Origin of the sequence: Secundilactobacillus mixtipabuli, from assembly GCF_002217925.1 — a bacterium.
GTDB lineage: Bacteria > Bacillota > Bacilli > Lactobacillales > Lactobacillaceae > Secundilactobacillus > Secundilactobacillus mixtipabuli.
Genome location: NZ_BCMF01000005.1, coordinates 1 through 230686 on the forward strand (window position 1 = coordinate 1; position 230686 = coordinate 230686).

The window sequence follows — 230686 nt, forward strand, 5'->3', positions numbered from 1 at the left end:
TACGGTATTAGCACCTGTTTCCAAGTGTTATCCCCTGCTTCTGGGCAGGTTACCCACGTGTTACTCACCAGTTCGCCACTCATCCAATGCTGAAAATCAGTGCAAGCACTTCAATTCATCGGGATGCGTTCGACTTGCATGTATTAGGCACGCCGCCAGCGTTCGTCCTGAGCCAGGATCAAACTCTCAATTTATGATTGTTTGTGACTCATTAATATTACTAGCGAAATTGACTTCGCAAATTACATTTGATATCAGCCGAAACTGATATACCCTGCACATTTGTGAAACAAAACTTTGTTCAGTTTTCAAAGGTCTACTTGTTAACTCGACTTGATTAGTATAACCAAGATAGAAATTAATGTCAACGTTTTTTTGAATCTTTATTCATTTCCGTTAGCATCGAATTCATGAATTAACTGTTAGATGCCAAAGCGACTGAATATTAAATGTCTGAATATAAATTCACGTAATTAATATTGTGTTCTTGACAACAGATAAAATAATACCAGCTATTAACGACACGGTCAAGGACAAATGATAAATTAATCAAATTATTTTGCAACAAACTCTTTTAACGCTTCCTGAGCCCAAGCCTGCCTTCTTTTTTGAATCGGCTTGAAGCCTTCATGAACGTTCCGGCTTGTCCAATAGTGCTTGTGGTGATCTTCATTTTGCGGCGCCATGGGTACCAGTGGCACTTGAGGTTCTTCTAAGCATCTTAATGAAAGAGAAATCTTGCCGGTAAACTCATCGATATCAAGCACAACAACATCAATCTCATCGCCAACAGATAAATAGTCATGGATGTCCTTAACAAAGCCATAATGACATTCTGAAATATGGATGAGTCCCTGAATATCGTTGCCAAGATTGACAAAAGCCCCATAGGGTTGAATACCCGTCACTGTGCCATGAACATGGTCTCCAATACGCATAATTAACACACCTTTCTTCTATATAATAAATAATAAATTTAAAACAAAGAGCTTGAGGCTTAACACACCCCAAGCTCAATCAACAACTCAGTCTAATCCTCAATGGTCACTGATTCGATCATGATATCTTCTAACGGTTTATCGACTTCATCCGTTTTTACCGTAGCCATCTGGTCGACAACATCCATGCCATCAACAACTTGACCAAAAACAGTATGTCTAAAGTCGAGCCATGGTGTGCCACCCTTTTGATAAGCTGTCACAATTTCCTCTGGGAAATGGGCATCCTTCATCTGCTGCGTGAGCTGTTCAGACATATGTTTGTTTTGAACGATAAAGAATTGACTGCCATTGGTGTTCGGGCCGCTATTTGCCATTGAAACAGCTCCGCGAAGATTATAGAGTTCTTTAGAAAATTCATCTTCAAAGGGTTCATCCCAAATACTTGATCCACCCATACCAGTTCCGGTTGGATCGCCACCTTGAATCATAAAATCATTGATCACCCGGTGAAAAATGACTTCATCATAGTAGTTTTTCTTAGCAAGTGTCACAAAGTTTTCAACTGCTTTAGGCGCTTGTTCTGGAAACAACTGAATCGTAACATCACCCATCGACGTATGAATGATTGCCCGGGGGCCTTCAGCCTTATCGGGTTGTAACTGTGGATAGTTCACATTAATAACCTCCAGTTTTCTTTCATTTCTATTATCCATGAAATATGACGAAAAGCAAGTCTCAGACGTTCTCGGCCTCGGCAAACAAGCTAGCGTTGCTATAAAATAGATGCCTTCACAATACCGCCATCACCCTTACCAACCAACTAAGATTGACTATTTAAAGTTACGATTAACTTAAATCGACTTGAAAGTCTTTTACATCCGCTAATTCTCTGATACAATATCAGCAACTTAAACGCTGAAAGGAAACTTACTAAATTATGGGTCAATTAATCGATTTCGTTCTCCACATTGACAGTCACATGGTTAACATTGTTAATACCTTTGGTGGTTGGTCATACGGCATCCTCTTTTTGATTATTTTTATCGAAACAGGCGCCGTTATTTTACCGTTTCTCCCGGGTGACTCTTTATTATTCGCGGCAGCTGCATTAGCTGCTAACCCTGATTACCATCTCAGCATCACCCTATTCACAATGATCTTCTTACTGGCTGCTATCGGTGGTGACTCAATGAACTTCTTCATTGGCCGTCGAGCTGGGATCGCGATTACTCGTCATCCATTCTTTAGTCGGTTTATTAAAGAAGAGAATTTGGCAGCCGCAAGGAAGTTCTTCGAAAAACATGGTAAAATTGCCATTTTCTTAGCGCGCTTTATGCCCATCATTCGAACCTTCGTCCCATTCGTTGCCGCAACTTCAGATTACGAATACAGCTCATTTTTACGGTACAATATCCCAGCCGGGATTGCTTGGGTAGTACTATGCTGCGGTGGCGGTTACTTCTTTGGTAACATTGACTTCGTTAAAGCCCACTTCTCACTGGTCGTTTTAGGCATCATCATCGTCTCAATGATTCCTGCCTTTGTTGGCCTGCTTAAAAGCCGTACTCAAGTCAGTAAAGATTAATGACAAGCAAATAAAAACTCTAGCGGGTTAAATCCTGCTAGAGTTTTTTTATTTATCTAAAAATGTTCGCCTACCGCGCCAGACACCCCACAGCATCATCAGTTCGAATAAACCAAACGCCAAAACGAAACACTGTGAAAAGAAGCTTTCTGGCAAGACCAGGATCACCGGATCAAACCGAGGATCAAATAGCCAATCAGAATTGCGAAATAGGACCTTATGAAAATCAACGAAAAACTGGTTAAAGTTAACCAGCATCAATAATCCTGCCAGTACAGGCACGATCGCTGCAATCTGAAACGGCTGGATAAGCTTCCATAGCCTCTTCTTTTTGGCAAGCGACCGTAAAAAATGGATAGCCGGCCAAATCGTTACAATCAGCACACCGTTATTCAGTAAAAATAGGTGTTTCACGTCAATGAAGTGCTGAAGGCCACTAGGTGAAGTTGGAAAATCCATCATATCCAACCGAGAAATCCATGGTAATTGTAAATAGCCTAATAGCTGAACATAATTTTGCATGATCCGACTGGTAGATAATTGAACAACACTCGATAAATGACCCAGTTTAACGTTCAACCAGTACAGCCAAATACTATTGATAGTCAAAAAGATGACGACCGAAATGATTGCTAAAAAGAGGATCAGCCACTGTAGAAATGTCTTGACTCGCTTTCTAATCATCTTCAAGCGACCAATCATCCAAACTATCGATTTCATACGTTGGCGCGATTTTCTGCTGCGCAACTTGTTCCCGTGTTGAAAGCCCGGTATACACAAGTAACGTGTCCATCCCAAACCGAATACCAGCGGTAATATCAGTTCGATAGTTATCACCAACCATGACAACCTGCGACTTTTCCAAACCAATGCGTTGTAAAGCATTGGCCATAATAATTGTTTCAGGCTTGCCGATATAGATTGGCCGCTGCTGCGTTGTGTAGGCAACCATTTCAACGAGTGAGCCAGCACCAGGCAGCATCCCCCGCTCATTAGGAATATTAGAATCCGGGTTTGTGCCAATGAATTTTGCACCAGCGCGAATCGCCAATGTGGCCACTTCAAATTTATGGTAAGTCACATCTGAATCAAGTCCAACCACCACAAAATCTGGTTGCCGTTCACTTAAGACAAACCCTTTATCCAAGAATGCCTGAATTAAGCCAATTTCACCGATGATATAAACTTTGTTTTGTCCTGGTTTAGCAATTCCTGCCACATAGTCAGCTGTCGCTAAACCGGCAGTATAAACGTTACTTGGTTGAACGTGAATATCGTGGTTTGTCGCTAAATTATCGACCACATCCACTGGTAACTTCGTCGTATTGTTCGTTACAAACAAAAAATCCTTATCAGCAGCCTGTAACCGTTCAACAAACCTTTTGGCAGCAGGGATTCGCCGCTTACCGGCGTATACCGTCCCGTCCAGATCAATAAAGTAGCCCTCATAATGTTTTTGCATCAAACGCTAATCCTCTTTTTCTCGAATTGTAAACTTACGGTGCTGGCTGTGGCCAACCGTTTTAACTGCCCCATGGCGCTGGCTGACCGGTGTCTTCTTAATTGGTTTAACTTTTTCCACCGTGTAAGCCTTTTGCTGCCCGTTACTTGGTCGACTTTGCTGCTTATTTTGGGACCGCCTATTGGTAGCTGTCCGTTCTTGTTTGTGATTACTTGTTGGTGAATTTTTAGGTCGATTGGCAGAATGATGCCGTGCCTGCTGCTTATTAGCAGTCATTTGACTCCGGTTAGGCCGACGTGAATTGTCACGCTGCCTTGGATTTCGCTTGGGCGTGATAATTTTGGCGTCTTCATTGTGCATGACAAAATAAGGGCAGCCGGTATTACATGCTTCATCCAAGTAATCTTGCAGCGCACTAATCTTCAATTCACCCGCGACGTTACGCTTATCATCATAGAAACCGCGTAGCCGTAATTGGTCAAAACCCCAGTCACCGACTAAATAGTCATACCGTGAAAAATACGTGTTGAAACGATCACTTAATTCAACGCGATCAAAAGCATCGTGGTAATTGACCACAAGTTCGTAGGGATGTTCGTTGATTTGATAATGAGTTTCATCTACTGCAACGATAACGCCGCCTGGTTCTCGACTGGCTTTAGCGTCGTCAATCAGCGTTTGCATTGATTTCTTATCCATGTGCATCCTTCTTCCTAATTGGATATCGTTTGGCGAGGTAGTCGCCATACACATTTCTTAAAAGTTTACCATATAAAATTTCATTTTGCCCAACAATCGAAATTGTCGGAAAGAACGGGATAAACAGATAATGATCTGGCATCGCCACCGTGTATGCACGTAACGGTGATAGGGGTTCCCCACGAAATAGGACCGTACCATCATGGTCATTATACTGAATCCCCGAATAATTCAAATCGCCGAAAACTTTACCACGAAAGCCCATCCCTTTGATTGGAAAACGGGTCAAAAACCGCCTGTTCTTCTCCATCTCCTGAATGAGCCGCCACAGATTATCACCGCTTAATGTCACCTTCATCACATGCATGGCATGGGGAAGCATCTGGTGTAGGTGATTCTGCGAAATAATGCCCGCTGGCAAATCTCGCAAAAATAAGCCACCGTTTAAAATCGCAGCATCCGTACCTGCATAATCTTCTAACGCTGCCAGTCCTTCACTGACCAACCGGGAATGCCCCTGCCAATTTTTCTCCATCGCAACGGGCAAATCGGCCACTTTCTGGGCGTCCAAAAGTTCTTCCCCCTGGTCTTCATAGTCTTCAATTTCCTGAAGATCACTGGTTGCCGCCTGAAGATGGCTCGTCTGCACAACAGAGGCTGATGCTTTCATGATTTGATGATCAGTCAGTTCTAGTTGAATCGTCCCCACGTACTGGCCATACTTACCTGCCGCTCCCAACAACGTTTGCTGGTCATATTCGCCATGTGGTAACAAATGGTGCGTGTGGGCACCCAAGATCACGTTAATTTCTGGGAACCGTTTGGCGATTGCCCGGTCAACGTCCAGTCCAAGATGCGACAGTAAAATGGTGCAGTCATACTGACCTTCAAATTGTTTCAACAAATGAGGCAGCATGCGTTCAACCGAGATTGGCTGCCAGCCAAGCAACGGGTACGTTAACGTATACGGTGCCGTTAAACCCAGCACCAATACTCGCGTGCCCGCTTGAGTCGTTATCACTTTACCCGGTAAAGCCCACTTTGGCTGTACTCTTTGGGGCGCATTCAGCAAATTACCCAGGATCACGTCAAAATTAGCGTGGTCATATAGATGACCCAATTGCTCTTTAGAATTACCCAAACCTTCATTGTTACCTATCGTGACACCATCATAGTGAATTTGATTCATTAAGGTGACGTTCGACTGACCATTGGTCGCCTCAGTCAACGGGTGTGCACGATCCATCGCATCACCAATATCAAAGGTCAGCACCTGATTGCCCGCCGCTTTGTAACGTTGCCGTTCCTCAAGTAAATAGCGACGAATCCTTGGCCAATTTTCAAAGTGCGAATGCAGGTCATTGGTATGTAAAATTGTAATTTTCTCGGTCATACCCAGCTCCTCAGCTCTTTTATCTTCGTTTTTGATAGTCATTGTACTTACCCGTTACCATCTCTTCAATCTCCGCCATGGACAGCGGCGCGCCAAAAGGTGGCTTCTGCTGGAGATAATCGGTTTCAGGTGTGTCAACACCCACGTTGATATCTTCTTTAATATTAACCGCATAATGATGAATGTGGCCGTGTAAATTAATGATTTGTTTAACGATGCCCATCATCATTGGGTAGTGCGTCATATAATATTGTCGGTGGTTCACTTTAATAATCGCGCCAACATCGTGAAACTCGAATTTAGGTTTCCCGCCATAAGTATAATTATGCTGTGCTAAGTATTTAAACAGTGCTCGGTTATCGTGATTGCCCTTAATGAGAACGAGATGCCCGTTTAATTGATTCAAGACGTCAAAAATGGCTGCTTGAGCCGCCTTTTCTGGCCGAATAAAATACAGTGCAATATCACCTAAATGATACACAGTATCTTCTGGTGTCACCCGTGCATTCCAGTGGTCAATAATGGTTTGATTCATTTCTTCTACCGATTTAAATGGTCGAGGCGCAAAATCGGAATTTCCGAGCAGGTCTTTATGAAAAAAATGTGTATCTGCGGTGAAATACAGTTGCACGCTTACCCCTTCTTTGATTAAATAATTAAACCCATTTGAAAACATTACCCCTTTAGTTTACCATGTTCCACCGCTGATAGGAAAGGAAGCCTGCTGATAGGCTAGCTGGTGAACTAAAAATAAAAAATCACGCCTTCTCCCAAATAATTTTGGGAAAAGGCGTGATTTTTATAGCGACTATCGTGCCGCAGTCCGAACTTTTACTTATTTGTCAGTTTCCACTCGGTCAACACCCGTTTTGAACAACCAAAGGCCAGACAGCCAGATAATCGACCCAATCAGTGCGACCATAGTCTCGAATTTAAACAACAGAATCACACAGACCATCATGAGAAAAATGAGCACAAAATAGTCTGAGTACGGTGCAAAGGGCATTTTGAACGTTACTTGATCTTCAATCTCAACAACTGTCTCCCGTTTATATTTGATGTGGGCTAAAATAATTGAGCCCCAAATAAATAAGAAACACGTGGTAGCCACACTTGAGATTAAGGTAAACACTTTCCCCGGAATAAAGAAGTTCAATAAAACAACGATTGCAATGATTAAAGCGGAAAACAACAGTGCATTGACCGGTACTTGAGCCCGTGATAATTTGCTAAATCGTTTTGAAAGTTTCGACTGACCGCCATACGAAAGTGAAAACAGCATCCGGCCAGTGGTAAACAGCGCGCTATTACAAGCTGAGGCTGCCGCTGTCAGCACCACAAAATTAATGATGGCAGCTGCCGACTTAATCCCAATTGCTGAGAAAACCTCTACGAAAGGGCTTTGATTTGGCGAGATATAATGCCAAGGGTAGATACACATTAAAGCCATTAAAGAGCCGAGATAAAAGAGGATCACCCGCATTGGAATTTCATTGATGGCTTTGGGAATAATCACTTTGGGGTCATCCGTTTCTGAAGCCGTCATCCCCACCATTTCAATCCCAATGAAACCAAATAAAACCATTTGGAAAGACAAGAAGAAACCTTTTGCTCCATGAGCAAAAAAGTGGCCATCTGCTAAGTTCATCACAGAAGCATGACCCACTGGTGTCTTAAACTGGATCACCACCAGCACGACACCAATCGCAATTAAAGCAATAATCGCAGCAACTTTCACAATGGCAAACCAAAATTCAGTTTCACCGAAAGCCTGCACCGTGATGGCATTGATCAAGACCAAAATCAACAGGATGGTCACCCCAGTGACCCACTGTGGCAACTGGGGGAACCAAAACTTCATGTAAAGACCAGCTGCTGTTAAGTCAGCCATCGCAATGCTCAACCAGCAAACCCAGTACGTCCACCCCGCAATAAAGCTCCAACGATCACCAAGATACTTTTTTATAAAATCAATATAAGAATGTGCACTCAAATCAGACAGTAATAACTCGCCAAGTGCCCGCATCAATAAAAAGCACGCGACACCCGCAATCAAATAGGCAAGTAAAATCGAAGGACCCGTTAAATGAATCGATTGCCCAGCACCTAAAAACAAGCCGGTACCAATCGTGCCACCTAAAGCAATCATTTGAACATGTCGGTTTTTTAACCCATGAGACTGTTTTTTAGTGGTTGCTGCTTTTGCCATAATACGCTTCACTCCTTCATGAGTGTCCATTATACACGTGAAAAACGTGGGTTTTGAAGGAGACCGTCTTTTAAACGGGAAATCCGAATTGACAGCTGTCGCTTATGCGCGGTATTACCGTCATTATTGCATTAATGATGTTTGTTCACCTTTAAGTGAAGGATCTGCACGTTTATTCATTACGGTTGAAGAAAATAAAACAGCTTGCAGTCTCATAGCTTGGTATTTTACAAAAAAAGACCTGATTCATTAAGAACCAGGCCCCATTTATATTTGAATATTTAATTATTTAGTTAAGCGCTCAACGTCACGCACGATCATTAATTCTTCGTCCGTAGGGATCAGCAACGTTTTGACCGTTGCATCCGCCGTTGACAAATCACGTTCAACACCGCGAATGTGATTCTTTTCAGGGTCAACTGCAATGCCGAAGTAGCTTAATTTATCTGCAACTTCTTGACGGATTGGAATATCGTTTTCACCGACACCGGCTGTAAAGACAATAGCATCAACACCGTTCATTTCAGCGATGTATTGACCAATGTAGCGAACGATCCGATTGATGTACATATCACGGGCAAGGTGGGCCTTGTCGTTGTTATCTTGAACCTTTTCAAGATCACGCATGTCAGCTGAGTATTCTGAAACACCCAGTAACCCAGACTTCTTGTTCAAGATATTGATCATATCGTTAGGATCTTTAATGTTTAACTTCTCCATTAAGAACGTTACCAATGAAACGTCAATATCACCTGAACGGGTTGCCATCATGATACCAGCCAGCGGCGTGAAGCCCATCGAGGTATCAAACGACTTGCCATTCTTAACGGCCGTGATTGAAGCACCAGCACCAATATGCAAAGTAATCAGCTTCAAGTCTTCTAGGGGCTTACCAAGCATGGCAGCTGCCCGGCTAGCAACGTAGCGGTGACTAGTTCCGTGGGCACCATACTTACGAGCACCGTACTTTTCATAGTATTCATAAGGAATCGCATACATGTAGTTGGTCTTTGGCATCGTTGTATGGAATGAAGTATCAAAAACCGCCACGTTAGGAACATCAGGTAAAATCTTTCTGAATGCCCGAATACCCATGGCTTCAGATGGATTATGCAATGGTGCATATTCAGCTAAATCTTCAATCTTCTTTAAGACGTCATCGTCAACTAGGACTGAATCAGTAAAGAATTCACCACCGGCAACAACTCGGTGACCAACACCCGTAATTTCGTTGTAATTAGCAATGATCTTTAAATCAATCAACTTATCAAGCATCAAGTTAATGGCTTCTTCGTGGTTATCAACGTCTTGAACGTTTTCAAACTTTTGACCATCGCCGTACTTAATTGTGACAATCGAATCTTTAAGACCGATTCGTTCAATCACACCACTGGTGATGACCTTTTCTGAAGGTACTTCGAATAATTTAAACTTTAATGTTGAGCTTCCTGCATTGACGGCTAGTGTTTTTCCCATGTCATAATCTCCTTATGTTAACGCTTTAGTAAATCATTAAGTTCCCAGTCGACTATTTCGGCAATGAACTTCGAAAATGCGGTCTGATCTTTAAACGACGGAAATTCGCCAATCATGACCTTATCAGCTTGACTGACACCTTCACCGTGACGTTGCAGCAACAAAATGGACTTCGCTGCTTGCTTCGCGGTAAACAGATCCTTTGGCAAGGCCAGCAAGCCTTGTAAATAAGCTGTATCTTGGAGCCAGGAAAGTAATCCCTTAGATTCTGGTGTTGAAAATAACTGACTTGGAACCAAAAAGACACCGTAACCACCCGGTTTTACATAGCGCATTGCTTGCTCCAGCAATAAATGATGAACGTAAGAATGGCCAGACTGAGCATGTGTCTTAAATGCTTTCGCCTTTTCATCGAGTGGATAATAACCAATCGGCAGATCAGAAACAACCAAATCAGCTTCTGGAATCTGCAGTTCACCTAACGCATCTTGGTGCATCAACGTCACTGAAGCCTGCTGCAAGGTGGTACTGATATCAGCCACCGAAAGCAATGACTCGTCATTGTCGATCCCAATTGCAGCAACGTTTTCATGCGTTGCATCTTTCAATTGGTTCATAATCGTGGTCAATAAATTGGCTGTCCCAACCGCTGGGTCAAGGATCGTCAGCTGATTCAACTTTTCAACTAAGCGAATGACTAAGTAACCCATGACCATCCCAATACTATCGGGTGTCATTTGGTGATTGCTTTGAATATCATCCTCGCGCATTGCTTTCAGCATTGCCAACTGAATGCCCTGACGCACCGTTTCCGGGTTCAGCCGATGACGGTCAACTGAATCGTAGAGCCCTCGAAGCTGCTGAACAACCTTGTCATCTGGTCGACCATCTTCTACCTGGACGTGTCCATCGATCAGATTATCACCGGACTCAATAAAGGCGTCTAAATACGACGTTGAGAGTGCCTCTTTAAGCAACTCACTTGATTCATCGAGAACCTTAAAGAACGCCTCTGTTTCTTTAATAGCCAGAATTGTCAACCTCCTGTCCTATTGGTTTCTCCACACAATTTATAGTTTACAAATATTCGACTGTTAATTCAAGCGAACATGGGAAATTTAACGCCTTGTGACCTATTTAGACCGTAAACTTTGCTCATAGTGCTGAATCAAAATATCATAAGATTCTATCTGATGCTGATAGCCCGCTAACTGCAAGAGTAAAATACCGCTCAAAAGGATTAAAAAAAGTAACGCCAGTATGGTGACAAAGCCTTGCCGATCATTCATGCTCTTCTCCAATCGCAGTTACGGCCGAAAAGCGCTGTAATTTAGTCGTTGCCTCAATTTTTAAATGCCCGTGATCCACCGAAAAGTTGTGGGCAGAAACACCCGTCAAAAGTGGCATATAGCCGCCCTTATCCGTTGTTAAAATAAGGTTGCCCTTTTTAGCTTTTAATAAATAAGTTCGCTCTTTATCGGTATGCGGCTTAAGCTGGGCTTTTTGACTGGTAATTTTCTCCAAGGAAAACCGGTAGTCCTCCCCCTCAAGTTCTCCCAGCATATGGTACCAAGCTAATTGTTCCTCATACTTTTGCTGGGAATGAACGGTTATCATTTGCATGCCAAATTGCAGGGTCAATAGTGCTAGTGCAGTAACTGCCAAAGCAATCAGCGTTTCAATTAGCGTAAAACCCGCTCTCATTTTTTCACCTGCTCATGCAGTTTTATCTGAGTTTCAACTTGATGACGTAAGTACTGAACGCGTTCTTGGCGCTGCTTTAGCTGCGTTTCCATCGAGGTTTGCGCCTGAGTATAGAGGATCAGTCCAGCACTGATCAAGATTAGGCCCATTAAGGCATCACTCAGGACAAAGCCCGCTTTAAGCTGCTTGACGATCAACATGGTAGACCCCCCATCCCATTTGGATAACTAAGTGATAGACTCGCCGATCAATATCCGACTTAAATGTCACAGTACGTGGTGACGTCGTTGCATCCGGGCGAATGGTTAATTTTGCAGTTTCTTCGGGATGCAGGCTCCGGGGGATCGTCAACGATCGGGTAACCCGTGCCGTTTGAAAGACGATCGGTGACCCTTCTTTGATGAGAATTTCGGTTTGGTGGCCATGGTATTGTGCTTCATAAAGCCCCTGCTTCCAATAGCCATCAAAACTGTCCCAAAATGCCCGTTCTGTTTGTAGCGACGATCTTGAAAAACGCTGACCGCCAACCATGATCAGCACCAAAATACTACTGACGATCAGCAACGTGATCAGCATCTCAATCATTGTAAATCCGTCACGAACCGGCCTTAACTTCATCACCATTGATTTTGATTCCTTCCTTAGCAGCAATTTTGACCTGCTTATCCGTCAAATAGCCTGCCTTTTGCAGTTCACTTAAACTGGCAGTCTTTTTCTCCGTTGCATCCAAATACGTATCTAGCTGAGTCTGCACAACGGTAGTCATGGCACCGGTATGTACCGTATTTGCCCGATTTTTCTGATGGCTAATGTTGGGAACAATAATCAGGATAAGTAACCCGATAATAAAGAGTACAATCGTCATTTCAATTAAAGTAAAAGCTTCCCTTTTCCGTTTCATTACAATCCTCCAATGGTGTGGTACATGGGTAAAAACAGGCTGGCATAAGCACCAATGATCACGCCGCCAATCAAAACAAACGATAACGGCTGAATCCAAGTCATCATCACTTCTAACCGATTGGTCAGCCGCTGGTAATAGAGCTCTGTCAGTGCCGTTAACTCCTTGATTAATTCCCCTTGGGGTTTACCACTTTGAAAAAGCAGCTGCAATTCACTGGGTAAAAAATGAAACTGGGCCAATACTTGCGGCAAGGGTTGCCCAGCTGCCAGCGCTGTTTCTAATTTGCCACCTAATTGATATAAAAGCGTCGTTGTTTTAGCCTTTCGCAGCGTTAGCAAAATTTCTTTAAATCCCAGTCCACCCTGAAACATGATGGTCAAGGTTACCAAAAAGTAATACCCATAGTAGCCCTTCACAATTGGACCAATAATTGGCAGCTGAGCAGTTTGTTCCACCCGCTTTAAAATCGGTTGCTGCCTAATTCCCTGATAGGCACAAAAAACGATTAATATGACTGGCAGAACCACTGCGTACCACCAGCCGTTCAACGAATGTGATTCAGTTGTCGCTGCAAGGGTCTCAATTTGCGGTAGGATCATCAGTTTCATCCCCGCAACAATCACGACCAAAATAACGCCTAAGATTAATGGATACTGCAACAGACGTTTAATTTTTTGGTGCCGTTGATGCGCCGTCTGAAGTAGTCGGCTAACCTGCCCCAGACTTTGTACGAGTTGTCCGTGTTCCTCTGCCAAGCGCAGCTGTAAGCCAATCTGATCGTCCACAAAGGGCTCAAATGTTTGACTAACCGTATACCCAGCATGCAGCTGGTCATTGATCCGGCACAAGTCCGCTTTTTGCGGTTTATATAATACCTCGCAAAACCGAATGGCGTGCCGAACGGAAAAACCGACCCGTAACAAGTCACTGATCGTTTGAAAAAGTTTGGCCTGTGTACTGATTGGCCAAGGTTTATCCGGCTTTAAATCGCTGGAAGTCCGCTGCGGAAATCTGCTGGTTATCTCTGGCATGTTTTAAATTCTCCTCCCACCGTGGTGTCATTGCATTTGTCTGCCGCCAATTTTTAACGGGACCACCTGCTAAATCAAGTAACGCACTTAGTTCACCATCATTAGTCGGTATCAGCCGTTGATAAGCCACTCCAACAACCGCCTGATCAATAGCTGCCGGGTCGATACCTAGTTGCGTCAACCGAAGCAGCGTTCCCTTTGCCGTCTGAGCATGAATGCTGCTCAGTACTAAATGACCACTTAAAGCAGCGTCAACAGCAGCTTTAGCTGTTTCGTGGTCCCGAATCTCACCGATGATCAAAACTTCTGGTCGGTGCCGCAACGCAACTTTGATCAGTGCTTGATAACTCATGTCAGCCGCCGGATTGACCTGTAACTGCAAAAAGTCCGGCGCAACAATTTCCGTTGGATCTTCAACCGAAAGAACGGAAAGCGACTGGCTCAGTTTATGAGCTAAGTGGTAAATGGTGCTGGTTTTACCCGATCCAGTTGGTCCAGCAAACATAATGAGCCCACGTCGTAAACTCCATTCATCTAATTGCTTTAGCTGTTCTGGCAGCAAAAAAGTGAGCCGTTTTTCTTCAAGTGGTAACAACAGCCGAATTACAATGGATTCTTGATTAATGAAATTACCCACGCTAGATAACCTCAAATGAACGGTTTGATCATTTAACTTTAACGTCAACGCCCCTAATTGCGGCCGTCTGGTTTCGGTAATGGCCATGTTTGCCCGATACTTCAGGTGTGCAATCAGTTGCTGACCCTCACTCATTGTTAATTCTCTAACCAGTGTGAGCCCATCACCGTGGTGTTCAAACACCTTGTACCGGTTACCAACGGGTTGAATATAAAGATCTGAACTGCCCGAAGCAACCGCAGCACTCAACAAGGCTTGCCCTAGTTTTTCTATCATATCGTCCCTCCTGTGCCTAACTACGTTGAGCATGCAACAGCAGTTTGAGACAATAAAAAAGCCGCTCCCTCAAAAAGGGAACGGCTCTTTCAGTTTGATTATTCAACGTTTTCAGGCATCGTTGCTGCTTCATAAACATCTGAAACATCATCGTTTTCTTCAAGTTCATCAATCAAACCTTGGTATTGAGAAACTTTGTCTTCGGGAACTTCGGTAGTGTTCTCTGGGAACATCCGAACTTCTGCAGTATCCAAGTTGTACTTTTCCTGCAATGCATCACGAACTGCAGTCAAGTTCGATGGATCTGAGAAGATTTCAAATTGATCATCGCTGGTCTTCATGTCATCAGCACCAGCGTCAAGTGCATCCATCAAAACCGTATCTTCATCGGCATCTAAGCCATCACGTAAGATAACGATGTAGCCCTTACGATCAAACATATAAGAAACTGAACCAGCAGCACCTAAAGATCCACCATGATGCGTAAAGGCGGAACGAACAGCAGCAGCAGTCCGGTTCTTGTTATCGGTCAAAGCGGCCACCATGATAGCAGTCCCACCAGGACCGTAGCCTTCATAGGTGATCTCTTCGAACTTGGCGCCACCAATACCAGAGGCCTTATCAATAGCGCGTTGAACGTTATCCTTAGGCATGTTAGCAGCACGAGCCTTATCCATCACCAATCGAAGTTGAGGGTTGTTTGCTGGATCAGGATCACCTGCTTTAGCGGCTTGATATAAGTCACGTGAGATTTTTTGGAAGATTTTTCCACGCTTAGCATCTTGGGCGTTTTTACGCCCTTGAATGTTATGCCATTTTGAATGTCCTGACATTTCACGACTCCTCTTTTCTTAATTATATTCGTTTACACAGACCTTATTATAATATCACGCAGTGAATTTCAATACAACCTGTCAGCAATGAAACCGGTAAATAAATCTAACCTCGCTGAACGATTGCTAAAATGAACATTGCAATGACGGCAATGACCTGAATCACATCAAATAAAAAGTGCGCCAGAATTGCCTGCCAAATATTCCGTGAAAAATAGTAGATTAAACCAAACAGTGCACCTACGCACATATATGGTATCATTTGAATCAGCTGGCCGTTAAAATTATTCCAATGGACCAAGCCAAACGCAACTGACGAAACAACCAGCATCAGCCATGTTAAAATGCCACGCCCGCGCCACTGATAAAACAGTGCGTGCCGGAAAACGATCTCTTCTGCAAAGGGGGCCATTAAAGTTGTTAGACTGGCAACTAAAGCCATTCCTGCCGATTGGATGCTCATCACCGAAACCGGACTGGCACCTGCCACCCCAATCGCTTTTAGGCCCTGCCGAACTACCGCTAATAAAACGTAGGCCGCAATCACGCCACCAAGGCCGATGAGCAGCCCGCTGCCTAAATGCCGCCTGAAACGGTGCCAATGATCAGTTAAAACATCGTGATACAAGTAAATTGCTATACAAAGGCCGACGAAAAAAATCAAATCGACCAAGACAATTCGCAGCCAGTGATTTGTCGTTGTCTTTGCCACCAAAGCGCCCAGCCCCAGTTCGACTAACGGAATGAGAACTGCAATCACGGTTTTTACCATTGAAACCGGCTGGCGTTGAATCGCTGGCCGTCCCAGAGATTGCTGGCGTTCAAAATTAACTTCAGCAACCCGGCGAGTTGAGATTTTAACTGCGTAGCGTTTCGTTTTAAGCACCCAGTACCCCAGTGCCCCAAAAATCACCGCGTAGCTTAAACTGGTCCAAATGCTCATTCCTGCAGTGTTGCTCAATGTGCCAAAGGCCAGTGCATCAAAGGCGTCAATGGCGCCATGAGCTAAGATTGGCAACCAAAGACTAGCTGTCACCAAATAAATTGCCGCAAAGAAGAAGCCTAACCCAACGGCCTCAAGCATTTGAACCAACGTCATCGCCAAACTGCCACCCGACGCATTCACAAGATGAACGAGGCTAAACATTAAGCCACTTATAAAAGCAGTCATGAAAGGTCCAACATGGTATCGCTGGCGTAATCCGCTAACTAATACACCACGAAAGACATACTCTTCGAATAGTCCCACGAAAAGACCAAGAATTACAGCAGTGAGTACCTGCCCCACCGCTAAATTAAACTTGGGCTTCAACGTTGCATCCCCAAGCCAAACGATGACCACCGGCAGCACTAACAGCCATTGCTGCCAATCAGGATGCTGCCACCAGCTCACCTTCGCCTTCGGGTACCAGCGGTTTAGCCCCCACCAGCAGCCAAATGCCAATAATTCAGCCGTGATTTGAGCCCCCGTTTTAGAAATCACCGGTACCACGGCAGAACCTAGGTGACCAATAATAGAAGTCAGTGTGATAATCACCACCGTCATCACCAGCGATTCCACCGATAATAATACTGCTCCTCGTTTCATAAGCAATCCTCCAAAATTCTTCAAAAATAAACAGGCTCTACACCATCTTCCATACAGAAGATAGCATAAGCCTGTCTATTGACTAACCCTAACAGCTAGTGAGTTGATGCGCGTTTCATTAAGCCATATGGCAATAAGACAGTCTTATTTTCCACTGGTTCGTTATTCATTAATTTGGTCAATAACCGCATTGCAACGGCACCAATATCGTAAAGTGGCTGCGTAATGGATGACATCTTAGGCCGAACCATCTCAGTCAGCTTCGTATCGTTACTTGTGATGATTTCAAAGTCTTCAGGAACGCTTAACCCAGCATCCGTCACACCGTTCATAACACCAGCAGCTAATTCATCGTCGCCAATGACAGCAGCTGTTGCGTTGACGGATTGTAAGGCCGGTTGCAAAAGTTGCCCTGCTTTGTACGAGTAATCCGTCTCAAAGACGAGTTTTTCATCATAGCGTAGACCCGCCTTCTTGAGGGCTTGTTTATAACCCTTTAGACGATAATCCTTGTTGATCGGGTAATCCAAACTGCCGGAAACAAAAGCAACCCGTTCATTGCCATGGTCGATTAGATTCTTAGTTGCTTCTTCCACAGCAGCGGTATAGTCAATGTTAACGCTTGGCATTTGACCTTGATCGTCAACACAGCCGGCAAGAACGATAGGCGTTTTTGAGCGTTCGAATTCCTTACGAACTTCTTCGCTAATGTCATTGCCCATAAAGACGATCCCATCAACTTGTTTAGCCATCAAAGTGTTGAGGACTTGCACCTCTTTACGGCCATTCTCATCAGAATTGGTTAAAATAATGTTGTACTTATACATCATTGCGATATCGTCAATTCCACGTGCCAGAGCTGAAAAGTACACGTTCGTGACATCCGGAATAATGACCCCAACTGTCGTCGTTTTTTTGCTAGCCAATCCACGTGCTACGGCGTTTGGACGATAGTCTAAGCGTTCGATGACATCTAAGACTTTTTTCCGAGTCGCCGGCTTGACGTTGGGATTCCCGTTAACCACTCTTGATACAGTGGCCATCGACACATCGGCTTCACGGGCGACGTCATAAATTGTTACTGTCTGTTTATCCATTGCGATAGCCCTTTCTTTATTGGTTTAATTCGTTTTCATTGATTTTCAACAACTTGTTAAATATATCAGATTTATTTTCAGAAATCAAATTGAAAACGTTTTCAACTTGATAATACACTCTTCTCACAAACTTTTCAAGACCACATTAGACCCGCCCAGACCCGAAATAAGTATTGAACTGTATAGGTATGGTTTTTGACTATTCAATTAGTTTCTGAAAGCGCCCAGTATACCAAGCATTTCAAGTACACCGTCAATCAATGAAAATTAATTATTATTGAAAATTAACCGGCTTTCTAGCTTATCATTTGACCTAGACCATTTCATAAAAGTGACAGTGAAAAAGGCCAAATAACGGTCTAATTCTGGCTGAAACGCTCCTTTTTGATTGCCATAAATTCGAATTAACGGCAATTGAAAAATGCTATAATAAGAACATCCTAATTCGAGGTGATCATTTTGTCAAAATTACAACAGGTCCAAGAGTGGACCGAGCAGCATCAAGCGGACTTCACATATGTTAGCGACCCAAGGACGATTCAATATCTAACGGGGTTCTATAGTGACCCGATTGAACGGGTACTGGCGTTAATCGTCTTCCCAGATCAAGATCCTTTCATGTTTGCACCTGCTTTGGAAGTTGAAGCAATCAAAGATACCGGTTTTTCATTTCCTGTATATGGTTACTTAGACCATGAAAATCCTTGGCAAATGATTGCAGATAACGTGAAAAAACGTGTTACCCGACCGACTGAAATCGCGTTGGAAAAAAACCAGCTTTCAGTTGACCGCCTTGAACAGTTACAGCACGTCTTCCCTGACGCTAAGTTCAATCAAGACATCACGCCTTTCATCAACCAGTTACGGGTCATCAAGACTGCTGATGAAATTGAAAAACTAAACGTCGCGGGCAAGTGGGCGGATTTTGCCTTTGAAAAAGGTTTTGCCGCCGTCAAAGCCGGCAGAACCGAACAGCAAGTCGTGGCAGAACTACAGTACGCGCTCATGAAGGAAGGGATCATGCAAATGAGTTTTGATACCCTCGTCCAAGCCGGTGCTCACGCGGCTGAGCCACATGGCGCAACTAACGCCACCAAGTTTGAAAACAACGAACTGATTCTATTTGATTTGGGCACTATTTGGCAAGGCTATATTTCAGATGCCTCTAGAACAGTGGCACTTGGTAAACCTACTGAAAAGCAGCTGGATATTTACCAAGTCTGCCTTGAAGCACAACTTACAGCGCAAGCAGCTGCTAAACCCGGCATCACTGCAGCTGAACTAGATAAAGTTGCCAGAGATATTATTACGAAGGCGGGCTACGGAGAATACTTCATTCATCGGCTCGGCCACGGTATGGGGATGAGTGAACATGAATTCCCTTCTATCATGGCGGGTAATGACATGGTCCTTCAGCCAGGGATGTGTTTCTCAATTGAACCCGGCATTTACATCCCCGGTGTCGCCGGCGTCCGGATTGAAGATTGTGTGCATATTACTGAAACCGGCTGCGAACCATTCACCCATACGCCAAAAGAATTGACAACTGTTGGTTAACCAAACCTCTTAACTAAAAAGAAGCAGTCCGACCCCCATATTTGATGGTCAGATTGCTTCTTTTTATGATTGCAGTTTAAAATTAATCTTCTTTAGTGTCGTCAGAATCGTCATCTGGTGCAGTGGCATCTCCGGCAACATCAGCACCGCCGAAAGTGTCTTCACTATTTAACACGATATCATCTGAGTCATCATCAGCTGAAGTAGAAACATCGGCTAATTCAGACCGTAATGAATCGTCTTCATCCGTTGCTGGCTTCAGTTTAGTTTCACCAAACTGACTAGCAGCGTTTTTTACCCGATCAGTAACCGTTTGTGATTGATCAGAAAAAGTTTCCTTGAAGTCGTCCCAAGCATCACTAGCATAAAAGGCATAATCAACGGCCCGGTCTTTAGCCATGTCCATCTTCTCTTGCAAATCAGCTTTAAGCTCTGCTTTATCCTCATCACTCAAATGGTGATAAGCGACGTGCGCTGCAGCTGCTCCAGCAACTAATCCAGCTAAAAAGCCTAACTTCTTTCCCATAAGTCAAAAACTCCTTCCAATGATCAAATTTTATTTTTACGGCCACGATAGGCTTTGAATGCCATCTCGCCAACTTTTGTAAAGACACTGGTCTTTGCTGTCTTCTTAGCTGTTGATTTGACCTTTCCCGTTAAATCATGGGTGGCCGAGTTCAGTTCAGAAACACTCGTCCCTAAATCAGCAGCTGCTTTAAATACTGGATCAATCGTTGCTACCTTGTGGTTCACATCATCTAATAGTGTGTTGGCATTGGCTAAAATATCCTCAGCGTGCTTACTGATCACGTCCAAGTCTTCAGTCATTGTCTTAACACTCTTATTGACTTCACCAAGAGTCCGCACCATCTTCATCAAGAAGACGCCGATAAATAAGACTAAAATCAAAAATGCGATGGCCGCAATTAGGCCTGCCACTTGTCCTGCTGTCACACTACCCCTCCTTACTTTTTACTGTTAGCTTAAGAATAGCATTGCGAATACCTCGGCGCAATATAAAACCACCTGAACAACTGCTTTTTTCGGTGGCTTTCTGTTACACTAGTGGTTGAAAACATTTCAAGGAGCGAACATTATGATATTGACCAGTAACCTTACCCGCTTTATTCAGCGCTTTGACTGGCAACACATTGGCGAACAGATTGCGACAACGCTTTTCCAGCTTTTGCTGGTCACCGTTGGGCTGCTGCTTGTCGATTGGATCGGCAAAAAAATTATCCGGCACTTTTTCAAACGGTATAAAAAGAACAAATTTGTAGAAGGTTCCGCTAGTCGCGTTGAAACCATTTTTACGCTGACACTCAATATTTTCCAGTATACGATCATCTTTTTCTGGGTCTACGCGCTGCTTTCATTTATGGGCGTCCCAGTGGGAACGTTAATTGCTGGTGCTGGTATTTTTAGTTTAGCCTTAGGCCTTGGTGCTCAAGGCTTTGTTTCCGATATTGTCACCGGCGCTTTTATTTTAATGGAAGATCAAATCAACGTTGGCGATGCGGTCAAAATTGGTGAAGTTGAAGGCACCGTTTCTGCAGTGGGCATTCGGACTACTCAAGTCATCAGTGCGGATGGCACATTAAACTTTATTCCTAACCGTAACATTACGATTGTTAGTAATAAATCTCGCCATGAGATGCGGGCGATGGTACAGATCCCCATTTTCCCAGATTCCCCCATTGACCAGATCAACCAAATCATTGAAACGGTCAATCAAACCGTTCCAGCTCAATTTCCAACGATTACACAAGCCCCTACTAATTTAGGTACCGTGCCATTAGCCAATGGCCAAGTGGTGATTCAAGTGGTCACCTTTACTCAGCCGGGTGAGCAATTTGACGTCCAACATAAACTATTATCCGCCTACTTAAAAGCTATCAAGGATGCTCATATCGAACTACCAACGATTTATCATACTGACACCAAATAAAAAAATCTGTGAGAAGTGATCAACCCTTCTCACAGATTTTTTTCTATTAATTACCGCTAGTTTCCACTGAATCCAGCAAGGGCTGCACATCGTATTGTTCCGAAAAATTATGCGCCAAGTAATTGATGCGCTTTAAGAGTTCACGCCGGGTGATAATCCCCGTAAACGTCTTTTCATCAGAAACAACCGGCACAAAATTATCGTCGATCAGCAAATGCAAGATTTCCTCTAAATCCGTTGGATCTTCAATCGAACGGAAATCGGTCTGCATCACATCAGCAACCCGTAGTCGCCGCAGATTTTCCGAAGCAACATGGTTGGTATCCAGCATGTGTTCGGTAATCATCGCTAGTGAAACCAGCCCACACAAATGCTGATCCTTATCCAAAACGGGTACTTTCGAATAACCCACTTTAGTTAACACCAAGAAAGCGTGGTAGCAGTCATTGTTAACCATCACATTGGCAACGATATTAGCTGGAATAATGAGGTTATCATGGTCAGCCATGATCATTTTTTTAATCGGTTCATCAATCATCCGTTACGTTCACTTTACCTTTCTAGCGTTCAAATTGCCGGTGCAGCTGATCAATTGGGTTCAGCTTGCGATCATAAAAATCAACGTTCATCTGATCTGGTAAAACTTCAATTATGGCAAAAGTGCCACCGATTGAAGCATACTCACCACGGGGAAGTGAAATACTGCCTGGATTAACGTAAAGACGTCCCTGGGCCATTTCCGCTGCTAGCTGATGGGTGTGGCCGTATAAAACAACTGACGCGCCGATTTCACGTGCTTTAAGGTCCAGCCTCGTCAAACTCATATTTACACCGTAGAGGTGACCATGGGTCATAAAAATTTTAGTGCCAGCCACTACCCGCTGCAGCTCGTTGGGAAAATCAGGGCCGAAATCGTTGTTGCCCTTCACAACTTGAACACCTTTAAAAAACGGATCATCCTTTTCCATCTCAGAATCACCACAATGGAAAATGGCATCGACCTTGTCACCATAAGCTTCAAAAATGGTTTGCAAAATTTGACGGTCGCCATGGTTGTCACTGACAGCTAAAATTTTCATGCTAATCCTCCCACCACTGATCAAACTGTGCCATCATTTTTTGAGTTGCCCGGCCACGGTGACTGATGGCGTTCTTTTCATCATCCGTCATCTCAGCCATGGTTTTACCCTTGGAGGCAATGTAGAAGAGCGGATCATAGCCAAAACCGTTCTCGCCACGTGGCGCGGTTAAAATCTCACCGGCAACTTCACCATCTACCACTAACTTTGACCCATTGGGTTTTAATAACACTAAGGTCGTATGGAAGATGGCTGAACGCTTATCAGCTGGCACATTCTTTAAGTTATTCAGTAATTTCGCATTATTAGCGGCATCATCATGATCACCGGCGTATCGAGCTGAGTAGATCCCCGGTTCGCCGTTTAAAGCCGCAACTTCTAATCCGGAATCATCCGCTAAAACGGGTAACTGCGTGTGATCAGCAATGGCTTTTGCCTTGATCGTTGCGTTTTCCTCGAAGGTGGACCCGGTTTCTGAAATTTCGCCAACATCTGGGTAATCCGCTAGGGTTTTGATCGTGATCCCCTTTGGTGCCAGCATTTCAGAAAATTCCCGTGCCTTACTTTGATTACGAGTAGCAATAACTAATGTATTAGGCTTCATGGCTGGTCTCCTTTGGCTCTAAATCACCATAAGCGGTTAGTTGCGTCACTGGCACGTGGTGAACATCGAGATCTGACAATTGCAGCCAGTCCTTGGCAATAGCACTGAAACTATTGATATCTCCTGTCGTATAAAATTTAGGCTGACAAACTTCACGAGCCGTATTCAACAGGTTTTGATCCGTCAATAGCTGTTTGATGACACTCACAGTTTCAACACCGGAATCAACTAGTGTGACGTCTTTCCCCATCGCCTTTTGAATCGCAGGAGCAAGCAATGGAAAATGGGTACAGCCTAAAATTAACGTATCTACTGGCTGCCGCTTAAACGGCTTTAACTGATCCGCAACCAGTTGTTCCGTCTGTTTGTCGTGGTACTTGCCAGCTTCCACAACGGTAACAAATTCTGGACAGGCCAACCCCTCAATCGAGGCATTTGGAGATAATTTGCTAATCGCCTGCTGATAGGCGTGACTCTTTATCGTTCCTTCAGTAGCAATAACACCGATATGCTGGCCAGTTGAGACTTTAACTGCAGTCTGACTACCAGAATCGATGACCCCCACTACAGGAATCGATAGTTTAGCTTGTAAAATGGGTAAGGCTGCTGCTGTCGCCGTATTGCAGGCAAGCACCAACGCTTTAATCTGCTGGTCTAATAAGAAACCGGCAATTTGTTGCACAAAGTGGGCTACTTCTTCGGTTGGACGCGGTCCATAGGGCAGACGGGCCTGGTCGCCTAAGAAGACAATTGATTCGTTTGGAAGTTGTTTGAGCGCTTCTTTAACAACGGTTAGACCGCCAACACCGGAATCTAAAAAACCAATCGGTTGAGATGTCATCACAATCTCCCTTTCAAATAGTTCTTGAAACTATATTATTATCCTTTTTAAGACCGGAAGCAAGAAATCCCAGTTTTTTTTAAGATCGTTTAATTGTCTTGCAATTCAAGCGCAATCCATTGTAATCTAAGTGTAAGAGAAAAGTGAATGGAGATCACCTCATGAATAATCAGATTTATAACCACTACCTATCAAACCCTGAAACCGCCCCCTTATTTGGCAAGGCACTCATCAGAGACGTTGTGTTGACCGATCTTTTAGGGGCGGATGCAGGCAAAATCGCTTATTGGGAAGGCAAACAGTTGGCAAGACGATTCACCTTAGGTAGTATCCAAGACCTCGTGCGTTTCTTCCAGCAGGCTGAATTAGGCGACTTGATGCTGCAGAAACAAACCGCTAAAGAATGGCAATTTACACTCAGTGGCAAGCCAGTGACCAGCCGGCTTTCATTGCAGCCTGATGCCACCTTTTCGCTAGAAGCCGGGTTTTTAGCCCAAACTGCTCAGCAAATGGTTGGCGTTATCGCTGAAACCGAAATGGGTGAAAAGCCCAAGCGTGCTGAAGGCATCAGTTTGGTTGTCCACCTTGATCCTAAAGATGCCGTTTCGGATCCGCAGGAACTAGATCCCATGAAAATTATCGATTAAGCTGAATGCTCACTAAATAAAGTTTCAAACTAAAGAGGACCTCATTACCAGTTAAGTTAACTGCTAATGAGGCCCTCTTTTTAGTTCACAAACGCTGCTTTAAGTTCACTAAGCTTCAACGTATTGTGATAGTAATTGCTTTAATTGGTCTTTGGTGTGATAGCCAACAACCGTATCCACAACTTGACCGTCCTTTTTAACAAGGAGGGTCGGGATACTCATAATACCGAATTTTTGTGGTGTATCAGGGTTGGCATCAACATCCATCTTGTTGAATGTCACGTCATCCATTTCACTAGAAAGTTGTTCAACTACTGGTGATTGCATCCGGCAAGGACCACACCACGTTGCCCAAAAATCAGTTAATGTAACACCCTTCGATGTATCGTTTTCAAAAGTTTTATCTGTCGTTTCTGCAACAGTCATAAAACGATCCCTCCTTTATTTGTTTACCTTTAGTAAGTGTATCAGATTTTTCAAAAAGAACAAGCAATTAGCTGGTTATAGTTTAACGATTGTTGACCCATCACCACCCGCATTAGCCGGTGAGAAGCCAAAGGACTTAATTCTTGGGTTAGACTGCAAGTACTCAGTAACACCCTTCCGAAGCGCGCCGGTCCCCTTACCATGAATAATGGTAACTGACGGATAGCCCGCCAATAAGGCGGAATCAATAAACCGATCAACCTCAGCCATCGCTTCTTCATAGCGGTGGCCACGCAGATCAAGGGTTGGTGAGACACCGTTAGACCGGGTGCGTTGAACCGTGGCTCTTGGTTTCGGCTCCTTTTTCTCAGGTGCAGCCCGTTCCAAATCAGTATCTTCAATCTTCATCTTTAAAATCCCCATTTGGACTTCAAAATGATGGGCATCAATTTTATCCATGATGACACCGCGTTGACCGTAAGAACGCACCACGACCTCATCGCCAACTTTAAAGTTGTGACGTTTCTTCTCACGATTTAGAACCCGGTTCTTCTTCAACCGTTGGTCTTGTTGCAAAGCGTTGATTTGACCCTTGGCATCAATCAGCTGATCTTCTTTGATCACGGTCTTACCGGCCTTAAGCTGCTTTTTACGAATATCTTTGATAATTTCATCCGCACGCAGCCGGGTTTTTTCGACTAACTGATTAGCCTCGTCTTTAGCCTGCTCCATTAACTGATCTTTTTGCTTCAAGTAACCATCGAACTTACTCTGCAAATCCTTCTCCAGCGTCTCAGCATCAGCTAACGTTTTCGCTGCGGCTGCCGCATCCAGATCAGCCTGACGCTTCTGAGCTGTTAGATCAGCAATCATGTTGTTAAGGTCTTGACTATCGTCATCGGTCAAACTACGGGCTTCGTCAATAATTGATGATTTTAGCCCTAACCGGGTCGCAATCTCCAGCGCGTTACTGCGGCCAGGGATGCCAATCAGTAACCGATACGTTGGTTTCAGCGTTTCAGTATCAAATTCCATGCTGGCGTTGATGGTTTCCGGCCGGTTATAACCATAAGCTTTCAGTTCAGGATAGTGGGTCGTAGCAATGACTTCGCTACCCATTGAACCAATTTCATCCAAAATAGCCATTGCCAAAGCTGCCCCTTCTTGCGGGTCAGTTCCGGCACCCAGTTCATCCACCAGGATCAAACTGTGGTCACTGGCAGCACCTAAAATCGAAACAATATTTTCAATATGCGATGAGAAGGTACTCAAGTTTTGTTCAATCGATTGTTCATCACCGATATCGGCGAAGACTTCGTCAAATAAACCAACTTGTGAATGCTCATCCGCGGAGATAAACAGACCCGACTGCGCCATTAATTGCGTCAGCCCAACTGTTTTCAGCGTAATCGTTTTCCCACCGGTGTTCGGTCCAGTGACAATGATGGCCTGATAGTCCTTGCCCAACGCAATGTCGTTGGCAACCACTTTTTTAGGATCAATCAAAGGGTGGCGGGCCTGACGCAGCGCAATCTCGTTATTCTTGGACAAAATCGGCTCCGTGGCCTTCAAGTTATGCGCATACCGAGCCTTCGCATTCACGAAGTCCAAATGCCCTAAAATTGAAGCATTATCGCGAATATCGGCTTGATAAGGCCGCAGTAAATTCGACAATTCAAGTAGAATCCGCCGTTCTTCCTGTCGTTCAGCAATCTGTGCTTCCCGCAACTGGTTATTTTTACCAACTACTGCTTCAGGCTCAATGTAGAGGGTTTGACCACTGGCACTTTGATCATGAACAATGCCGCCAAAATGCTGTTTGTACTCTGCTTTTACTGGCAGAACATATCGGTCATCACGAATCGTGACCAGTGTATCGCTCAGATACTTGGCGTTTTTACCACGGGTGTAGCCCGTCATCTGTTCCCGAATCGCACCTTCAAAATTATTGATTTGACGGCGGATTCGACGCAGTTCTGGTGAGGCTTCATCCGTTAGCCGGCCATCATCTTCTAATGAAACGCTGAGCCGTTTATTAACATCGGGTAAATGGACCAGCCGACCAACCACCGTGTACAAACGGCGCAGTTCCACTGGTCGCTGACTTAAATCATCGAAAAAGCGGATCACTGACTGAACCGTCTTTAATACTTGACTGATCTGCGCCAATTCCGTTCCGCTCAAGGTACCGTCGATTTCTAGCCGTTTCAAATGAGGACTAACGTCGGCCAGCTTGGGAATCGGAATGCCATTTTCTAGGCGGTAAATATCCGCGCCATCTTTGGTCTCATCAATTTGTTCCTGCACCCAGTCAAAGTCGCTACTGGGCGCTAATTTTTTTAACTCGGCATCACCCGCAGCAGAAACCAGATACTGCCTTAACTGCTGCTTGATTTGGTCATAGGCCATTGTTTTATAAATTTTGTTATTCATCTTTAACTCCCATAACTCAAATACTGTCGTGAAACTTAGATATTAAGATTCAGAAGACGTTGTTTCATCGCCCTGTTTTTTCAATTTATCATAAGCCTCTGCTTTTTCAAGTTGATCAGAAATGGCGTTAAAAGCTAAGAGGATTGAAGCCTCTTCCTTGCTCATATCCGGTGCCAATTTTTTTAACTGCGCAAGCTGCTTATTCATCAACTCCGTAACGGCTCGCATGTGTGCTTCTGAGCGGTTGCCGACAATTGTATAACTTTGACCGTCAATGACGGCTTTAAAACGCCGACGAGCAGGTTGCGGTTCCTTAGCGTTATCCAAATAATTCACCCCCAGAATACCAATTAAACTCATTTAGCCGCTGACCCGAAACGGACCAGCGGCTAAATGAACGAGTCTGATCATCAGGCATCTTTACCTAACGCTCACCTCATTAGAAATCATTTATTTAGGATCTGGTACTCCCCAGTCTTGATCGGAAGCATCAGTACCGCCACCGTTTAAGAAGGTGTTCAGCATTGATTCAACCATATCCCATTCATCATCGTTTTCAATTGGCAACAGGTCGCCGCCTTGTGGATCAGCAGGATCGTCACCATCTGCAAGTTGATAAGCTTGAATGTCGACTTCTTCATCGTCAGCCTTACCTGCTGGGTAAAGTAAAATATAAGATTTGTTGTAGTCCGGTGACTTAAAGGTAAACAGAACGTTGTATAATTCTTCGTTACCGTTTTCGTCCACCATTGTAATTTGTTGTTCGTCGTTGTTTTCACTCATGTTAGTCTACCTCACTTTTCTTTTGTTAAAGGGCCTTTGCGATCCAAGTAGTTCTGAAGAATCAAACTAGCTGCCAGTTTATCGATGACCTGCTTCCGCTTTCTACGCGAAGTATCAGCCTCTTCAACTAGCATCCGTTCAGCCTCAACGGTGGTTAACCGTTCGTCCTCAAAATCAACTGGTAAATCAAACGTTGCTTTCAATAATTCTCCGTAATCTTGAGAAGCCTGGGCTCTTGGTCCCAGTGTATTATTCATGTTCTTCGGTAGTCCTAAGACGAAACCAGTCGCTTCGTACTGCTTGACTAGTTCCTTCACCCGGTCAATGCCAAATTGTTTTTCATCTTCATTGATTCGAATGATCTCAACACCCTGCGCAGTCCACCCGAGCATGTCACTCACCGCAACTCCGACAGTTCTTGAACCTACATCTAATCCTAATAATCTAATCACTTACTAGCCGTCCCATTCTCATTTAGGTAGAAGCGAACCAATTCCTCAATGATTTCGTCGCGTTCATGCTTACGAATCAAGTTCCGAGCGTCATTAATACGGGGAATATAAGCCGGATCACCGGATAAAAGATAACCGACAATCTGGTTGATCGGGTTATAGCCCTTTTCCTCTAACGCTTGGTACACCGTCACCAATGTCTCATGAACATCTTTCGGCTTCTTATCACCAAAATCAAAATACATGGTTTTATCTAACGTACTCATGATCACACCTCCACCAATGCTATTTGTTCTTATTCTACCTAAAATAGTCAAGAACGACAATGGTTGTGGAGCGTTGTAATTGGAATGAAATATATTAACGGCAATTGAGCGCTTTTTCAACCTAGTAGTTAAAGTCTAACACGTTAGCCTAAATTTGACAGCCATTTTGCTGCTTCAGTCATGGCATCTTGTAAACCAGCTGGGTTTTTACCGCCAGCTTGTGCAAGGTTTGGCCGACCACCGCCGCCACCATTGATCTTTGGTGAAATGGCTTTGATCAAATCACCGGCTTTAACGCCAGCTTTAATCGTTTCATCACTAACAGCCACGATCAGGTTAGCCTTTTCACCCACTTCAGCACCCAGTACCAAAACGTCAGATAATTGCTTTTGACGCCAAGTATCAGCTAACTGACGCAACTGATCCATTGAAGAAACCTGGACCACGCCCGTAATCAGCTTTTTGCCATTAATATCTTGAACGTTATCAAAGATGGCGCCGGCTTGTTGACTGGCAAGCTTGGCTTCAAGGCTCTCAGCTTTATTACTCAATGCCTTTACTTGTTCTTGTAATTGCTGAATCTTATCGGGAACATCCGTTACCTGCTGTGACTTTAATGCCGCTGCAGCATTCGTTAACAGTTGGTCATGCTTTTCAAGGTAAGCGTAAGCATCGCCAGCGGTCACCGCTTCGATCCGACGTGTTCCAGCTCCGATACCAGTCTCAGAAGTGATCTTGAACAACCCTAATTCGTTGGTGTTCTTCACGTGAGTCCCACCACAAAATTCGATTGAGAAGTCACCCACTGAAACAACGCGGACTTTGTCACCGTACTTGTCGCTGAACAGCGCGATGGCACCCATCTTTTTACCGGTCTCTTGATCAGTAACCGTCGTCGTTACGGGAATTTCTTCGAAGATCTTCTCGTTAACAATGGCTTCAACTTTAGCTAAATCGGCTTCAGTCACCTGACCAAAGTGGGTAAAGTCAAACCGTAAATAGTTCGGTTCAACTAACGAACCAGCTTGTTGCGTATGGCCGCCAAACACGTTTCTCAAGGCTTGGTCCAACAAGTGGGTCGCGGTATGGTTCTTTTCAACCTTGCTGTGGAAATGAGCGTCAACTTTAAGGGTCATCTGATCCCCGACTTTGATACCACGGTGCAGCTTCAACGTATGCAGATTTTGACCGTTAGGCGCATGCTGGACATCTTCAACCGTGGCAATCAAATTGCCGTTTTCGTCCAAAACATCACCCTTGTCGGCCACTTGACCACCCATTTCAGCATAGAACGGCGTCTTGTCAAAGATCACTTGGGCAATTTCACCTTCTGTCGCATCAGTGAGCTTACCGTCAGCCACGATGTCCGTGACCTTAGCGTTTTCCACTTCAAGCTGGGTGTAGCCAACGTATTCACTTGGTGTTTTAACACCGGTCAGAACGTCTGATTGCACACCCATGGAGTTATCAGTGTTCCGAGCTTTACGAGCGCGGTCACGTTGCTTCTTCATTTCAGCTTTAAAGCCGTCTTCATCCACTGTGATGTGGTCATCAAAAGCGTATTCGCGGGTCAGCTCAACTGGGAAACCATACGTATCGTAAAGTTTGAAGGCAGCAGCACCGTCAATCACGGATTTACCGCTCTTTTTGGTGTCCGCAATCACTGAATTCAATAAGTTTAAGCCATCAGTTAAAGTTTCGTTAAACCGGTCTTCTTCTGATTTCACCACTTGGGCAATGTAATCACTGTTTTGAAGCACTTCGGGGTAGTAAGCCTTCATGGCTTCACCAACAACGGGTACCAGCTTGTAAAGGAAGGCACCCTTGATCCCTAATTTCTGTCCGTTAACAACGGCCCGGCGAATCAAACGCCGAATAACGTAGCCACGGCCTTCGTTAGATGGTAAGGCACCGTCACCGATCGCAAATGTGATGGCCCGTGAATGGTCAGCAATCACCTTAAACGAAATGTCCAATTTAGGATCCTGGTTATACTTTTTACCATCACTGTATGATTCAGTAGCATGGATCATTGGTAAAAAGAGGTCGGTTTCAAAGTTGGTTTTCGCGTTTTGGAAAACGGAAACTACCCGTTCAAGCCCCATCCCGGTATCAATGTTCTTCCGTGGCAATGGCTTGTATGAGCCATCTGGTTCGTGGTTAAACTGTGAGAACACGATGTTCCAGATTTCAAGGTAGCGTTCGTTTTCGCCGCCAGGGTAGTTTTCTGGATCGTCCTCAGCCAAGTTATTAAACGACTGACCGCGATCGTAGAAAATTTCACTGTCAGGGCCCGAAGGACCTTGACCGATATCCCAAAAGTTATCTTCCTGTTCAACGATGTGATCAGGCGCAACACCGACTTCTTCCCAGCGTTTTTTGGCAGCATCGTCTTTCGGATAGACGGTCATGTACAGCTTGTCTGGATCCCAGCCGAACCATTCATCGGAAGTTAGGAGTTCCCAAGCCCATGCAATGGCTTCGTTTTTAAAGTAGTCCCCAACCGAAAAGTTACCAAGCATTTCAAATAACGTGTGGTGCCGGGCAGTCCGGCCAACGTTTTCAATATCGTTGGTCCGAATACTCTTTTGAGAACTGGTCATCCGTGGGTTCTTTGGTACAACCGAACCGTTAAAATAGTTCTTCATGGTAGCGACACCTGAGTTGATCCATAGTAAAGTTGGATCATCAACGGGAACCAATGACGCACTAGGCATGATAGTGTGACCCTTGCTCTTGAAGAAATCCAGGTACATTTGACGAATTTCACTGCTGCTTAATTTTTTCAATGTCTTTCTCCTTTTTAAAATAATAAAACACCGCTGCTAGTAAAGACGCCATAGACGCGGTACCACTTTACTTGCAACGATGTTTGATCGTTTACCTCTTAAGGCTCAATACGCTGAGCAACGGTTATTTAATTCTTCACAAGGGAGCACTTAGCATAGGAATCGTTTTTCGCATCAACCAAAACGTTTCTTAAAATCCGGCCACTAAGCATATCCTTGCAATTAATACGCATATTAGTATACATTTTTTACAAAATTCATGCAACCTGCGCCACGGGATTCGTGACACAAGTAAGCACTTTATTTGTAACGTTGTGAGGAGGCTTTTTTATTCTTTCGGTTTGTCCGGTTCTTTTGGCGCATTTCGACCCGGTGCTCAAACCACTGTTCCTTTGAAATGGCCTTTTTGATGTTCTTCTTGTAACCCGGTTTAACGGTCCGTTTTTTCTTCTGGATCTTACCTGCTAATGAACCAGAAATCTTTGGTGCCCGCGGACCGCGTTTTTTACGCCGGTTACGGTCAAAGGAATCAACAACTTCACCGTTCTTGATTTGCTTTGGCTTAAAGACGATACCCATGTCTTCCAGTTCCGCGATCTTGGGTTCTTCATCCGGTGAATAGAAGGTAATCGCTGTTCCTGGCAAGCCCTTCCGACCTGTCCGGCCAACCCGGTGAATAAAGTAATCCAGGTCATCTGGAATGCCATCATTGATGACGTGAGAAACACCGTCAATATCAATGCCACGCGCAGCAAGATCAGTCGCGACGACAAATTGGAAGTCCAGGTTCTGGATTTCACGCATGACCCGTTTCCGTTGCCGAGCAGGCACGTCACCGTGAATCACAGCGACTTTTAGGCCTTGAGCTTTTAAATAATCAGCAATTTCAACCACTCGCTGCTTCGTGTTGGCAAAGACCAGTGCTAAATAGGGTTCACCCATCGTCAGTAACTGGTAAATCAGCTCGTTTTTAGAGTGACCCTTGGTTGGCAGCAGCCAGTTATCAATGGTTGGACTGATCACTGACTTTACTGGAATCTCTTCCACCACTGGATTTTGCATGTACTTTCTTAAAAATGGCCGTAATTTAGCGGGAATCGTTGCTGAGAAGACCATCATTTGCAGCTTTTCGGGCATCCGAGCAGCAATTTGATCCACGTCGGCTAAGAACCCTAAATCAAGGGTCATATCCGCTTCATCAACCACAAACTGAGTGGCGGTATGAACGTCTAACGCACCGTTTTTAATTAAATCACGGATCCGTCCAGGCGTTCCGATAACTAATTCAGGCTGCTCATGTTCCAATTTACTGATTTGACGCATCTTGTCAGTTCCGCCAACATAGTTTCCAATTTTAATGGGTACAGGACTATGTTTGGCTAGCTGCTTAGCATCACCATAAATTTGGTAGGCTAACTCACGGCTAGGTGTCGTGATCACTGCTTGAACTTCATGACTTTCTGGATCCAAAGCATCAAACATTGGCAGTAAAAAGGCGTGGGTCTTCCCACTCCCCGTTTCTGATTGACCAACAACGCTCTTCCCACTGCGAATCACGGGAATGAGCTTTTCTTGAATCCCGGTCGGTTCTGTAAAGCCGAGTTCTTGCACAGCCTCATTTAAAAATGGCTTTAAACCGAACTCTTCAAAGGTTTGACTCATGTTATTCTCCTTGTTTTGACAAAAGGGTGTCTAGTTCTTTGATGACTTGTTTGATCTCATCATCATCGTGAGCCACGGCACCACTGGCTAAAGCGTGACCGCCGCCGCCGTGCTGCTTGGCTAATTCATTAATCGCAGGTCCTTTTGAGCGTAAACGAATTCTAAAGGTATGATCCTTAGATTCAACGAAAATTGCCCAAGCTGAAACTTCCTTCAGCCGCCCAGGTAATGGGACCACTGAACTGGTCGATTCATCACCAAGCTTGAAGGGTTCCAAAACTTCATCACTCAGTTTGATGTACGCAGCGCCACTAGGCAAAACTGTCAAATTCTCGTAAACGTAGGCTGACAGCCGTGCCAAGGGAATCGAAATCTCGTCTTCCTTTTGGTTCACGTCACTGGCTGAAAAATCAAACTGCATCAGCTCACCTGCCACCTTCATGGTATGCGTCGACGTTGACGGGTACATAAAGCGGCCAGTATCACCAACGATTCCCGCGTACAAAACTCGGGCTGCCTCGGCGGTACACGTCAATTCAGGCTTCATCGCTGTATAGAAATCAAACACTAACTCTGATGTGCTTGATGCTTCCGGTGAGACCCACATTGGATCGCCAAATTGATCATCGTTGGGATGGTGGTCGATCTTGATCAGCTGATCACCATTGTTATAGCGGTCATCATCAATTCGTGGTTGATTAGCCGTATCCAAAACCATGACTAAGGCGTCCTTATACACGTCGTCTTCAATCGTATCTGTTTTGCCTAACCAGTCGAAACCAGGGTACTGCTTGCCGACTGCATAGATTTTTTTCTCGGGAAAACTGGCTTTTAAAATGCCTGCCAAGCCCATTTGAGAACCGATAGCGTCCGGATCCGGCCGTTGATGTCGGTGAATAATAATGGTTTGATGTTTTTTGATTGCGTTCAATATTTCAGTTTGTGTTTCTTTTAATGTCATACTGAGTATCACCTTTCAACTCGCTTAGTCGTCTTTACAGTATAAGTTGTCTTGCCTCTGAAAGCAAGAAGCCATCACACTGACCAATTATTCTTTACTAGTCAATAATAACGCTAATTTGTGACTCACGTTAACCCTTCTGAAAGTGCCTGCGCTGCTCATGCTCAAATAAATCTAACGCAATGTTTTCAAACGTAATCGGTGCTAATCCGGTCAGTGTAATGCCAAGTAGCCGGATTCCTTCTGGATTGTCTGGTAAACTCGTCATGATTTCCTTGGCCATTTGCGCATACAATCGTGGGTCATTATCCAAGAAATCAGGTTGCGTCACGCGCTTAGTTTTAGTCTTAAAATCACCGTAGCGAACTTTTAACACCAATGTCCGCCCGTGCATCTGCTGTTTCTTGACCGTTTCTGCTAACATGCCAGCCAACTTATCTAACTGCGTATCAACGGCACTGCGGGTCATTAAAAACGGCCAATAAGTCGTTTCATTGCCGATTGATTTTCGTTCCCGCTGATATTCGACTGGCCGGTCATCCGCCCCACGGACTCGCTGGTACAAGATTTCACCAAAACGGCCAAACTTGTTGATTAAATCCAGTTCATCCCAGGCAAATAAGTCCTGCCCGTTTAGAATGTTGAGTTCGTGCATCCTAGGAACGGTTTTCTTGCCGACCCCGCGGAAGCGTTCAATCGGTAATTTCATCAAAAAATCATGGGCATCCTCTGCATGAATGATGGTAATGCCGACTGGTTTACGATAATCCGAAGCTTCTTTTGCCAGAAATTTACTGTAAGAGATGCCAATGGAACTTGTTAGATGCGTCTGATCCCAGATTTCCGCTTGTAAACGGACTGCTAGTTCAACGGGATCAGCGATTGCTAACTTATTTTTAGTCACGTCCAAGTAGGCCTCATCAAAAGCCACGGTTTCGATAATATCGGTGTATTCGTGAAAGATTTGGTGGATTTGATCGGAGATAGCGCGGTAATGGTGAAAATTGGGCGTGACAAAGATTGCTTTGGGACACAGCTTTAACGCCTGCTGGGATGGCATGGCAGAGTGAACGCCAAATTTTCGGGCCACATAGTTGGCAGTTGTTACCACACCGCGACCGCCCGTCTGCCGCGGATCACGCGAAATCACCAGTGGCTGTCTTTTATAGGCTGGCGTATCTCGTTGTTCGATGGAGGCGTAGAAGGCATCCATATCCACATGTAGAATGCGTCGGCTGTCGTCGACATGCACTAGATTATCCAAATAACCGCCCCCCTTTAAATAAAAAAATCTCCCTAAGCAATAGGGAGATCAAAGCTACTTATCAGCTTTAGTATCATCTGATGAATCATCCGTTGCGGCGTCTGAAGGTGTTTCCTCAGTCGTCTCTGCAGTTTTTTCTTCAGCTGGTTTTTGTTCAGTTGCTGCAGCACTAGTCACTTCACTAGCGGCAGAACGTTGGGTCACTGATGCAATCGCATTAAGGTCAAAGACCAAGTAAATACCATCACAATCAAGTGTCACTGTCTTAGCTTCCATGTTGATCTCATCGATCACACCGTGAAGTCGACCAATTGTAACAACGTGATCGCCCTTTTTCAATTGGTTCAATGTATCTTGATGCTTCTTTTGTTGCTTGCGTTGTGGCCGGATCATCAAGAAATACATCGCAACGATCATTACCACAATCAACAACATGCTGGAATAACTCCCAGCGTTCGAGCTTGCTAAAACGTTCAAATCTTTCACCCACCTTTGTCTACTGTATAATTTAACAAAAATTCGGCTATCAGTCTATCAAATATCAGAAATTTTTCGGATTTGGCTGATTATAACCGTATTCTTCAAAGAAATTAGCACGGAAATCAACCAGGTTATCCGCCATGATTGCAGCCCGAACATCTTTCATCAAGTGCAACAAAAAGTATAAATTATGGTAACTGGTCAACCGTAAGCCAAAACTCTCATCCGCTTTAAACAAGTGGCGAATATAGGCTCTCGTGTAGTTGCGGCAGGTATAGCAGTCACAACGGTCATCAATCGGCGTGAAGTCCCGCGCATACTTGGCGTTTTTCACGGTCAAGCGGCCGTGACTGGTCATACAAGTGCCACGCCGGGCAATCCGCGTTGGTAAGACACAGTCAAACATGTCAACGCCGCGCATCACACCGTCGATCAGTGAATCAGGTGAGCCAACACCCATTAGATAACGCGGTTTATTGCTCGGTAGCATCGGCGTAGTGAAATCAAGTACCCGATTCATTTCAGCCTTGGATTCACCAACGGATAAACCGCCAATCGAATAACCAGGGAAATCCATGCTGACCAAGTCGTGGGCGGATTGCCGACGCAGATCTTCGTAGCCAGCACCCTGTACGATACCGAAAAGTCCTTGCCAATTCGGGTTGGCGTGGGCTTTTAATCCCCGCTCTGCCCAGCGAGAAGTCCGTTCAACGGAATGTTTGATATACTCATAACTCTCAAAAAATGGTGGACATTCATCTAAGCTCATCATGATATCAGGGCCCAAATCATTTTCAATCTGCATAGCTTTTTCAGGTGATAAAAACAGCCGGTCACCATTCGAAGGGTTCTTAAAGTGAACGCCTTCTTCCGTGATATTCCGGTTCTCTGCTAAAGAGAAAACCTGAAACCCACCAGAATCAGTCAAAATGGGTTTCTGCCAGTTCATGAACTGATGCAGCCCGCCGGCTTCTTTGACCAAATCTTCACCCGGCTGAAGCCACAGGTGATACGTATTTGCCAGAATAACCCCAGCACCCATTTCATCTAACTCCTCGGGGGCCAATGACTTAACGGTGGCTTGCGTCCCAACCGGCATGAACATGGGCGTGGGAAAAGTCCCGTGGGGTGTAATCAGTTCACCCAGCCGTGCGCCGGTGTCTTTTTCGGTTTTAATAAGGCGATATTTAATCGCTGGTTCCATTAATTATTTCCTCCGTACTTAACTAATAACGGCCCCTTGCTGTAATCAGCAAAAGGTCGTTGATCATGACTTATTTAATAAACATAGCATCGCCAAAGCTAAAGAAGCGGTAGCGCTCATCAATAGCATGCTGATAGGCGTTCAAAATATTTTTGCGACCAGTAAAGGCTGCTACCAGCATAACCAAGGTCGATTTTGGCAGATGGAAGTTGGTTATAAACGCATCGACCACTTGCCATTGATATCCAGGTTTAATGAAAATATCGGTCCAGCCAGAATCAGCCTTGATCTCGCCGTTAAACTTGGTCCCAATGGTTTCTAGCGTCCGAATCGAAGTGGTCCCCGTGGCGATGATTCGGCCGCCATTGGCACGGACATCATTCAGCGTCTTGGCTGATTCTTCAGACAGCTGATAAAACTCGGAATGCATCTTGTGATCCTCAATGTTCTTTTCATCAACCGGCCGGAATGTCCCAAGTCCCACGTGTAAGGTCAGGTAGACCAATTTAGCACCCTTGTCCTGAACTTTTTGAAGCAAGTCCTTCGTCCAATGAAGTCCGGCCGTTGGCGCTGCCGCCGAACCAGGTGTTTTCGCGTAAACGGTCTGATACCGCTCCGGATCATCCAACTTTTCCTTAATGTATGGCGGTAACGGCATTTCGCCGAGTTGGTTGAGAATTTCCATAAAAATCCCATCATAGTGAAATTCAATCATTCGACCGCCATGTTCCAATTCCTCAGTCACGGTTGCTGTTAGCAGACCATCACCGAAGCTAAGCGTGGAACCAACCTTCATTTTCTTAGCCGGTTTCATCAGTGTTTCCCATTCATCACCCTTGGTATTATGCAAGAGTAACGTTTCGACGTGGCCGCCAGTCTCTGGCTTAATGCCGTAAATTCTGGCTGGCATGACCCGCGAATTGTTCATCACAACGGCATCGCCAGGATTCAAGTAATCCAGAATATCATAAAAATGCTTATCAGCCAGAGCACCGGTTTGATGGTCTAGAACGAGTAACCGTGAGGCATCACGTTTCTCAATGGGTGTCTGAGCAATTAGTTCGTGCGGTAAATCATAATCGAAGTCTTCAGTTGTTAGTGTCATGATGAAGGTCCTTTCACTTTTTGTCTGGTGAGATACCAAGGTGTTCATAGGCCAATGACGTTACCATTCGGCCACGGGCAGTCCGTTTAATAAAGCCTTTTTGAAGCAGGAATGGCTCGTACATTTCAGCGACCGTGTCGGTTTCTTCACCGATGTTAGCCGCTAAAGTATTCAGCCCAACTGGGCCGCCATTATAAAATTTGATCATGGTTTTCAGTAGTTTAATGTCCGTTTGATCCAAGCCTTCGTCATCGACCTGGAGCATTTTAAGCGCCTGTTGAACAATCGATCGGTCAATCGAATCGTGATGTTCCGAAACTTCAGCAAAGTCACGGATCCGCTTCAAGAGACGATTGGCGATTCGTGGCGTGCCCCGAGAACGGAGCGCAATTTCGTGTGCCCCTTCTTCTTGGATGGGCGAATTTAAAATGCCGGCTGAACGTTTCACGATCTGTTCCAGTTCTGCCGTATTGTAATACGCCATGTGACCCACGATCCCAAAGCGGTCTCGTAACGGTGCTGACAATAAGCCCGCCCGAGTCGTCGCGCCAATTAACGTAAACGGCGGCAACGGGAAGTGAATGGGGTGAGCCGTTGGTCCCTGCCCCACAACAATATCAATAAAGAAATCTTCCATTGCAGAATACAGCATTTCTTCAACCACTTTAGGTAACCGATGGATTTCATCAATAAATAATACGTCGCCTGGGTTCAGTTCGTTGAGCAGCGCCACCAGGTCACCCGTCTTTTCGATCGCAGGTCCGCTGGTCGTTTTGATACCAACCTGCATCTCACTGGCAATGATCATGGCTAACGTCGTCTTCCCTAATCCGGGAGGGCCGTACAAAAGAACGTGATCCAGCGCTTCTTCACGCTTTTTAGCCGCCCGAATATAAACACTCAGTTCGCGTTTTAAAGCCGCCTGCCCAATGTAAGTTGACAAACTGCTTGGTCGAAGCGACTGTTCAATGGATGTTTCAGCTTCATCTTGTTTATCGCCCGCAACTATTCGGTCATCTTCAGCCATCTGCTCGCCCCCTTCTTATCCATTATGACGCTACTTCGTTAATAACTTAAGTGCTGCGCTTAAATAAGCATCCGTTGTCTGTTCGGGTTCGTTTTGCAACCCTTTTTCAACCCGTTTAATGTCGCGATCCTTATAACCAAGCGCCGTTAGTGCCGCTAAAGCATCTGCTAAGGCCGCGTTGTCCGTTGCCGAAATCACCGTCTTGGGCTGATCAAATAAACTGCCGGCAGAAAAGTCCTCTAACTTATCTTTCAGATCCAGGACAATCTGTTGCGCCGTCTTTTTACCGATACCAGGAAACTTAGTGAGATAAGTCACGTTGTTTTGACTGATCGCTTCAACGATAGCCTGCTGGTCACCATTGGCTAAAATAGCTAACGCGCTCTTCGCCCCAATACCAGATACCGCCAACAGTTTTTCAAACAGCTGTTTTTCCTTTAACGAACTGAAACCATATAACGTTTGAGCTGTGTCACTAATCGTTTGATGAATATAAATTTTCGTCAGGTTGTCACCGACTTCAAATCGAAAGGGATTCGCCACCCGAATCAAATAACCCACCCCGTTAACATCCAACACCACATAGGCGGGTTGAATATCGACAACTTTACCATTTAAATACTCATACATAATGATGATAGCTCCAGTTCTATAATTTACGTAAACGTATGTTTGCTTATGAGATTGTAACATGAATGACAGCCGACAGGCAAGATGTCAGAGCAAGGAAACGAACCGACAGCAGCAACAGAAAACGACTTATCGACATCAAATGAAAACGCCGATAAGTCGTTTTTAATAATTCAATTTGACAAGTTACTATTCATCGTCACGTTTCTTCCGTCTGAAGCCAAATGCAGCTAATATGCCCAGTAAGCCAAGACCAATCGTCGCCCCAACAGGCGTTTCGTTTTCGCCAGTCTGTGGCAGCTTGTTTTGTTCAGTCGCTGCCTTAGCAACGCTAGTTGATTTGGCTACAGTAGCTTGACCGCCACTGACCGACTCGCTTTGACTGGTACCGTCACCATTGGCATCTGTCGAATCAGCTGTTGAACCGTCAGGCTGTGAATCAGTCGCTGCGCCCTTGTCTGCGTCCGCAGTTAATGGCTCATTGTTCACAGGTGTTTCGACTCCAGTTCCATTTTCAGGGACCGTCGGCGTCTCACCAGTGGTGCCATTAGGATTCGTTGGCGTCTCATCAGTCGGCCCACCAGGAGTTGAGGTAGTAGAACTAATTTTGGTATAACGAACAGTTTGAAGATCTGTAGCCCCGTAGCCTGGTTGATCGTACACACCAGTGCCCGTCGCATTAAATTTCGGGGTGTGATTTGCGATGTAAGCATTCATACTATCACTCGTGAATGGCGTAACGGAAAATGGAGTATCTTGATTCCATGGCACTACAACCGGATCTGTTGAAATTGTAGCAGTGTAACCGTCAACAGCAACTTCAGCCGCCGTCAAAGCAGGCACTAAAATCTCATCTGAACCTTTGGCATTCCAATCTACCGTTCCATCAAGTGTCGTCCATGGGCTATAAGTAAGCTTGCCGTTTTTGTCTAAACGAGCTTCCCGTTTCACGATGACGGTCTTATTCAGATACTTTGGATTTTTAGGACTATAAGTATAATCCCCCTCAGCTTGCGCATATACGGAAATAAATCCCCGCAAGTACTCAATCTGGGTCCCTGATGGATCTTTAGTATCGACGCCTGGATGATCCACACTATACGTATTAGCTGTATAGTTAACCGTCCGTTTGACCGTCGCTAGATAGCCAGTTGCCGCTGGCGTGGTTTGATCCTTAATTTGGTCATTGAATTGTGAACTTGTATATCCGCTGCCGTCCGTAGCTGGGTCTGTGTTAACAACAGTAGCTGTATAGCCACTTACAGCATCAGTCGGAATGGACCCAGTCAATTCAGCTTCGGGAACCAAAACCGTGTTGGTCCCATCAGTTGTCCAATCACTGTAAACCACTGCACCGGTGCTAGCATCCACACTAGCGGTTCGACTGACACTGACGGTTTCTGTTGCCGTTTCAGCACGTGTGTAATCACCCGTATAGTCCGTTACAACGTTGATTGTCCCCGTCAAATACTGTTTTTGGGTCCCCGCTGGATCATTAGGTCCGCCAGGATTGCTCGTGGTATAAATAATTTTGGTATAGTGTACCGTTTGAAGATCCGTAGCCCCATAGCCTGGTTGATCATAAATGCCGGTACCCGTGGCATAATTTTTAGTCGTGTGATTTGCGATGTAAGCATTCATACTATCACTGGTAAATGGTGCAACTAAAAATGGCTGATCTTTGTTCCAGTCTACAACAACCGGATCCGTTGAAATGGTAGCAGTGAATCCGCCTACTGCGACCTCAGCCGCCGTCAAAGCAGGAACTAAAATTTTATCCGCACCGTTTGCATTCCAGTCTACCGTGCCATCAAGTGTCGTCCAAGGACTATAAGTCACCTTGCCGTTTTGATCTAAACGGGCTTCCCGTTTCACGATAACGGTCTTATTTAGATACTTAGGATACTTAGGATTTTTAGGACTATAAGTATAATCCCCCTCAGCTTGCGCATATACGGAAATGAATCCTCGCAAGTACGCAATCTGAGTCCCAACTGGATCATCAGCGCCACCAGGATCATCCACACTGAACACGTTAGCTGTATAGTTAACCGTTCGTTTGATTGTTGCACTATAACCACTATCACCTAAAACACTTTGACGTTTAAAATCAGCGAGAGTATATGCAGCTCCGTTAGTGACGTCACTGACTGTATAGTCTTGAACAATCAAAGACGGATCGCTAGCCTTTAACTCAGGGGCTAAGACCGTACTGTCATCTGTATCGGCATCGTCGGTACCATCAATTGTCCAGTTACTATAGGTAACATTGCCGTTGGTATCTAAACTAGCGGTTCGGCTGAGCTCAACGGTGCTTGTCGTTGTGCTCGTATGAGCTCCCTGGCCATCAGTTTCAACAGTCAGTGTCCCTGTCAAATAGTTCAATTGGGTCCCTACAGGATCATTAGCTGACCCCGCTTGGCCTTTTGTATAAGTGATTGGGGTATAGGTTGCTTTTTGGGTGTACGTCCCTGCATACGATGTTCCAGGAGATGGGATACCCGTTCCAATGTAATGATTAAAATCGTCACTGGTAAATTGGGCATTCGGATCTGTTTTAACATTGTAGCCGGCACGTGCGGCTGTGGTTTCCGTCAAAGCTGGAATTAAAACCTCGTCTGCGCCGTCCGCATTCCAGTCCACGGTCCCATCACTGGTTGTCCATGCACTATAAACCACCTTGCCGTTCACGATTTTGGCTTCCCGTTTCACAGCAACACCACCATTCGATGGTGCAGCCACGGTACCAGAACCAATACTCGTCTTTTGCGTGTAGCCACCTTCGCCCTGAACGAAATGAGTGATTGTTCCCCGCAAATAAGCAATCTGAGTCCCGGCTGGATCATCCGCACCGCCAGGATTATCTACACTGTACGCCTTGGCTGTATAGTTAACCGTTCGTTTGATTGTTGCACTATAGCCGTTATCACCTAAAGTACTGTGACTCTTAAATTGACCAATCGTATAAGCGGTTCCGTTGGTGATGCCATTAATTGTATAGCCTTTCACAGCCAAAGAAGAATCTGTAGCCGTCAATTCAGGAACCAAGACGGTACTGTCATCTGTATTGGTACTGTTGCTACCATCAATCGTCCAGCTACTGTACGCCACATTGCCGTTGACGTCTAAACTAGCGGTTCGGCTGAGCGAAACCGTGCTCGTTGTTTTGCTCGTGTAATCCCCAGTTCCGTCAGTTTCAATATTGATTGTTCCCGTCAAATAGTTAGCTTGGGTTCCTTTAGGAGCATCAGTCCCACCTGGCTGGTCCTTTGTGTAAGTAATTGGTGTATACGTTGCCTTCTGGGTATACACGCCTGCATACGACGTACCAGGAGATGGGATACCCGTGCCAATGTAATGATTAAAATCATCACTAGTAAATTGAGTATTCGGATCTGTTGTAACCGTGTAGCCAGCACGAGCGGCTGTGGTTTCCGTCAAAGCAGGAATTAAAATTTCGTCTGCGCCGTCCGCATTCCAGTCCACGGTCCCATCACTGGTTGTCCATGCACTATAAACCACCTTGCCGTTCACGATTTTGGCTTCCCGTTTCACAGCAACACCACCATTCGATGGTGCAGCCACGGTACCATAACCAATACTCGTCTTTTGCGTGTAGCCACCTTCGCCCTGCACGAAGTGAGTGATTGTTCCCCGCAGATAGGCGATCTGAGTTCCCGCTGGATCAGTGGCGCTACCAGGATTATCCGCACTGTACGTTTTGGCCTGATAGGTAACCGTTCGTGTTAAGGTCACGCTACGACTATTTTGTTTCTTAAATTGGCCAAGCGTATAAGTAGTGCCATTAGTGACAGTATCCGTATAGCCATTAACAGCCACAGACGGATCACTGGCTGTCAATTCCGGAACCAAAATTGTATCATCAGTTGAATCAGCGGCACCATCAGCCGTCCAATCACTATAGGTCACAGCACCCTTTTGTAGACTAGCCGTTCGACTCAGTTTAACCGTGGTGGTGGTTGGCGTATGCGTGTAATCACCCGCATAGTTAGTGACGACATTAATCGTCGCTGACAAATTGCTTAATTGGGTACCCAATGGATCAGTAGTTCCACCAGGATTATCAACCGTATAAGTTCTTGCAGTATAAGTTGCCGTTTGCGTAACTGCAGCTGAATAGCCCTGTTGTGCGGGACTGCCCCCAGAACTTGGGTGGTACGGCGCAATGTGCGCATCCATATCAGCACTCGTGTAGGCGTCATCTGTACCGCCATCTTTCGCTACTTTAACTGTATAACCGGTCCGCGCGGCTGTTGCCTCATCCAAGGCTGGAATCAAAATCTCCTTTGACCCGTCCGCATTCCAATCAACCGTGCCATCACTCGTCGTCCAAGGACTATAAATAACCTTGCCATCAACGACTTTGGCTTCCCGCTTCACCTTCACATTCGTTTGTGTGGGAGCAGCTACGGTACCAGTGCCAATATACGCATTCGACGTATAATCCCCGGTACCTTGCACAGAACGGGAAATAAAGCCCTGCAAATAGGCAATTTGAGTCTCCAATGGATCAGTAGCGCTACCCGGATTTGAGACTGAATATATTTTATCAGCAGTTGTTGCCTGCGGCGTATCCGTATCACTTTCAACTGATCCAACGCGACTTTCGATTGGAATGATGTCGCCCGAATCACCTACCACAAACAGTGTGCCACTGCCAGCAACTAAAACTGATCTGTCATAATTGTTAATGTATGCCTTGATTTCAGTAGCCGACATGCCACTAGTCGCCGTTTTTAAATCTGTCAGTGCAGCGGCTTGTTTACTAACACTGGTTGGCCCAGAGTTCTCACTGACAGGCGATACACGCTTAGCCTCATCATTTGCTGATGAGGCGGTCTTTTCTTGATTTAAATTGGTAGATTGAGTTGACTCTTTTGCACTATCAGTGCTTGGTGTCGTCACCTCAGGAGCATCTTCTTTTACAGCTGCTTGTGATTCAGTTGATAACGATGCATCAGTAGCAGTGGCTTCTTTGGTGTTACTCGTGTCGCCTGCACTCTGATCAGTGCTTGCCTTGCCTGTACCGCTAACCGTAGCACCTTGGTCATCAGTATCAACCTTAGCAGCTGCTGTACTATCATCAGCAGTGGCCGTCTGGGCAGACGCATCTACTTTAGTTGAAACCGATTGATCACTGGTCTCAGCGTGACCGGTTACGCCACCCAAGCCCACTGTACCGGTACCCAAAGACAACAGGAAAATACCGGCAAACAGCCAACGTTTCCCAGCCTTAAACATCTTATAGTGAACTTTTTCCTCACTAATTCTATCCAACTGCTTCCTACTAAAACCTTGATCAGAATCAAATCGAATCTTCATGTTATTTCCCCCTCCAAAATGATTATGACGGCTGAATGAACAGAAAAGATTAACGACGGTCACAAGTCGTTAGTCAACCAAACACAAGCAACGACCCCATTCGATGTCTTCATCCACTCGTTAACCAAATAAATGATGATACGAATTCGTTACTATGTATTATTTAAAAATATACCACTTTTTTGAGCAAATGGAATCCTTGATTTGGCAACGTTTACATTGTCAAACTGTGAAATTTATTAAATGTAAATTCTTATGATTTCGCAAACCAACTTTTAATTAGTTCTACTAAGCTAAATTAAAATTCAATAATATTAGGCCATCTCCTTATCATTTGATAAGTTAAATCGAGAAAAATTGGCCTATTTCACAACTATGGACAGCAGTTTTAGGCCTCAATTCATATCAAAAAAGGTTAAATAATATAAAAAATTAATAGTCGAAAGTGTTTTAATCCAATTAAAAACCTCACTACAGTTGAAGTCTTTCACCTGTAATGAGGTTATTTAAGTTTCGCTTGCTGAGTCTTCACTCAAGCTTTTAATTTAATTTTATCCGGTTTGACCGTCAGTGCAATCATACCAACCAGAATGCCTAAGTAGTACGTGAGCAGCCGCCACAATAACATGGCTAAAACCAGCTTACTGGAATTAGTGATGTAGCTGCTGAACAAAACCGTAAAGGCGTATTCAGCACCGCCGGAACCGCCAGGAATAGGAAAAATCGAGATGACCATGACGATCAAAACATGCAGACAGACGATCATCACTAGGTTAGCGTGGGTGTAGCCCAATGACAGCATAATAAAGTAAGGCACTAAATAATAGCACATTAGTTGGACGAAAGTAATCGCAATCACCTTTAGCAAAAGCCGCCACTGGCCAATCAGCTGAACACTTTCCTGATAAAATAAGTCAATCTTAGTATCCAGTCTGACGATCCAGTCATTGACCCGTTCAGCCTTGGTAAACCAGCCTACCGGAATCATCACGATCCGCATCGCCTTTTTGGTAAACTGCGGCCAAAACATGACTAAAAATAAGCCAATGATGACGGCTAAATGAATGATGAAGCCAAACACCACAAATAAAGATAGGTAGCTCAATTTACTAGCCATATAGTGAAAACCGATGATCAATGCAATCAAGAAATTGACCACGACCATCGCCTGATAGACAATGAATTTCATCAGTAAAATGGAACTCGCTCGGCCACCGTCAATACCGCTTTGAAGCATCGCAATCAGCTGTGCGGGCTGACCACCAGACGAAAATGGCGTAATGCCATTAAAAAGCTGCTCAATCAGAGGGATACGCAGTGCACTCTTAAATGAATATTGCCCTAGCCGTTCATCGACAAAGATTTTAACAACCAGTCCTTCAAGCAAAAAATAGAGCAGCATACACGAAATTGCTACCCATAACCAACCCTGATGAATCGTTGTAAAGTCACGGATTAAAATATTGAGCTGAACATCCCGCAACGAGTAACCGAAGATGGTGATCCCCAGCAAGATGATTAAAAACAATGCAATTTTATTACGTCTCGACATACCTATTATCCTTTTCTTGCCTGTTCAGTATAGAATTGCAACCAAATCTTAGCCAGCCGCTCCTCTGAATAGTAATCCGCAGCGTGTTTAGCCTTCTCTTGAAGTGCCATCAATGCCTGTGAATCAGTGCTTAATTTCAAAATAATCTGATCCATTTCATCAACATCCTTGGCTGCAGCATAATCGCCCTTAATAATGGCATGATAGAGGTCTAAATCGCGCAGTAAAACGGGCGTATGCGTGCTGAAAGCCTCCAGAACGGACATCGGAAATAACTCATTATACGATGGTAATAAAAACAGATCGGCCATGTTATAGTAGTCAACCAATTTATCACGGTCGATGATGCCAGGAAAGCTCAAGTTAGCTGGCGGATTATCGACCACCCGTTTCAACTCCTCATAGCCATCCGTGATCCGACCGAACGAAAAGCCACCAGTCCAAATAAACTGCATTTCTGGATGACGTTTGGCCAATTCGATAAAATCAAAGACACCCTTACGAACCTGTACTTGTCCCGATCCTAAAATCGTGAACTTAGCTGGATAATGATATTGCGTCCGAAGCAGCTGTTTTTGAGCCTCATCGGCAGGATGAAAAGTGGCCGCGCTAACGAAATTGGGAATATACGTGATTTTATCCCGACTAATGCCATAGGCTTCTAGCTTAGGAATAAAGGACGGATTGACCACCACCAGCTGGTCCATCCGTTTATAAAAGGCAATCACATAACGATAAAAAACAGCTTTCACAATTTTGGGCAACTTTAAGCTGCCTTCAAGCGTCTCCGGCAAGAAATGGACGAAGCCAATTTTACGGCCACGACCAGGCATAAAGGTCGATAAGTAAAACGGAAAGTTAACGGTATGATAATGACTAATGTCACTGCGGCCATACTTGTTGATCTGGAGAGCAATCTGGTCTGATTCACGGGACTTCAATAACCGTACCAGCTCCGTATAGACACTGCCCACTCCCTGACCTTTAACTGAATCTGCCGCCGAAAACATCGTGATTTTTAACATATTTGGCTCCGTTTCCTCATTATTAATGACTCGTATCCGCTGAACTCTCATGAATTTCTTCATAGTTAAACCGAGCATCACGGTAAAATTCAATAATCCGTTCACCGAATGTCTCACTTGAAACCTGCTTTAAAGTTTGATTCAATACCGCATGATCCATGATTTTATCGTGTTTTAAGTAATAAATCATTTTTTCAACCATCTCATCTTGCGTCTTAAAGGTGGCCCCTAGCTCTGGATCCTGTAGCAATTCATCCGTATAAGGGCTGCTCTTGACCACGATTTTCTTGTCCGCAGCCAGCGCTTCAATATAGGTCAAACCCTGCGACTCTGAATCGGAGGCTGAAACGAATAAATTGGTAGCGTGGTAGAAAGCCGAAACTTCATTATTATTGATCTCACCAGTAAAGATCACGTGATCATCAAGTCCGAGATCGTGTGTTTGCTGTTCAAGATCCGCCTTTGCAGGCCCATCACCAACAATCATCAAGTATGCAGATGGGACTTGTTTTAAAATCGAGGTAAACCCGTCAATAATTTCTTTAATGTTCTTTTCGTACGCCACCCGGCTCAAAGAAAGCATCATGGGAGCGTCTGCTGGTATCTGGTACTTTTCGCGAACGTTTAGTTCATTTTCATCCGGCTCATACTGTTCCAGATCAATCCCAGTTGGAATCACCCGAATCGGCGCCTTAACGCCGTAGCCCTTTAACGTATCGATAACCCGTTCACTAGGGGCAACTACCCCATCTAAATGACTGCAAAAAGCCAATGTCATCTGTTTAACGTGTACCGGTTTCAAAATCTTACCGTTAGCCACATAGTGCAGATAATCCTCATACATGGTGTGGTAGGTGTGGATGCAAGGAATCTTCATCGCCCGGGCAACAAACTTACCGATCAACCCCATGGAAAATTCGGTTTGAGTATGAACAATATCCAAATTTAATTCCTTGGCTAATTGATACGCATGCAAAAGGCCACGAAAGGCGATCCGCCGATCGGTGAAGGAGACAAATGGCACACTTGGGAAACGAAAAATGTTGCGTTCATAGACGTCTTTTTCAACGTGTGGATCAGTCGTGGTGAAAATATAGACTTGATGGCCCTGTTTTTCCAACTCATGACGCAGTGTTTTAATTGAAGTTGCAACACCGCTCACTTGAGGGAAGTATGTGTCAGTAAATAAACCAATGTTCACGACAATCCCCCCATATCATTCATTCCGTCTTGTTATTGTTAATAATTATATGGGTTAGCTGTCCTTAATGCAAGAATAGAAAGCCTCACCCCCGCTGGTCAAACTGATCAGCACTGACTGCTTGTTCAACCCACTAACAATAACTTATCACTTTTAGTGGTGCAAGCACTTTTGACTTTTCTTAAATAAAAAAAAGGGTTCACCAGAAAGATGACTTTCCGGTGAACCTTTACTATATCGCTAGCTTCACAATTCTGATAAGCTATTGTTTATTTATTTAAATTCATCAAAGCTGATGTAACCCAGTCATTTGAGAAGTAAGAATAATTGCTGAAAAGATTAGTTAGTCAAACCTTCAGCCTTCATCGTCTTAGCGACTTCTTCCATGGCTTCAGTCTCGTCGTCGCCATCTGCAGAGATGGTGACGTCAGTGTTTTGACCAACACCTAAAGACATAACACCCATGATTGACTTCAAGTTAATGGACTTGCCATCGTACTCCAAGTTAATATCTGAGTTAAATTTGCTGGCTGCTTGCACTAACAATGTTGCTGGGCGAGCATGAATACCTGCTTCAGCAGTAATCCGAAAGTTGCGTTTTTCCATAATATATCGATCTCCTTTATCAGCTAAAAAACAAATTGGGCTACTTTTCATTAGTTTCATAAGAACAGCTTTTATGAAATAAATAGAAAAAGACCTTTACCTAAGAATATCAATTTATTCAACAAAATACAAGCCATTGAGAAAAATAATCAACCGCTTACATTGTCTATTTACTGTGTTTGGTCGTGATCGTAGTGATAAATAATCTTACCATTCTTCTCAGCTTTACCTACGATGCGCTTACGGGATTCAAACTGCATATAGGCTGTCTGAAAAGCCATAAAGTCCGCAGGTTCAACTACAAACTCGTCCAAATCACCTGATTTTAGCTGGGCCATCAAATTGGCATAGTCTTCAGCCAACTGGGATCACCTCCACCTCACCAAATTTTTATTTCAATATATTCTACCATATCTCGCAGGTCAAAGTAAGCTGGGCCAATTCGTTTGAGTGAGTGTTAAATCAATCAAAAAGCTGAAAAATCAGTCAAACTGCTTGCAAGATAAGCCAAAATGAAGTAAAACATAACTTGAGTTAGCACTCGAGTGGTCGACCTGCTAATTTTAGCTCTCAAGTGCGAGCAAATGACTTGCGAAAACACTTGAGTATTGTATAATGTGTTTAAAGGTCAAGATTGGTCAAACAATTGATCAGTTATTGGCTTGCCTACTTTATTAAGAGAGGAGTCAAGATATGCTGTGTCAGAATTGTCATCAACGTGAAGCGACGATTCATTTGTACCTGAATGTGAATGGTCAGCGACAGCAAGTTGACCTTTGCCAAAATTGCTATCAACTTCTAAAAAATCAGCAGAACAACTCTAATCCTGGAAATGGAGGTGCACAAATGGCACAAGACCCATTCGGCTTTGGTAACCTTGATGATATCTTCCGTGCAATGCAGGGCGGCAACCCTAACGAAAATCCTCAAGGCTATCAGCAGCAGGTCCCACCTACCCAACCAAGTGGTCCTCGTAACGGGGGCGGCCAAGGCGGTAACGGCAATGGTGGCCTATTAGGTCAATACGGTTTGGATCTCACTGAACTTGCCAGTCAAGGGAAGATCGATCCAGTGATTGGCCGTGACCGTGAAATTGCTAGAGTCATCGAAATCTTGAACCGACGGACTAAGAACAACCCCGTTTTAATCGGTGAAGCCGGTGTTGGTAAAACAGCGGTTGTTGAAGGCTTGGCACAAAAGATCGTCTCTGGCGACGTTCCACAAAAATTAATGAATAAAAAGATTATCCGGTTTGATGTGGTTTCACTGGTTCAAGGAACTGGTATCCGTGGTCAATTTGAACAACGGATGCAGCAACTGATGAAAGAAGTCACCGATAATCCAAATATCATCCTGTTTATCGATGAAATTCACGAAATCGTTGGTGCAGGTAATGCCGAAGGCGGTATGGACGCAGGTAACGTTTTGAAGCCTGCCCTTGCCCGTGGTGAGTTCCAGTTAGTCGGTGCGACAACTTTAAATGAATACCGTGATATTGAAAAGGATCAAGCACTGGCTCGTCGTTTACAGCCTGTTACTGTCAACGAACCATCTCCTGAGGAAGCCGTTAAGATTTTAAAGGGTATCCAAAAGAAGTATGAAGACTACCACCACGTTCACTATACGGACGAAGCCTTAGATGCAGCGGTCAAATTATCCGACCGTTACATTCAAGACCGTTATTTACCTGATAAAGCCATTGATTTGCTGGACGAATCTGGTTCTAAGAAGAACCTAACCATCAACGTGGTCGATCCAAAGACGATCGATGACAAGATCAAGTCAGCAGAAGATCAAAAACAGGCTGCTTTAAAACAGGAAGACTATGAAAAAGCCGCCTACTATCGTGATCAGGTAACTAAACTCGAAGAAGCTAAGAAATCGCAGACCAGTACCCCTTCATCTGATGATCAACCTCAAGTTACTGAGGAAGATATGCAAAAGATCGTTGAAGAAAAAACGGGGATTCCGGTTGGTGAGCTTCAAAACAAAGAACAGCAACAGCTACGTGACTTAGGCGATTCACTGAAAGCCCACGTCATTGGTCAAGACGATGCCGTTGATAAAGTTTCCCGTGCCATCCGTCGTAACCGGATCGGCCTTAACGGCACTGGCCGGCCGATCGGTTCATTCCTGTTTGTTGGCCCCACTGGTGTTGGTAAAACTGAATTAGCTAAGCAGTTAGCCCGTGAACTCTTTGGTTCTAAAGAGGCTATGATTCGGTTTGACATGTCTGAGTACATGGAGCCGCATTCAGTGGCTAAGCTGATCGGTTCGCCTCCTGGCTATGTTGGCTACGAAGAAGCCGGTCAATTGACTGAGCAAGTTCGTCGCCACCCATACAGCTTGATTCTCTTGGATGAAGTCGAAAAGGCTCACCCAGACGTGATGCATATGTTCCTGCAGATCCTGGATGATGGCCGTTTGACTGACTCGCAAGGCCGGACCGTTTCCTTCAAGGATACGATCATCATTATGACGTCAAACGCCGGTACCGGAGATTCGGAAGCTAGCGTTGGGTTTGGTGCTGAAGTTGCTGGTAAGACCCATTCCGTACTGGATCAACTGACCAACTACTTCAAACCTGAATTCTTGAACCGGTTTGACGATATCATCGAATTCAACTCCCTCACTAAGGAAAACTTGATGAAGATTGTTGATCTCATGATTGCTGATGTCAACGTCATGCTGGCTAACCAAGGCCTGCATGTTCACGTCACAGAACCAGTGGAAGCTAAGCTCGTGGAACTCGGTTATGATCCTGCAATGGGTGCTCGGCCACTTCGTCGGGTCATTCAAGAACAAATCGAAGATCGAATTGCTGACTTCTATTTGGAACACAGTAACGTTAAGAACCTCGTTGCTAAAATTGAAAATGGCGACATTACCCTTGCTGAAGAAACTGACGCTGCACCTGCAGCCAATAAAGCTGACGCTAAGAAGTAATGTTTGAACTGATTAAAGGAGCCTGAACATCATCTGATGTTCGGGCTCCTTTTCTTTATCATTAAGTTGTCATGAAAACTTTTCGACACCTATCAAGTTGGGGTATACTAAAGGTAACGACACATCGAGGAGGCGTTTGCCAATGACTTTTTTTGATCGACTACGAAAATTAATGACTAAAAATCGCCCACAAACGCCTTCTCGTCGAAGAAAAACAGCCGGTTCGGGCAGTCCGATTCGAAATAGCCGCCGTTTGACACCTAAACCTCCTCGTCAATTACCGGTTAACCCAGCGCCAGAACCGGAAGTGCACCAAACAACTGCGCCAACAAAACCAGCTGCTGAGAAGCCCGTAAAATCACAGACTGCTTCTGCGGTCATGCTGGTGCTTTACCTCGATGATCACAACCAAGCGCTGGCAAAACCGCAATGGTTAAATGGTCGAGTGGGTGAAAAAATTCATTTTAAGCCCCAACATATCGATAACTATTTGTTATTTCACATCATTGGTTTCACAACACTGTTCACCGGTCCCTACCGAATCATGACGCTTCAATTCACTCAAAAAATGGGTCACCCTGTGATCATGTATTCAGTTGATTACGATACGGGCGAAATGATTGCGTCACCGATCATTCAAACGGGTGCCGTTAATCAGCCATTTGCCTTTACTAAAGCCGCAATTGATGGTTTTCACCTGATTAAAGCTAGCCGGCCGCTGACGGGACACTTCACTGACCAGGCGCAAACCATCGTGGTCATGTTGCGGCGAAACAGCTGGACTGCTGTTCAACGGATCAGTATCTTTGTTAGGATTTTAAACAGCACGCAAATTTTAAATCAGCCTAATGGTCAGCCTTATCAGTACGAGTTCCCTAAAAATTCCGTTTGGCGGGCGTTTATTCGCGTCAATACGACAAATGGGGAAACCTGGTTCAATCTAGGCGGGCCACAGTGGATCAATGGTAAGCAGGTCGCTCAAACTGATCGGCCAACTCCTCGCCAGATCAGCGACCGCCGACCAATTGAATTTACACCGATTAACCGTGCTGCTGTGATTGATTTTGCAGCTGGTCACTCACTGCATACCTATGACCAGCCAAACGGGCAAGCCGTTAAGTTAATTGCCGATGCTACCCCCGTTCAGTTAACAGGTCAGTATACGGATGATAACGGGTTAAAATGGTATCAAATGAGCGATGCCACAGTCATTCGTGCGCAATATATTAAACTCATTTAACCTTCATTTCACAAATAAGCGCTATCCCGTAAAACTAGCGGGATAGCGCTTATTTGTATCATCCTCATTCTTCGTCCAGTAAAACTGGCTGCTTAAACCGCATCAGTTTCACCCGTTTATTCAGTTCAAGGACGCAACTTGGAATAAAGATCGCGATGAGAATCACCAACCAGTTGATTGGCGATAACGCTGTCAGCTGGAATGCCTTCCCTAGCCAAGGGAAAACGGCTGTGCTCACAACGACACTCGCTGCCAAAATAACGCCTGCATTGAGGGCAACGTTACTTCGGATTCCCCGCCATGACAGTGGTGAACGCTGTTTTATCGGATAAATATCGATCATCGAGCCCAACGCTAATGTGAAGAATAACATGGTCATGCCAATGGCCGGATCATTGTGAGCGAGAACGAACCGCCCAATACCGTATACACCAATGGTTAAAAGGATAAAGGTGGTTGTTCGAACGACCACTCGCTGACCTAGACCATCCGCGAAAATACTGGTTTTTCGACTGATTGGCGGTCGCTTCATGTTGAGTGGTTCTGCTGGTTCCCGACTCAGGTAAAAGCCCGGAATACCGTCTGCCAGCACGTTGATCAATAACAGCTGTTCGGCAATCAACGGCGCGCCCCAACCGATTCCTACCGCAAAAATCATCAGGAAAATCTGGGCAAAGTTAACCCCAATCAGGAACTCAACGGCTTTCAGAATGTTTTGGTAGACAGCCCGTCCCGTGGCAACCGCGGCCACGATGGTTTCAAAGTTATCATCCGTTAAAATCATATCACTCGCATTTTTGGACACTTCAGTCCCCGTAATACCCATAGCGACACCCACATCTGCTGCTTTCAATGCCGGGGCATCGTTGACGCCATCACCGGTCATCGCAACCGTCGCGCCTTGCTGCTGCCAGGCTTTCACAATGCGAATTTTATCTTCAGGTGAAACCCGAGCATATACGCTGATGTTTTCAATTTGTGCGGCCAGTTCCTGATCACTCAACTGGCGCAATGCCGCGCCTGTCACAACCTGATCACCAGAACGTAAGATGCCGATCTGCTTAGCAATCGCTTTAGCCGTTTCTAAATGATCTCCTGTAATCATCACCGTCCGAATACCCGCTTCGGCTGCCTGAGCTACAGCTGCAATGGCGGTCTCTCTTGGTGGATCGATCATGCCAATTAAACCAGCAAATACGAGATCATGCTGCAAGTCTTCAATTGGCTTTTCTGGGATGGCATCAAAGTATTTATACCCTACCGCTAACACCCGAAGTGCATCGTGCGCAAACTGGTCGTGAATTTGTTTGGTTTTCGCTTGCTCACTAGCTGACTGAGTAATGGGGAGATGATCGATTGCCCCTTTGACGATCAGTAGCGCCCTACCATCGGGCAGCTGATGAAGGGTTGCCATGGTTTTCTTAGTTGAGTTAAATGGATCTTCCGCAACTCGCAGTGCTTCTTGTTCAAAGTCTGCCCGGGTCAGCCCATCAGCCGCCAGCCAGCGGACAATTGCCAGTTCAGTTGAATCGCCGATCTCCACCCATTCATCATTGACCTTCTCACGCGTTGCATTCGTCGCGAGTCCCATTAATTTCATTAAAGTCTGTGTCTGTTCCTGAAGCGGTCCGTTACCAACCCGCGTTGGTTGGTCGTCAAATACCGACCAAGCCTGAGTTACGGTCATCTGATTTTGCGTCAGCGTGCCCGTCTTATCCGATGCAATGACGTTGACACCACCAATGGTTTCAACGGCGTCCACCCGCCGCATAATTGCGTGCTGCTTTGCCATGACACCCACACCATGGGATAAACTAATGGTTACAATAATCGGCAGCGTTTCTGGCACGGCGGCTACCGCGAGAGAAACACCGATCATCAGCGCATCCGTTAACGTATCGCCTTGGAAAAAGAGCCCCAAGACGGTAATAATCACACCGCCGACGACCGCAACGGCCGTTAACCGACTGGAAAGCTGGTTTAACCGTTTTTGAAGTGGTGTCGTCCGCGCTTTGGTCCGATTCAGCATACCCGCAATGCTACCAATTTCAGTTGCCATGCCGATAGCGGTCACCACCATTTGACCCGTTCCCTGCGTCACACCAGTTCCCGAAAAAACTTCATTAACCCGGTCACCGATTTCAGCTGCTTGATCTACCGGTTCAGCTGTCTTCTTCACTGGCTCACTTTCACCGGTCAAAACGGCTTCATCGATTCGTAGATCAGTCGCTTCTACCAGCCGGCCATCCGCGGGAATTTGGTTACCGCCGGATAACAAAACAAGATCCCCCACGACCAGATCAGCTGCGTTGATCACCTGTGAAGTACCGTCACGAACGACCGTGACTTCATGCACATTCATCTTCTTTAACGCTGCTAGCGATTTTTCAGCACTATGTTCTTGATACATGCCAATCAGCACGTTGATCACTAAAATACTGCCAATTACGATTGTTTTCGTCCAGCCGCCATTTGCCGCAATCGCTAAATAAGTTGATAAAGCCACCGCAAATAATAGCACTAGTGACGCGACGTCAGACAAATGCCGCCAGATCTTTTGAAAAATTGTCGGTGGCTTTTCTTCCTGCAATACATTGCGACCATCGCTTTGTCGCTGTTTAACTTGCACATCAGTCAGGCCATTCGTTAAATTCGTTTTCAGAACCGTTTCCAATTGCTGGCGGTTCCGCTGAGCATTTGTCATCGTCATAGTCAGCAGTCCTTTCTGTGGGGTGCTAGCCAGTTTATATCTACCTTTAGTTTATCGAAAGCCGTTCCGAGATACCATGAATAAATTATGATTAGTATTAGAATTCTTCATGAATATTAAAAGCCACTCCCTTATTCACAAGGAAGTGGTTTTTAATTGACGCTACAGGTTAACGTCCATATTGAACGTCAGTTTTGAAAGTTCCAAACCGTGTTCGAATAAATCATTCATTAATTTCGTTGTCCGCGCCTTCATCTCTGAGACAATCAAATAGTTCTGTTGGGTCAGATAAGTCGTCAGTTCTTCACCAGATAGCTTGCTGGCAACGGCATCCGTTTTGCCGATATGCTGCATCAATAATTCACGAGTTGCCATAAGATAATCACGGTCATCCTGGACAAATTCAGCATAATGAGACTCCACTAAAACGGAAAGTTTGCGATACATCCAGTAGGCACTTTCCTGGTCAGCGTGAACCGGTGTGTTCACGTACGATGGATCCGTATCATTTGCATTAGCAAAGAATGGCACGTAGGGACTAAAAGCTGGTACCCCAAAGCACAGCCACATGATTGCAGATTGTGCTTCTGGCACGTTATTTCTCAGTTGCAGGACGTGCGAGTTTTGCGTACGGTTCATTGAAATCGGCCGAAACTTCGTTTTCAATTCTGCGGGACCGTTACCTAACGGGTCGTAATCCGTTTCGTTGTAGTGAGAGCCAAGGATGAAACTAATATCTTCAACGCTGATTTTCCGGTTTGCGTGGCAAATAAATGGCAGTTCTGAGGAGGTTGGTGACTGCTCAACTTCAGGCATCAGATACCGCTGGCCGTACCAAACGCGTGGTGTGTTGTAATGACGATCTTTCTCAGTACTAGTCCCAAAAATATGACGGAAGTTCCAACCGGACTGATCGGGATTCAAATGATGTTCAGATACAAAATTTTGGATTCCCTCAGAGAACATAAAGTTGTCAGGATCGTCAAAGTCGACTCCCTGGATAGCCACCTGATTAGCTGTAATCACAAAGGCATCATCCGGAATCCGCTGAGCAACCCAATGGTGGCCGGTGACGATTTCCATATACCAAGCTTCATCCTTATCGGCGAATAAAACACCATTGCCTTCTGGTGAACCGTATTTTTTTACTAAATCGCCCAACACCTTCACACCGTTTCTGGCGCTGGTGATCACCGGCAGAACCATCGTCTGCATCGTGTCTTCTGCCATCCCATCAACGACTAGCGGATCAAAGGCCAGCGCGCGGGGATTGCCATAGACACTTTCCGTGGCACTCATGGCAACGTTATGAGCATTGATACCGCTCTCTTCATATAGGCCGACTTTTTCGACTTCTACGTTCGGGGTTGCCTGATAACGAACGGTGTTGTCAGGTAATGGCGCTTCAAAACCATTTTGAGTAGATTGTAAAATCTTCCCCTGGTTTTCTGCTGGCTGATGCATGTAAAAGCGCTGAGGGGTTAACGGCAAAAACGTATCATCATTACGGGCAATCATGACCGAGCCGTCAATTGAGGCGTTTTTACCAACTAATACTGAGGTACATGCTGAAAGATGTGTCATCGAAATTCTCCTTTAAAATTCGTCTGCTATTAGTATATCGCAATTTAATTAACCGAAAACATTGAAAGCGAATTCTTTTTCTTGTGAAAACATTGACAATCATTTTATATTGTGTAAAATACAGTTGTGAACAATTATACTTAAAAACAGGTTTTTTAATTTAGGAGGAGCATTTTATGAAAGTTGCAGTCATTGGCTGTACCCACGCCGGCACGTTTGCTACAAAACAGATTTTAGCGGAGAATCCCGACGCTGAAGTGACCGTCTACGAAAAAAACGACGTCATTTCGTTTCTATCATGCGGGATCGCACTGTACTTAGGCGGTCAAGTGAAGGATCCACAAGGTCTCTTCTATTCAAATCCGGAAGAACTCTCAAAACTTGGGGCAACTGTTTTGATGAAGCATAACGTCCAAGATATCGACAACCAAGCACACACCATCACCGTTGAAAACTTAGAAACTCACGAAGTCACCACCAGCAGTTACGATAAACTCGTGATGACCTCTGGTTCATGGCCAGTGATTCCGCCAATTCCAGGCATCGATAGTGACAAAGTTCTCCTTTGCAAGAACTGGGCACACGCCCAGGAACTTTTCCAGCGGGCTAAAAACGCTAAACGGATCGCCGTCATTGGTGCGGGCTACATTGGTGCTGAACTTGCAGAAGCCTATTCGCTCAAAGGCCATGACGTGACATTGATTGACGGACAAGACCGCGTAATGCCTAAATACTTTGACACTGCCTTTACCGATAAAATCGAGGACGAATACCGGTCACACAACGTTCGACTCGCCTTAAATCAAAAGGTTCAAGGCTTTACCACTACTGCCGATGGCGTCACAATTGCAACTGACAAAGAACAAATTGACGTTGATCTTGCTGTTCTATGTATTGGTTTCAGACCTAATACTGACTTATTAGCGGGCAAAGTAGACATGGCCAAGAATGGTGCCATCATTACCAACGACTACATGCAATCGAGTAATCCGGATATCTTTGCGGCTGGAGATAGTGCAGCGGTTCATTACAATCCAACGGGCAAGAATGCCTACATTCCGTTAGCCACCAATGCCGTTCGTCAAGGGATCCTAGTGGGTAAGAACATTGCTAAACCAACGGTCAAATACATGGGTACCCAGTCATCGTCTGGTTTAGCACTGTACGGTATTTCCCTGTGCTCCACCGGTTTGACTTACGAAGCGGCTAAAGAACAAGGCATCAACGCCGAGCAAGTCATTGTGACTGATAATTATCGGCCTGAATTCATGCCAACCACCCTCCCCGTCACGATGTCACTGGTATTCAATCCGGACACCCGTGAAATTCTCGGTGGCGCACTCATGAGCAAACACGATATTTCACAGTCCGCCAACCTATTATCAGTTTGCATTCAAAATCACAATACCATTGATGATTTGGCCATGGTCGACATGTTATTCCAACCAAACTTTGACCGCCCATTCAACTACTTGAACATTCTTGGTCAAGCAGCTCAAGCCAAGTTGACCACCGTCAAAGCATAAACATAACTCAACCTAAAAAACCTGCTGTTTAGTCGAATGACTGAACAGCAGGTTTTTTGGATACCACTTTTTACAATTTTGAGGTTAACTTAACGTCTGGATATTTATCACTAAACCAGCGTTCTGCAAACTGGTTTTCAAACAGGAATAACGGATCCCCCGCCAAATCCTTAACCAGCAAGTTTCGGCTGGAAGACATGCGTTCATCCAACTGATCTGGTTCGATCCAACGCGCAATCTTATGGCCCATTGGTTCCATCACAACATCGGAATTATATTCGTTCTTCATCCGGAATTGGAAAACTTCAAACTGAAGTTGACCAACTGCCCCTAAAATGTAATCGCCTGTCGTATAGGACGTATAAAGCTGAATAGCGCCTTCTTGAACCAGTTGTTGAATCCCCTTATGGAAGGACTTCTGCTTCATCACGTTTTTGGCCGTTACCCGGACAAAAAGTTCAGGAGTAAATTGCGGTAGCTTTTCAAATTGAAGTTTCTTCTTACCGGTGTAAATGGTATCGCCAATTTGATAATTACCGGTATCATAGAGCCCAATAATATCACCAGCAACCGCCGTTTCCACGTTCTCACGGGTATCTGCCATAAACTGCGTTACGTTTGATAGCCGCATGGTTTTCCCCGTTCGACCAAGGGTCACATCCATACCGTGTTGAAAGAGGCCTGAACAAATTCGGACAAAGGCAATTCGGTCACGGTGCTTAGGATCCATGTTAGCCTGGATTTTAAATACAAAGCCTGAAAATTCATCGTCAGTTGGTTCCACATCCGTGTCATCAATCGTGTGGTGAGCTGCTGGTTGCGGTGCAAACTTCAAGTACGTTTCAAGGAATGTCTTTACCCCAAAATTAGCCAGTGCTGAGCCAAAGAACACGGGTGTCTGATCCCCGCTGGCAATCTTAGCTTCGTCAAACTGGTTACCCGCGTCTTCAATCAGTTCCATATTTTCCCGGGCGTCTTCATACCAAGAATTGGTCTTCAAAGGTTCAGAATCGGCAATATCGCCATTCTCATCAAGTGGTAGGTAAGTCGTTTCGTCACTATCTGGGCGGAAAACCGCTACCCGATTATGGTAACGATCGTAAAGCCCCTTTAATTCCTTACCCATCCCGATTGGCCAATTCATTGGGTAGCCTTCAATGCCAAGCACTTCTTCAAGTTCAGCAATCAGGTCCATTGGATCGCGGCTATCACGATCTAACTTGTTCATAAAGGTAAAGATCGGAATGCCCCGCATTTTACAAATTTTAAATAACTTCTTGGTTTGCGGTTCGATCCCCTTAGCAGAATCAATGACCATGACAGCAGAATCCACCGCCATCAAAGTCCGATACGTATCTTCTGAGAAATCTTCGTGCCCAGGAGTATCCAAAATATTGATTCGTTTACCTTCATAGTCAAATTGCATCACCGAACTGGTAACAGAGATCCCACGTTTCTGTTCGATCTCCATCCAGTCTGATTTAGCAAAGTTACCGCTCTTTTTGGCCTTAACTGTTCCGGCTTGACGAACAACACCACCAAATAGTAACAGCTGTTCAGTAATGGTCGTCTTCCCTGCGTCAGGGTGAGAGATGATGGCAAATGTCCGCCGATTTGCCACGTCTTGTGATAATGTCATAGCACTATTCCTTTCCAGAATTGACATTAACCGTTCTTTTCAATCTGATGTACCACGTAGTTAACCACTTTCAGTGAACTTAGGCCGTCATCAATGGAACAGAAGCGGTTATAGAATTTCATAAACTTTGGATCTTCGCTCATATCAGGATGTTTGAGGCAATCGGCAATGCCGGAAAGCAGCTCATTTTCGTTGTTAGCAATTTGTCCCGGCAAATCTTTTTCATAGTCGAGATAAAAGCCACGTAATTCATCCTTGTACAAATGATAATCGTAAGGGTAAAAGAGGATTGGCCGTTTCAAGTAAGCATAATCGAAGAAGACCGATGAATAATCAGTGATCAGCATATCTGAAACGAGGTATAAATCAGAAATATTAGGATGACTAGAGAAATCGTAAACAAAGTCCGTATAGTTGCTAATATCCATCGCGTTAGCAATCAAATAATGCATCCGTAAGATCAAGACAGTATCTTCACCGAACTGTTTTTTGAAATCATCTAAGCTAAACGGCAGTTCAAAGGTATATTTTCCTTTTTCAGCAAACTGATTATCCCGGTACGTTGGTGCGTACAAGACCACTTTTTTATCTAATGGAATCCCCATCCGTTCCTTCAGCGCCTTGATAGCATCAGGATCAGTGTTGATCAATTCATCATTACGTGGGTAACCAACTTTCAGGATTTGATTATTAAAGCCAAAGGCAGACCGGAAAATCTGCGTTGAATAATCGTTTGGTGAAATTAACGCATCCCAGCGGTTAGCTTCTTTGACAAAGTTATCATGATACTTGCTGGTCGTTGTCCCAGGCATTGAAACGTTCTCAATATCTAGGCCTAATTTCTTCAGCGGTGTTCCGTGCCACGTTTGAATGTAAGTCACATAAGGCGGCTTTTTCACCCAAGCTGGAAAACGGGCGTTACTGATCCAGTAGGAACTCTTTTCAAGGACACGAACCCACTTAGATGTGCGTCGAACCACGTACGGAATCTGGTTTTGCTTACAGAACTTCTTCAAAGAACGGTCGATCGACCAAATGAACGTAAAGCCGGGATACAGTTCGGTGAACAAGCGATAAATAGCGTAAGGGCTATCACTAACCTGACGGCCGCCAAAGCTTTCAAAGACGATCACAGGCTGATCGTATGGCCGATGCCCCGCTCTGAATAACCAGCGCATGCGCTGTAAGTTAACCTTATCTTGAATCATCCGGCCAAGGTCAGCAACTGCCTGTAATTTTTCTGGTACTGCGGCGACCTTCTCAGTAAAGCTAGGTGCCGGAAATTCCTTAATGACAATACCGTTATTGATATTTTTTTCAATCAGCACCATCCGACCACCTGGCAATACTGACTGTGTCATCTGTCCTTCAAGGGAGCGGGCTAAAATGACGCGCTGTTCAACTTGCTCATGGCCTACGGTGTATTGCACAAACAAATCTGCTACCGAATTGGAGGGTAAGTCTGTCAGTGGAATATTCACCATAAACAACGTCTTAAGCGATCCTGCAGAGGTTGAATAAGCCAACCGAGCGTCCGATTCACGCGTTTTTAAAATCACCTTTTGGTCTTTGATTGGTTGACCGTTGATCCGGTTGTAGCCCGTAATGTTAAGTGAGTCTTCCGTCAAGTTAACGGAGTTGATCGTAAACTCATCTTCAGGCTGTTTGGTATGAATATTAAAGGTCGCCATCCCTTCAGCATCAGAGTTCACTTGATAATAACTCGTCAGTGATAACTGGTGACGGTCACTTAAGTACTCAGATTCTACTTGCAAAATAACTTGTTCGTCAGCCGTATTGAAAGCCAAGAATAATTGCCAAACAAACTCGCTTTGACCAAAAGCTTTGAACTGTAACTGGTCTGGATTAATTTGAATCCGAATCAAATTGTTGTCAATGATCCGCCGAACTGGCACCGTTACAGAAGCCAAACTAGTCGTCTCCAACAGCATGACCCTTAAATTATCAAAAGAACCGGGAACGTCAATTAATTCAAATTCTAATTCTTGATTTTTCTTTTTTTGGTGTAACCCTGATAATATTGCACGCACGAGTAACGACTCTCCTTAGTAATTAAAAATCAACTGTTGTGGTAAGTATGGACTCAATTGCGGATTATCACTGAGATCGATAAATAAACCAGCATCAGCAGGGACAACTTTCTCCAATAAGTTTGCATAGAATGAGTAAACACTGTCAAACCGATCGTAGTTTTGGTACCCCACCACTTCATAGTAAGCTTGAACTTCTGAATCTCGATAAATAACGCGCTGTTCTTCATCTTCTTCAGAAATCAGTTCAGTGAATTTTAATTTTGATGTACGACCCATCGTATAGGCAAAGTTAACGGGTTCGGTATGGCGAATGAACCGGTAGACAACTTGACCTTGCTGATTCAACAATAAAGCCTGCGCTAATTGTCCGTCATGATACGCTAACAGACCAAATTGCTGACCCGCTTCATAGACTGCCGCTTGAATCGGCTGGTGATCGTTATAGCGGATCTTTAGCAGCGGTGCTTGATTGTTGTCTTCTCTTACTTCAGCAGCAATTTCACCATCTTTAATGTACCGAACCGTAGGCCGTTCTAAAGCAGTTGTCGCTTCAAATCGACGGCTTGGCAAGTCTTCGAAGTCAGCATGAAACTGTTCGTCAGCAGCAACCTCAACCCCCGGTTCATCTGCCATTAGGCTCGCCAGTGAAACCACCTTGAGCTGAGCTAGCCGTTTGGCATTAAAAAGTGTATGAATTAGGTTACGGGCGATTTCACAATCGTCAAATTGAATCATCGCTAAAATAATGGTGACCTGAATCTGGTCATTCATTAAGGATTTCACTTTGCGTTTAAAAGTCAGCTTTTTTAAGCCGGCCAAAGACGTCACCAAAAAAATTGCTTGTTTCATTACGGCATTAACCTCACTTTAAATTGCAATAAAATATCCCTAGTCGCAACTGGGGATATTTGTCGTTACATTCAACTGATTATTCTTTCCAGTCAAGGCCGGCTTTAAGGCCTAAATCTTCTTTGATCTTAGTGGTTGAGATGCCTTCTGTCCGAGGTAAGTAAATCACTTGACAATAGTCCTTCAAGAAATCAAACTTCCCCTTCCAGTCATCACCCATAACAAAGATATCAATGTCGTTATCCTGAACATCCTTGATTTTTTGATCCCAATTCTTTTCAGGAATAACTTCATCCACGTACCGGATAGCTTCTAGAATATATTTACGGTCTTCATAAGACGTATATGCTTTTTTACCCTTCACTGCGTTGAATTCATCTGATGATAAACAAACGGTCAGATGATCACCAAGAGCTGCGGCCCGCTTTAAAAGCCGAACATGTCCCTTGTGCAATAAATCAAAGGTTCCATACGTTATTACTTTTTTCATTTAAATCTCCCGCTTAACTATGAATTTAAGTCATGTTTCCTAACTCGACTATAATATCATAAATTTTAACACAACCCAACCGCACATCAATGAAATATTACCCGTTTTAAGTAAAGGTTTAAGTTCCTGATGGCGGTCTTTCTTGACTTTCATCTCGCCGTTCATTTTGCAGCTGCCAAATGTGGTAGATATTCTCGACGATCACCTTCACCACAGCATATAAGGGTACCCCTAAAATCATCCCCATGAGTCCAGCAATATTACCGGCTACCAGCAAGATAATGATGATCGTCAGCGGATGAATTTTGAGGGTTCGGCCAATGACATTCGGATAAACAAAGTTACCATCAATTTGCTGAACGATCACGGTGACAACTAGGACTGTAATCACTTCAACCAAACTCGTCCCGATTGCCACGATAACTGCTGGCAAAACACCAATGTAAGGGCCAACGTACGGTATGATATTGCACATACCAGCAAAAATTCCCAGCAGCAGGCCGTATTTCAGTCCCACCAGACTAAAACCAATCGAGGTAAACGTCATGACAAACAAACATTCAATCACTTGCCCACCAATATAGTGGGAGAGTGTCTCGCTCATTTGAGCAAGAATGTCCATCGTCTGGTCAGCATGCTTAGCTGGCAGCAGCCGTCGCAGCGCCGGCATTAGTTTTTGACCATCCTTCAACATGTAAAACAACATCACTGGCACGGTGACAGCCACAATCGTCACACTAGTGGCTAACCCAATCACCGTTCCCACGCTCGTCGTCAAACCCGTCATAAAAGTCTGCGCATAATTTGACAGGCCGTGTTCTAACTGGGACGCATAGGACTGGAAATTAACGTTCTTTAGCCAATCGTACTGACTTAAGTGCTGATTTAACCGATTCAATATTTCCTGAATCATGCGAACAATATGGGGCACGTTACGCACCAGAGTAGCAACTTGCTGAATCAGCTTCGGTACCAGCCAGAATAAACCGCCCGCTAAAATGCCAAACAGGGATAAAAACAAAATCGCCACCGACCAAGTCCGGTTAAGCCGATAATGACCAAGCTTTACCTTTTGCAGCAGCTTAACGATTGGGTTCAACATGTAATACAGAATTCCCGCCAATAAAATGGGCATGAAAATCGTTCTGAAAAAAGTCCCAATGGGGGCAAATAAGAACCCCAGCTTGGTGCACACCCAAATGAGCGTTGCCACAATAAGGATTTCCAACGACCAAAATAAAAGTTTGGAGCGCTGTACCTGATTGAACATCTAAATGCCCCCTTTCTGATTAAAATAATTGCTCTTATTTTACCATATTCTGCACATACAAAAAGCGAGGTCAGCCTCTTGGCTCAACCTCGCTTTTTTCTGAAGCAACCCCATTACTTGTGACGGGAAAGCTCGAGATAGCGTGAGTACCATAGATCAACGTATTCCTTCGAGAACGGACCCTTACGATTATTGATCCAGTCGACCAAAATCAAAACATTCGCTTTCAGAATCTTGTCAATTTCAGGCGGATACTGCCAGCGACGACTAAATACTTCGTACTCGTCAATATCAAGCAACCGTTTTTCTCCATCAGGAAAAACTTTCACGTCTAAATCATAATCTATATACTTTAATGCTTCTTTATCTAAGACATAGGGCGTTGCCAAATTACAGTAATAAGAAACGCCATTATCCCGAATCATTGCGACAACATTAAACCAATAGTGTTTATGAAAATAAACAATTGCTGGTTCGCGAGTGACCCATCGCCGCCCATCGTCTTCAATCACCAATGTATGGTCATTGCAGCCGATCAAGGCGTTTTCGCTTGTTTTAAGTACCATTGTATCGCGCCAAGTTCGATGCAAACTGCCGTCGTGCTTATAGCTTTTGATCGTAATGAAGTCGCCTTCCTTAGGTCCTCTAGCTTCGCGCGCCATATTAAACCCTACTTTCCAAAGTGTCGGGTATGATTAATTAAATTCGCCTTTCATTATAGCAAACCCAATTAAGCAACACAATGGTTAAGGCACTAGCTCTCCTCTTCAGCCTTTTGTTGAAGCCACTTGGTAATTAAATCACTGTCAAACCCCTTCCGGTATAGCGCCTGTCGAATCTTCAGCTGACGCTCCCGTTCTGGCTTAGCGTGATATCTGCGCCACAGTTTCTCGGCTTGGGCAGTCAACAGATCCAGCTCAGTTTCTGAATCCATCTCGAAACTGGTCTCAGCAAGCGCTTGGCCGACGAGGTCGAAAGAAAACCCTTTTTCAACTAATCGTTGCTGAACCTTCTGTCGTTGAATCGTCGGGGTCTTTTTTTGATACTGGCGTTTGAGCTTTTCAACCAGCTCGCTCAGCCGCTCTAACTGCTCTGCCGACTGATAATCTTCCGCCAGCGCATTGTCGACCAGCTGATCTTTGACGCCACGCTGCTTTAGATTTCGTCGAATAACGGTAGGCCCCTTATCACTGGTCCGTTTCATTGTGCGAACGTAGCTGTGAGCGTAATGGTCATCATCAAGCAGGTTTTCATCTACTAACCGTGCCATCACGGGTGCAATGGTTTCTGCTGGCACTTCCTTTTTAACTAAATAATCACTGAGTTCTTTTTCCGTTCGTTGTTGATAGGAAAGATAATTTAATGCCAGCTCAAAAGCCTTTGACTGATTATCTGCTGATTGCAGGGTCGCAATCAGCTCTTTGGTCAGTTCAGTTCCCTTCAGCAACCGATAACGAATCAGAACATCCTCACTGACCGGAAAAGCGTAGTGCCCGTTAACATAGATGTTATAACGACCGGCTCGCTTTTGCGCCTCAATTTTGGTCACTTGCAATTTTGTTGACGAATCCTCTGACAAGTCATTTCACACTCCCTTGTGAGTTTGCTATACTGAAGACAATTCATACTTTAAGATAGGGGCGACTTTAATGGCAACTGCATGCGTTGTGTTTGCGACCATCACTGGTAATAACGAAGATATTGCCGATATTATTTCAGAAAAATTAGATGAACTGGGTGTCGATGTGACAGAATCTGAAATTTCTCAGACTGATGCTGATTCACTTGAAAACGTTGATATTTGCGTCGTTTGTCCATATACCTACGACGACGGTCAACTACCAGAAGAAGGCATGGACTTTTACGATGATCTGCAAGACGTTGATTTAACTGGAAAAGTCTACGGTGTTGCTGGTTCTGGCGATACCTTCTATGGCGATGATTTCTGTGTTGCCGTGGATGCGTTCAGTAAAGCGCTCAAAGAAGCTGGTGCAACTCAGGGTGCTGATGATATCAAAATCAATTTGGAACCCGAAGATGATGACATCAAAGTCCTTGACGCAATGGCTCAAAAGCTTGTTGACCAAGTTAAATAATCACGGTCGCCGTTTAGAAGGCCGCTTCTTTTTAACACTTGAAGCGGGCCTTCTTTTTGTTTGCCGTTTACGGTGAGTGCCCCTGGCTTGATCAACAATGTTTTGCATAATATCGAGTTTTTCAATTTCACCCTGGCGCCACTCCTGAACAGTTGCGTTAATGACCCCGCCAGCTAGGAGAATAATCCCTGAAATGTTCATCCAAATAAGCAAGATGATGAAGGTCCCAATAGTCTGGTAACCGGTGATATTACGGGCAAAGTAACGAATGTAGATCGAAAACCCTTGAGCGAGGACTAACCAGCCCATCGTGGTGACAAAGGCCCCGATCCAAACATAACGTAACTTGACCTTGGCAGATGGGACAACCATGTATAGTAGGCCGCTCAGTAAGAAAATAAATAGAAACGAAATTGGCCAGCGCAAACTGCCAATAAAATCCGTGAAATGATTGGAAAGGTTAAACCAGGGTTTAATGTACCGTCCCAGCCACTCACTCAAACTGAAAAGCACTGCAATCATCACAATCGAAATAATGGCTAATAAAATTAAAATGAACGAAAAAAACCGACTGATAATGGCGTTAGGCTGTTCAATCCCATACGCTAAGTTAATACTACGCTGAAAAGCTGAAACAGCTCGTCCGGCAGACCAAATCGTGACGATAACCCCTAATGATAACGTCCCGGTACTTCCCTGTTCCAGAAAGGACCGAATAATTGGCGCCAATGTCTGATAAACTGGGTCTGGCAAGACTGGTTCAATATAACGCAGCACCCCGTTGCTGTTAAAGTGCAGAAAGGCAATCAAGTTCCCTGCAATCAGCATAATTGGAAAAATTGACAGCAGCATATAGTAAGACAGTACCGCGGCTGAATCATTAATATTTGCGTTATTAAAGCGGTGGATAAGCTGCTTTAAAAAGCCCTTTATTCCTGTTTGCATGATCTACCCTCACAGTTGCTGCTGATGTTCTTCAATAGCGGTTAAAATTCGTTCTGAAGCGTGACCGTCCCCATAGGGGTTTTTGGCCTCTGCCATCTGACGGTAAGCCTGTTCATCCGTCAACAAGGTTTCCATCGCTTGGGTCACGACTTTAGGGTCAGTTCCCACGAGCTTCAAGGTACCGGCTTTGACACCTTCAGGCCGTTCGGTTTCGTCCCGCAAGACCAAAACTGGCTTGCCTAGTGAAGGGGCCTCTTCTTGAACACCGCCTGAATCCGTCATGATCAAGTAACTGCGAGCCGCCAGGTTATGGAAGTCAACCACGTCCAACGGTTCGATCAAATGGACCCGTTCAGCATCGCCCAGTTCAGCCTTAGCGACTTTTTGGACGGCAGGGCTCAAATGGACCGGGTAGACCAGTTCAACGTCGGGATGAGCTGCAATCACTTTGCGGATCGCACGAAAAACCCGTTTCATCGGTTCGCCCTGGTTTTCACGACGGTGCATGGTCAGCAAGATGATTCGCTGCTGATCATCGATCTGGTCGAGAACTGCATGGTGGTAATTCTCGTCAACCGTTTGCTGAAGGGCATCGATAGCCGTATTACCGGTGATAAAGATGCGGTCATCCGGATGATTCTGCTTGAGCAGGTTCTCCCGGCTTAAGGTCGTTGGCGCAAAGTAGTAATCGCTTAAAATATCGGTGAGCTGTCGATTCATTTCTTCTGGATAAGGTGAGTACTTGTCCCAAGTTCGCAGCCCGGCTTCAACGTGGCCCAAGGGAATCTGGTGATAAAACGCGCTGACACTGGCAGCAAATGTCGTAGTGGTGTCACCGTGTACCAGAATGATATCTGGCTGAGCTTCATCAATGATGCCATCTAAATGGGTCAATACCCGGCTCGTAATCTGAGCGAGGGTCTGGTTAGGTTTCATAATATTCAAGTCATAATCAGGCTTAATTTTAAAAATGTCTAAAACTTGGTCGAGCATCTCTCGGTGCTGAGCCGTGACAACTGTAATTGGTGTAAAATGGACGGTATCCTGTTGCATTCTTAAGACGATCGGTGCCATCTTAATGGCCTCTGGCCGGGTACCGAAAACTGTCATTACTTTAATTGGTTTAGTCATATTTTTGAATACTCCCGAGTGATGGATTTACGTTTCAGATAATTCCTTATTTGAATTGAATGGTCGCCTATAATTGTACCAGAACACTTGTTTTAGAGATACAATTCTGATTAATTTTACAGACTTAACCCACTATTTTTAGAAACTTAAACAATTTTAACTTTGTTATTATTCGGATTTGCCTTATTATAGAACTTAGCCTAAGAAGGGAAGGTTGGATATCTATGCGTACCCTCAGCCTGATCGTACCTTGTTATAATGAACAAGAGTCGATCAATATTTTTTATGATGCTGTAGCTAAAGTATTTGATACGATTAATGAAACATCAGAACGCTATCAGCCTGAATACTTATTTGTTAACGATGGTTCTAGCGATAAAACACTGTCAATTTTAAAGGACTTACAACAGCAACACCCAGACACAGTGCACTACCTATCATTCTCACGTAATTTTGGGAAAGAATCCGCCCTAGCCTGCGGACTGGATGCCTCAACTGGTGATTTAGTTGCCGTGATGGACGTTGATTTACAAGATCCACCAGAATTATTGCCAAGAATGATTGATTTGATTGAAAACGACGGTTACGACTGTGTCGGTACCATTCAAAAGGAACGTCGCGGTCAGGGCCGGATTCGAGCGTTTCTTTCTACTCAATTTTATAACGTGATTGACTCCATTTCTGAAGTCCGCATCGAACCAAACGCTCGTGATTACCGCTTGATGACTCGCGAGATGGTGGACACGATTACGTCCCTACCCGAGTATAACCGTTTCTCAAAGGGAATTTTCGCTTGGGTCGGCTACAAAACAACCTACCTGAAATATGAAAGTCAGCCACGAGCTGCAGGGACCTCCCATTGGTCAATCATGCAGCTGGTTAACTATGCCATTGATGGTATCGTAGACTTTTCAGATGCGCCACTTAAGATTGCCACTTGGATCGGCGGTATCTCTTGTGTATTGGCCGTCATTGGCTTCATCTTCGTCATCGTTCGGGCTTTAATGGTGGGCGATGCCGTTGCCGGCTGGCCATCAATGGTCTCCATCATCCTTCTACTAGGCGGTATTCAGTTGTTCAGTCTTGGTATCCTAGGTGAATATATTGGTAAGATTTATTTGGAAACCAAGCACCGGCCAAAGTACATCGTCAAAGAAAAAAAGTAGAGCAAGGAATTTAATATGCATACCCTATGGAACTTATATAAAAAATACGAGTCAGTTGTCAGCTACCTCTTTTTCGGTGGTCTGACCACTCTGATCAACATTGGCGCTTTTGCCTGGTTTAACCCGCACATGAACTTACAGCTTGCGACGGCGTTAGCCTGGTTCGTCTCTGTGGTCTTTGCCTTTATTACCAATAAACTTTGGGTCTTTAATTCTAAATCGATGGACTTAAAAACCTTTTTGTGGGAAACGTTAACGTTCTTCTTTTTCCGGATATTGTCGCTGTTCGTGGATGAATTCATCATGTTTGTTGGTGTCTCATTACTTTCTGGTAATGCTCTGTTCGTTAAAATCATTGATAACGTTGTCGTTGTGCTCATTAACTACTTCTTTTCAAAATGGATCATTTTTAAAAAGTAACCTAAAATACCCTAAGCGGCTAGTCAGACGACTAGTAACTTAGGGTATTTTTAATGACTGTGCTGCAGGTCCTGCAAGAAAGCGGCAATTAAACTCAGCTGCTCCGGCGTATACCGATCGACCAGCTCCAAATGCTGTTTATCCAGCAATTCAGCCAGTTGATCTTGAACCGCCACCACTTGGTTGCCCACCTTTGTTGGCTGATAAATCGCATTCCGCTGTTCTGGCGCTGACTTCGTCACAAAACCAAGACGGGAAAGTTTATTCATGTTTTTGGCAATCACGCCAAAACTAAGATTCATTGCCTCTACCAATTGATCTTCGGATACGGGTGCTAAAGCAACAACTTGCTGCAGTAGTTTTAAACTCAACGTGGATAATTGAGAGATTGCATATTGTAAATCACGATTAGGAATATGCAGCTGGAGCCACTGCCGTTCAAAATTATTATCTTGAGCACGAGTATTCATGATATCAATCAATGAATTCTCGATATGGTGTTTATAAAAATCTAGTTTATCCAAAGTACATCCCTCATTTTCTATCAAAAAAACTATAGCATAAATAATGACGTTGAGAAAGCTGTTTGGCTTGTCCAGACCTTCTTGCCATCATTACTTGAGTCTACAGTTTCCTTTAGAAACACTCATTAACAGTGACGTAAAAGACTTGAAACCACTTTCAAAATGTTTCACAATAAGGTTAAGTCCAATAATAATTACGAAAAGAGTTGATCTTATGTATAATCACATTGTTGTGCCACTAGATGGCAGTCATAACTCTAAGTTGGCGCTTTCTGAAGCCTTAAAGCTGGTTAAACAGTTTAACGCTGAGCTCACCATCGTAAACGTTGCCGATGATAAGCGGCTCATTTATACGGTAACTGGCACGGGTATCGCCAATACTGGCGGCTACTATAAAGAGCTAAACGATCGTGCGACGGCAATTTTAGCTGAAGGGCAAAAACTTGCCGAAGAAGCTGGGGTAACCGCCAAAACCGAGATTCTTCATGGTAGCCCTAAACAAGTTATCGCTGTTGAATATCCCGAAAACCACGATGTTGATCTCATTGTGATGGGTAAATCGGGAACTGACGCGATTGACCGCCTATTGGTCGGTTCAACCACTGCTGCCGTTGTCCGTAATGCGTTAACCAACGTTTTGGTGATTGCTGAGCCTACTAACAGTTAACCTCAACTGTGCTTTACAACCAACCTAATTCATGAGAAAATATTCAGTGTGCATTTTGGCCCCATAGCACAACTGGATAGGGCACCCGCCTCCTAAGCGGCTGATCCCGGTTCGAGTCCGGGTGGGGTCATCATAAGCTGTAACAAAACTCGGTAGATTCCAGAATTTAACGCAAATAATGCCTATTCCGTGCTTTTTCGGAATAGGCATTATTTGCGTTAAATGGCCGGAATCTGAGTTTTGGCGCGTAATTAGTCAATATCGTCGGATCAAACCAAAGTGCAAGCACAACTATCTTACCTAAAGGTTGACTGAAATCAAAAACATGATTCACGCTCTGTTCGAGTGAGAATCATGTTTTTGATGTTGCGTTTAGTTTGATTGTTCACGCTTGTGTCGCATCCCTTTACGCTTGGAATGCTTATTGTGACCCTTCTTTTTCTTGATGGGTTCTGGCAAAGCTGCTTTGACCCTTGGCTTGCGGCTATCCGGTTGAACACTGGTTGGATCTGTCCGCACTTCGCCGGCCACCTTGGCCTCTGCAACGGCTGCTTGATCGGCATCAATGCCCTGTACTTGTTCTGGCCGCTTAGGAACCTTAGTACTTAACTTATGGTCCTGATAGTAAACCGGGACCAGTTCATAGCTGGTGTCTTTTAAAAGCCGTTTCAAATCACGTAAATCATGATCATCGCCAAAGTTGATCACTTGTCCGGGTTCGCCCATCCGACCTGTCCGGCCGACACGGTGGGTATAGATAATAGCGGTTTCGGGTAAATCAAAGTTAACCACTGCTGGTAATTTAGCAATATCCAGACCACGGGCAGCAACGTCAGTCGATAGCAGCAATTTAACGCGCCCTAGCCGAAAATCAGTCAGTGCCTTTTGCCGCTCAGTCTGCCGCTGGTTAGCTGATAACGTTGCCACTGGCACATGGTGATGCATGAGCCAGCTCTTAGTTTGCTGCAATGAACCGACGTGGTTGAAAAAGACCAATGCTTTAAACTGTTTAACCGAGGTTAATTTACCAAGCATCCCGGCCTTTTTCAGGTTACCGACTTCTAATAGACCATGACGGACCTCTCCTTGGGTATGGTCAATGTCACGGACATCGATCCGGGTAACTGGTGTCCCAAACCACTTTTCAAGTTCAGTTAAAATTGGCGTTTCCGTTGCTGAGAAGAAGCCCATCTGGACTTCTGAAGGCACGTTTTGCAGAATCGTCCGAACGGCATCAAAGGTTTCCCCTTCAAGCAAATCGTCGGCTTCATCAACAATAACTGTTTGGACATCGTGCGGTTTCAATTTGTGATCTTCGATGAGATTCAGGATTCGCCCAGGTGTCCCGACAACGATTTCTGGGTGCTTTTTCAGCTGTTCCAGTTGCCGCTTAACGTTGGCACCACCGGTAATCGAGGTGACCTTTAAATCAACCAAGGTTGCAAAGCTGCGTGTCACATGGGTTAATTGCATCGCTAATTCTTGTGACGGCGCTACAATGATCGCCTGAATCCCCTGACCCGGTGCAATCCGCTCTAAAACTGGAACCACGAAGCCAAGTGTTTTCCCTGAGCCAGTGGGTGCTAAGCCAAGGACACTGTCCCCATTTTTTAAGGGTTCATAAACGGCTGATTGAATCGGTGATAATTCATCAAAGCCTAATTTTTCAAATCGATTTTTAAATTGTGGAATCATGTGGGATCCCCTCATTTCTCATTAGTTGTCACGTTCATCATAAAAGACAATCTTACCAGATTGACGCAGATTAAACAGCATTTTATTGACTTGGACACTTAGATTCAGCCAGCGTAAGTATTCAGTTTGGTAATCAATGTTACCCGGTTCGTTGAGGACACGTGCAAAATCGCGGACTTCTGGCAACAGCGGATTCTCCGTGACTGGTTCGCTGATTTGGGTCTTTTGGCCCTCTGAGTCAATATAATCCACAGCCGTAATTTCACCAGCGTCATCAATTTCAATGGTGTCTTTCAAGCCATAAATTTCTGATGCCATGTATGAATTAGTCGTTTTACCAAAGTTCAACGTTACGTTAAATTCAGCGTACTGAAGAACGGCAACTCCCTTGCCGTCAACGCCGGTGGCAATAAATTCTGGGAAATAATTGAATTCATTTGGCATGCCAAACAGTGCAATGGCGTCATATAGCGGATAAACCCCTAAGTCCTGCAGAGCACCGCCACCGAACTTCAGTGAAAAGACGTTTGGTTCTTTGCCTGCCAGTACCTGATCGTACCGTGAACTGTACTTCATGTAGGTCAGGTTAGCACCTTGCACGACAGGCATCTGTTTTAACTGCTTCTCAATGGCGTGAAAGTTTGGTGTGTGAATGTTTCTAGCCGCCTCAAAATAGTGCAGTTCTGGATGTTGCTTAAGTAATTCCTGAATCTGTTCCATTTGCGCCTGATTCTCAAAAGCTGGCTTTTCAACAATAATGTTTTTACCGGCTTCAATTGCCTTTTTGGCCTGGCTAAAATGCAGACTATTAGGTGACGCAATGTAGGCCGTATCAAAGTTGCCCTGATCAAAGAAACTGTCTAAATCGGTATAAGTGTTTGCCCCACCGTTTTTTTGAGCAAAGTCAGTTGCAGTATCTTGGTGTCTTGAATAGACTCCGGTCAATTGGTACAATCCGGAGGTTTGGGCAGCCTCCACGAATTGCTGAGTAATCCAATTAGTACCGATGATCCCAAAGTTTATCATTAAAAAAAAGGGCCCCCTCTTTCTGCTTTTAACTCCATGATAGCAGTTCCAAACTCAAATGATAATTAGAAGTCGATTTTATTTTTTAATTTAAGTTAAAGGATGAGGAATTCGTTTATAAACATGTTAGAATTAATTGAGAGAATTGAAAAAAGGAGGAGACCAAACATGAACGCAAAAGAATTGTTCCACTCAAGTCGAACGTTGATTCACAGTTTGATGCGGTCTTCTCAAAAAATATCGAAGCAAGCTGCTCATGAGACGAACCTTTCCCCCATGATTTTCATTGGTTCATGGCAACTGCGCCATTCTGAAACGGATCGGACACACAAACTAGTGATCGGCCCAGATTTGACGATCAGCATCGATCATCACACCATCCCCTGCAAGGTAGAAACATTAACGAACGATAAGCTTGTTTTATTAGATCACTATGGCTACCACATCACGATTACAGCCAACGAAAAAGTCCCTGTTAAACTCTTTGATGAAGCAGACGATATCATTTACTATATTATTTCGAATACAAATTAATAAACACTAAAGTCGCCTGATAACTTGTTTTGACAAGTTATCAGGCGACTTCTTTTTTAATAGCCATTACTTCGTAATCCACGTATTCCATTGACGCTGGGAACCATTAAATACGGATGCCCCAACCGTTTGCGATTGGCCGTTTAATTTGATAGTGGCTTGATCATTATAAGCAATAAGGGCCACTTGCTTATTCTCATGTGACAAACTAGTTGTTTGCAGCCAGGCCGGGTACTGATTAAGCTCAGAGTGACTCAGCGCACGCCAGACAGTCGGCGTACACCAGATAATCACCCGCTGGTTCTTATATTGCTGCAGTAATGTGAGAAATTGCAATAACCGTTTTTGCGGTACCGGCTGCTTAAGATACTTGGCATCGTAATCACCGTATGTCGTGACTTGAACCGCCACGGGTAACTGTCCCTTTCGCCGGCTAGCTTCCTGGTTAAAGTTCTTAAACTGCGCTTTAGGAGACGTGGTGTAGCTGTAAACGTGATAAACACCGATTTCAAGGTTACTGCCCTGTGCACGATCATAGTTGCTCTGAAACTGATCATCCGTATAGGTTGCCCCTGATGTCGCCCGCAAATAGGCGAACTGGTAACCTTGATGTGCCAGTTGCTGAAAATCCACAAACCCGTTTGCCTGATTCAACGTCACGCCCTTAACTGGATAATGGCTTAACTGCTGATCACGATAGTGCCGGTAACCAAACCAGCCACCAATAATGACGATCAGTATCAGTAAGGTCGAAAAGAAGCGTAATCGTCGTGAACGGTTACGCAGCTGTGTATAGGTATTCGTATAAATCGGTTCTATTCGTCTACGTTTCAAACCTGCTCATCCCTTGTCCCGTTATCAACTCTATTTTACCATGCTTTTTAAAATTCATGGCTGAGCTTAGCAAATGATTAAGTTCTCGTCTGATTAATGGCTGCTTTGACGCGGTTCATAACGGCCTCAGTCTTGTTGGACAACTTAACCGCCACGATGGTGAACAGGCTGTCGATCATTGCCAGTTGGGCGATCAAGGTGTACATACTGTCAGAAGTAGTCGACATTTGATCGGCCAGTGACAGCAGCACCATGTCCGCTTTTTGTGCCAGGGATGAACGGCCATAACTGGTGATTGCAATGACGGGAACGTGATTATTATGAAGCTGTTTGAGCACTGTCAGGGTCTGCTGGTTTTCGCCGGAATGCGAGATCATGATTGCACAATCGTGCTCATCCATTTTAGCGGCTTGCATGAGTTGAACGTCAAAATCGGGATAATATTCGCTGTTAATGGAAGTGCGCAAAAACTTGTGGTAGCCATCAAGAGCCGCCACCGATGAACCCCCTAAGCCGAAGAAAGCGAGTTGGCGACATTTCAAAATATGGTTCGTAATTTCTTCCAATTGATCGTCGTGCAAAAGCGAACGGGTAGAAATCAGGGCATCGATCATCGCCTGAAAGGTTTTCTCCGCCATTTCCTTAGGTGTATCATCTGGCTTAACCTTTTTAAACATACTGCTGCGGTTAACATCTGAAGGAACGTTTGCCAGATCAAGACTAAATTCACGGAAGCTTGAATAGCCGACAGCTTTAGCAAACCGCGAAATCGAAGCCGTCGAGACCCCCACCTTTTCCGCTAACTCGTTGATGGTTAAATCACTGACCATCTGTGGCTGAGCAAAAATATAATCGGCAATTTTTTGGTGTAATTTGCTTAAATTGGGATAGTAAGACCTGATGCTGCTGATCGCTGATTGTGCCAAATTGGCTGCCTCCTACGTTGAAATCCAGGATTTAAAAAGCTTTTTATCTTAGAAATAATGCTATTTATACATATTTTGTTATAAACCTTTACTTAATAGTATTCTGCTTTATTCTACCACTCACTATCAGGAATTGGTACGGGCAGATGATCCGGTTTATACCCAGTATTTTAGCCATTTTAAACTGATTTGTAAATAATTTTCTGTTTTGCCCTTGAATTATGAAATATTTTTTCATATAATTAACGGGTCAAAGTATTAAGAAATTATATTTCGAATGTGAATTCTTGTAAACGTTTTAAAAGTCCTTTACACTCACATTGCAAGACTGAATCAGAAAGGGAGTCATAGAAAAATGGACTATATGATCGGTGTTGATATCGGTACGACCAGTGTCAAAACTGTATTATTCGACAATGTCGGCAAAGTACAAGGTTATTCCAACAATTTGTATCCGCTTTATCAGGATGTTCCGGACATGGCGGAAGAAGATCCAGACGAGATTTTTTCAGCCATCGTTGATGGGTTAACCACTGTTTTACGTAAAGCCAATCTGAGTGCTGGCGAACTTAAGGGGGTTTCCTTCTCGGCCGCCATGCACAGCCTGATTCTATTAGATGAGAACCACAAGCCAATGACCCGCGCTATCACTTGGGCGGATAACCGGGCAGTTAAATACGCTGATCAGCTCCGCGAAAACGGTGTCGGTAAACAGATCTACGAAAAAACGGGTACGCCAATTCACCCCATGACTCCCTTTACCAAATTAATCTGGCTCCGTAACGAACACAAAGATCTCTTTGATAAAGCCCGCTGGTTTGTCGGCATCAAGGAATATGTCATCTATAAACTCTTTGGTGTTTTGCAAGAAGATTACTCCATTGCCAATGCAACCGGGATGTTCAATATCTTCAAGATGGACTGGGATGATCAGGCGCTTGAGTTAGCTGGCGTTTCCCGTGATCAATTACCTAAATTGGTTGATACAACTGATACTGTTTCTGGTATGAATGAAGATTACGCTAAGGTGATTGGCATCGATCCAAACACACCATTCGTGATGGGTGCCTCTGATGGCCCACTGGCCAACCTTGGTGTTAACGCCATTGACCCGGGTGTCGTCGCTGTCACCATTGGGACTTCAGGTGCCGTTCGGGTGGTTACGGATAAGCCCAAGATCGACCCTAAAGGCCGGGTATTTTGTTACTACCTCGCACCTAACAAATGGGTCGTTGGCGGGCCCGTTAACAACGGTGGTATCGTCTTCCGTTGGGTCAGAGACCAGCTCTTTGCCCCCGAAAAGATTACCGCGGAACAGATGAAAATCGACAGCTACGACTTATTGACTGAGATTGCCTCTAAGATTCCTGCAGGCTCAGATGGCTTGATCTTCCACCCATTCCTTGGTGGCGAACGGGCCCCAATTTGGGATGCTAACGCTCGTGGTTCCTTCTTTGGTTTAACACGGAACCACACCCGTGCCCACATGGTTCGGGCAGCTTTGGAAGGTATTGTTTACAATCTTTACACGGTGCTGATCGCACTGGAAGAAGTTGTTGGCAAGCCGGTCAGCATTCAAGCCACCGGTGGTTTTGCCCGCTCAGCTCTCTGGCGTCAGATGTTAGCTGACATCTTTGAGCAGGATGTCACGATTCCAGAAAGTGTTGAGGGAACTGCTTTAGGCGCAGCTGTTCTAGGGATGTACAGTCTCGGTCTGATCGATGACCTCAGTGAAGTTAAGAAGTTTGTTGGTGTGACTAACGTTCACCATCCAAACCCTGATACTTACGAAGCCTACCGTGCGCTGGTACCAATCTATATCCGTTTGAGTCGGCATTTACAGACTGAATACAAGGCCATTGCCGATTTCCAACGCAGTCAAGATGCTAAGAAAAAAGCATCGAATAACGATCTCTAATTTATTATTGGGTGTCAACTTTAAACATTAAAAAGGGTTTCTTGTTGTTTGTCGCTGTGAAACGCCGTCCTGGCGTTTCCAAGGTTATTTCTGAAAGGGCTTTCTAATTATGGAAATACTTGCGTTAGTAATCGGGATCCTATTCCTGTTAGTTTTGATTATTCAATTCAAAATGAACACCTTCGTATCTCTGATTTTAACCTCTGTTTTAACTGCCATTTTACTTGGCATGAACCTCACTAAGATTGCGGCCAGTATCGAAACTGGTATTGGGAGCCAATTAGGTGAATTATCATTAGTCTTTGGTTTTGGTGCTATGCTGGGTCGGTTAGTTGCCGATGCCGGTGGTGCTCACAAAATCGCCACAACTTTAATCAACAAATTTGGTAGAAAACGACTTCAATTAGCTATTATGCTCGCGTCATTCATTATTGGTATTGCACTGTTCTTCGAAGTTGGGATGGTTCTGTTAGTTCCTATCGTCTTTGCCATTGCCGTTGAAGCCGGTGTCCCAATTCTTTACCTCGGGATTCCAATGGCTGCTGCCTTATCCGTTACCCACGGGTTCTTACCACCTCACCCTGCTCCAACTGCCATTGCCGCAGCCTTGGGTGCTAGTGATGGTAAGGTGCTCTTGTTCGGTATTGTCGTAGCCGTTCCAGCTGCCTACATTGCCGGTCCGCTCTTCACTAAGCTGGCCGAAAAGTTTGCCCCTTCTGCTTTCAAGCAAAAAGGTAACTTAAGTTCACTTGGTGAAGTTAAGGAAATGGCACCTGAAGATGAACCAAGTTTTGGAATCTCCGTTTTGACGTCACTCTTCCCCGTTATCTTAATGGCCATCACGACCATCTACAAAATGACGGTCGATGGCGGAACAACGCCAACTAAGAACGCAACCATGCTTGACCAAATCGTTGCCTTTATCGGTGACCCGGCCATCGCTATGCTGATCTCACTGCTATTTGCAATGTGGTCAATGGGTTGGGCTCGTAAACGGGCTACGAAAGACATCATGGAAACCGTTGAAAACGCCGTTAAATCAATTGCCATGCTGCTATTGGTTATTGGTGGTGGTGGTGCCTTCAAGCAAGTTCTGATCGACGGTGGTGTTGGTAATGAAGTTGCCAAGATCTTCACTAACTCAAGTATCAGTCCTCTGATCCTCGGTTGGTTAGTTGCCGTTGTCCTTCGTGTTGCTTTAGGTTCAGCTACCGTTGCTGCTTTAACTGCTGCTGGTATCGTGGCACCACTGATGTCAGCTGCTGGCGTTGATCCTGCCCTGATGGTACTTGCTATCGGTGCTGGTTCATTAGCCGCTTCACACGTTAACGATGCTGGTTTCTGGATGTTCAGAGAATACTTTGATTTGACGGTTAAGCAGACACTTTCAATTTGGACCGTGCTTGAAACAGTTATCTCAGTTGTCGGGATTTGCATGGTTATGATTCTCAACATGTTTTTCCACTAATAATTATCATTGATTTCTAATGTGAAACCCTTCCCCGGTGCGTTGTCACCGGGGTTTTTCTTTGCTATAATCGATAGTTATGAAATTCGGAAGGACGGAAATTACTTTGAGTGAACCAAAATTAAAACGTGAAATCGGTTTGTTTACCGCCCTGTCAACCGTGATGGGAACCGTTATCGGTGCCGGTGTCTTCTTCAAAGTCGCCAGTGTCGTCGAAGTGACTGGCTCTGCCAGCATGACCTTAGTTGCCTGGATCTTAGGTGGTTTACTGACTATCTGTGCCGGCTTAAGTGTCGCAGAACTCGCCGCAGCAATACCACGAACCGGTGGTGCAATCAAGTACATCGAATACACCTATGGTAAACTCCCCGGCTTTTTAATGGGCTGGGCATTGATTTTGGTTTACTATCCCGCCAATATTGCCGCGCTCTCAATCATTTTCTCTACCCAAGTTTTGAACTTGTTTCACTTGCCGTTAATCTGGCATATTCCCATTGCCATTGCCTGTGGGTTAAGTATCACACTGATCAATTTCATGGGTGCCCGCGTGGGTGGTCGGTTGCAATCAATCACCTTAATTTTTAAGCTAATCCCCATTTTCATTATTGCCATCTTCGGCCTTTCCTCAAAGGCTCACGTTGCTGTTTCGCTGATTCCAATTACTGCAGGGCCTCACCTCAACTTTTGGACAGCCTTTAGCAGCGGTCTGCTAGCCACCATGTTTGCTTATGATGGTTGGATCAGTATTGGTAACGTTGCTGGCGAAATGAAGCATCCTGAACGCGACCTGCCTAGAGCCATCGTGCTTGGTCTCGTCTTTATCACCATTATTTACGCCAGCATCAACTTTGTTTTCCTTAAAAGTTTACCGATCGAACACATCGCCGGTAATCTCAACACGGCCTCTGAAACCGCTGAAATGATTTTTGGTGCTTTCGGCGGTAAGTTAGTCACTGTTGGTATCTTGATCTCTGTTTATGGCGCCATTAACGGCTACACGTTAACTGGCATGCGAGTTCCTTTTGCCATGGCAACCGAAGATTCACTACCATTCAGTAAACAGCTCAGAAAGATTTCCCGGAAAACCTACGTGCCTTACTTTGCGGGCTTAGTCGAATTAGGCATCGCCATCATCATGATGTTCATGGGCTCCTTTGACACGCTGACAGACATGCTGGTTTTTGTCATGTGGATCTTCAACGTTTTACTCTTCGTTGCCCTTTTCATTCTCCGAAAACGGGAACCACGGTTACGTCGGCCCTATCGTGTGCCTGGATATCCAGTCATTCCGATTATTGCCATTCTTGGTGGCCTCTTCATTCTGATTATTACCATTATCACGCAAACTGGGCTTGCTGTGACCGGCCTGGTCTTAACGGGTGTGGGTATTCCGGTTTACTACTATCATCAGCACAAACAAACTAAATAATGACCGTAAAAAGGGTTCTCCACTTGGAGAACCCTTTTTCGATCATCCTCTCTTAGTTGGTAGTTAAATCTGCTAGTGATAGAATGTAAGCGATAATCAATTCTATATGATGATTAGAAGGTGTATTCAAAATGACGACTGAATTAGAAAAACAGCAGCATGGTGAGCTATACGACGCTCATGATCCCATATTCAAACAATACAAGGACGAAGCAAACCACTTCTTAATGGTTTATAACCAAACACCTTACGATCAGGCTGATAAGCGCAGACAACTTTTAGAACAGTCACTGGGTGAGATTGGCAAACAAGTCACCGTGGGAACCCCTTTCCTGTGTGATTTTGCCCGAAATATTCATCTGGGCAGCAAAATTTCAATCAATATGAATTGCTCCTTCATGGATTCTGGCGAAATTCGCATTGATAGCGAAACCATGATTGCGCCAAACGTTCAAATCTACACGGGAACGCATCCAGTTCCACTTAAAGAGCGGCTGAATCATCAGTGGGACGCACATCCTGAACAGCACTTTGTGAGGACCCGTTCCTTACCCGTCCATATCAAGCACGGCTGCTGGATCGGGGGTGGCGTGATTATTCTTCCCGGCGTGACCATCGGTGAAGGAACCGTAATTGGTGCTGGCAGTGTCGTCACTAAGGATATCCCCGATCACGTTGTGGCAGTGGGTAACCCGTGTCACGTGCTTCGGAAAATTGAAGAATAACACAAGTTTCACAGTTTCACACAAAGAAATGCGCCCAAGCCTTCTGACTTGGACGCATTTTTTTAATTTCATCGTTAACTTGCTTCATCATTATCCGTTTCCGGGACAGATAAATCTGGGAACATGTGCTTCAAGTACTCCGTCACTGGCTCATCCGGAACATGGTCGGCTTCAATCACCTGCGTAATTGAATTAAAGGTCAGCATCAGCATGATTGCGCCATGCTCGTCACGAACAGCATAGTATCTAATTCCTAACTGGATAGCTCGGAAAATTAATTCCTGTGCTTTAGCTGAAAGTCGTGTCATCCGTGGCAATAATTCATCCGCACCAACCCGCTCAGCTTTCCACTGGGTTGCTCTTTGAGTCCCGAAGGTCATCAGACTGCCGTTTTCATCTAATCGTTTTTCGAGTTTAGCTGATGGTGTCAATTCAGGATGGCTGATCACTTCAGCAAAGTCGTCAACCGCATTAATTAACTCCGTGTGGGCATTTAGCGAAACAGCCAGCTCGTGGAGCCGGTTAAAGAACCGTTGTCCCTCAGCGGCCTTAAACGTGACCTGAGAAGGGCTCTCCAAGGCTACCCGCTCATTATCTTCTTGGGCCTGCTCTAACTGGTTAACGATTTGATCATCATCAACTGGTGTCACTAACGCATCAATAAACAGCAATTTCATGAAGTAAAGCGCGTGTCGGCTAATTCCGTTGGATCTGAACGGTGTGGTATCTATGCCACGGAATTCCAGGTAGCGAACGCCTTTCGCCGATAACTGACTCAGTTGATCCAACCCACGAAGCCGGACGGGACCGTAAAATTCAGATTGGCTGTAGAGCTTTTTGCACTTGATCAAATCGGTCAAGTGCTCAACAAAGTGTGGCAATGACTGATAAATAGTTGCATCAACATCATCATCTGCCAAATTAGCGTAGCCAAAGTGACTGTTACGAATACTTCTGACTGGATGTGAGAGATCTTCTGGTACTTGTTCAAAGAAGCCCTCTTCAGCAACTGGTGACGCGCCAAATAAATAGGTAATCAACCACCGATTCAACACCAAATTTTGAGCCATTCTGAAATAAAGGGCGTTACGGAAGTCGGTGACTTGGTCAAAGTCATCTTCATAGTGCGTATAGAGCCGATTAATAACTGGATCAGGAATGCTGTAGTTCAAGTGGAGGCCGGTCATGATCTTGGCGGTCACACCGTATTTTTTAGTCAGATACTTGCGGTAATCGAGTAATTCTGGCCGAACATAATGCGCTGCAATAAAGGCTTTGTCATCAGGACTGACCCGTGGTGGCATACTCAATGGCCAAATGCGATCCTCACCTTGCAGCGAGCGATAAAAAACGGTTTGCAACGTATCTAACTGATCTAACGCCCCACTGATATTAGGATTAGGATCCGTCACTAATTCAGCCTGAGCTTCAGCAAAATCAGTCTGAAAATAGGGATGAAACTCGCGTGACCCCAGCATTTCTGGGTGCGGTTCACGACTAAGCTGTCCCTTTTTATCGACCCGATTTTCTTCAATTTCCAGCCCAACTAGGCCATGATACAGTTGTTCACTGACGCCTTCTGCTTTGATAACGCTTAATAAATTATCTAACATCCGAGATCCCCCGTTTGTGTGTGGTTGCGTTTAATAAAATTATAGATTAAAACGCGGTGAGTAATCAAGTTATTCACCAATAAAAAGAAGGTTGGGCCAAAAGTTTATACTGGTAAGTATTTCAATCAATCTTCAACAAAATGAGTTGCGATTGAACTTTGGTTCTATCCGCCAATCTAGCCTAATTACGCGTCAAAACTCAGATTCCGGCCATTCAACGCAAAAAATACCCATCCCGCAAAAATCGCGGAATAGGCATTATTCACGTTAAACTCTGGAATCTACCGAGTTTTGTCGTAGCTGTTAAAATTTAATCTTTTTCAAGCAACGTAACGGATTCAATATGTGGGGTTTGTGGGAATTGGTCTACTGGCTGAATAGGTTCAGTCACGTGGTAGCCCTTTTCTGCAAACCGTTGAATATCTCGAACCAATGTTGATGGGTTGCAGCTGACGTAAACGATCTTCTTAGGCTGCATTTCTGCTGCACTTTCGATCAACGTTTCGTCCAAGCCCTTACGTGGCGGATCAACAACGATCACGTCTGGTTTCAGGCCCTGCTTCTGCCATTCAGCCATTTGGTATTCAGCTTTATTGGTTGCAAAATGCAAGTTGGTCAAGCCGTTTAGCTTGGCATTCTTCTTCGCATCTTCCACGGCGGTTGAAACCACTTCAACACCGTAGACATCCTTAGCATGGCGTGCCATGGCTAAAGAAATGGTCCCAATACCACAATAGGCATCGATCACAGTTTCGCTGCCAGTTAAACCAGCTCGGTCAATCGCTAACTGATACAACTTTTCAGTTTGAACAGGATTAACTTGATAGAAAGACTGTGCCGAAATTTCAAAACGGTTGCCCAACAGTGAGTCATGAATCACCGGTTCGCCGTATAGAACGTTAGTGATGGGGCCAAGAATCACGTTCGTTGGCCGGTTATTAACGTTTTGAATAATGCTGGTCACTTCTGGAAGCTGTTCAGAAATCTGTTCAACAATTGCCTTAGCACGTGGCAAGGTATGACTGTTGGTGATCAGGCCAATCATCATTTCTTTTTCGTAATAGCTCTGGCGAACCATGATGTTACGAATAATACCCTTATGCGTTTTTTCATCATAAGCAGGCACATTCTCAGCCCGTAAAATATCTCGGACGATAACAATCGCCTTATCGATCCGTGGGTCTTGAATGTAGAAATCAGTCAAGGGAACAAGATCATGTGAATGTTGACGGTAAAAACCGGTTTCTAATTCACCATGGACATTTCGGACTGGAATTTGGGCTTTGTTACGATAGTGATAAGGGGTTTCCATCCCAATGGTTTCAGACACACTGAGCTCCAGTTTATTCTTAGCCAATAATGATTCGATTTGGTGCTGTTTAAAGCGAAGCTGAGCCGGGTAAACCATGTGCTGTAAGGGTGCAATCCCCGCTTGTGCGAGTTTACGATCCTTTGCGTCGATTTCAGCCCGGTCTGGTGAAGTGGTCAAATGTTCCAAAACGCGGCCAAAGCCAAAGCTTTTACCAACTTTAGTCACGACAAATTTAATCTCTTCACCTGGTAAAGCGTTGGCGATAAACAATGAGTAATTGTCAATCTTGACCACGCCGTTACCTTCATAGGTCAGGTCCATAACGGTACCCGTATAAGTTTCATTTTTTGCTACTGGTGCTTGTATTTTCATTAAAATCTCCTTGTTTTAACCAAAAGAAAGGTTTTGCTGCCTTACGTATCATACAGCAAAACCTTCCTAATTCATACCTAAAAAACTATTTCTTTGATTCTTCGTCCGCTGGCAGTTCCTGAACACCGGCTAAGAACTTACGCTCAGCTTCAAGAACTTCAGGGGCTTCAGTTTCTACAGCCGCATCCGGAATGTCATCCAAATTAGCGTAGGTTTCAATATGCTGCTTTAAGTTAACGAAGGTCATTGGTGCGTCACCACCATATTCGCCATCTAAATTAATCATGATCTTGGCATCGCCCATTGGCTTAGCTTCAACCTTGCGCACTTTACGATAAATAATCCGCGGATCGTTAATGTGCTTACCACCATTTAAAACAAGGGTAAATAAATGCAAAATTTCAGCTAAGTTACTGGTTTTCACAATAATCATGGTGAACTTACCATCGTTTAAGGATGCATCAGGCACAATCTGTTCAAAGCCGCCAACTGAATTAGTTAACGCCAAGAAGAACATCGATGCTTCACCAACGTATTCATCACCATCGAATTTAAGATCCATCTTAAATGGCCGAATCCGAGGCAATAGTTCCGCACCTTTAACGATGTAGGCCAAATAGCCAAACAGCGTTTTCAGATTGGAGGGTACTTCATAGGTTAGCTCAGTCAACCGACCGCCACCGGCAATATTGACGAAGTATTTTTTACCCGCTAGGCCAATGTCCATTTTAATGGTTTGATTCTTTAAAACGACCTTAGCAGCAGCCAATGGATCCTCACGTGGAATACGCAGCGCACGCGCATAGTCGTTAGTCGTACCGGCTGGAATAATCGCCATCTTAGGCCGTTTTTTTAACCCAGCAATACCGTTCACAACTTCGTTAATCGTCCCGTCGCCACCGGCAGCCACAACTAAATCGAAGCCTTCCCGACTGACCCGTTCGGCTTCATCACGTGCCGAATTAGGAGCTGGAGTTGTGGCAAAGGCACTCGTTTCGTACCCTGCCTGTTCAAAGACCCCCAAAATATCGATCATATCCTTCTTCAAGGCCTCCCGGCCAGAAGAAGGATTATATATCACTCGCGCACGTTTCCGCATAGGTGTTTCCCTCCATTATTAAACAACAAACGTTTACTTTTTAAGTGAAGCAATCAGTAACTTGTTAACCACTTGAGGGTTAGCCTTACCGTGTGTCTGCTTCATGATTTGACCAACCAGGTAACCAACAGCACGGTCTTTACCGTTATTGAAATCATCAATTGATTGCTGATTGTCAGCTAATACTGAATCGATAATTGGTTGTAATTTGGCTGGGTCAGATAATTGAACTAAGCCCTTTTCTTCAACAAACGCCTTTGGCTCCTTACCTTGGGTGATTGCTTTGAAGACTTTCTTAGCCATCTTCGATGAGATGGTGCCGTCTGTGATCAAATTGATCATACCCGCTAAGTTAGCTGGTGTCAGCTGAGTATCCTGCAAATCAGCGTGCTGTTCGTTCAAGAAGGCGTTAACGTCACCTTGAAGGTAGTTGGCAGCTGATTTTGGATCAGCGCCCAATTTGACCGTTTCATCGAAGAAGTCAGCCATTTCTTTAGTCTGAGTCACAACCATGGCATCGTAATCAGTTAAGCCAAGTTCGTTGACGTAACGTTGACGACGGCTACCTGGCATTTCTGGCATTTCACTGCCAATCTCGTTGATCCATTCGTCACTGATATTTAAGGCTGGCAGATCGGGTTCTGGGAAGTAACGGTAGTCATCGGAGCCTTCCTTGACACGCATCAAAATGGTTTGGCCAGTGTTTTCGTCAAAACGACGGGTTTCTTGTTGAATCTGACCGCCTGACATCAGAACACGTTGCTGACGCTGTTCCTCGAATGCCAAACCTTTACGCACGTAGTTAAAGGAGTTCAAGTTCTTCAGCTCCGTCTTTGTCCCGTATTCCTTTTGACCTTCAGGCCGAATCGAAATATTGACATCGACACGCATAGAACCTTCTTCCATCTTCACGTCTGAAATCCCAGTAAATTGGATCCGTTGACGCAGTGCCTCCAGGTAAGCATAAGCTTCATCAGGAGAAGCAATTTCTGGCTTTGAGACGATTTCAATCAATGGTGTTCCTTGACGGTTTAAGTCAACGTATGAATAATCGCGTTCATGGGTGTTCTTACCGGCATCTTCTTCAATATGCATTTCGGCGATTCCGACCCGCTTCTTTTCACCGTCAACTTCAATTTCGATCCAGCCATCATGAGCAATTGGCTTATCAGCTTGCGTGATTTGATAAGCTTTAGGGTTATCAGGATAGAAGTAGTTCTTCCGGTCAAAATGAGTGTGGGGTTCAACTTGTGCATGCAGCGCTAAAGCCGCCATGATACCGCTCTTAACAACACCCTTGTTGGTGGTTGGTAAAACCCCAGGGTAACCCCAATCAATGACGTTGGTGTTAGCGTTAGGATCGTCACCAAACTCTACGGGAGATGGACTAAAGATCTTGGAATTCGTTTTTAATTCAACGTGGACTTCAAGTCCGATAGTTGTTTTAAAATTCATTAGTTATTACCCCCTTGCTTAGGTGTTTGTTTATGAAAATCAGTGGCCTGTTCAAAGACGTAGCCTGCCTTGTAAAGCGTGGCTTCGTCAAATGGCCGACCAATTAATTGCATTCCGACTGGCATGCCCTTAGCAAAACCAGCGGGAATGGACATTCCTGGTAACCCAGCAAGGTTAACGGGGATGGTTAAAATATCATTCATGTACATGGTCATTGGATCAGAAATCTCTTCACCAATCTTAAAGGCTGGTGTTGGCGCAACTGGGCCCATGATAAAGTCATGATCTTTTAAAACAGCTTGGAAGTCGTTAATGATCAATGTCCGTACTTGAGCGGCTTTCTTGAAGTAGGCATCGTAGAAACCGGCTGACAATGAGAATGTCCCCAGCATGATCCGGCGCTTAACTTCGTCACCAAAGCCTTCGGTACGGGAGTTAACGTAAACGTCTTCTAGGTTCTTAACGTCCTTAGAACGGTGACCGTACCGAATACCGTCAAACCGCTGTAAGTTTGATGAAGCTTCTGAACTGGCAATAATGTAATAAGCCGCAACCCCATACTTGTTGTGAGGTAAGGAAACTTCGTCAACCGTTGCACCAAGTTCACGGTATTTGTCGGCAGCAGCCAAAATAGCGTCTTTGACGTCTTGGTCAACACCTTCGCCTAAGAATTCCTTAGGTAAACCGATCTTCATGCCTTTAACGCTAGTTTGAGCATTCAAATCCGCAGCAAAGTCCGGCACTTCTTTAGTTGAAGTCGTTAAATCATGGTCATCATGACCGGCAATGGCAGATAGCAAGATCGCGTTATCCTTAACCGTCCGGGTCATCGGGCCAATTTCATCAAGGCTTGAGGCAAAGGCAATCAAACCCCAACGAGAGATTCGGCCATAGGTTGGCTTCATCCCAACGATACCGTTGAAGGATGCTGGCTGACGAATCGAACCACCCGTATCAGAACCGAGTGCTGCGATAACCTCACCAGAAGCGACAGCGGCTGCTGAACCACCTGATGAGCCACCGGGAACCCGGGTGTAATCCCAAGCGTTTTTGGTGTCATGGAAAGCTGAATTTTCAGTTGAACCACCCATGGCAAATTCATCCATGTTGGTCTTCCCAACGTTAATAATGCCCTTGCTGTTTAACGTTTTAACAACCGTTGCATCATAGATTGGCACGAAGTTCTCCAGCATCTTAGAAGCAGCGGTAGTGGTCAAACCGTTAGTGACAATGTTGTCCTTAATGGCCATTGGAATACCGGCGAGAACGTTATCGGCATCAATGCCCTTTTCGTCCATTTCAGCAGCTTTCTTCAAAGCTGCATCCTTGTTAAGTGCCAAAAAGGCCTTTAAATCGGGATCAGTAGTCGCAATGTTGTCAAATGTCGCTTTCACTAAATCCGTCACAGTGATTCGCTTAGCGACTAAATCATCGTGCAGAGTGGTGAGATCTTTTTCGAAATAATTCATCTTTTTCTACTAATCCTCACTTTCATCAATAATCGTTGGTACTCGAATATAACCATTTTCGGATTCTGGTGCATTAGCTAATAAGGCAGCGTGCTGTCCCCAGTTATCCGCAACGTCTTCTCTCATAACGTTGATCTGGTCAGTGACACTTGAAGTGGGTTCGATTCCTTCAGTATCGACTTCGTTTAAGGTTTCAAATAACCCAATAATTTCATCTAATTGGGTAGTAAAGTACTTCAGTTGATCGTCATTTAAACTCAATTTTGCTAACGAGGCAACGTGTTGTACCTGGTCTTGATCAATTCGGCTTGCCATCAAGTTTCCCTCTTTCACAAAAATTCTGCGTATTTACGCACACATAAGATATACTACCACATAATACCAAAAAATAGCACTGGTTTCTAAGACTGAACCAGTGCTATTTTAATTGTTAAATTAGCCATTTTAATAACTATTAAAGACGTGTGAAGTGAACTTCTTTGCGCCGTTATCACGACTCAGGAAGCTTTGAACGCCTTCTGTTGAACTAACCGTAATATCGATCGGTGCACTGGAAGGTAAATACTTCTGGGCAGCTTGTTCCAAATACTGCGTAAAGCTGATGATTTCAGTTTGACTGTAGAACTGCGTTGTAATGTTAACGTTCATCCCCGTCAATTGTTTATTGGTGTAATGAGCCTGAGCCGTCACACCACTCAAATTAGGGAAGTAGTTTTGAATTTGGTTCTTGAAGTTTTCAAATGAACTTTCATCGTTTGAATTACCCGCAGCTGACTTAGCTGAAGTGGTTGGGTAGACGTAATTTTGTTCGCTGATTGACTTCCAGGAACCGACTTTGGTTGCGCCGGACTTGTTGTTGGAATAGGCAAAGAAGCTGCCACCAACCAAACTGTCATTTGGTGCCTGCCGGTACAGGGCAATGGTGATCGGCACGTTCTTGAGTTCTGGCTTTTCACGCAGACGCGCCAGCACTTGGTTAGCCATCTGGCGGCCGACACGACTTGCTTCAGCCTTGGAAATCTTGGTTTGATAAGTTGAACCGAAGTTCTTCTTTTCATAGTAGTCGATTGAATTCAACCCTAAGCCGATTGTCACCCCTGACAACGTTAACTTCTTACCGTTCTGTTTCATAAAATCCTGTTCTTCCATCTGTTGCAGGTAAATTGGATTTCGGGTGTTAGGATCGGTTTTACCGTTATCAACGGGATTGAGGCCATCCGGGTTAGATTTGGACTTACGACTGAGCCATTTTTGAACCGTACCGGTGTTAAGATACTGTCCCTCTTCAAAAATGTATTTACTTGGTGAGTAAACCTTTTTAGACACCGTTAGCAGACCGCTTTCGAAGCTTTTCAAGTTAAACTGGTTCTCGTTTTGCGACACATTCACGCCACGCGACTTACTTGTGACATACCGGCCATTTTTAATGACACTTTGGTAATCACCAGCCGCAGCCTGACCCGTCAGCTGAGTTCCTTTATTATTAGAACTGCTGCCACCCGTTGTCGTGCCGCTTGAACTACCTAGATTACCGCAGGCACTTAAAAAGAGTCCGCAGACTGCCATTACAAATAAGGCTTTAAATCGTTTCATTACTTCTTTCCTCCATCTTCAGTCTGGCCCGCCATCTCGGCTGCAAACCGTTCTTCGTTCCAGACTGGTACGTCGAGAGCTTCTGCTTTGGTCAGCTTACTGCCCGCATCCGTTCCCGCGATCACAAGATCCGTCTTTTTTGACACGCTGCTCGTCACATCAGCGCCTTGAGCTTCCAGCCAGTTACTAGCTTCGCCACGGGTCATACTGGTTAATTTACCAGTGAGCACGACTCGCTTGCCACTAAAGAAGCTGTCCGTGGAAGCCGTCTGCTCAGTGCCTGACGTGTACGTCATGTTGACGCCACGCTCTTCCAGTTCACTGATCAGCTGACGGGCACCCTCGTTACTAAAGTAGGTCACAAGGCTGTCCGCAATCGTATCGCCCACGGAATCGATCTGAGCGATTTCTTCTTGACCTGCAGCCATGACGTTAGCCATGGTCTGGAAGTGAGCGGCAATCAGTCGGGCAGCTTTATTACCCACATGACGAATCCCTAATCCAAATAATAAGCGTTCTAGTGAATTATTGCGACTGTTATCGAGTGCATTTAATAAATTATTAGCAGATTTTTCACCAAATTTGTCTAAAGTCACCAACTGGTCAAAAGTCAGGTCGTATAGATCAGCCACATCTGACACATATTGCTTCTCAAATAACTGACCGATGATCCGCGGACCAAGGCCATCAATATTCATGGCATTCCGTGACGCAAAGTGAGTCATTTGTTCCGTCAACTGCTTTGGGCAACGCGGGTTAATGCAGCGTAACGCCACCTCGTCATCCAGGTGCACCAAGGTTGATCCGCAAGACGGGCACTGCGTTGGAATCACATAGGGTTCACTGTCAGCTGGCCGCTTGCTTGGAATAAAATTAGAAATTTCGGGAATGATGTCACCGGCTTTATGCAGCATCACCGTATCGTTGAGTCGAATGTCTTTTTGCGTCAAGTAGTCCGGATTATGAAGCGTCGCTCGTGCAACGGTGGTTCCAGCTAATTGAACCGGATCCATGATTGCAGTGGGCGTTACGACACCTGTTCGGCCAACCGTCCACTCAATATCATGCACGACCGTTTCAGCTTCTTCAGGCGGAAACTTGTAAGCAATCGCCCACCGCGGCACTTTAACGGTGGCACCCATTGAACGTTGAATTGGCAATGAATTGACCTTGATCACAATGCCATCAATGCCGTAGGTTAACGCATCACGTTGCTGGGTATATTCGTCAATGTAGGCGTCGATTTCAGCCATGTTGTGAGCCACCCGATAATTCGGGTTGGTGGTGAAGCCTAATTCAGCCAGTTCATCGATCAAACCGCTTTGTGTCCGCGTATTCAGCGGTTCATAATCCGCCACGTTGTACATAAAGGTACTCAGTTTCCGTTCAGCAGTGACTTTGGTGTTTAACTGTCGCAAACTACCGGCTGCCGCGTTGCGGGGATTAGCAAACACCGATTTGCCTTCCGCATCCCGTCGTTTATTCAATTCGATAAACGACGCTTTTGGCATGTAGCATTCCCCTCGCACTTCAATGGTCAACGGCCGCGTTAGCTCCGTTGGAATTGACGGAATCGTCTTTAAATTAGCGGTAATATCTTCACCGATCTGCCCATTACCACGGGTCGAGCCTTGAACTAATTTACCGTCCACGTACCGCAGTGAAATGGCGAGACCATCAATTTTTAACTCACAGTTATAAGTGCCCGCTTCGTTTTCCGTAATGTGATTCACGAAGTCGGCTAGTTCTTCTTCTGAAAAAACGTCGCCCAGTGAAAGCATCGGAATATCATGGGTCACCTTAGAAAAATCGGTAGAAATCTTCCCACCAACGTTTTGCGTCGGTGAGTCCGGTGTAATCAAATCCGGGTACTTGGCTTCAATGGCCACTAACTGGGCGTATTTTTGATCGTATACTGAATCCTCAACGGTTGGGGCATCCTCACTGTAGTATGCCTCTCCCCAAGCACGCAGCTGCGGACGAAGTTTCTCAGCCAGTGCTTCTGCTTCTGCTTTTGTTAGAGAATCTACTGATGGTTCCATTTCAACACCCCTGTTATTCTTCTACCTTCGTAATGGGTGCAAAGGCAGCTAATAGTCTTTTGACACCTTCCTGTGGAAAGGCAATATCAAGTTCCATATCTTCGCCAGTACCGTTGATCTTAACAACGGTTCCAGTCCCCCACTTCTTGTGGGTCACTTTGTCACCAGTCCGCCAAGCCTGCTTATCAGCACCAGTACCGCTGTTAATGGATACTGAACTGGAGGTCTTCTGGTGGTAAGTTGTCGCTGTTGCAGAAGCGGTCCGCCGGTCAAATGGCGTCCGCAATGAAGTGACGTTATTTTCACCTGGATTGGTCCGGTTATCCATTTGCAACAGATCTGGCTCAATCTCTTCAATAAAGCGGGATTGCGGGTTGCGTTGCGGCCGGCCATAGAGCATCCGTGAAAAGGCATTGGTGATAAATAACCGCTGCTTGGCACGGGTGATCCCAACGTAGGCAAGCCGACGCTCTTCTTCCAACTGATCATGGTCTTCCATTGCTCGACTAAGAGGAAAAATACCATCTTCCATCCCAATCAGGAAAACGACTGGAAATTCCAGTCCCTTAGCAGCGTGCAGCGTCATCAAGGTGACTTGAGCCGGTTCTTCTGCAACGTCATCCTGATCGGATACCAGAGCTAAGTCAGCCAGGAAGTCCACAATTCGGTCGCCAGAATCGCTACCCTCAGCATCATAGGATTCATCAAACTTCTGAGTAACGGAAAGAAATTCTTGAATGTTTTCCAGCCGGGTTTCAGACTCCAAGCTTCTAGAGGCTTGCAGCGCTGCTTTATACCCGGTGGTGTCTAGAATCTGTTCGGTCAATTCGGTCACGGTACTGTCACCGGCAATCGCCTGTAGCTTTTGTATCGTGGTGGCAAACCCGCCAATAGCGCCACGGGCCCGACTTGAAATATCGTTGGCCACATCAACGTTCATGGCCGCTTCTAACTCCGACCAGCCGTTATCTTGCGCAAACAGCCGTAACTTAGTCAGTGACCCTGAACCAATACCGCGCTTAGGTTCGTTAATGACCCGCTCCAAGCTGATGGTGTCGGCACCATTCGCAACCAGCGTTAAATAAGCCAGCATATCCTTGATTTCTTTGCGGTCGTAGAACTTGTGACCGCCGACGATGGTATAAGGAACGTTCGCTTTGACCAGCGTTTCTTCCATCACCCGTGACTGCGCGTTGGTCCGGTAGAGCACCGCAAAATCACCGTACTGATAATTGGCTTCCTTCATCAAATCTTGAATTTGGGCGACCACATAACGGGCTTCGTCGTTTTCACTTTGACCGCGGTAATAATGAATCTTTTCACCTTGGTCGTTTTCAGTCCACAGGTTCTTATCCTTTCGGTAGCCGTTATTTTTGATGACTTGGTTAGCGGCAGCCAAAATCGTTTTGGTGGAACGGTAGTTTTGCTCCAGCATCGTCACGTGTGCATCAGGATAGTCTTTTTCAAAGTTCATGATGTTTTCAATGTTCGCGCCACGCCAACCATAAATAGATTGGTCGGAATCCCCAACAACACAAAGGTTGTGGTGTTCACGTGCCAGCATATTGACTAACGTATACTGTGCGTCGTTGGTATCTTGGTATTCGTCCACGTGAATGTACTGAAACTTCTTCTGGTACTCTGCTAGAACATCCTTATTTTCATTAAAGAGCTGAATCGTCAGCATGATGAGATCATCAAAATCCATCGCTTGGTTACGCTGCAGCCCATTTTGATAGGCATCATACGCCCGTGCTGTGATCTCATCCACTGGGTTGCCGGCTTCTTGTGCCAGCTGTTTCGGTGTTTTAAGTTCGTTTTTAGCGTTGGAAATTTTGCCCAGAATCATCCGTGGATCATACTGCTTAGGATCCACGTTCATCTCAGCAATGACCCGCTTCATCAACGTCCGCTGATCCCCAGTATCGGCAATCGTGAACGCTCTGTTATAACCTAACTTATCAGCATGCCGCCGCAAGATTCGGACACACAGCGCATGGAAAGTTGACGCCCAAACGTCGTTACCTTCCGGGCCTAACAGTTTGACGATCCGTTCCCGCATTTCGCGGGCAGCCTTGTTGGTGAAAGTAATGGCCAAAACGTGCCAGGGCATAACCCCCTTTTCAATCAGGTAGGCAATTCGGTGCGTCAGTACCCGCGTCTTACCACTACCGGCACCGGCCATAATCAAAAGCGGCCCCTCAGTATACTCAACCGCTTCTCGTTGTTCTTTATTTAGTTTTGCTAACAATGCAGATTCAGCCACAATAATATTCCTCTCCTATTTGTCCGATCACGACGAAAATCACTATTAAAATTGTCGCCTATCTTGCTGTATAAAGCAACACTTTTATCGCAAAAATTAAACGTATGTTCGCAATAAAAAAGGTACCCCTATAAGAGTACCTAGCTTATATTAAATTTCAGAATCTGCCGAACCCTCTGACCAGATCTCAGTATCTTCTAGCTGTTCCATCAGCTTATTAATATCATCGCCCTGAACTAAGATGTGACCAGCCAGCTTGTGACTGTCCCAATCCTTATGACCTTGACGATAAAACGAAAAGTGCCAGTTAGGTTTCAGTGTCCACTGGGTCCTCATTGCGTTTTCCTGATTCTGCGTGAAGGCAGCCATAACGGTAGGCTTCAAAACCTGCACATCGCTTAATGGCATGCCGGCAATAGCCCGCAGATGCTGTTCAAATTGACTCACCGTGGTGGCGCGATCAAAGATGCGACCGGCTTCACCAAAGGTTGGAATGATCTGCTTAACGTAAATCGAGCCGTTGTCATTGATCATAAAGTCGACTTCAAACACACCAACATACTTCACGTTAGCCACAATTTCATGGCAAATGCGATCCATCTCAGTTTTAACATCCGGATCAATTGAGACAGGGAGATAAGCCCAAGTCATCTGACCGTTTTGACGTTTAACCTCAACGGGTGGAAAGAGACTCGCTTCACCGGTTGCGGCCCTTGCCACTGTCACCGTGAATTCCCGTGAATAATCCACCGTGGATTCAAGAATGTAAGTCCCCCAATCCATTAAACCGGCCGCTTGGGCAATATCAGTCTGGGTCCGAATGGTCATTTCCTGTCCGTGAACCAAATCTTTTTGAATCGGTTTAAGCACGCTGGGATAGCCGATCGAATTGATTGATTGATAAACGTCATCCAGACTGACAATCGTTGCGTATGGCGGAATATTAACGTTTAACTGTTCGTAGAAGGCCCGCTCGAGTAATCGATCCTGCATCATCATTTGAAAGTCTGAACCTTGTGGTAATACCGTTGTCCCTTCGATAACGGCAAGCACGTCCGGACTAAGATGTTGAGAATCGTAAGTTACCAAATCGCAGCGCTCCGCAAAATCAGTCAGCCGGTCGTGGTCAGATAAATCACCGACGATCTTAAAATCAGCTAACTGCAGCATTTCACTGGTTTCATCTGGGCCGTAAGCACCCACCTTAAACCCCGCTTGACGTGCTGCTGCCACAATCATTGGGCCATCCGTACTGTCGCCGATTACCCCAATGGTGCCTCCTGGATACAAAACATGATTGTCCAAATTTGGTCACTACCTTCTTAATCAATAAATGATGATCTTTTATTTTCATTATAGCTTTAAGCTTTAATTGTACACCTAAATAGCGGAATCTTTAAAAAGTCTTAGTCCTCAATCTACTGGCGGAAACGTCGCCGAACTTTTTTGACCCAGAAACCGCCAGAAATATATTTCGGCTCGTAAGTAATGATAAACGCTTTCGGTTCGCGATCAGTCACGATGCCGTAAAGCCGCTGTTCCTGATTCCGTGGCGTCAGAATATCTAACACCAACCGATCACCTTCCAGTCCCTCTGCTTGGCTCTGCGTGACGCCAAAACCACTAGCCCGCAGAATTTTGGGCAGCTCGCTGTCCGTGCTGGGCAAAATAACCGTCGCCATGATATATCCTAGCGCCAGTTTATCTTCAATCAGGATACCAACCCGAACACCAACACCATAACCTAAGGCATAGGCAATAATATTCCAGACGTTATCTAATTGGTTCAAAACCATGGCTAAGCCGACCACGTAAACAATAATTTCCAGCACGCTAAGAATTGGTGCTAAGTTCCGATACCCCTTCATCGTCAGCATAAAACGAAGCGTATTCAGGGTAATATATACGAAACTGATGACGAAAATCGATAGTAAAGTCCAAATCATGGTCTCGCCTCCAATCACACAGCGCCAAGTTACTGACTAGAGAATGATGCCTTTTAAGGTGTTACTCGGCATCGTCTGTTGCAAAGGTCACCTGATGATCATCCAAGGAAGCAATACTTGCCAGTGCCTCAAGGTGAATGCCTTGATCCAGCACCATCTTGTGGCCCTTTTGGAATCGCTTCTCAATGACCACACCAACACCGGCCACTTTAACCTGAGCGGCCTTGCAGATCTCAAGCATCCCCTGAACAGCTTGACCGTTCGCCAGAAAATCATCGATGATCAAAATCTTGTCATCGGGGTCAATGAACCGTTTATCAATGCTAATGTCGTTATTCACTTGCTTGGTATACGAATAGACGGTAGCAGTATACAGATCATCCGTCAGCGTCAATGACCGGTGTTTTCTGGCAAACACCACTGGCACGTGCATTTGAAAGCCCGTCATCAACGCAGGTGCAATCCCTGACGACTCAACGGTCAGGATCCGAGTGATCCCTTCATTTTCAAACAGCCGCTTAAACTCTGCCCCGATTTCAGACATTAATTGGGGATCAATCTGATGATTCAAAAAGTTATCCACTTTTAAAACTTCACCAGGTAAGACAGTGCCATCGCGTTTAATTCGATCTTCCAGTAACTTCATCGGTAAGTTCCTCCTAAATCGTGCCCAGTATCGCTTTTTAACTTATATTTAGTGTACCCGATAAACTGTCGTTTTGCCAATTTGAACGCCCTGTTACCAGCCTAAAATTGTGCCCAGACCGATAAAAACAATACAGAACAGCGCCATGATCAAAGCATTTTGCACAGCGTATTTAAAGGTTTCTTTTTTAACTTGCTTAACCAAAAACGCCTTTGTATTGCGATAAATCAGTGGCACGCTGAGCAATACCAGTAAACTCATGACGGGTAAGTAGCCCAGCAGCACACTAACCATCAAGCAGAGATAACCGGCAACGATACAGCCGACAAACACTTTTAACATGACTGGTTTGCCAAAATAGTACACGATCGTCCTGCGATTTAACGTTTGATCCTCTTCCGCGTCACACAAATTATTGGCTAACATGATGTTACTGATGGCAAATACCGCGATCCCGGAAACTAACAAAACTCGCCAAAATAGTGACCAGGTTAGATCCTGAACTGGGTACGTATTGATATAAACGGAAATCAACGTAATCACAAAGCCCATGGTCAAACCGGAGGACGCTTCCCCAAACGGCGTTGACGAAATGGGCCGCGGGCCAGCTGCATAGCAGTATCCCACTAAGAAACAAAAAAGCCCCATGACCAGTAGTGGCCAGCTAGTTTCAATCACCAGTAAAACACCCAGGATTGCCGCACTGCCGGCCATCAGCAGAATCAAATTTCGAATCAGTTTGACGGAAAGATGATGCACCCCAATAATATTGGTTTTCCTTTTCCACTCACTGGCCGCATCCGTGGCACCCCGATAATCGGAATAATTATCGTGAGCATCAACCGCCATATTGAAAAGCAGCATGGCCACAAAAAAAGTGATGGCGAGTGGCCAATTCACTTGACCAAACACATAGTACGAAAAAAACAGCCCCATAAAAAACGGCCAGACCGATGCAATTTTCGCCTTTGCTTCGACGAGTTCCAAAAAAACTTTTACCGACATAACGACCTCCAAAAATATTGATGCTAGTTAACATTCAGAACAATTGATACATACTAAAATATTAAGACTTCTTCAGGCGGGTAGCAAGTTCTCCAGCAATAATAAAAGCACCTTATCCCGTTCTCTCACCATGTGGGAAAACGGGTTAAGGTGCATTTTTAGCTGCGCTTACCAGTATCAAGTTCATATAATTTTCTAAATCGAGGTTCATCCCGATACAATGCCCGCGGTGTTCCCTGCATATCAAAGACGCCATCTTCCAAGAAGCGGACTTGATCCACGTGATCAATCCCCGCCAAATGGTGTGTCACCCAAATAATCGTCTTATCGTGAAGCACCTTAAACACGGTATCCAGCAGCTGCCGTTCCGTAATGGGATCAAGGCTGACGGTAGGTTCATCCAGGACGATGATTGGCGCATCCTGCAGTAAGATGCGGGCCAGTGATAGCCGTTGCCGTTCACCGCCAGAGAACCGGGTACCGGATTCCTGGACTTCCGTGTCGTAGCCATCGGGTAACGATTCAATCAAGGATTTGAGTTCAACGGCGGCTACCGCTGCTTTGACCTGATCATCGGTGGCGTTCAAATTGCCTAACCGGATATTATTCATGACTGACGTGTCAAATAAGTACGGCTGCTGATCCAGCACGCCAAAAAGCTGAGCCCGTTGCTGCTGTAATTCGCTAACCGGCGTGCCGTTAATGGTCACTATTCCAACCGTTGGCTTTTGATCGCCCAACAGCAGTTTCAGCAACGTACTTTTCCCCGTTCCGCTGGGTCCCAGCAGAGCAATCTTTTCACCCCGATGAATGTTCAGCGAAACGTCTTTAAGAATGATCTTGTCATCGTCTGGATAGTGGAATGTCACATGGTTCACATTAAGGTCACTGACTGGTTCCGTTAGCGTCGTCTGGGCCACTGTCTGCGGCTGGTCATTAGACAGCTGGTTGACCCGCTCGATGGATTGCCGGTAGACCGGCCACTCGCTGGCACCCTGGCTGACTTCCAAAAATGGCTCAACAATTGGGAATAACGTCAGTGCAAAGGCAGCGATCCAGTTTGCCATGCCCTTAGAAGCCGTAAAGAACGTCCCCGACCAAATAAGCAGCGTTAAAACGGCCAACAGGAAGAAGAATTGAACACCAAAGCCGCGCCACCACTGAAAGAAGTGGTCTTTTCGCCGTAAGGTCGCAATCTCATCGATTGGTTTATTCTGCAGCTTCATAAAGTCGTTATAACGGCCAGAAATAACCCAGTCAGTCAGCCCTAATACTTCATCCGTCAAACTGGTATAGAAGTTGGACTGAATCTGCTTTTGCTTAAATTCACGCGTGCCGTTCACCGCCACTGAAAGCAGCGGCATAACCAGCACAATCATGGCCAAAATCAGTGCCATCAATAACGCCACCGGCCAACTGAAGACACCGACCCCAATAATGATAAACAAGTATAACAGCCAGCCAATGACGATTGGAAAAACGGTCCGCAAATACAGGTTTTCAATGTGGTCAATATCATCCGCTAAAATGCTTAAAATATCACCCGTTTGGTGGGTCTGTTTAATGGCCGAAGCTTTAGCTTCTACCGCCTGGTAAAGTTTCTTGCGAAAATCTGAGACGATCCGCAAAACCCAGTTGTGAGAGGTTAACCGTTCTGAATAACGAAAAACGGGTCGGGCAATCCCAAACGCCCGTGCTAACACAACGGGCACGTAAATATAAATAATGTTACCAGGACGTCGCGCCGCTTCACTGATCAGGTAACCAGAGTTAAACATCAAAGCTGCGGCCGATAGGAACGTCATCATCCCAAGAAATAAGACCAGCACTAACAGCCATTTATACTTGCGCAAATAGGGCATGACCCAAGTATCGTGTGCAAAAGTCTGTTTAATCGAGTGCATGTAATCCCCCCATTTCTGCGCGTAACTGCGTGTAAGGTCCGTCGTGCCCCGCTAATTCAGCAGGCGTCCCCTGCTCAACCAGCTGGCCGTGATCCATGACCAGGACATAATCCATTTGATTGATCCAATGCAGCCGGTGGGTCGCAAAGAAGACTAAGCGATCGTCCAATAACGGCAGCATATCTTCTTTTAAGGCCGCTTCAGTTTCAATGTCCAAGTGTGCGGTGGGTTCATCAAAGAGCAGCACCTTCCGACTGTCATCCAGAAAAGCACGCGCCAGCGCGATCCGTTGTGCCTGCCCGCCGCTGACACCACGAGAACCTTCACCAATCATGGTCTCTAAGCCCTGAGGTAATTCAGCAATCCAGTCTGTTAAACCGGCTTTCTCACAAGCTGCCTTCACCTGGCCATCAGCTGTGTCAGGCTGGTAAAAACAAATGTTTTCTCGCAGCGTGGCGTGGAATAAGTATGGCGCTTGCGGAATATAAATGCTGTTATGCTGCCAAGTTTCTTGACTAAGGTGCGGCAATTTTTGACCGTTCAAGCTAATATGACCGGGTTCATCAGGGGTTAAGAAACCGCCAATCAAGTTGATCAACGTGGATTTGCCTGAGCCGGAAGCGCCGATAATCCCCACCTTTTGGAAACCGTGAACATCAAAGGAAATGTGACTCAGCGTTGGCTGATCCGCATCTTCATAAGTCAGTGAAACATCATCAAATTTAATTGAAGAATCATCATGCCATGCCAGCTGTTTCAACTCGTCCCGGTCCGTTGTCTCGGGTGTTTCTAACACGTCCAAAACCGCTTGCAGGGCGTTTTTCCCGTTCAAAGTGGCGTGGTAATCACTAGCGAAGTTCCGCACGGGCAGAAAATAGTCCGGCGCCAGCGTAAGAATGGTCAAAGCTGGCAGCAACATAATTTTGCCGTCCATCAAATCAAACCCTAAAAAGACCGCTACAACGGCCACTGACAGTGTGGTAAAGAAATCCAGCGCGAAAGTGGAGGTCATCGCGATACGTAGCGTTGCCATGGTTTCCTTACGATAATCTTCGCTCACCGAATACACGTTACCGGCATACCGTTTAGATAAACCTAACTGCTTCAAGGTACCCAGCCCACGCAACGTATCCACGAAGTTATTCGATAACCGCTGATAGCCAGCATATTGCCGGTCCGCTTTACTCTTAGCCGCCAAGCCGAGAATGATCATAAATAAAATAATAACGGGATAGATGATCAGCAAAAAGGCGGCTTCTTTCCATTGCATGAACGCGATATAAAGCAAAATGACCCAGGGCGTGATCCCCATATCCATGATTTTAATCACGATCAGCATCAAATACGTTTGCACTTTATCAATACCTTCAAGTGCCATGGTGACCATATTACCGGTCCCCGTTTTTTCAACGAGGCTGGGACCCAGCCGAAAGAGTTTTGTCATCAGCTGCTCGCGCATTTTCCCCGTGGTTTCGGCCACAAAGGGGTAAAACGAGCGATTCTGAGCCACCGTAATCAGATGCCGGCACAGAAAACTCACCACGAAAACCGCGGTGGGCGTCACAATTGTGGCTAAGGGCTTTAACTCCCATAACTGCACCACCGCAATCGACAACGCCCGCGCCTGAATCACGATGGTCACGGCCTGAACTAATGTCAGCAGTGCAATCATCATGATCCGTGGCCAAATCCCCGGAATTTTAAATAAACGCCTATCTATCACTTTACTCCCTCCAATACTTTACAAGTTATAGTGTAGCATTAACCGCTTTCAGGCACTATAATTTGTAGATGAATTAATTGTATAAGAGCTAATTAAGCTAAAAATAAAATCCCCGCGATCTGAATTGATCCCGGGGATTTCAAATTCACTCGCTGAATGCTTAGGCAGCCTTAGGACTCTTAAGCCGCTTGTAAAAGACCCAGTAACTCCAAATGAAGTAAACTAAAACAATTGGCAGTACTGAGAACGCAATAATTGTCATGAGGTGTAGCGTGTATGGTGAACTAGAAGCATCTTTGATCAGGATTGAATGGGCGCTGTTAGTGGCGATCATCACCCGTGGGAATAACCCGTTGAAGATCAAAACCACGACGCTGATCAGTGACAGCCCGCTGGCAATAAAGGCCGTCCAGTTGTGAGCCTTCAAAACACCCCACCAGGCAATCAGAGTCAATAATACTAAGACGATCAAGATTGACCAAGTAGTGGCCGGTTTTTGAGCAAAGAAGTCAGTTGAAATGTACAGCAGCACAACGAACAGCACTTCCCCCACAATTAAGACGGGGTATAAGAGTTTGTTCCGAGCCTGTGCCCGGTCACGCAGCGTCCCTAACGTCTTGAGCTGTAAGAAGTTCAGACCGTGGATAAAACACATCAGGCTGACTGCAACACCGCCAACCAGTGAGAACCAGTTCACGTAAGTGGTGAAGCTGCCGAAGATGTTACCCTTGGCATCCATTGGGACCCCTTCGATCATACTGGTAAACATCATCCCAAATAAGAAGGCGGCACAGAAACTGCCAAGCGTGGCAGCCCATTCCCAGAAGTTCCGCCAGGTCGCAGTCTTCATGTTGGCGCGGAATTCAAATGACACGCCACGGAAAATCAAGGCGACTAAGATCAAGAACAAAACGAGATAGTAGCCTGAAAACAGGGATGCATACCACATTGGAAATGACGCAAACATGGCACCGCCGGCCGTGATCAGCCAAACTTCATTACCGTCCCAATGCGGGCCGATGGTTTGAATAATGACATCACGTTCGGCGCTGTTTTTACCAAAGAACCGAACGGCCATGCCGATCCCGAAGTCAAACCCTTCCAAGAAGAAGAAACCGCTAAACAGCACGCCAATGAGTAAGAACCAAAGAATTTGAAGACTAGTCATGGTTAAACGCCTCCGTTCCGTAAGGATCTTCGACTTTGCCGTTAGTATCCTCTGCTGAGTAGCCGTTCATGTCGACGGCGTCAGGCCCAGCTTTGAGCACACGGTGGGATAGCACAATCATGACAAGTCCCAATCCTGCAAATAGTAAGAAGTAAACGATATTCGTAAAGAGCAGCGAGCCCACGGTAGACGTTGGTGACACCGCGTCCGCAATGGTCAGCAGGCCGTAAACGACCCATGGATAGCGACCAAATTCAGTCACGAACCAGCCGGCTGTATTAACGATGAATGGCAGCCACAGCATGAGTCCCATAATGTAGAGGAACCAGCGCTGCTTCATAATAGCCTGTGACTTCTTGCGGTTGAAGAATAACCCCACGATCGCAATCAGAGCAAACAAACCGCCAGAAACCGCCATGATCCGGAAGCTCCAGAATAACGTCTTGGTTGGTACGTAGTAATTCATATCCTTACCGAACTTCTTGTCATAAGTGGCATGGAGTTCTTTGTTAACGGTATTTTGCCCCTTAACGGTACCGGATAATTTATGATAGCTTAAAATATTCAAAACATAGGGTACATCTAACGATGACGTGGTCTTATGCTGTTTCGTGTTGAAACTGCTATAGATGGCCCACTCACCTTTATTCGTTGAATCTTTGTACAGCCCTTCCATTGCGGCAAACTTCATCGGCTGCTGATTGATCAGATAACGAGTTTGGAAATCACCAGAAGCAATGGAACCTAGGCTGGCAATTAACCCGATAACGAGTGCTACGTTCAATGACTTCCGGTAGAAGGATTCGTGATCCTTCTTTAACAGACGCCATGCTGAGCAGCCCGCAACAACGAATGAAGCGGTAATGCCAGCCCCCATGAGAACGTGCGGTAATTCCAACCACAGCTGCGGATTTGTGACAACGGCACTGAAACTGGTCATGACGACCCGGCCAGTCGATTTGTTGATGGCAAAGCCCACCGGATTTTGCATGAAACTGTTGGCAGCTAAGATCCAAACCGCAGAAAGCGATGACCCAAGTGCCACCAGCCAGATAAACAGTGCATGGATGCCCGGCTTAAAGCGTTCCCAGGTGAACATCCATAAACCAATGAAAGTTGACTCCATAAAGAAGGCAGCCAACGCTTCAATGGCTAATGGGGCCCCAAAAATATCACCCATAAACCGTGAGTATTCAGACCAGTTCATTCCAAATTGGAATTCTTGAATGATCCCAGTCACAACACCAACTGCGAAACTATATAAGAACATCTTGCCCCAGAATTGGGCCATCTTCTTATAGGCCTCATCTTTATTGAACACGTACATTGTTTCCATGACGGCGACAACGAATGCTAAACCAATTGAAAATGGCACGAAGAAAAAGTGAAACACTGTCGTCATGGCAAACTGAAACCGTGATAGGCCTAACACGGTTAAACCAGCATTTAACATGATACCCCCCCTAACATTAATGACTAGACTTGTGATAAAACCCACATCAACTGACTGCCTAACCCGAGTTATGGCTCAAAACCGCTTCAGCAATAACTCAGATAGAATAGTCCTATGTTACAAATCTAATTATATCGAGTGATAAGTGAATCTTCAACCGTAAGCCCTTACAAAAAGTGAATAACCCCATCTTTTTATGTAAAAAGAGCCGAATTCATTGACAAATCACTAAAATTCGAGTAACTTATATGAATGTTTAATTTTGGGAGATGAGTTCAATGAAAATTGGCGATCAAGTCAGTTTCAAACTAGAAGGCCAAGACTTTACCGGGTTCATTGATAAAGCGTACCAAAATTCCTTTATGATCACTTTTAAGAGCGACGATACGGAAATTTTGGATAAGTACCACGACCGTGTTGTGATCAATAAGAAAAAATTGAAATTAATCAAGGCAGCCCCGGAAACGGATCCCGAATCCGACTCTGACGAAGCCTAAGTAGCATAGAATAGTGGCGCGCATGAAACCAACGATGAGTTGACTTCATGCGCGCTTTTTGTGTTCTAACTGAAATCAACCGCGAAACAGTCAAAATTAAAATGGTGATGTTTAAAACAATGTAGTCTTCTGCTATGATAAAAACAGATGACTGAATTATCAGCAAAGGAGCAATTGCTATGGGGCCAATAGATATCTGGGCATCATTTATTCTTTCGTTGATTACAAATATAATTGTCCTGTGCGGTTCAATTTCCTTCCTGTTCTGGCTAGAAGAGCTTTCCGGCCCGTGGATCACCCGATTTAGGGCCTCGCTGGAGACGATCCTTTGTACGTTATTTTTTGCCTATCTTTGGGGACAGTCTTGGCTTAACAGCACCCTGTCGCCAAACGCCTTTGGCTTGCACTGGTCATTTCTAAACGTGATCATTGTCAGTGCGTTTTTGATTAACGTTTATCTCAAGATCTGGCAGGAGGTTTTGATAGAAGTAGGACTGACACTCTTTTATATCCTGCTCTACGCTCCCCAAATTGGGGACGGTACCGCCATCCTCGGCTTTGCCTTGATCCTAGTCCTGCTCGTCAGTTATTTCGGTGGCGAGCGGCTATTCAGGCATCCCATCACGATGTACCTCGGGTTAGACCTCCTGGCCGCCGTTTCACTTGGTCTGATTGCCAGCGTTTATGGCGCTCCAACCGATCCCTATTTTTGGATTCGGCAGTTGAGCGCGCTGATCATTCTCAGCGTGACGGGAATTGAGTATACATTGGCCTCTAACCGGATCCTCGAACAAAACAGACGCAATATTGCGCTGAGTAAACTGGATGGCCTTACACAGCTGAATAACTTTACCCAGTTTAGTGAAGATCTGGTGACCGCCCACAAGCGATTCCAGACAGCCCAAGAGCCCTATGCGGTGTTTGAATTTGATATTGATCTGTTTAAACGGGTCAATGATAACTATGGTCATCTGGTAGGTAATACCGTCTTGAAAGCAGTTGCCCAGGAATTAGCGCATTTTGCAGCCAGCACTTCTTTTCAAACCACCGCTTATCGAATTGGCGGCGAGGAGTTTTGCTTGATTGTTCAAGCTGACTGCTTAAACCGTGATTTTGCTGGTCAATTAGCCAACCAAGTTCGTCACAAAATTAACCGGCTTGATTTTGAAGTCAACGGTTTACTGTTCAATATCACCGTTTCCGTTGGCCAAGCCAACAGCCGAGAATATCAATATGATGCCCACGACATCTATAAATCAGCCGACCGAAGCCTGTACTTATCAAAGCAGCGTGGCCGTGACCGCGTTACCTTAGAAGGTTTCACTATTAGGTCGAAATAAAAAAAGTTGTCAGTTCAATGACTGACAACTTTTTATTTATTTCTTTAATCCCAACGCTTGAACTTGACCCTGAACGATTTGGTCACACAGGTCATCATAACGAATGCCATCGGCTTCAGCCTCTTGCGGCATCAGAGACAGTGGCGTCATTCCTGGCAACGAGTTGGCTTCAATCACGTATAAGCCATTATCGTTCCAAAGAAAATCGATTCGGCCATAATTGCTCAAGCCCAATACTTTGAACGTCTTTAAGGCAATCTGCTTCATCTCATCATGCACGTCATCAGGAATATCTGGTGGTGTCACAAATTTAGTGGTGTTACCCGTCACAAATTTGTGTTCGAAGTCGTACCAACCATCCGTTACGATGATTTCGATCGCTGCGAGCGCCTTGCCGTTGACAACCGCCATGGAGAACTCACGGCCATCGATGTATTCTTCAACCAGAATCTCATCGTCAAACTGAAAGGCTTCTTTTAAATCTTGCTTGAATTCATCGTCGTTTTTGGCGATGTACATCCCAACACTGGAACCGCCATTAGCAGGTTTGATCACAACTGGAAAACCGAATGGCAGCACAACTGTACCGGAATCTTCCTTGCGAATATTGACAAACCGGGCCGTTTGAATGCCGTTATACAGCATGATTTCCTTAGAAACACTCTTATCCATGGCAATTCCTGAGGCTAAGGCACCGCTACCCGTATACGGAATGTTGTTTAAATCGAGGACAGCTTGAACCTTACCGTTTTCGCCGTCACCACCGTGCAGGCCGACCCAAACAATATCGGCCATGGCTAAAATTTTGAGCACGTTCGGGCCAAATAACTGAGTCGTCCCATCCGGACGCAAGGCGTTAATCACGTCATCCGTCATAATCTCATCCGAGATATTAAGATTGACGTCCTGTTCCTGGCTGGTAAATAAAGCCGCCATCGATTGATCGGTTGCATCTGGTAAACCTAAAAATAAATCAACAAGAGCAACCTCATAGCCCTTACGCCGTAGTGCGTTAGCTACTTTAGCACTAGAAGACAGGGACACGTTGCGTTCCGTTGAGCGACCACCCGCTAATACCACGATCTTCATAATTATTTCCTCCGCTTCTTTCTTAGAACCTTAAGTATAGCAGAAATGCACTAGCGGAGCTATATTTTGACAAACGGTCTCATGGAATTTTTACTTTACATATCTCAGCAGCGGTTTGCTGATCAATGGCACCAAAACGCCGGACATAATCGCTTCGGGTATCCCATTAGTTGCCATGATACCAAGCAGCCACGGCATGAAGGCTTGAACGTTCAGTTTGTCCAACGGTAGCCAGCCCATGTAATACATGCCCGCCATAAAGCCTAATACCAGCACCGTATTGACTAACGAGCCGATAATTCCCGCTAGTGACAGCTGCCAGATTTTGGCGTCATGAACGTTACGCACCATTTTCAGCAGTGCCCAGCCACTGATGAGGCCGACTAACAGCCGTGGCAGCACCGAAACGATGGGGTTAACTAAGACGTAAATCGCCATTGGACTGGTTGGCCAAACGAAGGCTCGAATCCAGTTAATCAGGCCCCAAGTAAAGCCGACCCAGGCGCCATCTCTCGGTCCAAGCAACACAGCAGCGATGACCACCGTCACCTGGATGATCACAATACTAAACGGTCCCACCGGAATATACCCTAAAAACGGCACCATACTCTGAATAAAAACAATTGCAATAAATAACGATAAAATTGAAATACGGTAAGCGCGACTCTGAGTTTTAATGTTCTTCCCCTCCTCGCAAAACGGTTCAAATTTGCCTATTTAGACGGCTATTATTTTACCGCGATTAGTTGATTTTAACAATTAATATTCACTTGAATGAGGGCTAAAAAAATACCATGAGTTCCGGTTGATGATTCCCCGAAACTCATGGTATTGACACGTTAATCATGATTCATTCAAATTAAGCAAGTCCCTGAATAGCACGACTGTAAGCGTCGGCACCCTTCATGGCTGCGACAACGTCTTCTGGCGTAACTTCAAATGGCATTTCAGACATCGTGTCACCTGGTGCAGTGGCAACTTTACCAACTTGTAATAAGTCTTCGTCCGAAACATCGGCGATACCTAAATCAGCAAAGGTCGTTGGCAACCCGAGGGCTAAATCAAATTCTAAGTAAGAGTTGATTTCTTCCGTGTCGCGGCCTTCAAGGAATAACTGAGTTAAAGTCCCAAAGGCCACTTTTTCGCCGTGGGTCTTTTCGTGCAGTGCTTCATTTGAGAGCGAAGTCAGTCCGTTATGGATAGCGTGAGCAGCTGACAGACCGCCACTTTCAAACCCAACACCGCTCATCAGCGTGTTTGCTTCGATAATCTTATCTAAGGCTGGCGTTACGGCGTGTGCTTCAGCAGCATCGAGCGCTTGTGTCCCGTATGCAAACAGCGTTTCTTCGCACTTCTCAGCAATCGCATTACCCACTAAGGTTTGCTTAGCGTTCAACATGGTTTGACCGTTAGCCTGAGCCACTGCCTGAGCTTCAACATTGGTTGCTAAGGCGTCCGCGATTCCTGAAGCTAATAGCCGTGCTGGTGCGTTAGCCACTAACTGAGTATCCACTAAAACTAAGTCTGGGTTCTTGCTGTAGAAACGGTACTTTTCGAAGCCACCGTCCGGCGTGTAAATCACCGACAACCGTGAGCATGGGGCATCCGTTGAAGCAAGCGTTGGTAAAATAGCCACTGGTAATTTCAGATTATCAGCAATCGCTTTAGCTGAATCCAGCGTCTTACCACCACCTAGACCAATAATTAAATCAGCACCGAAATCTGCGCCAATGCCAGAAATACGGTCGATTTCTTGATTAGATGCTTCACCTTTAAACGTCACTTTGCGGACATCGAATTTTTGCTGACCTAAGTAATCAATAAACTTCTTACCCACAATTTTATAAACAGTCGCATCAGCCATTACAACCGGCTTTGCGCCCAGTTTGTGCAATGCCTCAGCACTGTCAAATAAAGCACCATTACCTTGAACATACGTTGATGGACTACCAAAAATCTTTGTCATCGGTGATTACCTCCAATTTTTATAGTACACATCCATTATAACTCATATCTCAAAGCAATGTATGCGGTTCCAAAATTTATGAAAAATGACCGTTTTAGGCACTTTCAGTACTGCATTTTCAGGCCGTTTACAGTAGAATAGAACTAGCGTTACTTGGAAGGGGATCAAGATGGCAAAGCAATTTATAATTAATATCACCAATATCATCTGGAGTTTTGACCGTGATCATCACCAAGTTAATCTGCTGCTCGTCCGAAGAGCTGATCAGCCTTTCCAACAGTTCTGGGCGCTCCCCGAAACAATGATGCGAACGGATGAAAGTGCAGATGAGGCCGCCCTGCGTTTGGTCCAGGAAAAAATCGGCTTAAAACTGTCACGTTTTCATACTGAGCAGCTGGCAACGTTCACCCATCCTGAGCGAACCCCCGGTCAGCGGTCACTTTCCCTAGCTTACATGACGTTTCTGCCTGAGATGCCGGATTTAACTCCTGGCTACGGTGCGACTGATGCTCGGTGGTTCCAGATGTCATCGGCCGGCGAGCAAAGTGTCTTTACCAATGGTCCGCGAAAGTTCATGACAACCCCGATTGCCACCCAGACCGATTACTATGTTGCCTTGCCAGAACGGCGGCCGGATCCGAAAACCACCCTGGCTTTCGATCACGACTGGATTCTCAAAATTGCCTGTGACCGCATTACCAATAAATTAGATTATCAGCCCAATATTTTACTGATTTTAGGATCGACATTCACCCTCAAGCAAGCCCGCCAAGTGTTTGCCATTTTCAGACATATCAAACTAGAAGATATCGATAATTCTAATTTTAAAAAGAATCACCGGCATATTTTCGAGTCGGTTGGAACGGCCAGTCAGGCCCACCCCGGCCGGCCGGCGAAGGTGTTTCGGCTTAACTATTTATAACTCAAATACGAAATTAAAAAAGTGTTCCCTAATAGCAGACTCTAGTCCAGCTATTAGGGAACACTTTTTTAGGTTAACCCTTATTTATCTCAAATTAATCCCGTTTCCGCTTCGTCAATCCCAGTACACCCAGCAACATGCTGAACATCAGTGCACCAAGACCGACAGCAGCGGTTTCGTTGGTTTCATTGGTTTGCGGTAACTGCTCTTTGGCACTTGCCGCAGCCTTGTTACTGTTTTGAACCACCGTTCCGGCATTGGCAACTTGACTCACGCCGGTTGCTTGACCGCCATTAGTCGTTTGACTGACCTGCTTGGTTTCTGACGTACCGCTGGTCTGACCGTCATTATCCTCGGTCACTGCGGCGCCACCAACATCCGTCACGATTTGATTATCATCAGCTGGGCCATTATCATCGCCCCCATTCGGGACAACCGTTTGGTCCCCACCAGGTGTAATGATTTCACTAGAACCCAGCGTTGTGATGTGGAAAATGACCGCCGTGGTATCCTCACCAATCGTTTGACTAGCAGCCTGTCCTGGAGCCAGAACGTAGCCAGCAGGTACCTTAGCGTTAACAATGTCGCCTGGGTTACCAACAAATTTCGTTGATTCAACCACCGTTCCGTCATCAGTCACATATTGAACTTGGTAAGTCTTCGCACTTGGCGTCACGTCGGTCACGGCGCTACCATTAACAACTTGGCTGTCAGTATCAGGTAACTGAGCGAGGTTGTAAGTCACTGTCCGAGTCACATCTGGTAGACTGGCTGCTGGTGTGTCTGTACCGGTTTTGGCCACAGCGGTCACACCAGCTACTGATGCAATATCTGGCACGTAAGCCACCGACCCGTTGACGTAAATTACTGGGGCGCTCACAGCGGTAGTACTGCTATTGGCCGAAACGGGCGTTGCCGTCCATTCATTAGTCACTTTGTCATAATCAACGGTCCAGCTGATTTGCTGGGTATTGGTTGCGGGCAGCTTGTCAGCATCAACGCCATCGCCAGCCACAAACTGAGTGATCACATTTTGCGTCATGGTCGATGTCACGTGCTGATGTGCCAGTTGAATCGTCACACTGATGGCTGTTGCTTGACCAATGGCCTCGTTACCAGTAGCGGCTTGATTGCTTGCCAGTTCATAATTCGCCGGTACCACCGCGGTCCACGAGACTGTCCCGTCTTCATTGCCATCAACGGCCTTTGAGTCACTCATAACCAGATGGCTGCCATCCATGTAATTCAGCGTCAAGTTAACCTGATTCAAGGTCACAGGCGTCGGCGCGACAACAGTCGTTTCATCCTGTGATAGCGTTGGAATCGGTTGACTAAATTCTGGCAACGACGTATCAAAATTACCATTGATCGTTAATAACGTATTCAGGACATCTTTAAAATTATTGGTGACTTCAGCTGACTGCTTAGTGAGATCAGTGACAGCCGTAGCTAAGGTTGTCGCGGCATTAAAAATAGCTTGGTGAGCCGCAACAAATTGAGGTGAAAAGGTCGTATTGGTCATTTGACTGTTTGGATCCAGCGGATTGGCCATCGTTTCCTTTTGCGTATCCGGATCCGAGTTCGCCTCTTTGGTCATCACCGTTTTCATCAATGGCGATAGTGACATCCCGTAGCTGTCAATTTCCTGGTACAGCGACTGCCAGAGACTACTAATCGTCTGGGTGAACCCGTTGGCTGAATCTCCCTGAGTATACGCAACCGTTAAGAAATTATCACTGGCTGGTAACTTAGCTAATGTGGCTGCACCGGCAGTCACCTGCTGTTGAATCTTGTCCAGTGCTGTCTGCAGGCGTGAAGTTAAATCACTCGTTGCATAAAAAACATCCCCAGTAGGTGTCATCCAAATTGAATCAGATTCTGCCTGTTTGAAGGCTGCCAACAAGTTTTGACCCGTCGTCAATAATTCTGAAGTCTGCTGCTGATAAATCTGAGTCGCCTGGTCTTTTAGCGTCTGGTCAAAAGTCTGATCAAATTGCGCTTGGTCAAATGGAATCCCGGTACCATCCCAGATGGTTTTAACGGTATTCTCCACAGTGCCCTTCGTATCCTCAATGGTTTTCAGCAAGTTGGCGGCATAAGCTGAACTCATGGCACCAGCGGTATCTGAGCCGTTGGGATTCAAAGCATTAGAGGCATTATTGGCAAGACCGGACTCGATTCGGCCAGTTGAACCATCAGGATTTTGGTAAGGTAACGCGGTATCACCAACTTGTTTCAAGTAGGTAAACAGGACGATGACCTCGGGATAGGCCCCTTGGAAATCAGTCGAGCCACTCTGGGCCTGACCCAAATCATGTGTTAAATCACCTAACGCCTGCGGTAACACATCATCTTCATAGGTGATTTTGCCATCGCCGTTTTTATCTGAATAGGTTTTACCGAACAGCGTGGCTGATACGCTGCCATCTGCGGCAGTCTCGGATGGGGCCGACACTTTAACGGGCGAATGATCAGCCAAGCCCTGCACGTTATCCAGCATTGTGTTCAAACCAGCCGGATTAGCCAACAACGCTTTAGCGTAAGCCGCCTTGGTTGAGTCATTGACTAAATTCTGTGCGGTGGTAGCCGTGGTCTTGTTGTAATCGGCGACGTTTTTGCCAGCCGTTTTGACACTGTCTGGCAATTGATTGTATAGCGCAATCAGATTGTCTTCAGCCGTTTTGATCGCTTGATTAGCTGTGTTAGCCTGCTGATTATACGTCGCGGACTGATCATTTAAATTATCATAGTCCGTTTTAACCGTATCATAAATATCATTCAGCTGTTTACTCGTGGCTGGATTACTGGTTTGGTTGCCAGGCGCTTGCGAATCAACTTGATTTTGGTATTGCGTTAGTTCATTATTATAAGCCGCTTTTTGCTGATCATACGTTTGTTTATCAGTATTCAGCGTATCCGTTTTCTGCTGAAAATTATTCGCTGCATCAGTATAAGCACCGTTTTTATTATCCGTGTAATTTTTCAGTGCTTGTTGAGCAGTGGCCGGATCAGTGGCAGCAGTACTCGACCCAGTTCCGTCACTCTGAGTCTGAGTCACTGACTCTCCAGTCTGTGGCGTGCCATCGGCCTGAGCCGTGACGCTACCGCCCATCATTAAAGCACCGCTCATCATTAAAACGCCTAGCCCTGCAAATAGCCAATGCTTTTTGGCTTTGTACATTTTATAATGTAAAACGCTCTCTTCATGATTTAGCATTAGAATCTCCCCCAAAATTTAATGATAAAAGCCTTTTAAATTAACCTCATTATTAAATGTTTGTTTGAAAATGTCAACGAAAAAAGCACTGGTTTTTATAACTATTTTTGATGAGTATGTCTCAGATGGACGCCAACGAAATGACCTGCTGAAAAATCAAAAAAAGACCAATTCTGAATAGAATTGATCTCTTGATTAATCAATTTAATTTGGTTTAACCTATCACTTTTAAACAAATTAATAGCTTCTTCACACGGACTAAACCCGATTTGTTCAGCTATGATTTCCGCTTCTTCCAAGCCATACCAAGCATCGCCATTAAACCGGCAAGACCAGCTAACACTGTCCCTGAATTTTGGCGCTCATTTTCACTCGTTTGAGGCAATTTTTGAGCGACCACCTTTTGAGAAGTTGTGGTTGTCCGCTTGGTAACGACTTGATGATACGGTGGCGTACCTGGAACCAGCGTTTTCGATGGGACACCCGGCGTACTTGGTTCAGCTGGCGGAACGGGTTTACCAGGTTCGGATGATTGGTTCGGTTGCGTCGGCTGAGTCGGCTGTGAAGGCTGAAATGGCTGCGTTGGTTGGCTTGGCTGACTGGGTTGCGTTGGTTCAGTTGGCTGACTAGGTTGTCGTGGCGTTGTTGGCGTGGTCGGCTGAGTCGGTTGATTTGGCTTGTTAGGCTCAGTGGGCTGCGTCGGTTGTGTTGGAATATAGACACGCATCGGCAACTCATGCAATACCAGCGGTGCATCGATTTCACTATTTTCTGGCGGAACTGAAGCGTGACCAGGGAAGCCGGCAGAAGCCGAATTGGTTCCACTTCCGATTGCAGCAACAATATTGTTGAGAAACATGTACGAAGCTGGTGTTGAGCCAATAAACACCGGTCCCAGCTGCTGCATAGCTGTTGGGCCTCCCAATGCGGTGGCACCATACATCCATTGTTCGGCAGTTTCTCCCGGAATCAGATATGGCGTCCAGGTGATCTGCGTCGTTGGATCAACGATTGGTGTCATTTCAGTCTTTTGTAAAGCTTTCAAATCGTCGATAGTTGCCACAACAGCGGGATTATCTGGAAATTGGGCTTTGATGTAGTCGTAATAAGTATCAGAAAGCACTGTAGATTTCCCAAGGCTCTTCAAATAATTCGCCTCAGTTTGACCAGAGCTTAACAAAGTTTTGATATAATCGTCCACCAGTTTAGCACCCGTTTGCGCATCCATTGAGTGAAACACATCAAGTTGAGCCATGGGTAACGATTCATCAGCTGTGGGTGCAAAACCGGAACTTTCCTGTTCAATTTTTGTAGCTTGTGCCAATTCATTGGGCCATTTGCTCTTTACTTGCGTCTGGCTATCTGCAATCAGCGTGTCGCTAGCTGTTACATCTGTCGTAGCTGCTGAATCAGACTTCTCAGGCGTCGTTGCCGGTTGATCACTTGTCGCATCATTAGTGGCACCTTGCTGGCCTTGTGGATGACCCGAATTGTCAGCCGTTTCTGCTGCTTGTTTCGTTATAGTTTGATCATCATTGCTGCTAGGCTCTTTTGCTGTCTGTTGTGTCCCCTGTGATGCCTCTTTGAGGGTGACACTGTTATCCTGAACATTAGTTGGCGTTTGTGTGTTAGCCTGTTTTACTGTGTCCGAATTGTCGGCTGCATCTGCTTTTGCAGAGACATTAACAACCATCATGCCAGACAAAATCGTCGCGCTGATCAGCAGTGACTGTCATACTTTCCGTTGATTTGTTATCATTGTTTCTCCCCCTAATACGAAAATACTTATGCCTACAAATAATTTCATACTTTGATTGATCAATCACACAGTTTGTTTTATACACCAGCAGTATACTACACGTCAGCTTTGGGTGCTAATAAAATGGACATCGTTTAAAGTGTTTCGGTGGTAAAGCGTCTCAATCATGTAGTAGGCTAATCATATAGAGCAATGGTCAATGGATTGCGTCAGTTAACCATTTGATTATAATGTAAATCAAACAGCACTTAACGGGATTTTGGGGGACTATCATGAACTACTTTTTGACGTCATATTTTAATGAAACACCGTCAGCAATTGAAATTGCGGAAATTCGGCGGCTCAGATTGTTTGACCAAATTGGTGAGCCTGCCACGATCGTTACGGCATCGCCTGTCTGGGATTCAAATTACACGCTGGATCAGCTGGGCATCAGCCAACGGGTCATTAATATGTATCACTACTATCAGCAATTAGATCAGTATGACGGCCCGAAAGCCACCGCATCCACCATCCGCAGCACCTTGCCAGACCTAACCTTTGAAAACAATGAACTTCTGGATGCCGGTAAACCCGTGGTTAAAATTCATGAAGAACACGGCAGCTTGTCATACGTTGATTACTTGGATCTATTTGGCTTTACCAACCGTCGGGGCTTCTTCGAAGGTGGCGTTCACAGTTACTCGGAGTTCTATGACGACCACGCCAAATTACAGATTAAACAACACTATAACAATCAGCATCAGCCGGTGATTACCTGCTACTACCATGGTGGCGCAGACAATCAGGCAATCCTCACAATGATTCACCTAGAAACCGGCAGTCAGGCCTTTCAATTTCAATCAGTCGCTGCCTTCCGCGCCCATTTTCTAGACGACCTGACACAAAATGACGATACCTTAATCTGTGACCGCGAAGACTACTGGGGAAAAGCACTGGGACTAATGCACAAGAATCCCCGTAGAATGCTAGTCATCCACGCCGCCTTTACCACTAACGCTAAACGCGATGGCGAAGTCTTCACCAGTATCAAAGACACCATCGAACACGGTCAGCTTGACGACATTATCACCTCCACGCAAGCTGAAGCCGATGATATTCACGCGCGCTTCCCTGACGTCCCCACTGAAGTGATTCCAGTCACCGCCGTGTCAGACAAGCGGCTGACCACCCACTACCCCTTTGAAACTCGGACGCCATTTCAAATTATTGCCGTGGCTCGCGTCACTGAAATCAAGCAACTTAGCCACGCCATTAACGCCGTTATTAAACTCCATGGGCATTTCCCAGAAGTGGATTTCAAAATTTATGGCTACGAAGATCTGCTAAACGGGTATGCCGAATCAAAAGACTTGCGAAAAATCGTCAGCCAAAATAACGCCACCGACTACGTTCACTTCATGGGCTTCACCAAAGATCTTAGCAAAATTTATCAAAAGGCCGACCTACTGTTGCTGACCAGCCGCAGCGAAGGCTTCTCCATGGCGATTCTTGAGGCGCTGTCATATGCTTGCCCGGTGGTCAGTTACGATATCAACTACGGTCCGAATGAACTGGTAAAGCCCGGTGAAAATGGTCAGTTGGTCCCGGCGAATGATGAGTATACTTTGTTCCGAACCCTGATGGCTATCTTTGAGGATAGGCAGCAGTTGAGGGAGTATGGGCGGTTTGCGCAGAAATCGGTTAGTGGGTTGGGAGAAAGTAAGGTAGAAGCGCGTTGGCACAAATTATTGAACAGTAAATAACGAAATGACGTGTATCCAAGACTTGGAATACACGTCATTTCGTTTAAAAAAGAAAATTAACTGACTCGAACTAAGTCTAACTTAGACAAACTACCTCTATTCTCCAATTTTAATAACGGGTTTAATCACATCACCACTAGCAGAATCAGCAAATGCTTGATTAATATCATCGAATTTATAGAATTTAATTAATTGATCAAATGGGAACATCCCGCGCTTATAGTAATCAATCAACTTAGGAATAAATAGTTGCGGAATTGCATCTCCCTCAATTACCCCAGCAACCGTCTTTGATTCTCCCATAATGTCTTGTTGAACATTAAAGGTCACGTCACCAGCCAAACCAAGCAACATCACTTTACCACCTGGTCTCAGCACAGCTGTCGCTTGTTTAATCACACTGGCAACACCAGTTGTATCCAGGCTATAATCAATTCCTGCTGGTAAAATTGCTTTAACAACTGCCGCTGGATCCTCCTTGCTACTATTAATTGTTTCTGTAGCACCCAGTTTTTTAGCTAAGGCCAAACGATTATCATGTAAGTCAACCACGATAATGTGGTTCATCCCAGCAATCTTTGCAGCCATCATTGCTGATAGGCCTACAGCACCCGTACCATAAATGATAATTGATGAGCCAAATTCTGGCTTGAGGTAATTCAAAATGGTTCCCGCACCTGTTTGAAAACCGCATCCTAATGGTCCAAGTTAGGTTTAAATCAACATCATCTTGAACTTTAACAACACCATGCTCATCAGCTACAGCATATGTTGAAAATGAAGACTGACCAAAGAAAGTTGAAATGTCTTTTCCATCTTCTGAGTGAATGCGATGAGTACCATCAAAATTAGCGCCACCAAAGTTCAATTCATTAAGACGTAACAGTTTAGCTGGGTGACCTGTTAGAGAGTTGTCAAAGGCGGTCAGAAAAGGTAGGAATATGACGGTGAGAAATTGTCGTTTTTCCTACATTTTTTAACCGCCATTTACACACGTATCACTAAATCGTTTACTTCATGCCCATAAGTTTACTAACATCTTCAAACAATCAACCACAATGCCATCAATCATTGCTCGGCGATGATTTGAGCCACTTACTTTCAACTTGCAAATTTTTCAATCTCTTAAAAAGCAAAGTACTTAAAGTAAAAATAAGGCTTAATAGAATATCAGTTAGTAAAACTAAAATAAAATACCAAGGACCGGACTTTAAATTATTTATTTGTTGAGTGCCTAAAACTTTTATAACTATATAACCAGCAGATATCTGAACAACATACAAGTACAATGAAAACTCAGCTAAGAAATTATCAACTTTCGCGTTTAAATAGATTGGATGTTTAAGGATCCATATAAATACAAAAATCGCTTCAGGTAACAAGAAAATGTAAACATCTGATTCTCCTGTAATGTGAAAAACATGCAGCAGAACATATTCACTCCCCCCCACAATACCGTACAAAGCAATAATGTCTTTGCGTTCGTTATTGCTATTAATTTAGCCAAGTATCTAGTTATGAAGATGGCAATACAATACCATAATACTGCAACAATAAAACTATTCTGCGCGGCAATAAAATGAATTACCTTATATATTAATGGGTATCCTGTTAATAAGCTTGCATAGCTTGATGATAAAAGTGTGAGATCAGCTGATAATATTATAGTGATGAGCAAACCTTTTTCTCCAAATTTTATAGAAATAAACTGAGTAATGACCAGCCCCTCAACAGCCGCTATCAAATACCAAAGAAGGCCCGCGAAAATATTTAGCCCCCCAAAAGAACGAACAGCAAGTAATGCAATGCTCTGTCCATGTAAGTTCAATCCTCCCAATTCATATGAATAAAAAATGAACCAAATAATCCAAAGAAACATCAACCGTTTTGTGGCTTTAGAAAATACTCTCCAATCAAAATGAATTAATCTTTCATGGTGTCTAAAATAATAAAAACCTGTGGTGATAAAGAAAAGTGGCACACCAAGTCTTGCAATGGTACCGGCTATCAAAGAGTATGGTAAAAAAGTCCTGGAAAAATGAATCATAATAATGCCAAGCGCAGCTATCACTCTACAAATATCAAGTAAACCATTTCTTTTTTATTTGATCATATTACCCTCGTTCGTTACACTTTTTTTCTTAAAGACAGTTTATGGATAATCTAAAAATAAGTAAAATTCCACTTGAGCTGTATCCATAAGGCTGTATTGCAATTTCCTATAAGGATCTTATCACTACTCAATTCCAGAATCAGTCTGGTTTAACATATTCGCATACAAATGCATTAAATATAATAGTATTTAACATCACAAAATTGTAGTCCAATATGGTTTTTGTATATTGGGTAAACTTCATCTTAAGAAAAATGATGAATAAACATCTCTAAAATATTAGCAAAAAGTCTTTTAATATGAATAGGCCTTTTATGAATCCGAAAATAAAGTTAAACCTCGTCTATGTTTGACTATTCTTATACTCTTACATGTCCTATGAACAAACCAAAAGATCACGCGGGCATGTTCTTTATATTCCAGTTCGTTACTAGTACTACTTATAAACTTCATCGATAATTTTAGCATCCTGTATTTTTCGAGCGAAGGCATATTTAGTATTTACTAAGCTTCGCAATTCTTCAATATTCTGAACACCAAATACAAACGGGGTTCCACGATTCCAGTCAATATACCTTGCTGCTTGTTCATTATCATCAGGAACTTGTGTATCTGTATCTTTCATTTTATATAATATACTTTGCACATATACTTCATCACTTAAAAATGAGTGTAGAAAACGATTGAAATAAGGGTATTCAACTATTTTCTCAGCTGGCCCTCTTGTTATGGAAAACCATTCTGGACCTTTTTCAATGGGTAAATTCATCTTGTTACGATTGATTTTAAAAAAAAGGTTCATTACCTTTAAAGGCTTGATAATTAACGAATAATTAATTCTTTTACGCACATTCATATTTCTAATTGGGAAGTACCATTCAATACGTCTACGTTCTTCCTCACTTGTATGTTCGACAAATCCAACATACGACTTTCCAGAGAAAAATTTTTTAAAATAATTAACTGTCATAAGAGGCATATCACTTGATGAAATCAAATGAAAATAATCGTAATTTATTGAAGAATTCAAAGCAGTTTCTAACAATTTTTCCCCGATTAAAGTTAATGTATCTGTCCCCCAAAAAGCTTTTCTCCTTTTAATGAACTCAATTTTTGAGAAATGGCTTGTTAAATTAGGAATCAAATACTTTTTATCCCAATGTATGTAAAAATCAATATCCTCATCATCCAATAAATCAATTGTATGTTGTAAAATTTCTCCTGTTCCATATCCAATGACCATTACAGCATGCTTCATAGATACTATTCCTCCCTAAAGGGTGTCAATATTGCTGTAAGCTAATCCAAAATGTACTAAATGACAATAAAAATTAAATAAGCCTAAAATTCATTCTAATTATAAACTTATTAAAAATTATTTAATCGTAGCAATGGGAAACCTCCTCTGTTCGGAATTATGAACAAACATTCGCAATGCTTTTCATTGTCCCAAATAAAACATAACCGTTTGATGAAACTCCTTATTGAAATTAGCTTTCGGCTTCCATCCCAGCTCCCGCCCAATCTTCGAACTATCCACCGCATACCGCCAATCATGCCCTAATCGATCAGCCACATACTCGATTCGATCCTCACTGATTCCCAGCTCCGAGCAGATCAGTTGCACGATTTGATTATTCGACCGCTCGTTGTGACCACCGATATTATAGACTTCACCAGCACGCCCATGGCGCATGACTAAATCAATCGCCCGACAATTATCCATGACGTATAGCCAATCCCGCACATTCTCACCGTCACCATAAATTGGCAATGTATTCCCTGCCAGTCCACGGGTGATCATCCGTGGTATCAGCTTCTCAGGATGCTGCCGTGGACCATAATTGTTTGAACTACGGGTAATCGAAACGTTTAGCCCATAAGTTTCAAAGTAAGCTCTAACCAGCATGTCCGCGGAAGCTTTGCTGGCTGAATAAGGTGAATTAGGCTGTAACGATGATTCCTCGGTAAAGTAGCCAGTTTTACCCAATGTCCCGTAAACTTCATCTGTGGATATCTGAACCAATCTCAGGCCGGCTTCCTTTGCCACATCCAACAGCGACATCGTACCTTCTACGTTAGTTTCTATAAATGTATCAGGATTTGAAATAGACCGATCCACGTGTGATTCGGCTGCAAAATTAATAATCACATCAATCTGATATTCATATACTAGATGGTGTACAAATTCCTGATTGCGAATATTTCCTCGCACAAAGCAATAACGGGGATCAGCTGAAACACCACCTAAATTATTTAAATTACCCGCATAAGTGAGTGCGTCCAAATTAACCACATTGTCTTCAGTATAATTTTCAAACAGATATCTGATGAAATTACTTCCGATGAAACCGGCACCACCTGTTACTAAGATGTTCATAGCTTGCTCCTTCCGATAATCTCTGCTATAAATATACCTCGAAATCCAATCAAAAATATCTTCAAGGCAAAGAAGCCTCGCTTTTCTATTTGCACCGAATTGTTAACATCGTTCCCTAATATCTTTAAAAGCAGATTACTGTGATTCATTTGTATTCTAAATAAGGCACTAAATTCCTATAAAAATTTTCTTGTTATATAGTTCAAACTTATTTTAATATTCGTAACTAGAGATAAAACTACTTTCTTATTTATAATTACAATTAATCCCAAGCCAAATATTTCCAAAATATAGTTTAAAGTAAACGGTAAGAAGAGTCCTAAATACATAAATGCCCAACCCACAACAGATACTAGAAAAGTAGTATAGTTCATTTTTATACGTAGAATTTTCCTTAAATCAATAAGTCTCATAACAATAACGGCCAAAAAGCCCAAGGTACCGCCGATACACGTTCCATATATTTCAAGCTTCATTGTGACAAGCAAACTAACGATTAAGTTAACTAACATTCCAACAATGGTCGTGCTGAAAATTCCATTTGTCTTTTTTGCAGCCAAATACGTTGTCCCTAAAAATGCAGACATATTTGAAAAAACAGACATTAGCAATAATAACGGAACATACTTCCAGGCTCCGTAATATAAACTGGATACAAAAATCTTCATAAATGGTTTTATTATGATGATAAATACCCCGACAAGTAAAAATAATAAGCCTTGTAATTTATTAAAAATACTGGAGTAATACTCCTCACTGTCTTGGCTTCTAAATTCATCTACAGCAGAAATTTGCCAGGCTTGTGTAAATACATTAAAAAGCATATTTAATATTGTTGGTATTTTATTTGCGACAGCATACAAACCATTGCCGCCCATTCCCACAAAAGTCAGAATAATATAACGATTTGCATCATTGGTCAACCACCAAGCCAAAGAATTTGGTATCAATGGCAGACTGTAACATAACATTCTCTTTACAAGCGATAAAGAAAAACTTGTTAGAGAAAAGTAATTCCAGATTTTAATTGAAAAGCTCACATAAATTAAAGATATAAACATCGCAATTAAGTATGACAGTAGATATCCCTGAACATTTAAATGCAGAAACACTAAAAATAGAACGTTTAAAGTGGCGAAGCTAATTGCATCAATAATACCTGCAACTGCATACACTACCGAATTACCATTACCACGAGCAAAATTTTGAATTAAGGTAAAAAGGCTAGTAATGACTAGTATCAGCACAAAGTATGCTAAAAACGAAATATGCATTAACCGCAATAAAGGATAAAAACAAAATAAAAGTAAACTGATCATAATCGTGACACAGATACCCGAAGTCAGAGTTTGAGAACTATCTTCATTTTTATCCATTACAAATCGGAATACTGCATCGAACATGCTCAAACTCACAACAGGTAAAAATAAATTAACAGTTGTAATAACTAAATCAACCTGACCAAATTGAGTAGTTGACATGAAATAGGTATATAGAGGCACCATGAAGAAAGAAATAAATTTACTACCTAGGTTCCCAACAGTAAAAATTATGGAATTTGAAATGAGCTTTTTGCTTCTATTCATATCTCAGATACTTTCTAATCTCTTTTTCAAAATTGTCAAAATTAGCCGCAACATTTGCATATTTTAAGCTGGTATTCGTTACTCTTTCAATTTTATCTTCAAATACTTTCAAGTCATCACTATCTATCAATTCAATGTATCCACAGTTTTTCAACCAAGTATCATAAGTTGAACTTATTTTCCAATTGTTATTTGGAAAAACAATTGCGGGAGTTTTAGTTAAATATGCAAAAACCATACCGTGTAATCGGTCAGTAACAATCAATTTATAAGTACACATTTCTCCCCAAAAGTCGTATAAGAGGCACTTTCTATTCGCTTCTGAAACAAACTTATTTGCCTTAAAAGTATCACTATACGTAATGTTCATCTGTCTTTTTTTCAAGACGTCCAAAAATTGAGTTAAATCGAAATTACCTTTCTCAATGTCACTTCTAAGCAGTGTCAATACATCATTATTTCTAGAAATCCTTGTTAAAGGAAAACTATGCTTCTCCAAAGTAAACACAATATCCGGAACCAAAAATTGCTTTTTTAAGGAAAAATTTTTCTTCATATAATCAAAGCTTTTTTTCTCCCGCAAAAAAAAGCTTGCTTGATTCGCACGATCGTAGTGATATTTCGAACTTTTTAGAAATTTATGTCCAGCTGCATCATCGGAAAAAAAAACAGATTGTGGACACATTATGAAAGGCAGTTGTGGAAATTGTTTAAGGAAATTCCATCGTGAAACTTCATCGAAAGGATATAAATTTCCAACGTTACCACCACCATTCCAGATTGCAATATCAAATTTTGAAATATTTTTTTTAATTGTTTTAATACTGGAATTAATTTCCGTATTAGGAATTTCAATAATTGCATAATTGGGAAACTTTTCTTTTAAGTATCGTTTCGTTGCATATGCTATAGCCTGATCACCTAAATTGCCATTTGTTGGAGTATCAACAAATAAAATAGCTTTGTCAATTTTAGTCAATTTAAAATTTAATTTTCTTACCACACTTTTTCGAGGGAATAATTGTCTGACATGATTTCTAATATTCTGTATGATTTTTTTCATCCTTTTTATCTCCCTGCTTTGAGATATTAAACAATCTATTATAAAAAGTCTCCTCTTCATATATGCTAGTCAAATAACGAGTTTCATTTGACAACTTAAAGAAACTTGTATCTTTTTGTAATTTACGAAATTTTTCATTATTAAATGGAGTATTCATAACTTTATTTAATTCTTCAATTTGAATATTATTGCTAGTTAAATTTTAAACGTCTTCCCTTAGCCCTCCAATATCAACAAAGTATGCATAATCCATCAAATAATCTACTAAAAAATAATCTGGAGGTTGAATTTGATTCACCACATAAAATTCATTACGATCTCGAATAAATTTAAAATATTTTTTTTAGGGTATTTAGGGTACCCACCAATTAGATAAATAGTCCATCTTTGCTTAGAAACAAATTTATGGGTGCTATCACCGCCACCTTTTGCTGTAAAAAAGGATTCTTCTAACAACTTATTCGAATCTGAGTTAGCCATAAATATTGTGCTATCAGCACAAACACCACCTACTTATAACGAAGTGAACTCCGTACATAGTCTGAAAATAATGGTAACTTTAATTCACCCTGTTCAATTCGGCTAAAAAAATAGATGGAACCGTTAAATGTTCTTGAATATTCTCCTGATTAATAACAATAACCTGATGCCCACTCATTCTTTTCATTCTATTAATATTGTTTAAAACTAACGATGGAATGGAATCCTTTTGCCACCACATTACCCATATGTAAGTTTTGAGAGGCTTTTCAGGCTTCCTGGTCTCTTGAGATGTGAAAGTTTCTATAATTGGCATTACATTTTTTTGATTTTTGACCCAATTAACCAATTGTAACAAGTCATAACATATATCTGGCATACAAATTTTAAAATAAAAAAAATTTTTTCAAGTAAAAAAATTACTTTTCTGTAAATTCTAATTATAATCAATTTGCCTCCCTGAAACTTACTCAAATATAGCTTACTTCTATTACTGAAACTGCTAACATAGCTGATTTCAAGACTTAATATATCAAAAAGCACCTAGTCTTAAACATTCCTTCTAATTGTCCAACAATCTATGCACAAGTCGCAACGCGGCCGCAATAGTTTGATCCATATTATAATACCGATACATGCCTAACCTACCCCCGAAAATTACTTTAGATTGTTTACTCACCAAATCTAGGTAATCTTTATAAAGCTTATTATTTTTCTGATCATTTACCGGATAATACGGTTCAATTCCACGGTGCCATTCAATTGGATATTCATAAGTAATAATAGACTTGTTTTTTTGTCTTTTAATACCCTCTAAATCAAAGTGTTTGTGTTCAATAATTCTTGTGTAAGGTACATCTTTATCCGTGTAATTCACTACAGCGTTACCTTGAAAATTATTGGTTTGAACCTTTTTAGTTAAAAACTTTAAACTACGATATTCTAATTCTCCCAAACTATACTCAAAAAACTGATCAATCATTCCAGTGAAAACAACTTTATTTGATTGATTTAAGACAGTTGATTTGTTTTCAAAAAAATCATAATTTAAATTTATGCTGATTAGACTACTATCAAGCATTTTTTTTACAATCTGAGTATAACCACCATTAGGTATTCCTTGATACATGTCGTTAAAATAATTATTATCATAGGTAAATCGAATTGGGAGTCTTCTGATGATAAATGCAGGTAATTCATTCGCTTTCTTACCCCATTGCTTCTCTGTATACCCCTGAACTAATTTACGATAAATATCTGGTCCGACAAGAGAAATTGCCTGTTCCTCTAAATTCCGAGGTTTCTCAATATGATATTTCTCTGTTTGGTCATCAATAACCTTTCTTGCCTCATCAGGTGTAGTTACGCCCCACATTCTATTAAATGTATTCATGTTAAATGGCAAGTTATATATCTCACCCTTATAGTTAGCAATAGGTGAATTGGTATAACGATTAAAGCTAGCGAATTGATTGATATATTCCCAAATTCCTTTATTGTTTGTATGAAAAATATGAGCACCATATTTATGTACAATAATTCCATCTAAATTTTCTGTATATATATTTCCAGCAATATGATCCCTCTTTTCAATAACATTTACTTTGTAACCGTGCTTTGCCAATTCATAAGCAACTGTTGAGCCAAACAATCCTGCCCCCACAATAGAAAAATCATATTTTGTCACTTTTATCCCCACTTTCGATGTCTAATTTTAAGAGAAGCTATTTTTTGAATTAAAACATTTCTTAAAAAGATTCGACCAATCTTAGAAGTACCTAAACTACCTATGAAAAAAATTTTTCTTGGAATACTGAGATACTTTCTATTAAAAAATTTTTTCTTAATGAGTTTATATCTATTACTCTGATTCGAATTAATATGAATTTTCGTTAAATAGTTTAAAGGCATTACCTTACCTTGCCTATAATTTTTAGCTAACTCGTTTGCAATTAAGATCTGCTCCAAGCCTTTCGACTCGCTGACGGAAGAACTAACAACTCTTTTATAAACTGTTTGATTAGAAAGCTGTCCAAGCCTATAGTCTCTTAACAATGCCCGAATTACAAAATCGTAGTCTTCAGCAAATGGTATCTTTCTATAACCTTGTAAGTGTTCAAACACTTTCCGCTTTCCAAGCCAAGTTGGGTGCCAAAAAACATTTTGCCATTTTTCAATTTTTTTGATGTCATTTGCCATTAAATTGTTAGTATAATACGAATTACCAATCTGATTTCCCCTTTCATCTATTTTCTTTACATCTGAAGAAATCAGGTCAAAATTATTCTTCTGTAAGAACTCTAGTTCTTTCTCTAACCTATCCGTACATGCGATATCATCGCTGTCCATCCTGGCAATGTAATCCCCGGTGCTTAAACTTATACCATAATTTAAGCTTGAAACCAATCCAACATTAACCAAATTAGTCTTACAAATATATTTAACATTACACTTGGTAAGCTGATTTTTTAATTGATCAATATCGTCATAATTAGGGTTATCAATAACAATAATCAACTCAATATTTTGATAAGATTGATTAATTATAGATTCTAAAGCAGAATGTAGCCACTCCCATGGCTCTTTATAGATAGTCATAATGATAGAAATCAATAAAAGGTACCCGCCTTTCAAAACAGGAAATATTCAATCAGGGTATTAAAATATAGCTTGTGACTTTACGTCTTCAGTCTTTACTGGTAGTTATAAATATAACAATTCAAATGAAAACTAACTAATCTCCATTAATTCATTGAATAAGGAATTATATCACCGTAATTCCCAGAAAGCTTATATATAAATATTATAATTCCGACAAACATCACTAAACTTGTTAGAATTAAAAAGACAACACGTTTTTGAACAAATCTTTTTGAAATTTCAAAGTTAATCAGAGGCAAAGAAAGTGCAGCATAAACAATGAAATAATTTGCAATTCTTACTATCAACTGGGATTTCATTCCCACCATGTAAAGAACGGATCCAATTGCTGTTAAAAAAACCAAAAAGCTTGCTTCACTTTCATCCAAAATATTAGAAATATAAATACCTACAAGTAACATTACAAAAACAAAAAAGCCTAAGAAAAAGGACCCACCCTTTGAACTTAAAGAGGTTACATCATTATATATCTCATAATGGATAAATAATCTTGAAAAAATTAGGTTTAAAATGTTTAAGCTTAAGGCGGACCCCATCGAGCACGCTGAAACTATTATAAAATTCCTTTTATTCTTTTTTATGAATTTAATTAAAAATGCCGCAAACATAACAATTGCAGTACTATGAATACCAACAGCAATAATAATTAACAAAAAAGAAATAAACCATTTTCTTCTATCCAACAGGCTAACTGACAGCATTGTTACACTTATTGCTAAAAATTGCCGCTGAATATTAAAACTTTCAAAATAGAAAAAAAAACTAATATATATATATAAATTTAAAAAAATAAAATTATACTGTCGTGAAAAGTTTGAGAAGCTTAACATTATCAACAGAATAGTTATGAACGAAATTACAAATAGCCAGCCATGATAATTGTTTCCTACAAATCTCCAAACTATCTTTTCAAGAAAAATATATATAGCTGAACCATTTTGGTTAAAGTTGTTAGCCTGATGGATATAAAAACTAACATATGATGGTGTATCCGTCCCCACTGTGTAGGACCTAAGGCCTAAAAGCAATGATAAATGCATAATAGCGGTGAAATAATAAAACAATCTATTCCTAAATATTATTAAGAAAAGAGCACTGTAACATATAAAAAAAGCAAATTGTAATAGATAAAAAGTCAAAGTGAATACCTCGTGTTCAAAAATCTTATCAAATTAAATCTGACAATTATCAGATAGAAAACTTCACTACACTGATATTAACATCAGAAAAACCTTTTAAAAGTCAAAGCTAATTTTCTTTTTTTAATGATGCTAGCGCATTGCAAAAATTCAGGCAATAATTATCAGAGTAAAATTGATTTATTGAATTTTTAATTTGCAAATAATCACTTAGTTGAATCTGTCCATCCACCATTTTTTGTAAGTAATAGATAAAAAGGCTTTGATCATTTTTTTCAACAAGAAAACCATTGTTCCTATTTATTATATCTTCCGGGCCTGTTTCACAATTAACTGATATAACTGGTATGCCCACAGATATTGCTTCATTCAGAACCATAGGAAAGCCTTCGAATTTGGAAGTTAATAATAACGCATCTACCCTAGATAAACTTGTCCAAACATCCTTTTTAAAACCCATAAACTTAATTTTTGCACTCAAATTTTTTGATTGAATATATGCTTTAACTTTTGATATTTCACCATGTCCATAAATCAAGAGTTCCCAGTTGCCATGAACATTTGCTAACACATCAATCAAATATCTCAAATTTTTCTGACCATCAAGCATTACTCTGCCAACATATATAAATCTTCGCTTATCATCACTGAAAGTTCTCGGAACGGTTACTGAATTGCGCAATACTGGATTATAGATTGTCCTAATTTTTTCTTTGCTAATCCCCAAATTTCTATACTGTCCTGCAATTCCAGAACTAATTGCAAAATATCCGTCAGCTTTATTGAGATAAGTTCTTTTTATTGGTTTATTCTTTAAAGAAAAGTGATACCAAGCAACTATGAGATACTTTCGCCGAAAAATTTTTTTGAATAAGAATAAAATATACCACATGATAGGATGTGTAACTACAACTGCAAAAGCATCCTTTTCTTTGGCAATTAGAAATGGCAAGAGAAACGGTAAAAAAAATACGTATTTTATTTTTCTTAAAAACATAGATTTACCAAAGCTTATGATCTTTCGATCTTTAATTCCTTTTAACCATTCACCATTTTCATACCCGCCAACACAAAATAATTTTAAATGATAATTTGAATCAGCAACTGTATCAAATTCTGAAAACAAATTAGAAATCACTGTTTCAGTTCCACCAAAGCCCGATAAGTGTGGGGTAAAAATACAAACTTTTTTCAAAAATATATCCTCACTTTAATTCACTACCATTCACCAAGTTTAGCTTTCCACAGTGCTAAAAAATGTAGCACCGGAAAAATCAAGAAATGACTCTTTATTAAAAATTGTATAGGTTCATTCATATCCTCAATTTTATAATTAAAATTCCAGTCTATTTCACGCTTAAAATTTTTTAATTCTTGATAAGTGGATTTCCTTATTTTTTGCAACAAAATAATTTTAAAATGGGCAGCAATCATTTCGCTAATACGACTACAAACGATACTGTTATTCATCCCCATCGAAGACATGTGCTCATTTATATTAACTAGTACTTGCTTATGCTGTGCTTTATTTTTTATAAATTTATCTACACTGGTTGATTGTCCCTCTCTATTAATTCTATATACATAAAGAGGGCTACAAGTATATTTTATAGTTTTTATAAACTTAATTGGATATAATATATACTCAACATCAACGTAAAAAGAATTTTCATCTACTTTTATATCTAAAAAGTTTTCTTTTAAAATACTAGTTTTATATATAATACTGTGCATGGGCGGAACTTTATAAATACCATGTCCATACGCATAATCAACGCTTTCTCTCAAATTATTGGGTTTAAATGGGTATACAATACTTTGCCTTTTAGTTTTGTCATTAAACTCAAGATACGGCGAAACAACCATATCTACAGATTCTTTTTTTAAAAAAGAAATCATTTTTTTTAATGCTTCAGCTTCCAGCCAGTCATCAGCATCTAATAGCTTAAAATATTGTCCTGTGGCTTTTAAGATCCCTACGTTAATAGTTGAACCATGTCCAGCGTTCACTTTATCAATGACCCGAATTAAATTTGGAAATTGTATTGCAAACTCTTTAGCAATCTTCAATGTATCATCTTTTGAACCGTCATTAACAACTAAAATTTCAAGATCATTCTCCAAATGCAAACTAACGAATGACTTTAATAATGGATTTAAAAACTCTTCTACGTTATAACTTGGTATGGTTATTGTTAGTATTTTCCCCATAAATTCCCCTTATTTCTAACTGTTGATCATAATAATTCTGTAAAGTCATACCTAAATTTTGTAGAGAAAATCCAGAATTAAATGCTGACTTGTCAAAATTAATTCTATTAGTATTTATTTTATTTATAATTTTTGAACACCATGAATCTACATTCCAATTAGATATCCTGACAATTAAATCTTGCTTAAAGTCAACATCATCCGGAACCCCTTTGGAAACAAAAACCTGTAAACCGGAAATCTGTGCTTCAACAGCAACCATACCAAAAGCTTCACGAGAAGACGGAAAAATGATTCCATCAACTGCTGAATAATAATCCTCAATATTACTTCTATTTGGCAATAAGAACATAAAATCATTTGATGCTGCAATTTTTGTTAAATAGTCCCTCTGAGGCCCTTCACCAATAATCAAGAGTTTATATTTAGGATTAAGTTTATGCATCTTTTGTAATACTTTCATTGCAAAAATATGCTTTTTCCCTTTTACCAATCTCCCGAAATCACCGATTAGGATATCTTCGTCCCTAATTTTCAGCTGTTTTCTCAATTTTATTCTCACCGTTGAATCAAACTTAAATTTGGAAATATTCACACCATTTTTCAGAATTAGTAATTTTTTATCTGCAATTTGTCTGCCAAATAACCATCGACCTGTTTCATAAGTTGGTGCTACATATGCATTTGCAAAGAAATTTGAAAATAACCGTAAGCTATATTTAAGAAAGTTTTTTTTAAAACCATCACTTTTGGCTATAAGATTGTGTGTGTGTGAAATTCTCACTGGAACCTTGTTTACCCAAGCAATAAATAGCGGAAAAATATTTAAAGTACTAATGTTTGCATGCACAATTTCATACTGCTTTTGTCTCAATATTCTATTTAAGTCACTAAAGTACTTAAATAGATTTTGATAAGGCGAAATAAGGAAAATTTCCCCTCCGAATTCATGAATTTGTCTTTTGGGTATAATAGTCGAATCTGAGTCTATGATAAAATCAAAAAGATACTTATCATGATCTACGGATTGAAATGCGTTTAATATTAATTGTTCTACACCACCGCCAACCATTTTCCCCAATCATTGCAACTCTAGTTGGCTTTTGGGGAATACTCAAGTTGTTCATGTACTAATTCCCACCGCCTTTCAAACTGAATTTCTGTTTAATAAGCATTGTTAGGCTTAATAATTATTTCAACTGTTTTACAAAGAATATAAAAATCAAAAAGCACACCAGACTTTTGAATATATTTGATATCCAATTTAATCATCTCATGAAAACCGACACTGTTTCTGGCAGTGACCTGCCAAAGTCCCGTACATCCAGGTGTAACTAACAAGCGTTGTTTATCATACTCAGTATATTGTTTTATCTCTCGCTCCAAGGGTGGTCTAGGACCGACAAGTGCCATATCACCTTTCAAAACATTCAAAAGCTGTGGTAATTCATCAACGCTATACTTACGTATTATTCGTCCTATATGCGTAATTCTAGGGTCATTTTTCATTTTAAACATTGCGCCATCAACTTCATTTTTATCAACAACTTTTTCAAATTTTTTATCTGCATCAACTATCATTGAGCGAAATTTATACATTTTGAAGGGATGACCATTTCTTCCAATCCTTATTTGCGAATAAAAAACAGGTCCCTTTGAATCATCAATCTTTATCAAAACAGCAACAATCAAAAATACTGGAATTAAGAAAATAAGAGCAATTAAGCTAAATACTTTGTCAAAAACTATCTTGATTATTCGATAACCATATCGATGATCAATTTTTTCCTGTTGTAAGACTTGGGGGTCCTCAAGTAAACCTAAATGATTACTTTTGCTTCCAGCTTGCATAGTCTCGTTTTCCTCTTTTCTAGCTAAAAATTAAATATATCCAGCCATTTTTTTTCTTTCCTGATTGCATAAATTAAATGAGTCTTAATTTCCTCTGCATTTATGATTTTCTTCGCATTATTTTCAAAATTATTAGCTGTTTCAAGTCCAAACTCCTGGTTGAGTTTAGAAAAAGCCTCCCTCATCTCATAGTTGCGGCCCGGCAAATGATGTGCGTCAGATGCAAACACATAACATTGCCCAGTCTCTATCAGTTGGGCACTAAAATGTTCAACTTTTTTACCAAACGTGCCAACATAGCTACTAGCAGTAATCTGTGATAAGCAGCCTTTCTGAAGTAAATCATAAATCAACTCAGGATGTCGCATGATCTTAGTATTCCGTTCCGGATGAACAATCACCGGCACGATTCCTCGCTGTTGTAGCTGATAGATCATTTCATCAGTATACGCCGGGACATCATCATCTGGGAACTCCAGCATCAGATACTTGCCACCTTCATCGGCAAACAAGATATCATCTTGATCTAATGCCTTTAACAAATCGCCATTGATTCGAACTTCCTGACCGGGAAAAACCGATAAGGGAATCTGGTGCTGATTTAACTGGTCTTGAAATTCCGCTGTCAGCCTGATGACATCTTTCTTATGATTGATATACCGGCCATTCATATGATGGGGGGTTAACAAAGCATGAGTTACACCATTTTGAACGGCTTCACTGGCCAATCTCAACGAAATCTTCATATTAGCTGAACCATCATCAATTCCAGGCAGTAAATGGCAATGAAGGTCAATCATCGTATCATCCTCTCAACCTTATTGTTCATACCCATAACCATATCCGTAACCATATCCGTAGCCATAACCGTTCTTGGGAGCAACATCGTTTAAAACGTATCCCAACAAGTTAGCATGAACCATGGTCAGCAATTCTTTAGAACGTGTAACATCCGCACGTTGTGCAAGACCTTGACGAACCACTAGGATCACGCCGTCAACGTGAGCTGATAATACTTGGGTATCTGTCACTTCTAGTAGAGGTGGAACATCAAAAACAACAACGTCATATTCTGACTTTGCAGCCTCAACAAAATGTTTCATTCGCTGTGAATTTAACAGTTCTGCTGGGTTGGGTGGGATTGGTCCACTGGTGATGACCGTTAGATTATCAATCACATCAGCATTCGCAATTGAATGAAAATCTACATTGTTAGCTAAAATAGTGGACAAGCCTTGCGTATTGGGTAAAACAAATGTGGCGTGTAAAGTCGGCCGGCGTAAGTCAGCATCGATGAACAGCACTTTCTTGCCTTGTTGTGCCCAGGTCACGGCGACATTCGCCGATACGGTGGATTTCCCCTCACTCACATCAGAAGAAGTAAATAATACCGTTTTGATTTCTTTATCGATGCTAGAAAATTCAATGTTCGTCCGAACTGTTCGGAACTGTTCTGCAACCACGTTTTTCGGTTCAACAGCAGTAACTAATTTAACGCCGTTTTCGATGGAATCGGTTGAAGGGCGTTTTTTATGATGAAATAATGACATTCTAAACCCTCCTAAATTCGCGACTTGTCTGGCTTTCATTGGGCTTCACAAATCGTTTATTGCCATTAATTTTAATGGTGGCAACGTGCCCCAAATTGATTAGGCCCAATTCATTTTGTAAAAAGTCATCATCTTTAACAGAAGTATCCGTCAGTTCTTTAATAAAGGCATATCCGGTTCCTACTAATAAACCAACAATAAAGCCAAGTAACACAATCAGTTTAGTATTTGGTGAAGTCTTACTGTAATCTGGTGTGGCTTTAGAGACCGTTGTTACGTTGTTAATCCGCATCATTGACTTGATTTTAGATTTAAAGACTTTAGCAACTTCGTTTGCAACTGCTGCCGATTTATTCGGATCATTGGTTTCAACGTTAATCGCAAAAACCTGCGAATTTTGCTGGCTACTTAACGAAATAGCGTTTTTTAGCTCACCCACAGTGACAGCATAGGCTCTACCGGTCGATTTATAGATTGCTGGCTTCGCTGCCCGGGCGAGTACTTTTCGCCCCGTTGCGGCATTAGTTCGATAAATTGCCTTAGTCGCTGGTCGAACTAATTTTTCTGGATTTGCTAAGTCTTTTTGCGCTTGTTCAAGAATCACTTGGTTCGTCACGATATCTTTATAGGTACTGATCATTTGAACATCAGCTTGTTGATTCTGAGCTGCTAGTGCTGGGTTACTATCATCTTTGCGATTAACTAACAGCTGTGTTGTTGCTGTATACTTTGGTGTCATTGCGAACTCTGAAACCGCAAAGGCAATCAGGCCAAATCCGATTGTCGCAACAATAATGAAAACAAAGTGTTTACGTAAAATGCCGAGCATCCTTTTTAAATCGATGGTACTTTCCATGCTTTTCCTCCGGAGTGGTCTTATTCTGAATTCATACTTTGATGGTGGTAGTGTTCATCACTAATTTTTAGTCGTTAATCCTAAATTGCTGCGTAATTCATTAGAAACCCGGGCGCGTTCAGCAGCTGAAACAACCTCAAACGATTGACCGCCTAACATCTTGGTCTTCCCTTGGGCATGATCAGACACGGCGTTCTTACCAGCTGTGCGGTACTTCAGTGCTAAGCCCAGCATGTCGCTACGCGTGAGATCGGTCTGCATTTCATCCGAAATGGCAATCATGAAATCGTCGTTCAAAACGGTCTTATAGGACACTGACTTCTTCAATAGAGCAGTGATGATCAGCCGCTGACGTTCTTGCCGACCATAATCCCCGCGAGGATCGTCATATCTCATTCGTGAGAATTTCAGTGTTTTATTACCATTTAAATGATACTTTTGTCCCTTTTGGAACGTGGCACCCAGATAACTAAAAGATAGTGGAGATACAACATCCACCCCACCGACTTCATCAATGGCTTTTTCCAATCCACCCATATTAACCAACAGATAATAATCGATTGGCACGTTTAAATACTTTTGAACCGTTGAAATGGTCTCTTTAGTACCACCATACGTATATGCTGAGTTAATTTTAGCTGGTGAATATTTTGCATAGCCGGGCAAATTAACTTTCATGTCACGGGGTAAACTAACCATGGTCGACTTATTCGTCTTAGGGTTGATGGTCATGACCATGATGGTATCGGTCCGACCCTTATAATTTCGACCCATCGCCCCGGTATCCGTTCCAAGTAGCAAAATCGAAACGGGCTTCTTTTTAGCGATCACCTGAGAGGCGTCCCGTAATTTTGGTGCGCCAGAGGGTTGATAGATAATCTTAGAAGTTTCCGATAGTTTGTGCCAAGCATAGGCAACATAACCACCCGCCGCCACGAAAATAATGGCAATCAACCAAATAAAGAACCGTTTTAGCCAACGGCGTCGATGATGGTGGTGATGAATATGATTCGTTGCTTGACGTAATTCTTTGTTATCTTCACTCATGTTTCGTTTTTCTCCCTACCCCCACCCGAAAAAGATGGGTTCCTTAACAGGATCAATTTTGCATTATAACAATTTCACACGTTATAACCTAACTATTCTCTATCATTGTCTAGACCGCGTCAAGGCTATATAATGATTTAACTACAACTTTTTCTAACTTATACATGAAAAATAGCATTAATCAAATGGAATTTTGTTTCGCATACACGCCAGCGCCAACCATTCCTGCCCAAGGGCCTAACTGAGCAGGCACAATATCACATACCTCACGGGCAACTTTCAGGGCATGGCCCGCAATCACTTCTTTGGTGGGGCCTAATAACCGTTCACCAGCTGCAGCCACGCCACCGCCAATAATGATTCGCTCAGGATTATACAGATTGATGGCCGAAGATAGCCCGTAACCCAAAATTTCGCCGGTCTCCTGCATCACCGCTTGTGCAAGCTTATCGCCTTGGTCATAAGCCTCTGAAATCATTCGGGCAGTCAGCTTCGTCTCATCACCTTGGGTCCATTCACTCATCACACTGGTCTCACCAGCTGCTAGGTGTTCCTGCACCGTTTTAACCATGCCTCTAGCCGAAACATAACGGCCAAGACAGCCAGAACTACCGCAGGCACAGGGACGCCCGTGACGATACATATTGAGATGACCAAGCTCAGCAGCACTATTGGATTTCCCATACATCATCTGACCGTTAGTAATCATGGCGGCCCCTAACCCGGTTCCCAGCGTCACCATCAACACATCCTGTTTACCCTTGCCAGCGCCAAGCTGCCACTCACCATAAAGATTGACGCGCACATCGTTATCCATATAAGTTGGCACGTGAAATTGATCTTCAATCAGCTGAACGACGGGCACGTTGTCCCAGTGCGAAAAATTAGGCGAAAAAATCGACAAGCCCCGTTCAATGTCCATTTGACCAGGAACGCCGACACCGATTGCCTTGATCTGATCAGAACCGGTCTGGGTTTCTACTAGTAATTTTTTCACCCCAGCAATCAGGTTTGTCATCACGGTTTGACTGTCAGTTTCTGATTCAGTTGGCACTTTTAATTTAGACTGGACCGTTAAATCAGGGTTGAGCAGCCCGATTTTGATGTTGGTTCCTCCCAGATCGATTCCAATGTAGAACATAGCTTCCACCTACCTGTAAGCGTTTTTATATTACCTATTATAATACCACCGGCAAGCGCCATTATTTAGCCCGTAAAATAATTGAAATATAAGTGAATCAATTAAAAAAGTCCAACTCATTAACGAGTTGGACTGCCGCAATCTGGTTGACCAGATTGACTTATTTTTTATTTGATTGATCTTCCTTGCGCAGCTTATCAGCCGTATCCAGAATATATTGCCGTAATTCGTCCTTGATTTCGGGATGAGTCAAACCGTATTCCACATTGGTCTTGACATAGCCAAATTTGTTACCAACATCGAACCGCTGGCCCTTAAATTCATGGGCAAAAACGCGCTGAGTCTGGTTCAAGGTATCAATGGCATCCGTCAACTGGATTTCGCCACCCTTACCAGGCTTCTGATTAGCCAGAATATCAAAGATTTCTGGTGTCAGCAGGTAGCGGCCAATGATAGCCAGGTCACTAGGTGCATCTTCCACAGCGGGTTTTTCAACGAAACGGTTAACGTTATATAAATCAGTATCAACTTTGTTTTGAGGATCGATGACACCGTAGGCAGACACTTCATCGTGTGGCACTTTCTTGACGGCCAGAATGGATGAATGGGTCTTCTCGTATTCGTTGATCAGCTGCTTGGTCAAAGGCACCTTATCGTTCATCAAGTCATCACCGAGCATGACCACGAATGGTTCGTCGGCGATAAATGACTTGGCGTAACGAATCGCATCGCCTAGGCCATTAGGATAGGGCTGGCGAATGTAGTAAAGGTTCATGCCGGCAGCGGCAGTGGTCTCTTGAACCAGCTTTAGCAGCTGAGTCTTGCCCTTTTCTTTCAGGTTTTGTTCGAGCTCAGGCGCTGAATCGAAATGGTCTTCGATGGAACGCTTACCCTTACCTTCAATAATCAGAATATCTTCGATGCCGCTTGCTTTGGCTTCTTCCACAATGAATTGAATCGTTGGCTTATCAACGATGGGTAACATTTCCTTGGCAAGTGCCTTAGTTGCTGGTAGGAACCGGGTTCCAAGACCAGCCGCTGGGATGACGGCTTTACGTACTTTCATGTTTAGAATCTCCTCTAAAATAGGTTTGTATGCTGTTACAGCTACCTTTCATTTTACACTATGTGGTGTTAAAAAGGACTTAAATTTAATAATTTATCACCTTGAGCGATTTTAAGTCACCAATCAGTCTGATGACTCCAGCCGTTAATCGTGCTCGGCTTCATCTAATTGCTGAAAAATTTCTCGCACCCACTGACTGTCGCCACCGTTTGGGGTTTCACTCTCCAACATAGCGTACCGTTGCTTAGGGAACTCATACCAGTCATGGGTTTCCAGCTCGTGAAGCATCGCATCCGTACCTTGTTCGATACCACGAATAATCCGCCTAACATGATCAGGCCGTAAGTAGCCCCGCTTTTGGATAAAGGTAAAGAAAGCCGTCAGCGCTGGTTTAAGCATGGTATAATCCGACTTTTTAAAAAGCAGGCCAGGGAAAAAGTGCTCCAGTAGCCCGGCCACATCATTCATGCCGGTATTTTTAATCGTTTTGCGTTGACGATTATACAACGCATCCGCAAAGATCATCACGTAAAGCTGCAACTCGGCCGCGTCCACTTTTTTTAACAAAGGCTCACACTCCGGCGAGTCAACAAAGGCTTCAAACCACTGGTCAACGTATTGCCGAACCGAATTGCTGGTGGCCTGCTGCCATTCTGGCAATGATTCTTCAGCACCATAGGGCAGTAAATACGCCGTAGTCACCGGCAACATCAGGGTCGTTAGCTGGTCATCATCCATATCAAGGCGACCACCCTTGGCTTCAAACAGCAAAAAAGTCGTCATCGATTCGTAAATTTTGGCGGTCTGCAGGACAGGCATTTCTTCTTGATACGCACTGCTTAAAAAACGGTAAAGACCGCGGTGAAGGCTACCCGCATTCCACTGAGCAAAGGGCACGTTGATTTTTTGAGCCATTAATTTAAAAAGTCCCCGAACGGCAATCTTCGATAAATCCAAATCAAAAAAGTCGACAAGCTCATGCTGGCGCAAAAATTTAACGCAGGCGCCCCATTCACGCCGAAAATCCTGTTCATATGTCATTGCTTGATTACTCATCGCTTTCTCCATTCCTACCTATTTAGCCGTTTACGCATATATTATCACAATCTTACAGCAGTTCTAGCCATCCGCTGCCACATTCGACTGAATTATTAGCGAAGTTTAATTCTTCATGCCTTTTGAGCTATTGTCAGATAAACAAAAAAAGTTATCAGTCAGTTGGCTGATAACCCTTTATTACGATTCACATTGTTCACCATTTGGCAGACAGTCACAAGACACCTCTTTAGGTGCCGTTTTCGCTTTTTCACTTAACGCTGCCTGCAGTTTTTCAATATCAGTTTGCGTCAACGTCACATGCTCAACTAGGTTCAGCAATGTGGCGCCCTTCTTCATGGCACAAAGGTGGTCAAAAAGCTGTTCCGCTGAACCGTTCATGGCATCTGACTCACTGATCGTCGCCGTATAAAGGAACCGCCGATCCTGTTTTTCAGTGGTCAGCAACCCCTTTTTCACTAACCGCCGCAATAACGTTTTGATGGTCGAGTCCGACCATGACCGCTTGGCTTGCAGCAGATCAATCAATTCACGGGAATAAAGTTTGCCCTTGGTCCAGACGATGCGCATGAGTTCCCACTCTGATGGCGTAATTTCCTGGATCGAACTTTGTAATGATTCGCTCATATTATCCCCTCCGTTTACAGTTGTACACACTAAATGAATTTTAACAGGTTCCCCGATTAAGTCAACCATTCAACTCTATTATACCGCACACCATGACCCGGTCTATACCTGGAGTCAATTCAGTTGTCATAGTCAATTATCTCCGTATAATAAGCTTGAAAGTTGCCCTCAGGCGACTCAATAAGGAGGAGATTGATCATGGTAAAAGTAGGTATTAATGGTTTTGGTCGGATCGGCCGCTTGGTATTACGTCGGGTCCTCGAGTTAAATGACCCCGATATTGAAGTCACTGCAATCAACGATTTAACAACCCCGTCGATGCTGGCCTATTTATTTAAGTATGATACGACTCATGGTACGGTACCTTATAACGTCTCAGCAACTGACGATTCACTCATTATTGACGGCAAGACCTTCCGCGTTTACGCAGAACGTGATGCCAAAAACATTCCTTGGGTAAACGAAAATGGCGTGGAACTGGTCCTTGAATGTACCGGCTTTTACACCTCTAAGGAAAAGTCCCAGGCCCACTTGGACGCCGGCGTTAAGAAGGTTTTAATCTCAGCTCCGGCTGGCCCAATCAAGACCATCGTCTACAACGTAAACGAAGAAACTATCACGCCCGCAGACACCATCATCTCTGCTGGTTCCTGCACCACCAACGCGTTAGCACCAATGGCTTACGCCCTGAACAAGGAGTTTGGCTTGGAAGTCGGCACCATGACCGTGATCCACGCCTTCACGAGTTCACAAATGATTTTGGATGGCCCTAAAGGCAGTAAACTACGCCCTAACCGGACCGCCTCCGCCAACACGATTCCACATTCCACTGGAGCAGCTAAAGCCATTGGACTGGTGATTCCAGAAATTGACGGTCACCTGCAGGGGCATGCCCAACGGGTGGCAGTCATTGACGGCTCCGTCTGCGAATTAGTGTCAGTGTTGGCCACGGAAAACGTCACGGCTGATCAAGTCAACGCTGCCATCAAACCTTACACTGATGATAACCCTTCGTTTGGCTGGAACGAAGACAGCATCGTTTCCTCTGACATCATCGGCGACACTCACGGGGGCGTTTTCGATCCAACCCTGACTGAAGTGACCTCTAACGGCAAATATCAAGTCATCAAAACCGCTACATGGTTCGATAACGAATACGGCTTTGTTTCCAACATGGTTCGGACCGCTAAAGCCTTTGCTGATGCACAGAAATTCGCGGACGCTTAAGCATTGCTGACATTTCAATAAATGATAAAAACCGCCATCCTGACTTTTCGGGATGGCGGTTATTTGTTAGTTCACACCGTGGATATCGGGCGTATCAAAATTGGCCATTGCCTTTGCATTGCTGGTCTTAGTGACAAGCGCGTCTGGCGAACCATAGTAACCGATGTACTGAGTTCCCTGGACCTTAACCGGTTTAGGCATCAGGCTTTGAACAGTTAACCGGATTTGATAGCGGTTGGGAACCTGCTTGACAGTACCAGTAGTTGCCGTCCCAAACTGCCACTTTTGAACCCTTAGGTGAATAACCTCGCTGGTGACCTGCTTACCGCTCTTGTTCTTGCCAACTTTAGCGGTAACCGGGTAAGCCTTCGTGACTTTGAAGGGATGCTGACCAGTTGTCTGACTGAATTCAGCAGCCATTTTTTGATCCAGTTGAGCCTGTGAATTGGCCTGTTTGATGCCCTTTTTATAAGTATATTGATCTGAGTTCTTCTGGTTGGCTTTATCCGTTTTTAGCTGACCCAGGTAATTACTTTTCTGACGAGCTACTGTGCGGGCGTATACTTGGCGTTCATTTTGCTTAGCCAGCGTGATGGCCTGACTGACCGTTTGATGGCTCAGTTGCGTTAACCGTAGACCGTTCACTTGATAGTCCGCCACGTGACTCTTTTGCTGAACCAAGACGTCACGGACTTGACTATTAACTTGCGGTGTTGGGGTATTAAGCCGGTACCAGACCTGCTGTTTTTGATCTTGAGCGGTGGTGACAAACGCCACTTTACTGGCTTTAGCAGCATCCGTGGCATGGCCGCAACCCGCCAAACTGATCAGGGTAAGACTAGCTAAAACAACGTCAAACAATCGTTTTTTCATGGTAAATGACTCCTCTAACTTAACAATCTATTTCTAGCTTACAATCGCCGTTTTGGAAATGCAATCCCCTGTTATTCCTGTATCTGCTGGCTTATATGAACTAATTTGCCAATATAGCGGTTACATCTCGATTGCGCCTTTCATTCACAATTTAATTCGTATAAGATAAATAAGTGGTTATGATATGACTGAACGCAACTTATATATCTGAATGACGACAGACTAAAAAAAATTAATGAAAGAAGGCTCTTCAGTGTCAAAACGAAACATCTTCATTGTGACTTGTGCGTTATTACTTTCGAATGCCATGAGTGGTCTTGATAACACCATTATTAATACCGCATTACCCGCTATTATTTCGGACCTCCATGGGATTGAGTTAATGGGTTGGATCGTCGCCGTATTCCTGTTGGGAACGGCCGTCAGCACCCCGTTATGGAGCAAATTGGGCGAGCATATTGGCAACAAACAGGCTTACCAGTTAGCCGCCCTCTTTTTTGTTCTCGGTTCTTTTTTGCAAGGAATCTCGCCGAACATCGTTTTTCTGATCATCACGAGAACCATTGCCGGTATTGGAAATGGTGGCGTGGTCTCGCTGCCCTATATCATTTATGCACACCTTTACGAGAATCCCCGTAAACGGATGAAAGTGCTGGGCTTCGTGTCCGCCAGTTACAGTATGGCGACCATCGTCGGTCCGTTAGTTGGGGGCTACATTGTCGATGCCTTCAGCTGGCACTGGGTGTTCCTCGTCAACGTTCCCGTTGGCTTGGCATCAGCCATTCTGGTTCAGATCTACTACAAGTCTAATCCCAAGTACCGGGTGGACAGTGCGGTGGACTACGTGGGTGCCAGCCTCATGACAGTGGGACTGATCGCGTTATTAGCTGGAATTGAAATGATTGGGACTGTTAATTCAGTCATTGTGACGGTCTTAATCGTCTTTGCCGTCATTTGCCTTGGCGTGCTCTTTCACATTGAAGGCCACGTGGAAGACCCCATCATTCCTCGCCGGTTGTTTAAGAACCGGCCGCTCATGATTGACTTCGCGTTATTCATGATCATCTGGGCAGCCTTCTTAGGCTTCCTGATTTATAGTCCCATGTGGGCTCAAGCACTGTTAGGAACCAGCGCCTTGATTGGTGGTGCCACTCAGATTCCCAGTTCCGTCACCGACATTATCGGTTCAACTCAAGTTTCAACCATGCGCCGTTTCTTACGGCCGCAAAAAGTTGTGGCGCTGGGTATTTTGACCCTGATCATTGCCTTTCTTTTGATGGTGGTCATGGGCGTCAAAGCGCCGTACTGGCTGCTGTTAGTAGCTGGTGCGTTTGAAGGCTTCGGTAACGGTGCCTGCTTTAATGAGCTGCAGGTCAAGGTCCAAGAAGATGCCGAAGCACAGGATGTCCCAGTTGCCACGTCATTTAGCTTCCTGGCACGAATGCTCAGTCAAACCTTCATGGCGTCAATCTTCGGGATCATCATGAACCACGCCCTGCGCCGCGGTGTGGGTACTTCTGGTGGTCAAATTACGATGAAAATGATGAATAAACTCAGTGACGCGCAAAGCGTGAATGATTTACCCGCCAAGTTAATTCCTCAGATGCGCGTCATTTTGCACAGTGGCCTGCATAACATTATGCTGGTTTCACTGATACTGATGCTCATTGCTGGTGGCATCAACCTTTGGGCGCAACAGTTGGAAAAAACCAAGTATGCGAAACTAGCAGCAGCTAAGAGCAGCTCGGCTGCATAGTGAATAGCGATTCAAAAAAGGGAACCCCATTAATTCGGGTTCCCTTTTTGAACTAATTGTTTCTTTCAATCAACTCTCTCATGATCAGCTGCAACGTTTCCGCAAAGGGCGCATCCGCATTCACGTGACTGCGATTGAACCGCTCTTGCCACCACTGATTCCGGATCTCGACGATTTTAGGAACCACCTTACTGCCATCTGGCGTGATCTTGATCACGTTGGTCGTCCGATTATCCATCGATTGGGTCTGTGACACGAAGCCTAATTCTGATAACCGTTTAATTTCACGGGTGATCTGCCCTTTATTAATCACCAGCCGCTTGGCTAACTCGTTTTGGCTGTGCTCCCCTTGCTGCTCCAGCAAAAGTAATATGTATGCGTTGGTGACGTTTAATTTCAGCGTCTTATAAATTGGTTGTGTATCTCGTTGGAAAGCCCGGTGAATAATGGAAAAGCTCTGGGCCAAATCCCCTGGAAAAGTTTGTAAAGTCACAATTGTCCCTCCTGTAATTGATTTCTTTGATTCAATTATACCGTTAGCCAGCCTGAATTAAACATAAAGTTTAAAATACACTAAGTTCTTTCTCTAAAAGTTCATCTTGGCGTTAGCCTCGCTGTAAGTCTTTCAAGTTAATTTGCTTGACAATCTCTTGTAAATAGCTTAAATTGGTCAACAATAAAATAAAAGTACAAAAGGCTTTTATTTTGATTTCATTTAAATTATTTTTACTTTTATTTTATAGGCTTCATCATTTAATACTTTTTTATAAGAGGAGAGAGAACATGAAGGAAAATGGTATCGACACCAAAGCATCCCGCTTTAATATGTGGAAGCTGCATCTATCGGTGGCAACCGTGACCTTAATCCCAGCGGCCGTTGGGATTAACTACGTGGCGAAGGCCTTTGCCGAAGGGTTGAAATTACCGCTGTGGTTAGGCTCGCTGGGAACTTATCTGGCAAGCATGCTGGCTGGCCCCACTGCCGGCGCGATCAGTGGCTTTATCAACAACATCATTTACGGGCTGACTTTATCACCCGTTTCAACCGTTTATTCAATCACCAGTATCGCTATTGGTATTGTGGTCGGGGTCTTATTCAACCGCGGCTGGTTCAGCAACGTTAAGCGGGTATTCGTTTCAGCAATTCTGATTGCACTGACTTCAGCAATTATTTCAACACCCCTCAACGTCATCTTCTGGGGTGGCCAAACTGGTATTCCTTGGGGCGACGCTTTGTTTGCGACAATGATCGGCAACCACATCAACATCTGGATTGCCTCATTCACGGACGAATTTGTGCTGGATATTATGGACAAAGTGGTTGTTGCTTACCTCGCCTTCTTCATTTACCGTCAGTTGCCGCAACGGATGATCAACTACTTTAAGGACAACCAATAATGGATATTCGGGATGATAGCCTTCAAAAAATAGCTCGCAGGCACTGGTATAACTTTGTGGATCCCGTCACCAAACTGCTGTTGGCACTGTTTTTAACCATGCTGTCGTTTGACTTTACGCCCCTCTACTTTGAAATCAGTCTGGTTTTATTCTCACTAACGCTATTACTCCTATCGCGGCTGTCTAAGGCCACCGTTAATGCGGTATCCTTTTGCCTGTTTCTAATCGTGACCATGGTTGTCATTCAGGGCCTATTTTATAGCCACAATGTTCATCCGCTGTTTTCGGTCATGACCATCACCTTCTACCGTGAAGGTTTTCTATATGCTGCTACAATGAGCGCAAGGATTCTGATCATCATCTTTGCCATTGGCTTTTTCATGGGCACCACCACGGTGTCGGAAAACGCCAAATACCTGGAATCCATTGGTATGCCTTACAAGTTAGTTTACCTGCTCATGTCGGTTTGCTACATTCTGCCTCAAATTCAGCAAAACTTGAGCAAAATTCAGTTTGTCGAACGGGCACGGGGCATCAATCCACAGAAAACGGTGATGCAAAAAGTGCGGTCTATCTTACCGATTCTGATTCCACTGATCATCAAGACTTTCGACCAGTCGATCAATCGGTCAATTACGCTGCAGTTACGGGGATTTGATCGGCCGGAGCGGACGTTGGCAACACCTAAGTATCCGTACTTTAAGGCCAAATTCAGTCACTATTTATTGAGTATCGTCATTCTGTTATTAATCGGGTGCAAGCTATGGCAAATAATCAGCAGATTTCTATAAATGATCTGAGTTTCACCTACCGGCATGATTCTAACGCGGTGTTACATCACATTTCCGCCACAGCACCGCTGAATAGCATTATCGGCATCATCGGTAATCATCACGCTGGTAAAACGACCCTGTGCCGGATTTTGGCTGGCATTATCCCCAATATGATGGCTGGCGACTTGTCCGGCGATGTTCAGCTTGGTCCACTATCACCTACGCAAAACTGGCCTGCTCTCAATCAGCAGACCGGTTTTGTGCTGCAAGATCCTGCTAGTCAGTTAAGCGGCCTAGCAGACACTGTGGCCGATGAGATAGCCTTTGATTTGTTAAATCATGGGGTGGCTAATACCGAAATCCAGCACCGAGTAACCGAGGTCGCCAGACAGTTGCAGTTAACAGGTCAGTTGCAACGGTCGCCTAACTCGCTGTCAGGTGGCCAATTACAACGGCTGGCGATTGCCACCGCCATTGTCACCAAACCAGCAATACTCATTTTAGACGACCCCACCAGCGAGATGGACCCTCAAGGCCGTACCGAATTCTTCAACTGGCTGACGATCATTGAGAAAACGACTATTTTGATCGTCTCAAACGAAATTGATGACTTGTGCGAAATAGCAGACCGACTCTGGCTGCTAGTAGACGGCGAACTAGTCAATCAGGGTACGCCATTGGAAGTCATCAACCAGCTAAAGCCCGACTGGCAGATTGGCACACCTCAAGTTTACCAGCTGGCCAGATCAATGAATTGGTCACTTGGCACTGATCTTTTTCCAGTAAACGTTAATCAACTAAGGGGGTGCCTGCATGACCGCCATTCAACTTAACGATGTCAGCTATCACTACCCAACGAGTGACTTTAAACTGACCATTGACCAACTAACGATGACGGCAAATTTAGTCGCCATTGTCGGCCAAAACGGTGCGGGAAAGTCCACTCTGTTTAAACTACTCACCGGGCTGATGCAGCCGCAAACGGGCAACATTTTGATCAATCATCATGATCTCGCAGATTTATCACCAGCGGATCGATTAAAGACCATTGGCATTGTGTTTCAGGATCCCAGTTCACAGCTGTTTAACGCCACGGTAGAAAAAGAGGTTGCTTGGAGCCTGTCGCAAACTGAATCTGACGCTGCCGTCATTGCCGAAAAAGTGGCTCAGGTATTGGCGACAGTCGGCTTAACTGACATCAAAGACAAGAATCCCTTTGACCTCTCAATGCCGGAAAAGAAATTGCTTTCGATTGCGACTGTCCTAGCTGTGGATCCACAGATTTACCTCTTTGATGAACCGATGATCTCACTGGACTGGCCAAGTCAGCAGTTAGTCACGCGCCTAATGCAACAGCTGGCACGAGAGAAACACCAGGTGATTGCCATCACCCATGACATGGACTGGTTGGCAGCAACCTTTTCTAAGATAGCTGTCTTAAGCGACGGTGAAATTAAGTTTGAAGGCGCCCCCGCAGCCCTCTTTGGTCAGCCTGAGTTAGTGCACGCGGTTGGCCTGCTACCGCCAAGAATAATGTCGATTGTCAGTGACGTGTTAGGTGATTCAAGGGTCTATCTGACACCGGCGGATTATGTGGCGAAACACCAGACTCACTAAAAAAACGCAGTTCACAAGTTAACTTGTGAACTGCGTTTTTTAGATGCCGCATATTTCTGGACAACAAAAAAACACCTTTCCCTCCACATGGAAAAGGTGTTTCGAACGTAATATAACGAGTATATTAACGCTTTGAGAATTGAGCAGCCTTACGGGCCTTCTTGAGACCTGGCTTCTTACGTTCTTTCATACGTGCATCACGAGTTAACAGACCTGCACGCTTAAGGGGACCACGAAAATCTGGGTCGACTTCGAGCAATGCACGGGCGATACCGTGACGAACGGCGCCAGCTTGACCTGAGAAGCCGCCACCATTAACGTTTGCTAAAACATCGTAGTTACCTAGAGTTTCAGTAACGTTAAATGGTTGAACAACCACTTCACGTAAGTTAGCAAATGGAATGTAATCTTCAATTGCTTTATCATTCATAACGATTTTACCAGTACCTGGTACTAAACGTACACGGGCAACTGAGTTTTTACGACGGCCAGTGCCGCGATATTGTACTTGAGCCAATATGATTTCCTCCTTAAATTAGGTTAGTAATGTCCAAAACTTCAGGCTTTTGAGCAGCATTGTCATGTTGGTCGCCAGCGTAAACGTGAAGCTTCAAGCCGATGTTGTGACCTAATGAAGTATGAGGAAGCATACCCTTGACAGAAGTTTCAATCAGCTTTTCTGGATCCTTTGCACGAAAATCACCAGCAGTGCGTTGCTTTAAACCGCCTGGGTGGTTCGTATGGTGGTAATAGATCTTCCGTGAAGCCTTCTTACCCGTTAAAGCAACCTTCGAAGCATTGATCACAATAACGTGATCACCAGTATCTACATTTGGGGTGAACGTTGGCTTATTCTTTCCACGTAAGATGTTTGCGACAGCTGAAGCAAGACGTCCCAATGGGATATCAGTTGCATCAACCACGTACCACTTGCGATCCACGTCACCTGGTTTAGCCATATATGTTGTACGCACGATTAATTTCCTCCAATTTCAGTGTTTGTTTGACATCCGTTAACAAGTTTCCGGGGCTTATCGTGGGGCAAACAATACCAACTAACATAGTACAAATTTCTGTCCCCTAAGTCAAGGGTTTTCGGTATTTGTTTTCACTTCAGCCCCGACTGCGTTTGAAATGCCCCAGCCAGCTTAACGCTGACGTTTTGGCAGCTTAGTAGGGTGCTCGGGATCGTCACCCTCATAATAAACATGCTTCAGATACAGGCCACTTGCTGGCACAGTTCGTCTGGCAGCTCGACGGTCGCCGATTCGATACAGATTTTGAATGTCATCGACTGGCCGGGTACCTGAGCCAATCTCAACCAGCACCCCAACCATAATTCGGACTTGATTATAAAGAAAGCCGTTACCATAGAATTCAAATACCAGCTCGTTATTCGGCTGATCCAAATGGCACCCTGCTTCATAAATAGTCCGGTAATTAGTCCGTGCTGATGAGCCCGAAGCCACAAAGCTGGTAAAGTCATGCTCACCAATCAAATCCTTAGCCGCTTGATTGATTCGGTCCACGTCAACGGGAAACTTCCAGTGGCCCGTGTAATTACGCTTAAAGGGGTTTCGAAATTCACCAAGATCCATTCGGTACAGGTATCGCTTGCCAGAAACATCGTAGCGGGCATGAAAGTCCTCACTGACGATGTCAACGTTCAAGACCTCCATATCAACGGGTAACATGCTATTGAGCCCCTTACGCATGTTTTCGGCCGTTAGATTAAAGGGCATATCAAAGTGAACCACTTGCCCTAAGGCATGGACACCAGCATCCGTCCGGCCAGAACCGTAGACCACGATGGCCGGTGTCGGATTCTTTGCCATCTTGTTGACCACCCGCGTCAGCTCACTTTCAATCGTCCGCATATTGGGTTGCCGCTGAAAACCAGCAAAGTTAGTGCCATCATAGGCTAATGTAATTTTATATCTCAAAAGTATTGTTCCTCTCAACTAAAGTAACGTAATCCAATCACGGCGCTCAAACTGACAATGTAGATCACTAATGACGCCGTATCGACCCGCTGCCATTTTAACTGCCGGTATTTCGTCCGGTTTTCACCGTCTTGGTAACCTCTGGCTTCCATTGCCGTTGAAATTTCGATTGCCCGATTAAAGGCGTTGACGAACAGTGGAATTAAAATGGGTACGATGGTTCGAATTCGCTGCCGCAAACCGCCCTCGCCAAAATCAACGCCACGAGAGCGCTGTGCGTTCATGATCTTTTCCGCCTCATCCATCAAAGTCGGCACAAACCGCAATGCTAATGACAGCATCAGCGCTAGCGTAGCCACTGGAAAATGCAGTCTACGCAATGGACTCAGCAATGACTCGATTCCATCCGCGATTTCCAACGGTTGGGTAGTGAAGGTCAAAATAGTGGAAATTAAAATAATCAGCACAAACCGCATTAAAATTAAACCGGCGCTGTTCAGACCATTTTGACTCACCACTAGCCAGCCCCACTGCCAATAAACGTGTCCGCCGGCGCCAAAGAAAACTTGAATCAGCACGGTAAAAATCATCAGCCAAAATAGTGGCAGCAAACCGCGAATATAAACGCCCAGCCGAATTGCTGAAGCCACAACTGATGCCAACAATAGCACTGTCATAATGAGGTAAGTCCAAAAATCATTTGCAAAGAAAACCACTGCGATATACAGAAAGCTTAGAATTAACTTCGCTCGCGGATCCATCCGATGCACCCAAGAATGCCCGGGAATGAAACGACCAAACATCACTTTATTCATGGTCGATTCCCTCCTTTGCTAACTGCGGGGCCAACTGGTCAGCCAGTTCCTCAACCGTTAGTGGCATGCTGTCAAACTGAAAGCCGTCTTGCTGCAGCTTGTATGCAAACTGAGTTGCTGCTGGCAGTCCTAATTGATGAGCTTCCAGCCATTCGGGATCACTAAAGATTTCTCGCGGTGATCCCTGTTTAATCACTTCACCATGACCCATCACGATCACGTGATCCGCATAATTAGCGACGTCATCCATTTGATGGGTAATGAGGATGATTGTCAGTCCCTGCTCCTCGCGTAAACGGGTAACCAGCTGCATGACCTCTAAGCGGCCACGAGGATCTAATCCGGCCGTTGGTTCATCAAGAACCAGTACCTCGGGCTCTAGCGCGAGTACACCGGCAATGGCCACTCGCCGCATTTGGCCACCAGAGAGGTCAAAGGGTGACCGGTTCAATAACGATTCATCCAGTCCAACTTCCTGAGCCATCCGTTTCGCCAGTACCAACGCATCGGCTTCCGACACACCAAAGTTCTGTGGTCCAAAAGCAATGTCCTTGATGACCGTTTCTTCAAACAACTGGTTTTCTGGAAATTGAAAGACCATCCCGACTTTTTTTCGTAACGGCTTCAAGTGTTTATTCTTGGTTTCGTTAGTGATCACTCTGTCACCAATTTTAACCGTGCCAGAGGAAGGCTTTAACAGGGCGTTAAGGTGCTGAATCATAGTGGACTTACCGCTACCGGTTTGCCCAACCACTGCCGTAAAAGAGCCGGGTGTAATGGCAAGGTTAATGTCTTTCAGGGCTTGGACAGCAAAGGGCGTCCCAGCTTGATACCAATAATTTACTTGTTCAAACGTGATGTCCGTAGCCAATCCGCTAAGCCCCTTTCATCTAAATATGATTGCGGTATTGCAACGTGGCGCTGCTGCAATGCATCTTTAAGCTTTTCTGGCAGCGGGACATCAAGTCCCATCTCAACCAGTTGCTGACCATGACTAAAGAGTTCTTTGGGCGTTGCTTCTTCCACAAAGCGACCGTCATCGATCACCACTAACCGGTCCGCATTGGCGGCTTCGTCGATGTCGTGGGTAATGGACAAAACCGTTAAGTTTAATTGCTGCTTAAGGTCTTGAATCACCGACAGAATTTCCTGCCGTCCCCGGGGATCCAACATACTGGTCGCTTCATCCAATATCAGGATTTTCGGTGCGATGGCAATAATCCCCGCCAGCGCTACCCGTTGCTTCTGACCGCCTGACAAGTTGGCTGGTTCCCGATTTTTATAATCCAGCATGCCGACTTGAGCCAACGCCTGATCAACTTTGGTCACCATCGTGTCGCGGTCAACGGAACGGTTCTCCATGCCGAACGCCACATCATCGGCCACCGTTGCTCCCACAAACTGGTTATCAGGATTCTGAAAGACCATGCCCACTTTTTCCCTAATTTGCCAGACTGTCTCCGGCGTCAGTTCTTGACCATCGATCGTTATTTTCCCTGAGTCAGCAGCCATCAGCCCAATTAAAAGCTTCGCCAGCGTACTCTTACCACTGCCGTTATGACCAACGATTGCCACCCAGTCGCCAGCTTGAATCTCAAAGCTGACGTTATCGATTGCTTGGGTGTCACTATTAGGATATTGATAATTTAGATTTTCAACTCGAATAATGGCCATTTTTATTTTCTCCATTTTTAGAAATCACAGGTCATTATAACAAATCTTAGGCCTATATTGATACTTTCAACTCCTTTTTTTGATTTGCGATGGGTTATCATTTGGCTTGCTCAATCATCTAGCCTATAATTAAGGGAGTAGAAGAACGCTTTCATTATTTACTAAAGGAGGTTTATCAATGACAAAAAATATTGTTGTCGTTGGTGCAGGCTTTGCTGGGGTTCTTACAACAAAGAAGCTTGCGAAACGATTTAAATCAAACGCTGATGTCACCATCACATTGATCGATCGACATCCCTATTTCACCTATTTAACCGAACTTCACGAAGTAGCGACAGAACGGGTAGAGCCTGACGCAGTTCAATACGATTTACAGCACTTATTTAATCATGCTAAAAACGTCAAACTCATTACCGACAGTGTCACTCAAGTGGACAAGGAAAACAAAAAAGTGGTTGGCGAGAATGGCGAATACCCATTCGACAGCCTCGTGATCAGTATGGGTGGCGAACCCAATGACTTCGGCACCCCAGGGGTTAAGGAGAATGGTTACACCCTCTGGTCGATGGAAGACGCCATTCGCCTTCGGACCCACCTGGACGATGTTGTTCGCCGCGGCGCTGCTGAGCATGATCCAACAAAACGGCAAGCAATGTTAACCATTGTGGTCTGCGGTTCTGGCTTTACCGGCGCTGAAACCATTGGTGAATTAATTGACTACAAGAAGGTACTGGCAAAACGCTATCGTCTTGATGTCAATGAAATTAAGGTCATCTTGGTTGAAGCTGCTCCTACTATTATTAATATGCTGGATCGGACGAATGCGGCCCACGCCGAAAAATACCTTAAGGACAATGGCATCGACATCCGGGTCTCATCTGCCATTACACAGGTTAACCCAGACTCAGTTGAGATTAAGGAACAAGACCCAATCGCAACTGAAACCTTGATTTGGACTGCCGGTGTCAAAACCAACCATACAGCTGATGAATTTGGCATTGAAGCAGGTCGCGGTGGCCGTTTGATCACCAATAAATACCTTCAAGCACAGGGCTTCGAAGATAAGAGCATTTACGTTGCCGGTGATGATGCCAACGCCACTGAGGAAGGTGCAGAACGGGCTGTACCTCAAACAGCACAGGAAGCTGAATTTGAGGCCTATGTCGTCGCTCACAACGTGGTCGAAGACATTAACGGCAGTCAGAACTACGAGGCCTTTAAGGACAAGAATATGGGCTTCATGGTTTCCTTTGGTTACCGTTATGGTATCGCTCAAGTCTTTGGCGGTAAGCGGGTGCGAGGCTGGTTTGCAACGGCCATGAAACACGGCGGCAACTTGCTGTACTTCTGCCGGATCCGTTCCGGCTACGCAATGTGGAAGTATTTAAAGGATGAGATCTTCAAGACCGCTAATAAGCGGACCGTGCTGGGAAGTAACACCGCAACCAACACTAATGTTCTGTGGACCCTACCGCTTCGTTTATTCTTCGGTCTTGGCCTCTTCCTAGATGGAATGAGCAACATGGGTGGTACTGCTGGTTGGATGACCAGCTTATCGCCAACCATGGGCACCATCGAATTAATTCTTGGTGCGCTGATCTTCTTTGGCTTAGCTACCTGGTGTGCTAACTTCCTGGTGATCCTCGGATTCTTATTCCTGGTTCACACTTGGCCGGCAAGTTGGATCCTATTCGTTGCTTTCGCACTGCTGAATGGCTCCGGTCGTACCTTTGGCTTGGATATCTGGTTCGTGCCATGGTTACAACGTACCTGGGGTCACTCGCGTTATGGTATTCCGCGTTCAATCTACAAACAAAAATAAATGAACATCAAAAGGCGCATCTCCCAATTGCTGGGGATGCGCCTTTGGTCTGTCTCATAAAATGAAGACACAAAAAAATCACTACCGAATAAATGGTGCGCGGCAAAGCCGCATTCAAGCTAGACTCGAATTAATCATCATCATAGCGCTTTATACCATAAATTCGGTGTGATTCTATTGCGATCAGCAATAGAGCTGATCACGATTACTGCTTTAATACTACTTAATTAGTCAACAAGTTGTAGAATAACCATTTGTGCACCGTCTCCACGACGAGGCATGGTTCTCATGATACGAGTATAACCACCATTACGGTCAGCATACTTAGGTGCAACTTCGCTGAATAGCTTTTGCAATGCTGTAGAGATTTGGACGTTATCGCCATCTTCTTTAACATCAGCAACTACATCACGAAGGAATGCAGCGGCTTGACGACGTGAGTGCAAGTCTCCGCGCTTACCTAAGCTGATCATCTTGTCAGTAGTAGAACGTACTTCTTTGGCGCGGGCTTCAGTGGTCTTAATTTGGCCATGAATTAATAATTCAGTGGTAAGATCCCGAAGTAAGGCGCGACGTTGTGAACTTGTTCGTTGCAATTTACGGTAACTCATTACTGGATACCCTCCTTTTTATATTTATACTAGTCTTCTTTACGAAGTGATAACCCGAGGTCGTTGAGCTTTGCCTTGACTTCTTCCAATGACTTCCGGCCTAAGTTACGAACCTTCATCATATCGGCTTCAGTCTTGTTGGTCAGCTCTTGAACAGTGTTGATTCCCGCACGTTTGAGACAGTTGTATGAACGAACTGATAAGTCAAGCTCTTCAATCGTCATTTCAAGCATCTTTTCCTTGTGGGTCTCTTCTTTTTCAACCATGATTTCAGCATTCTTAGCTTCATCTGTTAAATCAACAAACATCGCCAAGTGTTCCGTTAAAATCTTAGCAGCTAAACTGATCGATTCACTAGGAGTAATTGAACTATCGGTCCAAACGTCCATCGTTAATTTATCATAGTCAGTTCTCTGACCAACCCGCGTGTTTTCAACCTGATAGTTAACACGTTCGATTGGGGTATAAATAGAGTCAATAGGCAAAACGCCAATTGGCATATCTTCCTTAGCCTTGTTTCGGTCAGCTGAAACGTAGCCGCGACCTTTATTTGCAGTCATTCGAATGTGGAAGGTTGCCCCTTCTGCGACAGTCGCAATATAAAGATCAGGATTGAGAACTGTGACATCACTGTCAGCAGTAATGTCACCAGCTGTAACTTGAGCAGGTCCCTTAACATCAATTTCCATTGATTCGATTTCATCGTCGGGTCCTTCAAGCTTAAGCGAAATCTTCTTAGTGTTCAGAATAATCTGAGTAACATCTTCAACGACACCCTCAATAGTAGAGAATTCGTGTAAAACGCCATCAATCTGAATACTTGTGACAGCAGCACCAGGCAGCGATGAAAGCAGAATTCGTCTCAAAGAATTCCCTAACGTAGTTCCATAACCACGTTCGAGAGGTTCAACGACAAATTTGCCGTAATCGTCGCTTTCTTCAATTTTGTGAATGTTAGGCTTTTCGAATTCGATCATTCTTATCTTTTACCCCTTTCAAAACGCGTTGAGCCATATAAATAAGTCCCATCTTGTAGCCGTATGCCCACTAAAACGGGATACACTATACTCGACGGCGCTTCGGAGGACGAGAACCATTATGAGGAACTGGAGTTACGTCCCGAATGGCAGTTACTTCAAGTCCGGTTGATTGTAAAGCACGGATTGCGGCTTCACGACCTGAACCTGGACCCTTAACAGCAACTTCAACAGTCTTCATACCATGTTCCATAGAGTTCTTAGCAGCAGCTTCAGCAGCCATTTGTGCAGCAAATGGTGTTGACTTACGACTACCCTTAAAACCTAATGAACCAGCTGAAGACCAAGCAATTGCGTTACCTTGCATGTCAGTAATCATGACCAGAGTGTTGTTGAATGTTGAGTGAATGTGAGCAACACCAGACTCGATATTTTTCTTTACGCGGCGTTTGCGCGAAGTTTTTCTAGTTGCCATAAAATGTCATAACCTCCTTTTAGATAATTATTTCTTTCTACCTGCGACTGAGGCCTTTTTACCTTTACGAGTGCGGGCATTATTCTTCGTGTGTTGGCCACGAACGGGCAAACCACGACGGTGACGCATACCACGGTATGAACCGATTTCTTGAAGACGCTTGATGTTCAAGCTTACCTTACGACGTAAGTCACCTTCAACTTGGTAGTTGTCTACAGCTGCACGAATCTTGTCTTCATCTTCGGGAGCGAGATCACGAACGCGAACGTCTGGTGATACACCAGTTTCTTCAATGATCTTTTGTGCAGTAGTGTTACCGATTCCGAAAATGTAAGTTAAGCCAATGACAATACGCTTGTCACGTGGCAAGTCAACTCCAGCAATACGAGCCATTAAGTTGCACCTCCTATATTATTATGAATTATTTACCTTGACGTTGTTTGTGCTTAGGGTTTGCTGAGCAAATAACCATTACTCGACCCTTACGCTTGATAATCTTACAATGATCGCACATTTTCTTAACAGATGGACGTACTTTCATGAGAATCAAAACCTCCTATTGTCCTAATGCAAACCAAAAAACCAACTTACTTAAACCGGTAAGTGATCCGGCCTTTGGTCAAATCATACGGCGACATTTCAACAGTAACACGGTCTCCAGGTAGAATTCGGATGTAATGCATCCGAATCTTACCAGAAACGTGTGCTAGAATTTCATGACCGTTTTCGAGTTCAACCCGAAACATTGCGTTTGGCAGTGTTTCAGTGACTTTACCTTCAACTTCGATGACGTCTTTTGCCACGAACGTACCCCCTTGAGTGTTTTATGACTATGATTAAATAGTACCCGGACTTGCCCAATATTAAATTGAGGCTAACCTGAGTTAGTTTACCACACCATAACTTTTGAAGCAAGAACTTCTATACTAAGGGCATTTAGGCAAGTTGACTAAGAATCGCTTTGATATCATTATAAACATCTTGGATGTCACGATCACCATCAACGGTATGAAGTAAACCCTTCTTTTGGTAGAAATCTACCAGCGGCGTGTTCATCTTCACGTTAACATCCAAACGGTTCTTAACGGTTGCAGGCTTATCATCTTCTCGTTGATAGAAGTCATGACCGCCACAAACATCACAAGTACCCGGAACCTTTGTTGGGTTATAGATCTTATGATAAGTTGCGCCGCATGTCCGGCAAATGTAACGGCCAGATAGTCGTTCAATCAAAACATTAGGCTCAACGTGAATGTTGATAACAGCATCCACATTACGTCCAAGTTCGGTTCCAAATTGGTCAAGCGCTTCAGCTTGGTCAATTGTCCTTGGATAACCATCTAGCATGTAGCCCTTTGCGACATCGTCTTGTGCTAAACGCTCTTTAACGATTCCGTTAGTGACTTCATCCGGAACCAATTCGCCTTTATCGATGAACTTCTTAGCAGCAAGTCCCATTTCAGTTTCATTTTTCATGGCTTCACGGAAAATGTCACCGGTTGAGATATGCTGGATATCGAAGTCTTCAACAATCTTTTGGGCTTGAGTTCCCTTACCTGCGCCAGGTAAGCCCATTAAAATCAAATTCATTGACATGTTTGTTTCCTCCTAGCAGTTCTCTTTAATGACAAGAAGGTGTGCTGAACCAGGTCATCACACCATTACTCGTCTCATTCAGCTGGACGGGAATTTTGAATGAAACCAACATAAGTCCGTTTCATCATCAGCCCTTCGACCTGTTGGATCGTTTGGATAGCAACACCAACCACGATAAGTAAGCTGGTACCACCAAGTCCAATCGATTCATTCAGATTCCAAACGTTTTGAGCAACTAGTGGAATCAAAGCAACCAACCCTAAGAACAATGCCCCGACAGTACTCAAACGCATCAGTAAGTTAGACACGTAAACTTGAGTTTCATGACCAGGCCAGACACCAGGAATGTAACTTCCTTGTTTCTGTAAGTTCTCAGATAATTTTTCAGGGTTAACCTGAACAAATGCATAGAAGAACGTGAACAAAATAATCAAAATTGTATATAAGATTGTCCCGCTGGTCGTCTGCATATTAAAGACATCGGTTAATACTTGATACCAGGTATCTTCGGAGTGATTATTCGCAAACGCCATCAAAACAGTTTGTGGCGTTGCAATAAACGAACTTGCGAAGATAACGGGAATAACACCAGCAACGTTAACCTTTAATGGAAGATAACTACTATCTGGATCACCGGAGACACGACGCGTATATTGAATTGGAATCTTTCGATCAGCTTGTTGAACCCACGTCACCCAAGTGACAATGACTAGAACAGCAATCAAAACTGCCAAAACAACTAAAGCACCTTGCCACCAATCAGAAGCAGTTAAGTTCTGAAGGTAGGTTTGATATAACTGATAAAGCCCGGTAGGCATTCTGGCAATAATACCAGCAAAGATGATCATTGATACACCGTTACCTAAACCATGGTCAGTAATCATGTCACCCATCCAAGTGGTTAACATGGTTCCACCAGTCAAGATCAAGCCAATCATTGCATACGTTTTAACGCCTGGGTTCTGCACCAAATTCAAACTACTTAAGGTGTTAAAACCGGCAGTAATCCCAATTGATTGCACAAACGCTAGGATAATCGTTAAATAACGTGTGTGTTGGTTCAACTTTCGTCGACCAACTTCCCCTTGCTTACTCCACTCTACATAACGAGGCACAATGTCCATTTGTAGAAGTTGGATCACAATTTGTGCGGTAATGTATGGCGAAACTCCCATCGCAAAGATGGAATAGTTAGTCAAGCCACCACCACTGAACATGTTTAAAATGCTAACCAATCCAGAAGACGCAACGCTTTGTAATGCCTTTGCATTAACTCCTGGCACAGTAATATACGAGCCAAGACGAAAGACAACCAAAACCATCAGTGTAAAGAGAATCTTGTTCCGAATGTCTTTAACCTTAAACGCGTTTTTCATGGTCGACAGCATTAAATCACCTCAGTTTTACCGCCTGCTGCTTCAATTGCGGCACTAGCACTTGCAGAGAACTTGTGTGCTTTAACCGTAAGCTTCTTTGAGATTTCTCCGTTACCTAAAATCTTGATACCGTCTTTTTCGTTTTTAACGATGCCGGCTTCAACCAATGCTACAGGTGTTACTTCTGCACCATCTTCGAAACGATCGTTAAGCGTTGAAAGGTTTACTAATGCATATTCCTTACGGTTAATGTTAGTAAATCCACGCTTTGGAATACGACGATACAGTGGCATTTGGCCACCTTCGAAACCAAGACGTGTCTTGCTACGAGCCTTTTGACCCTTTTGGCCACGACCTGATGTCTTACCGTTACCAGCAGAACGGCCACGTCCTTTACGCGTACGCGTTACACGTGATCCTTCAGATGGTTGTAATTCGTTCAACTTCATGAATGAAGGGACCTCCTTTTAATTAATTTACTTTACTTCTTCAACTTTGATTAAATGAGCGATTTGGAACAATGCGCCACGAGTAGCTTCGTTGTCCGGATGAACAACAGAGCTATTTACCTTCTTCAAGCCAAGGGCTTGAACAATCTTACGTTGCTTAGGAAGACGGTGAGCAGCACTGTGAATCAAAGTGATTTTTAAATCAGCCATGTTGAGATCCTCCTATTCAGCTAAGTGTTGAACTGAAACACCACGTAAGTCAGCAACCTCTTCAGCACGCTTGAGTTGTTTCAAACCTTCAAACGTAGCACGGATGGCGTTGATTGGTGTATCAGAGCCAAGTCGCTTACTTGTAACGTCAGCGACACCAGCTAATTCCATGACGGCACGAACGGCACCACCAGCAGTGACACCAGAGCCTTCAGCGGCTGGCTTCAACATAATCCGGCCACCATCATAAGTTCCAAGAACTTCATGCGGAATGGTAGTACCAACGATTGGAACTTGGATCAAGTTCTTGTGGGCAGCTTCAACAGCCTTACGAATAGCTTCTGGAACTTCTTGAGCTTTACCAGTACCAAAGCCAACGTGACCGTTGTGATCACCGACGACAACAAGAGCAGCGAAACGTAGACGACGTCCACCTTTTACAACCTTAGTGATTCGGTTGATTGATACAACGTTGTCTTCAAGATCCAACTTTTCAGGATCAATAAACTTTGCCATTAGTGGTTATTCCTCCTTTTTAGAAATGTAAGCCGTTTTCACGAGCTGCTTCAGCTAATGCTTCAACACGTCCGTGGTATAAGTAACCGCCACGATCGAAAACAACTTCGGAAATCTTTTTAGCAGCAGCACGTTCTGCAACAAGCTTACCAACTGCTTGGGCTTGTTCAGTCTTGTTACCTGCAGCTATTTCACTATCTAAAGTCGAGGCACTGACCAGCGTCACACCCGCTACGTCATCAATTACTTGAGCGTAGATGTTCTTGTTTGAACGGAAAACATTTAAGCGTGGGCGCTCTGCAGTACCAGAAATCTTGTTCCGGACACGCATATGACGCTTTTGACGTGTCTTGTTCTTATCTGGTTTCGAAATCAAAATAGTCACCTCTTTAAATTATTTGTAGAATGCTTATGCAGCATTATTTACCAGTTTTACCTTCTTTAAGGCTAATGTGTTCATTTTCGTAACGAATACCTTTACCTTTGTAAGGTTCTGGTGAACGAACGGCACGGATTTCAGCTGCGAAGTCACCGACTTCTTGCTTACTGATACCGCTAATGTTAATGGTGTTGTTGTCAGGAACTTCAACTTTTAGAGTTGAAGGAACTTCCATTTCAACAGGGTTGGAATAACCAACACTTAAGATCAACTTACCCTTTAATTGGGCACGGTAACCAACACCGACAAGCTTCAAGGTCTTAGAGAAACCCTTAGTAACCCCTTCAACCATGTTGTTGAAGTTGGCACGAGTGGTTCCGTGTAAGGCACGGGTCTTGTTGTTGTTATCTGGACGGTCGAAGTTAACTTCGCCATCAGAAACTTTCATGGTGATGATTGGTGAGAATGTACGAGTAATGGTACCCTTAGGGCCTTTTACTGTAACATCGTTACCTTCGCGTTTAACGTCAACACCATCTGGAATAGTAACTGTCTTGTAACCAATACGACTCATTGAGTGGACACCTCCCTGCTTATTTAAATATTACCAAACGTAGGCGAGTACTTCGCCACCGATTTTCTTTGCACGTGCTTCTTTATCAGTAACAACACCTTCTGATGTTGAAATGATTGCGATTCCTAAGCCATTAAGAACCTTAGGAACAGCATCAGATTTAACGTAAGTACGTAAACCTGGTTTTGAAATACGCTTCAAACCTGAAATTACGCGTTGCTTGTCGCGGCCGTACTTAAGGAATACACGGATGATACCTTGTTTGTTATCATCGATATATTCGACGTCGCGTACAAAACCTTCGCGCTTCAAAATTTCAGCAATGTCGCGCTTCATCTTTGATGCAGGTACTTCTAATGATTCGTGGTATACCATGTTGGCATTACGGATCCGAGTTAAGAAGTCTGCAATTGGGTCAGTCATAGACATTAACGTTTATCCTCCTTTGTTATGAAATCTTACCAGCTAGCTTTCTTCATGCCAGGAATTTGACCCTTGTGGGCAAGTTCCCGTAAGCAAAGTCGGCATAAGTGGAATTTGCGATAAACTGAATGTGGACGGCCACAACGTTCGCAACGTGTATAAGCTTGTGTCGAGTATTTAGCAGGACGCTGACTCTTAACAATTAATGATTTTTTAGCCACAATAATACCCTCCTTACTTAGTAAATGGCATGCCAAGCTGTGTTAACAACTCGCGTGATTCTTCATCTGAGTTTGCAGTGGTGACAATAACAATGTCAAGACCACGAACACGGTTAACCTTATCATAATCGATTTCTGGGAAAATCAATTGTTCGCGTACACCGAGCGTATAGTTACCACGACCATCAAAGGCGCGAGAACTAATACCATGGAAGTCACGAACACGTGGTAATGAAACGTTAACTAACTTGTCTAGGAAATCATACATACGTTCACCACGTAATGTAACCTTGGCACCGATAGCGTTACCTTCACGTAAACGGAAACCGGCGATTGACTTCTTAGCCTTAGTAATCAAAGGCTTTTGACCTGAGATCAAGCCTAGTTCTTCAACTGCTTCATCTAAGTTCTTAGCGTTTGTAGTTGCATCACCAACACCCATGTTTAAGACGATTTTGTCCAACTTAGGTGCTTGCATGATTGATGAGTAATTGAACTTTTCAATCATTGATGGAACGATTTCTTTGTTGTACTTTTCTTGTAAACGATTAGCCATTAGTTAATTTGTCCTCCTTCCTTGATTACTTGTCGATGGTTTCGCCGCTCTTTTTAGCGAAGCGAACCTTCTTGCCGTCTTCTACGCGGAAACCAACACGGGTTGGTTCGTTGGTAGAAGGGTCAAGGAGCATCACGTTAGATACTTGAATTGGTGCTTCAGTATCAATGATGCCACCTTGAGGATTGCTTTGAGAAGCTTTTTGATGCTTCTTGATCATGTTGATACCTTCGACGATGACACGGTCTTTAGAGTTAAGAGTCTTGGTAACTGTACCTTCCTTACCCTTATCCTTACCGCTGATCACGCGAACTTTATCACCAGTTTTAATGAACATCCTGTTTGGCACCTCCTTATTTTCGAACGATTAGAGCACTTCTGGTGCAAGAGAGACAATCTTCATATAATCATTGTCACGTAATTCACGCGCAACTGGTCCGAAAATACGAGTACCTTGTGGACTCTTGTCATCACGGATTAATACCGCAGCATTTTCATCAAACTTGATGTATGAGCCATCGGTACGGCGTACACGAGAAGTTGTACGTACGACAACTGCTTTAACAACGTCACCTTTTTTGACAACGCCACCTGGTGTTGCTTGTTTAACAGTTGCAACGATAACGTCACCAATGCTGGCATAACGTCGCTTTGAACCACCCAGAACTTTAATAGTTAAAATTTCACGGGCACCAGAGTTATCAGCGACTTTTAAACGAGATTCTTGTTGGATCACGTTAGTGTCCTCCTTTCACTTCTAAGTAAAACAGAATACGATAAATGTCGAAACTAGATGATAACTGCCTTTTCAACAACTTTAAGAAGTCGGAAACGAACAGTCTTAGACAACGGACGTGTTTCCATGATTTCAACAAAATCGCCGATTTTGGCTTCGTTGTTTTCATCACGAACTTTGTACTTTTTAGTGTACTTGATCCGCTTACCATATACTGGATGCATCTTGGTAGTTTCAACGGCTACAGTGATCGTCTTTTCCATCTTATCAGAAACGACACGGCCACGGTATGTCTTACGAGCATTACGTTCTTCAGCCATTAATTATTCCTCCTTTATCGTATTCTTTACTTGTTTAACTCTTGTTGACGAAGCACAGTTTTAATCCGTGCAATATCCTTACGAACCTGCTTCAAACGAGCAGTGTTTTCAAGTTGACCAGTAGCCAATTGGAAACGAAGGTTGAATAATTCGTCTTTGTAGCTCTTCTCTTTTTCGAGCATTTCAGCAGTGGTTAATTCTTTAATATCTTTAGCCTTCATTTGATTCGCCACCTACTTCCTCGCGAGGGATGATCTTCGTACGAACTGGCAGTTTCATAGCTGCTAAGCGTAAAGCTTCATGTGCAACTTCTTCTGAAACGCCACCGACTTCGAACATAACCTTTTCACGTTTAACCGGTGCAACCCATCCTGCAGGAGCACCCTTACCATTACCCATACGAACACCAACACCCTTTTCGGTGTAGGATTTGTGAGGGAAAATCTTGATCCAAACTTTACCGCCACGCTTCATGTAACGCGTCATAGCAACACGGGCTGCTTCAATCTGACGGTTTGAGATCCAGCTTGAGTCAAGTGCTTGTAAACCGTAATCACCGAAAGCAACTGACTTGCCGCCTTTAGCAGCGCCACGTAACTTACCACGGTGTTCACGACGATGTTTTACTCGCTTAGGTACTAGCATTGTTATTTCCCTCCTTGCTCGTTATTTTTATTAGCGTTAGGCTTGTCTGGCAAAATTTCGCCACGGTAGATCCAAGTCTTAACACCCAATGAACCATAGGTTGTGTGTGCTTCAACCCAGGCGTAATCGATGTCCGCACGCAATGTGTGCAAAGGAACAGTTCCGTCTGAGTATGATTCAACACGAGACATATCTGCACCGTTTAAACGACCGGCAACTTGGGTCTTAATACCCTTGGCACCAGAACGCATAGTCCGTTGCATTGATTGACGCATAGCACGACGGAAAGCAACACGGCCTTCAAGTTGACGTGCAATGTTTTCACCAACTAATTTAGCATCTAAATCAGGTTTCTTGATTTCGATGATGTTGATGTGTACTCGTTTGCCAGTTAAGTTGTTCAATTCCTTACGGAGATTTTCAACTTCTGATCCACCTTTACCGATAACCATACCAGGTTTAGCAGTATGGATTGAAACGTTAACGCGGTTAGCGGCACGTTCAATTTCTACTGTTGACACTGAGGCATCAGCAAGGCGCTTTTCGATATATTTACGGATTTTAAGGTCTTCGCCAAGGTAAGCAGCAAAATCTTTTTCAGCATACCATTTTGCTTCCCAGTCGCGAATAATACCGACACGTAATCCGGTTGGATTTATCTTTTGACCCACGCGTTATCCCTCCTATTTTTCAGATACAACGATTGTAATGTGACTTGTACGCTTGTTGATTGGTGAAGCAGAACCTTTGGCACGAGGACGGAACCGCTTAAGGGTTGGCCCTTCGTCGACAAAGGCTTCGCTGACAACCAAATCAGCACGGTCTAAGTCAAAATTATTTTCAGCATTTGCAACTGCTGACATTAATACTTTTTCAACGATTGGTGAGCCACCACGAGGGGTGAACTTCAAAATAGCAATCGCTTCAGCCACGCTTTTGCCTCTGATAAGATCAATGACAAGGCGGACCTTACGTGAGGCAATACGAACTGTTTTCGCAGTTGCCTTTGCTGATGTAACTTGTTCAGCCATTAGCTAATCCTCCTTATTATTTTGCAGTCTTCTTATCGTCGCCAGCATGACCACGGAAAGTACGAGTAGGCACGAATTCACCTAACTTGTGACCAACCATGTCTTCTTGAATAAATACTGGAACGTTCTTACGACCATCGTAAACAGCGATTGTGTAGCCGATAAAGCTAGGGAAAATCGTTGAACGACGTGACCAAGTCTTAATAACACTCTTCTTGTCTTGATCTTTTTGTGCATCGATCTTTTTCAGAAGATGTTCATCGGCAAATGGTCCCTTTTTTAAACTACGACCCATTAGATTACCCTCCTTATGAGTGAGATTACTTATGCAGTGAGCTTATTATTTTCTGCCTTTACGACGGATGATAAGCTTGTTTGAACGTGCTTTGGTAGAACGAGTCTTCTTACCAATAGTCTTCTTACCCCATGGTGATAATGGTGATGGACGACCGATTGGTGCTTTACCTTCACCACCACCATGAGGGTGATCGTTAGGGTTCATAACAGAACCACGAGATTGTGGCCGCTTGCCAACCCAACGGTTACGTCCAGCTTTACCAACGTTGATCAGTTCGTGTTCTTCGTTACCAACAGTACCGATAGTGGCACGGTTAACAACTAAGACCATCCGAACTTCACCAGAAACTAAACGAACCATAGCGTACTTGCCTTCTTTACCAAGCAATTGTGCGCCTGCACCGGCTGAACGAACTAATTGTCCGCCTTTACCAGGCTTTAATTCGATGTTGTGAATGGTGGTACCAACAGGAATGTTCTTTAATGGTAATGCATTACCAACCTTGATATCTGCATCTGGACCTGATTGAACTTTATCGCCAACCTTAAGGCCTTTAGGTGCTAAGATGTAAGATTTAGTTCCGTCAGTATAAACTAACAATGCAATGTTAGCAGTACGGTTTGGATCGTATTCGATCGCTTTAACCGTAGCTGTTACATCGTCTTTTGTACGCTTAAAGTCGATAATCCGGTATTGGGTCTTGTTACCGCCGCCACGGTGACGAACCGTCTTCTTACCGCGGTTATTACGGCCGGCAGTGTGACTCTTTGATTCTAGTAATGACTTTTCAGGCTTTGACTTCGTGATAACTTGACTGTAGTCAAGGCTGGTCATATTACGCCGACCATTACTGGTTGGTTTGTATACTTTAATCGCCACGTTGATTCCCTCCTATATTATTATTTGTTATTCTTCGCCGAATAACTTAATTTCTTTTGAATCTGCTGATAAAGTGACAATAGCCTTACGACGCTTCTTAGTGTAGCCTTCGTAACGACCTTGACGCTTTAACTTGCCTTTAACGTTCATGATGTTAACTTTAACAACGGTCACGTCAAAGATTTCTTCAATCGCTTTTTTAACTTGGGTCTTCGTAGCACGTACGTCTACGTCGAATGTATAACGCTTGTCATCAAGCAAAGCAGTAGATGCTTCTGTAATGACAGGACGTAAAATGATATCACGAGCTTCCATTATGCGAGCACCTCCTCGATCTGAGAAAGAGCAGCTTGGGTCAATACAAGTTTGTCATTACTGATGACATCCAATACATTGATACCCTTGGCGTCGATAACTTGAACGTTAGCCAAGTTGCGAGCAGCCATTTCTGCATTCTTATTGTCTTCCTCAAGAACCACTAAAGTCTTTGTTGAAACGTTTAAACTAGATAATGATTTTGCGAATTCCTTAGTTTTAGGTTGATCAAAGTTGAAAGCATCAACAACAACTAAAGAACCGTCAGCAACCTTTTGTGAAAGAACTGACTTCAATGCCAAACGCGTAACCTTCTTTGGAAGGTGGTAAGCGTATGAACGAGGTGTTGGGCCAAAGACAGTTCCACCGCCAACCCATTGTGGTGAACGGGTAGAACCTTGACGAGCACGGCCAGTACCCTTTTGACGCCATGGCTTCTTACCACCACCACGAACTGCACTACGGTTCTTAACCGCATGAGTTCCTTGGCGTTGTGAAGCACGTTGCATCAAAACAGTATCAAACACGACGTTTTCATTTGGTTCGATGCCGAAGATGGTGTCGTTTAAAGTAACGTCACCGTTTTGGCTACCGTCTTGCTTAAATAATGTAACACTAGTCATTTACGTTTCCTCCTTTCTTATTTCTTAGGTGCGCGAACGGCACTCTTAATTTCAACGAATGACTTGTTAGCACCAGGAACATTCCCGCTGATCAACAATACGTTGTTTTCAACATCTGCACGAACAATCTTTAAGTTCTGGATAGTCCGAGTGTTGTTACCCATCCGGCCAGGTAATTTCATACCCTTGAAGACACGGTTGATAATAGCACCCAAAGAACCAGGACGACGGTGATAACGAGAACCGTGGGTTTCAGGTCCACGTGATTGACCATCCTTGTGAACGTTACCTTGGTAACCATGACCCTTTGTTGTACCGGTGACATCAACGTATTCACCAGCATCAAAGATGTCTGCCTTAACTTCATCTGCTACCTTGTAATCTCCTAGCTCAACATCTCTGATTTCATGAATGAAGCGCTTAGGAGTCGTGTTTGCTTTTGCTACATGACCTTTTTCGGGCTTGTTGCTCAAAACATCGCGTTTGTCTTCGCAGCCTAATTGAATTGCATCGTAACCATCGTTTTCAACTGTCTTAACTTGTAATACAACGTTAGGAGTAGTTTCAACAACAGTGACTGGGATCAATTCGCCATTATCAGTGAAGACTTGCGTCATCCCTACTTTTTTACCTAAGATTCCTTTTCTGGTCATGAGTACACCTCCGATATAATGTAATTTTGTGTTCTGACTCTAAATTATAATTTGATTTCGATATCCACACCAGAAGGCAAGTCTAACTTCATCAATGAGTCGACTGTCTTTGGCGTTGGGTTAACAATATCGATTAACCGTTTGTGAGTGCGCATTTCGAATTGTTCACGCGACTTCTTAAACTTATGTGGTGAACGAAGCACCGTGTAAACTGTCCGGTCTGTTGGTAATGGAATAGGACCAGAAATTTCAGCACCTGTACGCTTTGCAGTTTCAACGATCTTTTCTGCAGATTGGTCCAGAATGCGGTGCTCGTAAGCCTTCAAACGGATACGAATTTTTTGTTTTGCCATTGGATTCCCTCCTTACGTCTATTTTAAAAATAAGACTAACTCCGTGAAAATTACCGTCACACCCCGTGGCAAAGCGGCCGGGTGTGCCGCAACCTTTCACATCATCGCTTTGCTATGCTAAATCAAGGGCACAGTTGCCCCTGAAATACAGCACCTATATATAATACTAAATAAATCGCTGTTTTACAAGGATTATTGAGATGTTTTTTTAATTACTCAAAATATTGCCTTAATCAAATCTTAAATTTATCGCGAAATTTATTTTTCACTTTCTACTATTATATATGTATTAAAAAAGACGCTGCATCGTGCAACGTCTTTTTCGAAGAAATTAGTCTTCGGCAGGAGTGCCGCCGTTCTTCTTGATAATTTCTGCTTGAATTGACTTTGGTACTGCTTCGTAGTGATCAAAGGTCATTGTGAAAGTACCACGACCTTGTGATGCTGAACGAAGGGTCGTTGCGTAACCGAACATTTCAGCAAGTGGGACAAATGAATGAATCATTTGTGCGTTCCCACGGGCTTCCATACCGTCCACACGACCACGACGTGCAGTAACTTGACCCATGATGTCACCCATGTATTCTTCAGGGACAACAATTTCAACCTTCATGATTGGTTCCAAGATTACCGGAGCAGCGGTCTTAGCAGCGTTACGTAAAGCCATAGATGCGGCAACCTTAAAGGCAGCTTCACTAGAATCGACTTCATGGTAACTACCATCGTATAACTTAGCCTTCAAGTCAATTAATGGGTAACCGGCAAGAACACCGTTTTCCATTGATTCCTTGATACCTTGTTCAACTGATGGGATGTATTCACGAGGAACAACACCACCAACAATGGCATCTTCGAATTCGAATCCTTTACCCTCTTCATTAGGGGTGAATTCAACCCAAACATCACCATATTGACCTTTACCACCAGATTGACGAACAAACTTACCTTGAGCAGAAGTTTGCTTGGTGAAGGCTTCACGATAAGAAACTTGAGGTGCACCAACAGTGGCTTCAACCTTGAATTCACGTCTCATACGATCGATGATGATGTCCAAGTGAAGCTCACCCATACCAGCAATCAAAGTTTCACCAGTTTCAGGGTTAGTTTCAGCCTTGAATGTAGGATCTTCTTCAGAAAGCTTTTGTAAGGCGTTGTTCATCTTATCTTGGTCAGCCTTAGTCTTAGGTTCAACGGCAACCTGAATAACTGGGTCAGGGAATTCCATTGATTCCAAGTGTAATGGGTGATCAACATCAGTCAAAGAGTCACCAGTAGTGGTGTTCTTCAAACCAATGGCAGCAGCGATATCACCAGAGAATACTTCTGGGATTTCTTGACGGTGATTTGAATGCATTTGCAGCAAACGACCAACACGTTCACGCTTGTCCTTAGTGGCGTTTAAGACGTATGAACCAGATTCCAAGGTACCTTGGTAAACCCGGATAAATGTCAAACGACCAACGAATGGGTCAGTAGCGATCTTAAATGCCAAGGCAGCAAAGCTAGCGTCATCGTTAGCCTTCAGTTCAACCTTTTCACCAGTATCAGGGTTAGTAGCGTTGTATGGCTTAACGTCTAATGGTGAAGGTAAATAGTCAACTGTGGCATCCATCAACATTTGAACACCCTTGTTCTTGAATGCTGAACCAGCAAGTACTGGGAACAATTCAAGGTTCAAGGTTGCTTTACGGATAGCAGCTTTTAATTCGGCAACTGGAATATCAACACCATCAAGGTATTTTTCCATAATGTCGTCATCAACGTCAGCGATTTCTTCAATCATATGGTCCCGACGTTTTTGAGCTTCTTCCTTATATTGATCTGGAACATCAACAGTATCCCATTCTGAACCAAGTTCATCTTCGTCGTAGATATCGGCTTTCATGTTCAATAAGTCGATAACACCTTCGAAGTTGTCTTCAGCACCAATAGGCATTTGAACAGCTAAAGCGTTAGCTTGCAGACGATCCTTGATTGTTTGTACTGAGAAGTCAAAGTCAGCACCAATCTTGTCCATCTTGTTTACGAACACGATACGGGGAACGTCATAGTCGGAAGCTTGACGCCAAACAGTTTCAGTTTGGGGTTCAACACCGGCTTGGGCATCCAAGACCGCAATCGCACCATCAAGCACACGAAGTGAACGTTCAACTTCAACAGTAAAGTCCACGTGTCCTGGGGTATCGATAATGTTGATCCGGTGGCCCTTCCATTCAGCAGTAGTGGCTGCAGAAGTGATCGTGATCCCACGTTCTTGTTCTTGTTCCATCCAGTCCATTTGTGAAGCACCATCATGGGTTTCACCAATTTTATGGATTTTACCAGTATAGTACAGGATCCGTTCAGTGGTAGTCGTCTTACCAGCATCAATATGCGCCATGATCCCGATGTTACGGGTCTTTTCTAGTGGAAAAGCTCGTGTATTAGCCATGTTTAATCTGTAACTCCTCTCAGTTAAATCAAATGTACATTTATTTGTAAAAAAGGATGGCTACATTAAAAATAATCATAGCCATCCCCAACAATTTTCACTATCAACATGAAGCTAGCTTGCGCGTAGCCCACCAATGTGGTGCTGACAGCAAACAATATTGCAAATTACCAACGGTAATGAGCAAATGCACGGTTGGCATCGGCCATCTTATGAGTATCTTCACGCTTCTTAACAGATGCACCAGTGTTGTTGGCTGCGTCCATAATTTCGCGAGCTAACCGTTCAGTCATCGTGTGTTCACCACGAGAACGTGAATAGTTAACGATCCAACGAAGACCTAATGTTGACCGACGTTCTGGACGAACTTCGATTGGAACTTGGTAGTTAGAACCACCGACACGGCGAGCCTTAACTTCCAAGACCGGCATAACATTCTTCATTGCTTCGTCAAATACTTCAACGGGGTCGTTGCCAGTTTCTTTCTTGATTAATTCAAATGCACCATAAAGAATTTGTGATGCAGTGCCTCGCTTACCATCTAACATCAAGTGGTTGATCAAACGGGTAACCATCTTTGAGTTGTAGATTGGGTCAGGAAGGACTTCACGTTTTTGAACGTTTCCTTTTCTTGGCATTACTTAATATCCTCCTTGTTGAAACTTAGTGTTTAAGTTTTTATTCCTTAGGCTTCTTAGTACCGTATTTAGAACGTGATTGACGACGATCTTCAACACCGGCAGTATCCAAAGCACCACGGATAACATGGTAACGAACACCAGGTAAATCCTTAACACGGCCACCACGAATCAAAACAACACTATGTTCCTGAAGGTTATGACCGATACCAGGAATGTATGCTGTCACTTCGATTAAGTTAGACAAACGAACACGCGCGTACTTCCGCAAAGCTGAGTTAGGCTTCTTTGGCGTCATCGTACCAACACGAGTTGCAACACCACGCTTTTGTGGAGCTGGGTTGTTCACTTGCTTCTTCTTGAAACTGTTATACCCGTAGTTTAAAGCTGGGGCATCTGATTTAGAACTTCTAGATTTACGACCTTTACGAACCAATTGGTTGATTGTAGGCATCTAAGAGTCCTCCTTCCTTAGTCTAGTTATTTTAAGTCCACACATCCAGGTGATTCATTTTTGGGCAAAAATAAAAGCGGATGTTGATCCTTTATCGTGCCATGTTTTCCGTCAGCATGTCTGCAAAGCAGAAACCGGTCTACAAAAAGCACCTTTAAAAGAATACCACGCTTCGTCGTTTAATGTCAACGCAAAGTATAAAACATCCACAAAAATAACCCTTTTTCTCTGAAATGATTGCCGCCGTAATCTCGTAATTATTGCTGAGGTGATTTAATGTTACTCATTCAATTTGTCCTAGGCACGGTTATTGGTTCATTTTTATTTGCGAGTTATTCCAGGTTGATCATGGGCGGCCACCTGCTACATCCCGCTCGCTCAGAATGTGACGGTTGCGCAACTCCCCTCGCTTGGTTTGATCTCATCCCCGTTGTTTCCTATTTACTGCTTAGCGGGCGCTGTCGTTACTGCCACCAAAAGATTCCAGCAGCGACCTTGTGCTGTGAATTATTCTTTGGCAGCTTACTGCTCACTGCACAGCCCACCTTATTAAGTCTGTTATATCTGACTGTGGGGAGTTTGCTGTTCTTCATGGCTGATTACGACTTTAAAAGGTTCATGTTCCCTGCCAGTTATGGCTATTGCTTAATGTTCTTCGCTATCACAGTATACACCCTCTTTCGTCCCCATCACCTGACCACTATTTTTTTAATACTCGTGTGGCTGAGCTTACAGGTAATCACGATTAAGCTCACCTGGATTGGCTCAGGAGACTTAGAGGTTCTGCTGTGCTTACTTATTATCTTAGGTTTAATGCCGTTCATCTGGTTAATTCTATTAAGCAGTGGCTTGGCACTGATTATCAGCCTAATCAGCCAGGAACAGCGGTTACCCTTTGTGCCATTCATTGCGGTTAGTTATTTGATCATCCTTTTCTTCATATAAAAGCCTTCAGATACCAGTAAACCAAAAAAGTCCCATTCCGACGTTTATCGGAATGGGACTTTTGCTTTACCTATAGGAAATTACTTAGCTTCTTCTTCCTTCATCCGGCGTTCCAACTCATTAATTGAGTAGACACCATCAGTCGAAGAACCGCCAACTTCCTTTGGCTTGATCTTACGGTAGTCAGGCATCCCAGTACCAGCTGGAATGATCTTACCAATAATAACGTTCTCTTTAAGACCGACCAATGGATCGTTCTTACCGCGAATAGCGGCATCCGTCAATACACGAGTCGTTTCCTGGAATGACGCAGCTGACAAGAAACTGTTCGTTTCAAGGGCAGCCTTAGTAATCCCAAGGATAACTGGACGTGCGGTGGCTGGTGTACCACCATTGACCAAGGTCTTGTAGTTATGATCACGGAAGTCATCGATATCCATCAAGGTACCAGGTAAGACATCAGTGTCGCCTGGATCCATGATCCGTACCTTACGAAGCATCTGACGAACCATGATCTCAACGTGCTTGTCCAAGACAGCCACACCTTGCATCCGGTAAGTCTTTTGAACTTCGCTTAACAGGTAGTTTTCAGTAGAAAGAACATCGCGAACTCGAATCAGTTCCTTAGGATCAACTGACCCTTCGTTCAGAGCAGCACCACGGTGCACGAAGTCGCCTTCGGTTACCTTCAGTTGAGCTGTAATTGGAAGTGTGTAACTTCTCGTATCAGCTTCACCTTTAATGGTGATTTCCTTAGTCCGTTCTGCTGGGTTTTCTTCGATAGATTCAACCGTACCAGTAACTTCAGTAATCTCAGCTTTACCTTTAGGGTTCCGAGATTCAAAGATTTCTTGAACACGAGGAAGCCCTTGGGTAATATCTTCGTTTCCGGCAACACCACCGGTATGGAAGTTACGCATGGTCAATTGAGTACCAGGTTCACCGATTGATTGAGCAGCAACAGTACCAACTGCTTCACCAACTTCAACTTGATCCCCAGTAGCCATGTTACGACCGTAACAACGTTCGCAAACACCATGAGAGGTGTTGCAAGTGAAGACGGAACGAATCGTTACTGATTCGATACCGGCATCAACAATTCGTTGAGCAGTGGCTTCATCGATCATCTTGTTGGCACCGATGATCACTTCACCAGTCTTAGGATCATTAACGGTCTTCATCGTGTAGCGGCCTAACATCCGGTCGTACAATGGTTCGATCATTTCGTTACCATTCTTAATAGCACGGATAGTCAAACCACGATCAGTACCACAGTCTTCTTCACGAACGATAACGTCTTGAGCCACATCAACCAGACGACGGGTTAAGTAACCTGAGTTGGCAGTCTTCAAGGCAGTATCGGTCATCCCTTTACGAGCACCATGGGTAGAAATAAACATTTCCAAAACAGATAGGCCTTCACGGAAGTTTGCGGTAATAGGCAATTCCATGATTTCACCGTTAGGAGCGGCCATCAAGCCACGCATACCGGCAAGTTGCGTAAAGTTAGAAATGTTACCACGGGCACCAGAGTCACTCATCATGTAAATTGGGTTTTGTGGATCGAAGTTATGGATCAGCTTGTCTTGCAAGGTATCCTTAGCATCGTTCCATACACCAATAACACGTTCGTAACGTTCGTGATCGGTAATCAAACCACGACGGAACTGTTTAGTGATGGTAGCTACTTGTTTGTGGGCTGCATCAATAATTTCTGGTTTATCAGGAACTTCAGTAACGTCAACGATTCCGACAGTTAAGCCAGATTGAGTTGATTCGTCATAACCTAAGTCCTTCATCCGGTCAAGCAGCAATGACGTTTCAGTCACTTTGTACTGCTTGTAAACTTCAGCAATAATGTCACTCAGGAAGCCCTTGTTAAACGGCTTAACCAGTTCAGCATCTTTGAGATAATCGTGAATATCTTCACCCTTATCTAGGAAGTACTTGTCTGGCACATAACCATTTAAGTTGGTATCCGTTGGTTCATTCAAGTATGGGAATGATTGTGGCAAAATACCGTTGAAGATCAGTTTACCAACACTGGTAACCAGAATCTTGCTCTTTTGTTCGTCGGTAAATGGCTTGCCCTTCAAAGATGAAGTCTGAACACCGACACGTGAGTGCCAGTGAACTAACCCGTTACGGTAGGCAAGTACCGCTTCGTTAGTATCTTTAAAGATCATGCCTTCGCCTTCACGACCAGCTTCTTCCAAGGTCAGGTAGTAGTTACCAATAACCATATCTTGTGAAGGTGTAACCACTGGCTTCCCATCCTTAGGTGCCAGGATATGGTGAGCAGCAAGCATCAGCAAACGTGCTTCGGCTTGAGCTTCATCAGATAGCGGCACGTGAATGGCCATTTGGTCACCATCAAAATCGGCATTATAAGCTTCACAGGCCAATGGGTGTAACCGCATTGACTTACCGCTTACTAACACTGGTTCGAAGGCTTGAATACCCAAACGGTGAAGCGTAGGTGCCCGGTTCAGCAGAACGGGATGTTCTTTGATAACATCTTCCAGAACACTGTAAACATCTTCATCTTCACGATCAATCTTACGTTTAGCGTTCTTAATGTTGGAAGCTAACCCGCGGCTAACGAGTTCCTTCATAATGAATGGCTTGAAGAGTTCCATTGCCATTGGCACTGGTAGACCCATTTGGTTCATCCGTAATGAAGGACCAACATCGATAACAGAACGGCCTGAGTAATCAACACGCTTACCCAGTAAGTTTTGACGGAAACGACCTTGCTTCCCTTTCAGCATATGTGAAAGAGACTTCAATGGACGGTTACCAGGACCAGCAACTGGACGGCCACGACGACCGTTATCGATCAAAGCATCAACGGCTTCTTGGAGCATCCGCTTTTCGTTTTGAACGATGATACCAGGTGCATGAAGGTCTAACAAACGCTTCAGACGGTTGTTACGGTTGATAACCCGACGGTACAAATCGTTCAAGTCAGAAGTGGCGAAACGGCCACCTTCCAATTGAACCATTGGCCGTAAGTCAGGTGGAATGACCGGGATTGTATCCATAACCATCCACTCCGGCTTGTTACCAGAGGTAACGAAGGCTTCCAAAATGTCCAAACGACGAACGGCACGCGTCCGCTTTTGACCAGTGGCTTCCTTTAAAGCTTCCTTTAATTCAGAAACTTCTTTGTTCAAATCAACATCGCGGAGTAATTTCTTAATGGCTTCAGCACCCATTTCGGCAGTGAATCCATTACCATACTCAGCTTTCTTTTCACGGTATTCACGTTCAGAAAGCAATTGCTTCTTTTCAAGTGGTGTGTTGCCTGGTTCCAGCACAACGTATGAAGCAAAGTAGATAATTTCTTCAAGTGAACGTGGGCTCATGTCTAGCACAAGACCCATCCGACTTGGGATCCCCTTGAAGTACCAGATGTGAGTCACTGGTGCAGCAAGTTCAATGTGCCCCATCCGTTCACGACGAACTTTTGAACGGGTAACTTCAACACCACAACGGTCACAAACAACACCCTTGTAACGAATCCGCTTGTACTTACCACAAGCACATTCCCAATCTTTGGTTGGGCCAAAGATACGTTCATCGAACAGTCCGTCTTTTTCTGGCTTTAGAGTTCGGTAGTTAATGGTTTCTGGCTTCTTAACTTCACCATAAGACCAGCTCCGAATCTTGTCAGGCGATGCAAGTCCAATTTGCATGCTTTCGAACTTATTGACATCGACCAATGGATCGACCTCCCTTTAATTAATCCTTAGCGTTAGTGTCAGCTTCATCTTTGTTAGCTGCTTGAGCTTCTTTAGCCTCAGTAGCCTTCTTTTGTTCTTCTTGTTGCTGTGCGAACTTACTCAAAGCGTCAACGTTAACAACGTCGTCATCTTCGTCATCCATATCGCGCAACTCGATTTCTTTGTCATCACTGCCGAGAACCTTCATGTCCAGACCCAGTGATTGTAATTCCTTAACCAACACACGGAAGGATTCAGGAACACCTGGCTTAGGAATTGGTTCGCCCTTAACGATTGCTTCGTAAGTCTTAACACGACCAACGACGTCATCTGACTTGTAAGTCAAGATTTCTTGCAAGGTATAAGCAGCACCATAAGCTTCAAGTGCCCAAACTTCCATTTCACCAAACCGTTGCCCACCAAATTGTGCTTTACCACCAAGTGGTTGTTGGGTAACTAATGAGTAAGGTCCGATTGAACGAGCATGAATCTTATCGTCAACCATGTGGGCCAGCTTCATGTAGTGCATAACCCCAACGGCAACACGTTTGTCAAATGGTTCACCAGTCCGACCATCATACAAAACAGTCTTTGCATCGTCGGCCATACCAGCTTCTTTAACAGCAGCCCAGATATCATCATCTTGTGCACCATCGAAAACAGGTGTTGAAATGTGAATACCAAGCTTACGAGCAGCCATCCCCAAGTGAATTTCGAGCACTTGCCCGATGTTCATACGGGAAGGCACACCCATTGGGCTCAGCATGATATCGATTGGGGTACCATCTGGCATGTATGGCATATCTTCTTGAGGGATAACAACTGAAACAGTCCCTTTGTTACCATGACGGCCGGCCATCTTGTCACCAACTTGCAGCTTACGCTTTTGAGCGATGTAGACACGAACCATCATGTTAACGCCTGGAGATAATTCATCACCGTTTTCACGGGTAAAGATCCGGACGTTTTGAATGATACCGCCACCGCCATGAGGCACCTTAAGTGACGTATCACGAACTTCACGAGCCTTTTCACCAAAGATGGCGTGAAGGAGACGTTCTTCAGCTGATAATTCAGTGACACCCTTAGGCGTTACCTTACCAACAAGAATGTCACCATCATGGACTTCAGCACCGATTCGGATAATCCCTTCTTCGTCAAGGTTCTTAAGTGCATCTTCCCCAACGTTAGGAATTTCACGGGTGATTTCTTCAGGTCCAAGCTTAGTGTCACGAGCTTCTGATTCATATTCTTCAATATGAATTGACGTGTAGACATCGTCAGTAACAAGCCGTTCGCTAATGGCGATGGCATCTTCGAAGTTGTAACCTTGCCAAGTCATGAAGGCAACTAATGGGTTTTGGCCTAATGCCAATTCGCCATCTTCCATTGATGGTCCGTCAGCCAATACTTCATCTGGATCGACTTTGTCGCCGACTTTAACGATTGGGCGTTGGTTGTAGTTCTTACCGCCGTTAGAACGTTGGAACTTCATTAACTTGTAGCTATCTAATGCACCGTCTTCACGACGAACGCGAATTTCACGGGCATCAACGTATTCAACTGTCCCTGGTTGCTTGCAAAGTAAGGCAACACCAGAGTCATGGGCAGCTTTGTATTCAATACCAGTACCGATCAATGGTGAATGAGGGTCAAGCAATGGAACGGCCTGACGCATCATGTTAGCACCCATCAACGCACGGTTAGAGTCATCGTTTTCCAAGAAAGGAATGCAGGCCGTAGCGACCGAGACAACTTGCTTAGGCGAAACGTCCATGTAATCGACGTTTTCGATGCTGGTTTCAATGTTTTCTGATTTTGCACGAGCCATAACAACATCGTTAACGAATGAACCGTCATCCTTTAATGGTGAGTTAGCTTGAGCAACAACGTAGTTATCTTCTTCATCAGCCGTCAGGTAATCGATCTTGTCGGTAACCTTATGGGTAGTCCAAGAAACACGACGGTATGGCGTTTCAATAAAACCATACTTGTTGATCCGGGCATAACTGGACAGACTGTTGATCAATCCAATGTTAGGACCTTCAGGCGTTTCAATTGGGCACATCCGGCCGTAATGGGTATAGTGAACGTCACGAACTTCATAACCGGCACGGTCACGAGTCAAACCACCAGGTCCAAGGGCTGAAAGACGACGCTTATGCGTTAATTCACCCAATGGGTTGGTTTGGTCCATGAATTGTGACAGTTGCGAAGAACCGAAGAATTCCTTGATTGAAGCGACAACTGGTCGAATGTTGATCAGTTGTTGCGGCGTAACAGTCGAGGCATCCTGAATTGACATCCGTTCGCGAACGACCCGTTCCATCCGTGATAAACCAATCCGGAATTGGTTCTGCAGTAATTCACCCACAGAACGAATCCGACGGTTACCCAAGTGATCAATATCATCGGTTGAGCCAATACCTTCTTGTAAATCAAAGAAGTAATTAACAGCAGCTAAAATATCAGCGGGTGTGATGTGTTTGTACTTCAAGTCAATGTGACCATTACCAATCACTGGAATAGCACGCTCTGGATCATCAGGTGATTGCACCATGATGGTCTGCAGTGTAACTGGTTCAGTGACAACCGCTTCGTCTGAAGGCGTGTAAGTTACCGTCTTAAAGTCTTCACGGTCAAGGTATGGTGCTAAAGTCTTCATTCGATCTTTATCAAGGACATCGCCCTTTTGTGCCAAAACTTCACCAGTATCTGGATCAGCTAAGGTTTCAGCCAAAGTCAAACCAAGCAGACGGTTCTTCAAAACCAGCTTCTTGTTTGTCTTGTAACGGCCGACGGGAGCCATGTCGTAACGCTTTGGATCGAAGAAACGAGCTGTCAACAAACTCCGTGAAGAGTCAGCAGTCTTAGGTTCACCTGGACGCAGACGTTCGTATACATCCTTTAAGGCTTCTTCAACTCGAGAATCTTCGCTATTTTTGTGAACATCCTTTTCCAAGGTTGCCATTAAGCTGTCGTTATCACCGTACATCTTGATGATTTCGTCATCTGAGCCAAACCCTAATGCCCGAACTAATTCGGTCATTGGGATCTTACGAGTCCGGTCGATCCGAACGTAAGATAAGCCCTTTGCATCGGTTTCAAATTCTAGCCATGCACCCCGGTTAGGAATGACAGTGGCACCGTAAATTGTCCGGCCGTTCTTGTCAGTTTCTTTATTATAATAAACGCCAGGGGAACGAACTAATTGAGAAACGATAACCCGTTCGGCACCGTTAATAATAAACGTCCCTTGTTCTGTCATCAGTGGAAAATCGCCGAAGAAAACATCTTGGGATTTAATTTCACCAGTCTCATGATTGGTTAACCGTAAAGTGACATGTAATGGTGCCGAGAAGTTGGCATCGTGCTCTCTTGCTTCGTCAACGGTATATTTTGGTTCCAGTAACTGGTAATCAACGAACTCTAATGAAAGATTTCCTTGGAAATCTTCGATGGGCATAATGTCATCGAACATATCCCGAAGGCCTTCATCGAGAAACCATTGGTACGAATTCTTTTGGATCTCAATCAAGTTAGGAAGATCCAAAACTTCCTTAATTCGTGCGTAGCTTCTACGGGTCCGGTGCTTGCCATATTTAACCAAGTGTCCTGCCAAGTTGTTCACCTCTCCATTTTATTCAGCGGACTGAACCAAATATTACAGTTTGATTACATTTTCAATGAAAACGTATTCTCACCGGTTTTTTGGCAAAAAAAATCCAAAAATAAGAAATCAAGTTCTTACTTTTGGTTTTTATGAGAGGCACTACGGACAATAGATCGCAGCGACTCATTTCAGTTCACAGTTACATACTGCAGATAGTATACCTGCTACTGTTTAAGTTGTCAAATGGTTATGCCTTGTCTGATACCAACCCGTGTAGGATAAAGTCTAATAATAACCGAATGTGATCTTCTTGAGTCATGGTGACACCACCAATTTGATGAAATCTGCTAAAAAGCGGGCTCAAACTCGTAATATAAAATTCAGCCGCTTCTTTAGGTTGAATATTACGACGTAACTGAACGTCTTCACTCTTAAAATAATTTTCAATTGGCGTGACGTAATCAGTCTGAAAAAGCATCCCAAGTTGACGCATATTTTCTGGTTTGAGATCCGCGAAGCTAGAATGGATCACCGTGAAGATGTCGCGTGGATGTGTATCTGTCAGTACCTGGGTAATTTTAACCAGCCGTTCTTCTGGTGGAACTGTCGGACCCTGTTGATTAACGGCATCGATGCCAGTTTTAATTTCCGCACCAACCGTTTTAATCACTTGTAAATAAATTACTTCTTTATCACTAAAATGATGATAAAGTGCCGGTTGCGTAATTCCTACCGCCTTAGCGATATCTCGCGTGGAAGTCCCCTGATAGCCACGGGACAAAAAGAGTGTACGGGCAGCGTCTAAAATGGCTTGATGCGTTTTTTCTAATTGCACTTCTCGTTTCAAATTAATGACTGTCCTTCCCGTATCCCTTTTATTAATCTGAATTCCAGTTTACCACGAATCCTGGCTCGCTGGTATAAAAGCAGTTGCTTCATATTAAAAAGCAGTCTGACTGGCCACGAGCAAAACTGCCAATCAAACTGCTTTATTTAATAGATAGACTTATTTACTGCCAACCGTTTCGTTGGTCTTGTTTTCAGTCTTTTCAGGTTGCTTAACGTTAAGTGTGATTTTCCCTCGGCTAGCACCTAAGGTCACCATGTTACCAGCTTGAATCTCGCCGGACAGCATTGCTTCACTCAAGCGATCCTCAACCTTAGTCTGAAGAGCCCGCCGAATTGGCCGTGCCCCATACTCTGGGTCGAAACCAGCATCTGCAATCACATCGATTGCCGCTGGTGTCACTTTGATATTGATGCCTTGGGCCTTCACCCGATCAATAACAGTTTTGGCCATCAACTTCACAATTTGGTGAAGTTCCTTCTTTTTAAGACTGTGGAAGATAACAACTTCATCAATCCGGTTCAAGAATTCAGGGCGGAAACTTTGTTTTAGCGTTTCCCGAATAGTAGAAGCCATTGCGGTGTAATCGCCACTCTTGTCCTCGGCACCAAACCCAACGGTCTTTTCATCCCGCAGTCTGGTTGCCCCTAGGTTAGAGGTCATGATCAAAATCGTGTTTCTAAAGTCCACCTTACGGCCCTTGGAATCAGTCAGGAAGCCATCATCCAAAACTTGCAGTAACAAGTTGAAGACATCCGGGTGAGCCTTTTCAACCTCATCAAAGAGGACAACAGAGTAAGGTTTTTGACGAACCTTTTCTGTCAACTGGCCACCTTCATCATAACCAACGTAGCCAGGTGCTGACCCAATCAAACGGCTTGTCGAGTACTTCTCCATGTATTCACTCATATCAACACGGATCATGTTGTCTTCAGAACCAAACATCGCTTCTGCTAGGGCCTTAGCCAGTTCAGTCTTACCAACACCGGTTGGTCCAAGGAACATAAATGAGCCAATTGGCCGGTTAGGATCTTTCAACCCTGAACGTGCCCGACGGATAGCTCTAGAAACCGCTGAAACGGCTTCTTCTTGGCCAACGACCCGCTTGTGTAAAATGCCTTCCAAATTAACTAACCGATTCTGTTCAGTTTGGTTAAGCTGCGTTGTCGGCACGCCAGTCCATTCGGAAACCACTTCGGCAACGTCCTCACCCGTGACATTCAGATTGTATTTTGCACCAGTTTCAGCCTGCTTTTCAGCCTTCTTATCCAGCTTATCCTTCAACGCAATTTCTTGCTCGCGAATCTTGGCAGCTTCCTCAAAACGCTGATCGAGAATAGCAGCTTCACGTTGATCTGATAAGTCCGATAACTTAGCTTCCTGTTTCGTTTGATTATTAGGCTTATCCATCTGACTGATACGAACTTTAGCAGCTGCTTCATCCATTAAATCAATGGCCTTATCTGGTAAGTAACGCTCCGTAATGTACCGTGATGATAACTTAACAGCCTGTTCCAATGCTTCGTCAGAAATATTAGCCTTGTGGTGTTGCTCATAACGTGGACGCAACCCCTTAAGGATCTCAATGGTTTCGTCTTCCGTTGGTTCGTTCACTTGAACCGTCGCAAACCGCCGTTCCAAAGCAGCGTCAGATTCAATGTACTTCTGATATTCATCAAGCGTCGTCGCACCAATCGTTTGGAGCTCACCACGTGCTAGGGCTGGCTTCAAGATGTTTGACGCGTCAATGGCACCTTCAGCACCACCAGCACCGATCAAGGTGTGTAATTCATCAATGAAGAGGATGACTTCGCCATCGTTATAAATTTCTTCAATCACCTTTTTGAGGCGGTCTTCGAATTCACCACGATACTTAGTACCTGCAACTAATGATCCCATATCCAGAGCCATCAACCGCTTGTTTTGCATATCTTCAGGCACATCGCCCTTAACGATCCGTTGTGCCAAGCCTTCAGCAATCGCAGTCTTACCAACACCAGGTTCGCCAATCAGTACCGGGTTATTCTTTGTCCGACGACTCAAAATCTGAATCACCCGACGAACTTCATTATTCCGGCCAACTGTGGGATCCATTCGGTCATCACGTGCTAACTGAGTTAAATCACGTGCTAATGAATCCAAAGTTGGTGTGCCGCCCTGTTGCTTACGGCCACGCTGATTACGACGCTTATCTTGGTTTTCAGTAACTCCCAGCTTACGCATAATCACTTTGCGGGCTTGGGCTAAATCAATATTTAAATTCATCAAAATTCGTGAGGAAAGGATCGTTTCATCGCTCAGTAAAGCCAGCAATAAATGCTCAGTCCCAATTTTAGTGGCACCGATCCGCTTAGCTTCTTCGCCAGCTACGGACAGCATGTCCTTTGCTTTTGGAGAATAAGGCAAATAAGTATCCTTATCAACGTTGCTCAATGTGCCATAACCAGTGAAGCGTTCGATCTCTTCACGTACGTCATCTTCACTAATAGAGAATTGCTGTAATACCTTGTTAGCAATCCCGTTCTTCTCAATTGTGAGTGCTAAAAGTAAGTGCTCTGTGCCGACAGCTTGGTGCTTAAAGTACTTCGCCTGTTCTTGAGCTAATGCCAAGACGCTCTTTGCACTGGGGGTAAAAAGATTATCCATTTGAATTCCTCACTTTCTTAGCTCTCATAGCGTAGGTGTTTCAAAATACTAACTAAAATACGCGCCCTCAAGCCGTTCTCTTCCGCGCGATTTTCCATCTGCAGCGTTTCTTTACTCATGATCGTCAAAATGATGTTGGCCTCTCTACGACCAATAACACCGCTCTCATAAAGTCCCTGAACAACTGCATAACCGTCACGTTGCCCAATCGAATCACCAATGGTTTCAATCAACGAGTCCAAAACATCGGTATCATCTAATAGGTTGACCTTTTCGATTCGAATATAGCCGCCACCGCCACGCTTACTTTCTACCAAATAACCATTTGATAGTGTAAAGCGGGTTTTAATAACATAGTTGATTTGTGACGGCACCACATTGAACAAATCCGCAACTTCAGATCGGCGAATTTCCACGTGCTCTGTATCCGACAAAATCTCTTTTAAATACTTCTCAATAATATCGGAGATATTTTGATTTTGCACGCTAATCCCTCCATTCACCAACTTAACAATCAGTTTGACTAATGTTGACTTTCATTATACGAATGTTTGGTGAAAATGCAAAGGTTTAAACTTTAATTTATCGCCTGAATTGCTAAATTCATTCAATTCGAAAAATTTTCTTCCTATAATAAGGCCTTTGACGTCTGACAACTAATATTCCAGATTATTAATTGCACACTTCTATTATAAAGCATTCGTCAACAAAACTCCCGTTTAAGCACTACATGGGAGTTGGAATATCTGGCGTCAAACACGATTGAAGGAATAATGAGTACAAAAAAAGAGATTATCATTTCTGATAATCTCTAGGCGTTCGGTCGATGATCGGGAAAACAGGATTTGAACCTGCGACCCCTACGTCCCGAACGTAGTGCTCTACCAAGCTGAGCTACTTCCCGTTTGTTGTAGTTGAAAGCAACAAAAATGCACCCAGTAGGAGTCGAACCTACAACCTTCTGATTCGTAGTCAGACACTCTATCCAGTTGCGCTATGGGTGCAAAATAATATTAAGTTGAAAATGCCGAGGACCGGGATCGAACCGGTACGGTCATCACTGACCGCAGGATTTTAAGTCCTGTGCGTCTGCCAATTCCGCCACCCCGGCAGGAACAAACGTGAAAAGCGGAAGACGGGATTCGAACCCGCGACCCCCACCATGGCAAGGTGATGTTCTACCACTGAACTACTTCCGCACAATGCCGACTAGAGGATTCGAACCTCCGACCTCCTCATTACTAGTGAGATGCTCTGCCAACTGAGCTAAGTCGGCGAAAGTGTTATTGCTTATTTAATTAAATGCGGGTGAAGGGACTCGAACCCCCACGTCGTAAGACACTAGAACCTAAATCTAGCGCGTCTGCCAGTTCCGCCACACCCGCATGGTGATACTGGTTAAATGAGCCGTGACAGTCTCGAACTGTCGACCCTCTGATTAAAAGTCAGATGCTCTACCAACTGAGCTAACGGCTCAATGGAGGATACAGGGCTCGAACCTGTGACCCTCTGCTTGTAAGGCAGACGCTCTCCCAACTGAGCTAATCCTCCATCATGATGCCCAAAAGGTGAACAATTACGATCGACCTCTTTGAAACAACTATTATAGTTTATCATCCAGCGTTTTCGCTGTCAACAACTTTTTTCAAGTTGATGAATAGTTATTCAGAGCAAAGTTTCGTGTTTCTCAACTGCAAGAACTATATTACACGTCTTTTCAAAAAAAAGCTACCCCCTTTTTGAAATTTCTTCAAACTATTTTAGAACGTGGATTAGTTGCTCTCAATTCTTCCCAAGCCAACATGATATTTTCTCCCAAAAACGATTTTTATGAGCGTTATTATTTGTAAATTTGTTCAACAAATCAATGAATAAGTTATCTTTTTAGCTTCATAAACATGTATTTATTCGGTTAAATGCAATAAAAAAATGCCCACTCCGGCAATTCACCGAAACAGGCATTACTTGTACTAACTCTAGTGTTGCCGAGTCTTAAAACGGACTCAGGCTTATTCTTTAACGATCTTGGTTTGACCGCCCATGTATGGCTGCAATGCTGCTGGAATATCAACGGTACCATCAGCATTTTGGTAGTTTTCCAAAATGGCAGCGACGGTCCGGCCAACAGCTAATCCAGAACCATTTAAGGTGTGGACATACTGCAATTTACCGTTTTCATCACGGTACTGAATGTGCGCACGTCGCGCTTGGAAATCGGTACAGTTTGAACAGCTTGAAATTTCACGGTACTTGTCTTGGAATGGTAACCAAACTTCAAGATCGTGGGTCATGGCTGCAGTAAAGCTCATATCACTGGTGGTCAATGTAATCACGTGGTGAGCCAAGCCTAACTTCTTAAGGAGGTCCTCAGCATGGTTAGTCATCTTCTCCAACGCATCCCATGATTGTTCCGGCTTGGTAAATTGCACCATTTCAACCTTATTGAATTGGTGTAACCGAATTAAACCACGGGTATCACGACCGGCACTCCCTGCTTCGGAACGAAAAGCAGGTGTCAGTGCGGTGAACTTCACTGGCAACTTTTCGTCGTCGATCACATCGTCACGGTAATAGTTAACTAATGGAACTTCGGCAGTTGGAATCAACGTTTCGTCTGCTTCCTTCAACGAATAAACGTCTTCGGTAAACTTCGGAAATTGACCCGTACCAAACATTGATGCACTGTTCACCATGTAAGGCGGCAATACTTCAGTGAAACCAGCCTTCTCATTTTCGTCCAAGAAGAAGTTGTAGAGGGCCCGTTCCAACCGGGCACCCTGACCGATATAGTAAAGGAAGCGACTGCCTGAAACCTTAGCACCGCGTTCAAAGTCTAAGATGCCAAGTGCTTCACCAATTTCCCAGTGAGACTTTGGCTTAAAGTCAAAGCTAGGGATCTCACCCCACTTACGCAATTCAACGGACCCATCTTCAGTCAAACCAACTGGGACGTTGTCATTAGGAATGTTGGGTAAACGAGACGCCTTATCATGCACTTCTTCAGCAATCTGAGTCAGCTGTTCGTCCATTGCCTTGATATCGGCGCTGACTTGTTTCATCTGCGTGATTTTATCCGAAGCATCCTCCTTGTTGCGTTTCAGTTGAGAAATTTCGTCAGAAACTTGGTTACGCGTTGCTTTCATCGTTTCACTCTTGACGATGAGGTCACGACGTTTTTGGTCAGCAGCTAATAAGGCGTCAACTTCAGCTGCATCAACACCACGGGTAGCTAGCTTCTCCTTAACAAAATCAGTTTCATTTCTAACGAGTTTTAAATCAATCATGGTTATACCCCTCTCATTTTTTTGGCCCGCAAAAAAAGCTTCCGCCCCAAAAATTGGGACGAAAGCTCGCGGTACCACCCAAGTTTGCAGTCTAACTGCACACTCAATTTCGGTAACGGCGATCGACCGTACAGGATTAACTGTCCGCTTTAATGTACTGGAGTTTCGATGAACGGTTCTCAGCAGCCCGTCTCTCTTAGCATCTACTTAAAGGTACATTGCGTTTTATCATTGCATTCATTGTAAAATATTTAACCACTAAAAGCAACTCGCGGTTACAGATTCAGTTCGGCAATCTTCTGATCGACCATTGAAAGAACCTTTTTTTGAGCACTTGGATCTTCAACAAAATCGAATTCATCACCATTGATAGACATCTTAGGTGACTTGTCGTAATTCTTGTACCAGTCCACGTAACGTTCGTCTAATTCTTTGTAATAGTTGTACAGGCTAGGATCAGTATCAACCTGTTCAAATGAACGGCCACGTTTCTTGATTCGAGAAAGCATCGTGTCAAAGGAAATGTTGATATGAATCAGCAAATCAGGATTCTTTTTTTCTTGAGTGTCAGGTAACTCTTCCATCATGTTTTGAAGTAGAGAATTATAGATATCGGACTCTGTCTGAGTTGCGCGACCTAAATCAGCATTCAGCTTAAATAGGAGTGAATCCTCAAAAATGGAGCGGTCTAAGACGGCCTCATCATCTCGTGAAGCTGCTTTGATGCTGTCCAAGCGCTTGTTCAAGAAGTAAATCTGCAATAAGAAACCGTACTTTTTAGGATCTTTATAGAATAACGGTAAAATTTCGTTATCCTCTACTGATTCATAAAAAGCTGGTTTATTTAAATGCTGTGCAAGCAACTGGGTCAAGCTGGTCTTCCCAGCACCGATAGTTCCTGAAAGTACGATCATAAATAATTTCTCCTTTAACCTCAAAAGTCAGTACTTCATATTGTATCATTGCTGGCAGTAAATGCAATATGTTGTGGTTAATTCGTTAAAAAAAGCACCAGCAGCTTGACCACTGCTGGTACTTTAGCTTAATTTTCTGATTCAGCTTCTTCGTGTTTGTGAGGGGCAACATCCACTTCATCTAGCGGAATAATGTGGGTATGGTGCCGAACTTTATAGTAAATAAAGAGCACTAAGAACAGTGGCACACTGAGATAAGTGACGGCAATCTGTTCCCAGTCAAAATGAGCGAAGGCGGCGGTGTTTTGACCGATAATGACCAAAATACACAAGATCAGGGCTAAGATAGGACCAAATGGGAACCATTTAGCGTGATACTTTAGCTCTGAAACGTGGTGACCCTGCTTAATAAAGGCTCGCCGGAAACGGAAATGAGAAATCGCAATTCCAACCCAGGCAATAAAACCTGTCAGCCCTGAAGCGGCAACGAGCCACGTATAGACTTCTGGACCCGCGATACTGGTAACAAACGCAATGGCACCAATCACCGTAGTGGCAACTTGGGCGCGCAACGGCACCCCGTTTTTAGTCGTATGCTGGAAATACTTCGGTGCAAAATCGTCCAGTGATAATGAATATAGCATCCGTGATGAAGCATACATCCCTGAATTAGCTGCTGAAATAACGGAAGTCAGGATCACGGCATTCATCACACTGGCAGCGGCTGCTAAACCAGCTCGCTGGAAGACCAATGTGAACGGACTGATAGCAATATCACTAGCAGAGGATCCCAGTAGTTTAGGACTTGTATATGGAATCAAACAAGCAATCACAAAAATGGCTAAGATATAGAAGAGTAAAATTCGCCAAAACACTTGATTGATCGCCTTGGGAACACTCTTTTCAGGCGTTGCTGATTCACCAGCTGTGATGCCGACTAATTCAGTGCCTTGAAACGAGAACCCCGCGACAACGAAAACGCTCAAAACGGCTGGTGCGCCACCAACGAATGGTGCTTGCTTATAGGTAAAGTTTGACAAACCGACCGCGTGGCCCCCCATAATGCCAAAAATCGTTAAGATCCCGACAAATAAGAAGACGATCACGGTCACCACTTTAATCATTGCCATCCAATACTCGGTTTCACCAAAGGCCTTCACCGTTAATGCATTGATCAAAAAGATCGCGGCTAAAACCGTCGTGCTCCAAATCCACCCTGGTACGTTTGGCAACCAAAATTTCATGACTAACGCGGCCGTACTAATATCGACCGCTAAGGTAATCGCCCAGTTAAACCAATAATTCCAGCCCATCGCAAACCCCAGAGCTGGGTCAACGTACTTAGTTGCATACGTTGCAAATGATCCAGAAACTGGCATGTTGGTTGCCATTTCACCAAGTGAAGTCATCAGGAAAAAGACCATGACCCCTAAAGCGACATACGCCAACAAACCACCACCGGGACCCGCCTTTGAAATTGCGGAGCCGCTGGCAACGAATAAGCCGGTACCAATGCTACCACCCAGAGCAATCATTGAAATGTGGCGTGTTTTTAATTCACGCTTGACCTCGTTGCTCCCACCGCCATTGCCGCTTGTTTGATTCGCCATTATTTACACTCACTTTCACGTTAGTTTTTCAACAATAAAAAAGGCCGCCTGCAGCTTACCTGCGAGACGACCCTAAAGTCATACTAACGTAGGAAGCTCTCCGCAGCACATCGCTGCGACAGTACCAGTTTTATTAAAACTGATCCCAGCCCCACGTTTTATCAGTCACGTGGAGCTTCGGCAAATTACCCTTTTACCTCCAGTCACAGAACCTGATCGTTCTCCTGGAAGCTACTCTTTCAATTCGCGCCTCTTCTTTGATAAGTCAATATTAAACTGTTCAGGGTCAAATTGCAAGCCAACTTCAGCCTTCACGATCCAATCGATAAATCATTTCGGTTGCCCCAGGTTGATAGAGTGCATGATCCGGGTGTTTAAACCGATCCACATAATAGAAGCCTAATTTTTCTAAAACCCGCTTTGACTGCTGATTTTCCGCCAAACAACTGGCCCAAATCGTGTCCAGCAGTTGCTGCTCAAAAACCGTTTTAATCAGCCCTGAAGCGGCCTCTGTCATGTAACCATTGCCCCAATAAGCTTGGTTCAATACATAGCCTAGTTCCGCTGTGCCCTTTTCCTGCTCACCGTTTGGCGTGATTCTTGGATAGAGGCCAATTGAACCGATAACGCGTTGTGTCGCCGATACGACGATGGCAAACACCATCCCCTGCATCATTGCACCCCGTAGCAAATACGCAGCGTCCTCCTTGTGATGAGCATACTGAAAGCCAGCTGCCTTAGCATTTACCGGATCACCGACAATCGCATAATAGTCGTCCAAATCAGACGCCACGAATTGCCGAATAGCCAATCTTTCAGTTTGTATTGTGATCATTTTTCAATCGTTCCCTTTTTCTCTCAGGCCAAATTGCGGTAGACTATTGGTACTGAGTTCTTTTTAACAGGTACTATTTTCATTTAACTATAGATTACATTTAGGATGATGACTATGCAAATTATAAACAAATCACTTGGCACCGATACTGCCGCTTATTTACAGGGTTACCTGAGAGAAACTGATCCGGATCATCCAGAACAGGTTTATCCAGCGATGATCGTCGTTCCAGGCGGCTCATACACCCATATTCCCGACCAGCAGGCTGAAACACTGGCAATGGCGTTCTTCAACATGGGGTATCAAGCTTTCTTCCTCCGATACAGCTTTGTTGACGAAAAACAGCCGCTTCATCCCGCGCCACTGATTGAATTAGCCAAAAGCGTTTCCTTATTAAGGTCCGAAGCCACGGATTGGCTGATCGATCCCGAAAGGATTGCCATTAGTGGTTATTCCGTGGGTGGTCACGTTGCTGCACTTTATAACGACTACTGGCATTCAGAATGGTTGTCACAGCAAGCTGGTATGTCAACCGATGTCATGCAGCCCCAAGCCGTCCTACTCGGCTACCCGGTGATTAGCCCTAAATTAGGCTTCCCAGTTAAAGAAGCGATGTTGGCTCAGTGGACGGATGATCCTGACGTCATTGCCGCTGATGAACATGTCAACAGCTACAACGCACCCACCTTTATTTGGGCAACTGCAGACGACCCGCTAGTTCCATCAGCCAACAGTCTGGCCTATGCAAGTGCTTTAAGCCAGGCTCAAATTCCGTTCGAGCTGCATCTTTTCCGTCATGGGCCGCATGGCTTGGCACTGGCTAATCATTTAACGGCTTGGAAACGAGACGCCAACCAGCCCCATGTTGCACACTGGCTGAAATTAGCTGAAGAATGGTTGAACGACACGCTTTAAAAATAACGTCAAAATAAAAAGCATTGGCCAGCGCCAACGCTTTTTTAATCCTATTTGATGCTAATAAATGGAACGGCTTAAGATATTCAGCTTCACTAATCTAGGCGCCAACCAACGGTATAGCCATTCACTGACCTGTAACCAGGCGTAAGCCAATAACATTGCACCTACCGTATCAGTCGGATAGTGTGCGCCGAGATAAACCCGCGATAAAGCTAATAGAACCAGCCAAATAATCATGATGGTTCTCACCAGGATAACCTGCCAATCCTTTTCAATCATCGGGACAACGATGATCCAAAGAATGGCGATCACTAGTGTCATCCCAAAAACATGACCGCTGGGAAAACTAAACCCGTTATCACTGGCTAAATGGCCCATTGGCCGGACACGTTGAACAATGTGTTTAACCAGTGTGGCAATCACATCACCGCCAAACAGCGTACACAACGCCCAGATGGCAGGAATACGAAGTTTAAATCCCCACAGTAGAAAAGCAATGATCAGCACCCAAATAATATCAAACGTTGGGCTGCCAAGAAACGAAATACCCTTCATAATGGCTTCTTTTGCGCCGGACTGATGTTTTTGAACGACTTGAATCATGACGCCATCCATAAATTCGAGTAAGCCGGATTGAGACATGACGACAGCCGCTAAAAATGCAAACAACCCGCCACTAACTAATAAGCGAAACGGCCGGTCACGCTCTTGTTCGATGATCATTGATACTTCCTCCCAATATGATTAACGTTTTAACACTGCGAAATTGAGTATAGCATAAATTATCGCCTGACTGATATGGACACTTAATTGTTAGTAGAATATTTAAAAATAGCTTTTCATCATCGTGAAGGCCACTAGGATTTTAAATTGTATCCGGATACACCTGTTTTTCACATACCAAGTCAACAAAAAGTATGCTAAAGTTGTTGAGGAATATTTTACTGACGGTTCAAGAGAGGAAGCTATCATGATTCAAACCATGCTCATAATGATGGCTGTCGGCCTATTTGCCGGAGTTGCTGGTGCAATTCTAGGTCTAGGTGGCGGTATCATCATCACACCAGTTCTGACGTTAATGATGGGACTCGATATTAAATACGCTATTGGCGCAAGTATCATTGCCGTCATCGCAACCAGCTCTGGCTCAACAATTGCTTACCTGAGAGATGACGTGCTTAACCTACGAGTTGCCATGTTCCTAGAAATTGCGACCACTATCGGCGGTATTTCTGGTGCTTTACTGACCGGCGTCCTTGATCCAAAGTACCTCTACCTCTTATTTGGTGCTTTGTTAGTCTTTTCCGGCTGGAACATGTGGCGGAAATTACGTCGGGGTCAAGAAGTCATGAACAACGTCACTGCTGACCGAATTGCAACCAAACTCAAACTTAATGGCTCTTATTTTGATAAATCAGAATTCAAACAAGTCGATTATCAGGTTGAACAAGTCCCCCAAGGCTTCTTAGTTATGTTGGGCGCCGGCTTAGCCAGCGGAATGCTAGGGATTGGTTCCGGTGCCTTCAAAGTGACCGCGATGGACACCTTCATGAAGATGCCCTTGAAGCCTTCGTCTGCAACCAGCAACCTAATGATGGGGGTCACCGCCGCTGCCAGTGCCACCGTTTACTTCTTCAACGGTTCAATTTTACCAAACATTGCCGTTCCGCTGGCATTAGGCATCTTGGTCGGCGCAGTGATTGGTTCACGGGTCATGCAAGTGCTGCCCGCCCGTGTGATCCGAATCATTTTTATTCCGGTGATTTTATTTATTGGCCTGCAAATGCTGTACAAGGGAATAATTGGAGGTTAATTAAATGGACGAACAATCACATCAAAATCAAACAACTGCAAACGAAATGGTGCACATTGAACGCATCATTGGCCGAATCCTCCAAGTTGGGGTGGTTGTCGCAGCAGTCATCATGCTCTTTGGCCTGATTCTACTATTGATTCATGGTGGTAACGGTGGTTATCCCGTTGGCCATCAACCCACTACGATCAGTTCAATCATTGCGGGTACGGTTGCGTTGAAGCCCTACGCCGTTATGATGGTGGGCATGTTCTGCTTGATTATGACCCCCGTTTTACGGGTGGTCGTTTCAATTTATGCCTTCTATAAGGAACACGACACACTCTACGTTTGGATTACTTCAATTGTTTTAGTCATTTTATGCATTAGTTTTGTTATTGGCCATACAGTCTAGTACTAATTTACGTTTTAAATTATCAACTAAAGGCGATGTCCCCGAATCAGGAACATCGCCTTTTTTAATACACATTATTCACAATTTGGGATTTCGTCGATTGTCCCGACTCCACCTGCTGGAAAAAATCACCATTAGCTTAGATTGCAGCCGATTAACCATTTCTGCTAACAGGAGGCCAAAAGCAATCGACCCAGCAATGATCGTGACCTGCAGCAAAAAGCTGATAGCCGTTGAGACATCTCCTAAGGCAAAGTTCTTAATCATTTGGTAGGCTTGACCACCCGGAACAAACGGCACCAGAGCTGGAATATTGAAATTAATGACCGGCATTTTCTTATATCTCGCCGCTTGCATACTGAGGATACCAATCACTAAAGCCCCAACGAGATTGGCAATTGCGATCCCCATATCAGCCATCATACACAGCCGATAGGCAAGAAAACTTAAGACACCGATCCACCCACCAATATTCAAACTGGTTCTGGGCACGTTGAGGAGTACCCCAAAAGTAATCGTTGCGATATAAGTTAAGCCCAACTCAATTAGTAAATTTAACATCTTCTCGCCCTCACATCGCTTGCAGAATCATGGCAATCCCACTGCCAATCGCGATTGCACTCATCAAAGCTTCCATTCCCCTAGCAACGCCGCTCACCAGATCACCAGCTAGAATATCCCGAACTGCGTTGGTTAACGGGACACCAGGTACCAGTGGCATCACACTACCAATAATAATGTCATCGGCACTAGTACCAAGGTGATACTTCACGGCTAAAATTGCCAAAACACCAATCCCTGCGGCAGCTAAAAATTCGCTCAGAAACCGGACCTTCGCCAGTTGATTAACCCCGTAAAAAATTCCCCAGCCAATCAAGCCAATTAAGCAGGTTACCCAAAAATCCGGATAATTGCCACGAAAAACCACTTCTAGCGAACCGCTAAGAACGCCTGCTGAAATCAGTTGCAACCAGAGTGGAAAATACCGGGGGTGCTGATCGAGATCCGTCAATCGCTGGTCAAACTCAGCCAGCGTAATTTTTTGGTCCGCAAAGTGCCGCGATAAGTCATTAACTCGCGTGATCTTCTCTAAATCAATCGAGCGCGTCGTGACGGGCTCGATCTGAGCATTGTCTTCTCCTGAAACTGACATCATGATACCGGTGATTGTGACGTAAACTTTACTATCTGGATACCCAGCGTTAGCCGCAATTCGACGAATCGTATCACTCACTCTGGCGATTTCCGATCCATTTTCAATCATGATACGGCCCGCATGCAGTGCCGTTTTTATCATCAAATGCCCCTGATCATTTGCCATCCCGGTAGCCTCCGTTCAAAAAAGTTCTCCATTCGATTATACGTTGCTAGCTAATAAAGCGCTATCAATAGTTACGTGATTTTGCCTTTTTTAATTGTATCTGTTACATTTGACAAATATTTCATATTCGTAAATGCTTATAGACGAAAGGGAGTTTTAAGCTTGATTTACTATTTGTGTGCCATTTTTACTACCATCAGTGCAGCCGTTAGTTTTGGGTTCTCTATTGAAGCCTATTCAGCTGCAAAGCGACAATCTAGTGCTTCATTGACCACTGCTAAATACGCCATATCTCGGAGTTTAGCTCTACTAATTGTTGCCATTGGAATAGTGTTTTTTGTCTCGCACCCGTATTTAATCGCCTTAGCAACCGCAATGACGTTAGTTCAACTATTTGACGGGGTGATCGGCTTAAAGATCAACCGATTCAAAACCATTGGGCCACTGCTGACAGCTTTGATTAATGCTATTTTATTATTGTTACTCATTAAATAAGAGAAGCTAGTTACCATGGTCTTCATGGCAACTAGCTTCTCTTTTATTCAACAAAAATATAGTGCGCAGCTTTATACCCAATCGTTAAGTCCTGCTTATCAGTTAGGTTAGTCACTAGTACTGGTCCTTCAAACGGATCATGTTTATTGACCTTCAGCTTATCGCCGATATCAAGCTTGATGTCACCCAAATAGGTCAGCAAATCATGATTATCGATAAAGCGGGCCACAGTCACCGTTTCGCCATCCTTAACCTCATTTAAGATCAAGTGAGACTCGCTCGCGAAATTCCCGTTACGATCAGGAATGGTCCCACCATGAGGACACCGTTTTGGATGTCCCAAAGCGTCATCCATCGCATTAGCCAATTTCTCACTGGTCTCATGTTCCAGTCGTTCTGCTTCAACGTCTAGATCAGGTAAAGCAAAGTTTAACTTTTCAACGAGAAAAGTTTCCCACAGACGATGCTTACGAACCAACGTTACCGCCCTTTTACGACCACTGTCAGTTAAGGAGATACCTGCATACGGTTCATGGTTAACTAAACCTTCCTCAACCATTTTATTGATCATTTCTGTAACCGAACCAGCCGCAATGTTGAGACTGATCGCAATCTGTTTATTTGATACTTTTTCGCTTGCGCCACCAAGTTCAAAGATAATCTTCAAATAATCCTCTTTCATGGGTGTCATAACTTACTTACTCCTTGTTAATCTTCATTTTGCCGTTTTATGAGTTGCTGATTTAAATCTTCATTTAAAATCATTTCTTCACCACGTCCACGCACATCCTCAGCCTGTAACGTCACGTGACAAATGCCATAATTTTTAGCCAAAACTTCTTCTACCTGATGGTAAATGGGCTCGGCCTCACTTAATAACATATCCCGCATATTGATGTGGGCAGAAAACATAATCCGATTTTCATCGATCATCCACACATGAATATGGTGCACACTGGTAATCCCATCAATCTGCATTAAATCCCGCTTGATCGCATCATAGTCCATTTTAGGTGCGCCCTGCATCAAAATCGTGATGGTGTGGCGGACGATTGGCCATGACTCGAAAGTGATATACACAGCCACGATGATCGTGATAATGGGGTCAATCATAGTAACATTGTACCACTGAATCATAAATGCGCCGAAGATAATCCCCACTGATGATAAAGTGTCGCTCAGCAAGTGAAGATAAGTCGCTTTCATGTTTAAATTATGCTTTGAACCGCGATGCATCATGATGGCTGACGCTAAGTTGGCTACGAGACCCACAACAGCGACTCCCATCATCAGTTCACCGTTAATCGTTTCGGGATGGCTTAACCGTTTGACGGCTTCAACCACCAAGAAAATTGACACCACGATGAGTAGCAATGCGTTCAACATCGCTGCCAGAATCTGAGCACGGCCGTAGCCAAAAGTATTACGTTCATCTTCATCACGCAGGCTTATGCGATGGGCAATGTAACTGATGACGATGGAAAAGGTATCGCCGAGATTATGAAAGGCATCAGAAAGCAGCGACAAACTACCGGACAATAAACCACCAACTGCTTCTACTATTGTGATGGCACCATTTAGGACAGTTACCGCAAAAAATTTTCTTCCTGACATACGTTTATCTTCAGCCATACCGATTCCCCCTAGAACATAATACTATCACATTTTTAGGGAAAATCATTCACCAAGTTAGGGGTGCTGGAAAATAAAAGACGTTCGCCAGTTGGCAAACGTCGTCGTTTAATCAATGGGTCTTAACAAGTGACCCCAGTTTAGTTAATTTTTCATACGCATAATCACGAAGATCCTGCTGGTCATCAACGACGATGGCAATAGTGCCAGTTTCGCTGAAGCCAGCCTTCTTGATCACGTGCTGCATCCCTTTGTTGTCAGGATGTGTGTCAATTCGAATACCTTCAATAGAAGAGTTCTCATCGATTTCTTTGAAGATAGCCGCAAATAATTTACCAGATAGGCCTTGGCCCCGATGGTTAGCTGAGACGGCTACGCGATGGATGGCAACGTATGATTCGTCACGCGTCAGCCATTCACCGTCAATTTGCTGATAACTTTCGTCTGGTGCTGGAATAACAGCAGCCGTGCCTAATACTTCGTAACCTTCAACAAGCACAACCGTATGGCCATTCTGAATGTCATCAACCAACACGTTGGTATTGGGATATCCCCCCTGCCATTGATCAATGTTTTGAGCCGCCAGGTGAGTTTTCCCATCCTGGATGATTGATTCGATTTGTGGTAAATCCTTCATTTCTGCGCGACGTAAATACATTTGTTCCACCCCTTTATTTTTCACAAGATTTTGATATCTTAAACCCTATGTTCAAAGATGTCTAGCAAAATCGCTCCGATTTTTCCTAATAATTCAATTAAGAAATTTCTAATTTTAAAAGAGCGGTAAATCAACCTTGTAAGCGGGTTAAAAAGTGGCTTTCACATGAAGTTTGTGAAGCTGGTGAAACGGTGGTGTTAGCTCTAGAATAGTTATTGCTGGTTGGTGATTTTCAAATTCACTAAGTTTAAGTGGGCTGCTTTTAGATAGCTTAAAAGTGTTTCGACAGGCAGAAACTTGCATCTAGGGGCACCCCGACATAAATCCAAAAACCGGATTTCCTTGTGTTAATGCTATGTAGCCCAAACGTGTTCCGACAGGCAGAGACTTGCGTCTAAGGAAGCCCGGACAAAAATCCCAGAACAGGATTTTCGAGCATTGCTTTTAGAGAGCTTAAACGTGTTCAAATAAGCAGAGAGTTGCATATAGGGGCCCTTAAACAAAAATTCCAAGTTCATGAATTTTCGTTTAAGGGCCCCTATACTCCACTCTCTAAACGCTTATTTTCACACTCTACACGAAAAGGCTCCCCCAGTTTTTCACTGAAGGAACCTTCCGAGTGTCAGGGTGACCGACTAGCACTGAGAAAATCAATTTCTTAATTTTCACTTACCCGTCATTCAGATACGATTACTGGTTCAGCTTACACTAAACACTCAAAGCGCATTGTAGCGCCATCCATGGCAAATTTGTCAAGTTTAGCGACTAGCGACGTTTATCAAACTACATTCAAAGACAAACTTCAAAAGTATTTCCAGTATTAGTCAGTCATATCCTGTCACTATAGTAAGAATAACATTATCAAACCAGGTTTGAAACCTATTCACCCTGGTTTTGCGTGATTTTCATTAAGAACCCATACAAGACCATACTCAGTACGATGACAACGAAAGTAGCGCCAATGGTATCCGCAACAATGGCCACGTGTTTTAACCCAATGTAGCAGGCGACTGAGACCACCCAAACCAAAATGGCGATCCAATTGACACCGCCACGATACCAATACTGGCCGTGAACTTTGGTAAAATCATCAACGTGGTACTGCTCACGCCGCAACCAGAAATAATCCACTAGAAAAATGCCGATCTCTGGGCCAAGAACCATCCCGATACCATCAAGGAAGGCCGTAAAAACGGTTAGAAATGATGCTACGAACACGGGTAGAAACGTGACGGCAGTTGCTACCAGCGTTACCACCCATAAACTAACCCTAAGGCTTAGCCGACGCGTCATATTAGTCAGTGCTGAACCAGCCGACATGAGGTTAACTGCATTCGCCGTTGTACTGGTTAAAATAATGACGATCATGGCTAGAAAACCAAGCCCTAATTTACTGGCAATCGTACTTGGATCAGAATTATTGGGATCAAAGTGGTTTAACGTAATGGCCGTGCCAATCGTGGCAATCAAACCGATAAACGCAAACCAGAACAGGCCTAAGTTAGCGCCGAGAAAAGAGGCTTGCGTCGCGTTCTTTTTAACGCCAGTGAACCGTGAAAAGTCACTTGCTGCAGTTACCCAAGCTAAGTTGAAAGCTGCTAGAACATCAATTGCCGCACCGGGGGTCATTTTTAGATCATGAGGTGGCTGCCAGTTTAAAATCTGGTGGAAGGAAACCGTTTTGAAGACTACAATGGATTCCCAAATCACGAAGATGAAAACTAAAACAATGCCAATTCGCTCAATCAGCTGAACGGAGCGTTGCCCCAGAGAAATGCTGAGCAAATGAAAAATACTCATGACGACAATGCCGACAGTTAAGCCCATAGTGCCACCGGGTTTACCGTAAACTGGCCATCCAAATAAATCGTGAAACAGGAAACTCATTGACGTGGCCGCAATAAAAGTATTCACCGCTGCCCAACCAATAAACTGAACGAGATTGATCACTGAGGGTAATAGGCTTCCTCGCAAGCCAAACGATGCCCGTGTTAATGTCATTGCTGTGAGCCCCGTTTTATAGCCCATATAACTGGCAGCTGCTAATAACAGATAAGAGATGACGCCAGATATAATTAGCGTCGTTGAGGCTGTCAAAAAGCCACAGGCTGCAATCACCCCACCGATATACCACGTTCCGTTGTTGGCATTAGCGCCAACCCAGGTTGCAAACATATCCCAGTAGGACATGTGACGTGCGCTCATCGGAATTGCCGGCACTCGTCCTAAGCCATTTTTTGCCAATTGAAATGCTCCCCCTTCTAGCGTTTGAAAATTGTTGTTAAACCGAAAAACACCTCTATGCCCGCAGGTATAGAGGTGTCGTTTGTTAATGCTGTTACCAGCGCCGACCCTTTATTAGCCTCACGGGACTAAGTTTAAAAGGTTATTGATTAGAGCTAAGTATAGAAGCTCGCCCTAAGGTTGTCAAGAAGGCCTAACCATCACATTTAAGCCATTTAATTAAGAATTTCGTGCCATTCAGCTTCATCAGCTCGGGAAATATCATTCAAAAATTTCAGGACCCGTTGCGCCCGCTTTTCTTGCTGAGCAAACAGGCTGTTCAATCCTGCGCCCGTCGTCATTGGTTGCCCTAACCGCAGCTGCTTATCTTGACGCGTGCCTTCTGCAAAGGCCACGACCATCTCACCCGTCTCAATCGTCGTGAACAGGAAAAACAAACTGTAAGGATCATCATCTTCTAAGTACGCTGGCATTGCCCAAATCCCCGTCTGCAGTTCCCGCAGTTCAGATTCGCCGAACCGGTAATCCAGGTGGTTTTTCTGATCAATGGGGGTCTTTAAAAAGAGCATCATCTCAGTAAATTTATCATCGCCAAGCTTCAATGCGGCGTGTTCGTTTTCGCTCAAAGTTTTTCCCTCCTTTAAATATTTAAGCTCTATCTTACCAGTTCTCAGTGCCACTTGTCTGCCAAAACTATCGAAAAAGTAACATTCATAAAACTATCAGCTGATTGCTATTATCCTACCTTGACTCTGGCAAACTTTTCCTGTAAGCTTAACGGCAATTGAATACCAAATAAATTCAGACAGGGAGCTGATTTTTGATGACAACTTTAGCAACGACTATTGGTGGCAAAACTTTCGATAACTGCATGATGAATGCGGCGGGAGTTCGCTGTCAGAACAAGAAAGATTTAGACGCATTGGTCCAATCCAACGCCGGCGCTTACGTGACCAAAAGTGCCACGCCTCAGGAGCGAGCAGGTAATCCATCTCCACGGATGCATACCCTGCTTAAAGCCAGTATTAATTCGATGGGCTTACCTAATAACGGCCTGGACTACTATTTGGATTACGTTATTCGCGACCAACAGAAGCGGCCGGATTCGACTAACTTTCTTTCCGTAGCTGGCACGAGTTTGGAAGATAACTTAGCTATGCTGCACCAGATTCAGGATTCGGAATACACGGGTTTTGTAGAACTTAACTTGTCTTGCCCAAACGTTCCTGGTAAGCCACAGGTCGGGTATGATTTTGACCGCGTTCATGCTGTTTTGGAGCACGTTTTCGACTTCTACACGAAACCACTGGGCGTCAAATTACCGCCTTATTTTGATCTGGTTCACTTTGATCAGATTGCAGCCATTTTAAACCAGTATCCCCTCACTTTCGTCAATTCAATCAATAGTATTGGTAATGCGCTCGTGGTGGATCCGCGATCCGAACAGGTTGTCATTCGGCCTAAAGGCGGCTTCGGCGGCATTGGCGGTGCAATCGTCAAGCCCACCGCATTAGCCAACGTTCGCGGTTTGGCATTGCGGCTAAAACCCGAAATCAAGATTATCGGTACCGGCGGCATTATTAACGGTGTTGACGTTTTTGAACATATCCTCTGCGGTGCTTCAATGGTTCAAATTGGCACCCAGTTCGGTTATGAGGGTCCAGCCCTGTTTGACCGTTTAGCCAAAGAACTCACGGAGATCATGGCCGAAAAAGGTTATTCGAGTATTGAAGATTTTCGTGGAAAATTAAAAACCTTTGATGATTAATTCAAAACAAATAAACCTAATCCCGACAAAAACATCGGGATTAGGTTTATTTATTTAAGTCCTGGAATCTACCAAGTCGTGTCACACTCTCGCTTTTTTTCATTCCTGACGATCTCGTAACTCTGCTAATTCAGAGCGAATTTCTGACAAGATCTCGATTTGTAATTTTTCAACTTCAAGTGTATGTGGAATCTGATTTTGAGAAAGGTGATCCAGCTTAGCGTGCAGGATCCGCAATTCGTGTTCCGATTTTAAATTAACGTGGAAGTCATTTTCAGCCGCCATCCGATCACGGTCAGCCGAACGGTTTTGACTCATCATGATAATTGGCGCTTGAATCGCCGCAATGCAACTCAGAACAAGGTTTAAGAGAATGAATGGGTAAGGGTCAAAATGAACGCCGAATAATTGCAGGCCATTGATCAGCATCCATGCCAAGAGGATAAACACAAAGATGCCGATGAATCCCCAGCTACCACCAAATCGAGCCACATCATCCGCCACCCGTTCACCAAAGGTCAGGCTTTTAGAGAGGGTCTCGTTCACATCGGTAATTTCGTAATCGTCGCTTTGCATCGCTCGCGTCAGCTTACGGTTGATTTTTTGACTCTGTTTTAAATCTGAGTTAATCATCGCGTCAACGTTAGCTAGCCGGTACTTTAGCAAATGGTGACCGCAGATAAAATCCGTGACCTTTGCTTCAGGATAGTCGCTCTTGACCCGTTGCCGAATTGTCGTGGACAAATCAGCCAGGTATAGCCCTTCATCAACGTGGTAGGTTTTACCATCCACAAGACATTGTACCTCTGGGTTCTCCGCCATCATCTTCACTCCTTTCTCTAATAGTTTACCGCAAAAAACACCCATCACAAAACGACTGTTTCGTGGTGGGTGTTAATTTAATATTCTAGTCATAATCGGCGACATTGTGATCAATATCAATAAAGACAGTTTCTGTCTTAGCGCCCAGATACTTTTCAATCTGGTCAGTTAATTCATTGACTGCCTTTTCGTGGTCAGCTTGCCACTCTGGCTTTAAGCACTCGATGTACATCGTTACGGCAGTCGAGTCATCGCGGGTCTCAACCCGTTCAGCATCACGCCAGCACCAGCAACGGCTAATGACGCCCTTCTCGTCCTCATAAATCACTTCACCTGGCAAAGCAGGTTCTGGTTCAGCTTCACTGATTGCGTGGAAAGGTTCTCCGCCTTCAGCCACCGTCAACCGAATGTCACCCTTAAGCGCTGCCGTATCCATACTGCCGCACGGATAACCCGTTCGTAACGAGAAGGCATTGTAAAGGTCAACAAGCGGATTGATGGAACGAACCGGATTGCCGTTTTTGGCACGTTTTAAGAGGTTTTCCACGGCGCAACGGGCACCTTTTTTGGTCTTAAACTTTCGAAAGGCCTCCCGCCATTCTCGAATAAACGGATTAGCACTGATTGGATCTTCTGGTATCAAATCAGCCACGTGAGCGTTAGCTTCCGACAAAATTGAATCAGGGATCGATTGATGATTATCCAAGCCAGTGACCCGGATCAAGGCAATTCGGACCTCAGGAAAAATGTTCCAAAACGGTTTTTCAACAATAAACTGACTCATTAAAGATTGCCCCCTCAAATATACATTATGTGTATATTGTACACCTTATCCGTTAAGATAGCCCGCTTTTTTGAAAGGGCTACCAACGTCGTACTTTCAGTGATAGCGTTACATGAATTGAGCACATAAAAACACCCACCACAAAACAGTCGTCTTGTAGTAGGTGTTCTTTGAAAACTGTTTGAGTACGGTGTTTCAAATTGGTGGCGACAAACAGATGTCTTCAGCAACGGTCTATTCTGCGACTAAGTCTTTTTCAACAAATGGTTGTTTGGCAGCTTTTAAAGAAGCTTTCATCTCAGCCATATGCTTCACAAACTTTTCGTCTTTAAGGTCACAGTCAAACCACGATAGTTCGGAAAGATTTTCGTCCATTTGGTCTAAAATCTTGGCGATCGCCTGCTGTGACACATCACTAGTTGTCATCAAATTCACTCCTTAGTATTTTTTACAATTGCCATAATACAGGTATTTCCAGGAATAGCAAGCGTTTTACACTAAAAAATTTATTATGAGATAATTTCTTAAAATAGGCTCGTTTTCAACATGATTTGCTCAGATAATCATTCACTGAATTGCATGATTTTTCAAATTGCTCAATGAATCACTTTTAACATATCTGCCGGTAAATCAGCTTCAAAATGCATCGGTTCATTAGTCACGGAATCTTGATAATCCAGTTGGTAAGCGTGCAAGGCTTGGCGAGTTATCTGGTCGCTAGGACCACCGTATAACTCGTCGCCCAGCAGCGGGTGCCCGATGGATCGGAAATGTGCCCGAATCTGATGTGTTCGGCCCGTATGCAGTAAAACTTCTACCAGCGTCCAGTCGGCGCTAGCCTGTCGAACCCAGTACTCTGTTTGAGCTGATTTGCCGTCCGGTGACACAATCTGATCAAAACCATCATCAGAACGTTTCAACGGCGCGTCAATCAGGTCATGATTTTTCTCCAGCTGACCACTCACAATCGCTAAGTAACGCTTTTTTAAACGATGATCAGCGAGTTGCTGGTTTAACCAGGAGTTCGCAAGCCGGTGTTTAGCAATGAGGACAAGTCCGCTGGTATCACGGTCTAACCGGGTAATAATGTGCGGGACTAAATTTTGATCGCCCATTTTCACCAAATGACCTTTAACCCGATTGACCAGTGTATCAGTGCGGTTACTCGGACCAGGAACAGCCGTTAACCCAGCTGGCTTCAAAATCACCAGCGTATTTTGATCCTCATTGACGATCTGTAATGGTTCTGAACTGACAGGCACTTCAGGATCGGCTGGTTCCACTGGTACAACTAATGCCACTTCATCATTCGGTTGCACCTTAACGGCTGGTTGTACCGAAACTCCATTGACTAGAATTTGGCCATTGCTTTGGTTTAATTGCGTAAACATTCGGTGGCTGACGCCATGCTGGCTTAGGACCTGTTTGGCTGATAAACCGGCACTTTCCACCGTCCACGTAAATTTCATTTACTCTCTTCGCTCCATTCTCATTTAGCGGCTTCAAGCCGGTTTAGGATTCGTCTTAATGATGGGTAACGGTCACCATCTAAATGATACTTCACTCTGAACTCACCAATCATCCGGTCAGAATACTTATCGGGGTCCAGCTTCATCGTACTGGTATCTAGCGGTGCTTCATCCGTCACCACGGCATCCAGCACAATCGGTTGTTGATCACCCGCCGCCAAGTGTTGTTTGATCGTTTGAATAGCTGCCTTCAAGGTGTCATCATTTGTCACCCGCAGGCCGATGGCACCCATATTTTCAGCGACGCCGGCCCAGTTAGCGTTAATAAATTTCAGGGCATAGTCGCTTTGACCGGCTTTGGCCTTCTCTTGGCGAATAAAGCCGTAACCGCCGTTTTCCAGCACAACGTTGATAACCGGCAGCTGATATTGGACTTGGGTCAGGATGTCTTGGACAACCATTGAAAAGCCACCGTCGCCAGAGACCGTAATTACCCGCCGGTCTGGATAAGTCAATTTGGCAGCAATGCCCGCGGACAAGGCGTATCCCATTGCCCCAAACCATGACGACATCGTCATCTGCTGACCATCGCCAAATGGTAACATCCGCGTTGACCAAACGGTATTATTGCCGATATCTAAACCATATACGGTATCAGACGTCACTAATTCGGATACCTGACGGAGCACGGCTTCGGGGGTCAGCAAACCATCCGGACGTGCCTTGACCCGTTCATCCAAATAACCGTGCCAATTTTGACGGGCAATCCGGCAAGTTTTTAAGAACGGACTTTCCGGTAAATCATCAGGTTGAGCTTTGATCACCTGTGCTAAATAAGTTTTTGCATCCGCCCGAACCATTTGAACGGCTGGGAACTGCTCACCTAACGCCTGACTGCTGTGGTTGATTTGAATCGTCTTGATTGTTCTAGGCATGAACCGCATGAAGGGATAACTGGTCCCGACCATCACGACTAAATCAGCCATGTGCATGGCTTCGAAAGCAGGTTGCGTGCCAATCGTTCCCTGTGCGCCCAAATTGTTAGCGAAATTGCTTGGCAGATAGCCCACTGCTGGCGCCGTTGTCACCACTGGCAGGCCAAACTTCTCGGCAAAGGCCACGACTTCAGACTGCGCGTTGCGGATACCAGTGCCTACCAGCATAACGGGGTGTTTGGCTGCCTTAATCAATGCAATCGTTTCAGCAACTTGCTCATCAGTTCCAGCCAAAACTAGCTTTGCTTGACTCTGAACGGGCAAGGCTTCGTAATCAATTTCAACGTTTGCTAAATCATCTGGAATAATGACCACCGATGGCGACTGTGTGTCATAAGCGGCTTGAATGGCTGCGCGAATCGTACCGGGCACCTGCTTGGCGTCACTAACTTGTCGGTGGAAACCATTCAGCCCAGCAAACAGCTGATCTTCATCCATATCCTGCAAATAATGGGTGTTCATCATGCTGGTGGCCACGTTACTGATGATCACTAGCATCGGGGTATGATCCATCTTAGCATCGCACAGGCCGTAAATCAGATGAACGGCACCTGGACCAACCGCCGCTAATGCCACACCAATCTTACCAGTCAACTTAGCTTCCGCCGCCGCAGCCAGTGCGCCCACCTCTTCGTGACGAACCTGAATGTAACGGACGAGATCTTGCTCAGCAGCAAAGCCGTCAATCAGTGAATCCGCGGGGATACCGTAAACGTGATCAACATGCCAATTTGCTAATTCTTTTACCAGTGACTGAGATGCCTTCATCTGTGCCATGCTCAATGCCTCCTAAAGTTAAATTACCTTTATTCTAACATGTTCACGTGAGAAAATAGTGACCGATTAGCACTTGTAACACAATGGCAGGTGAATTCAGCTGTTTATCTCTAGCGCTATTTCAGTTATACTAATAGCAAAGAACACTCGTTCGGAAAGTGATGTGACGCAATTGAATCCTTCAGAATTACAAGCTTATCTCGCGCAAAACAGCCAGGTCGAGCACCTATTTATGGCAAAGGCACTCCCTTACCTGAATGATGAAAACCTGAAACGTGCACCAGCCAGAAGATATAACAGTGCCATTATCCAGCGTCAGGCTGATAAACTCTACGACGAATTCACCGCACAAATCCATGGCAAAATTACCCAACAGCTTCACGGCCACGAAGACCGGGAAGATTGGCTGAGATTCATCGACTCAAATAATTTACTGGAAGAACTGGAAGACTCCATGTCAGAACTTAGCTTCGGCGACGAAGAATAAGCCTAAAAGTTGTGCCATAAGTCTATATCGACAAATATTTCAATTAATTTTTTAATTAACAATTGTTAGGATTATCCTTTGGTTCGATACTTCAATATAGCCTAATCTTGCGTCAAAACTCAGATTCCGGCCATTTAACGTAAAATATGCCTACCCCGACAAAGTTCGCCGGGATAGGCATATTTTACGTTAAATTCTGGAATCTACCGAGTTTTGTCACACACTCGTTTTTAAGGCTTAAAATTCTGATCTTTACTTCACTTCATCCGCCACTGCTTGGTTCACAGCAGCCTGTTCATTTTCAATCAAAGCCACCCGACTCTCAATCACTTTGATATCCATAGTGATTTCACGAGTCAGTCCTGGCGTGTTAAGTTTGGGTTCAAAGAAGGCTTTAAATTCTGCTAACCGTTTAGCCGTCTTGAAGATGCCGGTAATGACCGTAATATAAGTAGCAAACTCCATATCACCGCCAACCGTATCTTCCAGCCATTGCCAATCGTTGCGGATCCAATCCCAGGCAGCCTGCTCACCGTGGGCGTTAGCTAAAACGCCACGGAACCAGCCACGCAAATCTTGTGGCTTAATCATATCGGCATTTTCAAACTGGGCGATCAGCTTCTCAACCAAGGCTGCATCTGGTGTACTGGTCAACGCTGCACGGATGCTGGCTTTATAACTTGCATCCGAAGTCTGTTGATAAGCAGACAGCAACTGATCAAACAGTTCTTCACTCCCGTAGTGTTTAACTTCGTTGGTCAGCACTAAGCCCCGAATATCAGCAGATAACGTCTCCAAGTGAGCCTGGTTGGCTGTAAAGATTTGGTGAGCAGCGTCAATGCCAGCTTTATTTTGGGCGTATAATGCCGCACTCAAAATTGTTGGCCGCGCTAGCTGATCATCATTGGATTCACCAGCAACTGGCTGCCAGCCAAGCCGTTGAACTTGGGCATGGCTCAAACGGTCAAAGAGCTGCTGCAACTGTTTTTCCGCCGCTGAATCTGGTGAAACGAATTTCTTCAAATTATTCGCTAGACTATACAGTGCGGTAATCACGACTGCTGCTTGACTATCAGCAAATCGCTTCAGCAACGGCACAACGCTGGCATAGGAAATTTGCTGACCTTCTGCCAATAACCGCAGATCCTGCATTAATTGTAACTGGGTAATGTCATCAAGCTGTTCGGCCTGCCCTAAAATATCGTTCAGCAACGTTTCGTCATAGTGGACGATAAAGTGAGCGTTATTGCCAACGTTTACGCGGAATGGTCTCTTTAACCGCGCACGAACGTCGTCATAATTACCCAGTGATAATTCAGCGTCTTTAAAGATAACTGGCGCCTTTGAATCATTGCTGTTCAACGGAATCTGCCAGAGTCGGCCCTCATCCTTACCGTCACCGATAAAGAACTGATGCTGCTTCAATGTCAGCTGGCCGTTAATCACTTGTGCATCAACGACCGGGTAGCCAGGCTGTTCCAGCCATGAACTCATGATGGCACCGATATCAAGGTCAGAGGTCTCACCCAACGCTGCCCATAAGTCAGCACCCGTAGCATTACCATATTGGTGAGCGGCAAAGTATTTCTTAAGGCCCTTGCGTAACGCGTCATCACCAATTAATGAACGAACCATAACCAGCATCCGCGCACCCTTAGCATAGACGATAGCGCCATCAAACAAGGCATCGATCTCCGCTGGGTCTTCCACTGAAACATGGACGGACTGGACACCATCAGTAGCATCCCGGTTCAATGCCATTGGCGCTTCAGTGGTCTGGAACATTTCCCAGATGTGCCAATCAGGTTCAATAGCATCAACCGCCACATACTCCATCATGTTGGCAAAGCTTTCGTTGAGCCAGAGGTCATCCCACCACTTCATAGTCACCAGATCACCAAACCATTGGTGAGCCAGTTCATGGGCAATGACTGTTGCCACAAGTTGTTTCATTTCCAGTGAGGTATTATCAGGATCTAAGAGTAAATAAGCTTCCCGATAGGTGACTAACCCCCAGTTTTCCATAGCACCGGCTGAGAAATCGGGTAACGCCAGCTGCCATGAATGTGGCAGCGGATAAGGCGTTTGATAAAAGTCTTCGTAAAATTCAATTGACCGTTTAGCAATATCCAGCGCGAAATCCAGTTCTTTAGCTTGATGTGCTTTGGTGCCGAAGACGCCTACCGTTACGCCACTCTTGGTCTTGGTTTCTTTACTTTGCAGTTCACCAAACGCAAACGCAATCAGATAGGTGGACATCTTCATCGTGGTGTCAAAGTAGTGCACCCCGTTTTCAGTCCGAATTTCCGGCATGTTGCTGATGATGGTTTCACCGGGGTGTTCATCAAACTTGATTGCCAAATCAAAAGTAGCCTTAGCTTCGGGTTCATCAATGCTAGGGAAAGCCTGACGCGCAAAAGTCGTTTCAAATTGGGTCCCGATGATCTGCTTCCTTTCACCGTTAACTTCATAATACGACGGGTAAATTCCCATCATAGAATCGGTCAAAGGTGCCGTATACGTCACGGTCAGCGTTGTCTCACCCGCATGCTTGAGGTTGATCCGAATGGCTTCAGCTGGTTGATCTAATTTAAATGAAACAGCTTCACCATCCGCCTCAACGGCGGCGACTTTCAGGAATTTTTGGTGTAATGAAATAGCGGTTTGCGAGGCATTCCCCGTAATCGTGGTTTTGCCGGAAATCAGCTTCGTTTCACGGTTAATATCTAGATATAAGTTATAATGACTCGGTTGAAAGGTCTCATAAAAATGGTTTGTTTCTGTCATAGTGGCCTCCATATAGTTGTTAGAATACATCTATTATACGACTTTCCTTATTCAGCAGGTGGATTCAGCTACTCATTGCGCTCATTTTAGTGGTGCTTGATGACTCAGTAACCGATTGACTTTTACTAAGTACAGCAACGAAATGATCAATAATGGCGTGAAAATGATCAAGTAACCCAGCCAGTTGCCATTCCCCTGTGTTTGCACGTTAATCAGCGGATCGAAGTCAATTAACGAGTGAATGATCATCCCTACCCAGATACCGTTTGTGGAAATTCTAATGGCGGAAAAAGCTAGCCCGATCACAAAGGCATAGAAGACCTGCTGTAACGTGGTTTGAACGCTTTGCCCGTAAAACAGGTGAGAAAGATGCAGTAGCCCAAAGATTAAACTGCTTGCAACAGCGGTCCATAACAATGCATAGTTTTTTGCACGAAAATACCCTAAAAAATAGGAAAACAGCAATCCACGACAGAGCACCTCTTCGTAAATGCCAGCAGAAATTGCTATCAGCGCAATGTTAACGAGTTGCCCCAATTTCAACCCCGCCGCAAAAATGATGTTCAATTTCAGCACTAAGAGACTAGCAAAAAAGATGACGATCAGTCCCAGCCAGATCCGAATTGGCCGTTGAAAGCCAATTCTGCCAGGTGTTGTTAATTTGGCCGTCTTAAAAAGGCCAAACATCAAGAGGCCTAACAAACCGGCAAGCGCAAATCGCGACGCTGAGTAAAGCAAGGTGAGATTGCCGTGACTGGTCAAGGTTTGTTTTAACACGTATGACACGCCAAAAAAGAGCATTAAACTACCAACAATGCCGCCTAGTTTCCAGCGTTGATTACCCGCAACCTTTAAATTAACCATCACAACCTCCAAATTTAAGCATCAGTATTCTAACGCATCGTATTGATACCCATGAAAATAATCAACACACCCATGACGAGTTGGACCAATCCAAAGTGGGCTGATTTTGAAAGGTGTCTCATCAAGATTGGCGCTATCAGGGCACCGACCGCCGCCCCAATCATCAGCGGTAAGCCAAGCTGCCAATCCACGTTGCCACCGGCCAAATGCATGACCGCGCCAACCACACTCAGCCCTGCTAACACGTATGAGGAAGTGGCTACCGCTTCAAACGTATCCAATCCGAGGATCAGCAGACCAGCAAGCACCGGACCGCCACCGCTTAAACCAGCGATCCCCACCATCAGGCCACTGATCACCCCATAGACTGACGCAAGCACTAAGCTTTTGGCTTTCGGCGTCGACGATTGTTTATTAGGAACGAAAATTCTAATTCCCAAGATAATTAAAATAATGCCAATCACCATGCGGTAAATATGAACGGGAATATAGGGTGCCGCTAAAGCCCCTACAATAACGGCCGGTACAGCTGCAATGAGCATTTGATTGCCCAATCGAAAATCGATTTTCTTCTGTCGATAATAGCCCCAGCTACCAATAAAAATTGAGGGTAAAGCCGTTACGATTGACGTGGCAGCCGCTGAAATGGGTGAAATTTTAAAAACCGAAGCTAACAGCCCCAGATAGATGGCGCCGCCACCACCACCCATGGAAATCACAAAAATACCGACTAGTAATCCGGCAATTAACAATAACACTGTACTCATAATCAGGTCCTCTTTCTCACCATTTTTTTGACTTAACCCTTTAATTATAAATAACTCTGTTAATCAATGCACGTTTTCAATTACTCACAAGTAGTTTTGACACACTAAAAAGAGGCTGTGCCATAAGTCTATATCGACAAATATTTCAATCAATTTTTTAATTAAAAATTGTTAGGATTCTCCTTTGGTTCGATACTTCAATATAGTCTACTCATGCGTCAAAACTCAAATTCCGGCCATTTAACGCAAAATAGGCCTACCCCGACAAAGTTCGCCGGGATGGGCCTATTTTACGTTAAATTCTGGAATCTACCGAGTTTTGTCGCACACTCACTATTTAAATTCAGTTGTTAATCAGCATAAAGCTGGTTCACTTGATTAGTCGTTGTTTTACCATACACGATGGTTTGGACGTTCTTTGTGATCCGTGCAATCTTTGGAAAACCGCTAAATCCTGATTGACCATGACCGTGTGTCATCACCACAATGGCGTACCGCTGACCGTTTGGTAGCGTCACGATACCGGCATCATTGTTGTATGACCAAAGCCAGCCAACCTTATCCGTCGTGGCAGCCCCCTTCAAGGCTTGATTTGCGCCCGCAGGAATACCAGAACGGTAGACTTGGTGTGCCATTAACGACAGCACCTGGCTACGGTTGGAAGCATTATCAAACGGATAACGCGCCTGGTCAAGCTTACGCATCACAGAAACTAACGTTGCGGAAGTCGTCCGAGCTGCGCGGCCAGCTGCAAACGGATGTGAATACCAGCCCTGCTTCTTCACAAAACTGTTCATATTACTCAACCCGTATGAAGCCAGATAGCTTTCGGCAAAACCGTTTTGGCTATGCAGGATCATTTCCTTAAAACCTGTCGACTTTAACACACTCTTATTGAGTGTCCCCGCGTCGATCCGCGACAAAATGTTAGCAACGATAAACATTTTATAAGTGCTTGCTGACGTGTATGCCTTATGAGCATTGGGGCTCTCAACGGCTAACTGACCCGCTTTATAAAAGCTGGCGGTATTACTGGCACCTGCCGTGGTATTGGCATTAGCGCCGAGGTTATAAAATGAAACGCTGACCGTACCATCCTTCGTCACCGAATTGATATATTGCTGCAAATGCTGCTTAACCGCTTTCTGCTGAGTCGAAATTTGTGACTGAGTCGGCGCAGCGTAGGCAACTGTCCCCATGCCGAATAATAAGGCAAAAGTGGTCAACATAAAGATAAGTACTTGACGATATTGCTTAGTGGCTTTACTACGTGTTGCTGGTCTAATTTGTTCAGCCATGGCTAATCATTCCCTTCAGATTATTTCACCATCATTATACTCTATTACCCCTTTGATGATTGGTGTTTTGCAGAATTATCATCAACTAAAAAAGCTCCTGATCAACATGTTTAAATTAAACACTGACCTGAAGCTCACATTTATTAGGGATAGTAAAATTTATTTAACAGCAGAAATCTGAATGGCATCCTCACGGTAATCTGCTTCATGATGCAGCATCTCTGCTAACACCGTTGCTAATGAAGGAATACTGATGGGACCGCCAGAAACCGGCTGACCCTTAGGATCTAAAACAGCGTGCTGAAGGGTATCATCATACTTGAAGAAGTGAATCATTAATAAAGTGCTGTTAAGTTTACCAGCTTCAATAATATCAGCTGCTTCCCGCTGGTTTTGAACATAACCGCGTTCGGTTGCTTCATCAAAACCAAAGGTCGCTGCTAAGGCTAAATTGTCACTAGAAATGTCTTTATCATAAATTTGGAACTGAGTTGACCAGAACAAACGGGTCACACCCGTCTCCTGCATTGCTTGAACGAGTGGTGTAGCATAAGTCTCCACATTGAAGGGACCCAACGTTGAGAAAACAACGTCAACGTCCTTTAAAGCTGCTTTTAAGTCCGTCACGTTTGTGGCGTCACCAACTGCATGTTCGACAAAGTCTGGGTAAACAACACCCTTTTTCCCTCGATCAAATGCCCGAATAGTCACGTCTGGTAATGGTGCTAACTGCTTGAGTACGGCTTGTCCTAGAATACCAGAACTACCTAAAATTAAAATTTTCATGTGTCACCTCCGACATGTTCATAATATCGCATAGTATATATATTTGGTATATCATTTTATAACTTTAATATATATTTCTCCAAGTTCACACTTTTTAGCCACCAAAAAACCATCTCTAAGTCTACAACTCAGAGATGGTTCTAAAACGTTAGTATTCATTTACTCTTTACTGTTGTTCTTTTTTCCGACGACTAATTCCAAACAAACCGGCAAAGCTTGCTAGAAGACCCAGCCCAAGCAAGGCGCTTGCCTGACTTGCGGAATCCTCGTTAGTTTGTGGCAAAGTCCCCGTTTCAGTTTGACCATTAGTCTTCGAACCGGCAACCTGGTTAGCATCAGTTGTTGTCTTCACTGCAGTTCCGCCATTCGTTGCGTTGCTTAAATTTTTTATCTGGTTGTTACCCCTTGATGTAGCCGTGCTGTTGTCTGAGGCATTGCTCTGAGCATCAGTATTGGCATTATCATTCGTTGCAGTACTTGGAGCAGTTGTAGTTTCAGTATTAGCATCGCTTGACGTTACGCTGTTATCGTCCGTAGTTGGCTCAGGATTAGGATTCGTGGTACTTGTACTGTTATTTTCAGAAGCACTGTTAGTTGCTCCTTGATTATCGTTATTTCCTGACGGATTGTTTGGCTGACCGGCCACAATGTAAGTAATCACCGTATTCGTTGATTGCTGGTTAACGTTCATATTCAAAAGCGTATCCTTATTAACGAGATTCTTAAATGAGGCGGTGTATTGCGTTCCATTAGCGGTTGGGTCAGGCGAAATCATCTGCTTGATTGCTTGCAGCGCCATTGCCGAAACTGCTGCCACTGAATTGGCTGGATTTTTCGAGTAATCATTGACCACTGTCTGCCCCGTTGTCGGATCAACACTAGTTACAACGACATTCCCAACGCCGGTACTTGGATCATAGGTGACCGTCATGACTGTTTTGTCAACGTTGGTCGTATCCACGATCTGAATACCGGTCAAATGATAACCACTAGGAATGGCGTCCGTTAGATCCTGAGAATCAATGGTAATAGGAGAAAGAATTGATCCGTCATCTGAAGCACGCACAACATAAGTGTTTACCGCATTCTGTGAATTCAAAACATTTCCATCTGTTGTTTTGACTACCGTTTGATAGGGCTGGGTTACTGTCTTATTCTGAGCAGTATCGGTTACGATAAAAGTAAAATCATAATTCGTGTAAATATCATTAATCAAGGATCCCAACTTACTAGTTGCAGAACCATATTGAGCTGAATCAAAATCATCATACTCAATCGTAAATTGATTACCATCAAATCTCACCACACCATTGGTCAGTACTGCTTTAACCTCCTGATCAATTTCCGCTGGAGTATCATCAATCGCTACGGTCGATGTGGCATGACCAGTAGTAACATCATAACTCAATTTTGCAACGTCACCACTATTGCTTTTCCCAACTACATCAATTTTTTCAAGTTTATACCCATTCGGAATCATATCTGTTAACGATCCATAGGTTTTACTATTTTCTGATTGAATCCGATTATTCTCATCTACGCTAAAATTGAAATCATTAGTAAATTTCTTACTTGAAACAATCTGCTCCTGATCAGTTTGAATAGTTGAATTAAAGTTAACCGTTACATTTTGATTGCTCTCATCCGCTGCTGTTGCCGTGATAACTTGTGAATCACCGGTTTTTTTGTAAGCTGCCATCGCACTTGTCTTAGCCGCTTCAACTTCTTGAGCAGTTGCATCACCTAAATTAGTCGTTACCGGTGTGGTAGCGTCAGCTTGTGGTGCAGGTGTGCTTGCTTGATCTGTGGTTGGCTGTTCTGTATTAGTAGGCGCTGGTGTATCAGCAGTCGTTTGCTCGGTTGTTTGCGCTGCTATTGGTGTTTCAGCCGTTTCAGCTGATGCGGACACTGTATTTAAGCCCAACACGCCTAAGCCAATGCTCATCACAGTTACCCCTGCGACTAGCCATTGGCGTCCTTTTTTGTACATTTTAAAATGAGTCTTTGCCCCATAAAAACTGTTTTTAATCTTATTCATATTTATCCCCTCCAAAGGATTGTAAAAAAGAAACCTACCCCAACAGTTTAACGCTCAAAATTACAAGTCAATAATAGCATAACTCTGGTAACTTGTGCTCACTTTTTGCAAGTTAATCTATACTATTGAGACACTATTCTAAAAAGGACCATATTTAGTAAAAATAAAAAAGGCACTGCTATTCAGCCGTACCTTTCTACAAATTACATTAACGTTCATTTATCGATGAATCTTTACTGTTGTTCTTTTTTCCGACGACTAATTCCAAACAAACCAGCAAAGCTTGCTAGAAGACCCAGCCCAAGCAAAGCGCTTGCCTGACTTGCGGAATCCTCGTTAGTTTGTGGCAAAGTACCAGCCTCGGTTTGACCATTAATCTTCGAACCGGCAACCTGGTTAGCACCAGTGGTTGCCGCCGTAACGGCTGTTCCACCATTCGTAGCGTTGCTCAAACTCGTTACATGACTCTTACCAGTTGAGGTAGCCGTACCGTCGCCTGAAGCATTACTCTGAACATCAGTACTATCCTGATCATTCGTTGCTTTACTTTGATCAGTTGTGGTTTCAGTATTGGCATTGTTTGACGTTGCACTATTGTCGTCCGTAGTTGTTTCAGGATTTGGATTCGTGGTATTAGTGCTGTCATTATCGGTAGCACTGTTCGATGAGCCTTGATTGTCGACATTTCCTGATGAACTGCCGCCTTGGTTTGGTTGACCTGCCACAAGGTACGTAATCACCGTATTGGTGGAGTGTTGGTTAACGTTCGTATTCAAAAGCTTGTTCGCATTAATGAGATTCTCAAATGAAGCAGTGTATTGATTACCATTAACGGTTGGGTCAGGCGAAATAATCTGCTTAATCGTTTGCAGTGCCAGTGCCGTGACTGCTGCTAAAGTATCTGGATCTGCATCCTTTGAGTAATCAGTCGTTACTGTCTGGCCTGTTGCTGGATCAGAAATAGTTAAGACGATATTGCCAATGCCAGTACTTGAATCACCAGTACTTGGATCATAGGTTACTGTCAGCACTGTATGGTTAAAGCTGGACGTATCCACAATCTGGATGCCAGTCAAGTGATAACCATTAGGAATAGTATCCGTTAAATCTGGCGTATAAACGTTAGTCACGTGGAAAATCGTACTATCACCTGATGAAGCACTAGCAACGTATGTGTTCGTTGCGTTTTGAGAACTCAAAACAGTCCCATCAGTTGTCTTAACTTGAGTTTGATAAGGCAATGATACTTTCTGATCCTTAACTACTTGAAAGGTAAAATCATACTTATTGTTGATACTGTCATAAACACTGTCAATTGGTAGACTATCATATTTAATTGTGAACTGTTTTTTATCCGGATTGACACCCATACTATCTAATAATGCTGCAACTTCCTGATTCAAATAAGCCTGCTGCTCCTCGGACAATTGCCCAACTTGGGAAGTCAACGTTGCAGTTTTATGTGCCACATCATAAACCACTCCAACGCTTTGCCCATTAGTAGCTGAACTGGTCATAGAAACCTTCTCTATTTGATAACCATCTGGAATGTTAACATTTATTTCACCAATTTGAGTAGGGGTAGCAGACTTAATGACACCGCCCTCGTCTACCGAAACATCATACTTATTGCTACTATTTTGTTCCGATAGAACCTGCTTCTTATCAGTTTGAACGGTTGAATGAAATGATACATCGAACTCTTTAGCACTTTCAGCCGCTACTGCCGTGACAGTCTGTGCTTGACCAGTTTCTTGATAATCGGCAGTTGCTTTTGTCTTAGCTGCCTCAACTTCTTGAGCAGTCGCATCACCTAAGTTGGTCGTCTCCGGTGTGGTAGTCTCAGCTTTTGGTGCAGTCGTGCTTGTTTGATCTGTGGCTGGTTGTTCAGTATTAGCAGAAGCTGTTTTTGAATTAGTAACAGGCGCTGGTGTATCAGCAGTCGTTTGTTCGGTTGCTTGCGCTGCTACAGGTGTTTCAGCCGTTGCAGCTGAAGCAGTCACCGTATTTAAACCCAACACGCCTAAGCCAATGCTCATCACAGTTACCCCTGCGACCAACCATTGGCGTCCTTTTTTGTACATTTTAAAATGAGTCTTTGCACCATAAAAACTGTTTTTTAACTTATTCATATATATCCCCTCCAAAGGATTGTAAAAAAGAAATCTTACCCCAACAACTTAATGCTTAAAATTACAAGTCAATAATAGCATAACTCTTGTGACTTGTGCTAACTTTTTGCAAGTTAATTTATAATTTTTAGGTTCTGATTTTAAAAAGAGAAATAGTTCTCAAAAAAGCAGTCTAACCGTTATCATTTAATGACAAAGGTCAGACTGCTTTCAATTAAAACATAAAACATATCAGTGAATCTATTGTGAAACCAACTTCAGGTTATTGATCCAGATACTCCTTAGTAGAAGCAACAATTTCTTGCAGCCCCTTCTTAGCATCTGAGAAGAACATGCTGGTCTTATCGTTAGAGAACAGCGGGTTTTGAATACCAGCATAACCAGTACTCATAGAACGCTTGATGACAACGATAGACTTCGACTTATCAACATCCAGAATCGGCATACCGGAAATGGCGGTATTTGGTTCACGCGCTTCTGGGTTGGTGACATCGTTCGCACCAATAACCAAGGAAACATCCGTATTTTCAAACATGGAGTTTGCTTCTTCAAGCTGCTTCATTTGATCATACGGTACATTAACTTCGGCCAACAAGACGTTCATGTGACCAGGCATCCGTCCGGCAACTGGGTGAATGGCGTAGTTAACGTTAATACCGTTATCAGTCAACAACTTGGCTAGTTCGGCAACTTCATGCTGTGCTTGGGCGGCAGCTAAGCCATACCCAGGAACAATCATCACGTTTTTAGCGTAGGCTAATTGAACTCCAATATCATCAGCAGAGGTTTCCTTAACGTTAACGGGAACGTCATCAGCAGCACTCGCACCACCACTATCACCGGTACCAAAACCACCGGCAATGATGTTAGCAACGGAACGGTTCATCGCAGCAGCCATTTGCAGGGTCAAAATGGTACCAGCAGCGCCAACTAAGGCACCGGCAATGATCAAAACTTGGTTGTCGATAACGAACCCAGCCATGGCAACCGCTAAACCAGTGAAGGCGTTTAACAGTGAAACCACAACGGGCATATCGGCACCACCAATAGGAATGGTCATCAAAATACCAAAGACTAAACTAGCAACGATAGCGGTAACTAACGTCCAGACGTTGGTTGGGAAACCAACCGTAAAGACGATGGCTGCTAAGATAATCAACACAACGATACCGTTCAATAATTTAGCACCTGGAAAAGTAATTGGCTTACCAGAAACCTTACCAGCCAATTTTCCAGTGGCAATCAGCGAACCGGAGAAGGTAATACTACCGATGATCAAGTCCAAGATAACGGGCAGTGAGAACGCAACGGCTAAAGAGGCACCGTTTGGCTTGCTCAAATAATCAAAGGTCCCAATGGCGGCAGCGGCACCACCACCAACGGCGTTGAATAAACTAACCAGTTGCGGCATATCGGTCATCTTAACGGTTCGGGCACGGTAAACACCATAGCCGACCCCGAGTACCAGAGCAACCAGTAAAGCGATCCAAGCCGTCATTGTCGTGTCGTTCTTTTCCAAAACGATCAAGAAAGTCATGATAACGGCAATGATCATCCCAACAAATGAAAGTCGGTTCCCACTACGGGCTGTTTTAGGTGTCCGCATCATGTGCAACCCCATGACATAGCAAACCGCACTGATCAGGTAGGCTAAGGAAACAAGTGTCATTAATCCTGACATTACTTGTCGCCTCCTTTATCTTTATTACCCTTGTCTTTTGGTTTTGAAAACATCTCAAGCATCCGGTCAGTCACAACGTAACCACCAGAGACGTTGATGGCACCCAGAAAGGCGGCCAGAAATGCAATCACGTAAGCAGTCGTGTTATTGGCTTCCAAAGCAACTAAGATGGCCCCCACGACAACGACACCGTGAATGGCATTCGCACCTGACATCATCGGTGTGTGCAGTGTGGCTGGAATCTTACTGATGACTTCAAATCCGACTAACAGACTTAGTACAAAAATGGCAAGATTCGTATATAATTCCTGACTCATTCTACTCAGCTCCCTTCGACTCAGCTGATTGATCAGCTTTTTCGTCGGCTGCGTCCTTAGCTGGTTCATCCGTTGGCAGCGGATCAAGCTTGAGGGCTTCACGCAAACGTGCATTGATAATTTCACCATTAGTTGTTGCGGTTAACCCGCTAAAGACATCATCTTTAGGATCAATAGCGAGGTTACCATCCTTATCAACCATGGCATTAATGACCGCCTGCACGTTTTTGGCATAGAGCTGTGAAGCTGAGTTTGACAGTTCACTGGCTAGGTTGTTAGCGCCAATGATGGTGACTTGATTATCAGTAACTACTGTTTCGTCAGGTTTACTGCCCGCGATATTACCACCGAGTTCACTGGCGGCCAAGTCAACGAAAACAGCCCCAGGTTTGGCGTTATCCACGCTGTCTTGAGTAACCATCAGCGGTGGCTTGTGGCCAGGCACTTGAGCGGTGGTGATCACAATATCATTATCGGCAATGAAACCGGCTAATTCCTTTTGCTGTGCGGCCGTTTCTTCTGGGGTCAACGCTCGGGCATAACCACCTGAACCAGCACCATTTGATACGGAACTGGTTAAGAATGTCGCACCCAAGGATTCAACTTCACCCTTAGAAGCAGGTCGAACATCGTACCCAGAAACAATCGCACCAAGCCGCTTAGCAGTCCCAATGGCTTGCAAACCGGCAACCCCTGTCCCAAGCACTAATACTTTGGCAGGTTTAACGGTACCAGCAGCAGTGATCATCATTGGGAAATACTTTGAATACGCATCGCTGGCAACCAGTCCGGCTTTGTAGCCAGCCACACTGGATTGTGAACTCAAGACATCCATTGTCTGCGCCCGACTAATCGTCCGCGGCAACAGTTCAAACGATAACGCTGAGACCTTTTTGTCAGCCAGCTGCTGCATCTTTTCCGGTTTAATCAGTGAACTCAATAGGCCCAAGACCACTTGGCCGGATTTTAGTGCATCCAGTGTAGCGTCACTAGGCAGGTTGATCACTGCAACAACGTTTGCCTGAGACAGAGCAGTCTGGCGGTCGACGACTTCCGCGCCTGCCTTTTGATAGCTTTCGTCGCTGTAGTAAGAAGCAACGCCAGCACCCTTTTCAATCAAAACTTTCATGCCGGCTTTAATCAGCCGTTTGGTGACGTCTGGATCGATGGCAACCCGTTTTTCATGGGGCTGCTCTTCTTTTAAAGCAGAAACCACAATACTCATCAATATTACCTCCACTTCAAAGTAGGAAACGTTTTCTGAGAAATTAGTTGGCATCCGTCACATTCTCTGCCCAACAGAAGCTTGCGATTGGAAAAAGTCAGCAATTATTTCATATACGATGTGAAAACGTTTTCAAAATTAGCTTAACAGAAAAGGTATCCAGAGACAATCACCCCTAGATACCCTAACTGCGTTATTAGACTTGATTCAATTATGCTTTAGTGTTTTCTGGGTGACCCTGTAGGTAAATAACGTGAGTGTTCAAGAACTCATCAATACCGTGACGACCATCGTCACCACCGATACCGGATTCTTTCCAGCCTGAGTGAGACCCATTCATAGCTTCGAAATTAAACCGGTTGATGTAAGTTTCGCCATCTTCCAATTCGTTAGCAGCACGTTGAGCAACATCAACGTCTTTAGTGAAGATTGATGAGGTCAAACCAAAGTCACTGTCGTTAGCCATTTCAATGGCATCATCCAATGTCTTGAAGGTAACAACTGGCAGAACTGGTCCGAAGATTTCGTCTTGGATAATTTCGGAATCCTGCTTAACGTTGGTAATCACAGTTGGTTCGTAGTAGAAACCATTTTCGATTTGAACTTTGTGACCACCAGCAGTAATCTTGCCACCAGCTTTAACAGCACGGTCAACCATACCAGCAACCTTGTCCAAAGCAGCTTGGTTGATCAGCGGGCCAATGCCAGAGTCTTTGTCAGCGATTGGGTTAGCAACCTTGATAGCAGACATCTTGTCACTGAGCTTCTTGATAAACTCATCAGCAACCCCTTCTTGAACGTAGATCCGTTCACAGTTGTTGCAAAGTTGCCCATTGTTGTCGACACGTGAATCAATAATTGATTGAACGGCCAGATCAATGTCAGCGTCATCCATGACGATAGCAGGTGCTTTGCCACCTAATTCCAAGGATACCTTAGCCATGTGGGTAGCAGCTGAAGCCATGACACGCTTACCAGAATCAACAGAACCGGTCAAACTAATGATACCGATCTTCTTGTTCTTTGATAATTCGTCACCAACAACCGAACCTGGGCCAGTAACAAAGTTAACAACCCCGTTTGGAATACCAACTTTGTCGACGATCTTAGCAAATTCAAGAGCTAAGTTTGGTGTGTCTGAGCTTGGCTTCATAACAATGGTGTTACCTGTTACCAAAGCCGGACCCATTTTACGAGCAATCAGGAAGAATGGGAAGTTCCATGGCAGGATCCCAGCTGCAACACCGATTGGTTGCTTCGTAATCATAATGTTTTCGTTAGCGTTGTCGGATTGAAGGATTTCACCCTCGTATGTCCGGGCAGCGGAAGCCATGTAATCGAAGTAGTCTGCTGAGAACATGATTTCAGTCGTTGCTAATGAACGAATCTTACCCTGTTCTTCTTGCAGCATATCGATCAGGTGGTCAGCATCCTTACGAACTTCTGTTGCAACATCATGTAAGTACTGGCCACGGGTTGCGGCTGGTACGAATTTCCATGACTTTTCAGCTTCGTAAGCGTAGTCAATCGCTTCTTGTGTTTCTTCACGGGTAGCACTTGGAACTGTCGAAATCTTTTCCCCGGTTGATGGGTTAATAACAGTTAAAAGTTTACCTGATTTAGAATCCTTAAATTCACCGTTGACATACATTTGATAATGCTTCAAACCCTTTAATGTTTCTGACACGGTTATTGCTTCCTTTCAAAACCGAACGACTGTCTAAAAACAATGATTAATTATTTGCCTGGTACGTAGTCTGGGTCGATGACCAAAACTGGCTTAATGGTCTTACCACTACCAGAATCAGCGTTAGCTTCATTGATTTGATCGAAGTTGTAGAACTTTTCAGTCTTATCAAAGTCGAACATGCCTTGCTTGTAGAATTCAATTAAACGAGGAATATCGATTTGTGGAACGGCATCACCCATGTTAACGCCGATTACTGAACGGTCGCTGACACAGAGGTTGTTCCAAGTATCCAGATCAACGTGGTTAGGCGTAACGGCGATGCAAGCTGAAGTCCCACCTTGTGCTAACGCCAAGATAGAATCTTCCATGACTTTCTTAACACCGGTAGTATCAACTGTGAAGTCAACACCATAGCCACCAGTTAAGTCCTTGATCTTTTCAACGGCGTCTTCGCTCTTACTGTTGATCACATCAGTGGCACCTAATTCCTTAGCGAGCTTGAGACGTGAATCAACAACATCCACAGCAATGACTTTCGTGCAGCCGGAAATCTTACCAGCCATCATCGCTGCTAAGCCAACGGCACCAGTACCGAAGACGGCAATGGTTTGACCTGGCTTTGGCTTCAACGTGTTAAGAACGGTCCCACTACCTGTGACGTAGCCACAGCCCAGAGGTCCTAATTTACGTAAATCAAGGTCTTTGTCAACCTTAACAGCATTACGTTCACGAACAATGGTGGTCGTTGTGAATGATGATTGGTCAAACATATCGTCAACTTGTTTACCATTTTCAGTGAAGTGCGCACTACCATCTGGACGAACACCTGACAAGTTATTAGCAGCGTAGTTCAAGCACTGTGTCGGAACACCTTTCAAGCAGTTAACGCAATTGCCGCAACCATAGAAGGAAAGAACAACGTGGTCGCCGACCTTAAAGTTTTTAACTTCTGGGCCAACCTTTTCCACAATCCCTGAACCTTCGTGACCAAGGATAATTGGATAACCAATTTCGGCGTCACCTTTACGTAAGGCTTCATCAGAATGACAAATCCCTGAAGCTACCATATGGATCTGCAAGTCGTCAGCTTGCATTGGTGCTAATTCGACGTCATCGCGCATTTCAAATGAAGCGCCTTTCTTATCAACAACTGCTGCTTTGATACGCATAACTCCATCATCTCCAAATGATTTAATTTAATCCCAATTAAACACAATAATATGATGAAAGTTGAGATGAAAATTAATTTACAAATCATTCTTGATGCATATGACTATAATAAATACATTATAGTTATCACTATGTTTAAGGATTACTTGTGAATTACTTCTCATTTGCTTACAGGTCTGTTATAGTTCTTTTTTACCGAAATTTAAAGCGTTTACATGAATCTTTTTGATTATATTTTTCTAAGAAAATCTTAGAGTTTGCTATTTTATCACATGATAAGTTGCCCTGAAAGTTAACCTGAAACTGTTAAAACGGCCTACCTAACGTGACGAGTGCCCCGTTAAGTAGACCGTTTATATGCTTTTAAATTCCATTACCAATTTTTGATTGCTTTACCCTTTGGTCCAAATTGGCGGTAATACAAGCCTAAGCCGACCAGCGCGGTAATCACGTCAGCGATTGGCTGCGAAATAACGATTCCCTGATAGCCCATCAAATGAGCCATAATAACAATCACAACCGCAAAAACTACCCCTTGTCGTGAAACTGACATCACGAAAGCATCCAATGGTTCATTAATCGATTGGAACATGGTGGTGAATACCATGGTCGCACCAATAAACGGCGTGGTGATCAAGAACCACCGCAGCATGTAACTGGCGGTTTGGACGACGCTCTGATTTTTCATGAACAACCCGCAAAGTGCGGGGGCAATCGCCATCAGCCCAAGCGCAATCACAAATGCCATACCGACATTGACCAGCAGATCAAACTGAATGATTTTTTTAAGGCGGGTTTTATTGCGGGCGCCGTAATTATAGCCAATCAGTGCCTGCGAACCAAAGCAAAAACCAACTAGGACCATAATGACGATGGTTTCAACCTTAATGGCGATCCCGAAGCCGGCAACCCGGTTGGCACCATAGACGATCAAAAAGTTATTCATTAAAGCAGTTCCCAACATGGTCATAAAGTTCGTCACGGAAGCTGGCAGGCCGATCAATAAAACATCCTTAATTTCAGCCAATGGAATTTTGGCGTGCCGAATATTGACCTGCAGATAGCGGGCCCGATTATTGGTATAACTAATCAAAATGATATCAGTCACTGAGTACCCTACAACGGTTGCCCAGGCAGCACCAGCAGCACCTAAGTGAAAACCAAAAATAAACAGCGGGTCCAAAAAGATCTTAAGGATCGTTCCGGCGACGGTCCCCAGCATGGATTGCTTAGCCAGTCCCTCCGTTCTTAACGTGTTCATTGGCACCAACGCCACAATGATCAGAACACTGGCAATCGCCATAATTTCATAATAAGCGTTGGCATACCGATATGTACTTGGTGTCACCCCTAATAAGGCTAATCCCTGTGCTTTGAACACAAAGAGGCAGGCCATAATGAAGGCCCCTAGCAATAAGGCGGCATAAAAGCAAAAGCTGTTGATTCGACCAGCCAAACCATATTTTTTCTGCCCCAACAACCTCGAGATGGCGGAACTGCCACCTAAACCAAACATATCACCCAGCGCCAGCATCATTGAAAAGAGCGGCGTGCAGAGTGTGATGCCAGCAACTAAGTTGGCATTTTGCGTCTGCGCAATAAAAAAAGTGTCCGTTAAATTATAAATCATCGAAATCACGGTGCCTAAAACCACTGGTAAAGCTAGCGTAAAGTAGGCTTTAGGAATCGGTGCTTTCTCGAACAGCTCAATAATGTTATCATCCCCTGTTTTAATTCATAACGATTATGATATCACAAGATAAGCTCGATTTGGCATCGATTTTAGCCAAAAAGCCCGTTTGAATAGGCTTTCAAACGGGCTTTTACTCACGGTCTTGAGTTATAAAATCAAAGATGGCATAAACTGCTGCTTGGTTCTTCGTTGGCACCGGTGCTTGGAGAATTTCATCAGCCTTTTGGTGCAAATCGTTTCCCTCATTGGCATATTGACCATCATTAACCACCATGGTTCGCACATTTAGCACCTTGGGTTCCAGATGAAACTGCAGGCCAATCACATTGTCACCCAGGATAAAGCCCTGATTCCGAACTAAATCACTGGTAAATAACAACTGAGCTTCACGGGGAACTTCAAACATTTCCTCGTGCCAGTGCAATGCTAACAACTGGTTAGGCAGTCCTGGAATCAGCTCGTTTTGACGATACACTGGTGCCCAGCCAACTTCTTTATGCGGTGCTTTTAGCACTGAATAACCCAACGTTTTAGCAATCTGCTGAGCACCATAGCACGCGCCAAAAATCGGTTTATGCTGTGCCAGCAGCTGTTTAATCAACTGACGTTCTTGTTTGATCCAGTCCATGTCGTCGTTGGGACTCATTGGCCCGCCTAAGATCACTAATAGATCCGTCTCATCCGCAGTAGGCAGGATACCAAACTGATAGGGATGGTAAATATAGACTTGGTGGCCCCGCTCTTCGGCCCAATCAACAATACTGCCCGGCCCTTCGCTTGGGGTATGCTGCAAAACGTTTATTCTCATTAATAACGACCTTCATTTCAAATTTCATCTCTCGAACAATATCATACCATCATAGAGTTATCTTGAAAGCTCAGTAATTGTCTCAGATATTGCGCAACATTGACAATGGCATCATCCGTTGTGTCACGATAATTAATAGTTGATGCCAGACTCAAAACATTTGCTGGCAATGGCATCAAATTAAAGTCATGATCAGGGAAAACTTTTTCGGCAGTGTACAGCGTGGTTACCGTCGTTGAACCGGAAATAGTATCGACAGCTCTGAGTGCATCAGCTGCTGTCGGCACTGTGATGGCAGTCGTTAAATTCACATCTTCCTTTTTAAAGCTTTGATTAACGTACCGCTGAAAGGCATCATACCCCGTAAAGCCAATATATGAGTGCGTATTTAAAGCCTTAAATGACTCATATTGAAAAGGCTGATATAGTCTGTCAGGATCATAACCATCACAATGACTTGAACTGAACAGGCATAACTCTCTATCAGGGACATGAATGTGCTTAAAATGAGCGTCAAGAAGCCGTTTGCCCACTAAAATATCAATATTTTGGGTATCAATTTGATTACCCAGCGAAATATCATTTAACAGTTTAATATTGATTGGCTGGTTTGGATGAGCCGCGTAATATCTAGACAAGCCATCCGTCACGATATCACTTAAAAACGGATCCGTTACGGCAACATGGATTGGTTGATTTCCTTGATTAACATGTGCCAGTAAACTTTCACTGAGTTGATTTTCTTCATCGACTATGGCTTGCAGACCATTAATCATAGTCATGCCGGCATCGGTTAATTCAATCGGCTTAGCACGGGTCACCAAAGTCACGTGATACTCCTGCTCAGTTTCTTTAAGTAATTTACTAATATATGGCTGGCTGATAAATAATCGATTGGCCACATCAGACAGTGTTTGTGAGTATTCAACCGTTTTTAAAATACTAAGTAACGTTCGATGGGTACTCATCCTATCCCTCCTCAGTTTAAAATTATATCTATTTAGTAATAATTTTTATTTTAAAAGTTAATGGTAACTTTTTGCTTTCGCTACTATAATAACACTTGTAAGTGAATTGTATCACAAAAAATTATAACTGGAGTGAATAATCATGACAAATCGTGTTGCTCAAATTTTGAAGATTGAAAAACCAATTATTCAAGGTCCACTACTTTGGCTGACTGATGCTAAATTAGTTGCCGCCGTCAGCAATGCAGGCGGTCTAGGTGTTCTTGGGTTTAACGCTGGTCAAACCACCGTTACCCATTCACTCGACGAAACCATGGCCCGTGTACGTAACGAAATTCATAAAATCCGTCAATTAACTGATAAACCGTTTGGCTTAAATTTGGCCATGTCCAACGATCCTCATGACACGTTCTTCGAGCCAACCCTTAAACTCATGATTGAGGAACAAGTTCCCGTTGCCGTTTGTGCCGGTGATTTGAATGCTGATCAAGTTGCCGAAATTAAAGCAGTTGGTATTACCGTTGTCTTTCGTCCTATAACACCAACCGTTGAAATCACTAAACAGGCTAAAGCTGCAGGTGTAGATATTTTCGTCGCCACTGGTTTCGATGAAGGTGGCACCGTTCCCACAAAAGTCGTTGGAACCCTTTCAGCTGTCCCAATGACGGTAGATGCTGCTGATGATATGCCAGTGATGGCAGCGGGTGGGATTGCGGATGCTCGAACAGCTAAGGCAGTCTTTGCACTTGGTGCTGAAGGCTTATATGTTGGAACTGCCTTTATGATGTCAGAAGAGAGCCGGATGGCTGAAAATATCAAAGAGTTAGCACTTAAGTCGGATGCTGATGATTTACTGATGTACCGCACTGTGCCCGCTTACTACCGTTCATTGCCTGGAGAAATGCCTAACAAGATGGTTCAGTTGGATGCTGAGGGCGCAAGTCGAGAAGATATTTATCAAACCGCAGCAGGTTACGATGGCATGCGTCTTGGGATGCTCGTAGGTGACCTGTCCAAAGGATTTGCCTCATTTGGATTAGGTATCTCACAAATTCATAAAATTGAACCTGTCTCAGTAATCATGGATCGCCTTAATGCGGGTGTTCCAGTGGAAAATTAAAATCACAGACGCTAAAAAGACAACCTTCCTAGCCGTATTGGAGATAGAAAGGTTGTCTTTTTGCTTTATCAGCTTATTTGGCCGAATTTGACGATTTATCACTCAATTGCATATCACTATTATAGTACCTTGGATAAGCCAAATAGCAGGCAATCACACTGCCGATACTGGTAGCTGCTAGCAACATGAAGGTTACCATAATCTGATACATGATGGCTTTGGTGGGATCAACGCCGGCGAAAATCAAGCCGGACATCATCCCGGGAAGACTAACGATTCCCACCGTTTTAGCCGAATCAATCGTGGGCGCCATACCCGTCCGAATCGCCATTTGAACGATGTGAGCAGAAGCTTGTTTTAAATTAGCACCCAACGCTAAGCGTTCCAAGACGCCCTGCCGCTGATCGTGAAAACTGGTGTTCATACTGCGGTAGGCCAAACCGATGGCCACCATTGCGTTACTGGCAATCATCCCTGACACTGGCACAATCTGACTAGGCGTAAAGCGCACCGCACCAGCTAGAACGAGCAGCAAAATCGTTACCAACGTTGACGTTGCGATGGCCAGCAGACTGATGATAAACGCATGGGGAATACCATCTGCCCGTTTGTTGGCGTTTAACGCCGCGTTGAAAATAATGATCGCTACCATCAATCCTGTGAGCCAGATGCGGTCGATTTTAATGATATAAGTCAGTACATAGCCAACGATTGTCAGCTGAATAACCGCCCGGATCACCCCAATAATC

General features: G+C 44.0%; 219 protein-coding genes, 9 tRNA genes, 1 rRNA gene, 1 pseudogene and 1 riboswitch (1 of these 231 cut by a window edge). Of the genes and pseudogenes, 36 read left to right on the top strand and 194 right to left on the bottom strand.

The window, feature by feature from the left end; all coding sequences use genetic code 11:
- The 3 genes from IWT5_RS05225 to IWT5_RS05235 all read right to left on the bottom strand — a co-directional run.
- A 16S ribosomal RNA gene (locus IWT5_RS05225) occupies window positions 1-194 on the bottom strand; the annotation flags it as partial.
- Window positions 195-554: 360 nt separating this feature from the next.
- On the bottom strand, window positions 555-938 hold the full coding sequence (locus IWT5_RS05230; protein ID WP_089108913.1) for a CvfD/Ygs/GSP13 family RNA-binding post-transcriptional regulator: 384 nt from the start codon (window positions 936-938) through the stop codon (window positions 555-557).
- A gap of 92 nt (window positions 939-1030) precedes the next feature.
- Window positions 1031-1615: a peptidylprolyl isomerase gene (locus IWT5_RS05235; RefSeq protein ID WP_089108914.1), complete on the bottom strand. Its 585-nt coding sequence runs from the start codon at window positions 1613-1615 to the stop codon at window positions 1031-1033.
- A gap of 263 nt (window positions 1616-1878) precedes the next feature.
- Between IWT5_RS05235 and IWT5_RS05240 the strand changes: the two genes are divergently transcribed.
- Window positions 1879-2526 carry a VTT domain-containing protein gene (locus IWT5_RS05240; protein WP_089108915.1) on the top strand — a complete coding sequence of 216 codons (648 nt, stop codon included), beginning with the start codon at window positions 1879-1881 and terminating at the stop codon, window positions 2524-2526.
- A 48-nt stretch (window positions 2527-2574) separates the two neighbouring features.
- Here the strand turns inward: IWT5_RS05240 and IWT5_RS05245 are convergent, their stop codons facing one another.
- From IWT5_RS05245 to ccpA, 17 genes are all read right to left on the bottom strand, one after another.
- Window positions 2575-3210 carry a TIGR01906 family membrane protein gene (locus IWT5_RS05245; protein ID WP_089109128.1) on the bottom strand — a complete coding sequence of 212 codons (636 nt, stop codon included), beginning with the start codon at window positions 3208-3210 and terminating at the stop codon, window positions 2575-2577.
- Window positions 3203-3988, bottom strand: coding sequence for a TIGR01457 family HAD-type hydrolase (locus IWT5_RS05250; protein WP_089108916.1), 786 nt, complete (start codon window positions 3986-3988; stop codon window positions 3203-3205). Before IWT5_RS05250 ends, IWT5_RS05245 begins: the two co-directional genes overlap by 8 nt.
- Before the next feature lie 6 nt (window positions 3989-3994).
- Window positions 3995-4687 carry a YutD-like domain-containing protein gene (locus tag IWT5_RS05255; protein ID WP_159459291.1) on the bottom strand — a complete coding sequence of 231 codons (693 nt, stop codon included), beginning with the start codon at window positions 4685-4687 and terminating at the stop codon, window positions 3995-3997.
- The gene (locus IWT5_RS05260; RefSeq protein WP_089109129.1) at window positions 4680-6080 is read right to left on the bottom strand and encodes a bifunctional metallophosphatase/5'-nucleotidase; all 1401 of its coding nucleotides are present in this window, start codon (window positions 6078-6080) and stop codon (window positions 4680-4682) included. Before IWT5_RS05260 ends, IWT5_RS05255 begins: the two co-directional genes overlap by 8 nt.
- A gap of 19 nt (window positions 6081-6099) precedes the next feature.
- Entirely contained in the window at window positions 6100-6711 is a 612-nt protein-coding gene (locus IWT5_RS05265) for a metallophosphoesterase family protein (RefSeq protein ID WP_225360232.1), read from the bottom strand.
- A 204-nt stretch (window positions 6712-6915) separates the two neighbouring features.
- Window positions 6916-8289: an amino acid permease gene (locus IWT5_RS05270; protein ID WP_089108919.1), complete on the bottom strand. Its 1374-nt coding sequence runs from the start codon at window positions 8287-8289 to the stop codon at window positions 6916-6918.
- A gap of 285 nt (window positions 8290-8574) precedes the next feature.
- Window positions 8575-9765 (bottom strand): acetate kinase, encoded by a 1191-nt coding sequence (locus IWT5_RS05275; RefSeq protein ID WP_089108920.1) that lies wholly within the window; start codon window positions 9763-9765, stop codon window positions 8575-8577.
- Between the two features lie 17 nt (window positions 9766-9782).
- A complete protein-coding gene (locus IWT5_RS05280) occupies window positions 9783-10805 on the bottom strand; it encodes a class I SAM-dependent methyltransferase (protein ID WP_369688569.1) in 1023 nt (340 codons plus the stop codon).
- A 241-nt stretch (window positions 10806-11046) separates the two neighbouring features.
- Window positions 11047-11469 (bottom strand): ComGF family competence protein, encoded by a 423-nt coding sequence (locus tag IWT5_RS05285; RefSeq protein ID WP_089108921.1) that lies wholly within the window; start codon window positions 11467-11469, stop codon window positions 11047-11049.
- Window positions 11466-11669: a hypothetical protein gene (locus IWT5_RS05290; RefSeq protein WP_089108922.1), complete on the bottom strand. Its 204-nt coding sequence runs from the start codon at window positions 11667-11669 to the stop codon at window positions 11466-11468. The genes IWT5_RS05285 and IWT5_RS05290 overlap by 4 nt, the downstream gene beginning before the upstream one ends.
- The gene (locus IWT5_RS05295) at window positions 11647-12093 is read right to left on the bottom strand and encodes a type II secretion system protein (RefSeq protein WP_089108923.1); all 447 of its coding nucleotides are present in this window, start codon (window positions 12091-12093) and stop codon (window positions 11647-11649) included. The genes IWT5_RS05290 and IWT5_RS05295 overlap by 23 nt, the downstream gene beginning before the upstream one ends.
- Window positions 12065-12370: a competence type IV pilus major pilin ComGC gene (gene comGC, locus IWT5_RS05300; protein WP_089108924.1), complete on the bottom strand. Its 306-nt coding sequence runs from the start codon at window positions 12368-12370 to the stop codon at window positions 12065-12067. The genes IWT5_RS05295 and comGC overlap by 29 nt, the downstream gene beginning before the upstream one ends.
- Window positions 12370-13404: a type II secretion system F family protein gene (locus IWT5_RS05305; protein WP_089108925.1), complete on the bottom strand. Its 1035-nt coding sequence runs from the start codon at window positions 13402-13404 to the stop codon at window positions 12370-12372. The genes comGC and IWT5_RS05305 overlap by 1 nt, the downstream gene beginning before the upstream one ends.
- Window positions 13346-14317, bottom strand: coding sequence for a competence type IV pilus ATPase ComGA (gene comGA / locus IWT5_RS05310; RefSeq protein WP_159459292.1), 972 nt, complete (start codon window positions 14315-14317; stop codon window positions 13346-13348). The genes IWT5_RS05305 and comGA overlap by 59 nt, the downstream gene beginning before the upstream one ends.
- Before the next feature lie 98 nt (window positions 14318-14415).
- Window positions 14416-15150: a YebC/PmpR family DNA-binding transcriptional regulator gene (locus tag IWT5_RS05315; protein WP_089108927.1), complete on the bottom strand. Its 735-nt coding sequence runs from the start codon at window positions 15148-15150 to the stop codon at window positions 14416-14418.
- Window positions 15151-15256: 106 nt separating this feature from the next.
- Entirely contained in the window at window positions 15257-16738 is a 1482-nt protein-coding gene (locus tag IWT5_RS05320) for a CPBP family intramembrane glutamic endopeptidase (RefSeq protein WP_089108928.1), read from the bottom strand.
- A gap of 95 nt (window positions 16739-16833) precedes the next feature.
- Window positions 16834-17835, bottom strand: coding sequence for a catabolite control protein A (gene ccpA / locus IWT5_RS05325; RefSeq protein ID WP_089108929.1), 1002 nt, complete (start codon window positions 17833-17835; stop codon window positions 16834-16836).
- Window positions 17836-18294: 459 nt separating this feature from the next.
- Between ccpA and IWT5_RS05330 the strand changes: the two genes are divergently transcribed.
- Window positions 18295-19392 (top strand): M24 family metallopeptidase, encoded by a 1098-nt coding sequence (locus IWT5_RS05330; RefSeq protein ID WP_089108930.1) that lies wholly within the window; start codon window positions 18295-18297, stop codon window positions 19390-19392.
- Between the two features lie 82 nt (window positions 19393-19474).
- Here the strand turns inward: IWT5_RS05330 and IWT5_RS05335 are convergent, their stop codons facing one another.
- Window positions 19475-19918 carry a YtxH domain-containing protein gene (locus IWT5_RS05335; protein WP_089108931.1) on the bottom strand — a complete coding sequence of 148 codons (444 nt, stop codon included), beginning with the start codon at window positions 19916-19918 and terminating at the stop codon, window positions 19475-19477.
- A 23-nt stretch (window positions 19919-19941) separates the two neighbouring features.
- Window positions 19942-20346, bottom strand: coding sequence for a DUF948 domain-containing protein (locus IWT5_RS05340; protein WP_089108932.1), 405 nt, complete (start codon window positions 20344-20346; stop codon window positions 19942-19944).
- Between the two features lie 142 nt (window positions 20347-20488).
- Here IWT5_RS05340 and IWT5_RS05345 point away from each other — a divergent pair, with 142 nt between their 5' ends.
- Window positions 20489-21340, top strand: coding sequence for a mechanosensitive ion channel family protein (locus tag IWT5_RS05345; protein WP_089108933.1), 852 nt, complete (start codon window positions 20489-20491; stop codon window positions 21338-21340).
- 46 nt (window positions 21341-21386) lie between these two features.
- Here IWT5_RS05345 and cbpB read toward each other — a convergent pair whose 3' ends face one another.
- The 4 genes from cbpB to racE are packed head-to-tail and all read right to left on the bottom strand — an operon-like array spanning window position 21387 to window position 23864.
- The gene (cbpB, locus tag IWT5_RS05350; RefSeq protein ID WP_089108934.1) at window positions 21387-21878 is read right to left on the bottom strand and encodes a cyclic-di-AMP-binding protein CbpB; all 492 of its coding nucleotides are present in this window, start codon (window positions 21876-21878) and stop codon (window positions 21387-21389) included.
- A 22-nt stretch (window positions 21879-21900) separates the two neighbouring features.
- Complete coding sequence (locus IWT5_RS05355) at window positions 21901-22419, bottom strand: metallophosphoesterase (RefSeq protein WP_089108935.1); 519 nt, start codon at window positions 22417-22419, stop codon at window positions 21901-21903.
- Between the two features lies 1 nt (window position 22420).
- A complete protein-coding gene (locus IWT5_RS05360; RefSeq protein WP_089108936.1) occupies window positions 22421-23023 on the bottom strand; it encodes an XTP/dITP diphosphatase in 603 nt (200 codons plus the stop codon).
- Window positions 23013-23864: a glutamate racemase gene (racE, locus tag IWT5_RS05365; protein ID WP_089108937.1), complete on the bottom strand. Its 852-nt coding sequence runs from the start codon at window positions 23862-23864 to the stop codon at window positions 23013-23015. The genes IWT5_RS05360 and racE overlap by 11 nt, the downstream gene beginning before the upstream one ends.
- Window positions 23865-24025: 161 nt before the next feature.
- Between racE and IWT5_RS05370 the strand changes: the two genes are divergently transcribed.
- Complete coding sequence (locus tag IWT5_RS05370) at window positions 24026-24511, top strand: DUF2507 domain-containing protein (RefSeq protein WP_089108938.1); 486 nt, start codon at window positions 24026-24028, stop codon at window positions 24509-24511.
- A gap of 108 nt (window positions 24512-24619) precedes the next feature.
- Here IWT5_RS05370 and trxA read toward each other — a convergent pair whose 3' ends face one another.
- From trxA to ykzS, 21 genes are all read right to left on the bottom strand, one after another.
- Window positions 24620-24937, bottom strand: coding sequence for a thioredoxin (gene trxA, locus IWT5_RS05375; RefSeq protein WP_089108939.1), 318 nt, complete (start codon window positions 24935-24937; stop codon window positions 24620-24622).
- Window positions 24938-25012: 75 nt separating this feature from the next.
- Window positions 25013-27370, bottom strand: coding sequence for an endonuclease MutS2 (locus tag IWT5_RS05380; RefSeq protein ID WP_089108940.1), 2358 nt, complete (start codon window positions 27368-27370; stop codon window positions 25013-25015).
- Between the two features lie 42 nt (window positions 27371-27412).
- Window positions 27413-27697, bottom strand: a complete 285-nt coding sequence (zapA, locus tag IWT5_RS05385) for a cell division protein ZapA (protein WP_225360233.1) — start codon at window positions 27695-27697, stop codon at window positions 27413-27415.
- Between the two features lie 123 nt (window positions 27698-27820).
- Window positions 27821-28153, bottom strand: coding sequence for a DUF1292 domain-containing protein (locus IWT5_RS05390; protein ID WP_089108942.1), 333 nt, complete (start codon window positions 28151-28153; stop codon window positions 27821-27823).
- Between the two features lie 11 nt (window positions 28154-28164).
- On the bottom strand, window positions 28165-28602 hold the full coding sequence (ruvX, locus tag IWT5_RS05395; protein WP_089109131.1) for a Holliday junction resolvase RuvX: 438 nt from the start codon (window positions 28600-28602) through the stop codon (window positions 28165-28167).
- Window positions 28602-28871: an IreB family regulatory phosphoprotein gene (locus IWT5_RS05400; protein WP_089108943.1), complete on the bottom strand. Its 270-nt coding sequence runs from the start codon at window positions 28869-28871 to the stop codon at window positions 28602-28604. The genes ruvX and IWT5_RS05400 overlap by 1 nt, the downstream gene beginning before the upstream one ends.
- Window positions 28872-29014: 143 nt before the next feature.
- The gene (alaS, locus tag IWT5_RS05405; protein WP_089108944.1) at window positions 29015-31660 is read right to left on the bottom strand and encodes an alanine--tRNA ligase; all 2646 of its coding nucleotides are present in this window, start codon (window positions 31658-31660) and stop codon (window positions 29015-29017) included.
- 300 nt (window positions 31661-31960) lie between these two features.
- Complete coding sequence (locus IWT5_RS05410) at window positions 31961-33322, bottom strand: DEAD/DEAH box helicase (protein ID WP_089108945.1); 1362 nt, start codon at window positions 33320-33322, stop codon at window positions 31961-31963.
- 1 nt (window position 33323) lies between these two features.
- Complete coding sequence (locus tag IWT5_RS05415; protein ID WP_089108946.1) at window positions 33324-34283, bottom strand: DHH family phosphoesterase; 960 nt, start codon at window positions 34281-34283, stop codon at window positions 33324-33326.
- Window positions 34284-34413: 130 nt separating this feature from the next.
- On the bottom strand, window positions 34414-35547 hold the full coding sequence (gene dinB / locus IWT5_RS05420) for a DNA polymerase IV (RefSeq protein WP_089108947.1): 1134 nt from the start codon (window positions 35545-35547) through the stop codon (window positions 34414-34416).
- A gap of 54 nt (window positions 35548-35601) precedes the next feature.
- Window positions 35602-35982 (bottom strand): preprotein translocase subunit YajC, encoded by a 381-nt coding sequence (gene yajC, locus IWT5_RS05425; protein ID WP_089108948.1) that lies wholly within the window; start codon window positions 35980-35982, stop codon window positions 35602-35604.
- A 106-nt stretch (window positions 35983-36088) separates the two neighbouring features.
- Window positions 36089-37231, bottom strand: coding sequence for a tRNA guanosine(34) transglycosylase Tgt (gene tgt / locus IWT5_RS05430; RefSeq protein WP_089108949.1), 1143 nt, complete (start codon window positions 37229-37231; stop codon window positions 36089-36091).
- A 70-nt stretch (window positions 37232-37301) separates the two neighbouring features.
- Window positions 37302-38336 (bottom strand): tRNA preQ1(34) S-adenosylmethionine ribosyltransferase-isomerase QueA, encoded by a 1035-nt coding sequence (queA, locus tag IWT5_RS05435; protein ID WP_089108950.1) that lies wholly within the window; start codon window positions 38334-38336, stop codon window positions 37302-37304.
- A 13-nt stretch (window positions 38337-38349) separates the two neighbouring features.
- The gene (ruvB, locus tag IWT5_RS05440; protein WP_089108951.1) at window positions 38350-39363 is read right to left on the bottom strand and encodes a Holliday junction branch migration DNA helicase RuvB; all 1014 of its coding nucleotides are present in this window, start codon (window positions 39361-39363) and stop codon (window positions 38350-38352) included.
- Between the two features lie 30 nt (window positions 39364-39393).
- Complete coding sequence (gene ruvA / locus IWT5_RS05445) at window positions 39394-39993, bottom strand: Holliday junction branch migration protein RuvA (RefSeq protein ID WP_089108952.1); 600 nt, start codon at window positions 39991-39993, stop codon at window positions 39394-39396.
- Between the two features lie 189 nt (window positions 39994-40182).
- Window positions 40183-45336 (bottom strand): KxYKxGKxW signal peptide domain-containing protein, encoded by a 5154-nt coding sequence (locus IWT5_RS05450; RefSeq protein WP_089109132.1) that lies wholly within the window; start codon window positions 45334-45336, stop codon window positions 40183-40185.
- Window positions 45337-45868: 532 nt separating this feature from the next.
- Window positions 45869-46888 carry a lysylphosphatidylglycerol synthase transmembrane domain-containing protein gene (locus IWT5_RS05455; RefSeq protein ID WP_089108953.1) on the bottom strand — a complete coding sequence of 340 codons (1020 nt, stop codon included), beginning with the start codon at window positions 46886-46888 and terminating at the stop codon, window positions 45869-45871.
- Window positions 46889-46893: 5 nt separating this feature from the next.
- Window positions 46894-47913 (bottom strand): glycosyltransferase family 4 protein, encoded by a 1020-nt coding sequence (locus IWT5_RS05460; RefSeq protein ID WP_089108954.1) that lies wholly within the window; start codon window positions 47911-47913, stop codon window positions 46894-46896.
- Between the two features lie 22 nt (window positions 47914-47935).
- Window positions 47936-49114, bottom strand: a complete 1179-nt coding sequence (locus IWT5_RS05465; RefSeq protein ID WP_089108955.1) for a glycosyltransferase family 4 protein — start codon at window positions 49112-49114, stop codon at window positions 47936-47938.
- Window positions 49115-49453: 339 nt separating this feature from the next.
- The gene (locus IWT5_RS05470) at window positions 49454-49720 is read right to left on the bottom strand and encodes a phosphocarrier protein HPr (protein ID WP_089108956.1); all 267 of its coding nucleotides are present in this window, start codon (window positions 49718-49720) and stop codon (window positions 49454-49456) included.
- A 170-nt stretch (window positions 49721-49890) separates the two neighbouring features.
- A complete protein-coding gene (gene ykzS, locus IWT5_RS05475; RefSeq protein WP_089108957.1) occupies window positions 49891-50082 on the bottom strand; it encodes a protein YkzS in 192 nt (63 codons plus the stop codon).
- 331 nt (window positions 50083-50413) lie between these two features.
- Here ykzS and IWT5_RS05480 point away from each other — a divergent pair, with 331 nt between their 5' ends.
- Both IWT5_RS05480 and IWT5_RS05485 read left to right on the top strand, forming a co-directional pair.
- A complete protein-coding gene (locus tag IWT5_RS05480; protein WP_089108958.1) occupies window positions 50414-52666 on the top strand; it encodes an ATP-dependent Clp protease ATP-binding subunit in 2253 nt (750 codons plus the stop codon).
- 172 nt (window positions 52667-52838) lie between these two features.
- Window positions 52839-53906, top strand: coding sequence for a MucBP domain-containing protein (locus IWT5_RS05485; protein ID WP_159459293.1), 1068 nt, complete (start codon window positions 52839-52841; stop codon window positions 53904-53906).
- A gap of 64 nt (window positions 53907-53970) precedes the next feature.
- Here IWT5_RS05485 and IWT5_RS05490 read toward each other — a convergent pair whose 3' ends face one another.
- Together IWT5_RS05490 and IWT5_RS05495 are read right to left on the bottom strand one after the other, a co-directional pair.
- Window positions 53971-56610, bottom strand: a complete 2640-nt coding sequence (locus IWT5_RS05490) for a cation-translocating P-type ATPase (protein WP_439959085.1) — start codon at window positions 56608-56610, stop codon at window positions 53971-53973.
- Between the two features lie 168 nt (window positions 56611-56778).
- Window positions 56779-58200: a C69 family dipeptidase gene (locus tag IWT5_RS05495; protein ID WP_089108961.1), complete on the bottom strand. Its 1422-nt coding sequence runs from the start codon at window positions 58198-58200 to the stop codon at window positions 56779-56781.
- A gap of 176 nt (window positions 58201-58376) precedes the next feature.
- On the opposite strand from IWT5_RS05495, the gene IWT5_RS05500 reads away from it, so the two are divergent.
- Window positions 58377-59726, top strand: coding sequence for an FAD-dependent oxidoreductase (locus tag IWT5_RS05500; protein ID WP_089108962.1), 1350 nt, complete (start codon window positions 58377-58379; stop codon window positions 59724-59726).
- A gap of 70 nt (window positions 59727-59796) precedes the next feature.
- Here the strand turns inward: IWT5_RS05500 and IWT5_RS05505 are convergent, their stop codons facing one another.
- From IWT5_RS05505 to recX, 7 genes are all read right to left on the bottom strand, one after another.
- The gene (locus IWT5_RS05505; RefSeq protein ID WP_089108963.1) at window positions 59797-61365 is read right to left on the bottom strand and encodes a peptide chain release factor 3; all 1569 of its coding nucleotides are present in this window, start codon (window positions 61363-61365) and stop codon (window positions 59797-59799) included.
- Window positions 61366-61391: 26 nt separating this feature from the next.
- Window positions 61392-63416 (bottom strand): CDP-glycerol glycerophosphotransferase family protein, encoded by a 2025-nt coding sequence (locus IWT5_RS05510; protein WP_089108964.1) that lies wholly within the window; start codon window positions 63414-63416, stop codon window positions 61392-61394.
- 15 nt (window positions 63417-63431) lie between these two features.
- On the bottom strand, window positions 63432-64268 hold the full coding sequence (locus tag IWT5_RS05515; protein ID WP_089108965.1) for a hypothetical protein: 837 nt from the start codon (window positions 64266-64268) through the stop codon (window positions 63432-63434).
- A 79-nt stretch (window positions 64269-64347) separates the two neighbouring features.
- Entirely contained in the window at window positions 64348-64758 is a 411-nt protein-coding gene (tagD, locus tag IWT5_RS05520) for a glycerol-3-phosphate cytidylyltransferase (protein WP_089108966.1), read from the bottom strand.
- Window positions 64759-64876: 118 nt separating this feature from the next.
- A complete protein-coding gene (locus IWT5_RS05525) occupies window positions 64877-66028 on the bottom strand; it encodes an AI-2E family transporter (protein WP_089108967.1) in 1152 nt (383 codons plus the stop codon).
- A 113-nt stretch (window positions 66029-66141) separates the two neighbouring features.
- Window positions 66142-66690 carry a nucleoside tri-diphosphate phosphatase gene (ntdP, locus tag IWT5_RS05530; RefSeq protein ID WP_089088744.1) on the bottom strand — a complete coding sequence of 183 codons (549 nt, stop codon included), beginning with the start codon at window positions 66688-66690 and terminating at the stop codon, window positions 66142-66144.
- 92 nt (window positions 66691-66782) lie between these two features.
- The gene (gene recX / locus IWT5_RS05535) at window positions 66783-67607 is read right to left on the bottom strand and encodes a recombination regulator RecX (RefSeq protein ID WP_225360234.1); all 825 of its coding nucleotides are present in this window, start codon (window positions 67605-67607) and stop codon (window positions 66783-66785) included.
- 70 nt (window positions 67608-67677) lie between these two features.
- On the opposite strand from recX, the gene IWT5_RS05540 reads away from it, so the two are divergent.
- Complete coding sequence (locus tag IWT5_RS05540) at window positions 67678-68124, top strand: flavodoxin (RefSeq protein WP_089108968.1); 447 nt, start codon at window positions 67678-67680, stop codon at window positions 68122-68124.
- Here IWT5_RS05540 and IWT5_RS05545 read toward each other — a convergent pair whose 3' ends face one another.
- Window positions 68125-69069 carry a YihY/virulence factor BrkB family protein gene (locus IWT5_RS05545; protein WP_089108969.1) on the bottom strand — a complete coding sequence of 315 codons (945 nt, stop codon included), beginning with the start codon at window positions 69067-69069 and terminating at the stop codon, window positions 68125-68127.
- A gap of 9 nt (window positions 69070-69078) precedes the next feature.
- Window positions 69079-70200 carry a non-hydrolyzing UDP-N-acetylglucosamine 2-epimerase gene (wecB, locus tag IWT5_RS05550; protein ID WP_089108970.1) on the bottom strand — a complete coding sequence of 374 codons (1122 nt, stop codon included), beginning with the start codon at window positions 70198-70200 and terminating at the stop codon, window positions 69079-69081.
- Window positions 70201-70424: 224 nt separating this feature from the next.
- Between wecB and IWT5_RS05555 the strand changes: the two genes are divergently transcribed.
- Entirely contained in the window at window positions 70425-71366 is a 942-nt protein-coding gene (locus IWT5_RS05555) for a glycosyltransferase family 2 protein (protein ID WP_089108971.1), read from the top strand.
- A 15-nt stretch (window positions 71367-71381) separates the two neighbouring features.
- Window positions 71382-71786, top strand: a complete 405-nt coding sequence (locus IWT5_RS05560) for a GtrA family protein (protein ID WP_089108972.1) — start codon at window positions 71382-71384, stop codon at window positions 71784-71786.
- 50 nt (window positions 71787-71836) lie between these two features.
- On the opposite strand, the gene IWT5_RS05565 is transcribed toward IWT5_RS05560, so the two are convergent.
- Window positions 71837-72310: a hypothetical protein gene (locus tag IWT5_RS05565; RefSeq protein WP_089108973.1), complete on the bottom strand. Its 474-nt coding sequence runs from the start codon at window positions 72308-72310 to the stop codon at window positions 71837-71839.
- 214 nt (window positions 72311-72524) lie between these two features.
- Here IWT5_RS05565 and IWT5_RS05570 point away from each other — a divergent pair, with 214 nt between their 5' ends.
- Together IWT5_RS05570 and IWT5_RS05575 are read left to right on the top strand one after the other, a co-directional pair.
- Window positions 72525-72977, top strand: a complete 453-nt coding sequence (locus IWT5_RS05570; protein ID WP_089108974.1) for a universal stress protein — start codon at window positions 72525-72527, stop codon at window positions 72975-72977.
- Between the two features lie 57 nt (window positions 72978-73034).
- A tRNA-Arg gene (locus tag IWT5_RS05575) sits at window positions 73035-73107 on the top strand.
- 242 nt (window positions 73108-73349) lie between these two features.
- Here IWT5_RS05575 and IWT5_RS05580 read toward each other — a convergent pair.
- Together IWT5_RS05580 and IWT5_RS05585 are read right to left on the bottom strand one after the other, a co-directional pair.
- On the bottom strand, window positions 73350-74672 hold the full coding sequence (locus IWT5_RS05580; protein ID WP_089108975.1) for a DEAD/DEAH box helicase: 1323 nt from the start codon (window positions 74670-74672) through the stop codon (window positions 73350-73352).
- A gap of 21 nt (window positions 74673-74693) precedes the next feature.
- Window positions 74694-75698 carry a Gfo/Idh/MocA family protein gene (locus tag IWT5_RS05585; RefSeq protein WP_089108976.1) on the bottom strand — a complete coding sequence of 335 codons (1005 nt, stop codon included), beginning with the start codon at window positions 75696-75698 and terminating at the stop codon, window positions 74694-74696.
- Window positions 75699-75866: 168 nt separating this feature from the next.
- Here IWT5_RS05585 and IWT5_RS05590 point away from each other — a divergent pair, with 168 nt between their 5' ends.
- Complete coding sequence (locus tag IWT5_RS05590) at window positions 75867-76232, top strand: DUF4828 domain-containing protein (protein ID WP_159459294.1); 366 nt, start codon at window positions 75867-75869, stop codon at window positions 76230-76232.
- Window positions 76233-76298: 66 nt separating this feature from the next.
- Here the strand turns inward: IWT5_RS05590 and IWT5_RS05595 are convergent, their stop codons facing one another.
- Window positions 76299-77066 carry a GH25 family lysozyme gene (locus tag IWT5_RS05595; protein ID WP_089108978.1) on the bottom strand — a complete coding sequence of 256 codons (768 nt, stop codon included), beginning with the start codon at window positions 77064-77066 and terminating at the stop codon, window positions 76299-76301.
- 77 nt (window positions 77067-77143) lie between these two features.
- Window positions 77144-77992 (bottom strand): MurR/RpiR family transcriptional regulator, encoded by an 849-nt coding sequence (locus IWT5_RS05600; RefSeq protein WP_225360235.1) that lies wholly within the window; start codon window positions 77990-77992, stop codon window positions 77144-77146.
- Window positions 77993-78347: 355 nt separating this feature from the next.
- Here IWT5_RS05600 and gntK point away from each other — a divergent pair, with 355 nt between their 5' ends.
- The 4 genes from gntK (at window position 78348) to IWT5_RS05620 (ending at window position 83532) form a co-directional block, all read left to right on the top strand.
- Window positions 78348-79910, top strand: a complete 1563-nt coding sequence (gene gntK, locus IWT5_RS05605) for a gluconokinase (protein ID WP_089108979.1) — start codon at window positions 78348-78350, stop codon at window positions 79908-79910.
- Window positions 79911-80019: 109 nt separating this feature from the next.
- On the top strand, window positions 80020-81378 hold the full coding sequence (locus tag IWT5_RS05610; RefSeq protein WP_089108980.1) for a gluconate:H+ symporter: 1359 nt from the start codon (window positions 80020-80022) through the stop codon (window positions 81376-81378).
- A gap of 106 nt (window positions 81379-81484) precedes the next feature.
- The gene (locus IWT5_RS05615; RefSeq protein ID WP_159459295.1) at window positions 81485-82807 is read left to right on the top strand and encodes an APC family permease; all 1323 of its coding nucleotides are present in this window, start codon (window positions 81485-81487) and stop codon (window positions 82805-82807) included.
- Between the two features lie 131 nt (window positions 82808-82938).
- Entirely contained in the window at window positions 82939-83532 is a 594-nt protein-coding gene (locus IWT5_RS05620) for a sugar O-acetyltransferase (RefSeq protein WP_089108982.1), read from the top strand.
- Between the two features lie 74 nt (window positions 83533-83606).
- On the opposite strand, the gene IWT5_RS05625 is transcribed toward IWT5_RS05620, so the two are convergent.
- The 17 genes from IWT5_RS05625 to IWT5_RS05705 all read right to left on the bottom strand — a co-directional run bounded on the left by IWT5_RS05625 (window position 83607) and on the right by IWT5_RS05705 (window position 106598).
- On the bottom strand, window positions 83607-85145 hold the full coding sequence (locus IWT5_RS05625; protein WP_089108983.1) for a gamma-glutamylcysteine synthetase: 1539 nt from the start codon (window positions 85143-85145) through the stop codon (window positions 83607-83609).
- Window positions 85146-85455: 310 nt separating this feature from the next.
- The gene (gene rlmD / locus IWT5_RS05630; RefSeq protein WP_089108984.1) at window positions 85456-86829 is read right to left on the bottom strand and encodes a 23S rRNA (uracil(1939)-C(5))-methyltransferase RlmD; all 1374 of its coding nucleotides are present in this window, start codon (window positions 86827-86829) and stop codon (window positions 85456-85458) included.
- An 85-nt stretch (window positions 86830-86914) separates the two neighbouring features.
- Window positions 86915-87928, bottom strand: coding sequence for a diacylglycerol kinase (locus tag IWT5_RS05635; protein ID WP_089108985.1), 1014 nt, complete (start codon window positions 87926-87928; stop codon window positions 86915-86917).
- Between the two features lie 33 nt (window positions 87929-87961).
- The gene (gatB, locus tag IWT5_RS05640) at window positions 87962-89383 is read right to left on the bottom strand and encodes an Asp-tRNA(Asn)/Glu-tRNA(Gln) amidotransferase subunit GatB (protein ID WP_089108986.1); all 1422 of its coding nucleotides are present in this window, start codon (window positions 89381-89383) and stop codon (window positions 87962-87964) included.
- Window positions 89383-90852, bottom strand: a complete 1470-nt coding sequence (gene gatA, locus IWT5_RS05645; RefSeq protein WP_089108987.1) for an Asp-tRNA(Asn)/Glu-tRNA(Gln) amidotransferase subunit GatA — start codon at window positions 90850-90852, stop codon at window positions 89383-89385. The genes gatB and gatA overlap by 1 nt, the downstream gene beginning before the upstream one ends.
- A gap of 9 nt (window positions 90853-90861) precedes the next feature.
- Window positions 90862-91167: an Asp-tRNA(Asn)/Glu-tRNA(Gln) amidotransferase subunit GatC gene (gene gatC, locus IWT5_RS05650; protein ID WP_089108988.1), complete on the bottom strand. Its 306-nt coding sequence runs from the start codon at window positions 91165-91167 to the stop codon at window positions 90862-90864.
- Window positions 91168-91296: 129 nt separating this feature from the next.
- Window positions 91297-92445: a CamS family sex pheromone protein gene (locus IWT5_RS05655; RefSeq protein ID WP_089108989.1), complete on the bottom strand. Its 1149-nt coding sequence runs from the start codon at window positions 92443-92445 to the stop codon at window positions 91297-91299.
- Complete coding sequence (ligA, locus tag IWT5_RS05660; RefSeq protein WP_089108990.1) at window positions 92445-94487, bottom strand: NAD-dependent DNA ligase LigA; 2043 nt, start codon at window positions 94485-94487, stop codon at window positions 92445-92447. The genes IWT5_RS05655 and ligA overlap by 1 nt, the downstream gene beginning before the upstream one ends.
- A gap of 13 nt (window positions 94488-94500) precedes the next feature.
- Window positions 94501-96753 carry a DNA helicase PcrA gene (gene pcrA / locus IWT5_RS05665; protein WP_089108991.1) on the bottom strand — a complete coding sequence of 751 codons (2253 nt, stop codon included), beginning with the start codon at window positions 96751-96753 and terminating at the stop codon, window positions 94501-94503.
- Between the two features lie 150 nt (window positions 96754-96903).
- Complete coding sequence (locus tag IWT5_RS05670) at window positions 96904-98058, bottom strand: ATP-grasp domain-containing protein (protein WP_089108992.1); 1155 nt, start codon at window positions 98056-98058, stop codon at window positions 96904-96906.
- Window positions 98059-98171: 113 nt separating this feature from the next.
- Window positions 98172-98699 (bottom strand): DUF2179 domain-containing protein, encoded by a 528-nt coding sequence (locus tag IWT5_RS05675; RefSeq protein WP_089108993.1) that lies wholly within the window; start codon window positions 98697-98699, stop codon window positions 98172-98174.
- Window positions 98700-98760: 61 nt separating this feature from the next.
- Window positions 98761-99345 (bottom strand): xanthine phosphoribosyltransferase, encoded by a 585-nt coding sequence (locus IWT5_RS05680; protein WP_089108994.1) that lies wholly within the window; start codon window positions 99343-99345, stop codon window positions 98761-98763.
- Between the two features lie 93 nt (window positions 99346-99438).
- Window positions 99439-100350: a 1,4-dihydroxy-2-naphthoate polyprenyltransferase gene (locus IWT5_RS05685; RefSeq protein ID WP_089108995.1), complete on the bottom strand. Its 912-nt coding sequence runs from the start codon at window positions 100348-100350 to the stop codon at window positions 99439-99441.
- 158 nt (window positions 100351-100508) lie between these two features.
- Window positions 100509-102254: a thiol reductant ABC exporter subunit CydC gene (gene cydC, locus IWT5_RS05690; RefSeq protein WP_089108996.1), complete on the bottom strand. Its 1746-nt coding sequence runs from the start codon at window positions 102252-102254 to the stop codon at window positions 100509-100511.
- Window positions 102241-103977, bottom strand: coding sequence for a thiol reductant ABC exporter subunit CydD (gene cydD / locus IWT5_RS05695; RefSeq protein ID WP_089108997.1), 1737 nt, complete (start codon window positions 103975-103977; stop codon window positions 102241-102243). The genes cydC and cydD overlap by 14 nt, the downstream gene beginning before the upstream one ends.
- Window positions 103978-104137: 160 nt before the next feature.
- On the bottom strand, window positions 104138-105145 hold the full coding sequence (cydB, locus tag IWT5_RS05700) for a cytochrome d ubiquinol oxidase subunit II (RefSeq protein ID WP_089108998.1): 1008 nt from the start codon (window positions 105143-105145) through the stop codon (window positions 104138-104140).
- Window positions 105138-106598: a cytochrome ubiquinol oxidase subunit I gene (locus tag IWT5_RS05705; protein WP_089108999.1), complete on the bottom strand. Its 1461-nt coding sequence runs from the start codon at window positions 106596-106598 to the stop codon at window positions 105138-105140. The genes cydB and IWT5_RS05705 overlap by 8 nt, the downstream gene beginning before the upstream one ends.
- A 278-nt stretch (window positions 106599-106876) precedes the next feature.
- On the opposite strand from IWT5_RS05705, the gene IWT5_RS05710 reads away from it, so the two are divergent.
- Both IWT5_RS05710 and IWT5_RS05715 read left to right on the top strand, forming a co-directional pair.
- Window positions 106877-107095 (top strand): DUF2187 family protein, encoded by a 219-nt coding sequence (locus IWT5_RS05710; protein ID WP_089109000.1) that lies wholly within the window; start codon window positions 106877-106879, stop codon window positions 107093-107095.
- Between the two features lie 179 nt (window positions 107096-107274).
- Window positions 107275-108435, top strand: coding sequence for a GGDEF domain-containing protein (locus IWT5_RS05715; RefSeq protein WP_089109001.1), 1161 nt, complete (start codon window positions 107275-107277; stop codon window positions 108433-108435).
- A gap of 36 nt (window positions 108436-108471) precedes the next feature.
- Here the strand turns inward: IWT5_RS05715 and IWT5_RS05720 are convergent, their stop codons facing one another.
- The 3 genes from IWT5_RS05720 to IWT5_RS05730 form a co-directional block, all read right to left on the bottom strand.
- Complete coding sequence (locus tag IWT5_RS05720; RefSeq protein WP_089109002.1) at window positions 108472-109524, bottom strand: D-alanine--D-alanine ligase family protein; 1053 nt, start codon at window positions 109522-109524, stop codon at window positions 108472-108474.
- 90 nt (window positions 109525-109614) lie between these two features.
- Window positions 109615-110130, bottom strand: a complete 516-nt coding sequence (locus tag IWT5_RS05725; protein WP_439959082.1) for an ECF transporter S component — start codon at window positions 110128-110130, stop codon at window positions 109615-109617.
- A 253-nt stretch (window positions 110131-110383) separates the two neighbouring features.
- Window positions 110384-111490: a glycerol dehydrogenase gene (locus IWT5_RS05730; RefSeq protein ID WP_089109004.1), complete on the bottom strand. Its 1107-nt coding sequence runs from the start codon at window positions 111488-111490 to the stop codon at window positions 110384-110386.
- 169 nt (window positions 111491-111659) lie between these two features.
- On the opposite strand from IWT5_RS05730, the gene IWT5_RS05735 reads away from it, so the two are divergent.
- On the top strand, window positions 111660-112412 hold the full coding sequence (locus IWT5_RS05735) for an NUDIX domain-containing protein (RefSeq protein ID WP_089109005.1): 753 nt from the start codon (window positions 111660-111662) through the stop codon (window positions 112410-112412).
- 94 nt (window positions 112413-112506) lie between these two features.
- Here IWT5_RS05735 and IWT5_RS05740 read toward each other — a convergent pair whose 3' ends face one another.
- Together IWT5_RS05740 and IWT5_RS05745 are read right to left on the bottom strand one after the other, a co-directional pair.
- A complete protein-coding gene (locus IWT5_RS05740; RefSeq protein WP_089109006.1) occupies window positions 112507-115629 on the bottom strand; it encodes a KxYKxGKxW signal peptide domain-containing protein in 3123 nt (1040 codons plus the stop codon).
- Window positions 115630-115906: 277 nt separating this feature from the next.
- Window positions 115907-117325, bottom strand: coding sequence for an LPXTG cell wall anchor domain-containing protein (locus tag IWT5_RS05745; protein ID WP_089109007.1), 1419 nt, complete (start codon window positions 117323-117325; stop codon window positions 115907-115909).
- 335 nt (window positions 117326-117660) lie between these two features.
- Between IWT5_RS05745 and IWT5_RS05750 the strand changes: the two genes are divergently transcribed.
- Window positions 117661-119133 (top strand): glycosyltransferase, encoded by a 1473-nt coding sequence (locus tag IWT5_RS05750; RefSeq protein ID WP_089109008.1) that lies wholly within the window; start codon window positions 117661-117663, stop codon window positions 119131-119133.
- 96 nt (window positions 119134-119229) lie between these two features.
- Here IWT5_RS05750 and IWT5_RS05755 read toward each other — a convergent pair whose 3' ends face one another.
- The 23 genes and pseudogenes from IWT5_RS05755 to IWT5_RS05865 all read right to left on the bottom strand — a co-directional run bounded on the left by IWT5_RS05755 (window position 119230) and on the right by IWT5_RS05865 (window position 141960).
- Entirely contained in the window at window positions 119230-119796 is a 567-nt protein-coding gene (locus IWT5_RS05755) for a zinc-binding dehydrogenase (RefSeq protein ID WP_225360237.1), read from the bottom strand.
- 661 nt (window positions 119797-120457) lie between these two features.
- A complete protein-coding gene (locus IWT5_RS05760; RefSeq protein ID WP_369688573.1) occupies window positions 120458-121213 on the bottom strand; it encodes a hypothetical protein in 756 nt (251 codons plus the stop codon).
- A 469-nt stretch (window positions 121214-121682) separates the two neighbouring features.
- On the bottom strand, window positions 121683-122504 hold the full coding sequence (locus tag IWT5_RS05765) for a beta-1,6-N-acetylglucosaminyltransferase (protein WP_089109010.1): 822 nt from the start codon (window positions 122502-122504) through the stop codon (window positions 121683-121685).
- Window positions 122505-122687: 183 nt separating this feature from the next.
- Window positions 122688-123626, bottom strand: a complete 939-nt coding sequence (gene rfbB / locus IWT5_RS05770; RefSeq protein WP_089109011.1) for a dTDP-glucose 4,6-dehydratase — start codon at window positions 123624-123626, stop codon at window positions 122688-122690.
- A gap of 176 nt (window positions 123627-123802) precedes the next feature.
- A complete protein-coding gene (locus IWT5_RS05775) occupies window positions 123803-125212 on the bottom strand; it encodes a lipopolysaccharide biosynthesis protein (RefSeq protein WP_089109012.1) in 1410 nt (469 codons plus the stop codon).
- The gene (locus IWT5_RS05780; protein ID WP_159459296.1) at window positions 125205-126275 is read right to left on the bottom strand and encodes a polysaccharide pyruvyl transferase family protein; all 1071 of its coding nucleotides are present in this window, start codon (window positions 126273-126275) and stop codon (window positions 125205-125207) included. Before IWT5_RS05780 ends, IWT5_RS05775 begins: the two co-directional genes overlap by 8 nt.
- Window positions 126276-126569: 294 nt before the next feature.
- Window positions 126570-126773: pseudogene (locus IWT5_RS12455) on the bottom strand (hypothetical protein); the annotation flags it as partial.
- Window positions 126774-126834: 61 nt separating this feature from the next.
- On the bottom strand, window positions 126835-127134 hold the full coding sequence (locus IWT5_RS12460) for a capsular polysaccharide synthesis protein (protein ID WP_089109015.1): 300 nt from the start codon (window positions 127132-127134) through the stop codon (window positions 126835-126837).
- A 183-nt stretch (window positions 127135-127317) separates the two neighbouring features.
- The gene (glf, locus tag IWT5_RS05795; protein WP_089109016.1) at window positions 127318-128442 is read right to left on the bottom strand and encodes a UDP-galactopyranose mutase; all 1125 of its coding nucleotides are present in this window, start codon (window positions 128440-128442) and stop codon (window positions 127318-127320) included.
- A 2-nt stretch (window positions 128443-128444) separates the two neighbouring features.
- Complete coding sequence (locus tag IWT5_RS05800; RefSeq protein ID WP_089109017.1) at window positions 128445-129368, bottom strand: glycosyltransferase; 924 nt, start codon at window positions 129366-129368, stop codon at window positions 128445-128447.
- Window positions 129369-129499: 131 nt separating this feature from the next.
- On the bottom strand, window positions 129500-130555 hold the full coding sequence (locus IWT5_RS05805; protein WP_089109018.1) for an EpsG family protein: 1056 nt from the start codon (window positions 130553-130555) through the stop codon (window positions 129500-129502).
- Window positions 130556-130664: 109 nt separating this feature from the next.
- Window positions 130665-131750: a glycosyltransferase gene (locus IWT5_RS05810; protein WP_089109019.1), complete on the bottom strand. Its 1086-nt coding sequence runs from the start codon at window positions 131748-131750 to the stop codon at window positions 130665-130667.
- Between the two features lie 23 nt (window positions 131751-131773).
- Window positions 131774-132766, bottom strand: coding sequence for a glycosyltransferase family 2 protein (locus IWT5_RS05815; protein WP_089109020.1), 993 nt, complete (start codon window positions 132764-132766; stop codon window positions 131774-131776).
- On the bottom strand, window positions 132729-133838 hold the full coding sequence (locus IWT5_RS05820) for a glycosyltransferase (RefSeq protein ID WP_225360242.1): 1110 nt from the start codon (window positions 133836-133838) through the stop codon (window positions 132729-132731). Before IWT5_RS05820 ends, IWT5_RS05815 begins: the two co-directional genes overlap by 38 nt.
- Window positions 133839-133930: 92 nt before the next feature.
- Window positions 133931-134617: a sugar transferase gene (locus tag IWT5_RS05825; protein WP_089109022.1), complete on the bottom strand. Its 687-nt coding sequence runs from the start codon at window positions 134615-134617 to the stop codon at window positions 133931-133933.
- Window positions 134618-134640: 23 nt separating this feature from the next.
- On the bottom strand, window positions 134641-135417 hold the full coding sequence (locus IWT5_RS05830) for a tyrosine-protein phosphatase (protein WP_089109023.1): 777 nt from the start codon (window positions 135415-135417) through the stop codon (window positions 134641-134643).
- A gap of 18 nt (window positions 135418-135435) precedes the next feature.
- Window positions 135436-136167 (bottom strand): CpsD/CapB family tyrosine-protein kinase, encoded by a 732-nt coding sequence (locus IWT5_RS05835; protein ID WP_089109024.1) that lies wholly within the window; start codon window positions 136165-136167, stop codon window positions 135436-135438.
- A 1-nt stretch (window position 136168) separates the two neighbouring features.
- Window positions 136169-137023 carry a YveK family protein gene (locus IWT5_RS05840; RefSeq protein WP_089109025.1) on the bottom strand — a complete coding sequence of 285 codons (855 nt, stop codon included), beginning with the start codon at window positions 137021-137023 and terminating at the stop codon, window positions 136169-136171.
- Window positions 137024-137083: 60 nt separating this feature from the next.
- Window positions 137084-138070, bottom strand: a complete 987-nt coding sequence (locus tag IWT5_RS05845) for an LCP family glycopolymer transferase (RefSeq protein WP_089109026.1) — start codon at window positions 138068-138070, stop codon at window positions 137084-137086.
- Between the two features lie 181 nt (window positions 138071-138251).
- Entirely contained in the window at window positions 138252-139211 is a 960-nt protein-coding gene (locus IWT5_RS05850; protein WP_089109027.1) for an ROK family protein, read from the bottom strand.
- A 160-nt stretch (window positions 139212-139371) separates the two neighbouring features.
- Window positions 139372-140277, bottom strand: a complete 906-nt coding sequence (gene galU / locus IWT5_RS05855) for a UTP--glucose-1-phosphate uridylyltransferase GalU (RefSeq protein WP_089109028.1) — start codon at window positions 140275-140277, stop codon at window positions 139372-139374.
- Between the two features lie 144 nt (window positions 140278-140421).
- On the bottom strand, window positions 140422-141333 hold the full coding sequence (locus IWT5_RS05860) for a hypothetical protein (RefSeq protein WP_089109029.1): 912 nt from the start codon (window positions 141331-141333) through the stop codon (window positions 140422-140424).
- A gap of 180 nt (window positions 141334-141513) precedes the next feature.
- On the bottom strand, window positions 141514-141960 hold the full coding sequence (locus IWT5_RS05865; RefSeq protein WP_089109030.1) for a CopY/TcrY family copper transport repressor: 447 nt from the start codon (window positions 141958-141960) through the stop codon (window positions 141514-141516).
- A gap of 195 nt (window positions 141961-142155) precedes the next feature.
- On the opposite strand from IWT5_RS05865, the gene gap reads away from it, so the two are divergent.
- Window positions 142156-143187 (top strand): type I glyceraldehyde-3-phosphate dehydrogenase, encoded by a 1032-nt coding sequence (gene gap, locus IWT5_RS05870; RefSeq protein ID WP_191981293.1) that lies wholly within the window; start codon window positions 142156-142158, stop codon window positions 143185-143187.
- A 66-nt stretch (window positions 143188-143253) separates the two neighbouring features.
- Here gap and IWT5_RS05875 read toward each other — a convergent pair whose 3' ends face one another.
- A complete protein-coding gene (locus IWT5_RS05875; protein WP_089109032.1) occupies window positions 143254-144060 on the bottom strand; it encodes a hypothetical protein in 807 nt (268 codons plus the stop codon).
- Between the two features lie 253 nt (window positions 144061-144313).
- Here IWT5_RS05875 and IWT5_RS05880 point away from each other — a divergent pair, with 253 nt between their 5' ends.
- Window positions 144314-145816: an MFS transporter gene (locus IWT5_RS05880; RefSeq protein WP_191981290.1), complete on the top strand. Its 1503-nt coding sequence runs from the start codon at window positions 144314-144316 to the stop codon at window positions 145814-145816.
- A gap of 52 nt (window positions 145817-145868) precedes the next feature.
- Here the strand turns inward: IWT5_RS05880 and IWT5_RS05885 are convergent, their stop codons facing one another.
- Window positions 145869-146309: a MarR family winged helix-turn-helix transcriptional regulator gene (locus IWT5_RS05885; protein ID WP_089109034.1), complete on the bottom strand. Its 441-nt coding sequence runs from the start codon at window positions 146307-146309 to the stop codon at window positions 145869-145871.
- A 290-nt stretch (window positions 146310-146599) separates the two neighbouring features.
- Here IWT5_RS05885 and IWT5_RS05890 point away from each other — a divergent pair, with 290 nt between their 5' ends.
- From IWT5_RS05890 to IWT5_RS05905, 4 genes are read left to right on the top strand one after another with little or no spacing between them, the layout of a single operon-like run.
- Window positions 146600-147214, top strand: a complete 615-nt coding sequence (locus IWT5_RS05890; RefSeq protein ID WP_089109035.1) for an ECF transporter S component — start codon at window positions 146600-146602, stop codon at window positions 147212-147214.
- Window positions 147214-148005 (top strand): energy-coupling factor transporter transmembrane component T family protein, encoded by a 792-nt coding sequence (locus IWT5_RS05895; RefSeq protein ID WP_089109036.1) that lies wholly within the window; start codon window positions 147214-147216, stop codon window positions 148003-148005. The genes IWT5_RS05890 and IWT5_RS05895 overlap by 1 nt, the downstream gene beginning before the upstream one ends.
- Window positions 147978-148820, top strand: a complete 843-nt coding sequence (locus tag IWT5_RS05900) for an energy-coupling factor ABC transporter ATP-binding protein (protein WP_089109037.1) — start codon at window positions 147978-147980, stop codon at window positions 148818-148820. The genes IWT5_RS05895 and IWT5_RS05900 overlap by 28 nt, the downstream gene beginning before the upstream one ends.
- Window positions 148801-149604 (top strand): energy-coupling factor ABC transporter ATP-binding protein, encoded by an 804-nt coding sequence (locus tag IWT5_RS05905; protein ID WP_089109038.1) that lies wholly within the window; start codon window positions 148801-148803, stop codon window positions 149602-149604. The genes IWT5_RS05900 and IWT5_RS05905 overlap by 20 nt, the downstream gene beginning before the upstream one ends.
- A gap of 124 nt (window positions 149605-149728) precedes the next feature.
- Here the strand turns inward: IWT5_RS05905 and rpsI are convergent, their stop codons facing one another.
- From rpsI to IWT5_RS05935, 6 genes are all read right to left on the bottom strand, one after another.
- Window positions 149729-150121 carry a 30S ribosomal protein S9 gene (gene rpsI / locus IWT5_RS05910; protein WP_089109039.1) on the bottom strand — a complete coding sequence of 131 codons (393 nt, stop codon included), beginning with the start codon at window positions 150119-150121 and terminating at the stop codon, window positions 149729-149731.
- 13 nt (window positions 150122-150134) lie between these two features.
- A complete protein-coding gene (gene rplM, locus IWT5_RS05915) occupies window positions 150135-150578 on the bottom strand; it encodes a 50S ribosomal protein L13 (protein ID WP_089109040.1) in 444 nt (147 codons plus the stop codon).
- A 174-nt stretch (window positions 150579-150752) separates the two neighbouring features.
- Complete coding sequence (gene truA, locus IWT5_RS05920) at window positions 150753-151547, bottom strand: tRNA pseudouridine(38-40) synthase TruA (RefSeq protein WP_089109041.1); 795 nt, start codon at window positions 151545-151547, stop codon at window positions 150753-150755.
- A gap of 14 nt (window positions 151548-151561) precedes the next feature.
- Window positions 151562-152362, bottom strand: a complete 801-nt coding sequence (locus tag IWT5_RS05925; protein WP_089109042.1) for an energy-coupling factor transporter transmembrane component T family protein — start codon at window positions 152360-152362, stop codon at window positions 151562-151564.
- Entirely contained in the window at window positions 152355-153233 is an 879-nt protein-coding gene (locus IWT5_RS05930; protein WP_089109043.1) for an energy-coupling factor ABC transporter ATP-binding protein, read from the bottom strand. Before IWT5_RS05930 ends, IWT5_RS05925 begins: the two co-directional genes overlap by 8 nt.
- Window positions 153203-154036 (bottom strand): energy-coupling factor ABC transporter ATP-binding protein, encoded by an 834-nt coding sequence (locus tag IWT5_RS05935; RefSeq protein ID WP_439959083.1) that lies wholly within the window; start codon window positions 154034-154036, stop codon window positions 153203-153205. Before IWT5_RS05935 ends, IWT5_RS05930 begins: the two co-directional genes overlap by 31 nt.
- 178 nt (window positions 154037-154214) lie before the next feature.
- On the opposite strand from IWT5_RS05935, the gene IWT5_RS05940 reads away from it, so the two are divergent.
- Complete coding sequence (locus IWT5_RS05940; RefSeq protein WP_089109045.1) at window positions 154215-155858, top strand: FAD-dependent oxidoreductase; 1644 nt, start codon at window positions 154215-154217, stop codon at window positions 155856-155858.
- A 227-nt stretch (window positions 155859-156085) separates the two neighbouring features.
- On the opposite strand, the gene rplQ is transcribed toward IWT5_RS05940, so the two are convergent.
- The 32 genes from rplQ to rpsL form a co-directional block, all read right to left on the bottom strand.
- Complete coding sequence (gene rplQ, locus IWT5_RS05945) at window positions 156086-156469, bottom strand: 50S ribosomal protein L17 (RefSeq protein ID WP_089109046.1); 384 nt, start codon at window positions 156467-156469, stop codon at window positions 156086-156088.
- Window positions 156470-156498: 29 nt separating this feature from the next.
- On the bottom strand, window positions 156499-157446 hold the full coding sequence (locus tag IWT5_RS05950) for a DNA-directed RNA polymerase subunit alpha (RefSeq protein ID WP_089109047.1): 948 nt from the start codon (window positions 157444-157446) through the stop codon (window positions 156499-156501).
- 85 nt (window positions 157447-157531) lie between these two features.
- Complete coding sequence (rpsK, locus tag IWT5_RS05955; RefSeq protein ID WP_054653968.1) at window positions 157532-157921, bottom strand: 30S ribosomal protein S11; 390 nt, start codon at window positions 157919-157921, stop codon at window positions 157532-157534.
- A 27-nt stretch (window positions 157922-157948) separates the two neighbouring features.
- A complete protein-coding gene (rpsM, locus tag IWT5_RS05960) occupies window positions 157949-158314 on the bottom strand; it encodes a 30S ribosomal protein S13 (RefSeq protein WP_089109048.1) in 366 nt (121 codons plus the stop codon).
- A 28-nt stretch (window positions 158315-158342) separates the two neighbouring features.
- Window positions 158343-158462 (bottom strand): 50S ribosomal protein L36, encoded by a 120-nt coding sequence (gene rpmJ, locus IWT5_RS05965; protein WP_089088817.1) that lies wholly within the window; start codon window positions 158460-158462, stop codon window positions 158343-158345.
- Between the two features lie 46 nt (window positions 158463-158508).
- Complete coding sequence (gene infA, locus IWT5_RS05970; RefSeq protein ID WP_010619611.1) at window positions 158509-158724, bottom strand: translation initiation factor IF-1; 216 nt, start codon at window positions 158722-158724, stop codon at window positions 158509-158511.
- Window positions 158725-158857: 133 nt separating this feature from the next.
- A complete protein-coding gene (locus tag IWT5_RS05975; protein WP_089109049.1) occupies window positions 158858-159517 on the bottom strand; it encodes an adenylate kinase in 660 nt (219 codons plus the stop codon).
- A 74-nt stretch (window positions 159518-159591) separates the two neighbouring features.
- On the bottom strand, window positions 159592-160905 hold the full coding sequence (secY, locus tag IWT5_RS05980) for a preprotein translocase subunit SecY (RefSeq protein WP_089109050.1): 1314 nt from the start codon (window positions 160903-160905) through the stop codon (window positions 159592-159594).
- On the bottom strand, window positions 160905-161342 hold the full coding sequence (rplO, locus tag IWT5_RS05985; protein WP_089109051.1) for a 50S ribosomal protein L15: 438 nt from the start codon (window positions 161340-161342) through the stop codon (window positions 160905-160907). Before rplO ends, secY begins: the two co-directional genes overlap by 1 nt.
- A 27-nt stretch (window positions 161343-161369) precedes the next feature.
- Complete coding sequence (gene rpmD / locus IWT5_RS05990) at window positions 161370-161552, bottom strand: 50S ribosomal protein L30 (RefSeq protein WP_089109052.1); 183 nt, start codon at window positions 161550-161552, stop codon at window positions 161370-161372.
- 12 nt (window positions 161553-161564) lie between these two features.
- Window positions 161565-162068 (bottom strand): 30S ribosomal protein S5, encoded by a 504-nt coding sequence (gene rpsE, locus IWT5_RS05995; protein WP_089109053.1) that lies wholly within the window; start codon window positions 162066-162068, stop codon window positions 161565-161567.
- Between the two features lie 19 nt (window positions 162069-162087).
- Entirely contained in the window at window positions 162088-162453 is a 366-nt protein-coding gene (gene rplR, locus IWT5_RS06000; protein ID WP_305792632.1) for a 50S ribosomal protein L18, read from the bottom strand.
- Between the two features lie 34 nt (window positions 162454-162487).
- Window positions 162488-163021: a 50S ribosomal protein L6 gene (gene rplF, locus IWT5_RS06005; protein ID WP_089109054.1), complete on the bottom strand. Its 534-nt coding sequence runs from the start codon at window positions 163019-163021 to the stop codon at window positions 162488-162490.
- Window positions 163022-163051: 30 nt separating this feature from the next.
- Window positions 163052-163450 (bottom strand): 30S ribosomal protein S8, encoded by a 399-nt coding sequence (gene rpsH / locus IWT5_RS06010; RefSeq protein ID WP_089109055.1) that lies wholly within the window; start codon window positions 163448-163450, stop codon window positions 163052-163054.
- A 29-nt stretch (window positions 163451-163479) separates the two neighbouring features.
- Window positions 163480-163665 (bottom strand): type Z 30S ribosomal protein S14, encoded by a 186-nt coding sequence (locus tag IWT5_RS06015; protein ID WP_089109056.1) that lies wholly within the window; start codon window positions 163663-163665, stop codon window positions 163480-163482.
- A gap of 13 nt (window positions 163666-163678) precedes the next feature.
- The gene (gene rplE / locus IWT5_RS06020; RefSeq protein WP_089109057.1) at window positions 163679-164221 is read right to left on the bottom strand and encodes a 50S ribosomal protein L5; all 543 of its coding nucleotides are present in this window, start codon (window positions 164219-164221) and stop codon (window positions 163679-163681) included.
- A gap of 25 nt (window positions 164222-164246) precedes the next feature.
- A complete protein-coding gene (gene rplX / locus IWT5_RS06025) occupies window positions 164247-164558 on the bottom strand; it encodes a 50S ribosomal protein L24 (protein ID WP_089109058.1) in 312 nt (103 codons plus the stop codon).
- Window positions 164559-164588: 30 nt separating this feature from the next.
- Window positions 164589-164957 carry a 50S ribosomal protein L14 gene (rplN, locus tag IWT5_RS06030; RefSeq protein ID WP_089109059.1) on the bottom strand — a complete coding sequence of 123 codons (369 nt, stop codon included), beginning with the start codon at window positions 164955-164957 and terminating at the stop codon, window positions 164589-164591.
- A gap of 53 nt (window positions 164958-165010) precedes the next feature.
- Window positions 165011-165277 carry a 30S ribosomal protein S17 gene (gene rpsQ, locus IWT5_RS06035; protein WP_089109060.1) on the bottom strand — a complete coding sequence of 89 codons (267 nt, stop codon included), beginning with the start codon at window positions 165275-165277 and terminating at the stop codon, window positions 165011-165013.
- Window positions 165278-165303: 26 nt separating this feature from the next.
- Window positions 165304-165498, bottom strand: a complete 195-nt coding sequence (rpmC, locus tag IWT5_RS06040) for a 50S ribosomal protein L29 (RefSeq protein WP_054653941.1) — start codon at window positions 165496-165498, stop codon at window positions 165304-165306.
- On the bottom strand, window positions 165488-165922 hold the full coding sequence (gene rplP / locus IWT5_RS06045; RefSeq protein WP_089088830.1) for a 50S ribosomal protein L16: 435 nt from the start codon (window positions 165920-165922) through the stop codon (window positions 165488-165490). Before rplP ends, rpmC begins: the two co-directional genes overlap by 11 nt.
- A gap of 2 nt (window positions 165923-165924) precedes the next feature.
- A complete protein-coding gene (gene rpsC / locus IWT5_RS06050) occupies window positions 165925-166593 on the bottom strand; it encodes a 30S ribosomal protein S3 (protein ID WP_089109061.1) in 669 nt (222 codons plus the stop codon).
- A gap of 12 nt (window positions 166594-166605) precedes the next feature.
- The gene (gene rplV / locus IWT5_RS06055; RefSeq protein WP_089109062.1) at window positions 166606-166953 is read right to left on the bottom strand and encodes a 50S ribosomal protein L22; all 348 of its coding nucleotides are present in this window, start codon (window positions 166951-166953) and stop codon (window positions 166606-166608) included.
- A 16-nt stretch (window positions 166954-166969) separates the two neighbouring features.
- On the bottom strand, window positions 166970-167248 hold the full coding sequence (gene rpsS / locus IWT5_RS06060; RefSeq protein WP_089109063.1) for a 30S ribosomal protein S19: 279 nt from the start codon (window positions 167246-167248) through the stop codon (window positions 166970-166972).
- Between the two features lie 45 nt (window positions 167249-167293).
- Window positions 167294-168130, bottom strand: coding sequence for a 50S ribosomal protein L2 (rplB, locus tag IWT5_RS06065; protein WP_089109064.1), 837 nt, complete (start codon window positions 168128-168130; stop codon window positions 167294-167296).
- Between the two features lie 27 nt (window positions 168131-168157).
- Window positions 168158-168445 (bottom strand): 50S ribosomal protein L23, encoded by a 288-nt coding sequence (gene rplW, locus IWT5_RS06070; protein ID WP_054734046.1) that lies wholly within the window; start codon window positions 168443-168445, stop codon window positions 168158-168160.
- On the bottom strand, window positions 168445-169068 hold the full coding sequence (gene rplD / locus IWT5_RS06075; RefSeq protein WP_089109065.1) for a 50S ribosomal protein L4: 624 nt from the start codon (window positions 169066-169068) through the stop codon (window positions 168445-168447). Before rplD ends, rplW begins: the two co-directional genes overlap by 1 nt.
- A gap of 17 nt (window positions 169069-169085) precedes the next feature.
- The gene (rplC, locus tag IWT5_RS06080) at window positions 169086-169721 is read right to left on the bottom strand and encodes a 50S ribosomal protein L3 (protein ID WP_089109066.1); all 636 of its coding nucleotides are present in this window, start codon (window positions 169719-169721) and stop codon (window positions 169086-169088) included.
- 44 nt (window positions 169722-169765) lie between these two features.
- Complete coding sequence (gene rpsJ, locus IWT5_RS06085; protein WP_089088837.1) at window positions 169766-170074, bottom strand: 30S ribosomal protein S10; 309 nt, start codon at window positions 170072-170074, stop codon at window positions 169766-169768.
- 331 nt (window positions 170075-170405) lie between these two features.
- Complete coding sequence (gene fusA / locus IWT5_RS06090) at window positions 170406-172505, bottom strand: elongation factor G (protein ID WP_089109067.1); 2100 nt, start codon at window positions 172503-172505, stop codon at window positions 170406-170408.
- 167 nt (window positions 172506-172672) lie between these two features.
- Window positions 172673-173143, bottom strand: coding sequence for a 30S ribosomal protein S7 (rpsG, locus tag IWT5_RS06095; RefSeq protein WP_089109068.1), 471 nt, complete (start codon window positions 173141-173143; stop codon window positions 172673-172675).
- A gap of 40 nt (window positions 173144-173183) precedes the next feature.
- Entirely contained in the window at window positions 173184-173597 is a 414-nt protein-coding gene (rpsL, locus tag IWT5_RS06100) for a 30S ribosomal protein S12 (protein WP_089109069.1), read from the bottom strand.
- Window positions 173598-173873: 276 nt separating this feature from the next.
- Between rpsL and IWT5_RS06105 the strand changes: the two genes are divergently transcribed.
- Window positions 173874-174542 (top strand): prepilin peptidase, encoded by a 669-nt coding sequence (locus IWT5_RS06105; RefSeq protein WP_089109070.1) that lies wholly within the window; start codon window positions 173874-173876, stop codon window positions 174540-174542.
- A gap of 80 nt (window positions 174543-174622) precedes the next feature.
- Here the strand turns inward: IWT5_RS06105 and rpoC are convergent, their stop codons facing one another.
- The 17 genes from rpoC to IWT5_RS06190 form a co-directional block, all read right to left on the bottom strand.
- On the bottom strand, window positions 174623-178267 hold the full coding sequence (gene rpoC, locus IWT5_RS06110) for a DNA-directed RNA polymerase subunit beta' (protein WP_089109071.1): 3645 nt from the start codon (window positions 178265-178267) through the stop codon (window positions 174623-174625).
- A gap of 19 nt (window positions 178268-178286) precedes the next feature.
- Window positions 178287-181889 carry a DNA-directed RNA polymerase subunit beta gene (gene rpoB / locus IWT5_RS06115; protein WP_089109072.1) on the bottom strand — a complete coding sequence of 1201 codons (3603 nt, stop codon included), beginning with the start codon at window positions 181887-181889 and terminating at the stop codon, window positions 178287-178289.
- A 238-nt stretch (window positions 181890-182127) separates the two neighbouring features.
- Window positions 182128-182715: a TetR/AcrR family transcriptional regulator gene (locus IWT5_RS06120; protein WP_225360239.1), complete on the bottom strand. Its 588-nt coding sequence runs from the start codon at window positions 182713-182715 to the stop codon at window positions 182128-182130.
- A gap of 171 nt (window positions 182716-182886) precedes the next feature.
- On the bottom strand, window positions 182887-185373 hold the full coding sequence (locus tag IWT5_RS06125; RefSeq protein WP_089109074.1) for an ATP-dependent Clp protease ATP-binding subunit: 2487 nt from the start codon (window positions 185371-185373) through the stop codon (window positions 182887-182889).
- A 17-nt stretch (window positions 185374-185390) separates the two neighbouring features.
- Window positions 185391-185858 carry a CtsR family transcriptional regulator gene (locus IWT5_RS06130; RefSeq protein ID WP_089109075.1) on the bottom strand — a complete coding sequence of 156 codons (468 nt, stop codon included), beginning with the start codon at window positions 185856-185858 and terminating at the stop codon, window positions 185391-185393.
- 345 nt (window positions 185859-186203) lie between these two features.
- A tRNA-Pro gene (locus tag IWT5_RS06135) sits at window positions 186204-186277 on the bottom strand.
- Between the two features lie 26 nt (window positions 186278-186303).
- Window positions 186304-186377, bottom strand: a tRNA-Arg gene (locus IWT5_RS06140).
- Window positions 186378-186398: 21 nt separating this feature from the next.
- A tRNA-Leu gene (locus IWT5_RS06145) sits at window positions 186399-186484 on the bottom strand.
- 16 nt (window positions 186485-186500) lie between these two features.
- A tRNA-Gly gene (locus tag IWT5_RS06150) sits at window positions 186501-186572 on the bottom strand.
- A 4-nt stretch (window positions 186573-186576) separates the two neighbouring features.
- Window positions 186577-186649 (bottom strand) — tRNA-Thr (locus IWT5_RS06155).
- A gap of 27 nt (window positions 186650-186676) precedes the next feature.
- Window positions 186677-186758, bottom strand: a tRNA-Leu gene (locus tag IWT5_RS06160).
- 18 nt (window positions 186759-186776) lie between these two features.
- A tRNA-Lys gene (locus IWT5_RS06165) sits at window positions 186777-186849 on the bottom strand.
- Between the two features lie 2 nt (window positions 186850-186851).
- A tRNA-Val gene (locus IWT5_RS06170) sits at window positions 186852-186924 on the bottom strand.
- Window positions 186925-187382: 458 nt separating this feature from the next.
- The gene (gene serS / locus IWT5_RS06175; protein WP_089109076.1) at window positions 187383-188657 is read right to left on the bottom strand and encodes a serine--tRNA ligase; all 1275 of its coding nucleotides are present in this window, start codon (window positions 188655-188657) and stop codon (window positions 187383-187385) included.
- Between the two features lie 275 nt (window positions 188658-188932).
- Complete coding sequence (locus tag IWT5_RS06180; RefSeq protein WP_089109077.1) at window positions 188933-189571, bottom strand: deoxynucleoside kinase; 639 nt, start codon at window positions 189569-189571, stop codon at window positions 188933-188935.
- A 128-nt stretch (window positions 189572-189699) separates the two neighbouring features.
- Window positions 189700-191181 carry an amino acid permease gene (locus IWT5_RS06185; protein ID WP_089109078.1) on the bottom strand — a complete coding sequence of 494 codons (1482 nt, stop codon included), beginning with the start codon at window positions 191179-191181 and terminating at the stop codon, window positions 189700-189702.
- An 85-nt stretch (window positions 191182-191266) separates the two neighbouring features.
- Window positions 191267-191444: riboswitch (Lysine riboswitch) on the bottom strand.
- A gap of 41 nt (window positions 191445-191485) precedes the next feature.
- On the bottom strand, window positions 191486-192016 hold the full coding sequence (locus IWT5_RS06190) for a GNAT family N-acetyltransferase (RefSeq protein WP_089109079.1): 531 nt from the start codon (window positions 192014-192016) through the stop codon (window positions 191486-191488).
- 114 nt (window positions 192017-192130) lie between these two features.
- Between IWT5_RS06190 and IWT5_RS06195 the strand changes: the two genes are divergently transcribed.
- The gene (locus IWT5_RS06195) at window positions 192131-192931 is read left to right on the top strand and encodes a lp_1002 family arylesterase (protein ID WP_089109080.1); all 801 of its coding nucleotides are present in this window, start codon (window positions 192131-192133) and stop codon (window positions 192929-192931) included.
- Window positions 192932-192991: 60 nt separating this feature from the next.
- Here IWT5_RS06195 and IWT5_RS06200 read toward each other — a convergent pair whose 3' ends face one another.
- Window positions 192992-193657 (bottom strand): phosphatase PAP2 family protein, encoded by a 666-nt coding sequence (locus IWT5_RS06200; RefSeq protein WP_089109081.1) that lies wholly within the window; start codon window positions 193655-193657, stop codon window positions 192992-192994.
- Between the two features lie 247 nt (window positions 193658-193904).
- Here IWT5_RS06200 and IWT5_RS06205 point away from each other — a divergent pair, with 247 nt between their 5' ends.
- Together IWT5_RS06205 and IWT5_RS06210 are read left to right on the top strand one after the other, a co-directional pair.
- Window positions 193905-194747 carry a sulfite exporter TauE/SafE family protein gene (locus tag IWT5_RS06205; RefSeq protein ID WP_089109082.1) on the top strand — a complete coding sequence of 281 codons (843 nt, stop codon included), beginning with the start codon at window positions 193905-193907 and terminating at the stop codon, window positions 194745-194747.
- 4 nt (window positions 194748-194751) lie between these two features.
- The gene (locus IWT5_RS06210; protein ID WP_089109083.1) at window positions 194752-195141 is read left to right on the top strand and encodes a DUF1634 domain-containing protein; all 390 of its coding nucleotides are present in this window, start codon (window positions 194752-194754) and stop codon (window positions 195139-195141) included.
- Window positions 195142-195219: 78 nt separating this feature from the next.
- On the opposite strand, the gene IWT5_RS06215 is transcribed toward IWT5_RS06210, so the two are convergent.
- Window positions 195220-195702, bottom strand: a complete 483-nt coding sequence (locus IWT5_RS06215) for a threonine/serine exporter family protein (RefSeq protein ID WP_089109084.1) — start codon at window positions 195700-195702, stop codon at window positions 195220-195222.
- A gap of 10 nt (window positions 195703-195712) precedes the next feature.
- Window positions 195713-196462, bottom strand: coding sequence for a threonine/serine exporter family protein (locus IWT5_RS06220; RefSeq protein WP_089109085.1), 750 nt, complete (start codon window positions 196460-196462; stop codon window positions 195713-195715).
- 162 nt (window positions 196463-196624) lie between these two features.
- On the opposite strand from IWT5_RS06220, the gene IWT5_RS06225 reads away from it, so the two are divergent.
- Window positions 196625-196957: a hypothetical protein gene (locus tag IWT5_RS06225; RefSeq protein WP_089109086.1), complete on the top strand. Its 333-nt coding sequence runs from the start codon at window positions 196625-196627 to the stop codon at window positions 196955-196957.
- Between the two features lie 43 nt (window positions 196958-197000).
- Here the strand turns inward: IWT5_RS06225 and IWT5_RS06230 are convergent, their stop codons facing one another.
- The 5 genes from IWT5_RS06230 to IWT5_RS06250 form a co-directional block, all read right to left on the bottom strand.
- Window positions 197001-197648, bottom strand: a complete 648-nt coding sequence (locus IWT5_RS06230) for a metal-dependent transcriptional regulator (protein ID WP_089109087.1) — start codon at window positions 197646-197648, stop codon at window positions 197001-197003.
- 17 nt (window positions 197649-197665) lie between these two features.
- Window positions 197666-198589: a cation diffusion facilitator family transporter gene (locus tag IWT5_RS06235; RefSeq protein ID WP_089109088.1), complete on the bottom strand. Its 924-nt coding sequence runs from the start codon at window positions 198587-198589 to the stop codon at window positions 197666-197668.
- Between the two features lie 112 nt (window positions 198590-198701).
- Entirely contained in the window at window positions 198702-199247 is a 546-nt protein-coding gene (locus IWT5_RS06240) for a GNAT family N-acetyltransferase (RefSeq protein WP_089109089.1), read from the bottom strand.
- Window positions 199248-200126: 879 nt separating this feature from the next.
- Window positions 200127-201491, bottom strand: coding sequence for a cytosine permease (locus IWT5_RS06245; protein WP_439959084.1), 1365 nt, complete (start codon window positions 201489-201491; stop codon window positions 200127-200129).
- Between the two features lie 215 nt (window positions 201492-201706).
- Window positions 201707-202117 carry a hypothetical protein gene (locus IWT5_RS06250; protein WP_225360240.1) on the bottom strand — a complete coding sequence of 137 codons (411 nt, stop codon included), beginning with the start codon at window positions 202115-202117 and terminating at the stop codon, window positions 201707-201709.
- A gap of 197 nt (window positions 202118-202314) precedes the next feature.
- On the opposite strand from IWT5_RS06250, the gene IWT5_RS06255 reads away from it, so the two are divergent.
- Window positions 202315-203259: a dihydroorotate oxidase gene (locus IWT5_RS06255; RefSeq protein ID WP_089109090.1), complete on the top strand. Its 945-nt coding sequence runs from the start codon at window positions 202315-202317 to the stop codon at window positions 203257-203259.
- A 99-nt stretch (window positions 203260-203358) separates the two neighbouring features.
- Here the strand turns inward: IWT5_RS06255 and IWT5_RS06260 are convergent, their stop codons facing one another.
- The 5 genes from IWT5_RS06260 to IWT5_RS06280 form a co-directional block, all read right to left on the bottom strand.
- Window positions 203359-204081, bottom strand: coding sequence for a DUF1003 domain-containing protein (locus tag IWT5_RS06260; RefSeq protein ID WP_089109091.1), 723 nt, complete (start codon window positions 204079-204081; stop codon window positions 203359-203361).
- 85 nt (window positions 204082-204166) lie between these two features.
- On the bottom strand, window positions 204167-204865 hold the full coding sequence (locus IWT5_RS06265) for a B3/B4 domain-containing protein (RefSeq protein WP_089109092.1): 699 nt from the start codon (window positions 204863-204865) through the stop codon (window positions 204167-204169).
- 234 nt (window positions 204866-205099) lie between these two features.
- Entirely contained in the window at window positions 205100-205291 is a 192-nt protein-coding gene (locus tag IWT5_RS06270; RefSeq protein ID WP_089109093.1) for a hypothetical protein, read from the bottom strand.
- A 170-nt stretch (window positions 205292-205461) separates the two neighbouring features.
- Window positions 205462-206334: an RluA family pseudouridine synthase gene (locus tag IWT5_RS06275; protein WP_089109094.1), complete on the bottom strand. Its 873-nt coding sequence runs from the start codon at window positions 206332-206334 to the stop codon at window positions 205462-205464.
- A gap of 20 nt (window positions 206335-206354) precedes the next feature.
- Entirely contained in the window at window positions 206355-208106 is a 1752-nt protein-coding gene (locus IWT5_RS06280; RefSeq protein WP_089109095.1) for a thiamine pyrophosphate-dependent enzyme, read from the bottom strand.
- A 163-nt stretch (window positions 208107-208269) separates the two neighbouring features.
- On the opposite strand from IWT5_RS06280, the gene IWT5_RS06285 reads away from it, so the two are divergent.
- Window positions 208270-208593, top strand: coding sequence for a hypothetical protein (locus IWT5_RS06285; RefSeq protein WP_159459298.1), 324 nt, complete (start codon window positions 208270-208272; stop codon window positions 208591-208593).
- Window positions 208594-208845: 252 nt separating this feature from the next.
- Here the strand turns inward: IWT5_RS06285 and IWT5_RS06290 are convergent, their stop codons facing one another.
- From IWT5_RS06290 to IWT5_RS06360, 15 genes are all read right to left on the bottom strand, one after another.
- Entirely contained in the window at window positions 208846-211380 is a 2535-nt protein-coding gene (locus IWT5_RS06290; protein ID WP_089109097.1) for a M1 family metallopeptidase, read from the bottom strand.
- A gap of 81 nt (window positions 211381-211461) precedes the next feature.
- Window positions 211462-212244, bottom strand: coding sequence for a CPBP family intramembrane glutamic endopeptidase (locus IWT5_RS06295; RefSeq protein WP_089109098.1), 783 nt, complete (start codon window positions 212242-212244; stop codon window positions 211462-211464).
- A 29-nt stretch (window positions 212245-212273) separates the two neighbouring features.
- On the bottom strand, window positions 212274-213011 hold the full coding sequence (locus tag IWT5_RS06300; RefSeq protein ID WP_089109099.1) for a sulfite exporter TauE/SafE family protein: 738 nt from the start codon (window positions 213009-213011) through the stop codon (window positions 212274-212276).
- Between the two features lie 350 nt (window positions 213012-213361).
- A complete protein-coding gene (locus IWT5_RS06305) occupies window positions 213362-214309 on the bottom strand; it encodes a serine hydrolase (RefSeq protein ID WP_089109100.1) in 948 nt (315 codons plus the stop codon).
- A 159-nt stretch (window positions 214310-214468) separates the two neighbouring features.
- Window positions 214469-215095, bottom strand: a complete 627-nt coding sequence (locus tag IWT5_RS06310; protein WP_089109101.1) for an NAD(P)H-binding protein — start codon at window positions 215093-215095, stop codon at window positions 214469-214471.
- 166 nt (window positions 215096-215261) lie between these two features.
- Entirely contained in the window at window positions 215262-217133 is a 1872-nt protein-coding gene (locus IWT5_RS06315) for a KxYKxGKxW signal peptide domain-containing protein (RefSeq protein ID WP_089109102.1), read from the bottom strand.
- Window positions 217134-217366: 233 nt separating this feature from the next.
- Window positions 217367-219265 carry a KxYKxGKxW signal peptide domain-containing protein gene (locus IWT5_RS06320; protein WP_089109103.1) on the bottom strand — a complete coding sequence of 633 codons (1899 nt, stop codon included), beginning with the start codon at window positions 219263-219265 and terminating at the stop codon, window positions 217367-217369.
- 262 nt (window positions 219266-219527) lie between these two features.
- Window positions 219528-220946 (bottom strand): NAD(P)(+) transhydrogenase (Re/Si-specific) subunit beta, encoded by a 1419-nt coding sequence (locus tag IWT5_RS06325; RefSeq protein WP_089109104.1) that lies wholly within the window; start codon window positions 220944-220946, stop codon window positions 219528-219530.
- On the bottom strand, window positions 220946-221263 hold the full coding sequence (locus IWT5_RS06330; RefSeq protein ID WP_089109105.1) for an NAD(P) transhydrogenase subunit alpha part 2: 318 nt from the start codon (window positions 221261-221263) through the stop codon (window positions 220946-220948). Before IWT5_RS06330 ends, IWT5_RS06325 begins: the two co-directional genes overlap by 1 nt.
- A 1-nt stretch (window position 221264) precedes the next feature.
- Window positions 221265-222488 carry an NAD(P) transhydrogenase subunit alpha gene (locus IWT5_RS06335; protein ID WP_089109106.1) on the bottom strand — a complete coding sequence of 408 codons (1224 nt, stop codon included), beginning with the start codon at window positions 222486-222488 and terminating at the stop codon, window positions 221265-221267.
- A 211-nt stretch (window positions 222489-222699) separates the two neighbouring features.
- The gene (gene aldA / locus IWT5_RS06340; RefSeq protein WP_263849811.1) at window positions 222700-224175 is read right to left on the bottom strand and encodes an aldehyde dehydrogenase; all 1476 of its coding nucleotides are present in this window, start codon (window positions 224173-224175) and stop codon (window positions 222700-222702) included.
- Between the two features lie 50 nt (window positions 224176-224225).
- Entirely contained in the window at window positions 224226-225347 is a 1122-nt protein-coding gene (locus tag IWT5_RS06345; protein WP_089109107.1) for an NAD(P)-dependent alcohol dehydrogenase, read from the bottom strand.
- A gap of 374 nt (window positions 225348-225721) precedes the next feature.
- Entirely contained in the window at window positions 225722-227002 is a 1281-nt protein-coding gene (locus IWT5_RS06350; RefSeq protein WP_369688571.1) for an MATE family efflux transporter, read from the bottom strand.
- A gap of 169 nt (window positions 227003-227171) precedes the next feature.
- A complete protein-coding gene (locus IWT5_RS06355) occupies window positions 227172-227849 on the bottom strand; it encodes a type 1 glutamine amidotransferase (RefSeq protein ID WP_089109109.1) in 678 nt (225 codons plus the stop codon).
- A 41-nt stretch (window positions 227850-227890) separates the two neighbouring features.
- Window positions 227891-228817: a LysR family transcriptional regulator gene (locus tag IWT5_RS06360; protein WP_089109110.1), complete on the bottom strand. Its 927-nt coding sequence runs from the start codon at window positions 228815-228817 to the stop codon at window positions 227891-227893.
- A 142-nt stretch (window positions 228818-228959) separates the two neighbouring features.
- Here IWT5_RS06360 and IWT5_RS06365 point away from each other — a divergent pair, with 142 nt between their 5' ends.
- Entirely contained in the window at window positions 228960-229937 is a 978-nt protein-coding gene (locus IWT5_RS06365; RefSeq protein ID WP_191981291.1) for an NAD(P)H-dependent flavin oxidoreductase, read from the top strand.
- Window positions 229938-230010: 73 nt separating this feature from the next.
- Here IWT5_RS06365 and IWT5_RS06370 read toward each other — a convergent pair whose 3' ends face one another.
- Window positions 230011-230686: the 3' portion of an ABC transporter permease gene (locus IWT5_RS06370; protein ID WP_089109112.1), read on the bottom strand. 107 nt of this gene lie beyond the right edge of the window; the window shows 676 of its 783 coding nt (coding positions 108-783); its start codon lies beyond the right edge, outside the window — the gene reads right to left on this strand; the stop codon is at window positions 230011-230013.

Coding starts and splice junctions, on each gene's coding strand:
- IWT5_RS05775 (WP_089109012.1), bottom strand. CDS start 125,212: ATGAATAGAAGCAAAAAGCTCATTTCAAATTCCATAATTTTTACTGTT.
- IWT5_RS05585 (WP_089108976.1), bottom strand. CDS start 75,698: ATGATAAACTTTGGGATCATCGGTACTAATTGGATTACTCAGCAATTC.
- IWT5_RS06280 (WP_089109095.1), bottom strand. CDS start 208,106: ATGGCACAGATGAAGGCATCTCAGTCACTGGTAAAAGAATTAGCAAAT.
- IWT5_RS06310 (WP_089109101.1), bottom strand. CDS start 215,095: ATGAAAATTTTAATTTTAGGTAGTTCTGGTATTCTAGGACAAGCCGTA.
- IWT5_RS05570 (WP_089108974.1), top strand. CDS start 72,525: ATGTATAATCACATTGTTGTGCCACTAGATGGCAGTCATAACTCTAAG.
- IWT5_RS06355 (WP_089109109.1), bottom strand. CDS start 227,849: ATGAGAATAAACGTTTTGCAGCATACCCCAAGCGAAGGGCCGGGCAGT.
- IWT5_RS05335 (WP_089108931.1), bottom strand. CDS start 19,918: ATGGGAAAGAAGTTAGGCTTTTTAGCTGGATTAGTTGCTGGAGCAGCT.
- IWT5_RS05285 (WP_089108921.1), bottom strand. CDS start 11,469: ATGAGAGCGGGTTTTACGCTAATTGAAACGCTGATTGCTTTGGCAGTT.
- IWT5_RS06255 (WP_089109090.1), top strand. CDS start 202,315: ATGACAACTTTAGCAACGACTATTGGTGGCAAAACTTTCGATAACTGC.
- IWT5_RS05825 (WP_089109022.1), bottom strand. CDS start 134,617: ATGCAAGCTGGAAGCAAAAGTAATCATTTAGGTTTACTTGAGGACCCC.
- IWT5_RS05935 (WP_439959083.1), bottom strand. CDS start 154,036: ATGGCCATTATTCGAGTTGAAAATCTAAATTATCAATATCCTAATAGT.
- rpsQ (WP_089109060.1), bottom strand. CDS start 165,277: ATGGCTGAAGAACGTAATGCTCGTAAGACATACCGTGGCCGTGTCGTT.
- IWT5_RS05415 (WP_089108946.1), bottom strand. CDS start 34,283: ATGACATTAAAAGAAACACAAACTGAAATATTGAACGCAATCAAAAAA.
- rplO (WP_089109051.1), bottom strand. CDS start 161,342: ATGAAGTTGAACGAATTACAACCATCTGAAGGATCACGTGTAACGCGT.
- racE (WP_089108937.1), bottom strand. CDS start 23,864: ATGACATCTCAACCGATTGGTTTTTTAGATTCCGGTGTTGGCGGTCTA.
- IWT5_RS05275 (WP_089108920.1), bottom strand. CDS start 9,765: ATGGGAAAAACACTAGCCGTCAATGCAGGAAGCTCAACATTAAAGTTT.
- IWT5_RS05625 (WP_089108983.1), bottom strand. CDS start 85,145: ATGTTAGATAATTTATTAAGCGTTATCAAAGCAGAAGGCGTCAGTGAA.
- IWT5_RS05260 (WP_089109129.1), bottom strand. CDS start 6,080: ATGACCGAGAAAATTACAATTTTACATACCAATGACCTGCATTCGCAC.
- IWT5_RS05840 (WP_089109025.1), bottom strand. CDS start 137,023: ATGGAAAGTACCATCGATTTAAAAAGGATGCTCGGCATTTTACGTAAA.
- IWT5_RS05470 (WP_089108956.1), bottom strand. CDS start 49,720: ATGGAAAAACGCAACTTTCGGATTACTGCTGAAGCAGGTATTCATGCT.
- IWT5_RS06105 (WP_089109070.1), top strand. CDS start 173,874: ATGTTACTCATTCAATTTGTCCTAGGCACGGTTATTGGTTCATTTTTA.
- IWT5_RS05635 (WP_089108985.1), bottom strand. CDS start 87,928: ATGCGGAAACGTGCGCGAGTGATATATAATCCTTCTTCTGGCCGGGAG.
- IWT5_RS06270 (WP_089109093.1), bottom strand. CDS start 205,291: ATGACAACTAGTGATGTGTCACAGCAGGCGATCGCCAAGATTTTAGAC.
- IWT5_RS05720 (WP_089109002.1), bottom strand. CDS start 109,524: ATGAAGATCGTGGTATTAGCGGGTGGTCGCTCAACGGAACGCAACGTG.
- rlmD (WP_089108984.1), bottom strand. CDS start 86,829: ATGAAAATACAAGCACCAGTAGCAAAAAATGAAACTTATACGGGTACC.
- ntdP (WP_089088744.1), bottom strand. CDS start 66,690: ATGGCGCGCGAAGCTAGAGGACCTAAGGAAGGCGACTTCATTACGATC.
- IWT5_RS05900 (WP_089109037.1), top strand. CDS start 147,978: ATGGCAAATAATCAGCAGATTTCTATAAATGATCTGAGTTTCACCTAC.
- rplW (WP_054734046.1), bottom strand. CDS start 168,445: ATGGAAGCTCGTGATATCATTTTACGTCCTGTCATTACAGAAGCATCT.
- rpsH (WP_089109055.1), bottom strand. CDS start 163,450: ATGTCTATGACTGACCCAATTGCAGACTTCTTAACTCGGATCCGTAAT.
- IWT5_RS06220 (WP_089109085.1), bottom strand. CDS start 196,462: ATGGCAAATGATCAGGGGCATTTGATGATAAAAACGGCACTGCATGCG.
- IWT5_RS05845 (WP_089109026.1), bottom strand. CDS start 138,070: ATGAGTGAAGATAACAAAGAATTACGTCAAGCAACGAATCATATTCAT.
- IWT5_RS05950 (WP_089109047.1), bottom strand. CDS start 157,446: ATGATCGAATTCGAAAAGCCTAACATTCACAAAATTGAAGAAAGCGAC.
- IWT5_RS05370 (WP_089108938.1), top strand. CDS start 24,026: ATGAATAATCAGATTTATAACCACTACCTATCAAACCCTGAAACCGCC.
- IWT5_RS05730 (WP_089109004.1), bottom strand. CDS start 111,490: ATGACAAAGATTTTTGGTAGTCCATCAACGTATGTTCAAGGTAATGGT.
- rplD (WP_089109065.1), bottom strand. CDS start 169,068: ATGACTAGTGTTACATTATTTAAGCAAGACGGTAGCCAAAACGGTGAC.
- IWT5_RS06315 (WP_089109102.1), bottom strand. CDS start 217,133: ATGAATAAGATTAAAAACAGTTTTTATGGGGCAAAGACTCATTTTAAA.
- IWT5_RS05705 (WP_089108999.1), bottom strand. CDS start 106,598: ATGTTAAATGCTGGTTTAACCGTGTTAGGCCTATCACGGTTTCAGTTT.
- IWT5_RS05850 (WP_089109027.1), bottom strand. CDS start 139,211: ATGTTCTACATTGGAATCGATCTGGGAGGAACCAACATCAAAATCGGG.
- IWT5_RS06215 (WP_089109084.1), bottom strand. CDS start 195,702: ATGTTAAATTTACTAATTGAGTTGGGCTTAACTTATATCGCAACGATT.
- rplQ (WP_089109046.1), bottom strand. CDS start 156,469: ATGAGTTACCGTAAATTGCAACGAACAAGTTCACAACGTCGCGCCTTA.
- ccpA (WP_089108929.1), bottom strand. CDS start 17,835: ATGGATAAACAGACAGTAACAATTTATGACGTCGCCCGTGAAGCCGAT.
- tgt (WP_089108949.1), bottom strand. CDS start 37,231: ATGGAACCAGCGATTAAATATCGCCTTATTAAAACCGAAAAAGACACC.
- ruvA (WP_089108952.1), bottom strand. CDS start 39,993: ATGTATGAGTATTTAAATGGTAAAGTTGTCGATATTCAACCCGCCTAT.
- IWT5_RS05460 (WP_089108954.1), bottom strand. CDS start 47,913: ATGTTAAAAATCACGATGTTTTCGGCGGCAGATTCAGTTAAAGGTCAG.
- ligA (WP_089108990.1), bottom strand. CDS start 94,487: ATGGAACCATCAGTAGATTCTCTAACAAAAGCAGAAGCAGAAGCACTG.
- IWT5_RS06190 (WP_089109079.1), bottom strand. CDS start 192,016: ATGATCACAATACAAACTGAAAGATTGGCTATTCGGCAATTCGTGGCG.
- IWT5_RS05525 (WP_089108967.1), bottom strand. CDS start 66,028: ATGTTCAATCAGGTACAGCGCTCCAAACTTTTATTTTGGTCGTTGGAA.
- IWT5_RS05555 (WP_089108971.1), top strand. CDS start 70,425: ATGCGTACCCTCAGCCTGATCGTACCTTGTTATAATGAACAAGAGTCG.
- cbpB (WP_089108934.1), bottom strand. CDS start 21,878: ATGATTGATGAACCGATTAAAAAAATGATCATGGCTGACCATGATAAC.
- rpsJ (WP_089088837.1), bottom strand. CDS start 170,074: ATGGCAAAACAAAAAATTCGTATCCGTTTGAAGGCTTACGAGCACCGC.
- IWT5_RS06290 (WP_089109097.1), bottom strand. CDS start 211,380: ATGACAGAAACAAACCATTTTTATGAGACCTTTCAACCGAGTCATTAT.
- IWT5_RS05380 (WP_089108940.1), bottom strand. CDS start 27,370: ATGAATAACAAAATTTATAAAACAATGGCCTATGACCAAATCAAGCAG.
- IWT5_RS06265 (WP_089109092.1), bottom strand. CDS start 204,865: ATGAGTCAGTTTATTGTTGAAAAACCGTTTTGGAACATTTTTCCTGAG.
- IWT5_RS05400 (WP_089108943.1), bottom strand. CDS start 28,871: ATGAGTACGTTAGATAAAACCATGTATTTTGATTTTGGTGATAAGAAG.
- IWT5_RS06330 (WP_089109105.1), bottom strand. CDS start 221,263: ATGAGTCAGGAATTATATACGAATCTTGCCATTTTTGTACTAAGTCTG.
- IWT5_RS05975 (WP_089109049.1), bottom strand. CDS start 159,517: ATGTCAATGAATTTGATTTTAATGGGCTTACCTGGCGCAGGTAAGGGA.
- IWT5_RS05865 (WP_089109030.1), bottom strand. CDS start 141,960: ATGAGCGAATCATTACAAAGTTCGATCCAGGAAATTACGCCATCAGAG.
- IWT5_RS05355 (WP_089108935.1), bottom strand. CDS start 22,419: ATGAAAATTTTAGCTGTCAGTGACAACCATGGCGACCGTCAAATTTTG.
- IWT5_RS05780 (WP_159459296.1), bottom strand. CDS start 126,275: ATGAAAAAAATCATACAGAATATTAGAAATCATGTCAGACAATTATTC.
- IWT5_RS05940 (WP_089109045.1), top strand. CDS start 154,215: ATGACAAAAAATATTGTTGTCGTTGGTGCAGGCTTTGCTGGGGTTCTT.
- IWT5_RS05620 (WP_089108982.1), top strand. CDS start 82,939: ATGACGACTGAATTAGAAAAACAGCAGCATGGTGAGCTATACGACGCT.
- IWT5_RS05315 (WP_089108927.1), bottom strand. CDS start 15,150: ATGTCAGGACATTCAAAATGGCATAACATTCAAGGGCGTAAAAACGCC.
- IWT5_RS05680 (WP_089108994.1), bottom strand. CDS start 99,345: ATGAAGTTACTGGAAGATCGAATTAAACGCGATGGCACTGTCTTACCT.
- IWT5_RS05495 (WP_089108961.1), bottom strand. CDS start 58,200: ATGACACATCTTTCAGCATGTACCTCAGTATTAGTTGGTAAAAACGCC.
- IWT5_RS05250 (WP_089108916.1), bottom strand. CDS start 3,988: ATGCAAAAACATTATGAGGGCTACTTTATTGATCTGGACGGGACGGTA.
- IWT5_RS05905 (WP_089109038.1), top strand. CDS start 148,801: ATGACCGCCATTCAACTTAACGATGTCAGCTATCACTACCCAACGAGT.
- IWT5_RS06195 (WP_089109080.1), top strand. CDS start 192,131: ATGCAAATTATAAACAAATCACTTGGCACCGATACTGCCGCTTATTTA.
- IWT5_RS05875 (WP_089109032.1), bottom strand. CDS start 144,060: ATGAAAAAACGATTGTTTGACGTTGTTTTAGCTAGTCTTACCCTGATC.
- rfbB (WP_089109011.1), bottom strand. CDS start 123,626: ATGAACATCTTAGTAACAGGTGGTGCCGGTTTCATCGGAAGTAATTTC.
- IWT5_RS05685 (WP_089108995.1), bottom strand. CDS start 100,350: ATGTCGGTAAAAGTTTTTTTGGAACTCGTCGAAGCAAAGGCGAAAATT.
- wecB (WP_089108970.1), bottom strand. CDS start 70,200: ATGACTAAACCAATTAAAGTAATGACAGTTTTCGGTACCCGGCCAGAG.
- IWT5_RS05230 (WP_089108913.1), bottom strand. CDS start 938: ATGCGTATTGGAGACCATGTTCATGGCACAGTGACGGGTATTCAACCC.
- IWT5_RS05925 (WP_089109042.1), bottom strand. CDS start 152,362: ATGAATAAAGTGATGTTTGGTCGTTTCATTCCCGGGCATTCTTGGGTG.
- IWT5_RS06260 (WP_089109091.1), bottom strand. CDS start 204,081: ATGGCGGAGAACCCAGAGGTACAATGTCTTGTGGATGGTAAAACCTAC.
- IWT5_RS06305 (WP_089109100.1), bottom strand. CDS start 214,309: ATGGCTGAACAAATTAGACCAGCAACACGTAGTAAAGCCACTAAGCAA.
- IWT5_RS05675 (WP_089108993.1), bottom strand. CDS start 98,699: ATGATTTGGACTTTACTATCGATTTTCGTCATCAGTTTCGTATATATT.
- rplV (WP_089109062.1), bottom strand. CDS start 166,953: ATGGCTGAACAAGTTACATCAGCAAAGGCAACTGCGAAAACAGTTCGT.
- IWT5_RS06360 (WP_089109110.1), bottom strand. CDS start 228,817: ATGAGTACCCATCGAACGTTACTTAGTATTTTAAAAACGGTTGAATAC.
- cydB (WP_089108998.1), bottom strand. CDS start 105,145: ATGACTAGTCTTCAAATTCTTTGGTTCTTACTCATTGGCGTGCTGTTT.
- galU (WP_089109028.1), bottom strand. CDS start 140,277: ATGAAAGTACGTAAAGCCGTCATCCCAGCGGCTGGTCTTGGAACCCGG.
- rplP (WP_089088830.1), bottom strand. CDS start 165,922: ATGCTAGTACCTAAGCGAGTAAAACATCGTCGTGAACACCGTGGTAAG.
- rplX (WP_089109058.1), bottom strand. CDS start 164,558: ATGTTCATTAAAACTGGTGATAAAGTTCGCGTGATCAGCGGTAAGGAT.
- rpmC (WP_054653941.1), bottom strand. CDS start 165,498: ATGAAGGCTAAAGATATTAAAGAATTAACCACTGCTGAAATGCTCGAA.
- IWT5_RS05500 (WP_089108962.1), top strand. CDS start 58,377: ATGAAAGTTGCAGTCATTGGCTGTACCCACGCCGGCACGTTTGCTACA.
- IWT5_RS06230 (WP_089109087.1), bottom strand. CDS start 197,648: ATGACACCCATGAAAGAGGATTATTTGAAGATTATCTTTGAACTTGGT.
- IWT5_RS06345 (WP_089109107.1), bottom strand. CDS start 225,347: ATGCGTATCAAAGCAGCAGTTGTTGATAAGAAAGGCGCTTCATTTGAA.
- IWT5_RS05480 (WP_089108958.1), top strand. CDS start 50,414: ATGCTGTGTCAGAATTGTCATCAACGTGAAGCGACGATTCATTTGTAC.
- IWT5_RS06125 (WP_089109074.1), bottom strand. CDS start 185,373: ATGGATAATCTTTTTACCCCCAGTGCAAAGAGCGTCTTGGCATTAGCT.
- IWT5_RS06205 (WP_089109082.1), top strand. CDS start 193,905: ATGATTCAAACCATGCTCATAATGATGGCTGTCGGCCTATTTGCCGGA.
- IWT5_RS06240 (WP_089109089.1), bottom strand. CDS start 199,247: ATGTATTTACGTCGCGCAGAAATGAAGGATTTACCACAAATCGAATCA.
- rplF (WP_089109054.1), bottom strand. CDS start 163,021: ATGAGTCGTATTGGTTACAAGACAGTTACTATTCCAGATGGTGTTGAC.
- IWT5_RS05735 (WP_089109005.1), top strand. CDS start 111,660: ATGGCAAAGCAATTTATAATTAATATCACCAATATCATCTGGAGTTTT.
- IWT5_RS05590 (WP_159459294.1), top strand. CDS start 75,867: ATGAACGCAAAAGAATTGTTCCACTCAAGTCGAACGTTGATTCACAGT.
- IWT5_RS05750 (WP_089109008.1), top strand. CDS start 117,661: ATGAACTACTTTTTGACGTCATATTTTAATGAAACACCGTCAGCAATT.
- IWT5_RS05270 (WP_089108919.1), bottom strand. CDS start 8,289: ATGGCAAAAGCAGCAACCACTAAAAAACAGTCTCATGGGTTAAAAAAC.
- IWT5_RS06295 (WP_089109098.1), bottom strand. CDS start 212,244: ATGGTTAATTTAAAGGTTGCGGGTAATCAACGCTGGAAACTAGGCGGC.
- comGC (WP_089108924.1), bottom strand. CDS start 12,370: ATGAAACGGAAAAGGGAAGCTTTTACTTTAATTGAAATGACGATTGTA.
- IWT5_RS05490 (WP_439959085.1), bottom strand. CDS start 56,610: ATGACAAATGCTCAGCGGAACCGCCAGCAATTGGAAACGGTTCTGAAA.
- IWT5_RS06200 (WP_089109081.1), bottom strand. CDS start 193,657: ATGATCATCGAACAAGAGCGTGACCGGCCGTTTCGCTTATTAGTTAGT.
- IWT5_RS05240 (WP_089108915.1), top strand. CDS start 1,879: ATGGGTCAATTAATCGATTTCGTTCTCCACATTGACAGTCACATGGTT.
- IWT5_RS05710 (WP_089109000.1), top strand. CDS start 106,877: ATGAAAATTGGCGATCAAGTCAGTTTCAAACTAGAAGGCCAAGACTTT.
- IWT5_RS05610 (WP_089108980.1), top strand. CDS start 80,020: ATGGAAATACTTGCGTTAGTAATCGGGATCCTATTCCTGTTAGTTTTG.
- ruvB (WP_089108951.1), bottom strand. CDS start 39,363: ATGGCTGAAGATGACCGAATAGTTGCGGGCGATAAACAAGATGAAGCT.
- IWT5_RS05245 (WP_089109128.1), bottom strand. CDS start 3,210: ATGATTAGAAAGCGAGTCAAGACATTTCTACAGTGGCTGATCCTCTTT.
- IWT5_RS05835 (WP_089109024.1), bottom strand. CDS start 136,167: ATGTCATTATTTCATCATAAAAAACGCCCTTCAACCGATTCCATCGAA.
- IWT5_RS05725 (WP_439959082.1), bottom strand. CDS start 110,130: ATGGTGCCGTTTTTAGGGTATATTCCGGTGGGACCGTTTAGTATTGTG.
- IWT5_RS05290 (WP_089108922.1), bottom strand. CDS start 11,669: ATGTTGATCGTCAAGCAGCTTAAAGCGGGCTTTGTCCTGAGTGATGCC.
- IWT5_RS12460 (WP_089109015.1), bottom strand. CDS start 127,134: ATGCCAGATATATGTTATGACTTGTTACAATTGGTTAATTGGGTCAAA.
- IWT5_RS05815 (WP_089109020.1), bottom strand. CDS start 132,766: ATGGGGAAAATACTAACAATAACCATACCAAGTTATAACGTAGAAGAG.
- serS (WP_089109076.1), bottom strand. CDS start 188,657: ATGATTGATTTAAAACTCGTTAGAAATGAAACTGATTTTGTTAAGGAG.
- trxA (WP_089108939.1), bottom strand. CDS start 24,937: ATGACTGTTGCAGAAACGACAGATAAAACTTTTGAAAACGATACATCG.
- IWT5_RS05515 (WP_089108965.1), bottom strand. CDS start 64,268: ATGAAACAAGCAATTTTTTTGGTGACGTCTTTGGCCGGCTTAAAAAAG.
- IWT5_RS06180 (WP_089109077.1), bottom strand. CDS start 189,571: ATGATCGTACTTTCAGGAACTATCGGTGCTGGGAAGACCAGCTTGACC.
- IWT5_RS05655 (WP_089108989.1), bottom strand. CDS start 92,445: ATGAAACGATTTAAAGCCTTATTTGTAATGGCAGTCTGCGGACTCTTT.
- IWT5_RS05455 (WP_089108953.1), bottom strand. CDS start 46,888: ATGTCGAGACGTAATAAAATTGCATTGTTTTTAATCATCTTGCTGGGG.
- IWT5_RS06335 (WP_089109106.1), bottom strand. CDS start 222,488: ATGAGTATTGTGGTTTCTGCTTTAAAAGAAGAGCAGCCCCATGAAAAA.
- IWT5_RS06320 (WP_089109103.1), bottom strand. CDS start 219,265: ATGAATAAGTTAAAAAACAGTTTTTATGGTGCAAAGACTCATTTTAAA.
- queA (WP_089108950.1), bottom strand. CDS start 38,336: ATGACACTAACAACTGAAGACTTCGATTATGATTTACCGCACGAACTA.
- yajC (WP_089108948.1), bottom strand. CDS start 35,982: ATGTTGTTGATTGTGGTAATGATCGTTGCGATGTATTTCTTGATGATC.
- IWT5_RS05745 (WP_089109007.1), bottom strand. CDS start 117,325: ATGATGGTTGTTAATGTCTCTGCAAAAGCAGATGCAGCCGACAATTCG.
- cydC (WP_089108996.1), bottom strand. CDS start 102,254: ATGCACTCGATTAAACAGACTTTTGCACACGATACTTGGGTCATGCCC.
- rpsK (WP_054653968.1), bottom strand. CDS start 157,921: ATGGCAACTAGAAAAACTTCGCGCAAACGCCGCGTAAAGAAAAATATC.
- rpsM (WP_089109048.1), bottom strand. CDS start 158,314: ATGGCTCGTATTGCTGGAGTTGACTTGCCACGTGACAAGCGTATTGTC.
- IWT5_RS06365 (WP_191981291.1), top strand. CDS start 228,960: ATGACAAATCGTGTTGCTCAAATTTTGAAGATTGAAAAACCAATTATT.
- rplE (WP_089109057.1), bottom strand. CDS start 164,221: ATGGCTAATCGTTTACAAGAAAAGTACAACAAAGAAATCGTTCCATCA.
- IWT5_RS06235 (WP_089109088.1), bottom strand. CDS start 198,589: ATGGCTGAAGATAAACGTATGTCAGGAAGAAAATTTTTTGCGGTAACT.
- tagD (WP_089108966.1), bottom strand. CDS start 64,758: ATGAAAAAAGTAATAACGTATGGAACCTTTGATTTATTGCACAAGGGA.
- IWT5_RS05545 (WP_089108969.1), bottom strand. CDS start 69,069: ATGCAAACAGGAATAAAGGGCTTTTTAAAGCAGCTTATCCACCGCTTT.
- rpsL (WP_089109069.1), bottom strand. CDS start 173,597: ATGCCTACAATCAACCAATTGGTTCGTAAAGGTCGTAAATCTAGAAGT.
- IWT5_RS06210 (WP_089109083.1), top strand. CDS start 194,752: ATGGACGAACAATCACATCAAAATCAAACAACTGCAAACGAAATGGTG.
- rplC (WP_089109066.1), bottom strand. CDS start 169,721: ATGACCAGAAAAGGAATCTTAGGTAAAAAAGTAGGGATGACGCAAGTC.
- IWT5_RS05410 (WP_089108945.1), bottom strand. CDS start 33,322: ATGAGTCAAACCTTTGAAGAGTTCGGTTTAAAGCCATTTTTAAATGAG.
- comGA (WP_159459292.1), bottom strand. CDS start 14,317: ATGATAGAAAAACTAGGGCAAGCCTTGTTGAGTGCTGCGGTTGCTTCG.
- IWT5_RS05715 (WP_089109001.1), top strand. CDS start 107,275: ATGGGGCCAATAGATATCTGGGCATCATTTATTCTTTCGTTGATTACA.
- IWT5_RS06300 (WP_089109099.1), bottom strand. CDS start 213,011: ATGAGTACAGTGTTATTGTTAATTGCCGGATTACTAGTCGGTATTTTT.
- IWT5_RS05505 (WP_089108963.1), bottom strand. CDS start 61,365: ATGACATTATCACAAGACGTGGCAAATCGGCGGACATTTGCCATCATC.
- IWT5_RS06275 (WP_089109094.1), bottom strand. CDS start 206,334: ATGAAATTTACGTGGACGGTGGAAAGTGCCGGTTTATCAGCCAAACAG.
- IWT5_RS05390 (WP_089108942.1), bottom strand. CDS start 28,153: ATGAGTGAAAACAACGACGAACAACAAATTACAATGGTGGACGAAAAC.
- IWT5_RS05560 (WP_089108972.1), top strand. CDS start 71,382: ATGCATACCCTATGGAACTTATATAAAAAATACGAGTCAGTTGTCAGC.
- gatA (WP_089108987.1), bottom strand. CDS start 90,852: ATGAATTATTTCGAAAAAGATCTCACCACTCTGCACGATGATTTAGTC.
- rpmJ (WP_089088817.1), bottom strand. CDS start 158,462: ATGAAAGTACGTCCATCTGTTAAGAAAATGTGCGATCATTGTAAGATT.
- IWT5_RS05305 (WP_089108925.1), bottom strand. CDS start 13,404: ATGCCAGAGATAACCAGCAGATTTCCGCAGCGGACTTCCAGCGATTTA.
- rpsG (WP_089109068.1), bottom strand. CDS start 173,143: ATGCCAAGAAAAGGAAACGTTCAAAAACGTGAAGTCCTTCCTGACCCA.
- IWT5_RS05255 (WP_159459291.1), bottom strand. CDS start 4,687: ATGGATAAGAAATCAATGCAAACGCTGATTGACGACGCTAAAGCCAGT.
- IWT5_RS05765 (WP_089109010.1), bottom strand. CDS start 122,504: ATGAAGCATGCTGTAATGGTCATTGGATATGGAACAGGAGAAATTTTA.
- gatC (WP_089108988.1), bottom strand. CDS start 91,167: ATGGCAAGCCGAATTGATCAAGACCAGGTACAACACGTTGCCTCGTTA.
- IWT5_RS05830 (WP_089109023.1), bottom strand. CDS start 135,417: ATGATTGACCTTCATTGCCATTTACTGCCTGGAATTGATGATGGTTCA.
- IWT5_RS05860 (WP_089109029.1), bottom strand. CDS start 141,333: ATGAGTAATCAAGCAATGACATATGAACAGGATTTTCGGCGTGAATGG.
- IWT5_RS05345 (WP_089108933.1), top strand. CDS start 20,489: ATGATATTGACCAGTAACCTTACCCGCTTTATTCAGCGCTTTGACTGG.
- IWT5_RS05295 (WP_089108923.1), bottom strand. CDS start 12,093: ATGGTGATGAAGTTAAGGCCGGTTCGTGACGGATTTACAATGATTGAG.
- IWT5_RS05740 (WP_089109006.1), bottom strand. CDS start 115,629: ATGCTAAATCATGAAGAGAGCGTTTTACATTATAAAATGTACAAAGCC.
- IWT5_RS05890 (WP_089109035.1), top strand. CDS start 146,600: ATGAAGGAAAATGGTATCGACACCAAAGCATCCCGCTTTAATATGTGG.
- IWT5_RS05360 (WP_089108936.1), bottom strand. CDS start 23,023: ATGAAGCCTAATACATTAGTTATTGCTACTCGTAATCAAAGTAAGGCA.
- gatB (WP_089108986.1), bottom strand. CDS start 89,383: ATGAATTTTAAAACAACTATCGGACTTGAAGTCCACGTTGAATTAAAA.
- rpmD (WP_089109052.1), bottom strand. CDS start 161,552: ATGGCTGATTTAAAAATCACTTTGATTCACAGTGCTGCTCACCGTCTT.
- rpsE (WP_089109053.1), bottom strand. CDS start 162,068: ATGGCAAAGTTTATTGATCCTGAAAAGTTGGATCTTGAAGACAACGTT.
- IWT5_RS06325 (WP_089109104.1), bottom strand. CDS start 220,946: ATGTCAGGATTAATGACACTTGTTTCCTTAGCCTACCTGATCAGTGCG.
- rpsS (WP_089109063.1), bottom strand. CDS start 167,248: ATGGGTCGTAGTTTAAAAAAGGGACCATTTGCCGATGAACATCTTCTG.
- gntK (WP_089108979.1), top strand. CDS start 78,348: ATGGACTATATGATCGGTGTTGATATCGGTACGACCAGTGTCAAAACT.
- IWT5_RS05820 (WP_225360242.1), bottom strand. CDS start 133,838: ATGGTTGGCGGTGGTGTAGAACAATTAATATTAAACGCATTTCAATCC.
- IWT5_RS05450 (WP_089109132.1), bottom strand. CDS start 45,336: ATGAAGATTCGATTTGATTCTGATCAAGGTTTTAGTAGGAAGCAGTTG.
- IWT5_RS05540 (WP_089108968.1), top strand. CDS start 67,678: ATGGCAACTGCATGCGTTGTGTTTGCGACCATCACTGGTAATAACGAA.
- IWT5_RS05320 (WP_089108928.1), bottom strand. CDS start 16,738: ATGAAACGAGGAGCAGTATTATTATCGGTGGAATCGCTGGTGATGACG.
- IWT5_RS06185 (WP_089109078.1), bottom strand. CDS start 191,181: ATGGCGAATCAAACAAGCGGCAATGGCGGTGGGAGCAACGAGGTCAAG.
- IWT5_RS05895 (WP_089109036.1), top strand. CDS start 147,214: ATGGATATTCGGGATGATAGCCTTCAAAAAATAGCTCGCAGGCACTGG.
- fusA (WP_089109067.1), bottom strand. CDS start 172,505: ATGGCTAATACACGAGCTTTTCCACTAGAAAAGACCCGTAACATCGGG.
- secY (WP_089109050.1), bottom strand. CDS start 160,905: ATGCTGTCGACCATGAAAAACGCGTTTAAGGTTAAAGACATTCGGAAC.
- IWT5_RS05580 (WP_089108975.1), bottom strand. CDS start 74,672: ATGATTCCACAATTTAAAAATCGATTTGAAAAATTAGGCTTTGATGAA.
- IWT5_RS05485 (WP_159459293.1), top strand. CDS start 52,839: ATGACTAAAAATCGCCCACAAACGCCTTCTCGTCGAAGAAAAACAGCC.